Below are 227,181 nucleotides of genomic sequence, written 5' to 3'. Positions count from 1 at the left end.
CCGAGCACCGAGCATTGAGAGGGAGTCCACCGAATGTCGCCCATCCCCGTCACGCAGTCCTGGCAGCGGATCGAGGCGTGGCTCGCCCAGCACGCCCCCAGCACGGCGGCGTTGCTGCTGCCGCCGTCCGCGCGGGAGGAGATCGGGGCCGCCGAGCGCACGCTCGGGCTGAGGTTTCCGCCGGACCTCGTCGATCTGCTGCGGCTGTGCGGCGGTTCGGCCGAGGGCCCGTTCGACTTCGGACTCGGCGGTCCGTACCGGCTCCACACCGTCGCGGAGATGACGGAGAAGCAGCTGACGATGACCGAGGTCGTCGGCGCGGTCGGCGAGGAGGTCATGGACGGCTCCTACTGGCACCGGCAGTTCCTGCCGATCGGCAACTGGACCGGGACGTACCTGCTGGTCCTCGACTGCCGGCCGGGCCCCGGCTACGGGCGGGTGGGCCGGCTCGCCGAGGGCAGCGGCACGTCGTTCGGCATCTGGGACTCGCTCGCCGACCTGCTCGCCGCCCAGGCGGAGGCACTGGCGAACCTCACCGCGCTGGACCACTGGGCCCCGGTGGCGTTCGACGGACGGCTGTCCTGGGGGATCGTCACGAACCAGCACCCGGCGCCGCGTTCGCTGTTCCGGCTCGCCGCGGCGGCGGAGCAGCCCGCCGAGCCCGCACCGCCGCCGTGGCGGTACGTCCCGGTGCCGGAGGCGGGCTGGGTCGGCGACCACCCGGGATTCCGCCTCACCTTCGTGGCGGGCGTGAGCGGCCCCGAACTGCTGCGCCGCTACGGCGCCGAGGACGATGTCGCGGTCCCGCGCAGGCGGCAGGAGGCCGACGACGCCGCTCGCCGCTGGACCTCCGGCTACCTGCCGGTGGTCCGGACCGGCATGGCGGGCGACTGGGCGTTCGGCTTCGAGACGGGCAGCGGGGAGGCCGACCGGCCGGAGGTGCTGCGCCGGCTGTCGGCCGGGACCCGGGCGGTGCGGGTCGGCCACGACCGCGACGCCACCACCCTCGCCGTGCTGGCGGACGGTGAGCTGGTCGCCTCCTACGACACCCGCCGGCCCGAGCGGCGGGAGGGCCGCGGGCCCGGCCTTCCGGCCGCGGCGCTGCGGCGTGCGGGCCTGCTCCCGCTCGACACCGAGCGCTATCCGGACCAGGACGTCGCGGCGGTGCTCGACCTGCTCGCGGCGGAGTTCGGCATCGCGATGGACGCCGCGCTGCTCGACCAGCCACTGCTCAGCGCGCATGTGCTGCCGGTGCTCGCTGATCAACCCCACACCAGGGGAGGGGAGTTCACCAGCTCCCACGAGCCGGTCATCGGGGGAGCGCTCGCGTTCGCCGCCGAGGGGCCGCTGCGGGCCGCCGTGCTGGAGCAGGCGGGTCTGCTGGCGGCCGAGGTCGGACTGGACGACTGCCCGCCGATCGCCGAGGCACTGGCGACGGCAGCGGCAGGGAAGTTCGCGCCGGCGACCGACGAGAACGCCCTGGGCAAGCTGCTGCGCACTCTGGCCGCCGAGGCCCGGGCGGCGGCGGAATCCCGGTCGGACCCCGTCGCGCGGGACCTGTTGACCGAGGACGAGCGCCGGGCCTGGCAGGTGCGCCACGGCGCGGCCCTGGCGATCGCGCTGGCCACGGGCACCCCGGTGCGTTCGGCTGCGCCCGTCGTGCTGAGCGGACGGCTGGATCCGCACTGGCGGACGGGGTTCATGGCCACGCTGGGCGAGGAGGCGGTGCCCGTGGACGCGGTCGAGCGGCTGGCGCAGCGGGAGGCGGCGGTGGCGGCGGAGCAGCAGGCGCGGTGGGCGGCCGGCGGCGCGTGGCCGGTGCTGCCGCCACCGGCCACGCGCCCGAGCCGGCCCGGACCGCAGCGCGGGCTCGGGCGCGGGCTCGGCCCGGTGACCCTGCCGTCGGGCGGCCCGGTCCGCGGGCACGGCTCACCCCTGGTCGTCCCGGCCGGCACGGTGACAGCCATGTCGCTGGACGGCCTGCCGGCCGGCCCGCCCGAGCCCGGGGACGGTACCCCGGCGAGTGCCGGCTGACGATCAGCGGGGGCTCAAATCCCCGTGGACCCCCGCAACACCTCCCGCACCTGCCCCGAATGCGGGCACGTCGCGTTGGAGAACAGGCCCACCCAGGAGAAGTTCCACTGCCAGTCCTGTGGCCACACGGCGCACGCTGACACAGTGGGAGCCATCACGTTCTACGTGACTCCTCCCCCGGCTTCAGCCGGGGGAGGAGTCACGTAGTTGACGCCCGCCACGGCGAGCCGGACCAGCACCTCCCCGGGGCCCGGGGTGGGATCCGGCAGCTCGCTCCAGGTCAGGACCTCCGGACCGCCGTGCTGGTGGATCAGGATCGCGTGCATGCGAAAGAGCCTGCTGTCGTTGCTCGTTGACGTTTAATCAGATCGCTCGGCCGGGCCGTGGGCCGGGCCGCACAACTGAACGTAGAGCCGGAAAAATGGACCCGCAAGTCCAGAAATCCCCCGCCTCAGTGCCGCAGGAAGCGCCGCAGGCGGGTGAGGGGCCAGGTGTTGACGACCTCGTCCTTGGTGAGCCAGCCGCGCTGGGCGGTGCCGATGCCGTAGCGCAGGTTGTCCAGGTGCGGGATCGCGTGGGCGTCGGTGTTCACCGCGAACCGGACGCCGTGCCGCCGGGCGGCCAGGATCTGCTCGTCGCCCAGGTCGAGCCGCGAGGGCGAGGCGTTGATCTCCAGCGCGGTGCCGGTGCGGGCGCAGGCGGCGTAGACGGCGTTGAGGTCGACGTCGATGGCGGGCCGGCGCCCCAGCTGCCGGGTGGTGGGGTGGCCGATGATCTGCACGTGCGGGTTCTCGCAGGCCCGGACCAGGCGGCGGGTCTGCTGTTCGCGGTCGGCCCGGAAGTGCGAGTGGATGGAGGCCACGCAGAAGTCGAAGCCGGCCAGGAACTCGGCCGGCCAGTCCACCTCGCCGTCCGGGTCGATGTTGAGTTCGGTGCCGTGCAGCAGCCGCATCCGGCCGAAGTGTTCGCCCAGCGAGCGCAGTTGCTCGCGCTGGGCCAGCATCTTCTCCTCGGTCATCCGCTGCATGGAGAGGTTCGGGGCGTGGTCGGTCACCGCGTAGTAGGCGTAGCCGCGCTCGGCCGCAGCCGTCAGCATCTCCTCCAGCGGGGCCAGGCCGTCGGTCAGGTCGGTGTGGGTGTGCAGGTCGCCGCGGATGTCCCGCTCGGTGACCAGCTGGGGCAGCCCGCCGTCCAGGGCTGCCTCGATCTCGCCGCGGTCCTCGCGCAGGGTGGGCGGGATCCACGGCAGGCCCAGCGCCTCGTACACCTCCTGCTCGGTGCGCGAGACCAGCTTCGCGCCGCTCTCCACCTCGAACAGCCCGTACTCGGAGAGCTTGAGCCCGGCCTTGATCGCCCGGGAGCGCAGCTTGATGTTGTGCGCCTTCGAGCCGGTGAAGTAGACCAGCGCCGCGCCCCAGTCCTCGGGCCGCACGACGCGCAGGTCCACCTGCAGGCCGCTGCCGGTGCGGATCGAGGTCTTGGTGCTGCCGTGCACCAGCACCTCGGCGGTGTCCGGCAGTTCGGTGATGGCGGCCATCAGCGCGGTGGAGTCCTTGGCGGCGGCGAGGATGTCGAGGTCGCCGACGGTCTCCCGCATCCGGCGCAGCGAGCCGGCCCACGCGCACCGCACGCAGCCCCGCACCTGCGACAACTCGCCCACCAGCGCCTCGGCGAGTTCGGTCGCCACGTTCAGCAGGGTGCGCCCGCCGCCCTGCCGCAGCTGCTCGATGCCGTGCAGGATGTTCTCGGCGCTGCGTTCCCCGAGCCCGTGCACGTCGTTCAACCGCTCGTCCCTCGCCGCCGCCACCAGCTCCTCGACGGTCGAGATGCCCAGCTCGCGATGGATCAGCGCGGCCTTCTTCGGCCCGACCGTCGGGATCGCCATGATCTCGCGCAGACCGCCGGGCACCTTGGCGCGCAGTTGCTCCAGCGCCCCGATCCGCCCGGTCGTCAGCTGCTCGGTGATCTTCTCGGCGATGGACCTGCCGACGCTCGGGATCTCCAGCAGCCCCTTGGCGTCCAGTTGGGCGAGATCCTCGTGGTAACCGCCGACCGCCCGGGCGGCCTTCTGGTAGGACCGCGCCCGGTAGGCGTCACCGCCGGTCAGCAGGATGAGGTCGGAGTACTCCTGCAGCAGTGCCTCGACCTCGTCGTTGAGACGGGCCATGGGCCCAGTCTAGGCGCCGACCGGAGGCGGGTCGCGGGCTGCGGCGCAACGCCGGTCCGCAGCGGCCGCGCGATGCCCGGCCGTCACTCCAACGGGTGAATGTCGCGCCGGATCGCCCGTCACGCAATCCACCCCGGCGGCCGCACCGAATGACCGTGTGGGTGCCCGGGTGTCGAAGAAATCGGCTCCCCCAGCCCGGGCACCCACCCGCCGTCGCCCGCGGCCGGCACCCGTCGCACGGCCGCACCGGGCGGACGGGCCCGGTGCAGCCGCTACGAGCCCGGCGCCCGCGGGAGCACGACGCCGTCCTGATCGTTCGGGATCAGGGCGGCCGCCTGGCGTGCGGTTCGCACATGCGGCCCCCTGCCAGGTGGACGGCAGCACCAGGTTGTGCAGCGGGTGGACCGCCGTGGTCAGGGCGGCGGCCAGGGCGCGGATCCGCAGCACCCGGCTGCGTTGCGGCGGAGGGCAGCGCGGGAGCGTGCGGCCTGCCGCTCCCGGCCGCCTTCGGTGGGCCGGGGTCCGTCCCGCATACTGGCGCCTGTGATTCTCGTCGTAGAAGGACCGAGTGCCGCCGGAAAGACCAGCTACTGCCGCCGGTTCGAGGCCCGGCTGCTGGTGCCCGAGTCGGCGGCCGGCGGTGGGCCGGGCGCGGGTGCCTCGCTCGAGGAGGCCGGGGCGTTCTGGACGGAGCGCAACGCGGAGCGGTGGCAGCAGTCCTGCCGCACCGAGCAGGCCGCGGACCTCGCCGTCTGCGACACCGATCCGCTCAAGCTCCACTACAGCTGGTGCCTGGCCCGCGCCGGTCTCGGCGCGCCGGCGGCCTTCGGCGCGCAGCTGCGCCACGCCCGCCGGGCCGTCGCCGAACGGCGCCTCGGCATTGCGGACCTGATCGTCTGCGACATCCCCGGACCCGCCGAGCTGCGCCGCCGCCGGGACGGCGATGCCACCCGCACCCGCCGCAACTTCGCGCTCCACGCCCGACTGGCCGAGCCGCTGCGCGAGTGGTACGCGGCGCTCGGCGCACTGGACCCGGGGCGGGTGCGGTGGCACTTTCCGTCCGAGCCGCCCGAAGCCGCCACCCGGCCCCGCTACGACCTCGACCTGTTCGACGCCTGGATGCAGCGGCTGCCCGGACCGGCGGGGGAGCCCGGGGCCGGGTGACTCAGGCGCCGCCGGTGCGCTCGGCCTGCTGCCTGAGCAGCTCCTCGACCGCGCTCGGCAGGGTCGTCTCGAAGTCGATCAGCTTCACCCAGGTCGGGGTCACGACGATCCGGACCATGCCGTCGTAGAGCGAACGGACACCGGCCTCCCACTCGACCCGCTGCTCGGGCGTCATCGAGTAGCTGCCGTTCATCCGGATGAACTCCTCGGGGATGCCCTCGACGACGTCCAGCTCGGCCCGGCCGCGGACGAGCAGGATCTTCGGCGGGTGCACCTCGGTGTCGATCGTCAGGGCGACCGCCGGATTGCGGCGCAGGGCCGGCAGCTTCGGAGCGTTCTTCGCGGTGCACATGACGAACTCCGCGCCGTTCCAGTCGAAGGCGATCGGCACGACCCGGGGAGTGCCGTCCTTGGCCACGTAGGCCAGACGGGTGAGGTCGCGCGCCAGGAGTTCCTGGCTGAGCGGCCGGTTCAGAATCTCGGAGATCTCGCTCGGCTGCACGGTCGGACCGCCTTCCCATGCTCGTCCACCCGTTCCTCCAGCTTAGGAGGCTTGCGGGCGGCCGCTCCAGTCGAAGGCACTCCGGTATCGCCACTCGTGTGTTGCCGGTCTGTTGCCGACTGCTGCCGTGCGGGTGCTGCGAGCGGCGCAACACCTGGAGGCCGGGGCATGCTGACGGTCAACTCGGCCGACCGGTGCCGGTCTTCGGCTGCCTGATCGGGCAGGAGTCCGGCACCAATGGGCGCCCCGGATCGTCGTCCTAGGAGCAGCAGCCGGACAGCACCAGCTGTGGGGGAGGGAATCGGGACGTGGTGACGGACAACAAGGGGCCCAAGGGGGCACGGATGGCGGGGCTGCAGCCTCTGGACGAGGAACTCAACAGCGAGTGCCGGGCGTTGGCCGAGGCCCTGCGCCAGCAGTTCGAGGCGCTGGGGGTGTCGGTGCGCCGCTACGCGATGCGGCGCTACCTCAACCCGGGCACCCTCTCGCGCTACCTGGCCGGCAGCAGGGTCCCGCAGTGGGCCTTCGTCCAGAACCTGCTCGCCGACGTGGCGGCGGACCGTGGCGCGGCGGTGACCCCGGAGGCGATGAACCTGCTGCGCGGGCTGCACCGAGCCGCGCAGCGCACCTCCGCATCCATGACGAAGGCGGTCGCCCAGCTCCAGCAGCAGCTCGCCGACGCCGACCGGGAGGCGCGCCGTTCCTCGGCGCACAAGGACGTGCTGGACGACGCCCTGGTCGAGCGCAACGAGCGGATCGCCGACCTGGAGGTGCGTCTGAGCCTGCAGCCGCTCAACTCCGGTGACGTGGAGGAGGAGGCGCTGCTCGTCGAACGCAATCGGCTGGCCGCCGAGGTCACCCGCCTGCGGGCCGAACTGACGCAGGCGCAGAGCCGGGCCGAGCTCGCGGAGGTCCGCTGCGACCTGCTGGAGCGCCAGCTTGCCCTCGTCGAGGTCCAGCGTGGCATCGACCCCGCCGAGCAACTGCTCACCGCCGTCGGCAACCTGCGGCATCCGCTGCCGGAGGGTGTCCGCCCCAAGGTCCTCCTCGTGGACGACCAGCCCGCCAACCTGCTCGCCCTCAAGAGCGCTCTGCAGGTGCCCGACCAGGAGCTGGTCGCGGTCTCCTCCGGGGTGGACGCCCTCAGGCAACTGCTCCAGCACGAGGACTTCGCGGTCATCATCCTGGACGTCCAGATGCCCGCGATGGACGGCTACGAGACCGCCGCCCACATCAAGCGCCGCGCCAGGACGCGCCACATACCGATCATCTTCCTCACCGCCATCGGGTCGGACGCCGACTACTCGATGCGCGGCTACTCGGTCGGAGCCGTCGACTTCATCGTGAAGCCCTTCGACCCCTGGGCCCTGCGCGCCAAGGTCGCCGTGTTCGTGGACATCTACCTGGAACGCCAGCAGCGCGGCGGGCCGGACGGGCCGCCCGGGTTACCGGCGTCAGCGGCGATCACCGCCCCCGCCCCGCCGTCGGGTGAGGGCGCTGGACCCCGCACCGCAACGGGTGTCGCCGGCGCAGGAATTGCCTGACCAGGCCCGACAGATGTGGAAGAGTACGAGCATGGACTACGTTCCCCAGTTCCGTCGTGACGCCCTGGCGTTCGAGGCCGCGATCCGTCGGGCGGCCGATGCCGAGGCGGCCCCGTTGGTGCCGTCCTGCCCGGGCTGGTCGGTGGCCGATCTGGTCGTCCACCTCGGCGGTGTCCACCGGTACGTGGCCCGCCTCATCAGGGAACGGCTGGTGGAGGCGCCCGACCACACGGACCTCTCCTTCCTCGAACTCCCCGCGGACACCGAGGGCTGGCCGAGGCCGGAGGACGCGCCCAGCCACGCCCCGCTCCCGGCGAGCCTGATCGACTGGTTCACGGCGGGTGCCGTCGCGCTGGAGTCGCTGTTCGAGCGCAGCAGTCCCGACGACACGGTCTGGACCTGGTCGCGCGAGCAGACCACCGGGTTCTGGGTCCGGATGCAGAGCATCGAGATGGCCGTGCACCGCTGGGACGCCGAGAACGCCCTCGCCGCGGCCCGGCCGATCGACGCCGTCCTCGCGGCGGACGCCGTCGCCCAGACCTTCGAGGTCATGGCCCCGGGCCGCCGGGTCATGCGGCCGGCCCCGCCCGGCGCGGGCGAGCGGTTCCGGTTCCGGCAGACCGACGGCGCGGGTGACTGGACGGTGCGCTTCGAAGGCGACGAGGTCCGGTTCGGCGAGAGCGACGGCCCTGGTGACGTCGAGTTGGCCGGTTCGGCCTCGGACCTGATGCTCTACCTCTGGCAGCGGATCCCGGCGGACCGGATCGAGGTGAAGGGGGACCGGGAGGTGTTCGACCGCTGGTTCACCCTCGTGCCGCCCGTCTGAGCCCTGCCTGTCCGCGTCCTGCCCGCCCGAGCCCTGCCCGCCAGAGTCCAGCCCGTCCGATCGCAGTCGGTCAGGCCTGCGGGTGGCCGTACCGCTCGCGGGCGGCGGTCAGGTCGGGCTCCCCGAACCGGGCGCGCAGCAGGGCGAAGCCCTCGACCTTGGCCGCGCCGAACCGCGCCACGTAGCTGGCGTAGGAGTCGGCGGTGAGGAAGGTCGGGGGCGTGCTCTTGCTGTGGAACTTGTCGGCGTACATCACCAGTTGCTCTTCGGCGGTCTCGGCGAGGTAGTCGGCCTCGGGGATCGGCAGCCCCTGTGAGCGGATGTCGTGCCGGCTGAGGCCGACGCCGGTGTGGCAGCTGCAGAACCGGCGCAGCCGTTCCGGGTACCCCTCCTCGCGCAGGATCTCGTGGCCGAGCACCCCGTGACGGATGTAGCCGCGGTGGTCGAGCCGGCCGGCGCTGTCGTAGAGCCGGTAGACCCCGATGTCGTGCAGCAGCGCCCCGACCCGCACCAGGCCGGCGTCGATCGCCGGACCCGCACCGGCCAGCAACTGCTCGGCGATCTCGCAGACGATCTCGCAGTGGGTGAGCACCAGTTCCAGCGCCTCGCGGCTCGGCGCATGCTTCTCGTGCAGCGCACGCACCTCTTCGACGGTCGGAAGGATCACCGTGGCAGCCTAGCAACGGAACCGCGGGAGGCCCTAAGGTGTGCCGCCGTGACCAAGACCCAACCACGCCACGACGCCCGGCCGCCGATGGTCGACTCCGACGAGCGGTCGACCCTGCTCTCCTTCCTGGACTACCTGCGGGACGCCGTCGCCGCGAAAGCCCAGGGCCTGCACGGCGACGGCGGTCGCGCCCCGGGAGTGCCGTCCGGCACCAGCCTGCTCGGCCTGGTCAAGCACCTGACGGCAGCGGAGACCTACTGGTTCTCCTGGGCCTACGAGGGCGCCGACATCGCCGTCCCGGACTTCGGCATGGACCTGGCCGGCTCGGACACCGAGGAGTCCGTGCTCGCGGCCTACCGCGACGCGATCAGGCGATCCAACGAGACGATCGCGCAGTGCGAGGACCTGAACCGGCCCGGCGCCCGCGCCGCCGGCAAGGGCTCGGTCGCCCGGTCGATGCGCTGGATCCTGGTCCACATGATCGAGGAGACGGCCCGCCACGCCGGTCACGCGGACATCCTCCGCGAACAGGCCGACGGTTCCACCGGCAGGTGACCGGTCCGGCCCGCTGCCCCACCGCCGGGGCTGGTCGGGAGGCGGGGTGAAGTGGATCATGGCGGGATGACAGATCGCCACCCTTCCGCCGCGCCGACCGTGGTGCGGCTCGCGGAGTACCCGAAGGCCGAGCAGGCCGAGATCCTCGGTGACGGCGCCGATCCGTTCGGCGTCGCGGACACCGGGCTGACCTGGCTGCCCAAGGACGTTCACTTCGGCATCAGGTGGGACGGCCGCCTCGTCGCGCACACCGGTCTGCTGCGCCTGCCCCTGGCGATCGACGGCGTCGCCACCGAGGTGGTGGGCGTCGGCGGCGTGGCCGTCGCTCCCGATCTGCGGGGCCGCGGGCTCGCGCGGGCGGTCGTCGCGGGGGCCCTGGAACACGCACGGACGATGGGGCCGCAGCACGGGCTGCTCTTCTGCCGGCCGCCGCTCGTCCCGCTCTACCGGCGACTCGGCTGGCGAACCGTGGAGCAGGACGTGCACGTCGAACAGCCCGGCGGGTCCGTGGTCATGCCGCTGCGGACCATGTGGACGCCGCTGCGCGAGGGTGTGCGGTGGCCCGCCGGAGAGGTCCGCCTGCTCTCGCTGCCCATGTGACGGGAGCCCACCGATCCTCGCGCACTCGTCCGGCGGCGGTGTTTTTGCGTTGGCGCGCCTCGTGTGATCGGCTGACGGTCCCATCTGCCTGCATGAGCATGACGCATGACCGACGAGGAGAGTGACCCATGGCCGTCTTCGGCTGGAAGCTGCACGGCGACGGAAGGAGCCCGGCGCCCGGTGCAGTCGTCAAGCCGGACGAGCGGCTGAGCTGGGGACGCACCGTCGGGCTCGGCGCCCAGCACGTGGTGGCGATGTTCGGTGCGACCTTCGTGGCACCGGTGCTGATGGGGCTCAACCCCAACCTGGCCGTGATGGTCTCCGGGGTCGCGACCATCTTCTTCCTGCTGGTCACCGGCGGGCGCATCCCCAGCTACCTCGGGAGCAGCCTCTCCTTCGTCGGCGTGGCCGCGGTGATCAAGGCACAGGGCGGTGACGCCGCGACCCTGACGGGCGCTCTGCTGGTGGTCGGCGCGGTGCTCGCGGCCTGCGGCGCGGTGGTGCAGGCGGCGGGTGCACGGGTGATCCACGCCGTGCTGCCGCCGGTGGTGACCGGCGCCGTGGTGATGCTGATCGGCTTCAACCTGGCACCGGTCACCGCCGGGACGTACTGGCCGCAGGACCAGTGGACCGCGCTGCTGACCATGACGTTCACCGGTCTCGCGCTGGTGGTGCTGCGCGGCTTCTGGTCGCGGATCGCGATCTTCCTCGGTCTGGTCTTCGGGTACGCGATCTCCTGGCTCTTCGACCGGATCTTCGGGAAGATCCATGCCGCCAACGGGGCCGGCGTGGTGACGGACCACTGGCGCCTGGACCTCTCCGGCGTGGGCAAGGCCCAGTGGCTCGGCGCACCCACCCTGCACGCCCCGAGCTTCTCCGCCTCCGCCATTCTGGTGGCGCTGCCCGTGGTGGTCGCATTGATCGCCGAGAACGCCGGGCACGTCAAGGCCGTCGGCGAGATGACGGGTGACCCGTTGGACGACCGGATGGGCGTGGCGATCATGGCGGACGGCGCCGCCACCATGATCGCCACCAGCGTCGGCGGCCCGGCCACCACCACCTACGCCGAGAACATCGGGGTGATGGCCGCGACCCGGGTCTACTCCACCGCCGCGTACTGGTGCGCCGCCGGGTTCGCGATCCTGTTCGGCCTCTGCCCGAAGTTCGGCGCGGTGATCGCCGCGATCCCGGGCGGCGTGCTCGGCGGGATCACCGTCGTCCTGTACGGCATGATCGGCCTGCTCGGCGCCCAGATCTGGGTGCACAACCGGGTGGACCTGACCAACCCGCTCCATCTCGTCCCGGTGGCGGCCGGCGTCATCATCGGCATCGGCGGGGTGTCCCTGAAGTTCACCGACAACTTCTCGCTCAGCGGCATCGCCCTGGGCACCCTGGTCGTCCTGATCGGCTACCACGTACTGCGCCTGATGGCCCCGGCCCACATGAAGCAGCAGTCCCCACTGCTGGACGCGGGAACCAGCGACTACGACAGCGGCACCCCGGAGCGCTGACCCCGACCGGGCCCGGGTGCCCGTTGCCCTGGCAGAACCGGCGAAGATCCGCGGGAGAGACCGACCGTGGACGACCTGATGGTGTGGCATCATCAGGCGGCGTGACTGATTCCATAGCAACGCGCACCTGCCCGCAGTGCGGTGCGGCGTACGACGCCGATCCGCGGTTCAGCGAGTGGTGCCCCGGCTGCGAGTGGAACCTCGGTGCCGAGCCGCCCGCCAACAGCAGGGCGGAGCGCGGGCGTTCGCGGGAGCGGGAGCGGGCCGAGAAGCTGTACGAGCGACTGGCCGCCGGGTCCGCGGAGGGGCTCCGGCGCGGTCCTGCCCGGCCGGCCGCGCTGGCGCTCGCTGCGCTGGTCCACCTGGTGACCCTGCTGGTGGTGGCCGCCTCGCTCTGGTTGCTGCTGACCGGCCAGGTGTTCTTCATCCTGCTCGGTCTGGTCGGCCTGGGCCTGGCGTACCTGCTGCGCCCGCGGCTCGGCGGGCGGCGGGAGGACCCGGCGCTGGTGACCAGGGAGCAGGCTCCGCAGCTGTACGCGCTGAGCGACCAGGTGTCCCAGGCACTCGGTACCCGCGCACCGGGCCGGATCCGGGTGCAGTCGGGCTACCACACGGGCTACGCCCGGCTGGGGATGCGTCAGGAGGTCGAGGTCACCGTGGGGATGGCGCTGTGGACGGTGCTCACTCCGCAGGAGCGCATCGCGCTGCTGGCCCGGGAGATCGGGCACGGCGCCACCCGCGATCCGCGGAGCGACCTGTGGCTGCGGGTCGCGCTGGACACCCTGGATGCCTGGTACGCCCTGCTGGCGCCGGGCGCCGGCGACGAGTTGATGCGCAACCGCATCGAGAGCAGCAGCCAGTACCACGCCCTGCCGGGCACCGGCATCCTGCCGCAGATGGGCGCGAACGCTCGCAAGGCGCTGATGGAGGACCTGACGGTCCGGCTGCTGATGCTCTGCGCGCTGCCCGTCCGGTGGGCCCGCAACGCCCTGCACCGGCTGATCCTGGCCGGCAGCCAGCACGCCGAGTACCAGGCGGACGGCCTGGCCGCCCGCGTCGGCTCCTCGCGGGCGGCCGCCTCGATGCTCGACGCCCTCCACCTGGAGGCGAGCGCCACGGCCTACCTGCGCAAGCAGTGCACCCTGACCGGCCACAGCGCGGTGGCGCGCCCGGCCGACATCGCGCAGGCCCTGTGGGACGGACTGGCGCAGTACGTCGACTCGGTGCCGGACATCGAGCGTGAGCGCCGCCGCCGGCTGGCCGCCCGTCAGGGCACGGCGGTGGACGCCTGGCACCCGCCGACCCACCTGCGCATCCGGCTGCAGGCCCAGCGCCCCGAGCAGCCGGCGGCTCTCCTCGCCGACGCGGTGGACTGGAGCGCGATCCACGCCGAACTGGAGGACTCGCGCTGGCGGACCGCCATCCTGGTGCTCGGCATCTGACGTTTCGTCAACTACTGTGCCAGCCCCGCCTGCTCCGACTGCTGCTGCCACGGCCAGGCGTCGTCCACCCCGGCTTCGAGGAGCGGGATCATCCGGAACGCCTGGTCCGTGAGACCACCGAAGGTGTGCCGGCCGCGACCGCCCGACGGGGCGTGCCCGGGGCGGTAGCCGGCCAGGTTCCACGTGTACATCGGCACCTGCGCCGGGATCGCCCCATCCACGCTGTCACGGCTCCCGGCCTGCTCGTCGGTGGTGATGACGACCCGGTCGTGGCCCTGGAAGGTCGCCCGCAGCGCCGCCGGCGTGTCGGTTCCGCCGCCCAGCTCCGGTGGTCGAGCGGTGTCGGGGTGGTGGCGGCGGTCGAGTGCGTAGCTGAACAGGCTGCCCTGCCACGGCTTGTCGGCGGCCGGTGCGGCGTGCACGAGGTTGAGGACGTCACCGAAGCGGTAGCCCTTGCCGGCGGTGTCGTACTTGAGTAGGGCCTTGCCGTTGTAGAGGCGCCGGACGGCGTCGGCCGTGCCGCGCTTCACCGGCTTGGGCAGGCTGCGGCCGTAGCGGGACGTCCAGTAGGCGAGGAACTCGCCCGGCTCGTCCGGGCGTTGCAGCACGGAGGCGACGACGCCGCGGTTGCTGACCGGCTGCTGCGCGTCCGTCGCGGCGCATTCCAGCCGGGCCTTGACGAATTCGGCCGCGCCCACGAGCGCGGCCGTGCGCAGGTTGCCCTCGCCGCGGAGCCAGCCGAGCAGCCCCGCCGGCGGGCCTCAGGCGTCGTGGTGACTGCCCGCCCACACCGCGGGGGTCCGCTGCGCCCAGGGAGCGGCCTGCTCCAGCTGTCCGGCGAGACGGAAGAGGACGTCCTCGCGTCCGTATCCCGCGGCGAACTGGATGCCGATGGGGAGTCCGGTGGCGGGATCGCTCTCCAGGGGGACGGACATGGCGGGGGTGCCCGCGACATTGAACGCGGCGGTGAAGGGCGAGCGGTGGAGGAGCTGTCGGAGCCAGCCGAGACCGTCGGTGCCCGCGGCACCCTCGGCGTACGTGCCCAAGGGGAGGGGGAGTTCGGGCAGGGTCGGGGTGAGCAGCACGTCGTAGTCGGTGAAGTAGTGGCCGATCGCGCGCGCGACGCTGTTGCGCATCGCGAGGGCGTGGACGAACTCGGCCCCGCTGACCTCACGTCCGTAGGCATAACTGGCCAGCATCTCGGGTTCGACGGTGGTGGTGTCGACGGGCCGTCCGAAAGCCGCGGCGAAGCCGTCGATCCACGTGACCAGATTGGTGCTCCAGAGGCGGGCGTTGGCCAGGAGGAACTCCTCCCAGCCGACGCCGAGGTCGACCTGGACCTCGTCCACCCGGTGGCCGAGGGACTCGGCGAGTCGTGCGGAGCGGAGGGTGGCGTCGACGACCGGGGCCTCGACGGTCCGACCGCCCCAGGGCCGCGTCAGGAGGCCGATCCGCAGGCTGCCCGGGGAGCGGGTGGTCTCCTGCGCGTACGGCCGCTCCGGGCGCTGGGCGGCATAGGGGTCGCCGGCCTCGGGGCCGTGGACGAGGTCCAGCAGCGCGGCGCTGTCGCGGACCGAGCGGCTGAGGACGCCGTGGACGGCGAGCCCGTTGAAGACCTCGTCCGCGTCGGGGCCCAGGGAGATCCGGCCGCGGGTCGGCTTCAGCCCGAACAGACCGGTGGCAGCGGCGGGGACGCGGATGGAGCCCGCGGCGTCGGTGGCGTGCGCGATCGGGACGATGCCCGCGGCGACGGCGGCTGCCGAGCCGCCGCTGGAGCCGCCGGGGCTTCGCGTCGGGTCCCAGGGGTTACGGGTGGCGCCGTACAGGACGCCCTCGGTGGTGGTGCTGTAGGCGAACTCCGGGGTCGCCGTGCGCCCGAGCGTCACCAGCCCGGCGCGACGGAAGCGCGCCATGAGCGAGGAGTCGGCCCCGGCGACGTTGCCCGCGGCGATACGGCTGCCCAACTCCACCCGCTTGCCGGCCATCGCGACGGCGATGTCCTTGATCAGGAAGGGCACCCCTGCCAGTGGCGTACTGCCCGGAGCCGGCGTGTCCTCGGCCGGCCAGGTCTCGACGACGGCGTTGAGCTGCGGATTCACCGCGTCGGATGCCAGATGGGCGGTCGAGGCGAGTTCCGCGGCGGTCACTTGGCCGCGAGCCACCAGGTCGGCCAGGCCGACGCCGTCGTAGGTCACGTACTCGGAGAGCTTCATGTGCGTCCGTTCAGGATTCGATACCGGCCGACAGTACCGATCGGTCTCTTGTGAGACCGATCGGTATCATGTGGGACTGGTCGGTACCGTAACATTGGGGCCAGGGCGGTACAACGCCCCACCGGACCGATGAGGGACCGCATGGCGAGCACGGACAGAGTCAGCAGGCAGAGCCGAGTGGCCACACTGCCGCCCCGCGAGCGGATCCTCGACGCGGCGGAGGAGCTCTTCTCGCGCGAGGGGATCAAGGCGGTGGGCGTCCAGGCGATCGCCAGCCGGGCCGCGACCACCAAGATGGCGCTGTACCGCCACTTCGCGACCAAGGACGCGCTGGTCGAGGAGTGGCTCCGCATCGTCGCGGCCGACTACACCGCCGCGTTCGACCAGTTGGCCGCCGCACACCCCGACGAGCCCCGGGCGCAGATCCTGGGGATGGCCCGGTTCATCGCCGACGGACTTCCCGAGATCTCCCACCGGGGGTGTCCGTTCATCAACTCCATCGCGGAACTGCCCGATCGCACCCACCCGGCGCGTCGGCTGATCGAAGCCCACAAGGCCGGCCAGCTGCGCCGGCTCACCGACCTGTGCACCCGGGCCGGGCTGCCCGATCCGGACGGGGCCGCCGCGGAGCTCACCTTCGTCCTCGAAGGAGCCCAGGTGAGCGCCCAGAACGGAAGCGTCGAGCACGCGGGCGCGCGGCTCATGAGCATCGTCGCGGCCGTCCTGGACCGCCACCCGGCCGCCCTCTGAAGGATCGCGCCGCGGAGTGACGGTGTGTCAGCCGGCTGCGGCGCCGCCGACCGCGGTCGGGGACGGGGTCGGGACGGGCAGCGGGTCCGCCGGGCAGCTGGTGTCCTGGGCCGGGGCCGTGCCGGTCAGCAGGTAGCGGTCGACGATGCCGTCCACGCACGCGTTGTGGTTCTGGTACTGGACGTGGTCGCCGCCGCCGGTCACCGTGACCAGCCGGGAGCCCCGCAACTGCTGGTGGGCCCGCACCGCGCCCTCGTAGGAGGTGGCCGGATCGTGCACCGAGTTCAGCATCAGGACGGTCGGCAGCCCGGCTCCGGTGACCTCGATGTGCGGCGCCGGCGCGACGGGCCAGTCGGCGCAGACCGAGGCGAAGGCCAACTCCCGGGCACCCATCAGCGGATAGGCGGCGGCGTCCTTCGCGCTGCGCCGCACCCAGGAGCTCTGGCTACGGGTCCACGGGGTGTCGTTGCAGGTGATGGCGAAGAACTCGGCGGTGAATCCCGGGCTGAGGTAGGAGAGGAAGACCTGGGAGACCGCCTGCCGCTCGGCCGGGGTGGCGTCGGCCCAGTGCTCCAGGCCCGCCAGCGCGGTCGCGAGCGGCTCGAAGCCCTGGCCGGCGTTGTACATCGCCAGGATCGCACCGTTGTCGAGCTGGTTGGGCGCGACCACCGCCGACCCGACGGTCACCGGCTGCTCCGCCAGCGACCGGCGCAGCCGCTCCCAGCCGGCCTTCGCCTCGTCGGCGGTCGCGCCCAAGTGGTAGACCGAGTCGTAGCGGGCGACCCAGGGCAGGAAGTCCTGCTCGAACCGGCGCTGGAAACTCATCGGCTCCCAGGCCAGATCCGTCTGCCAGCTGCCGGTGAACTCGATGTTGCTGTCGAGCACGACCCGCTCGACCCGCTGCGGGAACTCGGTCGCGTAGTAGGCCCCGATCATGGTGGCGTAGGACGGGCCGTAGTAGGAGATCTTCGGCGCACCGAGCAAGGCCCGGAACAGGTCCATGTCGTGGACCGTCTGATCCGTGGTCAGATAGGGCAGCAGGTCGCCGGAGCGCTGGAGACACCCGGCCGCCAACTGCCGGGATCGGTCCAGCACCCCGTGGATCGCCGCCGGGCTGCGGTCGCGGAAGTCGCCCGCGAAGAAGTCCTGGAACTCGGCGTCGCTCTGGCACCGCGCCGGTGTGCTCTGCCCCACCCCGCGCTGGTCGAAGCCGACCACGTCGTACGCCGCCGCCACCGCGGTGGAGTAGCGGACGAACTGCGCGGGCCTGGTCAGCCCGCTGCCGCCCGGTCCGCCCGCCGCCATCATCAGCACCCCGCGCCGCTGCGCCGGATCGGCCGCCTGATGGCGCGACACCTCCACCGTGATGTCCCGGCCGCCGTCCGGATGGTGCCAGTCCATCGGCACGGTCATCGCCGCGCACTCCAGCGAGGGCGCCTGCGCACACGGCTGCCACGCCAACTGCTGCTCGGCGTAGCGCGCGGGCACCGGCACCGCGGCCGACGCGGGGCCGACGGCCGGTCCCACGGCGGTGAGGGCGAGCGCCACCGCGCCCGTCACCCCCCATCCGACCGACCGTAACGTCCTTCGCTCGAACATGTTTCCTCCCGGACCGACCGTGCGACAGCACTGGTGGAAGCGGCCGAACCGCCGACTCCGCGAGGATCCTCGCACGCTACGACGAGCACGAACCATACCGGCAGGCCCCCGTCTCCGGGGTGTAGTCAGCACCACCACGACGCTGCTGCCGCGCGCGGCTCCGGTGGTGTGACGATCGGGCTCAGGCGCGGCCGGAGCGGGCCTCGGCGGCGGTCTTGAGGTCGGACAGCCAGGCGTCGAGCCCCGGATAGAGGTACTGGGCGGCGGTGGCCGGGTCGGCGTCGATCTGGCGGCCGGTCCAGCTCTCCTCGGTGCGCACGAGGACCCCGCCCCTGACCCTGGTGAAGTTCCAGACGTGGACGCCGCGATCGATGCTCAGCCCGGTCCCGATCGCGGGCCCGCTCCAGCGGATGCAGCGGCCGGGCTCGATCTGCTGCACGGTGGAGGTGATGACCAGCGTGGTGGCGGGGGTGGAGGCCGTGGCGGGCGCCGGCGTGGTCCACCGGAACTGCGAGCCGCTCCGCAGCGGGCCCGGGTCCAGCCGCTTCATGCTGGTGACGGCCGACTGCCACGCGGGCCACCGGGTCACGTCGGTGTGCAGCCGCCAGACGGTGCTCGGCGGCGCCTTGATGAAGGCCTCGGTCTGGTAGTGGAGTTGGGCGGCGGGGTCGATGCCCTGGCCCAGGCAGCTCAGCGGCGCCGGCGCGGCGGCGTGGGCCGGTGCTGGGGCGGCGCCCAGGAGCCCCGCGAGGGCCAGCGGGATCGCGAGCAGGGCGGAGCGCAGGCGGGCAGGCTTGGGCGAGGCGGGCGGGGTGGTGCTGACCACGGTTCTCTCCTCGTTCGGTGACCATCCGGTATGCCGCGAGTTAGCGCTTCTCGTGACAGATAGAGGGTATAACCGAGCGAGCCTGACGGGCAATAGGAAACGTGAGAGGGTGTAACTAGCGGCTGTGGCCACCCCGGTGGCCACGCCCACGGCGCGCCGAAACGCGCTCAGCTCCGCCGCTCCACGGCAACCGAGGCCCCGGCAGCACGCAGGGTCTCGGCATGCCGTCGGGCAACAGCCCCCTCGATTCCTTCGAGGAGCACGGCCGGCGGCGCCGCGGTCACGGCCTGCTTCGCGTACCACAGCCCGATGCTCATCATGGTGCTGAACACCTTCACGACCTCCAACGGGCTGGGGCCGATGTCATGGAGCACCAGGTCGTATTCGGGGACGTCGTCGCAGACGATCGTGACGTACTCGGTCACCGCTGCTCGTCCTGGATGCCTTCGTACCATAGGCCGCGGATGGGGCCGCGCTTGGTGACCGCCGGGACTCCTGGCGGCAGGGCGGCGGTGCCCAGGTCGCCGCGGATGTGCTGGTAGAGGGTCGGGGCGGGCAGTCCGATGGTCTGGATCCAACCCTGGCCGTGGACGTGACCGGCCGCGATCAGCGCCTCCGCCTGTCCCGGTGGCGCGAGGTCCTCGTTGTAGACCTGGCTGATCGTCTGATTGGTGTCCGCGAACGCGAACCGCGCGGCGTACGCCCATCGGTCGTCGTTCAGCCAGACGTACAGCACGACCGGCTTGCGCAGCACCGCCCGGAACCACTCGGCGGACTGCTGCGCCAGCTCCTCGACCGTTCCGGTCGCCTCCAGATGCCAGCTCGACGGGGAGTCGGTCAGGGTGAGGAGCTGATTGTGCAACCGGTCGCCCCGGACCCGGTCACCGTAGAAGTGGACGCCGATGTCGATCAGGTGCCGAGTCCTGTCGGAGTCGAGGAGAGTGAGGTGGGCGACCAGTGAGTCCCAACTGTCCGAACGGCAGACCAGACCCGACACGTCCGTGCCGGCCCACGGTGCGGTCCGGTCGGACAGCGCATCCACGAACGCGAGCTCAGTGGCGGTGAATTCGAAGAAGTCGTCTTCGTCCGGATCGTCGATCGCGAACCACGGGTGCTCTGGCATGGGTCAAGAGGCTAGGTCCGGAGGCCTTGACGGGCCACCGGATTTCACGCAGCTTCATGAGGCGGTCGCAGGTAGACCTTCTTGTTCATGCCGAACCTGGTCCGCGGCTGTTGCCGACCGCTCAGGCCGGGGCAGGGGGAGTGGAGGCCCGGCCCAGGACCGTCCCCACGAAGTCGTCCTCCGGGCCCGGCAGCACCTCGACCTCCACGTTCGTGAAGCCGTGCCGCACCAGGACGCGCCGCCAGTCCTCGCAGCTGAGCATCCACCGCACCACCGCGAGCCGGTGACCCCGGTAGCCGTTCCCGTACAGGATCTGCGGGCCGAAGCACGGCGCCAGCGGCTCGACGCAGGAGAACGCGAACACACCGCCCGGGTTGAGCCGGGGACGCACCAGTGGGAGCAGGACCTCGGGGTCGATGAACCACGCCGCGCCCCAGTTCGAGAGCACCGCGTCGAAGCGCTCCTCGGTCCGTGCCAGGTAGTCGGGCACATCGTCCTCCACCAGCGTGAGGTTCGGCTCCTCGGCCCACCACTGCCGCGCCCGCTCCATCTGCACCGCGGAGAAGTCGACCGCGGTCACCCGGACACCGGTTCGGGCGAGTGCCACCGAGGCGACACAGGTCGCGCTGCCCAGTTCCAGGGCTGTCCTGGGTGCGCCCAGGAACTCGGCGCCGGGGCCGTGGAACGGGTACTGGGTCCAGTGGACGCGGTCCGCCGCGGGCGCACCGCCGTCACCGGCGCCCGGCCAGAACGTGTCCCAGTACTCTGCCCGGGTCCGGTGCCCGGGCGGTCCGGCGGTCACGGTGCTGCTCTTCGCTCGAACGCCGCCTGCGTCAGCCATCCCCGAGCCCTCTTCCCTCGCGCCGGACGCCTCCGCTCAAGCCTGCCGCCATCGGCCGCGCCGTGTCACCGGTCCTGCACGGAGTGATGGCGCGTCACTGCGGCGTATACGGTGCTGGCGCGCCGTCAGCCTCGGGTGCCGCGCGCCCTGCCTCTCGCTCCGCAGGCAGTTGGTCGACCAGGGCGGCGTAGCCCTGCAGGGCCAGTCGCAGCGACTCGGTGTCGACGCCGGGGCGCTCGACCAGGGCCCGTAGGCGTCGGCGCCGGTCCTCCAGCGTGTGGTTCAGCGCGGTGATGGCGCGGCCGGACAGCTCGTCGGCCCGCCGGACCGCGGCGCGCGGGTCGTCGACGAAGCCGGCTCGCAGCGCGGTCCACTCGGCCGCGAGCACCTCGGCCGGCGGTTGGCCGGGCGAGGTCACGGGCGCAGGCTCGGGTGCTGGTGCTGGTGCTGGTGCTGGTGCTGGTGCGGACGCCGGAGCTGGTGCGTTCGTGGGTGCCTTCGTGGACGGGGCGGGCGGGATGTCCGTCATGACTGCTCCTCCTGGTTCTCGTCTGCGACGCTGTTCGTCCGGGGCCGGCGCCCGGGGCGGCGTCCGGGGGCTGACCCGCGGTCCGCTCAGGCCCTGCGCGCCCGGCCGCCGGTGGTCACCGGCCCGCGGGTGCTCCAGGGGCGGCCGGGGCGGCCCCGCACGGTCGTCTCCCGCGGACCGCGGGCCGGCTCGTGCAGGACCACCGCCAGACCCAGCCCGCGCAGCCCGAGCAGCGCGCCGCGCAGTTCCTCGGTGGTGACCTGACGGGCCCGGGTGCGCTCCACCGTGGCGAGTGCGGAACGGTAGGCGGCCAGCTGCCGGGCGAAGTCCACGGAGAGGGCTTCCTCCCGCTGCTCGCGCGGGTAGCCGGCCCGGTCGACCAGGTCGGTCACCAGCTGGTGCATCTCCTCGACCGCGCGCGGCGGATCCGCCACGAAGAGCACCTGGAGGCCGCGGAACTCGTCCAGCGCCAGTTCCCGCTCGGCCGGGCCGGGCGCGGTGATCGGCAGCCGGCGGTGCCGGGCCAGCCGCTGCTCCAACTCGTCCTCCGTCCGGCTCACGGCGCCGCCGTTGCGGGCGAGTTCACGGTCGTACTCGGAGCCGAAGCGGGTTCGCAGCCGGCTGGTTCGCATCCGCGGAATGGCCAGGGCCACGCCCGCCGTGATGAGCAGAACGGCCATGCAGAGCAGTGCCGCGTACATGGATCTCACGCTCCCTTGCCTTGATCGGGTTCGCGGTGATCAGGCCGCCCGGTCGTGGTGTTCCTCGACGTGTTTCTTGAAGTCGTGCAGGTCGTCGATCACCCGCCGGTCGACGAAGCCGAGCGCTTCGGCGACGCGTTCACGTACGCCGTGCGCCTCGATGTCCAGTTGCAGCATCAGCCGGGTGGTCGACTGGTCGATCCGATGGAACGTCACCACCCCGGTCTCCCGGGACGAGCCGGCCTCCGAGCTCCAGGCCACGCGACGGTCCGTCTCGACCTCGGTGGTGTGCGCCTCGAACTCCCGCCGACCGCCGGCGGTGTCGACCACCCAGGTGCTGGCTCCCGGGCCGGCGCGGTGGGCGCTCACCACGCCGCGCATGAAGCGCGGGAACTCCTCGAACCTGTTCCACTGCGCGTACACCTCGGGCAGCGGCGCGTTGACCTCGACGGACTCCTCGATCCGAGTCATTTCTCCTCCTCCACGAGTCTGCGGCCGCCGGTCCTGACAACCGCCCTGTCGCTCGCCTGCCCCGCCCCCGGCGCCGTATGCACCCGGGCATCCGGGCGTTCAGCCCTCCGGGCGTCCGGTCGGGTTGCGGGCTGCAGGCCCGGGCCCCGGCTCAGGGCTCGTCGTAGTAGCGCCGCTCCTCGACCACCTCGTCCGCTCCCGCGCGCCCCACGAAGCGCCTGCGCCGGTACACGCTTCCGTAGACGACCAGGCCGAGCAGTCCGGCGGCCATCAGGACCCAGCCCACCACGGGCACGTCCACCCCGGACATGTGCCAGTCGACCCCGAACGCCAGCACGGCACCCAGCGCGAACAGCAGAATGCAGCCTCCGATACCCATTGCTCTCTCACTCCTCGTCGGTAGGGACCAGACTGCGGATGCCCGCGATCCGCCGTCCGACACCCGCGTCCGTCACGCGCCCGGCGGGTGAGCTGACGGCACGTCATGCGCAGGCTGCCAGGAATGCCCGACCGAAACCCGGGCAGGCGATGGTCGTCACCAACTCGGAGGTGTTTCACCATGGTTCCTCTTCTGCTCGTGCTGCTTCTGACGCTTCTCCTGTTCGGCATCGGGTTCGCCGTGAAGATCCTCTGGTGGGTCGCCATCGTGCTGCTGGTGGTGTGGCTGCTGGGCTTCGTCGCCCGCGGGACCGGTGCATCGGGCAGTCGGGGCCGCTGGTACCGCTGGTGATCCGTCCCGCCGGCAGCCGGGCCGGACGCCGTAGGACGGAAGGCCGGTCCGGCGAACCGGACCAGGCACCGCCTCATGACATGAGAGGGAGACCCCATGAGCGCCATCGACATCTGGGCCTACCGCACCACCGCCGGGTACGCTCCCGGCGCGGATCTGACCGGCTACCACGTCGAGGCCACGGACGGTCACATCGGCAGGATCGACAAGCACTCCGGGGCGGTTGGTGCCGCCTTCCTGGTGGTGGACACCGGCCCGTGGATCTTCGGCAATCGCGTCCTGCTCCCCGCCGGCACCGTCCTGCGGGTCGACGAAGAGGACAAGAAGGTCTATGTGGACCGCAGCAAGCACGAGATCAAGGCCGGCCCCGAGTTCGACCCGGGCGCTCATGACGTGGACACCGGCTACCGCGAGAAGTACGGCGACTACTACGCCCGGTTCTACGGTGGTCCGATCGTCTGACCACCGGCCGCACATGACGGTGGCGGGCCCACCACCCTCGCGGTGGTGGCCCGCCACCGTCATGTGCGCTCCGAGGGCAACCGCCGGTGGCCGGGTGGACCGGCGTTCCGTCAGCCGGCTGCTCCGCGGTGACCGGCGGAGGTCCTCGCGCCGGGGAACAGCCGGCCGAGGTGGTACTGCAGGACGGCAACGGCGTCGTTCGCCGTGCGCTGCCCGAGCAGGACGCTGAGGCCGAGGCCGGCGGAGGCGGCCAGCAGGACCACGGCCTCCTGGCGCGCGTCCAGGCGAGGGTCGGTGTCACCGGCCCGCTGGGCGGCGGTGAGTTGGCCGATCAGGAAGTCCTCCATCTCGTCTGGCGCCGCGAGGAACGACTGGCCCGCGAGGGCGGGGTCGGTGACGGAGAGCACCGCGTACGCCGTGTAGACGAGGTGGAAGGTCCGGCCTTCCGCGTCGGTCGGTACGGCTTCGAGCAGGACCGCTTCGACGATGTCGCGCGGGGCCGTCGATGATCCGGCCGCCCGGACCCGGTCGCGGACCCGCTCGCCCATGCGCACGGCCAGGCGGGTGAGCGCGGCGAGGAGCAGCTGCTCCTTGGTGTCGAAGTAGTACTGCACGAGCCGCACCGAGACGCCCGCCTCGGTCGCGACGGACCGCAGGGTGACGGCGTGCAGTCCGCTCTCTGCCGCGGTGCGGAGCAGCGCGTCGATGATGTGGGCTCGGCGCTCCTCGTGGTCGACCAGCTTCGGCATCGGATTCTCCGGGATTCCCCTCGAATATTTTTATGGTACAAACATACCATCAAAAGTTGGCTGTTCGGTGCCAGGGGAGGGGCCATGACCAGGACGAGCGTCGGACGCTTCGTCAGCGAGGAAGCGCGGACCAAGTACCTTGCGGCATATGACCGCGCGATGGACCTGTGGCCGGACCCTCGTCGGGAGCTCGATGTCGAGACCGCCTACGGCACGGTCCGCGTCCACCACTACGGGTCGCGGACCGGCGAGCCGATCGTGCTGCTGCACGGCCACGCCGGTCACGCGTCCAACTGGTACCCCCAGATCGCCGCTCTGGGGGAGCACCATCCCGTCTATGCGATCGACACCTTGGACGACCCCGGCCGCAGTGTCCAGCGGGTGGTCGCCGTCGGATCCGAGGAGAACGCCGCCTGGCTGGGCGAGGTCTTCGCGGCTCTCGGTCTGGAGCGGATCCACCTGGCCGGCCTCTCCTACGGCGGCTGGCTGGCCCTCAACCAGGCCATCCACGCGCCCGAGCGCCTCGCGTCGGTCGCGGCGCTCGACCCGGGCGGCATCGAAAAGGTGCCCGCCCGGTTCTACGCGCACATGATCGGCGGTCTCCTCGGCCTGCTCGCCCCGAGGCCGCTGCGTGCGAGGCTGGGACGGCTGCTCGCCAACCCCGCACTCAGCTCGCCGCCCGAGATGATCGCGCCCCTGATGCTGGGGATGCGCTCCTACAAGCCGAACACCCGCCCGGCGGCCAGGCCCTTCACCGACGAGGAGCTGAGCTCCATCAAGCTGCCCGCCCTCGTCCTGCTCGGCAGCCGCAGCGCCCTGGTCCGCCCGCGCCAGGTGCTGGAGCGGGTCAGCGCGCTGATCCCGGGAGTCCGGGCCGAGATCGTGCAACGGGCCGGCCACGGACTCAACCTGGAGCAGCCGGACCTGGTCAACGCCCACCTGCTGCGGTTCCTCGCCGCCCACGGGCAGTAGCCGCAGCTCGGCCCGCAGGCGTGGCTCAGTCCGCCGGCGGCGCCGCTCAGGCCAGGCCGAGCTGGGCGGCGATGACGGAGCCCTCCGCGTAGCAGTCGAAGCGCTTGATCTTGCCGTCGACCAGCTCGAACACGTCGCAGCACGGGGCGTCCATGCGCTTGCCGGTGGGCGGGACGGTGCCCGAGGGCAGTTCGAGCGGGCCGAGGTGGGTGCCCTGCAGGCGCAGCTGGACGACGACCACGTTGTCGACCACGTAGAACCGGCCGAGCTCGCGGTGCATGTCGGGGAACGCCTTCGCGTAGACCTCGACGGTCTTGCCCAGCTCCGCCGCGCCCTGGTAGGTGAACGGGATGGACTCGTCGGTGAAGGTCCCGTCCTCGGTGAAGGCCGCGACCCAGCCGGCGACGTCCTTGTCCTCGGCGGCCTGGTAGGCGTGGCGGATGATCTTCTCGTTGTCCAGTGACATCTCGGTCCTCCTGGTCCCGGCCGCGCAGTGGCGGCGAGGTGGCGCCGATGGCCCCGAAGGGGCGGCGCCCTTCTGGTATTCACTTTAACCTTCAAGTCATGGCTGCGCGCAAGAGCCAGGAAGGACTGGATGAATCGAGCCGCTCGCGGCGGTCAGCGCGCGGGGGAGTCGATGCGCTGCAGGATGCGCTCGGCGTCCTGGCCGAGGCGGCGCAGGCGTTCGCCGGACAGGTTGTCCACCACGAGGCGGCGGACGTGGGCGACGTGACCGGGCGCGGCCGACTCCAGCTTGCCCAGCCCGGCGGGCAGCAGGATGGCGTTGGTGAACCGGCCGTCCGCCGGGTCCGGTTCGCGGCGGACGTAGCCGCGGCCCTCCAGGCGCTTGACCAGGTGCGACAGCCGGGACAGCGAGGTGCTGGTGTGCTCGGCCAGCGTGCTCATCCGCAGGGTCAGCTCGGGGGCGTCGGAGAGCATCGCCAGCGTCATGTACTCGACCATGCTCAGCTCGGCGTCGCGCTGCAGCTGGGCATCGATGGCCCAGGGCAGGCGGGTGATCAGGCGCACCACCGACATCCAGGAGTCCAGTTCGGCCGGGCTGAGCCACGGCTCGGCGGGCTCGTCCGCCTGCGGCGCCTGGTCGGAGGTGGTCATTTCGAGAGCGTATCAGCCCCCTGTCGCGGGTGGCACGGGCTGCTCGGCGCCGCCGCCGTCCCCCGCCCGCACTTGAAGGCTCAGGTGATCCGAAGGGTGATACCGGTGAGGATGAGGGTGATCCCGGCGAGGAACTGCTCGCGGTCGTCGTGCTCGCGCAGCTCGTCCGCGACGGCCCGGGTGAACGGGTACTCCTCGGGGTCGAGCTTCTTCCACGCCTCGGATGCGGCGTCGAGGAACGCGCTGCGGTCCGCGCTGGGCCCGAGAACGCGGCCGTTCGCGGCGTTCTGGCCGGCGGCGCCGAGGATGTAGTGCATCAGGGCGGAGGTCGCCGTGAACCGGCTGCCCGCGGGCACGCCCAGCGCACTGACCTGGCGGCCGATGCTCTCGAAGATCCGCGGCGCCACCGACTGCGCGGGGCTGCGGGAGAACTGGGTGGCCAACTGGGTGGCGAGCCAAGGGTGTTCGTCGATCGCGTCGAAGAGGCCGAGTGCGACGGCGTGGATCTTCTCCTGCGGCGACTGCGTGGGCCCAGTGGGCCCGGTGGGCGCCGTGGCCAGTGCCACGGTGACGACGGCGTCGGTCGCGGCGTCGAGCAGCTCGCCCTTGTTCGCCACGTGCCAGTAGATCGCCCCGGGGCCGGTGGCGAGGCGCTCGGTCAGCGCGCGGAAGGTCAGCCCGCCCTCGCCGGCCGCGTCGAGCAGCTCGACCGCGGCGCCGACGATGCGCTCGCGGGTGAGCGGGTTCTCTCGTCGCTCCGGGCGACGCGTTCTGGTGGCCACCAGGACATCCTGGCACAGCTCTGGAACATTGTTCCAGCTTGACATCTCTGGAACGCCGCTCCAGGCTGATTGTGGAACAGCATTCCAAAGATGGGAGCCCCCATGACCCCGCAGGTCACCACCCCGCAGGTCACGACCCCGCACGTCACGATCATCGGCGCCGGCCTCGGCGGGCTGACCCTCGCCCGCGTCCTGCACGTCCACGGCATCACGGCCACCGTCTACGAAGCGGAGGCCTCGCCGACCGCCCGCACGCAGGGCGGAATGCTCGACATCCACGAGGACAACGGCCAGGCGGCGCTCCGGGCGGCGGACCTGACGGACGAGTTCCGCGCCCTGGTCCTGGAAGGCCGTGAGGCGACACGGGTCCTCGACCCGGACGGCACCGTGCTGCTCGACGAACCCGACGACGGCACCCGGGGGCGCCCCGAGGTGCAGCGCGGCGAGCTGCGACGGATCCTGCTCGACTCGCTGCCCGTCGGCACCGTCCGCTGGGGCCACAAGGTCAGCGGTGTCCGGGCCCTGGACGGCGGCCGCCACGAGGTGGCCTTCGCCGACGGCAGCACCGTCGTCACCAGCCTGCTGGTCGGTGCGGACGGCGCGTGGTCGCGGGTCCGGCCGCTGCTCTCCGACGCCACCCCCGCGTACGTCGGCACCTGCTTCGTCGAGACCTACCTGTTCGACGGCGACACCCGGCACCCGGCCAGCGCGAAGGCCGTCGGCGGCGGGGCGCTGTTCGCACTCGCGCCGGAGAAGGGGATCCAGGCCCACCGGGAGAGCGGCGGGACCCTCCACACCTACGTCACCCTCAACAAGCCGCAGGAGTGGTTCGCCTGCATCGACTTCACCGACCCCGCCGTTGCCACCGCGCGGATCGCGGCGGAGTTCGACGGCTGGGCGCCGGAGCTCACGGCGCTGATCACCGCGGGTGAGACCGCGCCGGTCCTGCGGCCCATCCACTCGCTGCCGCTCGACCACCGGTGGGACCGCGTGCCCGGGGTGACCCTGCTCGGCGACGCCGCCCACCTGATGCCCCCCTCCGGCGAAGGCGCCAACCTCGCGATGTACGACGGCGCCGAGCTCGGCAACGCGATCGCCGCGCATCCCGACGACGCCGAGGCCGCACTGCGCGCGTACGAGCAGGCCCTGTTCCCCCGCAGCGCCGCCGCCGCGGCCGACGCCGTCGACGTCTTCGGGCTCGTCTGCGGCGACGGCACCGCACCCCGCGGCCTGATCGCCCTGCTCACCGGAGCCGCGTAGCCGGCCCCTCGTGACGTCGCGGTCCGTCCTGGTACTGCCGTTCCCAGGAAAACGCGACCACTGGCCGATGCCCTCCGCTCGGCCAACCCTGGAGGCATGACGAACACACTCATCACCGGCGCCAACAAGGGTCTCGGCCACGAGACCGCCCGCCGGCTGATCGCCGCCGGGCACGCCGTCCACCTCGGGGCCCGTGACCCCGAGCGCGGCCGGCGGGCCGCCGAGGAGCTCGGCGCGCACTTCGTGCAGATCGACATCACCGACGACGCCTCCGTCGCCGCCGCGGTCACGACGATCGCGGCGGCGGGCGGCCTGGACGTGCTGGTGAACAACGCCGGCATCGAGCCGCGCCACCCCGACGGCGCCTTCCTCGACCCCGCCGAGGTCACCGCCGACCTGGTGCGGACCGTGTTCGAGACGAACGTCTTCGGCATGGTCCGGGTGCTGCACGCCTTCCTGCCGCTGCTGCGCCGCTCGGCGAACCCGGTCGTGGTCAACGTCAGCAGCGGCCTGTCCGCCACCGCGGCGCTGGCCGACCCGGCGGCGCCGGAGCACTTCTACCCGGACCTCGCCTACCCGGCCTCCAAGGCCGCGGTGAACATGCTCACCGTCCAGTACGCGAAGGCGTACGGCGACGTGCGGATCAACGCCGTCGACCCGGGCTTCACCGCCACCGACCTGAACCACCACGCCGGAACCCAGACCGTGGAGCAGGGCGCCGAGGCCATCGTGCGGATGGCGCGGATCGGCGCCGACGGCCCCACCGCCACGTTCAGCAACGCCGCCGGTCCGCTGCCCTGGTGACCCGGCCTGCGGGCGGCAGGCACTCCCGCGCGGTGGCGCTCCTGCACGGGGGTCGGCCAACTGCTGGGTCGGATGGGGTCGTTGAGAGGGGTAGAGTGCCAGCGGTCGCACCCGCGACGCCGGCACTGGAGGGGGAGGACGTTGTCCGACGAGCATGGTGCGGATGAGCAGTGGTTGGACCTGGCGGACGCCGTCTCGCTGCTGCGGCAGCAGATCGCCGAGGCCCAGCGCCGGGTCGCGGATCCGACGGGTGGCGGTGACCAGGGGGTGCTCTTCACGCTGGGGGAGATCACCGTCGAGCTCGGACTGGAGCTGACCCGCAGTACGGGGGTCGACGGCGGGCTGCGGTGGAGCGTGATCAGCCTCGGGGGGAAGAAGGAGCGCGGGTCGACGGACACCCACAAGCTGACGGTGAAGCTGGCCCCGCACGGGCCCGGGGGCGCTTATGCGGTGGACATCAGCGATGAGGAGTAGCACGTCAGGGCGGTTGCCGAAGTAGCCGGGGGAGTGGGGGAGGTCTGGTGGAGCTGGATCGCCGGGTGCTGATCCGGGTGACGCGACTGGTGGACGGGGTGAAGAGGACCGGATTCGGGTCCGGGTACCTGGTCGCGCCGTGTCTGGTGCTGACGGCCGCTCACGTCCTGGACAACCGGGATCCGGCGGCCGAGGATCCGGTGCGGGTGAGCTGGCCCGACGTCGATGGACGGGAGTACTCCGCGGCCGTGCGCTGGCACCGCAGGGACGACACCATGGACGCCGCGCTGATCGAAGTCCGGGACGGTCAGGACTGGGCTGTCCCGTGGTCGCTCGGGGGTCTGGACACCAAGCCGCCCCAGCGGTACGGCCGGCTCATCGGCGCCCGCCCCCACCCGGTCGGCTCGACCGGCTTCCCCAGCATGCAGAAGGATCCTGACGGCGACCGGCGCCTGGGCGAGCAGCTGACCGGCCGCATCGCCCCGGGAACCGGCGCCCTGGCCGGCCACTACGAGATCACCAGCACCGACCCCACCCCCGGCACCGGCGGGAGCCTGTGGGCGGGCATGTCCGGTGCCGCCGTCCTCGCCGACGCCGGCTCGGGCGACGACCTGCTCTGCGGCGTCGTCCACGGCGACCGCCGCGCCGGGACCGGCGCGCGCCTGACCGCCACCACCGCCGCCGCTCTCCTCACCGACGAGGACTTCTGCACCGTCATCACCGAGGTCACGGGCTGGCGGCCCCTCCTCGAACCCGTCGAGCCGGCCCCGCTGCTCGCCCCCGCCGCCGTCGACCGCGACCTCGGCTCTCCCGCCGCGCTGCTGCGCGCGGGCGCCGAAGCCGTCGCCTTCCACGGCCGCGAGACCGAACTCGCCGAGCTGCAGGCCTGGTGCGAGAACGGGCGCGACACCTTCTCGCTACGGGTCGTCACCGGGCCTGGCGGACAGGGCAAGTCCCGCCTCGCCCGCGAGCTCACCCGCACCATCGGGGAGCTCACCCCGCCTCCTGGCGACCCCACCTGGGTCACCGGACACCTGCGCTCGGACCTCACCGGCGGTCCTGGTCCGGACGGGCAGCCGCCCGACTTCACCACCCTGGACACCTCCCACCACCTGCTCCTGGTCGTCGACTACGCCGAGACCCGCCCTCAGCTGCTTCATCGGCTCGTCACCCAGCTGCACCGCTCCCGCCACCGGGTGCGGCTGCTGCTGCTCGCGCGTGCTGACGGCGACTGGCGCGAGGGCTCCGTTCAGGCGGACGCCGCCGTGCGGGACCTCCTCGGACAGGCCCCCGTCATCCCGCTCAACCCGCTCATCCCCACGGACCGGCGGAACGCCTTCCGCCGCGCCGCCGACGACCTCGCCCGCCTGCTGCCGCGGATCCGCGCCTTGCCCGCGCACGACTGGTTGTCCCTGGCCTACACGCTCCGCCCTCCGGCCGATGTGCACGAGGACGGCTACGGCAACGTCCTCACCCTGCAACTGGCCGCCCTGGTCGAGTTGCTGCAGCACGGACCTCGGCCCGTCGAGGTGGCTGCCGGCACCGAGCCGGAGGAGGTCCTGCGCAGACACGAGCGAGCGTTCTGGGTGCGCAGCGCAGGTTCGCCTGATCACCAGCTCGGCCTCAGGCCCAAGGTCCTGGGTGGCGCCGTCGCCATCGCCGTGCTGTGCGGGGCCGGCAGCCCGGACGAAGCGCTTCAGGTGATCGCCACGCTGCCCGGTCTGTCCGCCGACAAGAGGGAATCGGCTGCGGACTGGCTTGCCTCCCTGTACCCCGCCGATGGAGCGAACCGCTACTGGGGATCCCTCCAACCCGACCGAATCGCCGAGTACCACGCGTCCGAGGCTCTCAGGGAGGGCGCCGTCGCGCTGCCCGCCCTCCTCGCAGCGGGTTCTGCCACCCAGCAGTCCCAGGCCGTCACTGTCCTGGTGCGCGCCGCCATCGCCCATTACAACGCCGCCCGCACCGACAAGAGCGACCGCGTCCTGAAGACCCTCGATGCGGCCCTGGACAGCACCCCACTCGACCACCAGGCCCTGCTGACCGCCACCGACGCGCTCCCGTACCCCTCCCGCGTCACCGCACCCTTCGCCCTCAAACTCACCACCGCCCTCACCCAGGAGCTGCGGGAGCGCGCGGCCGTCGACCCCGCTGCCCACGAGCCCAGCCTCGCCGCGGCGCTGTCCAACCTCGGCAACCGGTGGGGAGAGGTGGGGCGGCGCAAGGAGGGCCTGGCCGCGGAGCAGGAAGCGGTGGCGATCCGGCGCAGGCTGGCGGCCGGCGACCCCGCTGCTTACGAACCCGCTCTCGCCCGTTCCTTGTCGAACCTCGGGGTCCAGCTGGCGGAGCTGGGGCGGAGCAAGGAGGCCTTGGACGCCGCTGTACGAGCGGTGGAGATCTACCGGAGGCTGGCGGACGGCAACGCTGCCGCCCACGAGCCCGAGCTTGCCCACTCGCTGTCGAACCTCGGCGTCCGGTTGTCGGATGCGGGGCGGCGCACGGAGGGCCTGAGCGTCACCGAGCAGGCGGTGGAGATCCGGCGCAGGCTGGTGGCCGATGACCGTGCTGCGTACGAACCCGCTCTCGCCGATTCGTTGTCGAACCTCGGTGCCCGGTTGTCGGAGGTGGGCCGGTACACGGAGGCTCTGGAGGCCGAGGAGGAGGCGGTGGAGATCCACCGGCGACTGGCGATCGGCAATCCCGCTGTCCATGAGCCCGACCTCGCGGCCTCGCTCTCGAACCTCGGTGCCTGGTTGTCGCAGGCGGGGAAGCGCGCGGAGGCACTGACCGCCACCGAGCAGGCGCTGGAGATCCACCGGAGGCTGGCCGGCGACAATCCCGCCGCCTACGAGCGTGACCTGGCCCGCTCGTTGTCGAACCGCGGCGTCCGGTTGGCGGAGGCGGGCAGGCGCGGGGAGGCGTTGGAGGACACCGAGCAGGCGGTGGCGATCTACCGGGGTCTGGCGGCCGGGATCCCCGCCGCCTACCAATCCGACCTGGCCCGCTCGTTGTCGAACCTCGGAGCCTGGTTGTGGGAGGTGGGCAAGCGCAGTGAAGCCTTGGCGGCCACCAGGCAGGCGGTGGGGATCTACCGGGGTCTGGCAGCCGGGGCCCCTGCCGCCTACGAGCCTGCGCTGGCCCGCTCGCTGTCCAATCTCGGTGCGCAGCTCGCGAAGTCGGGGTGGCGTGGGAAGGGTCTGGCGGCCGAACGGAGGGCGGTGGCGATCTACCAGGGCCTGGCGGCCGACAGCCGCGCAGCACACGAGCCCGACCTGGCGCGCTCACTGTCCAACCTCGGCGCTCACCTGGCGGATCTGGGGCAGCAGGCGGAGGCCCTGACCGTCACCGAGCGGGCGGTGGCGATTCGGCGCAGGCTGGCGGAGGGCAGTCCGGCCGTTCACGAGCCCGACCTTGCGACCGCGCTGTCCAATCTCGGCAATCATCTGTCGGCGGTGGGGCGGCACGGGGAGGCGTTGGAGGCCGAGCAGCAGGCGATGGCGATCCGGCGCAGGCTGGCGGAGGGCAGTCCGGCCGTTCACGAGCCGGATCTTGCGCACTCGCTGTCGAACCTCGGCAATCATCTGTCGGCGGTGGGGCAGCGTGGGGCCGCGTTGGAGGCCGAGCAGCAGGCGGTGGAGATCTGGCGCAGGCTGGCGGCCCACAACACTGCCGCCTACGAGCCCGATCTCGCCCGCTCGTTGTCGAACCTCGGTATCCGGCTGTCGGCAGCGGGGCTGCGCAAGGAGGCTCTGGAGGCCACCCAGGAGGCGGCGGGGAGGTACCGGCAGCTGGCAGCCGGCAATCGCGCCGCCCATGAGTCCGACCTGGCGCGCTCGCTGTCCAACCTCAGCGTGCACCTGGCGGACCTGGGGCCGAGCGCGGAGGCCCTGGGTGTCATCGAGCAGGCGGTGAAGATCTACCGCAGGCTGGCTGCCCGGCATCCCGAGGTCTACCAGCACGCCCTGGCGACCTCGCTGTCCAACCTGGGCACCCGGTTGGCGGAAGCGGGGCGCTCTGCGGAGGCCCTGACCGTCACCGAGCAGGCGGTGGACATCCAACGAGGGTTGGCGGCCGGCAACCCCGCCGTCCATGAGCCCGATCTCGCCACCGTGCTGACCAACCTCGGTGTCCGATTGTCGGAGGTGGGGCGACTCAGGGAGGCCTTGGCCGCCGATCAGCAAGCGGTCGAGCTCTGCCGGCCGCTGGCGGCCGACAGTCCCGCTGCCCACGAGCCCAATCTGGCCCGTGCGCTGGCGCACCTCGGCGTTCGGTTCTCGGCGGTGGGGCGGCATGCGGAAGCTCTGGAGACGGTGCAGCAAGCGGTGAGGGTCTACCGCCGGCTGGCGGCCGACGAGCCCGCCGCTTACGAGCCCGCTCTGGCGACCTCGCTGACGAATCTCGGTGTAGGTCTGGCGACCGTGCGACGGCATGCAGAGGCCCTGACCGCCACCGAGCAGGCGGTGCGGATCCAGCGCCGGCTGGCGGCCGACCATCCCGCCGCCCACGAGCCGCAGCTGGCCCGTTCACTTTCCAACCTCGCCCTCCGGTTGTCGGAGGCGGGGCGGCACGAGCAGGCGCTGACCGCCACCCAGCAGGTGGTGGAGCTGTACCGGCAGCTCGCAGCCGGCAACCCCGCAGCCCACGAACCCGGCCTGGCCCACTCGTTGGACAACCTCGGCGGGCACCTGGCTGCGGTGGGGCGACATGCGGAGGCCCTGGAGGCCGAGCAGCAGGCGGTGGAGCTGTACCGCCGGCTGGTCGAGGGCAGCCCCGCCCTCCACGAAGCAGGCCTCGCCTGCTCGCTGTACAACCTCGGCGTCCGGCTGGCACAGGCAAAACGGCGCCCGGAGGCGCTGACCGCCACCGAGCAGGCGGTGGAGATCCACCGGCGACTGGTGGACGGTAATCCCGCCGTCCACCGGCCCGGCCTGGCCCGCTCGTTGCACAACCTGGGCGTCCTGCTGGCGATGGACCGGCGCCCGGAGGCCCTGGAGACGGAGCGTCAGGCGGTGGAGGTCTACCAGCGGCTGGCGGACGACGACCCCGCCGGCTACGAGCCCGACCTCGCCCGCTGCCTCTACACCCTCGGCTCCTGGTGGTCGGTGGTGGGGCGCCGCGCGAAGGCCCTGCCCCTCGCCGAGCAGGCGGTGGCGGTCTACCGCAGGCTGGTCGTCGGTGACCCCGTCCGCCACGAGGCCGACCTCGAAGGCGCGTTGACCCTCCTGGCGAAGGTCGAGGCGATGGCGGAGTGATCCCGGGAGCCGACCCGCGAGGCCGTGGCGACCCGCTGTCGTCGCCGTATGCCCGAACCGATCGTGCCCAGCACGCGCCTGCACGCCGCCTGGCTGGAGACGCGTGACGACTGGGGTCCCGGCCGCCACGAGGACGGCTTCGGGCTGGGACCGTGCGACGACGTCGACTCGGCGGACGGGTTCGCGGCCTGGGTGGCGCAGTTGGCCGACGGGTCGAGGACTGTGGAGGGGGACGTACACGCAGGTGTGACGGTCAGGCACCGCTCGCGTGTCGCGCAGGACCCCACCCGACCGAACCTGCGCCAGGTCCACCTGCTCGGCCTGCCGGTCGGGGTCTGACGCACCAGGCCGGCGAGCCCCAGAGCGGCGAGCCCCCGGCGGAGGTGCGCGCCTGGGCTGAGAGCCGACGCCAATCATGAGAGTGCACTTGCATGAGATCGCTCTGTCGGACTAGTCTCATGAGAGTCAGCTCTCACGAAGGATCGGCCATGACAGCAAACGTGTCCGTCACGACTCCCACCGGCGGCGAGGTGATCGACCTCGGTCAGGCCCGGATCCGCATCCTGGAGGACGGCAGCACGACCGCGCACCGCCTCGGCGTCGCCGAGATCACCATCCCGCCGTACACCGCAGGCCCGCCCCAGCACCGCCACGCCCAGCACGACGAGGGCTTCTACGTGGTCTCCGGCACCGCCAGGTTCACCGTCAGCCACGAGCTGCACGAGGCGCCGGCCGGAACGCTGGTCATGGTCCCGCCGGGTGCCCCGCACACCTTCGCCAACCCGGGGGACCAGCCGCTGGTGATGATCAACACCTTCACGCCCGACCTCTACGTCCAGTACTTCCGGGACCTGGGCGACATGATCGCCGGCGGCGGAGCGATGACCCCGCCGGACATCGCCGAGGTGATGGGCCGCTACGCCACCACGCCGGTCACCGGCCCCGAGTGAGCGGCCCTGAGCGACCAGCCCCGAGTGACCGGCCCGCCGCGCATGCCGCGACCCCGGCACCGGCCCCGCCCGCGGCCGACCGCGAACCCAGCAACCCACCCCGCCCCAAGAGCAGGAAGCCGACGCACATGACTGTCTCCAGCCCCGTCAGCACCACCCGCACCATCGATCTGCGCCACGGTCCGAGCGTCACGATCCAGGAGTTCGGCGAGAGCACGGACGGCACCGGCGTGCTGATGCTGCACGGCGGCGCCGGACCGCGCTCGATGGCCGGCTTCGCCGCCGGCATGTCCCGGCACGCCTACGTCGTCGTCCCGACCCACCCCGGGTTCGACGGCACGCCCCGCCCCGACGGGACCGACTCCGTCGCCGACCTGGCCACCGCCTACCTCGACCTGCTCGACGAGCTCGGGCTGCACGGGGTGATGGTGGCCGGCAGCTCCGTCGGTGGCTGGATCGCCGCCGAGATGGGCCTGCGCGACACCCGCAACCGGATCGCCGGCCTGGTCCTGCTCGGCGCCACCGGCATCACCCCCGAGCCCCCGCTGGTCATCGCGAACCCGGCCGAGATCGGCCCGGTCCGCACCGGCGAACTCGCCTTCCACAACCCCGCCCTGCGCCCCGACCCCGCCGCCCTCAGCGACGAGCAGAAGGCCGTCTTCGCCGCCAACCAGCGCACCCTGGCGCGCTATGCCGGTGATCCGTTCTGCCACGACCCGAAGCTGCGCGGCCGCCTGCACCGCGTCACCGTCCCGGTGCTGGTGCTCGCCGGGGAGCAGGACGGCATCGTTCCGCTCGCGTACGAGCGCGCCCTGGCCGACTCCTTCCCCCGTGCCACCTTCCGGCCGATCGCCGAGGCCGGGCACTTCCCCCACCTCGAGCAGCCGGGCGCGGTCTTCGAGGCCATCGGCGAGTTCGTCGACAGCGAGGTCAAGCCCGAGGACAGCTGAGCAGCTCGGCGAACCCAGGGGCCCCGAGCCCCGCGCGCTGAACCCCGCGCCCCGCGCCCCGAAACCCCGAGCGCGGCGACCACACACGGCCCGGCTTGGCCCTCCCCTCGCGCGGCCAAGCCGGGCCGTGTGCGGTCGCCGCGGCCGAGACCGGGCGGGCCCGGTCTTTCCCTTCCTTCGCGTCAGCGGACGACGGTGAGCCCCACGCTCCGCTCCGCGCCCCGGGTGCCCCCGGTGCCGAGAGTGCCGAGGGTGTTCGTCCACGAGGTGTCGTCCTGCCGGCGCAGGCCGCTGGGCGACAGCCCCGTGCGGCGACGGCTGAGCGTGTCCGGGAGCGTCCTCGGGTTCGGTGCGACCATGCGTGCCATGCGTGCCAACTTCCTTGGTTCCGATCGGGGGCCCGGCGGACTCTCGATCCGCCGCCTCCGCGAGCCGGTCGCCTGCACCGTCGGCGTCGCGCTCTGTGCCGGTGGTCGGGGCGTCCGGTGACCATGCTGACGTTCCGGCAGGTCAGAGCACCAGGCCAAGCACCGGCCAGATATGGCCGGAACCCCAGTACAGTGATCCGACGTCAGCGGAAAGTGCGGTTTGTGGAGCGAGGACGTCGAAGTGAGCAGCCAGTTGGGTCCCCTGCTCCATGGGCTGCGGCGTGAGGCGGGACTGACGCAGGAGCAGTTGGCCCGGCGGTCCGGACTGGGGGTCCGGACCATTCACCGGCTGGAAACCGGCAAGCCCACGGACGCCCGGATGGGGACGGTGAAACAGGTCGCCCAGGCCCTGGCCGATGCCCTGGGACGCGATCGCGACGACGTCTGGCGGGACCTGCTGGCCGCGCGCCGCGACGGGGACGCCGCCGCCGAGGCCACCGGCGCCGCCCCCATGGCGCCGGCCCCCGAGGAAAGCGCAACCCCCGCCCCAGCCCCCGCCCCCGCGCCCGACCCGGTGCGGGTCGGCGTGCTGCCGCCCCGGGGTGCCCTGGCCGAGGTCGCCGAGTCGCTGGCACGCGACGTCCACAGCCGCTGGATACGCGAGGAGGAGCAGCGCCGGATCCACGACCCGTTCCCGCTGCCGCTGCGGTGGCGCTCGGTACCTGAGGGTCTGTTGGACCACTGGGGCAACATCAGCGGGGCGCTGCCCGGTGCCGCGCCGGTGCCGCTCTCCCTGGACGGCGGTCTGGCCCAGGTGACCGAGGTCTACCGGCGGATCGGCTCCGGGCGGCTGGTGGTGCTCGGCCGGGCCGGGTCCGGCAAGACCGTCCTGATGCTGCGCTTCGTCCTCGACTACTTGGCGGGCCGCACCGACAGCGATCCGGTGCCGGTCCTCTTCAGCATCGGATCGTGGGACCCGACCGCCACCGCGCTGCGCGACTGGCTCATCGAACGGCTGCTGCGCGACCACCCGAACCTCGCCGCGCGCACGCCGGGCCGCCTGACCCTGGCGGCCTCGCTGGTGGACGCGGGCTGGATCCTGCCGGTGCTGGACGGCTTCGACGAGATCGCCCACGGCCTGCACGGGGCCGCCCTGCGGGAACTCAACGCGATCTCGCTGCCCCTGCTGCTGACCAGCCGCACCGAGCAGTTCGCCGACGCCGCCGCGACCGAGGTGCTCAGGAAGGCCGCCGGCATCGAACTGACCGACCTGACCACCGACGACCTGGTCCACTACCTGCCGCGGACCGCGCGCCCCACCGCGCCGGGCCCGCGCACGCCGGGCCCGCGCTCGGGACCGGCCGCGACCGTCTGGGATCCCGTGCTGGACGGGCTGAGCAGCAGCCCGGACAGTCGCTCCAGCGCCAACCTCGCCACCGTGCTGAGCACCCCGCTGATGGTGCTGTTGGCCCGGACCCGGTACAGCGACGTCCCGGGACAGGACTCGGCCGACCTGCTGGACAGCGCCCGCTTCCCGACCCCCGAGGCCCTGGAGGAGCACCTGCTGGCCGGCTTCGTGCCGACCGTCTACCGCCGGCGGCCCAAGGCCCCGGCCGGCCCCGGACGCCCGCACCGCGGGTGGGAGCCGGAACGCGCCCGGCACTACCTGGGCTACCTCGCCAGGCACCTCGACCGGCCGGAGCAGCGCGACCGCCAGGACCTGGCGTGGTGGCAGCTCTCCGGTTCGCTGAGCCTGTTCTCGCGCATCCTCGCCGTCGTTCTGGCCTGTTCCCTGGTCACGGCCGCCTCCGGCTTCCTCGTCTCCGCGGCCGTGCACCTGATCAGCGGTCACGGTGCGGCGTCGGTGCTCCGTGCCGACCTGGCGGACGCCCTTCTGTTCGGCCCGACGGTCGGGCTCGCCTTCGGGGTGATCTACGGGACCATGGCCACCCTCAGCGGCAACGCGTTCGAACCCTCCCGCATGCGGCCGAGGCTCCCCGGCCGCGGCCGAGGGGCCGGCGGCGCCCAGCCGCGCAGACTCCGCACCTCGTTCTGCGTCGGACTCCTGGGCGGCTGCACGGTGGGAGCCGGCTACGGCCCGGCCCGCCTGGTGGCGCAGGAGCACTACGGGACCCTGCCGGCCGGCGGGACGGCGATCCGGGCCATGCTGGTCGACTCGCTCCTGTTCGGGCTCCTCTTCGGAGTGGCGGGCGCGCTGGTGCTCACCCTGATGGCCGCGCTGGAGACACCGCTGGATCCCGGCTCCGCCGCCACCCCGGCGGACCTGCTGGCCGTCAACCGCGGCACCGTGGTCCGCCAGGCGCTGCTCTTCCTGCCGCTGCTCACCCTCGCGATCACCTTCGGCGGCCGGCTGATCGCGGACCTGTTCCAGGGTTTCCTGGGCCCGCTCAGCTGGCACCTGCTCCCGGGATTCGTGATCGGCGCCACCGGCGGCCTGGCGGGCGCGCTCTGCTACGCCCTGGCGCTGACCGCCTGGGGCCAGTGGGTGCTCTTCACCCGCATCTGGCTGCCGCTGACCGGCCGGCTGCCCTGGGCGACCGCCGCCTTCCTCGACGACGCCTACCACCGCGGAGTGCTGCGCCAGGTCGGGGCCGTCTACCAGTTCCGCCACGCGCGGCTCCAGAGCCACCTCGGCTCGATCCCCGGATCCGGCCGCCCCGCCCCGGCGCCGCTGCCGCCCGCCCGGGCCCCGGAGCGCGTCCGCTCCCGCTGAGGGAGGCGAGTGCGGGGCCGGGCTTCCTCCGGGACGGGGCTCCACCGGGATGGCATGGCGCAGGGGTGCGGCAGCAGGTGCCGCACCCCTGCGCTGTCGTCGCTCAGCAGATGCAGGAGATCGTCAGGGTGATGCTGGGGGGCGGGGGCGGCGAGTCGAGGTAGGGGGCGATCCAGGCGCTGATGGATTGCGCGCCGGGGCCGACCGTCCACCGCCAGCGCTGGTCGTTGCCGAGCGGGGTGCCGTCGCCGTTGGTGAGGGTCCAGTTGTTGTCCGGGTGCAGGCCGTCGGGGCAGATGGCGGTGACGCCGCTCGGCGAGCCGGTGACGGACACGGTCTCGGGAAGGGCGTCGGCCTGTGCGGGGCCGGCGAGGATGGCTGTCAGTGCCACCGCTGCCAGGCCCGTGCCGGCGAGTCGTCCGGGGCGCATGGATGTCCTCTCGCTGCGCGGCCCCTCGAATGGGGGCCGAGTGGTCAGATGCGTTGCCAGTGGGCTCCAGGCGCACGCCGGCTGCGCCGCACTCCACTCTTCTGCACCGGATGCGGGAGTGCCGGAAGTCGGCGGGGCGGTCGTGGCGGACGCGGCTCAGGGCGTCCGGGTGTGGTGGTCCAGCAGGGTTCCATCCGTTCTTCCTGGTCACGGGCGCGCCCGACAGCCCGCACCGCTCCTTCCCGCAGATCACCGCCCAGGTCCACCTCGGCCTCGCCGAGGGCGACATGACGCCCGAGTCGCTGACGGGGCTCACCCGGGCCCTGGACGGCGCAGGAGTCGACCACACCTGCGAGATCTACCCCGGCACCGTCCACGGCTTCAGCATGGCCGACACCGACGCCTTCAACCCCGCCGCGCTGCAGCGCCACTGGGACCGCCTGCTCGCCCTGCTCGGCCGTACCCTGGCCGCCGAGCGGCCTGGTGATCAGTGCGGCCAGGGCCGGTAGCCGGGACTGTCCATTCGGCCGGCCGGAGCCGCTCACCCCGGCGGCTGGCGGCCGGTGGTGCGGAGCCAGCGGGTCAGCACCGTCACCGTGGCGTGGTCGAGCTTGGCCAGGGTGCGCAGCACCGCGGTGTCGCCGACCTGCAGGGGGACGTCGGCGTCGGCCAGCGCGGTGGCGAGTTCGGCCCAGTTGACCGCGCAACTGTCGATCTGCAGGGTGTCGTCGGCGGCCGCCGGTTCCGCGTGGACGACCGGTGCACTCGCGTCGGCCGGGGGCGGTGCGGCCGGCGCGGACCAGGCGATGCGGGGGTCGGCGGTGCGGGGGAGAGGAGGATGGCTCACACGGTGATCAACGCCGCACGCGCCGGGGCGGCACGGCCGGGGGCGAGTCGACAGCCCCTCCGCGGGTGACATGGTCTTGACAGTGATTGCAGGCCACGGCCAAGCTCGCTTGTCGCCCGCACCTCACGCCAGTCCCGACAACGTTCGACGGGATCCATCATGAGCCCAGACACAGCGCGCGGTTCCGCGCGGCCGGCGGGGCCGCTGCTCGCCCTGCTCGCCGCTCTCCCCTTCCTCGGGATCCTCGGTGGCATCTTCTTCGCCAACCGCATGACGCCCTACGTCCTCGGGATGCCGTTCATCCTCTTCTGGATCGTCCTGTGGGTGGTCCTCAGCTCCGCGATCATGGCGCTGGTCTACCGGCTGGACCCGGCCAACCGGCAGCCCGCCGACCCTGCTGACTCCGCCGACCCCGCCAGCTCTGCCGTCGACCTCGCGGAGGGTGCGTCATGACCGCGCTGCTGGTGATCGCGGCCTTCCTGGTGCTGGCGGTCTTCCTGGGACTGCGGGCCCGGGGCGGCAAGGAGATGACGCTCGAACAGTGGTCGGTCGGCGGCCGGGGGTTCGGGAGCGTCCTGGTCTTCGTGCTGCTGGCCGGCGACATCTACACCACCTTCACCTTCCTGGGCGCCTCGGGCTGGGCGTACGGACAGGGCGGGCCGGCCTTCTACATCCTCGCCTACGCCGCGCCGGCGTACGTGCTCTCCTACTGGCTGCTGCCGGCGGTCTGGCGCTACGCCAAGCAGCACCGGCTGGTCTCCCAGGCCGACTTCTTCGCCAAGAAGTTCGACAGCCCCGCGCTCGGCGCCCTGGTCGCGCTGGTCGGCGTGGTGGCGATGGTCCCGTACCTGGTGCTGCAGCTCACCGGGATGGGCATCATCGTCTCCAGCGCCTCCTACGGCCACCTCTCCCCGCACACCGCACTGGTCATCGGCACGGTCGCGCTCACCGGGTACGTCACCGTCTCCGGCATCCACGGGTCCGCGTGGACCTCGGTGGTGAAGGACGCGATGATCCTGGGCGTCGTCGTCTTCCTCGGCATCTACCTGCCCGTGCACTACTACGGCGGCATCGGCGCGATGTTCCACCGGATCGACACCGTGAAGCCCGGCTTTCTGACGCTGCACCACAGCGGGCAGAGCCCGACCTGGTTCGCCTCGACCGTCCTGCTCTCCGCGCTCGGCTTCTACCTGTGGCCGCACACCTTCAGTGCCTCCTACAGCGCCAGGAACCCGCAGGTGTTCCGCCGCAACGCCGTCGTGCTGCCGCTGTACCAGCTGATCCTGCTCTTCGTCTTCTTCGCCGGATTCGCCGCCATCATCGCCGTGCCGGGCCTGAAGGGCTCCGACGGCGACCTCTCGCTGCTCCGGATCACGGTCAAGACCTTCGACCCCTGGTTCGTGGGCGTGGTCGGCGCCGCCGGACTGCTCACCGCACTCGTCCCCGGCTCGCTGCTGCTGATGGCCTCGGCCACCAGCCTGGCCGACAGCGTCTTCCGCCTGGCCCGGCCGCAGGCCGGTGACGAGACGGTCGCCCGGCTCGCCAAGGCGCTGGTTCCGGTGGTGGCGGCGGTGGCCCTGCTGTTCGCCTTCAACGGCGGCAGCACGCTGGTGAACCTGCTGCTGATGGGCTACGCCCTGGTCACCCAGCTCTTCCCGGCCCTGCTGCTCAGCCTGCCGACCCGGCGGCTGATCACCAAGCAGGGCGCGGCGGCCGGCATCCTGGCCGGTGTCGCCACCGTCGCCGCGGTCACGCTCACCAGCACCACCGTCGGCGGACTGCTGCCCGGCCTGCCGCAGCCGGTGAAGGACCTCAACGTCGGCGTCATCGCCCTGGCGGTCAACCTGGTCGTGCTGGCCGCCGTCTCCGCCCTCACCCGCGCCGGCGCCGCCCGGCCGGCCGTTCAACTCACGAACTCCTCGGCACCGTAACGCAGTGGTCGTCAAGGGGCCTCGGCCGAGGCCGTCACGGCCGCCGTGACCGGGGCTTCCCGGTGGCGGCCTCCCGGCGGCTGATGCAGGGTGATAATCGCTCACGGTCACTGACGGTGAGTATTCGTCACTTGATGTGCGGCCCGTTGGTACCCGTCGAAGGAGAAGATCGTGAACGCTCGCAGGGCAGCCCGCACGGCCGTGGCCGCCGCGATGGTGGTGGGCCTCGGAGCACTGGCGGCTCCGACCACCTCGGCCCTCAGCCCCGCCGGCGGCGGCGACCACTGCAGGCGTCCCGACGACCATGCCGGCTGCCGCGGCCAGCAGGGGCCCACCGGTCCGACCGGTCCGCAGGGGCCGGCCGGCACGAACGGATCACCGGGGCCGACCGGCCCGACCGGTTCACTGGGGCCGACGGGGCCGACCGGGCCTGCGGGCACGATCGGCGCGCTGGGGTCCGCCGGACCGGCCGGTGCGCTGGGGCCGACGGGTGCGACCGGCCCGACCGGTTCGCACGGGCCGACCGGTCCGCACGGCCCGACGGGCCCCACGGGCCCCACGGGCAGCGACGGTGCGACGGGGCCGACCGGTCCGACCGGTGCGCTGGGGCCCACGGGTCCGTCCGGCGTGGTGAAGGCCCCCGTGAAGGTGTTCAGCGCCATCACCCCGGTCCCTCCGGGCGGATCCGGCTACGCCATCGCCGGCTGTCCGACCGGAACGGTGCTCATCGCCGGCGGCTTCCAGTTCAGGAGCACGTCCTCCACTGGTCTGTCCGTGGTGACGTCCCAGGCGGTCGGAGAGACCTGGATCGTCTCGATGAACAACGCGTCGACCGAGGCGCGCTCCTTCCAGTCCCAGGCGATCTGCCTGCCGACCGGCTAGCGTCCTGTGCTGTACCGGCCTCCTCGGCCCGTGGCCGCCGCCCGGTAGGGGCGGAAGAAGGCGCGCAGCTCCTCCGCGTAGCGCTCGGGCTCCTCGAACGGTGCGAAGTGCCCGCCGCGTGCCGGCTCGCTCAGGTGCACGAGGTTCGTGGTGCGCTCGAGCCAGGCCCGCGGCGGGCTGAGGATGTCGCCGCCGAAGAGCGAGAAGCCGGACGGTACTTCGACCCGGCGGGTCAGCTGCGCGGGCGGGATCGCGGCGTTCGCGTGGTACATGCGCATCGAGGAGCCGATCGTCCCCGTGAGCCAGTAGATCATGACGTTCGTCAGGATCTCGTCCTTGGTGAAGCTCCGCTCGACGTCACCGCCGCAGTCGCTCCACGCACGGAGCTTCTCGACGATCCACGCGGCGAGCCCGGCCGGCGAGTCGGTCAGCCCGACGGCGGCGGTCTGCGGCTTCGTCCGGTGCATGGCACCGTAGGCCCCCTCGCCGGCGCCCCAGGCCGCGACCTCGGCGAACCAGGCGCTCTCCTCGGGCGTGGGCTTGGGCGCACCGCCGGCGAGGGCGGGCAGGCCCCCGTCCATGCGGTGGACGGCCACGACCCGCTCGGGGTGGTCGAGCGCGAGGTAGCGGCTCACGTGGCTGCCGATGTCCCCGCCCGCCGCGCCGAACCGCGGGTAGCCGAGGACGTCCATCAGCTCGGCCCACAGACCGGCGACGGCGATGGAGTCGAGCGGCGCTCCGGTGGGGCGGTCGGAGTAGCCGAAGCCCGGCATGTCGGGGACGACGACGTCGAACGCGTCGGCGGGGTCGCCGCCGTGCGCGCCGGGATCGGTCAGCAGCGGGACGACCTTCGAGTAGCGCCAGAACGAGTCCGGCCACCCGTGGTTGAGGACCAGCGGCAGCGCGGGGCCGGCCGGTGCGACCGCCCGGGCGTGCACGAAATGGATGCCCAGGCCGCCGAGTCGGACCCGGAAGCGGGGCAGCCGGGCCAGCGCCTGCTGCTGCGCCGGCCAGTCGAACCCGTCCGCCCAGTAGTCGACGAGCTCGCGCAGATACCCGACGTCCGTGCCGAGCGCCCACCCGGCGTCCTCGGGCGCATCGGGCCAGCGCGTCGCACGCAGCCGCGTGCGGAGGTCCTCGAGCGCGGCGGGCTCGGTCTGCGGGGTGAACGGCTCGAGGCGGTGCGCTGCGTCCGGCATGGCCCTCATGCTAGTGCCGCGTCAGGCAGCCTTCGCGCGACGGGGCGAAGGCTGCCTGACGCGGCACCACGGCTTGTCTGCCGCCCGGGCTGCCTGCAGGGCCGACCTCGCCGACGGGTCAACCGTTCCTCGGTGCCAGGTAATTCGCTGGGGGCCGAGTTCGAGCGTGCCGCCCCGCTGCTGAGCGCCGCCGCGGCCGAGCTGGCGCCGTTCACCGCGCGGCTGGCCGGGGTGCACACCTTCGGCCACCGTGAGGACGCCACCGTCTGACTCGACTCGGCGCCGTTCGGCACGCTGCCGGGTCTTGCCTGGTCGGTGCTGGCGGCCCGCACCGTGCGGCAGGCGGGCGAGCTTCCGGACGAGGCGCTGCTGGAGCGGTTCTTCGCCGACTGGGCGGTCTGGGACTGGCGTCGGCCGGTCGAACTTGTCCCGGGCGGAACGGAGTTCGCCGCCTGGGGCAGCGGTACGGGCCCGCTGACGGTGCTCACCGCGACCCACCCGGTGCGCAGCTGCACCGAGCAGGTCGGTGTCGGGCTCCTCGACCTGCTCGCCGAGGAGCTCTACCGCGGCTGGGAGCTGCTGACGGCCGCTGTGCCCGGCGAGCTGTGCGCCGAGGCGCCGATGCACCGGCGTCACGCGGCCTGGGCCGTGCTGACGGTCCGTCAGTACGACGGCGAGGACTTCGCGGACACGGTCGGCCGGGTCCGCGGGCGCCTGCGCGCGCTGCTCGGCAGCCTCGCCGAGGAGGCGCCGCGGGTGCACGCCTGGCCGCGCCCGTTCGAGTCCGGCCCGCCGGTCACCCGTTACGCGATCGGTCTTGGTCCCGTGCCGCCGGACCGGGAGCGGTTGGCCGAGCTCGCGGAGCGCTGGACCAGGGGGCTCGTGGGGGTGTCCGTGGAGTGGGCCGAGGGCGGTGCGGTACCGACCCTGTCCTGAGGAGCGGGCCGGCGCCGCACCGCCGTTCGCCGGGTGCCGGTCAGCTACGGGCCAGGGCGGGGCCGGTCGCCCGCCCGGGCTCCACGGCCGGCAGCCGCAGCGCCCGCAGGGTCAGGCCGCCGGTGCGCACCGTCAGCATCACGACGGCCATGAAGATCAGCGCGTTGGTGATGGCGGCTCCGGAGACCTGGTGCGCCTGGCACCAGCTCGCCAGCTGGTCGGGGAACCAGTGGGCGGAGCCGTAGGAGAAGGCGGCCCGGACGCCGACCACGGTCGTCCAGAGCAGCGCGTAGCCCCATCCGGCCCGGCTCACCGGCCGGTCGGTCCGCGGGCTGCGGTAGACGTGCAGCAGGGCCAGTGCGCCCAGGCCGGCCAGCAACCCGACCGCGACGCCCGCCAGTTCGACGGCGAGCCCGGCGCCATGGGTGACGATCGGGTCGAGGAAGAGCGGGATCACGCCCGCGGCGATGCCGAGCGGGCGCAGGACGCGCATCGGGCCGATCTTGCGGGCGCGTCCGAGGTCACTGTGCAGGGTGGCGGTCAGGACCGCGCCGTTGATGATCATGGCCTGGGTCAGTTCGCTGAACATCGGGTCCTCCGGCGGATCGGGAGTGGTTCGGGGAGCGGTTCGGAGCGGTTCGAACGGACTCCACGATGGCCGCGCGCACCCCGTCGGCGGATCGCAGCAGGGGGTGACCTCGGGGGTGACCGTGCTCGCGCCGTCCGGTAGCGCCCCAGGGTGAGGGGCACGGCCGCGGATCACCCCGCGGGCCACCTCCTGGGGTGACGCGGTGGTACCGGCGCCGTCCGTAGCTTCGGTGGCATCGCACCAAGGGCCGGACGGGCCCTGGAGTGCGCAACCCGAGAACGCGTAGCCCCAGAACGCGTCGCCCGAGAAGGAGTCCGAGATGTCCGGCATCGAAATCCTGGCGGTGGTCGGGATCATCGCCGTGATCGTCTTCCAACAGGTCAGGGGCCAGTACCTGCGGGGCAAACGCACCGTGCTGCTGCCCGCGGTGCTCACCGTGATCGGCTTCACCGATCTGCACACCGGCGGCGGGCACCTGAAGCCGGTCGACGTCACCTGCCTGGTGGTCGGCGCGGCGGGCTCGGTCGCGATCGGCCTCGCCTTCGGGGCGATGACCCGGCTGGAGTCCCGAGGCGGCGTGCTGTGGGCCCGGCTGCCGCTGCGCGGTCTGTGGCTGTGGGGCGGCCTGGTGGCGTGGCGGGTGCTGGTGGTGGTGCTGGCGGGCGCGATGGGTGCGCACGTCGCCGCCTCCTCCTCGACGCTGCTCTTCGGCCTGGGCCTGAACCGGCTGGCGCAGGCCGCCGTGATCCTGCCGCGGGCCGTCGCGGCCGGGGTGCCGTTCGCCGCCGAGAAGGACGGCTCGACCTTCCTCGCGGGCGCCTTCCGCTCCGGCGGCGCGGGCCGCAGCGGGGGCCGGCGATGACGGACGCGGTGGTCCCCGCGCCACCCGTCCACCTCGCACCCACCCATCCCTCCACCACCTGCCCCTCCGCCACCCATCCCGCCGCCACCCGCCCCGCCGCCACCCCTCCCGCGCCCGCCGTCGTGCCGACCGGCTCCCTCCGGGCCCGGCTGCTCGGCGATACTCGGCTCATGTTGCGAGCAGCTGTCTGGTGCGTCCGGGTCATCGGCTACGTCCTGATCGGCCTGCTCACCTTCCTGGAGCCGCCCGCCGGACACCGGGGCGCCACCGCCCAGACCGTCGCCTACGCGCTGATCGGGGTGGGGGTGGCCGCCTGGGCGGTGATCGACCTGGGTCCTGCCCCGGAGCGCCGCCACCCCCGCGCGCTCGCCGCGGCCCTCACGCTGACCGCCGCGGCGGCCGGCTTCGGGGCCGCCGCGGCGGGCGGCGGTACGAGCCTGATCGCCTACGCCGCGGTGGCCCTGATCGCGGCCGGCACCGACCTGCCGCTCACCCCGGCGCTCACGGTCGGCGCGGTGTCGCTGCTGGCCATCGAGGTCGGCGGGGTGCTCTTCGACCAGGGCATCGGCACCCTGGTCGGGCTGCCGCTGCTGCTCGTGGTCGGGCTGGTCACCGGCCGCAACCGGCTGGCCTACCGGGTGCAGGCCGAGCAGTCCGCCGCCCTTCTGGAGCAGTACCAGCAACTGCGCGCTGAGCAGCGCCGAGCCGACGTGCTGGACGAGCGGACCCGGATCGCACGCGAGATCCACGACGTGCTGGCGCACTCGCTCGGCGCCCTGGGCATCCAGATCCAGGCGGCCCGGGCCCTGCTGAGCGACGGTCAGGATCCGCAGCGCGCCCTGGAGGTGCTGGCCACCGCCCAGCGGATGGCCGGCGACGGCCTGGTGGAGACCCGCCGCGCGGTCCAAGCGCTGCGCACCGACACCCGCCCGCTGGGCGAGGAGCTGGCCGAGTCGGCGGCCGAGCACCGCGAGCGCCACCGCGTCCCGGTGGACTGCCAGGTCACCGGCCCGCCGGTGGCCCTCTCCCCGGAGGCCACGGTCGCCCTGCTGCGCACCGCCCGCGAGGCGCTGGTCAACTGCGCCAAGCACGCCCCGGGGCAGCCGGTCACGATCACGCTCGTGCACCGCCCCGAGCGGCTGCGGCTGAGCGTCGCCAATCCGGTCGGCCCGGCGGCCGGGGGCGGCGCTGCCGCGGCCCCGCTGAGCACCGCCGACATGGGATACGGTCTGACCGGCATGCGGGAGCGACTGCTGCTGGCCCACGGCACTCTGACGGCCGGTCGGGACTCCGACGGCTGGACCGTGACGGCCGAGGTACCCGTCGGCCCGAACCAGGGTCCGTCCACCCGAGCAGATACGGAGCGCCCCACCCGATGAGCACCGACGCCACCCCACCGGTCCCGCTGCGGGTCGTCGTCGCCGACGACCAGGCCAGCATCCGCGAGGGGTTGGTCCTGCTGCTCGGCACCCTGCCCGACATCGACGTGGTGGGCTCGGCCGCCGACGGCGCCCAGGCCCTGGAGCTGGTGGCCGAGCACCGGCCCGACGCCATCCTGCTGGACCTCGGCATGCCGGTGCTGGACGGCATCGCGGCCACCCGCCGGCTGACCGCCGAGCACCCGGGCACCGCAGTGGTGATCCTGACCACCTACGCCGACGACACCTCGATCCTGGACGCGCTGCGCGCCGGCGCCCGCAGCTACCTGACCAAGGACGCGGACCGCACCGACATCGCCCGCGCCCTGCACGCCGCCGCCGGCGGTCTGGCCGTCCTCGACCCGCGCGCCCAGGCCACCCTGCTCGCCGCCAGCGGGGCGCGCGTCGCCGACCCGGCGCCGGAGCACGGCCGCCCCGAGGAGCCGCTGCCCGACGGCCTCACCCAGCGCGAGGCGGAGATCCTGCGGCTGATCGCCCAGGGCCTCACCAACCCGGAGATCGCCACCCGCCTCTACCTGAGCAGCAACACCGTGAAGACCCACATCAACCGGATCTTCACCAAGACCTCCTCGCGCGACCGCGCCGCCGCGATCGGCTACGCCCACCACCACGGCCTCGCCTGACGGGACCTGACCTGACCTGACCGGGCACGGCGATCGGCGGGATCCCGGTCAGCCCACCGAGTCGTGCCGGGGTGCGGACGAGGTGGAGGACGACGGCGCGCCGGCCCATCGGTGCAGGGCGGCTTCGAGGCCGCTGACGGCGGCGCCGTCGGCGGTGTCGCAGGCCCAGGCGACCACCCCGTCCGGGCGGACCAGCACCCCGGCAGGCGTCGCGTGGCCGTCGGTCACGCTGGTCACCCGGCCGTCCCAGGCGGTGGCGAGGCGGGCGAAGGCGCCGTCCGTGGTGCGGTCGAGCAGCAGGAATCCGCCGCCGTGGCCGTGGTCGGCCAGCCGGGAGCCGTCCCGCAGCCACAGGTCGGGCACCAGGCGCCCGATCAGCGGGTGGTCGCCGGGCAGGTCGATGCGCTGCGTGACACCGGAGATCTTCTTGACGGCGTAGGTCGTGCCCGCCCGGGTGCCCAGCAGCTCGGCGACGACCTCCCGCAGCGCGGCCGACTTGGCGTCCCCGCGCAGCACCCCGATCTGGGCCCGCGTCCAGTCCAGCACCCAGGCGCCCAGCGGGCGGCGCTCGGCGTCGTAGCTGTCGAGCAGTCCTTCGGGCGCCCAGCCGGCGATCACGGCAGCGAGCTTCCACCCGAGGTTCATCGCGTCGCCGACCCCGAGGTTGAGCCCCTGGCCGCCGAACGGCGAGTGCACGTGCGCGGCGTCGCCGGCCAGCAGCACCCGCCCGGACCGGTAGGAGGCGGCCTGGCGGGCGTTGTCGCTCCAGCGGGTCGCCGGGGCGCGCAGTGCGGTCAGTGTGACGTCCGTGCCCGAGACCCGGCGCAGACTGCTCTGCACCTCCTCCAGGGTGACCGGTGCCGAGCGGTCGGCGGGCGCCCTGCCGAACTCCACGGTGACCACCCGTCCGGGCTGTGGCCCGTAGCGGTAGGCACCCAGCGGCGACCACGTCCAGCCGTCCGCGAGCTTCTCCGGATCGGCGATCCCGGCGACCGCCAGGTGCCCGGTCAGCTCGGGGTCGGTGCCGGGGAAGTCGATGCCCGCCAGGCGGCGCACGGTGCTGCGCCCGCCGTCGCACCCGACCAGCCACCCGGTGCGCACCGGGCCGGCCGTGGTGCCGACGAGCACGCCCTCGCCGGTGTCCTGGAGCGCGGTGACCTCCACCCCGCGGTGCACCGGGACGCCGAGCCGCGCGAGGTGGCCGGCCAGCAGCTCCTCCAGCTCGCGCTGCGGCACCAGCCGCGCGCCGTCGACCGCGGTGTGGGCGGCGAGGTCGGGGTCGGACCAGTCCACCAGGTCGGCATCGAGGACCATCCCCGCGAAGTGGCCGGTGAAGCGCGTGTCGGGTGCTCGCCGTCCGTCGCCGGACGGCTGGTCGCCGCGCTGCTGGTCGGCGGGTACGCGGGTGAACGACCCCATCCGTTCGAGCAGCTCGCGCTGCACCTGCTCGGCGGCCGGCAGCAGGCCGCGGCGGTCGAGCGCCTCGGCCGTCGGCACGTTGATCGCCCCGGCCTTCATCCCCTCGCTCGGCTCGGCGAGCCGTTCGAGCACCTGCACCGTCGCCCCGGCGATCGCCAGCTCCGCGGCGAGCACGAGGCCCACCGGCCCGGCTCCCACCACGGTCACGTCCATGTTCTGCATGTCCTGGTTCACAGAAATCGTCACGAACACTGTTCTATAAACGAACGGCGTTCGTGTCAAGTCGAGGGGGGCGATAGGCTCGCGCCATGACCGATCTGCTGCGCCCCCCGTTCGGGAACTTCACCGCGGCCCACCGCGCGCTCGACGTCGCCGACCAGCTCGCCCGCCCGGTGGCCGAGGCACTGCGAGGGTGGCGCGAGCAGGAGGCGGCGCAAGCGGTGCTGTACGTGGACACCGAGCCCGACAAGGCCGACACGGCGGTCTTCTGCCAGGCCTACGACGTGGCGGCGGACGTCTCCGCCAACTGCGTCGTGGTCGCGGCCAAGCGGGCCGGGACGACCACGTTCGCCGCCTGCCTCGTGCTGGCCGACTCGCAGGTCGACGTGAACACGGTGGTGCGCAAGCGCCTTGAGGCCCGGAAGGCCTCGTTCGCGCCCATGGACACCGCCGTCACCGAGAGCGGCATGGAGTACGGCGGCATCACCCCGGTCGGACTTCCGTGCGGCTGGCCGCTGTTGATCGACGCGGCGGTCGCCGCCGCCCCGCACGTGCTGGTCGGCAGCGGCCGGCGCCGGGGCAAGCTGATCCTGCCGGGCGCGGCGCTCGCCCTCCTGCCGGGCGCCGAGGTCGTCACGGGCCTGGCGAAGTCCTGAGGCGCCCGCCTTCTGGGCGGGCGGCGCGCAACGGCGGTCCCGGCACACCCTCCTGACGTAGAGTCATCAGTCGACAGCGGAGCGACAGAGGGAGCAGGTCATGGCCGAGGGCGGTACCGCGGACGCGGTCGAGACGGCGCGCCGGTACTACGGAAGCGCCGAGGTCGACGGCTTCTACCGCACGGTGTGGGGCGGGCAGGACATCCACACCGGCAGCTACCTCGACGCGGGCGAGCCGATCGCGACGGCCTCCCGACGCACCGTGGAGCGGGCGGCCTCGAAGATCGCCGAGCGGCTCGGCCGTCCCGGGACCACGGTGCTGGATCTCGGGTCCGGCTACGGTGGCGCGACCCGCTACCTGGTCGAGCGGTTCGGGTGCCGGGTGGTCGCGCTCAACATCAGCGAGTCGCAGAACGAGCGCCACCGGGCGGCCAATGCGCAGCAGGGGCTCGACCGGTCGATCGAGGTCGTCACCGGCTCCTTCCAGGACATCCCCTTCCCCGACGGCCACTTCGACGTCGTCTGGTCGCAGGAGGCCTTCTGCCACAGCCCCGACCGCGACCGGCTGCTCGGCGAGGTGGCCCGGGTGCTGCGGCCCGGGGGAGAAGTGGTCTTCACCGATGTGATGGCCGCCGACGGCGTCGCACCCGAGTCGCTGCGGTCGGTGATCGCGCGCCTGGAGGTCACCGGCCTGGCCACGCCCGGGTACTACCTGAAGCAGTTCGCCGAAGCCGGGCCGATCCGGGTCGACTTCGACGACCATAGCGAGCAACTGCTCACCCACTACGTCCGGTTGGTGGAGGAGACCAGGCGAAGCGCCGACCAGCTGCGCGAACTCGTCGGACCGGCCTACCTGGAGGGCCTGCTGGAGAACCTGCCGCTGTGGGTGGCGGCCTGCCGGCAGGGCCGGCTGAGCTGGGGGATCTTCCACGGCCGCGACGACCGGTGAAGGGCGGGACCGGCCGTCGGCGGCCGGTCACCAGCGCGGGTCTCCGTCGAGCCCTTCTATCGGTCTGAAAATCGGACTATCGTTAGTTGACGAGAGCTATCGAAGTACTCCGGACAGCGGCCACGGCCGACCCCTCTCCAGGAGGCAGCGATGACGGTCGGAGCGGCGCACGGTGGCAGGACCGGGCGCACGGGACCCTCCCGGTGGACCGCGGGCCCTGACCACCCCCATTACAAGTGGGTCGCACTCTCCAACACGACCCTCGGCACGCTGATCGCCACCGTCAACGCCTCGATCGTCCTCATCTCGCTGCCCGCGATCTTCAACGGCATCGGCCTGGACCCGCTGAAGCCCGGCAACGTCAGCTACCTGCTGTGGATGCTGATGGGCTACATGCTGATCACCGCCGTCCTGGTCGTCACCCTCGGCCGGCTGGGCGACATCCGCGGGCGGGTACGGATCTACAACGCGGGCTTCCTGATCTTCACGCTCACCTCGGTGGCCCTCGCGCTCGACCCGCTGCACGGCGGTGCCGGCGCGCTGTGGCTGATCGGCTGGCGGGTGGTGCAGGCCGTGGGAGGCTCGATGCTGATGGCCAACTCCGCGGCGATCATCACCGACGCCTTCCCGGCCGAGCGGCGCGGCATGGCGCTGGGGGTGAACGTCGTCGCGGGCATCGCCGGTTCGTTCATCGGCCTGGTCCTGGGCGGGTTGCTCGCCCAGGTCGCCTGGCGGTCGATCTTCTGGGTCAACGTGCCGATCGGCCTGCTCGGCACCGTCTGGGCGTACCGCTCGCTTCACGACACCGGGGTGCGGCGCCCGGCCCGGATCGACTGGTGGGGCAACGCCACCTTCGCCGTCGGCCTCACCGCGCTGCTGGCCGCGATCACCTACGGCATTCAGCCGTACGGCGGTCACACCATGGGCTGGACCAACCCGTGGGTGCTGGCCGGGCTGGGCGGCGGAGTGGCCCTGCTGGCCGTCTTCTGCCTGGTCGAGTCACGGGTGGCCGAGCCGATGTTCCCGCTGCGGCTCTTCCGCGACCCGGTCTTCGCCGGCGGGAACGCGGCCACCCTGCTGGGCTCGATCGCCCGGGGCGGCCTGCAGTTCATGCTGATCATCTGGCTGCAGGGCATCTGGCTGCCGCTGCACGGCTACGACTATGCCGACACCCCGCTCTGGGCCGGCATCTACCTGACCCCGCTGACCTTCGGCTTCCTGGCCGCCGGGCCGATCTCGGGCTACCTCTCGGACCGCGCCGGTGCGCGGCTGTTCGCCTCCGGCGGGCTGCTGGTGATGGCGGCCTCCTTCGGCGGGCTCCTCCTGCTGCCGACCGACTTCAGCTACCTGTGGTTCGCCCTCCTGGTGTTCGTCAACGGCCTGGGAGGCGGCCTGTTCGCTGCTCCGAACACCTCGCTGATCATGTCCAGCGTGCCCGCCGAGGCCCGCGGCGCCGCCTCGGGGATGCGCGCCACCTTCCAGAACGCCGGGATGGTGCTCTCGATCGGCGTCTTCTTCTCGCTGATGGTGGCGGGCCTGTCCGGCTCGCTGCCGCACACGCTCAGCGCCGGGCTCACCGCACAGGGCGTGCCCGCGGGCGACGCGCACGCCATCGCCGCGCTGCCGCCGGTCGGCACGCTCTTCGCGGCCTTCCTCGGGTACAACCCCGTCCAGCACCTGCTCGGCCCGCACGTGCTCGGTCAGCTGCCGGCGGCCAACGCGCAGACGCTGACCGGCCGGCAGTTCTTCCCGCAGCTGATCTCGGGGCCCTTCCACGACGGCCTGCTGGTGGTCTTCTGGCTGGCGATCGCGATGGCCCTGGTCGCGGCGGCCGCCTCGCTGATGCGGGAGCGGCGCAAGCCCGCGGGCACCGGGCCGCGCGCGGGCGCGCCGTCCACGGGCACCGGTGCACCATGACCGGGGCCATGACCGGGGCCGGGGACGAAGGCGGAGCCGGGGCCGAAGGCGCGCTGTCCGAGGAGGCCGTCGTGCGGCTGCGCCTGGTCATCGCGCGGCTCAACCGGCAGATGTCCCAGGCCGCGAGCGGCAAGGACCTCACCTTCGCCCAGCTCTCGGCGCTGGCCCGGGTCGAGCAGCACGGACCGCTGCGCCTGGGCGAACTCGCGGCACGCGAACGGGTGGCCGTCCCGTCCATGGTCCGCACCATCGCCCCGCTGGCCGACGACGGACTGATCGCCAAGACCCCCGACCCGCTGGACGGCCGCTCCCACCTGCTCGCGCTCACCCCGGCCGGCGAGGCGGCGCTGACCCGGATCCGGCAGGAGCGTTCGGCCCTGCTGGCCCGTCGCAGCGGGCGGCTCACCCCGCGGCAGTGCCGGGAGCTGGAGGCGGCGCTCCCGCTGCTGGAACTGCTGCTCGACGACTCCGAGACCGGCCCACCGCACAGGTGACCGCCCGCGATGCTCCGTCAGGCGTCGCCCTGGGCCGGTCGCCAGTGCCGCGTCAGGCAGCCTTTGCGACGGGGTGAAGGTTGCCTGACACGGCACTAGCATGAGAGCCGCCGAACGAACGGCAGGAACCGTGCCCGCTTCCCCCCGGGACGGGCCCGCCCCACAGGTGATCCGCCGCCGGCCGGCGGCGGGTGCACCCCGGAGGGAAGAGCGAACCGTGAGCACTGCTCCCGCCACTGGATCCTCGCGCTACCTGGTGCTGGCGGCGATGATCTTCGCCGTCGCGATGACCTTCATCGACCAGACCATCGTGTCGATCGCCGTCCCGAACATCCAGCACGAGTTGAAGCTGACGAGCACCGGGGTGCAGTGGGCGGTCAACTCCTACCTGCTCACCCTGGCGGCCTTCTTCGCCTTCGGCGGCCGGCTCGCCGACACCGTCGGTCACCGCAAGATGGTGGTGCTCGGGGTGCTGATCTTCGCGGGCGCCTCGGCCTGCTGCGGCTTCACCCCCACCGGGAGCCTGGCCGAGGCGTGGCTGGTCGCCTTCCGCGCCGTCCAGGGCTTCGGTGGCGCCATCATGTTCCCGGCGGCGCTGGCGATCGTGGTGCAGAACTTCGCGCTGCGCGAGCGCGGGCGGGCGCTCGCCCTGTTCTTCGGCATCGCGGGCGGGCTGACCGCGATCGGACCGGTGCTCGGCGGCTATCTGACCGAATGGACCTGGCGGGCCATCTTCTGGGTGAACCTGCCGGTGGCGGCGATCGCCCTGCTGCTGATCGCGATCTCCAAGCCGGTCACGGAGAGCCGGCCGGCGCCCATGGACTACCGGGGCCTGGCCCTGATCGCCAGCGGTGTCGCGCTGAGCGTCTTCGGGTTCCAGCAGTCGCAGGTCTGGGGCTGGTCGAACCCCGCGATCGGGCTCTGCATCGCGGCCGGTGTCCTGCTGCTGGTCGTCTTCGCGCTCGTCGAGAAGCGCACCGCCTCACCGCTGATCCAGGTGGACATCTTCCGCATCCGCGCGTTCTCCGTGCAGAACCTGGTGCTGGGCATCTCGATGCTGGTCTTCGTCCCGGTGTTCTTCTTCTCCAGTGAGTACGCGCAGATCGCGCTGGGCGACTCCTCCTCGAACGCCGGCATCTTCCTGCTCTACTTCTTCATCGGCTTCGTGATCGCCTCGCAGATCGGTGGCCGGATGCTGGACCGGGACGGCGCGAAGCGGCCGGTGGTGATCGGCTGCGTCCTGGCCGCGGTCGGGTTCTACCTGTGGGCGGGCGACGCCACCACGCTGCGCTTCAGCGCGCAGCAGTGGGACATCGTGCTGGCCGGCGCGGGCATGGGCTTCATGCTGACCCCGGCCAGCACGGACGCGGTCAACCGCGCCTCGCGGCTGTCCTACGGCGAGGCGACCGGCATCACCCAGACGGTCCGCAACTACGCCGCGAGTCTGGGACTGGCCGTGCTGGGCACCGTCCTGGTCACCGAACTGCGCTCGCGGCTGACCGACTCCCTGGTCGCCCAGGGCGTGCCGCACGCGCAGGCGGTCTCCACCGCCGCCCACCTCTCCCAGGTCCAGGCGCAGAGCGGCGGGAGCGGGAGCGGGGGTGCCGCGAACATCCCGCAGTTCTTCCGGGTCGACTTCGCCCATGCCACCCAGACGGTCTTCTACTGGATGGCGGTCATCATGGCCGTGGCCGCCGTGGTGGCGATCGTCGGCCTGCGTGCGGGCGTGCAGGCCGAGACCGCCGCCGAGCAGCAGGCGGACCTGTCGGCCGGGCGCGAGCCGGACAAATCCTAGGCCGGGGCAGGGACCGGTCGACGACCCGATGGCCGGCAGCCGCGTGTCCGGATGTGTGGCTGTGATGGCCGGCTGGACATGGCAGGGCTCCGGCGGCCGGGGGAAGCTGGGAGTGTCGCCGAGGCGACGTGATGGGTTGGCGACTACCTGGGACGGGTGCCATGGATGCGTTGTCCGTCGGTCCGGTGAGCGTGCCGGACACCAAGCTCGCCCGTGAGGCGACCGAACTGGTGCGGGAGGCGACGAGTGATCTGATCTACCACCACTCGCGCCGGGTGTACTGCTTCGGAGCCCTGCAGGGCCACAACAGGGACCTGAGCTACGATCCCGAACTGCTGTACATCGCCGCGATGTTCCACGACCTCGGGCTCGGCGAGCGGTTCCGCACCGACGGGCGGCGGTTCGAGGTGGACGGCGCGGACGAGGCGCGCCGGTTCCTCCAGGGGCACGGGGTCCCCGAGGACAGCGTGCGCCGGGTGTGGACCGCGATCGCGCTGCACACCACGCCCGGGATCCCGCAGTTCATGGAGCCCGAGGTCGCGCTGGTGACCGCCGGCGTCGAGTACGACGTGCTGGGCATCGGCTACACGGACATCGGCGAGGCCGACCGCGCGGCCGTCACCGCGCTGCACCCGCGGCCGGGCTTCAAGGAGCAGATCCTCGCGGCCTTCACCGAAGGAGTGCGGCACAAGCCGGAGACCACCTTCGGCAACGTCAAGGCGGACGTGCTGGCGCACCGGGTGCCCGGCTTCGAGCGCGGCGACTTCGTGCGCACCATCCTCGACTCGCCGTGGCCGGAGTGAGCGGCGGGCGGGACGGCTTCACCCGATCGGCGGCCCGGCACCGGCCGGGCCGCCGGTGACCGGGGGCCGATGACTCAGGAGGCTGCCGCGCTCACGCCTCCCGGCCGCCGGGCAGCGGCAGTTGGCGCGGCACCTCGGCGGTCTCGTCGCCGGCCTTGCGGGCGTGCAGCACGCTGGCGTCCAGCGGCAGCGGCGACCGGCCCACCAGGGTGAGCCCCGCCTCGGCGAGCAGCCGGGCGTAGTGGTCGGTGCGGCGTTCGCGGCCTCCGACGTTGCACATCATGTGCAGGTCCCACGGGACGGCCAGTGAGGGCGAGTCGTCGGCGGGCAGCACGCGCTCGACGATGAGCAGGTCGGCGTGGGCCGGCATCGCACGGGCGAGGTGGCGCAGGATCTCGCGGCAGCGGTCGTCGTCCCAGTCGTGCAGCACCCGGGAGAGGAGGTACAGATCGCCGCCCGCCGGCACGTCGGCGAAGTCGCCGACCAGGTACTCGCACCGCTCGCCGCAGCCGGCCGCCGCCAGGGAGCGGCGAGCGGCCTCGACCACGTGCGGGCGTTCGAGCAGCACACCGTTCAGACGCGGGTGCGCGGTCAGCAGGCGGGCGAGCAGTTCGCCGTTGCCGCCCGCGACGTCGACCACGGTCCCGGGAGCGGGCGCCGCGCTAGCGGCCGTGACCACCGGGTGGGTGGTCAGCGGCTCGAACATCCGCGAACTCGCGGCCATGGACTGGTCGAAGAGCGGGGCGAGTTCGGGGTCGCGGGCGAAGTGGTCGAAGTGGTTCTCGCCGAAGAGGTGGTCGAAGGCCGTCTCCCCGGTGCGCACGGTGTGTGCGAGGTGGGCGAAGGACCGGTAGAACGGCCCGCCGTACATCAGGGCCAGCGGGCGCATCGAACCGGCGGAGTCCGCGCGGAGCAGCGCGCCCAGCTCGGTGAGCCGGAAGCCGTCGTGGTCCGCGGTCACCGCCCCCAGCATGGTGAGGTAGCGCAGCAGGCGCGCCAGGCTCTCCGGGTCGGCGCCGACCTCCCGGGCCAGCGCCTCGGCGCCGGTCGCGGTGCGGGTGTCCAAGGCGTCGGGGACCCGCAGTTCGGCGAAGACGGCCAGCGCCTGGGTCGCCCACGCCCCGGTCAGCAGGCGAAGAAGCGTTTCGGCGGGCTGGGTCGCGCGGAACTCCGCCAGATGGGAGGCGAGGACGTCGCGGTGGTCGCCGTGCAGGTAGAGCTCGACCCGCCGGTACCCGGCCTTCGAGTCGGCGGGTGCGGTGAAGTAGAGCACCGTGCCGTCCTCGTGCCGGTTGTAGCCGCCGCCGTCGGGGCGCGCGCCGTGCCGCGCCAGGATCGCGCACAGGCCGCGGAGCACCAGCGGATCCGGCTGCTCGATGTCGAAGGCGAGGTGCGCCTCGTGCTGCCACCGGCGCTCCTGCTCGGCGATCGGGGTCAGCGGCGATCCCGGCGGCACGGTCAGCGTGAAGATCTCGACCGTGCGCTGCACCCCGTCCAGGCCGAGCACCGGGGGCCGCAGGATGTGGACGTCGAGCTCGGCGGCGTCGCGCCGGTGCCGGGCGGCCAGCCGCTCCCGGACGACGACGCTGGGCTGCGGTTGCACCGCCGGATCCAGTCCGCAGTCGGCCAGTCGGGTGCGCAGCTCCTGCGGGTCGGCGGGGAAGAGGAGCAGGGCCGCGTGCGAGAAGCGGCAGCGCTCCACCAGGGCCCGCAGCTCCGGGCCGTCGAGTCCGGGCAGCAGGAGCGGCAGCAGCGTGGCGGTGTCCTGCTCCCGGACGAAGTCCACGGCCGAAGTTAAGCGCGCCGCGTCACCGGGGATCGTCGTCGGCTCGCTCGGGATCGTCGTCACCATCGTGGGGGATCCTCAATTCATTGGCGGGGTAGCATAGTTCGCATGCGGTAGCTGGGTGGCAGGGCTCTCATGGGTCGACGGTTCCCACCTGCCGGTGGTTCAGCCGCCGACGGTTCTCACACGCCGACGTACTGTTCGGCGAACCAGTCCTGCTGGCTGCGCGAGGTGCGCAGGGAGGCGAGGCGGGAGCGCCGCAGGGAGTTGTCGAACGACGCCGCCTCGTGCGCCTCGGGTGCGGTGTGCAGCAGCCGGATCATCCAGTGCGAGAACTCCTGCGCGCGCCAGATGTGGGCCAGGCAGCGTGCCGAGTAGTGGGCGAGCCCTGCGTAGTCGCCGTGGCGGAGGGCGTCGATCAGGGCGTCGGCCAGGAGTTCGGCCTCCAGCACGGCGAGGTTCGCCCCCTTGGCGGCGGAGGGGCTGAGCAGGCTGGCGGCGTCCCCCGCGAGGAACAGCGCACCGTGGCACAGCGGTTCGAGGACGTCGGACTCCAGGTCGACGACGGTGCGCTGGATGATCGGGCCCTGGTGCAGCGGGCCGTAGTCCGCGCTGCGCAGGCGTATCGCCAGCTCGTCCCAGATCCGCTCCTCGGGCCACGCGTCGGCCGAACTCCCGCGCTCGCACTGCAGGTAGTAGCGCGTGACCTCGGAGGTGCGGGCCATGTGTCCGGCGAATCCGCGCTCGTGCACCGCATAGCCCACCGCGTCCAGGCTCGGCGGCGCCTCGGCGAGCAGGCCGAGCCAGGAGACCTGGTGGTCGCGGTGGTAGCGGCGGACCGCCCCGGGCGGCAGCGACCGCCGCGCGGCACCGTGCCGCCCGTCGCAGCCGGCCACGTACCTGGCCCGCCACGTCACCGGTCGACCGTCGGCCGTGCGGGCCGTGACGGTGGGCCGTGTGCTGTCCGCGTCCTGCACGGCCAGCGCCTCGGTCCCGAAGCACACCCGTCCGCCGTCGGCCAGGTACCGGGTCAGCAGATCCGTCACCAGGTCCTGTTGCGGATAGACGGTGTGCGGCTCCTGGCGGCCGAGGCCGCCGTAGTCGAGCCGGAACCGGCCGTCCTCGGTGCGGAACTCGCAACTGGCGTGCTCCCGGCCGCGTAAGCGCAGCCCCTCGGCCAGCCCGTGCCGCTCCAGGACCCGCACCGTGTTCGCCGCCAGGAACCCCGCGCGCGCCCGCGCCGCGAGGTGCGCGCGGTCGGCCCGTTCCAGGACGACGCAGTCGACTCCGCCTGCCCGCAGCAGGTTTGCGAGCACCAGCCCGGCCGGTCCGGCACCCAGGATCACCACGTCGGCCGTGTGCTCGGCCGCTGCACTGCTTCGACTTTCTGTCATAGCAGTCGATCGTAAGCGCTGATAAATGCACGAAATGCCGAGATTCACCCGTATGGATGTGACATGGTCGGAATGGTCGGTCAGGATCGAACTGGGCTTCCCGGGACGGAGGTTAGCCCGGGCGGCTGCTGTTGATCTCAGCCGGGGCAGCTGGCAGGCTCACGTCCCATGATCGACCAGTCCGCACGCCGGCCAGGCAGACGTTCAGGACAGTGCGGCGTGCTGGGGCCGGGTGGCGACCACGAGGACGGTCGTGGTGCGGGAGGTGAGGGCCCGGGTGAACTCGCGTTCCAGGTCCTCGGTGGTGTCGATGTCGACGGCGTGGCAGCCGAAGCCGCGTGCCACGGAGGCGATGTCGATGCCGGGCAGGTCGAGGCCGGGCACCCCGGGGGTCTCCTCCAGCTCTGCGAAGGACTTGAGGATGGAGTACTCCTTGTTCCGCATGACCACGTAGACGATCGGCAGTTCGTGCTGGGCGGCGGTCCAGACGGCCTGGACGGAGTACTGGAACGAGCCGTCGCCGATGAGGCCGACGACGGGCCGGGAGACGCCGTTTGCCCGGTCGCCCAGAGCCACGCCCACCGCCGCCGGAGTGGCCCAGCCGATGCCGCCGCTCGCGGTGGCGAAGAAGGAGCCGGGCCTGGTGGTCGGCAGCCACTCCAGCTGCTGGGCCATCGTGGAGGTCGACTCGTTCACGATCACGGCGTCCGGCGGCCTGACCCTGCTGAGCGCGGCGTAGACCTCCGGCGGGGTGAGCGGCCGGCTCGGGGTCGGCGGCAGCGTCCGGGGCCGCGCCATCGGCTCGGGGGCGGTGCGCGCGGATCCGTCGGCGACCAGGTCCACGAGCCGGTCGATCGCGATCTTCGGGTCGCCCAGCAGGCTGTCGCCCATCCGCGCCGCCGCGGCGACCTCGGGGTCGGCGGTGATGTGCAGCAGCCGGGTGCCGGCCGGGAGGTACTCGCCGGGGACGTACGGGTAGTAGCGGAAGACCTCGGCACCGATCACGACGACCAGGTCGTGCTCGGCCAGCCGGTCGCCGACGGCCTTGATGGAGATGCCCAGGGGGCCGCGGAAGAGCGGGTGGTCCTCGGGGAAGGAGGCGCGGTCCAGCAGCGGGGCCCCGTAGACGGCGGCCCGCAGCCGCTCCGCCAGGGCCACCGCCGACTCCCAGCCGCCGCTGCGGTCCACCTCCGGTCCGAAGACCAGGGCGGGGCGGCGGCTGGCCGAGATCCGGTCGGCGAACAGCCGCAGGCGCTGCTCGTCGGGGGTGACCCGGTCGCTCACGGTGCGCAGCCGGGCGGGGCCGGCCAGCGGCTGGTTCCAGTCGTCGAGGGGGATCGACAGGTGGACCGGCCCCGCCGGCGGCTGCAGGGCCGTCGCGTAGGCCCGCATGAACGCGTCGGGTACGTCCTGGGCCCGCGCGGGCTCGTAGGACCACTTCACCCACGGCCTGGGCAGCGTGGTGGCCTCGCGGTTGCACAGGTAGGGATCGCCGATGACCATCTCGCGGTGCTGCTGACCGGAGGTGACGATCAGTGGGGTGTTGGCGTGGTAGGCGGTGACCAGGTTGCCCATCGCGTTACCCAGGCCCGCCGAGGAGTGCACGTTGACCAGCGCCGGGCGGCCGGTGACCTGGGCGAAGGCGTCGGCCATCGCGACGACCGAGGCCTCCTGGAGGGCCAGCACATAGCGGAAGTCGGCGGGGAACTCCTGGAGGAAGGTCTGTTCCGTCGAACCGGGGTTGCCGAAGACGGTGGTCAGTCCGAGGGTGCGCAGCAGGTCGTAGGTCACGCTGCGGACGGTCGACTTCGAAGCCACTGGTTCCATCGCTTCTCCCATCGTGAGGTCGATGGCCCAAGGGTCCCGCGCGGTGCTCCCGGTCCGCCAGAGGGCCCGCCGTGGGCGGACGGGCGGGATCGGGCATGCGGGTGAAGTAAGGAAGAAATAAGTCATATAAGCGGATCAGATGGAAACGACTGAAGCTCCCGGCCCGGCGTCCGGCCCGGCTCCCGTTGAAGGAAGAAGACCCATGCCATGCCTCGCGCGCGTCCGCCGCTCAGCCGCCCGCCGGGCGCTCGTGACCACGCCGGGCGGGCGACTGGGGGCCGCGGCGCTGCCGACGCTGGTCTGCCTGTGCGCGGCCCTGCTGGCCCCGGCCCAGGAACCGGCCGGCGCCGCGCCACCGGCTCCGGACTGCGCGCGGCTCGCCTGCGTGGCGCTGACCTTCGACGACGGGCCGTCGGCCGCGACCGGCGCCCTGCTCGACGACCTCGCCGCCGCCCACACCAAGGCGACCTTCTTCCTGGTCGGCCAGGAGGCCGCCTACCGGCCCCAGTTGGTCAAGCGCGAGGTCGCCGAGGGCCACGCACTCGGCAACCACACCTACACGCACCCCTACCTCGGGGCGCTGACACCCGATCAGGTGCACGACCAACTGGCCGCCACCGAGAAGACGATCGCCGACATCACCGGCACCCGTCCCACCCTGGTGCGCCCGCCCTACGGCAACCAGAGCGCGCAGGTCGCGGCCTACGGCCACCCCCTGATGCTCTGGGACCTGGACAGCCTCGACTGGTACCACCACGATCCCGCCCAGGTGCTCAGCCGCGCCGAGGCCGGGGTGCGCGCCGGGTCGGTCGTGCTGATGCACGACACCGACAACCAGCGCGACACCCTGGCCGCCGTCCCGCAGCTCATCCGCAACCTGCGCCGGGCCGGCTACACCCCGGTCACCGTCCCGGAGCTCTTCGGATCGACCGAGTTCAAGCCCGGCATGTCCTACCGCAACCGGGACAGCGCGGCCCGCCCCGCCGCGCAGCCCCGCCCCTGGGCCGACCCGCTGCCCAGCGCCGCCCAGGACACCGACACCGCGATCGCCGGCAGCGTGCTGCTGCGCTACCACAGCGCCGCCGCCACCGGCCCGGCGGAACTCGCGCAGACGGTGGACGGCCTGCGGACCGGCGAGTGCCGCAACGTCGTGGCACCGCTGGACGCCCGGGCGGGCGCGCCCGCGTTCGCGCTGCGCGACGACACCGGGCACGGCATCCAGCTCTACGACCGGGCCGACTGCGCCCACCGGGTGGCCGAGAACACGCTGACCCCGGGCAGCGAGCAGGACGACGAGGTGCGCAGCTTCAAGGTCGGCTGATCCAAGGTCGGCTGACCGGTGCGGGGGCGGTCGTGAAGCGGCTGTCGGGCGGTCGTCGGACGGCTGTCGGGCGCTGTCAGAACAGGCGCATGGCAGCCACCGCCGCGGGCTCCTCCAGGTCGAGCAGCGTGCGCTTGCGGCCGATCCCGCCCGCGAAGCCGGTGAGCGAGCCGTTCGCCCCGACGACCCGGTGGCACGGGATGACGATGCTCACCGGGTTGTGCCCCACGGCCTGTCCCACGCGCTGCGCCATCAGCCTGTTCCCGAGCTGCTGGGCGATGGCGCCGTAGGTCGTCGTCGCGCCGTACGGGATCCGCGTGAGGATCTGCCACACCTGCTGCGAGAAGTCGTCACCGTGCGGGTGCACCGGGACCTCGAAGTCGCGCCGCTCACCGGCGAGATACTCCCGCATCTCGTCGGCGGCCCGGGCGATGACCGGGTCCTCGCGCTCGCCGACCCGCGCACCGATCCGGTCGGCGGCCGGCGGGTACCGGTGGCCCTCGAAGTAGAGGCCGGTCAGGGCCGTTCCGTCCGAGACCATCAGGAGCTCGCCCAGACTCGTGCTCACCATGGCGTGCTGGTAGGCCACCACTGTCCCTCCTCTGTCCGGTCCCATTCTCCGCGAGATCCAGGATGCCTCGTTCCACCGCGGAGGACTGGCGGAAATCGGACCTCGTCGGGACGTCCCAGCCGGTACTGCGTTGCTGTGCGGAGAAGGCAGGATTCGAACCTGCGTGGGCGTACACCCGACCGGACCTCGCGGTCCAGGTCCCCGATAAGCCGCTCCGGGCACCTCTCCCCGTGCCCCCTCGGCCGGCTCCCGCCGCCCCCTGGGCACACGACCACTGTGCCCTGACCCGCTGACCGCGCGCTGACCCAGGGCTGACGCGGGTGCGCAGTTCCCCGGTCGCCCGTGCCGGGGCCGCCGGCCATGGGGGTGCCGACGGCCCCGGCTGCCCTTCTTACAGGCGCCGCCAGAGGGCCGGGACGGCGGATGGTTCCCAGCCCGTGGCGGAGGTGTGCGCCTGCAGGCACTGGTAGGTCGCGCCGCCGTAGGTCACCAGGTCGCCCGGGCGGTAGGCGGTGTCCGCTGCCCAGGGCCGGTCGGCGGGGGCCGCAGGGCTGGCGGGGGTGCCAGGATCAGCGGGATCGGCGGGGGTGCCGGGATCAGCGGGGCGTGCAGGGCGTGCGGGGTCGGTGCTCATGGTCGGTCGGTGCTCCCTGGACTCGGGGACGGGCGGGGTGGCACAGGGAGTGGCTGGGGCATGACAAGCAAGGTAGGCGGGCACCGCCGCCCCGGCGATGGACCGGACTCGGAGAAGAGGGTGATTTCACGGTCACTCGTGCACCGCGCGCGCCGCTCTGCGGAACGCCCCCGGGCTCATCCCGCTCTCGCGCCGGAAGAATCTGCTGAAGTACGAGGGGTCGCCGAAGCCGATCCGCTCGGCGATCTGACGTATCGTCAAATCACTTCCGAGCAGCAGCCGTTTCGCCTCCAGCGTCTGCTGCGCGCGGACCAGCCGGCCGGGCGTTCGGCCGGTGCTCTGCTTCACCGCCTCGTGCAGGTGCCCCGCCGAGACGCCCAACTCCCGGGCCAGCGCCCCGACCGACCCTCCCCGGGCCCCGGGCTGCGCGATCAGCCGGGTGAAGCGTGCCGTCAACTCCACCGCCCAGTCGGCTGGTGTGCCGCCCGGGGTATGGGCGCCCGGCAGCCGCTGCGCGTGGAGCAGCAGGATGTGCAGATAGCAGGAGAGCGCGCCCACGAAGCCGGGCTCGGCGCGCTGGTACTCCTCGTCCATCGCGGCCAGCAGCGCCTCGAAGCCGTCCTGGCGGTCGCGGCACAGCTGGAGCCGGCGCCGGTCGGCGAGGGCGCGCAGCGCCGCGCCGTCCTGCGGGTGGGTGAGCAGGAAGTCCTCGTTGAAGATCAGCACCCAGCCGGCCACGTCCTCCGCCTCCCAGTGGTGCACCTGTCCGGGAGCGATCACGTACAGCTGCGGCGGGGTCAGCGGGATCCGTTCCAGATCGACGACGTGCGTCCCGCGGCCGGCGGCGACGAGCGCGATCTCGTAGAAGCTGTGCCGGTGCGGGGAGGTTGCGCGGGACAGTGGCCCGATGCTCTCGAACGAGCCGATCGCGAAGGGGAGCACGGAGGGCTCCGCGGCTTGCAACTCATGGAGCTCCATGGGGAGTCGGGGCTCTGCCGGGTTCTTGCGGCAGCGCGGCGCGGTTGGGGCGGGGGAGTGCGGTGGGGGTTGGTCGGCCATGATTCAGTGCTGCCCGGTGCGCGGGCGGACATGCCGGTGCGTCGGCCCGGGCACCGGGCACGGGCCGTGCGGCGGTCACCGGCTCCCGGTCAGGCTTCGAGGCGCCAGGTGGCTTCGAGCCGGGTCGTACCGTCCTCGCGGGTGACGGCCCGCCAGTGGGCCCGCAGGGCCGTCCGCTCGACGGGCGTGCGTCGCGGTGCGCCCACGGCCTGGAGCACGGAGCTGTCCAGCGGGCTGGCCGCCAGCCGGTCCAGCACCGAGGAGAAGGCGGCGCGCAGGGCGTGGCCGCGGCGGCCGATGTCGGGGACCACGGAGTGGAACGCAGCGAAGACGGACATGCGGCTCACCTCCAGAGGGGCCTGCGGACCTGCAGGTCGAGCCAGTCTGCAGCAGCCGCACGGCGGTTGGTCCGCGGTTGACGTGGTTCTGACGCGTTGCTGACGGGATGGGTACGCCCGGTGCGCGGACGCGGCGGTGGGCACCACGGGCACGGCGGCGGTCACCGGCTCCTCGATGATGGCCGAAAGCGGAGCGTGCCGACGGGGACACGGGGCGCATACTTTCCCTGAGCAGTGACTCACCTGACTGGGACAACTCCCCTGGAAGGATGCGCCATGCCCGAGTCCTCCGGTTCCACGACCCTGAGCCCGCTGGAGATCTTCGAACGCTTCCGGGCGAACGTCCTGGCCGGCGAGGTCGGCCTCACCGAGGACCTCCTCGCCGAGGATGTCGTCATCGAACTGCCCCTGTCCCCGCCCGAGAGCCCGCGGTACTTCAAGGACCGCGCGCAGTACACCGCCTTCACCACCGCCACCCGGGCCGCGCTGCCGGTGCGGTTCGACGAGTTCCGGACCATCGCCGTCCACCAGAGCGCCGATCCGGAAGTGATCGTCGCGGAATACGAGTTGAGCGGGACCCTGTCGACCACCGGCAAGAGCGAGACGGCCGCGTTCGTGGTCGTGCTGACGGCCCGCGACGGTCGGGTGGTGCAGTGGCGCGAGTACCAGGACGTCTCCGCCCTGGTTCGTGCGCTCGGCCCGCAGGAGGGCTGACCGCCACTCGGCCTGTCCGGCGCAGCATCACCAGCACGGCAGAGCGCCGGCCCGCGTCACGTCACGCGGGCCGGCGCTCTGCTGCGCGCGGAGCCCGTTCAACGCGCATAGACAGGGCCTACCGGCCTTGTGTCCCCTGCCGGTTGGCGCAGGTGGGTGCCGGGACCGCGCTGCCCGGGGCGGTGCGCTGACTGTCGGTCAGGGCGGCTTCTTGGGGATCACGTCCTTTGTCCCTTTTCTTCCCTGTGTCGGACTATCTGGGTGAAGCGACGCTATGGGAGGAACATCCTGATCATCCTGTTGGGGATGATTCGGTGGGGCACTCGGTGGGGTGTGGTGGCGCCTCAGGGTGCGTCTGCGAATGATCGGTGTGGATGGCGTGGTCGCCCGTGGTGATGGGGTGGGTTTTCCGGTGCTCCGGTTGGTGTTCGTGGGGATTATGGGGCTGATGGTGTGGGTGGGATTGATGGTGGACTGCCGATCGGAGCGGCGGCGGCACCCCCGCCGTTCGGCGGGTTGCGGCCCGTGGGGTGCAAGGTGTTACGGAGGGGGTTCCGGGCGGTCGGGGCGGCCAATTTGCAGAGCTGATGAACCGTCAAGAAGCAGCCACACGGGCAGAGTTGCCTGAACCTGCCGTCACCGCGGCGAAGCGAGTGGAATATTACGCTCCGGTAACCGCCGAGGTAGTCGAGCGGCCGGGTGGTGTGTGCCCGGACGGTTGCGCGGCCGGCTTGTGGTTCGGCGGCCGCACAGGGCGGTCCGGTGTGCTGGTTCGTGCGCCCGATGCCGTCGCGATGGTGTCGGAATATCGCCGCAATCGCCTCCGCGCACCCCTTTCCCTTTTCCCGGGACATGGAATGCGATATGCGTTCTCCCCTCGCACGGCGCCCAGTTGATGGTGTGTGAGGTGTGCAGGGGCTGTCGGGATCCGCTGGATGTTGATCTTGACGGCCCCTGATCGCTGTGCCAGAGTCGGCGACGTCGCGTCAGGGGGAGCTTCGCTGGTCCGCGAGACGCACATCCGCTGTCTGTTTCACCGCTTCCGTCTCTCTGAGTTTTTCGCAACTCGCTGTCACAGGCTTCTGGTTTACCTCTGCTTTATCTCCGCATTGCCTTCTGCTGCCCGCTTCCGCCTGCCCGCCTGCCGCCAGGCCGCTGTCCGCTGCCCGCGTCGGCGCGCTGTGCGCTGCTTGCCGGGAGGCCGTGCGTGCTGGGGCAGTGGGCTCTGCTGCACCTTCCCGTGTTTCCACCACTTCTCAAGGAACCCGAGAACCGTCATGGGCAAGATCGCCGTACTCACCAACGACCTCCAGGCCGACGTCGTCCACAAGACCCCCGAGCGCACCGCGGCCATGGCCGAGGCGCAGCCGCGGTTCACTGCCTTCCTCGACGAGATGCGCCGTCGCGGCCACGCGATCTACCACCTGCAGCTGGTGAATCTGGCCGACGACCCCAACGTCGAGCGCGACCTCGACGGCACCCTGCCGCTGCAGCGCGGCTCGCAGGGCGCGGCGATCCTCGCCGACTTCCTCGCCGACGAGGACCAGGTCGTCGAGAAGAACAAGGACAGCGGCTTCTACGAGACCGAGCTGCACGACCGCCTGCAGGCGGCCGGCATCGACACCGTCCTGGTCACCGGGCTGCAGACGCAGATCTGCGTGCAGACCACCGCCGCCGACGCCTTCTTCCGCGGCTACAACGTCTGGGTCCCCTCGGACTGCGTGGTCTCCGGCAACGCCGAGGACCGCGACCGCGCCCTGGAGTGGCTCGGCGGCTACTGCGCCACGGTGGCCGACTCCAAGGAGATCTTCGACGTCCTCGACACCGAGGGCGAGCTGCCCCGCAAGGTCGTCAAGATCCTTCCCTGAGGAGCCCCGTGCCTGCCCGGGGCCTGTCCGACAAGCCCCGGCCGAGGCACCCGCACCCCAGCCGTTGCCCCACCCGACGCCCTTGAAGGAACAGCAGATGACAAGCCAGGTGACCGACCTCGGCGAGGTCGTTCTCGACCACGGCAGTGGAGCGCAGCTCAGCCACGAGCTGATCTCCCTGATCGTCGACACGCTCGGCGACGTGTACATCGGTGAGATGGAGGACAGCGCCATGCTGCCCATCTCGTCCGGGCAGATCGCGATGACCACCGACTCGTTCGTCGTGGACCCGCCGTTCTTCGGCAACGGCGACATCGGCAAGATCGCCGTCTGCGGCACCGTCAACGACCTCGCCGTGGTCGGTGCCCGGCCGCTCTACCTGACGCTCGGGATGATCCTGGAGACCGGGCTGCCGATCGCCCGGCTCGTCCAGGTGCTCACCTCGATCCGCGAGACGGCGCGCGAGGCCGGCGTGCAGATCGTCTGCGGCGACACCAAGGTCGTCCGCAAGGGCGAGGCCGACCAGATCTACCTCAACACCGCGGGCGTGGGCGTCTTCGAGCGCACCCCGCTGCGGATGCGCGACGTGCGCCCCGGCGACCGGGTGATCCTCAGCGGTCCGATCGGCAACCACACCGTGCACCTGCTCTCGATCCGCGAGGGTCTGGGCTTCGAGCAGCGCGTGCTCAGCGACTGCGCGCCGCTGAACGGGATGCTCGACGAGCTGCTCGGCACGGTCGGCGAGGGGCGGGTGCACTCGGTGCGCGACGTCACCCGCGGCGGCCTGGCGGCCGTGCTGCACGAGTACGCGGCCTCCAGCGGGCGCACCATCCGGATCGACCAGGAGCTGCTGCCGATCCAGTTCGAGACCGTGATGGCCACCGACATGCTGGGCGTCAACCCGATCCACGCGGCGAACGAGGGCTGCGTCTGCCTGTTCGTCGCCCCCGAGGCCGAGCAGGAGGTGCTCGCGGCGCTGCGGGCGCACCGCTACGGCGCCGACGCCGTGGTGATCGGCGAGGTCACCGAGGAGGCCGAGCCCGTGGTGCTCATGCGCGGCGCCGACGGCCGGGAGTCGGTGGTCGAAGAGCTCCAGGGCGCCGAACTGCCCCGGCTCTGCTGAGGACGGGCGACGGACGATGAAGAACAGCGAACCGCCGCTGCGGCGGCTGATCCGGGTCACCGGCGTGGTGCAGGGGGTGGGCTTCCGCCCGTTCGTCTACAAGCTCGCGCTGACGCACGAGTTGGCGGGCTGGGTGCTCAACGACCCCGAGGGCGTGCTCACCGAGGTGAGCGGGCCGGCCCCGGCCGTGCACCGCTTCACCGCGGAGCTGCGCACCCAGGCGCCGCCGCAGGCCCGCGTCCACGAGGTGCGGGTGGAGCGGGAGGACGGCGCGGGCGGGTACGGCGCGGCGGACTTCGAGATCCGTGAGAGCGCGCACGGGGGCCGCAAGGTCACCGTGGTGCCGGCCGACGCCCACGTCTGCGCCGACTGCCTGGCCGAGCTGCGCGACCCGGCCGACCGGCGGTTCCGCTACCCCTTCATCAACTGCACCAACTGCGGCCCGCGGTACTCCATCGTGCGGGCCCTGCCCTACGACCGGGCGACCACCACGATGGCCGCGTTCACCATGTGCGGCCCGTGCGCGGCGGAGTACCGCGATCCGCTGGACCGGCGCTACCACGCGCAGCCCAACGCCTGCCCGCAGTGCGGGCCGCGGCTGCTGCTGGCCGGTCCGGCGGGCGAGGCGGCCGAGGGCGAGCAGGCGCTGGCGCTGGCCGCCGCCGCGCTCGCCGCCGGCCGGATCGTGGCGGTCAAGAGCGTCGGCGGCTTCCACCTGGCCGCCAACGCCCGTGACGCCGCGGCGGTGGCACTGCTGCGCGCGCGCAAGCGGCGTGACTCCAAGCCGTTCGCGGTGCTCGCCCGGGACCTGGAGACCGTCCGGCGGATCGCCGAAGTGCGCCCGCCCGAGGCCGAGTTGCTGGACTCGGCGGCCCGGCCGATCGTGCTGCTGCGCAAGCTGGCCGGTGCGCTGCCCGAGGAGATCGCGCCGCGCAACCCCAACCTCGGCGTGATGCTGCCCTCCGCTCCCCAGCACCACCTGCTGGTGGACCACGAGGGCCTGGAGACGCTGGTGATGACCAGCGGCAACATCTCCGGCTACCCGATCGTGCACCGCAACGAGGACGCGCTCGCACAGCTCTTCGAGGTCGCCGACCTCGTCCTGTACAACGACCGGGACATCGAGATCCGGGTCGACGACTCGCTGGTGCGCTACTCCGAGCACCCCGGACTCGCCGAGCCGGTGGTCTCCTTCCTGCGTCGGGCCCGCGGTTACGCGCCCTACCCGGTGGAGGTGGGGCGCGAGTTGGCGCCGCTGGTCGCGTACGGCGCCGAGCTGAAGACCACCGTCGCGCTCAGCGGCGGCAGCCGGGTCTACCTCAGCCAGCACATCGGCGACCTGAAGAACGACGAGACCTTCGAGTCGCACCGGGAGACGGTCCGGCACCTCGCCGCGCTGCACGAGCTGACGCCCCGTCATGCCGCCGTCGACCTGCACCCGCAGTTCCGGGCCACCCGGTTCGCGCTCAAGGAGCAGGGGCAGGCGTTCGAGACGGTGACGCAGGTCCAGCACCACCACGCGCACATGGCCTCCTGCATGGCCGAGCACCAGCTGGACGGCGAGACCATCGGCGTGCTCTTCGACGGCGCCGGCTACGGCGAGGACGGCACCACCTGGGGCGGGGAGGTGCTGCTCGGCGACTTCCTCGCGGTGCGGCGCCTGGCGCACCTGCGCACCGTGCCGCTGCTGGGCGGCGACCGGGCGGTCAAGGAGCCGATCCGGACCGGCTTCGCGCTCGCCCTGGACGCCTTCGGCGACGGCGAGGCGGCGCTGGCGGCCTTCCCGGTGCTGGGCGAACTGGACGAGCAGCAGCGCCACGTCTACGCCACCATGGCGCAGCGCGGCATCAACTCGCCGCTCGCCTCCAGCATGGGCCGGCTCTTCGACGGTGTCGCGGCGCTGCTCGCGGTCACCACACGGGCGGAGTACGAGGCGCAGGGGCCGATCGAGCTGGAGGGCCTGCTGGGCCGCGACCTCGCGATGGCCGCGCCGGGCGAGCGGTACCGGTTCGGCGCGAGCGAGCGCGAGGGTGTCACCGAACTCGACCCGCGCCCGGTGGTGCGGGCGCTCGCCGCCGACCTGGCGGCCGGGGTGGCGCCTGCGGAGCTCAGCCGGCGCTTCCACTCCGCGGTGGTCGACCTGGTGGTCGCCCGGTGCCTGGCGGCCGGTTCGGCCACGCGCCAGGTGGTGCTCTCCGGCGGGGTGTTCCTGAACGAGTTCCTGCTGGTGAACTGCCTGGTCGAGCTGGGCCGGGCGGGCTTCGCCGCCTACTGCCAGCAGCAGGTGCCCACCAACGACGGCGGCATCGCGCTGGGCCAGATCATGGTGGCCGACGCCCGGCTCCGAGGCGGGCAGCGGTGAGCGCGGCGCCGGAGCACATCGTGGTGCTGCACCGCTGGCGCGACCAGTACGCCCGCTACGAGGACTACCTCGACCACGGCGCCGCGCACATCAGCTATGTCACCACCGAGCTGGCCCGCTCCTCGGTGCCGGCGCAGGCCGCCGCCGTGGCCGTGGTGGCGGCCACCGACCAGGTGGACGCGGTGCGGGCGGCGATGGCCGGGCTGGCCGGGCGGTTCGGGCCCGTCGGCCGGCTGGTGGCGCTGAACGAGGGCGACCTGGACACGGCGGCGCTGCTGCGCACCGAGCTCGGCCTGCCCGGTCAGCAGAGCGCCGACCTGGAGCGGTTCCGGGACAAGCTCGCCATGGTGGTGGCCGCCGAGCGCGGCGGGGTGCCGGTGCCCGCCTACGCGGACGCGCCCGACGCCGGCGCCGTGCGGGCCTTCGCCGCCCGCAACGGCTGGCCGGTGGTGGTCAAGCCGCGGCGCGGCACTGCCAGCCGGGGCGTGTCCGTGCTGCACGGCGAGGGCGACGCGCACAGCGCGCCGGACCTGGGCCAGGAGCCGTACCTGGTCCAGCGCTTCGTGGCCGACCCGGTCCTGCACATCGACGGCCTGTGGACCGGCGAGCGGCTGGGGCCCTGGCGGGCCTCGCGCTACGTCAACAGCTGCCGGGAGTTCACCGACGGGGCCTTCCTCGGCTCGGTGGAGCTGGACGACCCCGAACTGCTCGCCGCCGTCGAGCAGTTCACCGCCGAGGTCGGTGCGGCACTGGGCGGCGGCGAGCCCTGGGTGTTCCACCTGGAGGCGTTCGCCGGCACCGACGGGCGGGGCGCGCCGCGGCTCACCTTCCTGGAGGCCGGCGCCCGGGTCGGCGGCGGGGAGATCCCCTTCGTGTGGCGCGAGGTGCACGGGATCGACCTGATGGCCGCCGCCGTGGACATCCAGCTCGGCCGCACCCCGGCCGCACCGGTCGTGCCGGGTGGCCGCACCGCGGGCTGGCTGCTGCTGCCGCTGCCGGTGGCGCCGCCCTGCACGGTGGTGGAGGCCGCGGCGCCGGTGGGTGAGCCCGGCCCGTACGCGAGCCGGCTGCCGCAGCCGGGCACGACGATCCCCAAGGTCGGCGGCTATGAGCACGTGGCCGCCCGGTTCCGCTTCCGCGGCACCAGCAGCCGTGAGGTGGAGGACGCCATCGTCCGGGCCGCCGGCACGGTCCGGGTGCGCTGCCGGGCGGTCACCGGCTGACCGGCCGAGCGCCGCGGGCAGGCCCTCGGGGCCCGTCCGGCGGGGGACGCACGACGACGTGCCCGACCGGCCGTACGACCGGTCAGGGCCGTGGCACCAGCACGACGAACGACGAAACGAAGCGGAGGGCGCCAGATGCGTGACCGGGACCGACTGATAGTGGTGGGCAGCAGACTGCGGACCTACCGCGAGTACGCGATGGCTTCGCTGGCCGGCGCCTACGACCTCGCGCTGGTCTCTGCCGCCCCGCTGACCTGGGAGCGGGAGTACGTCGGCGACCACCGCGGCGCCGACACCACCGATCCGGTCGCACTGCGCGCCGCCGTCGAGGACCTGCTCGCCGCCGCCACCGCCGACGGCTTCCCGCGCACCGGGATCTACACCTGGGACGAGCTGTCGCTGGTCGCCACCGCCGAGGTGGCCGGGCAGCTGGGCCTGCCCCACATGTCGCCGGCCGCCGCGCGCGCCTGCCGGGACAAGTTCACCACCCGCACCCTGCTGGACGCGGCCGGCCTGCCCGGCGTCCGGCACCGCCTGGTGCACAGCGCCGCCGAGGCCGCCGCGGCGGCCGAGGAGATCGGCTTCCCGCTGGTCCTCAAGCCCCGCGCGCTGGCGGGCAGCCTGGGGGTGACCGTGGTCCGCGAGCCGGGCGACTTCGCGCCCGCCTACGCGCTGGCCGCGGCCAGCGTGATGGGCCCGCTGGACGCCTCCGGCGGGGTGCTCGTCGAGGAGTTCCTGGACGGCCCCGAGATCAGCGTCGACAGCCTCGTGGCGGACGGCCGGGCGCAGCCGCTCTTCGTGGCGCGCAAGCGGCTGGGCTTCGACCCGTTCTGCGAGGAGGTCGGCCACCTGGTCGGCCCCTGGCGCCACGAGCCGTGGGCGGGCGCGGTCGAGGAACTGGTGGTCGGCGCACACCGGGCGCTCGGCATCGAACAGGGCACCACCCACACCGAGCTGCGGCTCACCGCACGCGGCCCGCGCCTGATCGAGCTGAACGGGCGCCTGGGCGGCGACCTGATCCCGCGGGTCGGCACCCTCGCCACCGGGATCGACCTGGCGCTGCTGGGCGCGGCGCTCGCCTTCGGCGAGCGGCCCGAGGCGGCCGTGCCCGCCGAGCAGTGGGCCGAGATCCGCTTCCTCTACCCGCCGCACGACGGCACCCTCGCCTCGCTCGACCTCGGCGCCGCCGCCCAGCAGCCCGGCGTGGTCGAGGTGATCGCGCTGGCCGAGCCCGGCACCGAGTTGCTGCTGCCGCCCAAGGCGCTCACCCCGCGCACCGCCGCCGTGCTCGCGCTGGCCGAGGACCCGTCGGGCTGCGCCGCGGCGCTGGACGCGGCCGAGGCCGAGGTCCGCCCGGTGCTCGGCGGCTCCCCGCTGGACGGGCTCGGCGCGCTGCTGGAGAACCCGGTCACCCGTCGCTACCTGGCCGCCGAGCGGGCGCCGGCCGACATGACCGTCCCCGGGGTGCGCAACGACTGGATCCGCTACGGCGCGGGCGGCGGCCAGTCGCTCAACCGGCCGGTGCTGCTGGACGCGGCCGACCGCCGGCGTCTGACGTCCGACCTCAACGGGCTGTTCGAGCTGCTCACCACGATCCCCGAGCGGCTGTTCGCCGGTGACAAGCGGGCCTTCGCCAAGGCGGTGGGCATGACGCCCACCCAGATCGACCTGGTGATGCGCGGGGCCGGCCGCACGCTGCCCGCGATGTCGCGCGCCGACATGTACCGCGAGCCGGCGGGCTTCAAGCTGATGGAGCTCAACACCGGCAGCTCGCTCGGTGGTTGGCAGATGGGCGAGTTCGCCCGCACGGTCCGCGAGAACGAGGCCTTCCGCACCTTCGCGGCGGCCGAGCGCCTGGTGCACCCGGACCCGATCGCCCGGATCGCCGAGGTGCTGCGCGAGCAGGCCGAGGCGGCCGGCTTCGCGCTGCCCGAGCGCCCGGTGCTGGCCCTGACCGAGTGGCCCGACGGCTACGCCAAGACCAAGCCCTGGCTGGACTTCGTGGTCCCGGACTGGCTGCGCAACGGCTTCGACACCGTCGTCTGCCACCTGGGCGAGTTCGAGTACCGCAACGGCGTGCCGCACATCCACGGCCGCAAGGTCGACGTGGTCTACCGGATCTTCCTGCCCGGCGAGATGGCCGACGAGCAGCGCAGCTACGATCTGGTCGACCCGCTGCTGGCGGCCGTCGAGCGCGGGGAGACCTTCCTGTTCGCGGGCCTGGACTGCGAGTTGTACGGCAACAAGGGCAGCCTGGCGATGCTCAGCGACGAGCGCAACCGCCCGGCCCTGTCGGCGGCCGAGCACGAGCTGGTGGACCGGATCCTGCCGTGGACCCGGTTCCTGCGCGAGGAGCGGGTCGAGCGGGCCGGCGAGCGGATCGACCTGCTGCCCTTCGCACTGGCCAACAAGGACCGGCTCGCCCTCAAGCCCACCCTGCTGTACGGCGGCGTCGGCGTCATCCCCGGCTGGTCGGTGGGCCAGGAGGAGTGGGAGGCGCACCTGCGCGGGGCCGTCGACGGGCCCTACGTGGTGCAGGAGCGGGTGCTGCCGGTGGCCGAGCGGTTCGTGCGCGACGACGGGCGCGGCTTCGAGCAGATGGTGGTCGCCTACGGCGTCCTGATGGTCGGCTCGGACTACGCCGGGATGCTGGTGCGCGGCACCCCCGATCCGCAGGTCGGCATCGTCAGCATGTCCAACGGCGCGCAGATCGGCTGCTGCTTCCACGTCGAGGACCGCCCCGGGAGCCAGGCGTGAACCGTCCGCGTTTCGGCGGTCTGTGGCAGGACCGGGACTTCCTCAGGCTCTGGGCAGGGGAGAGCGTCTCGCTGCTCGGCGCCCAGGTCACCCAGCTGGCCCTGCCGCTGGCCGCGGTCTACCAGCTGCACGCCAGCTCCACCCAGCTCGGCCTGCTGAACGCCGCCAACTACGCGCCGTTCCTGGGCCTGACCCTGTTCATCGGGGTCTGGGCGGACCGCCGCCGGCGCCGCCCGCTGATGATCGGCGCCAACCTGGGCCGGGCGGTGCTGGTGGGCACCGTGCCGCTGTGCGCGGCGCTGGGCGCGCTGAACATCTGGTACCTGTACCTGGCCGCGCTCGCCATCGGCGTGCTCACCGTGGTGTTCGACGTCTCCTACCAGTCCTACCTGCCCTCGCTGATCGACCACGACCACCTGGTGGAGGGCAACAGCAAGCTCTCCGCGAGCAGTTCGGTCGCGCAGATCGGCGGCCCCGCGCTGGGCGGCCTGCTGATCAGCTGGATGAGCGCGCCGATCGCGCTGCTGGTCAACTGCGTCTCCTACCTGGTCTCGGTCGGCTCGCTCAGCACGATCCGCCGCGCCGAGCCGCTGCCCGAGCAGCCCGCCGAGCGCGTCTCCACCGCCCGCAGCATCGCCGAGGGCCTGCGGATGGTGCTGCGCAACGCCTCGATCCGGGCGATCGCACTGGAGGCGGGCACCTACAACCTGTGCTGGATGTCGCTGCAGACCGTCTTCGTGCTGTACGCGGCCCGCCACCTCGGGATGAGCCCGGGGACCATCGGCCTGGTGCTCGGCGCGGGCGCGATCGGCTCGCTGCTCGGCGCGCTCGGTGCCGGGTGGCTCAAGGAGCGGCTCGGTCTGGGGCGGGCGGTGATGCTGGAGCTCGCGCTGTGCTGCTGCGCGCCGGTGCTGATCCCGCTGGCCCCGGGCCGGGGAGCGCTCTCCTACGCGCTCTACATCACGGCGTTCGCGCTGTGCGGCCTGGGCTCCACCATGTCGACCATCCACGTGGTGAGCCTGCGTCAGGTCATCACCCCGCCGCACCTGCTGGGCCGGGTCAACGCGGGCTGCCGCTTCATCGCCTGGGGGCCGCTGCCGCTCGGTGCGCTGATCGGCGGCTGGCTCGGTGACGAGGTCGGGCTGCGGCCCACGCTGTGGATCACCGCCGCCACCTTCGTGCTGGCGCTGCTCTGGGTGGCGTTCTCGCCGGTGCGGGGGCTCAAGGACTTCCCGACCGACCTGCCGCACCAGCGCACGAGCGCGTCCGGGTCCGCGCCCGCGTCCGGGTCCGCGTCCGCATCCGCGTCCGAGGACGTCGATGTCGAGGCCGCTGCCGCTGCCGCTGCGCCCAGCCCGTCCTGACCACGGCCTGTCCGGCGGACGCCCCTCGTGGCGTCCGCACCCCACCCAAGAGGAGAACAGCCTTGAGCCGCACCGCATCCGCTGCGCTCTACCAGCCCGCGGGCACCGCCGAGGGCCTGGAAAGCGTGCGCAGCCTGGTCAACACCGCGCTGGACATCCTGAGCGAGGTCGCCGCCGCGCGCAGCGGACCGGTCGCGCCCGGCGGCCCCGCCGCCGCGCGGGCCGCGGCCGCGGCGGCGCTCAGCGCCCCGCTGCTGCCCGAGGAGCGCACGGCACCCGAGCAGGCGCTGGCCGAGCTGGTGCGGCCCTTCGCCCAGTGGTCGGTGGACATCACCCACCCGGCCGCCGTGGCCCGGATGCAGCCGCCGCCCACCGACGTGGCCGCCGCCGCCGAGCTGGTGGGCGCCGTCCTCAACCAGTCCCTGCACGCCTGGGAGAGCGGACCGTTCGCCCTGGAGCTGGACCGCTGGGTGATCGCCCAGCTCGCCGAGCTGGTCGGCTACGACCCGGTGACGGCCGGCGGCACCCTCACCTCCGGCGGCAGCGTCTCCAACCTGATGGCCATGACCATGGCCCGTGACACCGTGCTGGCCGACAAGATCGGCCGGCACGCCTTCCAGGAGGGCCTGCTGCGCCTGGGCGTGCAGCCGGTCGTGCTGGCCCCGCAGGGCGTGCACTTCTCGATCGAGCGCGCGGTGCGCCTGCTGGGCATCGGCGAGGAGAACATCCGCACCGTCCCGATCGACGCACACGGCCGGATGATCCCCGCCGAGGCCGAGCGGATCCTGGCCGAACTGCCCGAGCACGAGGTCGCCGTGGCGCTGGTGGCCGTCGCCGGCTCCACCGACCTGGGCATCGTCGACCCGCTGCCGGAGCTGGCCGCCATCGCCCGCGCGCACGGCCTCTGGCTGCACGCGGACGCCGCCTACGGGGCCGGCGCGCTCTTCTCGCCGCGGCTGCGCCCGATGCTGCGGGGCATCGAGGAGGCCGACTCGGTCACCATGGACCTGCACAAGTTCGGCTGGACCCCGGCCTCCTCGGCCGCGCTGCTGGTGCGCCGGGCCGAGACCATGGTCTCGTTCGGCCTGCAGCCCACCACCTGCCTGAGCGCCGACGACGACACCTGCGCCGGCTACATCGGCTCGCAGAACACCTCGCTGCAGACCACCCGCCGGGTCGACGCGCTGAAGATCGCCGTCTCCATGCGCACCCTGGGCCGGGAGGCCGTGGCGCAGATGGTGGACACCTGCCACGACCTGGCCCGGCACGCCGCCGCCCGGATCAGCGCCGAGCCCCGCCTGGAGCTGGGCACCGAGCCGCCGCTGACCGCCGTGCTCTTCCGCTACCTGCCCGGCCACGGCCTGGACGCCGACGCGTTCAACGGCCTGCTGCGCCGCCGGGTGATGGAGGACGGCCGTGCGCTGCTCGCCCGCACCCACATCGCGCAGCCGGACGGCGGCAGCCGGGTCTTCCTCAAGCTGATGCTGCTCAACCCGCAGACCGGCACCGAGCAGCTGGACCAGCTGCTCGACGACCTGCTCGCGCTGGCCGCCGAGCTGGAGGCCACTCCCTGAGGCATGACCGGCCCTGGAGCCGCCTTTTCCACCGCACAACCACGCCCGGGAAGAGAGATTCGGTGAGATCCGAGGTGTACCGCCCGTTTGCGCCGGCCGCCGGGCACGAGGCGGCGGACGACCCCGTCCGCGAGTCGATGCGGCGGCTGCCCGCCGCGTTCGCCCTGCCGCTGACCCTGCTGACGGGCCGTCCGCTCGCCGACCAGCCCCGCACCGCGTACACCCCGACCAGGCACCTGGTCAACGCCTCGGTGTCGGTCACCGCGGGCCTGGCCGCCGGCGCGCTCGCGCTGGCGGCCGGGCGCTGGTGGCTGCTGCTGGTGCCGGTGGGCTGGGCGATGACCCTGCACGGCGCCCGCAACCTGCGCATGATGGTCTACCACCAGTGCGCCCACCTCAACATGTGGGGCCACAAGCGCCGCGACGTGCTGCTCGGCCGCACGATCGCCGCGCTGCTGGTGATCCAGGACTTCGGCCGCTACAGCACCGAGCACGTCTCCGACCACCACGCCGTGCACCACATGACGCTGCGCGATCCCACCGTGCAGGCGTTCCTGGTCAGCCTAGGACTGCGCCCGGGGATGAGCCGGCGCGAGATGTGGCGCCGCACGCTGCTCAAGACCGTCTCCCCGGTCTTCCACGCGCGCTTCCTGACCGCCAGGATCCGCTCCTACTTCCACTCCGCCGAGCCGGCCTGGCGCACCGGCACCGCCCTCGGGTGGGTCGCGGTGGCGGGGCTGGCGACCCTGCTGCACCTGTGGGTCCTCCTGCTGGTCGCCTGGGTCGTCCCGATGACCGTGCTCTACCAGGTCAGCAACACCTTCCGGCTCTGCGTCAAGCACACCTTCCCCGCCCCCGACGAGCCGGTGCGCCGCGGCCGGGACTACTTCGCCGCCCTGACCAACGCGATCTTCATCGGCGAGGCGGCCCCGCCGCCCGGCCTGCCGCCGGTGCGCCGGGCGGCGGCCTGGGCCCGGTGGGGCGGCCGGATGCTGCTGGTGCACTTCCCCGCCCGCTACCTGGTGCTCACCGGCGACACCGTGGTGCACGACTTCCACCACCGCGCCCCGATGAGCCGGGACTGGGCCAACTACCTGTTCGCCCGCGAGGACGACCACCGGCGCGGGCACCCCGGGTGGCCGGCCTACCACCACGTCTGGGGCCTGGTGGCCGCCATCGACCTGGTCTTCGACTCGCTGCGCCACGCCGACCCCGAGGAGTACCACCCCGACCGCCTGGCCGAGGTCAACCACCGCGAACTGTTCGCCGCCTTCGAGGACTGACCGCCGCCTTGGCGGACCGAGCGCCGCCGCACCCGGACCGTTCCCACCGAAAGGGCACTCCTGATGAACACCGCTGACGGGTCGATGGACCGCCTGGTCATCCTGGGCGTGGCCGAGAGCGACGCGCACGCCGTGGCCAACCAGCTGATCGCCATGCAGTTGCGGGCCCACGGCTTCACCGTGGTCAACCTCGGCGTGTGCACCCCGCTGGCCGACTTCGCCGACGCCCACGACCGCCACCCCGAGGCCGAGGCCGTGCTGATCGGCACCCTCAACGGCCACGCCCACCAGGACCTGCGCACCCTGCCCGGGCTGCGCGCCGCCGGGCGGCTGCGCTGCCCGGTCGTCGTCGGCGGCAACCTGTCGGTCGGCAGCCGCAAGGCCGACACCGACCGGCAGCGCCTGCTCGACCTGGGCGTGGACCACCTGCTGGACGACGCGAGCGGCCTGATCCTGCTGCTCGACATGGTGCACGCCGCCCGGGCGGCCGAGTTGCAGCATGGCTGACCTGCACGGCCTGCACCTCGACGACCAGGTCGCCGCCGAACTGCCCGACTGGGCCGAAACGGTGGCGCACCTGCGCACCCGGCGCCCGGTGGTGGAGGTGCTGCGCGCCGCCCGGGCGGCCGGGCGCCCGGTGGTGCAGCCGCGCTGCGGCGTCGGCGGCCACCAGCAGATGCTGGACCTGCTGCGCGCCCTGGAGCCGGCCGGACCGGGCGTGCTGTCGGTCACCATCGACTCGCACACCCGGCTGCGGCACTTCGACACCGCCGCCGAGACGCTCGCCCGCGACCCCGGCGACCTCAACGGCTACCCGCTGGTGGCGCACGGCTGGCAGCGCGGGCGCGAACTGGCCGACGCCGTGGGCGTCCCGCTGGAGGTCCGGCACGGCTCGCCGGACGGGCGCGAGCTGTTCGCCGTCGCCCTCGCCGCCGGCCTCACCTCCTACGAGGGCGGCGGGATCGGCTACAACCTGCCCTACTCCAAGAACGTCCCGCTCGGCCACTCGCTGCGCGCCTGGCAGCAGGTCGACGCGCTGTGCGGGGTGCTCGCCGAGGCGGGCGTGGTGATCGACCGCGAGCTCTTCGGCACCCTGACCGCGGTGCTGGTGCCACCCTCGGTCAGCCTGGCCGTCACCGTGCTGGAGGCGGTGGCCGCGGCCCGCGAGGGCGTGCGCTGCCTGTCGATCGCCTACCCGCAGGGCGGCGAGACCCACCAGGACGTGGCCGCGCTGCGCGCCGTGCGCACACTGGCCGCCCGCTACCTGGACCCGGCCGTCGAGGTCTACCCGGTGCTGCACGAGTTCATGGGCGTCTTCCCGCGCACCCGCTCCTACGCCGAGCTGCTGATCCTGCACGGCGGCCTGCTCGCCCGGCTCGGCGGCGCCGCCAAGGTGATCAACAAGACCCACCAGGAGGCCTACGGCATCCCCGAGGCCGAGGCGAACGCCGACGGCATCCGGGGCGCCGCGCTCGGCGCCGGCGAGCTGCTCGACTTCGTGCGGATCGACGAGGACCGGGTGGCCGAGGAGCAGCACTGGATCGAACGCGAGGTCGCCGAACTCGTCGACCCGGTGCTCGCCGAGGGCGAGTTGATCCCCGCGATCGAGGCCGCCTTCGCCGCCGGGCGCCTGGACATCCCCTTCAGCGCCAGCATCCACGCCCACGCGCAGGTCGTGCCGCGCCGCGACCGCTCCGGCGCCATCCGCTACGCCGACGCCGGCGCGCTGCCGTTCTCCACGGCCGTGCTGCGCCGGCACGCCGCGCTGCTGAGCGAGCCGCCCGGGACGCCCGAGCGCTCCCCGTTCGAGGCGGCCACCGCCGACATCCGCTACTTCCTCGACCACGAGGACCGTTTCCACACCCGTACACCGCACTACACGCGGTCCGAGAACTCGCAGAGGTTTTGATGACCACTCACGAGCCCGCCGTGCAGCTTCCCGCCCCCGACCCGGAGGAGGGCCGCCGGGTCTTCGCCGACGACCGCGCGCACCTGTTCCACAACTGGGCCGCCCAGGGCGCCGTCAACCCGATCCCGGTGGCGGGCGCCGCCGGGCGGCACTTCTGGGACTACGAGGGCAAGCGCTACCTCGACTTCTCCTCCCAGTTCATCAACCTCAACATCGGCCACGCGCACCCCAAGGTGGTCGCGGCGATCAAGGAGCAGGCCGACCGGATCTGCATGATCGCCTCCACCTTCGCCAACGACAAGCGCGGCGAGGCGGCCCGCCTGATCACCGAGCTGGCCCCCGGCGACCTCGGCCACGTCTTCTTCACCAACGGCGGCGCCGACGCCAACGAGCACGCCGTGCGGATGGCCCGGATGCACACCGGCCGCCCCAAGGTGCTCTCCGCCTACCGCTCGTACCACGGCGGCACCTCCACCGCGATCAGCCTCACCGGCGACCCGCGCCGCTGGCCCAACGAGCGCTCGGGCAGTGCCGCCGGCAACGTCGCGCACTTCTTCGGCCCCTACCTGTACCGCTCGCACTTCCACGCCACCACCGAGGCCGAGGAGAGCGCCCGCGCGCTGGCGCACCTGGCGCAGGTGATCGAGTTCGAGGGCCCCACGACGATCGCCGCGATCATGCTGGAGAGCGTCGTGGGCACCGCCGGCATCCTGGTCCCGCCGCCCGGCTACCTGGCCGGCGTGCGCGCGCTGTGCGACAAGTACGGCATCGTGATGATCGCCGACGAGGTGATGTCCGGCTTCGGGCGCACCGGCGCGTGGTTCGCCATCGACCACTGGGGCGTCACCCCCGACCTGATCACCTTCGCCAAGGGCGTCAACTCCGGCTACGTGCCGCTCGGTGGCGTGCTCGTCTCCGACGCGATCCACGAGACGTTCCGCGAGGTCGTCTACCCCGGCGGCCTGACCTACTCAGGCCACCCGCTGGCCTGTGCCGCCGCCGTCGCCGCCATCACGGCGATGAAGGAGGAGGGCATCGTCGAGAACGCCGCCCGGATCGGCGAGGACGTGCTCGGTCCCGGCCTGCGCGAGCTGGCCGAGCGCCACCCCAGCATCGGCGAGGTGCGCGGGCTCGGCGTCTTCTGGGCCGTCGAGCTGGTCCGCAACCGCGAGACCCGCGAGATGCTGGTGCCCTACGCCGCCGGGGCGGGCCAGACCGGCCCGGTCGACGAGGTCGTCGCCGCGTGCAAGGAGCGCGGCATGTGGCCGGTGTACAACTACAACCGGATCCACCTGGTGCCGCCGTGCACCATCACCGACGACGAGGCGCGCCAGGGGCTGGAGATCCTGGACGAGGCGCTGAACGCGGCCGACAAGCACGTGGAATAACGCCGGGTCAGCTGCCGTTTCCCACACGCTCAACCATCTTCCGATCCATCTTCCGAACCGTCTTCTGAACTGTCCGACGAGAGGTCGACATGCGAGCAGTCGTCGTCGAGGAATTCGGCGGCCCCGAGGTCCTGGCCCTGGCCGAGCGCCCGGACCCGCAGCCCGGGCCGGGCGAGCTGGTGGTCCGGCTCACCGCCGCCGGGGTCAACTACAAGGACGTCTACGAGCGCGAGGGCCGCAGCCCGCTGAAGGCCCCGCTCGTGGCCGGCTGCGAGGGCGCCGGCACGGTGCTGTCGGTCGGCCCCGAGGTGACCGGCACCGCCCCCGGCGACCGGGTCGCCTGGTGGGCCGCGCCCGGCAGCTACGCCGAGCAGGTCGTGGTGCCCGCGCGCGCCGCCGTCCGGCTGCCCGCGGACATCAGCGAGGAGGCGGCCGCCGCCGTCCTGCTCCAGGGTCTGACGGCGCACTACCTGGTCACCAGCACCTTCCGTGCCGAGGCCGGCCAGAGCGCCCTGATCCCGGCGGCGGCCGGCGGCCTGGGCCAGCAGTTGGCCCGGGTGCTCTCGCGGCGCGGCGTGCACGTGATCGGCACCGTCTCCAGCGAGGCCAAGGCCGCCGCCGCCACCGCGGCGGGGGTGCGCGACGTGCTGGTGGTGCCGCCGGGCGGCTTCGAGGAGGCCGACAAGATCGCCTCCCAGGTGCGGGAGCTGACCGGTGGCCGGGGCGTGGACGTGGTCTACGACGGCGTGGGCCGCGACACCTTCCGCACTGGCCTGGCCGCGCTGCGCCCGCGCGGCACCTTCGTCCTGGTCGGCGCGGCCTCCGGCCCCGTGCCCCCGTTCGACCCGCAGCACCTGGGCTCCGGCGGCTCGCTCTTCCTGACCCGCCCGACGCTGGTCGACCACGCCACCGATCCCGCCGAACTCGCCGAGCGCGCCCACGAGGTGTTCGCCTGGCTGCGCGACGGAACCCTCTCGGCCGACGTCGCCCAGCGCTACCCCCTGGCCGAGGCCGCACGCGCCCACGCCGACCTGCAGAGCCGCCGCACCACGGGCAAGCTCCTCCTGCTGCCCTGACCCGCGCCGATCGAACGCCCTGGTGCCCGCAGCCCCTGGCTCCGGGCACCAGGGCGTTTCCACACGGCCTTGCGGCCGCCGGCTCCTCGGCACCCGGCAGGCCGGGCTCCTGCGAAGCGGGGGAGGCCTGCGGCGGATCCGAGCTCGTCCCACGATGTGGGCAGTCGAGTGATTCACCCGCGACTCGCCGGTGGATCGGCTATAGGCTGACCGGTGCAACTGGTTCGCCCTGTCCGCCAGGCAGGGTGTCGCAAGAGGGAACCCGGTGGGAATCCGGGACTGCCCCGCAGCGGTGAGTGGGAACGACCGCCGTCATACGCACTGGGTCCGGGAGTTCGGGCCTGGGAAGCGACGGCCAGTAGGTGTCCGCCCTTCAAGGGTGGGCGTGCCCGCGAGTCCGAAGACCTGCCCGTTGTGCGCACGCGACCGTTCGCGCGCGGAAATCCCGGTGACCTCGTGGGCGGGTCGGCGTGCACAACCAGGCGGGTCCGGCGCATTCTGGCGTCTGCGGCCCCGCCCGGTTCGGCACCTCTTCGCGTCCCGTGACATCGCCGGGAACCCTGAGACAGGCTCGCGAAGGAGAGTCCCTTGACCACGAAGTCCGCAGCCGCGGCAACCCGCTCCACCGTCCACGGCTACCCCCGCCAGGGCCGTAACCGGGAGCTCAAGAAGGCGATCGAGGGCTACTGGAAGGGCACGGTCACCGCCGAAGCCCTGCTGGCCACCGCCGCCGACCTGCGCCGGGAGAACTGGCGGCAGCTCACCGAGGCCGGTATCGCCCAGGTGCCCACCGGTGATTTCTCGCTCTACGACCACGTGCTGGACACCACCGTCGCCGTCGGGGCGATCCCGGCCCGCCACCGCGCCGCCGTCGACGCCGACCCGCTGGACGGGTACTTCGCGATGGCCCGCGGCACCCAGGACGTCGCGCCGCTGGAGATGACCAAGTGGTTCGACACCAACTACCACTACCTGGTGCCCGAACTCGGCCCCGACACCACCTTCGCGGCGAACCCCGCCAAGGCCGTCGCCGAGTTGCGCGAGGCGCTGGCGCTCGGCCACGACGCCCGCCCGGTGCTGGTCGGCCCGGTCACCTACCTGCTGCTGGCCAAGCCGGCGCCCGGGGTGGCCGAGAACTTCCAGCCGATCACCCTGCTGGACCGGCTGTTGCCGGTCTACACCGACCTGCTGGCGCAGCTGCGCGCCGCCGGTGCCGCGTGGGTGCAACTGGACGAGCCCGCGCTGGTGCAGGACCGCACCCCGGCCGAGCTGAACGCCGCCGCCCGCGCCTACCGTGACCTCGGTGCCCTGACCGACCGGCCGAAGCTGCTGGTCGCCAGCTACTTCGACCGCCTGGGCGAGGCGCTGCCGGTGCTCGCCAAGGCCCCGGTGGAGGGCCTGGCCCTGGACTTCACCGGGCCCGCCGCCGCCAACCTGGACGGCCTCGCCGCCGTCGGCGGGCTGCCCGGCAAGCGGCTGGTCGCCGGTGTGGTCGACGGCCGCAACATCTGGATCAACGACCTGGGGAAGTCGCTGGCCACCCTGGCGACCCTGCTCGGGCTGGCCGGTACCGTGGACGTCGCACCGTCCTGCTCGCTGCTGCACGTCCCGCTGGACGCCGCCGCCGAACGCGAGGTCGACCCGCAGATCCTGCGCTGGCTGGCCTTCGCCAAGCAGAAGGCCACCGAGGTGGCGCTGCTGGCCCGCGGTCTGCGCGAGGGCACCGGCTCGATCAGCGCCGAACTGTCCGCCAACCGCGCCGATCTGGCCTCGCGCGCCGCCTCGCCGATCACCCGGGACCCGGCCGTGCGCGCCCGCACCGCGGCCGTCACCGAGGCCGACGCCCGCCGGGCCCAGGCGTACCCGCAGCGGGCCGCCGCCCAGCGCGCCCGGCTCGGCCTGCCGCTGCTGCCGACCACCACCATCGGCTCGTTCCCGCAGACCACCGAGCTGCGGGTCGCCCGCGCGGACCTGACCGCGCGGCGGATCGACGAGGCCGCCTACCGCGAGCGTATCGAGGCCGAGGTGCGCGAGGTGATCGCCTACCAGGAGAAGGCGGGCCTGGACGTGCTGGTGCACGGCGAGCCCGAACGCAACGACATGGTGCAGTACTTCGCCGAGCAGCTCACCGGCTACCTGGCCACCCGGCACGGCTGGGTGCAGTCCTACGGCACCCGCTACGTGCGCCCGCCGGTGCTGGCCGGCGACATCTCCCGCCCGCACCCGATGACCACCGACTGGTTCGGCTACGCGCAGAGCCTGACGGACCGTCCGGTCAAGGGCATGCTCACCGGCCCGGTCACCATGCTCGCCTGGTCCTTCGTCCGCGACGACCAGCCGCTCGCGGACACCGCGTTCCAGGTGGCACTCGCCCTGCGCGACGAGGTGCGCGACCTGGAGGCCGCCGGTGCGGCCGTGGTCCAGGTCGACGAGCCGGCGCTGCGCGAGAAGCTGCCGCTGCGCGCCGCCGACCGCCCCGCCTACCTGGACTGGGCCACGGCCGCGTTCCGGCTCGCGACCTCCGGGGTGCGGGCCGACACCCAGATCCACACCCACATGTGCTACGCCGAGTTCGGCGCGATCATGACGGCCATCGACGAGCTGGACGCCGACGTCATCTCGCTGGAGGCGGCCCGCTCGCACATGGAGGTGGCCGGAGAGCTGGCCGGGGCCGGCTACCCGCGCGAGGTCGGCCCGGGCGTGTGGGACATCCACTCGCCTCGGGTGCCGAGCACCGAGGAGGCCGTCGAGCTGCTGCGCGCCGGGCTCGCGGCGATCCCCGCCGAGCGGCTCTGGGTCAACCCCGACTGCGGCCTGAAGACCCGCGGTTGGCCCGAGACCCGGGCCTCGCTGGAGAGCCTGGTCGGCGCCGCCCGCCGCCTGCGGGAGGAACTCGCCGGCTGAGGTGCCGGCGTGGGATGAGAGGGGTGGGCGCAGACCACCTGCTGCGCCCACCCCGGTGGCCGACGCCGGCCACGTGACCTTGCCCGCATTGTGCCCCGGGAGCATCGGCGGCCATTGACGGCCCCTTTCCCGGGCCTTTACCCTACGGTGAGTAGTGATGGCGTAAGGAAGCTGGTGGAACTCCAGCACGGTCGCGCCACTGTGAGCGAGGCGCCTGCGGGCGGCTCGTGAGTCAGATACGACGCCATCACGGTCTGCCCCATCGAAGAGCGGGACGCACGATCCCCTGAAGGAGGCTCAACTGTGAGCACCAGTCTGCCCGGGCCCACCGCCCTGCCCGTCCCGGTCGTCGTTCCTGCGGCCAGGGCCGCCGCCTGGCTCGTCGTCAGCGCGCTGATCGCGCTGGCCGTCTACTACTTCATCGGCGTCGACCAGGGCGCCTACTCCGTGTTCGGCAAGGACATGCACATCCACGAGTTCGTGCACGACTCCCGCCATTTCCTCGGCTTCCCCTGTCACTGACCACCGGAAGCAGCGAACAACCCGACATGGAAAAAAGACTCGTCCTGCGCGGCGTCATCGCCGGCGCAGTGGCCGGCCTGCTCGCGTTCGTCTTCGCCCGGATCTTCGCCGAGCCGCAGATCCGGACGGCGATCGACTACGAGAGCGGGCGCGACGCCGCCCAAGGGGCCCTCGACAAGGCTGCCGGACTGCCCATGGACATGGGCGGCCCGGACATCTTCAGCCGCACCGTTCAGGCCAACATCGGCATCGGTGTCGGCATGATCCTCTTCGGCGCGGCGATGGGCGCGCTCTTCGCCGTCGCCTACGCCATCTGTCTGGGACGCACCGGCCGGCTCCGGCCGCGCCCGCTCGCGATGCTGGTGGCGCTGGGCGGATTCCTCGGCATCTACTTCGTGCCGTTCATCAAGTACCCGGCCAACCCGCCCTCGATCGGTCACCCCGACACCATCCGTGACCGCGGCAACCTCTACCTGGCGATGGTGGCCTGCTCGGTGCTCTTCCTGGTGCTCGCGGTCGTTCTCGGCAAGCGCCTCCAGGCCCGGTTCGGCAACTGGAACGCCACCCTGCTGGCGGCCGGCGCCTACGTCGTGGTGATCGGCACGATCATGGCCGTCCTCCCGTCGCTCGGCGAACTGGCCGACAATGTGCAGGAGTTCGGTCACCATGCGACCGAGACCCCGCTGCCGCTGACCGACCCGCAGGGCGCCATCGTCTACCCGGGCTTCCCGGCGGACACCCTCTTCGACTTCCGCTTCCTGTCCGTGGCCGCCCAGCTCCTGCTGTGGGCCACCCTCGGACTGGTCTTCGGACCGATGGCCGAGCGGCTGCTCGACCCCGAGGCGCGCAAGGCCGCTTCGGGTGCGGGTGCGGGTGCGGGGGCCGGGACCGCGCCGGTCGTCGCCGCATGACCCGGCAGCTCCCCGGGGCCGCGATGCCGCAACGGCTCGCGGCCCTCGGGCCGTTCTTCGCCATCGACTGCCACGACGACGGACCGGTCCTGCCGCCGTGGCGGCCGATGGCCGAACTGCTCGACGATACAGCCGTGTTGCGGGAGCGCGTGGCCGGCGTCCGCACCTACCTGGCGGCGGCCGGCGGCCAGCCGCTGGAAGCGGTGGAGGAGCGGGTGGCCGCCTCGGTGACCCACCTCGGCCTGGCCGCCAGACTCGTCTCGCCGGCCTTCGCCGTCGCCGTCCTCGACGGGGCGGTGCTCCGGTACGGCCTGCGCGAGGCCCGCTGGCAGCCGGTGCCCGGCGGCATGTTCCCGCTCTCGTTGCCGCAGCAGGTCCTTGAACCCGTCGCCGACCGGGTCGAACTCGCCGACCGGTTGGGCGCGGACCTGCTCGACGGCCCGGTCCGGGAGTTGAGCGAGGCGCTCGGCGCCGGGTTCGGCGTCTCGGCGCGGATCCTGCACGGCAACGTGGCCTCCGCCGTCAACGGCGCCGCCGCGGCCATCGCCCGCTCGGCCCCTCAACTGGCTCCGGGCGCGCGCGAACTGGTCGCTCAGCTGCTCGCCCGTGCGCCCCTGCAGGGCGCGGGCACCGCGGCCGACGACGGCACCGGGTTCCGCCGCCGCAGCTGCTGCCTGATCTACCGGGCCGCCCCCGACCACGCGGGCGCCCTGTGCGGGGACTGCGTCCTCACCGCACCCCCGGGCCGCCGGGGATAGCAAGAGAGTGCCTTGCCAAGAAACGATATGACGATCCGTCGGACTGCGGCGGCGCGCGAAGCCGTCCGGTGCAGAGTTTCCCGGGTCTTGACCTGTGTGGACTTGAGTCCGGTGGGAGCGGCTCACTAGCCTGGCAAGGTTGCAGCCGCCTGCTGTGACGGTGTGCCAGCAGCGAAGTCCGGTGTGAACCCGGCACTGTCCCGCAACGGTGATGTCCCCCTCGGGGGGCGAGTCCGGTCGCCTGCTGCCGTGCCACGGATTCCCGCCTCGACGGAAGGACGGCCCGCCCGGCCCGCCGTGGCCGACTCGGGTGTGCCGCCCTGTCCGCGAGCATCCCGAGGAGGATGCCTTGCCCGCTCCGGCAACCCGGTTCAGAACGATGCGCGACGCGCTGCAGCCCTCCGAGTGGGGACGCCTGAGCCTGATGGCCCTGGTGATCCTGGCCCTCAACGGCCTCGGCTGGGGCATCTTCGTGTTCGCGGTCCTGCCGCACCACTTCCACTACGACGGGCTCGGCATCGGGATGGGCGTCGCGTTCACCGCGTGGACGCTGGGTGCCCGTCATGCTTTCGACGCCGACCACATCTCCGCGATCGACAACGTCACCCGCAAGTTCATGGCGGAGGAGAAGCGCCCGCTGGGCACCGGCTTCTTCTTCGCGCTGGGCCACTCCACCATCATCTGCGTGGTGGGCATCGGCCTCACCATCGCCGCCAAGGCCGTCTTCGGCGCGGTGGTCGACCCGAACTCCAGCTACGAGACCGTCGGCGGCGTCATCGGCACGGTCACCTCGGCGAGCTTCCTCTACCTCATCGCGCTGCTCAACCTCGTCGTGCTGGCGGGCATCGCCAAGGTGTTCCGGGCCATGCGGCGCGGCACCTTCGACGAGGCCGAGCTCGAACGCCAGCTCCAGGCACGCGGGTTGATGTACCGCTTCTTCGGCCGCTTCATGCGCACGATCAAGCACACCTGGCAGATGTTCTTCGTCGGCCTGATCTTCGGCATCGGCTTCGACACCGCCACCGAGGTCGTGCTGCTCGCCGCGACGGCCTACGCCGCCACCTCCGGCCTGCCGTTCTACGCCGTCCTCGCGCTGCCGCTGCTCTTCGCCGGCGGCATGACGCTGTTCGACACCCTGGACGGCTGCTTCATGAACTTCGCCTACGGCTGGGCCTTCGCCAACCCCGTCCGCAAGGTCTACTACAACCTGGTCATCACCGGCCTGTCGATCGCCGCGGCCTTCCTGATCGGCACCATCGAGCTGCTCGGCGTGCTCACCTCCGAGCTGCACCTCAAGGGCGCCTTCTGGGACTTCATGGCGAACTTCGACATCAACAAGGCGGGCTTCGCGATCGCCGCACTGTTCGCGCTGACCTGGATCGTCGCGCTGGTCTACTGGCGCTACGGCAAGGTCGAGGCCCGTTGGAGCACCCCGGCCGGCACACCGTCGGTGGACGCCAAGGAACTGGCCTGACGGGCGCTCGCAGCGGTCAGGTGAGCACAGGAAGCTCCGCACGCCCTCGCCCCGGCCGGGCACATGGGCGCGTAGGGGAGTGGGGGAATGCCACAATGCCCGGAGTGGATATCCACTCCGGGCATTCAGCGCTGGTGGGCCTAACAGGACTTGAACCTGTGGCCTCTTCCTTATCAGGGAAGCGCTCTAACCGTCTGAGCTATAGGCCCGTGCCGCACGGAAACTTTAGCTGATCAGCTGCTGAACTCAAAAACCGTTTCCTCGATGGTGGGGCCAGGGGCCAGGCGAACGCGCAGATCGCGCAGCGGATGTACCTCACCGAAGGGGCCTGGCATACTTCGCCCCGCTGGGTACTGGCGAGTAGCAAACTCGGCAGGGCGGTGCTGCTCGCCACGAAGGGCGCTACAGTTCCTCCCACTCTGACCCCGACGTCGTTCCCCTCACAAAAGCTCGGAGCCCGAGATGCACCCCTTCCTCGACCACCGGGGGCCGCTGGCCTTCGCTCACCGGGGAGGTGTGATCGGCCATCCCGAGAACTCGCTCGCCGCGTTCTCGGCGGCCGTCGCCCTCGGCTACCGCTACCTGGAGACGGACGTCCACGCCACCGCCGACGGTGTGCTGGTGGCCTTCCACGACTCCCGCCTGGACCGGGTCACCGACCGGGCCGGCGCGGTGGGCGAACTGCCCTGGAGCACGGTCGGCGAGGCCCGGATAGGCGGCACCGAGCCCATCCCGCTGCTGGAGGACCTGCTCGGTGAGTTCCCCCGGGCCCGTTTCAACATCGACGTCAAGGCGGCCCCCGCCGTCGGGCCGCTGGTCGAGGTGATCCGCCGCACCAATGCGTGGGACCGGGTCTGCGTCGGCGGATTCTCCGACACCCGCCTCGCCGCCGTGCGTGCCGCCGCCGGACCCCGGCTGGCCACCTCGCTCGGCCCGCGCGAGGTGGCACGGCTGCGGCTGCGCTCACTGGCCGGACCGCTGCTCCCGGGGCGAGGGGCGTCGTGGGCGGGGGTGTGCGCGCAGGTTCCCGAGCGGCACCGGGGCGTGCGGGTGGTCGACCGGGCCTTCGTGCGCGCCGCCCACCGCGCCGGCCTGCAGGTTCACGTCTGGACCGTGGACGACGCCACACGGATCAGGGCTCTCCTGGACCTGGGCGTGGATGGCATCATGGCCGATCGCATCGACGTCCTGCGGGACGTGTTCACGGAGCGCGGCTGCTGGACCGACGGAAACACGCTGATGGGAACCTCATGAACACCGCGACCCACCTGCCTGACCACTCGTCGGCGGCCACCGACACCCGCGCCCTGCGCCGGACGCAGTTCGGCTGGTACATGAACGACTGGGCCAATGCCGCTTTCTCGGCCACGGTCCTGACGGTGTTTCTCGGGCCGTACCTCACCACGCTCGCCAAGAACGCCGCCGACGCGGGCGGCGACGTCCACCCGCTGGGCCTCTCGGTGCGTGCGGGGTCGTTCTTCCCCTACACCGTCTCCTTCTCCGTGCTGCTCTCGGTCGCGGTGATGCTGGTGATCGGCACGATCGCCGACCGCACCGGGCGTCACAAGGAGCTGATGTGCGGCTTCGCGTACGTCGGCGCGGTCGCCACCATGGGGATGTTCTTCCTCGGCGGGAGCCGCTACCTGCTCGGCGCCGGACTGCTGGTGATCGCCAACATCGCGTACGCGGTGTCGGTCGCGCTCTCCTACGCCTTCCTGCCGGGCCTGGCGGCCCCCGACGAGCGCGACGCGGTCTCCTCCAAGGGCTGGGCATACGGCTACGCGGGCGGCGGACTGCTGCTGATCGCCAACCTGGCGCTGTTCGAGGGCCACGACGCGCTCGGTCTCTCCTCCGGCACCGCGGTGCGGATCTGCCTGGCCTCGGCCGGTCTGTGGTGGGCACTGTTCACCCTCGTCCCGCTGACCCGGCTGCCCTCCCGCGCCGGCGTCGCCCCCGCCCGCACCGAGCCCGCCCGCAGCGACTCCGCCTCCACCGCGGCCGACGGCGAGCCCGCCGCCGGCAGCCTGCGCGAACTCGCCCGCACCCTGCGCGGCATGCGCCGCTACCCGCTCACCCTGCTCTTCCTGGGTGCCTTCCTCTGCTACAACGACGGTATCCAGACGGTGGTCTCCCAGGCCTCCCTCTACGGCAGCGAGCAGCTCGGCATGGGCCAGACCTCGCTGGTCATCGCCGTCCTGCTGGTTCAGATCGTGGCGATCGGCGGCGCGCTGCTGCTGGGCCGCATCGCCCGCCGGTACGGCGCCAAGCGGACCGTCCTCGGCTCCCTGGTCGGCTGGGTGGTCACCCTCGCTCTGGGGTACGTCATGCCCGCCCACCAGCCGGTCTGGTTCTACGCGCTGGCCTGCATGATCGGGCTGGTGCTCGGCGGCAGCCAGGCGCTCTCCCGCTCGCTCTTCTCGCACCTCATCCCGGCCGGCCGTGAGGCCGAGTACTTCAGCGTCTACAAGATCAGCGACCGCGGCACCAGTTGGATGGGACCGCTGGTCTTCGGCCTCGCCTACCAGGTCACCGGCAGCTACCGCTCGGCGATCATCTCGTTGCTGGTGTTCTTCGTGATCGGCTTCGCCGTGCTGGTGAAGGTTCCGGTCCGCCGCGCCATCGAGGCCGTCGGCAACCCGGTCCCCGAGCGCCTCTGACGAGTCCGACGAACCAGAACCGTCCGGACACCGGCCTCGCGGCGGTGTCCGGACGGTTCTGTTCCGTGTCGGCCGGAGCTTCGCTTCAGCCGTCCAGCAGGGCGCAGACGAAGTCCTCCTCGACGCCGCGCAGCTGCTCCAGCAGGTCGGGGTCGACCTTCTGGTTGACCTGCGAGGTGACGGAGACGGTGAGGCTGCGGCGGCCGTCCGGGGTGCCGGCGCCGAACTGGGTGTAGCCCGCGGTGTTGCCCGTGTGCCCGTAGACCACGCCGCAGCGGGTGGTGTACTCGAAGATCGCCAGCCCGGCGCGGTTGGCTCCCGGGCCGGCCGGCTCGGAGGCGCCCGCGACGAAGGCCCGTTGCTGCTGACGGGTCGCTTCGCTGATCAGCGGGCCGCCCGCGTACCCGGCCGCGAACGCGCTGAAGTCCTTCGGCGTGGACACCACGCCGCCCGATGCCCAGGCTCCCGACGCGCCGAACAGCGTGCTGACGTCCTGCGGCGGTTCGTTCCGCTGGACGGCGTAGCCGTGCAGGTAGGGCTCGGGCAGCTCATAGCCGGACGGGAGGCTGGTCCCGGTGAGCCCCAGCGGCTGGTAGACCTCAGTGGCCAGCAGGTCCTCGTAGCGCTGACCGGTCGCGGCCTCGGCCATCAGGGCGACGGCGATGTTGTCGGAGTTGGAGTAGTGGTAGCGGGAGCCGGGGGTGAACTCGAGGTCCTCGCCGGCGACGTAGTCGAGCAGGTGCCGGGAGTCGAACACGTGGTGCGGATCGGCGCGGATCTGCTCGACGAACGCGGGCGCGGCGCTGTAGTCCGGCAGCCCACTGGTGTGGTTGAGCAGCTGGCGCAGCGTCACCGCACCCCAGGCGGCCGGCAGCGAGGGCAGGCGGCCGGCGATGGTGTCGTCCAGGCCGAGCAGCCCGCAGTCGACCAGCCGGAGCGCCACCGCGCCGCTGAACGCCTTCGCGGCACTGGCCAGGCGCATGTGGTCGGTGGACCGGGGCGCACGGTCGGTGCCGACCTCGGCCACTCCGGCCCGGTAGACCCGGACACGGTCGCCGTCACGGAGCACCGCGATGGCACCGGGCGGGCCGTCGGGTCGGTCGACCAGCTCCTGCAGCCGCGCCCGCAGCGCCCCGTCGCCGTCCTCTCCGGCCGACCCCGGACCCGACCCTGCCGCCGCAGGGCCCGCGGCGGTCAGCACCAGCGAGGCGGTGAGCAGAGCGGTGACCGCCCGCCCGTGGCGACGGGGCACGGCGGAAAGCAGGGAGCGAACGGACACGGCAGGGCCTTTCGGAGCGTGACGCGGCGACGCGGACGGCCGCCGTTCTGGCCGCAAGGGATCACCCGTCGGGGCCCTGGGGAAACATCCGGACACCCACCGTGACCCGGCCAGCGGAGCGCCGGACCGGCGGGAGCTTCACGTCGACGCGGCCGAGGTGGGCGAGGAGACTGGCGGAAGGGAGACACGCCAGGGAGCAACCGGACGATGGGGTGATGATCATGCAGAAGGTACGGCTTGCCGTGCTGTCGACCGTAGCGGCCGGGGTGTTGGCGGCGGGTGTGGGTGCGGTGCCCGCGCAGGCCGCCACGCCGACGACGAGTGCCGCCACGACGATTGCCGCCGCGACGAGTACTGGCACGGCGAGTGCCGGCAGCACGGCGCCGGCCAACGCGGTGCTGCCGCTGAGCTCGGTCGCAGGGCTCTTCTCCGAGGTCACGCAACTGGTCAGCGTGGGCCCCGACCCGACCGCCGTCGGTCACCCGACGAGCACGGTGAGCCTGGTGTTCGCCGACCCGAGCGGCACCAAGCGGGTGACCCTCTCCGTCGACCTGTACGCGAGTGCGGCGGACAGCGCGGCGGCCTTCCAGCAGTCCGCGCAGGCCAGCACCGCGGTCCCGGGCTTCACCCCGCTGCAGACGCCCGCGCTCGGCGACGCCAGCACGGCGGGCATCGTCACCATGGGCACCGAGACCCATGTCGGCATCGGTGTCCTGGACGGCCAGCTGATCGTGGGCGCGACCACCGCGGGCTTCAGCCTCACGCAGGCCAACACCGACCGGCTCGTCACGGTGGCGCAGCTCGAGTCGACCATTGCCAAGGCCGTGATGGGCGCCGCCGGGTCCTAGCGTGATGGGCGCCGCCGGGTCCTGGCGAGTGTCCGGGTGCACCCGGACGGTGCCGCACGGGCGGCCGACCAGGGCGTCAGGGTGGTGCGGACGTCAGGAGAGGATCTCGACGTACCCGTCGCTCCCGTGCACCCGGATCCGCTGCCCGTCGCGGATCAGCCGGGTGGCCTGCTCCACGCCCACCACGGCCGGCAGGCCGTACTCGCGGGCGATCACCGCGCCGTGGGTCATCAGGCCGCCCACCTCCGTCACCAGGCCCGCGACCGCGACGAACAGCGGCGACCAGCTGGGGTCCGTGAAGGTCGTGACCAGGATGTCGCCCGCTTCGAGATCGGCCTTCGCCAGGTCGAGGATCACGCGGGCCCTGCCCTCGACGGTCCCGGCGGAGACCGGCAGGCCGGTCAGCGCCCCGGCCGGCACGTCGTCGCGCCGGTAGGCCCCGGTGAGGGCCTCGCCGTCCGAGGTGAGCACCCGGGGCGGGGTGAGCGCGTGGTACGAACGGAACGCGTCCTTGCGCTGCTCGATGAGCCGGTCGTCCACCTGGTTCGAGCGCACGACCTCGTGGAACTCCTGGAACGTGAGGTAGAAGGCGTCCTCCTGCTCGGCGAGCACGCCCGCCCGCACGAGGCGCTCGGCCTGCGCCACCAGAGCCTGCTTGTAGAGGAAGTAGCGGCTGACGATGCCGTACTTCGGGTACTCCCGGTACCCGATGAAGGTCCGGACCCGGTCGATCATCCGCTTGGTCTCGTCGGCCTTCTGCTCGCCGTCCGGCAGGGCCCGCAGGCGTGACAGCACCTCCTGTTCCTTCTGCCGGGCCTTCTGCCGCCCTTGCTCGAAACGCCGCTCGGCGGCGCCCGGTTCGAAGTTCCTGACGTTGTCCAGGATCACGGGCACGAGCGTGCCGGGCCGCTCGCGCCAGCGCGGCCGCGTGATGTCGATCTCGCCGACGCAGCGCATGCCGTACCGGTCGAGGTAGGCCTCCAGGGCGTCGCGTGCTTCGCTCCCGCCCGGCAGTTTCGCCAGCTCGTCCAGGAAGCCGTCGTCCTCGACACCCTGCAGGAACGCCACCACCTGCGGGTGCGCGCGGATCACGTCCGCGACGTCGAGCAGCTCCAGTCCCATCTCCGAGGTGATGTTGCCGGGGGCGGAGAGCGTCAGCGTGTCAGCGGCGTTCTTCTCGCCCAGCCACTCCTGCAGCTTGTCGTTGAGCCACCAGGTGGCCTCCATCCCCGCCATGATCGCCTGGAGGTTCAGCGGATCACCCAGGACCCGCTTGTGCTCCTCGAAGGCCACCTCCAGCAGGAAGTCGAACAGCGCCGGTCCGGTCTTCGTCCGGATGTCGCGCTCCAGGGCGGCGATGGATGCCCGGCTGCGTTCGACCAGGTCGGTGACGATGGCCGGATCGGTCGCGATCGGGGCGGGCGCACCGCCGGCCGGCCGCCCACCGGGGGCCGGGTCCGGGAGGGAGGGGACGAAGCCGTCGTGGTCGAGGACGGTTTCCAGCGCGTCCCTGGTCAGCGGGTCGCTCCTGCCCATGACGTCCAGCAGGGCGGCGCGGCTCGCGGGCGAGGCCAGGCGCCGGGTGGCGTCGACCCACAGCCTCCCGCCGGCCTCGTGCATCGGCACCATGGCCGTCAGCTGCCACATGGAGAGCCCCAGCGGCCGCATGGCGTCGGTCATCATCTGCCCGTGACCGACGGAGATGTAGACGTGGTTCTCCTGGTCGCCGCTCTCGGGGACGGGGAAGAGCGTGGTGATCGGCCGGCTCTGGACGATCACGAAGTCGTCGTCGACCAGGCACCATTCGATGTCCTGCGGGCGGCCGAAGTGTGCCTCGATCCGCCGCCCGAGCCGCACGAGCCGCAGGACCTGATCATCCGTCAGGGCGGGCTGCTCCTGCCGCTGCGCGTCGATCGCGACCTCCTGCACACCACCGTTCGGCAGGGCATGGACGGCACGCTGCTTGGCGGCGATCGCCCTGGCGACGACTTCGTCGTTGCGCACCGTGAAGACATCCGGGTTCACCAGGCCGGAGACCAGGGCCTCGCCGAGGCCGAAGCCCGCGTCCACCGTGGCGACCTTCCGGTTGCCCGTGACCGGGTCGGCGGTGAACAGGATGCCGGCCGCCTGCGGGAGGACCATCCGCTGCACGACCACGGCCATCTGCACCGCACGGTGGTCGATGCCGTTGCGCTGGCGGTAGGTCACGGCCCGCTCGGTGAAGAGCGAGGCCCAGCAACGGCTGACGTGCCCGAGGATTGCCGTCGGCCCCACGACGTTCAGATAGGTGTCCTGCTGACCGGCGAAGGAGGCCGTCGGCAGGTCCTCGGCCGTCGCGCTCGATCGGACGGCGCAGGCGGCCTGCTCGCCGAGCCGGGCGAGCGCGCCGGTGACGGCCGCCGCGAGATCGCCCGGGACGGGGGCGGCCTCGATGGCCTGACGGATCCGCGCGCTGAGCGTGCGGACCGCCTCCCGGTCGTCCGGCGTCACGTGTGACAACCGATCGAGCAACTCGTCGATCGACGGCACCTGCGCCATGACCCGTCGGAAGGCGTCCGTCGTCACGCAGAAGCCGTCCGGCACCCGGACACCCTCGATCCGCACCAGCCCGCCCAGGTTCGCGCCCTTGCCGCCGACGGTCGCGATCCGCGTCTCGTCGACCTCGTGAAGACCCACCACGTACTGCTCAGTCACTGTGACTCTCCTCCGAGGTATTTCCGCAGGTTGGGGGATGAGGCGACGATTCTGCGGCATGACCGGGGCCTTGCGGCAAGCCCCCCGGCGCGCTATAAGTTGAGAGTGGCAAGGAGAGACAGCGCTCCTTGCCTTTTCCCTTTCTCACGCGCCGGACGGCTCACGCGGCGGGTGCGCCCGCCTGGTGGGCGCCGGTCTCCCGGACGAGGAATCGGGCGAGTCGAGATCCTCGGCGGCGGTTGACGGTGCGTCGGTTCACCCGACTTCACCCGTTCGTGGAAGCCTCTGACCAGGCTGGTTCCCCTACGATGGGGGCCGCAACGGTCCGAGGGCAGGAGGCTGGTATCCATGACGGATCGCACCACCGAGGATGACCAGTCGAAGCCGAGCATCGCCCGCATCTACGACTATCTGCTCGGCGGCAAGGACAACTACCCCGTCGACCGCCAGATCGCCGACATCTTCATCAAGGACCTGCCCGGCTCGCCGTCGATCGCGCGGGCCAACCGCCAGGCCCTGATCCGCGCCGTGGGCGCCATGGCCGACGAGGGCATCGCCCAGTTCGTCGACCTGGGCAGCGGCCTGCCCACCGCCGACAACGTGCACCAGGTCGCCCGGCGGCACAATCCCGAGGCACGCGTCGCCTACGTCGACCACGACCCGAGCGCAGTGGCCCGCAGCCGCGCCCTGTTGGCCGACGACGAGCGCACCACGGTGGTCCAGGCGGACCTGCGCGACACCGAAAAGATCCACGACCACCCCGACGTGCAGGGCCTGATCGACTTCACCGAGCCGGTGGGCGTCATCTTCAGCGGCGTCCTGCACCACCTCAACGACGACGAGCGGCCCGCCGATCCCGTGCGCTGGTGGGCGGACCGGGTGTCCCCGGGCAGCCTGTTCTACATCTCCCACTTCCGCTCCGGCGACAACGGGGAGACCCGGGTCGTGGAGGAGAAACTGCAGAGCAGTCTCGGCCGTGGCCGCTGGCGCACCGACGAGGAGATCATCGGCCTGTTCGGCGACCTCGAACTGCTCGAACCGGGCCTGGTCAACTGCTCGCTGTGGCGCCCGGACCCCACCCCGGGCGCCGGCGCCGACAACGGCACCGGCGCTCGCGAGCTGACGGTGTGGGAGCAGCTGATCTCCTGCGCGCTGGCCCGCAAACCGTGAGCGGGTGCCCAGGATCGCCGGCATGGCACTGCGACCCGTCCAGGTGAACGTCAAGGCCCTCGACCATGCGGCTCTCGGCCGGTTCTGGGCCGCGGCGCTCGGCTGGCGCGCCGGCAGCGGGGAGTCCGGCGCGACCACCTACGCGGGCCCGGACGGCGGCCTCGTCTGGCCGGACCCGGTCACCCTCGGCATCGAGGTCGTTCCCGTCCCGGACCCCAAGACACCGACGAAGAACCGCGTGCACCTCGATCTCGCCACCACCTCCGCGGCCCACCAGTCGGAGCTGGTCGCGCGCTTGCGGGCCCTCGGCGCTACGCCCGCCGACGTGGGCCAGGGCGACGTGCCGTGGACGGTCCTCGCCGACCCCGAGGGCAACGAGTTCTGCGTGCTGGAGCCTCGGGAGATCTACCGTGGCACCGGGCCGATCGCCGCGGTGGTGGTCGACTGCGCGGATCCGCGGGCGATGGCCCGGTTCTGGGGCGTGGCGCTGGACTGGACCCTGCACGAGGTGGCCGACGACGCCGCGGTGTTGCGGTCCGCCCAGGGCGTCGGCCCGTATCTGGAGTTCCTCCGCAGCCCCGACGCGAAGACCGTGCCGGACCGCGTCCACCTCGATCTGCTGCCGTACCCCGGTGACGACAAGGCCGCGGAGGTGGCCCGGCTGCGGGCCCTCGGCGCCACCGACCTCGACCTCGGCCAGGGCGACGTGCCGTGGACGGTCCTCGCCGACCCTGAGGGCCACGAGTTCTGCGTCCTCGCCCGGGCCTGACGCGGAGGATGCGCGGTCGCCGCCCGCGTGCGAGGCTTCGCTCCACCAGTGCCCGGAGCGGCGCACGCCCGAATACCGCACAGGAGCAGAGCCCGCATGCCACCGTCGACACCGACCGACAGCCCCCGACCCGTGAGTGGCAGCTGGGGGCAGATCCACGCCGAGCGGGCCGCGCTGGCCGCCGACCTGGCGGGGCTGGCCGAGGAGCAGTGGGCCACCCCCTCCCTCTGCGACCGGTTCACCGTCCGCGAGGTGCTCGCGCACCTGACCGCGGGGGCGAGTCTCACCCCGGTGCGCTGGATGGTGGGTGTGATCCGCTGCCGCTTCGACTTCGACCGGCAGGTCGCCCTGCGGCTGGCCGAGCAGCTGGGCGCTACGCCGGCCGAGACGCTCGCGCGGTTTCGCCAGGTGGTCACCAGCACGACCAAGCCGCCCCTGCCGAGAGTGGCGATGCTCGGGGAGACCGTCGTGCACGCGGAGGACATCCGCCGCCCGCTCGGCATCGCGCGCGACTACCCGATCGACGCCCTGACCGCCCTGGCCGCCCACTACCAGGGCTCCGACCTGCCCGTCCTCTCCAAGAAGCGCGCCGCGGGCCTGCACCTGACGGCCACCGACGGTCCCTTCACCGCCGGTGACGGCCCACGGGTGTCCGGTCCCACCCTGGCCCTGGTCATGGCGATGGCCGGCCGGGCGCCCTACTGCGACCAGCTCGACGGCGAAGGCGCCGCCACCCTGCGCGAGCGCCAGGCGATGACCTGACCGTCCGACGAGCGATCTTGTGCTTCGCCGCAGCCTCGGCCAGCATGTGATCACGGTGGTGCGGCCATGGGGCGGAGCGCACGCCGCGAGAGGGGTGGGCCGGGTGGCAGGCGCGCACGAGGGGGACTCCGACGTCGTCTGGTCGGAACAGGTCGGGCGAGAGCTCGTGGAGGTGCGAAGGACCGAAGGCCGGTGCGTGCTGCGGATCGGTGGCTGGTCCACCGTGCTGAACCCGGAGACCCGGGTGCACCACGAGAGCAAGATGATCACGAGGCGCATCACCGTCGGTGATCCGGGCCGACCTCCGTTCGTCTACCGCTACCGGCTCCCGTGGCGGGGCGTTCTGGCGCCGGCCCTGGAAGCCACCTACGACCGGTGGTCGGCCGAGGCCGATGACCCGGGGCTGCGGCTGGTCGACTACCTCGGCGGAACGGACGACTGGGTGCCGCGGACACCGTCGAAGCGCGAGAGGGCCCTGCTGAAGACGATGTCCACCGACGGATCCTGAGCGCGTCCGGAAGGGCCTGACGGTCGAACGGCCCCCAGCGTGCGTGGGGCTGTCGGGCGCTCTCGGTGTGCTCTGCTTCGCTCCGGGTGGGGCGCGAGGGGAGGGAACGTTCACTCGTCATGACAGCGGGTAGTTACTCACTCTCAGAGAGTAATAAAACCGTGTCGGTGTCGTGCGGACGTCAAGGAGCGGTGGTGTCGGACGATGGTCAGCTCGGCGCGCACGCCGAGGCGAGCGGGCGGCCGGGGCCCGGGAGGGTGCCGCCGCGGGTGCCGGGTCCGCGGCATGCCGCCGATGCCGTTCATGACGATCTGTCACCCGCGGTCGTGGTGCCCTGGCCGGACCGGATGCTGCCGCTGCTGCGCACGCCGACGGCCGACCGGCCGCTCGTGCCGGACCTCGCCGAGGCGGACCGGCCCGAGCCGGCCGAGGCGGCGGCCGTGCTGGACCTCGCGCTGTCGGTCGGTGAACTGCTGCTCGCCAGTGGGGAGGCCGCCGAGGACGTGGAGGCGGCGATGCTCGCCGTCGCGCGTTCCTACGGGCTGCGCCCGTGCGATCCCCAGGTGACCTTCACCCGGGTGAGGATCTCCTACCAGCCGGGCCCGGCCGACCCGCCGTTGACGGCCGAGGGCTCGGTGCGCCGCCCCGCCGGGGACTACGCGCGGCTGGCGGCTGTCTTCCGGCTGGTGACCGAGGTCGCGGCGGGCACCGTCGAGGTGGTGGACGCCCACCGACGGCTCGCGGTCCTGAGCCGTCATCATCACCGGTTCCCCGGCTGGCTGCTGGTGTTCTCCTCCGGGCTGCTGGCCGGTTCCGCGACGCTGCTGGTCGGCGGGCGGGTCGACGCGCGGGCGTGGCTGGTGTTCGCCCTTGCCTTCGTCACGGCGCTGGTGGGGGACCGGCTGGCGGCGCTGGTGGCGCGCCACGACCTCCCGGCGTTCTACCAGTTCGTCCTCGCCGCGACGCCGGCCGCGGCGATCGGGATCCTGCTGTCGTTCAACGGCCTGCAGCTGCGCGGTTCGGTGGTCATCACCGGCGGGCTCTACGCGCTGCTACCGGGCTGGCCGATGGTGGCGGCGGTCCAGGACGGTCTGGCCGGCTTCTACCTCACCGCTGCCGCCCGCCTGCTGGAGGCGGTCTTCCTGATGGCGGGCGTGGTGATCGGCGTGATGACCGTGCTCTACGTGGGCGTCAGCAACGGTGCGGCGCTGGCGGCCCGGGACGCCCCGGCCGGGGAGCCGTACCCGCCGGTGCAGCTGGCGGCGGCGATGGTGCTCACCCTGGCCTTCGCGGTGCTGCTGAACACCGAGCCGGGCACGCTGCCGCTGGTGCTGCTCAACAGTGCGGTCGGCTGGACGACGTACGGCGTGCTGGTCAACGCCGGCGGGGAGTCGATCGTGGCCACCGGGGTGGCCGCCGGAATCGTCGGGCTCTTCGGCCAGCTGATGGCCCGCTACCGGGGCAACTCCGCGCTGCCGCACATCACCGCCGCGCTCGGGCCGCTGCTGCCCGGCTCGGCGCTCTACTTCGGGATGCTCGCCTTCGTCCGGGGCGAGTCGGAGGCCGGGCTGAGCCGGGTCGGGCGCGCGGTCGCGATGGCGATGGCCCTGGCGATCGGCATGAGCCTGGGCAGGGAGGTGGCCCGGCTGTTCCTCCCGGTGCGGGTGACCCCGGTGTTCGCCCGCAGGGGCGGCCGGCACCGCCGCTGACGCCCGTCAGCGGCGGTGCCGATGCGCCGCAGGTGGGCCCGAGCGGTCCGAGCGGTCAGAGCAGGTTGGACAGGAAGCGGCGCAGCCGGGGGCTGCGGGGCGCCTCGAAGAGCGACTCGGGCGCCCCGGACTCCACCACCGTTCCGGCGTCCATGAAGGCGACGCGGTCGGCGGCCTCGCGTGCGAACCCCATCTCGTGGGTGACGACGACCATGGTCATCCCGGCGCGGCCCAGGTCGGCCATCAGCGCCAGCACCTCCTTGACCAGCTCGGGGTCCAGGGCGGAGGTCGCCTCGTCGAAGAGCATCACCCGGGGTTCCATCACCAGCGCGCGGGCGATGGCCACCCGCTGCTGCTGGCCCCCGGAGAGCCGGCCCGGGCGCGCGCCGGCCTTGTGGCGCAGGCCGACCAGGTCGAGCTGGCGGAGGGCCGTCGCGTCCGCCTCCTCGCGGGACAGGCCGCGCAGCTTGCGCAGCGGCAGGGTCAGGTTCTGTCGCACGGTCATGTGCGGGAAGAGGTTGAACTGCTGGAACACCATGCCGACCTGACGGCGCAGCTGGTCCGGGTGGCGGTGCAGGACGCTCTCGCCGTCCAGCAGCACCTCGCCCCCGTCGGGCTCCACCAGCCGGTTGATCGCCCGCAGCAGGGTGGACTTGCCCGAGCCGGAGGGGCCGATGACGCACAGTGTTTCGCCGCGCGGGACGTCGATGTCCACGCCGCGCAGGATCGCGGTGCCGCCCAGCGAGAGCCGCAGGTCGCGGGTGGCCAGGCTGACGGCGGCGAACCGCGCGTCGCCGGAACCGGTGGCGGTCGGTTCGTCAGGCATGCGACGCTCCCTCGGGCGTGGTGTCCGGCGTGGTGTCCGGTGCGGTGTCCGGTGCGGTGTCGGACACGGGTTCGGGTCGGGCGGCAGGGACCGGGGCGCCGTCGGCGACGCCGTCGGCGTCCGTCGGTTCGGCGCTGGTGCGCCCGTTGCGCAGCCGTCGGTCGATCACGTTGACCAGGTGGGTCAGCGGCACGGTCAGCAGCAGGTAGAAGAGGCCGGCCAGGAGCAGGGCCGACTCGTTGCCGGAGGTGGCCGCGGCGTCCTGGCCGATCCGGAACAGGTCGCGCTGATCGGCGGTCAGCCCGAGGAAGTAGATCAGGCTGGAGTCCTTGATCAGCCCGATGAGCTGGTTGACCCAGGCCGGCAGCACCCGCCGGATCCCCAGCGGGATGATCACCAGCCGCATCGCCGAGGCGTGCGAGAAGCCGAGTGCCCGTGCGGCTTCGAGCTGGCCGGCCTCGACGCTCTGGATCCCGGAACGGAAGATCTCGCCGAAGTAGGCGGCCGCGATCAGCGAGAGCGCGAGGATCCCGAGCGGGTAGGGGTTCGGCCCCCAGATCTGGAGTCCCTCGGGGGCCAGGCCGACACCGATCAGCAGGATGGTGACCGCGGACGGCAGCCCGCGGAACAGGTCGGTGTAGACCCGGGCCGGCCAGCGCAGCCACCTCGTCCGGGCGGTGCCCGCCACCGCCAGCGGCAGCCCGACCAGGGTGCCGATGGCGGCGGAGGTCACCGAGAGGATCAGCGTGTTGGGCACGCCGGTGGTGAGCAGGTCGGAGATCGCCGAGCGCATCGATCCCCAGTCGAAGAACGTGTCTGCCAGTGTGCCGAGTTGGTCCACAGCACTCTCCTGTTCGGTCGGGTGCGGCCGTCGTCGCGAAGCGGGTCGCGACGACGGCCGCGGAGTCGGTTCGGCGCGATCAGGAGGTCGCGGAGGCACCCGGCGACGGCGCGGTGCTCGCGGTCGTCACCTTCGGGTAGTCGACGGTGCCGCTGCCGGGCTTGAAGTCGCCCGGCACGGCACGGCCCGGGTAGTACTGCTCCTCCAGGCGGGTCCAGGTGCCGTCCTGGATCACCTCGTCGAGGCCCTTGTTGAGCGCGGCGAGCAGCTTGGGCCGGTCGTGCGCGACGGCGAAGGCGGTGGGCTCCGAGCTCAGCTTGGTCTGGGCGAGCACCACCTTGCCGCCGCTGTCCTTGGCGCTCTGCTCGCCGATCTCGGCGGGCGATATCCAGCCCTGCACCGTCCCGGCCTTGAGCTGGTTGAGCGCGCTGTTGTAGTCGGGGACGCGCACGGGGTTCAGCCCGTTCTTCGTGGCGTAGTCGTCCTGGACGGTGCCCTGCACCACCACGACGCGCTTGCCGGCCAGCTGGTCGAAGCTGGTGACCGAGGAGCCCGCGGGCACGTCGAGCCCGAAGTAGCCGAAGTCGTAGCCGTTGGTGAAGTCCACCGTCTTCCTGCGGGCGTCGGTGATCGTGATGGACGAACTGCCCGCGTCGAACTTGTGGTTGGCCACCTCGGCGAGCAGGGCGGAGAAGTCGGTCGCGGCGAACTCCACCTTGAGGCCGGCCTTGGCCGCGACGGCGGTGAACAGGTCGTTGTCGAAGCCGGTGAACTTGCCGTCCTTGAGGAACACGTTCGGTGGGGCGTCGGAGAGCGTGCCGACCCGGATCGTGCCGGGCACCGCCAACTGGTACGGGTTGTCGGCCGCGGAGCTCTTGCCGGAGCCGCTGCCGCAGGCGGTGAGCGAGAGCAGGGCGGCGACGGTGCTGACGGTGGCGGCGAGGACGAGACGCGGACGCATGGGAACTCCTGGGCAGGTGAGGGCAGGCCGGGAACGCGCGCCGCGGCTGCCCGGGGTCGGGGACCACGGACCGGGCGGCAGCGGACGGCCGGAGGACGGATCGGTGCGAGGGAAGGGTCGTGCGGGGCACGGCGTACAGCCGGAAACCACGGGGAACCCGCTCGGCAGCGGGAGGCCTCGGTGGGAAACGGACCGGCGCGGCGAGCGTCAGATGACGTCAGCGGGGCCGGTGGACGGCGTGGAAAAAGGGGTCAGCAGCCGACGCGACAGCTTGTCGCCGTCACGCGGCGCAGGTCGATGTGCCTGCGCGACACCAGATATCCAGCCATGCGGGCACTATGTGTGATGATCGCCAGCGGAGTCAAATCCGGACGGCCGGGACCGCAGCTGGCGCCGGTTCCCCGCTGCGGTGCTGGTCAGAGCCGTGCCGGGCTCCTCTCCCGGGCACTCGACTGCGCCAGGCGGATGAAGAACGGTGCCCGGTCGCGTGGCGCCTCGCGCGGTGATCGGGCTGGGCCGCGGCGTCAACTACCGTGTGTGCCCTGCCCGAAAGCCCACTTCGACCCGGAACGGGGAGTACGTGACCGACGCCACGGCAGCGGCCGGTGCCAGCAGCGATCTGCCCACCCACGCGCAGGTGGTCGAGCGGATCAGACGCCGGCGCGAGGAGCTGGGACTGAGCCGCGAGGAGGTCGCGCACCGCGCCGGCATGTCGCTGGAGTACACCCACCTCCTGCAGCGGCTGGATCTCGACTTCCACCCGGCGGCACTGCGTCGCATCGCGGCGGTGCTCGACCTGAGCTACGACCAACTCATGGGGGAGCGGGAGGAGTCGGGGTCGGTGCCCGCGGATGCCCGGCTGATGATCACCCGCCTGACCGAGCAGGAGTGCTGGGACGCCCTCGGGGTCCGCAACGTCGGCTACCTCGGCTACCTGGACCGCTCGGACGCGTGGGCGATCCCGATGGACTACCTGGTCGACGGGCGCCAGCTGGTCTACCGCATCACGCCGACCGGCCCGCTGGCCACCGCCCCGGGCGTCCCGGCGCTGCTGGAGAGCGAGGGGACCAGCGGTGACCTGAGGCGCTGCTGGAACGTCCTGGCGGCGGGCCTGACCACCAGCCTCGCCGACGCGGACGTGAGCGCCGACCTGCGCACCCGGGTGGCCGCGGAATCGGAGAGGGGCGAGGGCGAGGGCGAGAGGTGGATGTGCCTGGCCGTCACCCGGATCGCGGGCCGCAGGATCGGGCTGCGCCAGGTCTGAGGGGCCGGGCCTTTCGGCTGTTCGTGACGCCTGCTCAGGGCCGGTCCGGCCCGCGGTAGGGCAGCGTCCGGCTGTAGACGACGCTCGTGGTCGTGCTGCCGAACCCGGCCAGCTCGTCCATGAGCGTCTCCAGGTGCTCCATCGAGGTCGCGGTCACCTTCAGGGTGTAGCAGTCGTCGCCCGTGGTGCGCAGGCACTCCAGGATCTCGCGGCGCTCGGCGAGCAGCCGGCGCAGCGGCTCGTGGCGGTTGCCCGGGTACTTCAGCCGGACGACGGCGAGCACGGGATAGCCGACCTTGGTCAGGTCCACCACGGCGTGGTAGCCGGTGATGACGCCCTGCGACTCCAGGTTCCGCACGCGTTCCGTGGTGGCCGACGGGCTGAGCCGCACCCGCCGGCCCAGTTCGCTGAGGGAGAGGCGGGCCTCCTGCTGCAGGTGCGCGATGATCGCCCAGTCTATGTCGTCAAGGTTCACGGTCACATTGGGAATCTACCGGAAGAACCACGGGAAACACCCGCCACGACCAGGAACTCTCCGTTCCGTGCGCCATGATCGCCGGGATAGCCTCGAGCCATGCAACTTGGCGTCAACGTACCGAACTTCGGGCCCGGCACCGACCCCGGCGTGCTGCGCGACTGGGCCCGGATCACCGAGGGGCTCGGCTACGACCTCCTCACGGTCTCCGACCACGTGGTCGTCACCCCGGATGTGGCCGAGCGGTATCCGGAGCCGTTCTACGAGCCCTTCACCACGCTGGCCTGGCTGGCCGGGGTCACCACCGCCGTGCGACTGGGCACCACCGTGCTGATCCTCCCGTACCGCAATCCGCTGGTGGTGGCGCGGATGGCCACCACGCTCGACCGGCTCAGCGGCGGCCGGTTCGTGCTCGGGGCGGGAGTCGGCTGGGCGCGGCAGGAGTTCGACGCGCTCGGGGTGCCGTTCGCCGAGCGCGGCCGGCTGACCGACGAGTACCTGGCCACCCTGCGGGAGGCCTGGCGCGCCGGGAGCGAGGACGGCCTCGCCCCGGTCCCGCTGTGGATCGGCGGCCACAGTCCGGCGGCGCTGCGGCGCGCCGCGCGGTTCGGGGACGCCTGGCACCCGCTGCGGCTGTCCGTGGCCCGGATGCGTGCGGTCCTGGCGGACCACTCGGTGGGCGGATTCGCGCCCCGCATCGCGCTTCGGCTGACCACCGCCCCGGTCGACGACCCCGAGCGGCCCGCCGGTGTGGGGACCATCGAGCAGATCCTCGACGATCTCCACCAACTCCGGCTGCTCGGAGCCGAGACCGTCGTGCTCGACCCCTACCACGGGGATCCACGGGACATCCGTCGACCCCACACGGCCTGGCAGGCACTCACCGAGGTGGCCGGCCGCTGGAGGAGCGCATCATGATCACCGCCGACGACGAAGTCCTCCTGCGACGCGCCATCGCCGTCGCGGCCCGCGCCGTTGCCGTGGGCGACGCCCCGTACGGCTCGCTGCTGGCCGGCAGCGACGGCACGGTCCTGGCCGAAGCCCACAACACGGTGCGGCGCGACAACGACATCACGGCCCACCCGGAGCTGAAGCTCGCACGCTGGGCGGCCCGCGAACTCGATCCGCGCACGGCCGCGCGCACCACCCTGTACACCAGCTGCGAGCCGTGCGGCATGTGTGCCGGCGGCATCGTCCGCTCCGGCCTCGGCCGGGTCGTCCATGCGCTCTCCACCGGACAACTCGTGCAGCTCAACCCGCAGTCGGGAGAGTGGCCGACGGTGGCGCAGGACGGCCCGGCCCTGTTCGACGAGGCACGCGTGCCCATCGACCGCTACTACCGGCCGCGTTGACGGAGTGTCCGGTCAGAGCGCCGGAACGGGCAGCAGCCGGTAGGCGTCCTGGTGCCTGACCACGCGCCCGGCGGTGGGCGGCGCGAAGTGGGTGCCGAGGACGAGGGCGTCGGTGCCGGCGAGGGAGTCGAGCAGGCCGCGGCGCGAGGCCTCGGACTGCTGGGGGTCGATGTCGACGCAGGCGCCGATGCCGGGGTGGGCGAGCTGGACCGGGTGGTGGATGCAGTCGCCGGTGATCAGCGCCCGCTCGCCCTGGCCGGTCAGTTCGACGGCGACGTGGCCGGGGGTGTGGCCGGGGGTGGGCAGCAGGCGCAGGCCCGGGACGATCTCGGCGCCCTCGGCGGGGACGTCGACGAGGTCCAGCAGCCCGGCCTGCTCGACCGGTATCACGGAGTCCTCGAACATCTGCCGGCGTGCGTCCTCCATGGCGTAGCCGGCCCAGAACTCCCGCTCGGTGCGGGAGGTGAGGTAGCGGGCGTTGCGGAAGGTCGGGACCCACTCGCCGTCCACCTGCCGGGTGTTCCAGCCGACGTGGTCGGCGTGCAGGTGGGTGATGACGACCAGGTCGACGGAGTCCGGCGGGTAGCCGGCGGCGGTCAGGCGCTCCAGGTAGTCGGTGCGCAGGTCGTGCCAGGCCGGGTTGGCCCGCTCCTTGCCGTTGCCGATGCCGGTGTCGACGAGGACGCGCAGCCCGCCCACGGTGACGGCGAAGCTGTGGCTGTCGAGGTGCAGGATGCCCTCGTGGTCGGCGAAGTGGGGGTGCAGCCAGTCCTGACCGGTCACCACCTCGGGGGTGGCGTCGGGCAGCAGCCACGGTCCGGTCGCCGGCGGCAGCAGCACCTCGTCGATGCGGTGGACGGTGAGCCCGCCCACGGTCCAGGAGGGGATGGCGGCGGTGCGGGAAGTCGTCATGGTCGGTCGTTTCCTCTGTTCTCGTCTGCTGGTCTGTTCTTGTCAGTGCAGGTGATCGGGTGTGGTGCGGGGTGCCGCGTGCCGTGACCGGGCGAGCGCCGCCAGGGCTGCCACCGCGAGGAGGGCGGCGATCACGGCGTAGGCGTGGGCGGCGGTGCCGAGCCCGTAGCGCTGGGTGGCGGCACCGGCGGCGATGGCGGGCAGGCTCATCGAGAGGTAGCTGAGGACGTAGTAGGCGGCCAGCGAGGCGGCGCGGTCGCGCTCGTCGAGGGAGTCGAGGATCAGGCGCAGCGCCCCCTGGGAGACGGCGCCGAAGGCGATGCCGGCCAGCGCCGCGCCGCCGTAGACGGCGGGCAGTCCGGCGCCGTGCAGACCGCTCAGGGTCAGCAGCGCGGCGGGCAGCACGGACAGGCAGCCGCCGATCGCGGTGGCGAGCGGCGCCGCGCCCCGCAGCGTCCACACGGCGAGGGCCGCGGCGGCGCTGAGGGTGAAGAAGACCAGGCCGCGGGCGGCTTGGGGAGCGTCGGGGGCCACCAGGCGTACCAGGGCCGGCCCGAGGGAGGAGTAGAAGCCGCCCAGCGCCCAGACGGCGACGACCCCGGTGCCGACGGTCGACAGCGCGCGGCGGACGGTGGGCGGGAGGCTGAGCTGCGGGCGCAGTGACCGCAGGGCGCCGGGGTGGCGGTGGGCGGTCTCCGCGGTGGCGGTGACCGCGAGCGCCTGGGCGAGGAACAGGCCCGCCAGGACGGCGTAGACGGTGATGGTGGGGGCGGGGGCGAAGCGGACCAGCAGGGTCGCGGCGAGCACGCCCGCGGCCATGCCCGCGATCGGGGCGATGGTGTTGGCCAGGGCCGAGCGGCCCGGACGTCGGGCGTCCGCCAGGTCGAGCAGGGCCGCGCCCGCCGCGCTGGTGGCCGCGCCGGTGGCCGCGCCCTGCACGACCCGAGCGGCCGTCAGGGAGCCTGCGCCGTGCGCCGTGGCCAGCAGGACCATGGCGCCGGCCTCCGCGAGCAGGGCGCCGACCAGGACGGGGCGCCGTCCCAGGTGGTCGGAGAGGGAACCGGTGGTGAGCAGGGCCAGCAGCAGCGCCAGGGAGTAGGCGCTGAAGACCACGGTGACGGCGAGGGGTGTCAGGCCCCACCGGTCCTGGTAGACGGGATACAGCGGCGTCGGGGCGCTGGATGCCGCCAGCAGGGCCACCAGGATCGAGGAGTTGAGGGCGAAGGAGGTGGTGCGGGCACGGGCGGGCCGGAGGGGACGGTGCGCGGGTGCGTCGGACAGGACGCTGGGCATGGGGCTCCCTTTGCGGGTAAACGCAATCTATTTGCTTTAAGGAACCCTAGGCTCTACTGTCGGCTAAAGCAAACCGTTAGCTTTTGGTGTGGGAGTGCTCCGTGTGCCCACCCCGATCAGGAAGAACGCCCATGTCAGCGTCCGCGTCACCATCCGTGTCCACCTCCGCACCAACACCCCTGCCGGCGTCCGTCCCTGACGCCGACCTCACGCCGTCGGAGGCGGCCCGCTGGGCCGCCCGTGGCGGGCTCGTACTGCCCGCCGAGCGTCACGCCGCGGTCGCGGCCACCGTCAACCACATCCATTCCATCGTCGCGATCCTGCGGGAGCTGGACTTCGGGGAGACCCCGCCCGCCGGTGCCTACCGCGCCGGAGAGGAGAAGCACGATGCAGCCGTATGAGCTCTCCCTCGCTGCCGCCGCGGATGCGATCCGGGACCGGCAGCTGTCCCCGGTCGAGCTGGTGGACTCCGTCCTGACCCGCATCGAGCAGGTCGAGCCGCTCCTCGGCGCCTACGTCGCCTTCGATGCGGAGCAGGCGCGCCGGGCGGCGCGCGAGGCCGAGGCTGAGGTGGCGCAGGGCCGCCACCGCGGGCCGTTGCACGGCGTCCCGATGGGGCTCAAGGACCTGATCGACGTCGCCGGCTGGGCCACCACGGCCAGCTCCCAGGTGCGCGCCGACCACCGCGCGCAGGCCGACAGCACGGTCGCCGCGCGCCTGACGGCGGCCGGCGCCGTCCTGCTCGGCAAGACGCACACCCACGAGTTCGCCTACGGCCTGACCACCCCGCAGACCAGGAACGCCTGGGACCGCGGCCGGGTCGCGGGCGGTTCGAGCGGCGGGTCCGCCGTCGCCGTCGCCGCGGGCACGGCGACCTTCGCCCTGGGCACCGACACCGGCGGATCGATCCGGGTGCCCGCCGCGCTCAACGGGGTCGTCGGCCTCAAGCCGACCTACGGCCTCGTTCCCCGGCACGGCGTCACGTCCCTGTCCTGGGCGCTGGACCACGTCGGCCCGATCACCCGGACCGTGGAGGACGCGGCCCTGGTGCTGACCGCGCTGGCCGGACACGACGCGCGTGACCCCGCTTCGCTGCACACCTCCGCCCTGGACTACCGGCCGGGGCAGGACACGGATCTGACGGGGCTGCGGGTCGGCGTGCCGCGCACCTACTACTTCGACCACGTGGACGCCGAGGTGGCGGCTGCCGTCCGGCGCGCCATCGGGCAGTTGGCGGCGCTCGGTGCGCAGCTCGTCGAGATCGACATCCCGATGACCCGCTACGTCCAACCGATCCTGTGGGGACTGCTGGTGCCGGAGGCCACCGCCTACCACGAGCGCACCCTGCGGGCGGCGCCCGAGCTGTACCAGGCGGACGTCCGCATCCTGCTGGAGGCCGGCGAGCTGATGAGCGCCGTGGACCACGTGCGCGCCCAGCGCGCGCGGACCATGATGCGGGAGCAGTGGGCGCGCCTGCTGGAGACGGTCGACGTGATCGCCGCCCCGGCGGTCCCGATGACGGCGGCAGCCTCCGACCAGGAGACGGTCACCTGGTCGGACGGCACGGTCGAATCCGTCTCCGACGCGCTCGTGCGGCTGTCCGCCCCCGCGAACATCGTCGGGGTGCCCGCCCTGTCCGTCCCGGTCGGCCATGACACGGCGGGCCTGCCGATCGGCATGCAACTGCTCGGCCGGCCGCTCGGCGAGCGCGCGCTCCTGCGCGTCGGCCACGCCTACGAGCAGACCCGGCCTGCCCGAGCGCTCGCCCCGGTGGCCTGAGCACGGCGCGCGGGCCGGACCAGGCCGGGGAGCCGTCGAACGGCACTCGGGCGGTCCGGCCCGCGCCGCCCTAAACGCTAGGATTGTGCTTTAAGGTGGTTGGTATGAGTCGCAAGCAGATGGTGCGCCCGGGCGGGCGCAGCGCCCGGGTCCAGGCATCGGTGCACGCCGCTGTACGTGAACTCCTCGCGGAGGTGGGGCGCGAGGCGCTGACGGTGCCGCTGGTCGCCCAGCGCGCGGAGGTCACGCCGTCGACGATCTACCGCCGCTGGGGCGACCTGCAGGAGCTGCTCTCCGACGTCGCGGTGGAGCGTCTGCGGCCCGACACGGCGCCCGAGGACCACGGTGATCTCCGTTCCGACCTGACGGCCTGGGCCGAACAGTTCCTCGACGAGATGGCCTCGCCCGCGGGCCGCGCCTACACCCGCGACGTCCTGCTCGGCGACCCGGACGGCAGCAACGCCGGCCAGTGCTCGGTCTACGCGGCCGAACAGATCGACCTGGTGCTCGCCCGGGTCCGCGCCCGTGAGCAGGACGCACCCGACGTCGAGACGGTCATGGACCGCGTCGTGGCCCCCCTGATGTACCGCATCCTCTTCCGCCCGGCCGGCCTCGACGCAGCCTACGCACGCCGGCTCGTCACCGACTTCCTCGTCACCGACTTCCTCGTGACCGACGGGGAGGCCGGCCCGGGGAGTCGCTGACGGCCGCTGCGGACACCGGGCCGTGGACGGCGTCGGGGCGGCCGGCCGCGGGCGGGTCAGCGTTCCATCATCCGCATCCCGGCCTCGTTGTGCGTGTCCCCGGCCGCCGGGGGGAGACCGGTGAGCCGGGCGAGTTGGTCGTCGGTGAGGTGGACGGCGTCGGCGGCGGTGTTCTCCTCCAGCCGGGCCACGCGCCGGGTGCCGGGGATGGGCGCGATGTCGTCGCCCTGTGCCAGCAGCCAGGCGAGTGCGACCTGGGCCGGGGAGGCGTCGATCTCGCCGGCGATGGCGGCGACCTGGTCGGCCAGGCGGAGGTTGTGCTGGAAGTTCTCCTCGGTGAAGCGGGGGTTGTCGGCCCGGAAGTCGTTGGCGTCGAACTGGTCGGTGGAGCGGATCGTGCCGGTCAGGAAGCCACGGCCCAGGGGGGAGAAGGGCACGAAGCCGATGTTCAACTCGCGCAGCACCGGCAGCACCCGGGCCTCGGGGTCGCGGGTGAACAGCGAGTACTCGGACTGCACGGCGGTGACCGGGTGGACGGCGTGGGCGCGGCGGATGGTCTCGGGCCCGGCCTCGGAGAGGCCGATGTGCCGGATCTTGCCCTGCGCGACCAGCTCGGCCAGGGCCCCGACCGTCTCCTCGATCGGCGTGCCGGGGTCGACGCGGTGCTGGTAGTACAGGTCGATGTGGTCGGTGCCCAGGCGCTTGAGGGAGCCCTCGACGGCGGCGCGGATGCTGGCGGGGCTGCTGTCGGGCCCGCTCGGGCGGCCGGTGTGGGAGATCAGGCCGAACTTCGTGGCGAGCACGACCTTGTCGCGGCGGCCCTGCAGGGCCCGGCCGACGAGCTCCTCGTTGGTGTAGGGGCCGTAGACCTCGGCGGTGTCGAGCAGGGTGACGCCCAGGTCGATGGCGCGGTGGATGGTGCGCACGGACTGTTCGTCGTCGGTTCCGGCGCCGGTGTAGCCGTGGGACATGCCCATGGCGCCGAGGCCGATCCGGGAGACGTCCAGGTCACGCAGCTTGATGTGCTTCACAGCCGTTCCGTTCGCTCGGGGTCTGTGGGGCTGGCTCCATCTCGGACCCTACCGGCCTCGCGCGGAACTCTCCCAGCGCGGCGGCGTGTTGTGTGATCGTCTTCCGATGAATATCCAGCGCCTGCCCCACCCCCTGCGTGCTCCGCGGCTCAGGAGTGGCGTGGACGGCGGAGGGGCGAGCCCGGGAGCCGGTCGCAGGGCGGAGATCGCCGACCGGTAAGATCATCCTGCAACACGACGCGAAGGGGAGCCTCAGTGGCGCGGGTTGCGGTGGTCGGCGGGGGTATCAGCGGGCTGGGAACGGCGCTCATGCTCGGCAGGCGGGGCCACCGGGTCACGCTGTTCGAGCAGGAGGCGCGGGCGGCCGGCGCGGACCTGGACCAGGACTTCTTCCACTGGAACCGGCCCCGGACACCGCAGGCCGTCCAGCCCCACTCGCTCCTCGCGCATGTGCGCACGGTGCTGCGCACCGAGACCCCCGACGTCTACGCGGACGTACTGGCCCGTGGAGCCCGGGAGTACCACGAGTTCGACTGGTTCGGCGAGCACCCGCCGTACCGGGCCGGCGACGAGGACCTGGTGACCCTGCGCACCCGCCGCATCGTGGTGGAGGCCGCTCTGACCGCGGCCGTGCGGCGGGAGGGCACCGTTGACGTCCGGCGAGGCCGCCCGGTGCGCGGCCTCGCGATCGAGACGGGCCGAGCCGCCCGCCCCGCCCGCGTCACCGGCGTGCTGGTGGGCGCGGACACCCACCCGGCGGACCTCGTCGTCGACGCCGGCGGCCGCCGCTCGCCCGTCCCCGCCTGGCTGACCGCGGCCGGCTGCCGCCCACCCGTGGTGGAGAGCCACCGCGTCGGGATCGCCTACCTGTGCCGCTGGTTCCGCCTGCGCGCCGACGGCCCGCGGGACCCCGGGGTGAAGAACGGCTCGGCCGCGGCGTTCGCGCTCGCCGGCGTCTTCCCGTCCGACAACGACACCTTCGCGGTGAACCTGGTGCTCTCCACGGGTGATCCGACCCGCGGCGCGCTCACCGACCCCGCCGTCTTCGAGGCCGCCGCCCGTCGCTTCCCCGCCTGCGCCGCCTGGCTCGACCTGGCCGCCGAACCGGAGTCGGCCGTCCTGGCGATGGCCGGCCTGGACAACCGCTGGACCTCCCTCGTCGACGATGAGGGGCCCGTCGTCACGGGCCTGGTCAACGCCGGGGACAGCCTCGTCCACACCAACCCCACCATGGGCCACGGCGTGGCCCTCGGCCTGCTCACCGCCCAGCACCTCGCCGCCCACGCCGACGAGATCGCCGCTGACCCCACCGTCCACCACACCTGGACGGCCCAGGCCCTGCGCCCCTGGTTCGACGCCCAGGTGGCGTCCGACCGCGCCAACGCCCAACGCCTCGCCGAGAGTTCACCCGTCCCGGAGCGACGGGCCGCCGCCGTGGCCGCCTGCGCCTTCGAGGACCCCGTCGTCATGCGGGCCCGGGCGAAGGTGCGCCACCTCCTGCAGACCGCCGAGGAGGCCTACGGCACCGACGAGGTGGACCGCCACGTCACCGCCTGGCTGGCCGCCCACCCGGACTTCGTGCCACGGTACGACGGTCCGACCCGGGAGGAGTGGGAGGCCCTCGTCCGGCGTTGAACGTCAGGCGGGCGTCAGCACCGGGTCAGGGCGAGGGTGCATCGTTGTTCTCAACAGGGAACGGGCCGCAGCGAATCGGTGGGCCGGACCCTGGGGGAGAGGTGCCCGGAGTGGTTGATCGGGGACCGGGGCGCTGGTCCCGGTCGGGCTCAGGCCCACGCAGGTTCGAATCCTGCCTTCTCCGCTCGACAGGGGCAGAGTCAGCCGCCTGCCTTGCCGCCCGCGTGCCGGTCCGCGGTGGCGGGTCGGGGGCCGACGGTGTTGGTGAGGGTGCCGATGCCCTCGACGGTCACCGTCACCTGCTGCCCGGGCTGGAGGTAGGCGCCGGTCTCATGACCGACCCCGGCCGTGGTGCCGGTGAAGAAGAGGTCGCCGCTGTGCAGGCTGGTGCGTGCGTCGGCGTAGGTGAGGAGGTCGCCGGTGCCCCAGATCATGCTCGACGTGCGGTCGCGCTGGCGCTCTTCACCGTCCACCGTGAGGGTGATGGCGAGGTCGGGATGGGTGTCGCCGAATTCGTCGCGGGTGACGATCCACGGTCCGACGGCGGTGGTGCGGTCGAGGACCTTGCCGGAGAACAGGTCGATTCCGCCCAAGGCGCCGCCGAACTGGAGGTCACGGGCGGAGACGTCGTTGCCCACGGTGTACCCGAGGACGTCGCGCAGCGGGTCGCGGGGATCCGCGATGCGGGTGGAGCCGACGACGGCGACGAGTTCGGCCTCGTAGTCCAGCGCGTTGGTCACGGCGGGGTAGGCGATGTCCTCGCCGGGACCGATCATCGCCTGGTAGGGCTTGAGGAAGGCGGTGGGCTCGTCCGGCACCTTCAGCCCGAGCCGTAGGAGGTGGGACGCGTAGGTGGCTCCCGCGCAGACGATCTTCGTGGTCGGTTCGACCGGGGCGAGGAGGCGCAGACCGTTCAGGGGACGCCGGGCGCCGTTCCAGGGCGGGGTGCTGGTGGGGTCGGCGGTCAGGGCGGGGGCCCAGTCGGCGAACGTGCCCATGAGCGGGCGGGCGGTGTCGTCCCCGGGGTGGATCACGGCCAGAAGGTGGCGGTTCCGTCGGTGCAGCGTGCGATCTTCATGAGGTTTCCTCGATTCCGGTGGCCCTGGTGCTCAGTAGGCGTTCTGGGAGGTCAGGCGCCGGCACACGGCGTCGAGGAGCTGCGGGGTGTCCTCGCGGTCGAGGACGGCTTCGACGAGGGCAACGCGGCCTGCCCGGTGCGCGGCGGCCGCCCGGCTGAGCGCGGTGCTCAACTCGTCTCCGGTGGTGGCCCGTTCGGTCAGGGCGTGGTCGCCGGCCCCGAAGGCGGCGGGGAGGGCGGTGTAGTTCCAGGCGGCGACGTCGTTGTAGCGGGCCGTGGCACCGTGGATGGCGCGCTCCACGGTGTAGCCGTCGTTGTTCAGGACCACGATCACGGGGGCGGCCCCGTAGCGGGCTGCGGTGCCGATGGCCTGGGCGGTCAGCTGGAGGGCGCCGTCGCCGATGACGAGCAGGCAACGGCGGTCGGGCGCGGCGAGTTGGGCCCCCAGGGCGGCCGGGAGCGCGTAGCCGATCGAGCACCACAGGGACTGGCAGATGAACCGCGCCCCGGCGGGCAGGCGCAGTTCCTGGGCGCCGAAGGAAGCAGTGCCGAGGTCGGAGACGAGGATGTCGCCGGGCTCCAGACGGCTGGCGAGGCGGTCCCACAGCTCTTCCTGGGTGAGGCGGTCGGTGCCTGCCGCGGTCGGGGCGGGGGCGGCTTCGCCGGGTTCGGGGCGCGGTTCGGGGCGCAGCGAGGGCTGCTCGCGCAGGAGGCCTGCCAGGGCCTCCAGCGCCGGGGCGAGGCCGAGGGTGTCGTAGCGCGTGGGGCCGACGATCGCGTGGTCGGGGTGGAGGGTGATGGTGGGCGTCGCGTCCAGGTGGTGGCTGAAGCCGCCGGTGTCGAGGTCGGTGAGCTCGGCACCGGCCAGGATCAGGCAGTCGGCCTCCTCCACCGCCCGGCGGGTGCTCTCGCTGCTCAGGGCGCCGGTGTAGATGCCGGCGAAGGCCGGGCTGGTCTCGTCGAGGGTGCCCTTGCCCAGACAGAAGGCCGCCGTCCGGATGCCGCTGCCGCCCGCTTCGACGAGGTCGGCGAGGGTGTCGTGCAGGTGGTGGCGGTCGATGTGGTGGCCGGTGAGCACGGTGACCGTGCGGGCCGGTGCGAGCAGACGCGCGCAGTGTGCGACGAAGGCCTTCAGGATCACGGGATCCGTGCCGGGGTCCTCGGTGGCGGTCAGCGGGGCGGTGGGTGGCGGGCAGGGGGCCGTGACCACGTCCGTGGGCAGGTTGATGTGGACGGGCCGCCTGTGCCGCAGCAGCCGGCCGAGGACGCGGTCGATCTCGGCGGCGGCGTTGTGGGCACAGAGCGTGGTGCGGGCCACGGTGATCTCGGCGAACATCCGGGAGAAGTGCTGGTAGTCGCCGTCACCGAGGGTGTGGTGCAGCACCGCGCCGGCGGCTGCGACATCGGTGGCGGGCATGCCGGTGATCGCGACCACGGGCACGGATTCGGCGTAGCTGCCCGCCACGGCGTTGATCGCCGACAGCTCCCCGACGCCGAAGGTGGTGACCACGGCTCCCGCGCCGCGCACCCGGGCGTAGCCGTCGGCGGCGTATCCGGCGTTGAGCTCGTTGCAGGCCCCGACCCAGGTGATCGTGTCGTCCGCCGCTACGTCGTCCAGGAAGCCCAGGTTGAAATCACCCGGTACACCGAAGACATGGTCGATGCCCAGTTCGTTCAGGCGCCCGAGGAGGTAGCGGGCAACGGTGGTGGATGCCATGAGCAGGGGTTCCTTTCCGGTCTGCCGGCCGAGCCCGGGGCCGGTCTTCTCCATTGCACCGTCGGCAGCCGCCTGGGACAGTCCACCGATCGCACGACATCCGGGGGGACAGCGGCCGGGACCGGGGCAGGCCCGCGTCGTCGGCGCCCGGGCGCGCGAAGACCCCGGGCGGCGTGGGGCCGCCCGGGGTGGGGTGTCACGGGTGGATCACTTGTCGTACAGGGACCAGATCTGGTTGGGCGCCTTGTTCGCCGGGACCAGCGTCACGGGGGTGTCGACTCCGTTGCCCTGGAGGACCTCGTCGAGGTTCTTGTAGCTGGCGATGGTGGTCTGCTCCTGGCCGAAGTCGACGACCCAGCGCTGCGGGTCCGTCAGATCGGCCTCCTGGTCCGGGCGCTGGTGGCGCCCGGCCCCGGAGCGGGGTGCGGCCGTCAGCGCCTGGAGCCGGTGAGGGCGTACAGCACGGTGCCGGTCGCCAGCAGCACGCACGCGGTCCAGGTCGCCGGTGGCGTGCCGGCGGGTTCGAGCATCCAGTGGCACGCCTTTCCCGCGTCGCCGCTCAGCGGCGGGGTGAAGAAGGAGAGCGCGAGCCAGCCGGTCGGCAGGGTCCACGCGTGCGCCGCCCCGACCACCGCGGCCCCGAGTGCGGCCAGGCCGGCCAGGCCGGCGCTGTCCCGGAGCACGACGGCGGCAGGGGGGAGCGCCGGCCCCGTCACCTGCACCGCCAGCAGCGCCACGGCGGCGACCGCGCCGAGCAGCAGCACGTGCGCCGTGCGGCGGGGCGCCCACCGGATCGCGGCCGTCCGGTCGAGTGCGAGGTCCTGCCCACCGAGCCCGACGGAAGCGGCCGTCACGTTGGTGGTGAGGATCAGGGTCGCGATCCCCAGGTCCATCGGCTCCCTGCCGCCCTGCTCGAAGACACACGCTGCCAGCGTGGTGAGCGCCACCGCGGCGGCCCAGACCGGCACCTGCCGTGAACGCGCGTACAGCATCAGCCACTTCATCATGACGCGCCCCCTGCCAGGGCCTGGAGCTGGTCGTCCTTCGCGCAGGAGAGGGCCGAGGCGTGCACCTCGGCGATCCGCGAGCGCTGGTCGGCCGGTGACAGCGCGGTCAGCTTCTGCCAGGCGGTGTCGGCCTGCGCCCAGATGTCGAGCGAGTAGCGGTCGGTGGCCTTCTGCTCCAGCGGTTCGAGGTGCGGATCGCCGAGGGCCCAGCTCGCGACGATGCTCTGCAGGGCGACGTCCTGGAGCGGGCCGCTCTCCCGGGAGTTGTGCCCGAAGCAGCTCGGGGCCAGGCCCTGCGCGACGAGTGCGCGGGTCAGCGCCGTGCCGGTCGTACCGGCGAACAGGTGCTCGTCGAAGTCGACCAGCACCGCGTCGGCGGAGAGTTGGCGTTGGTCGCCGAGCGCGTGCAGCCTGGTGTCCTCCCGCACCGAGGCCGGCGCCTGGTCGCCCAGGGCGTCGTGCAGCACCCGCAGCGCCTCCTTGCCGCGCGGCGCGAGTGCGGGCAGGTGCGAGCGGTTCGCCTCGGTGACGCAGACCGGGCCGTCGCAGACCAGGGCCGCGGCGGCCTTGTCGACGACGTAGGTGTCGCGCGGGTCGGCCGGGAGGATCAGCAGGGCCAGGGCCGCGCCGGCCAGCACGGGAGCCACCGCGAGCAGCCGGGCGCGGCGCGTGGTGGCGGCCAGCAGGGCGAAGCCGGTGGCGAGCAGGCCGAGCAGCCAGAGCGTCTGGCCCAGGTGCTCGGCGGCGGACAGGGTCAGCAGCATCTCCCGCGGCTCCACGGTGGCGGGCGCCAGTTGGGCGAGCCGGTTCGGCGCGAGGCCCGAGGGCAGCTCCCCGTCCGTGTTCTGCCGCAGGAGCAGGCTCGTCAGCAGGAGGAAGAGCACCAGCAGGGCCGGCGGGGTGAGCGCGGACGGCAGGGCCCGTGCGACGCCCATGCCGAACACGGCCCCCGCGACCAGGGCCAGTGCCGCGACCAGCGAGATCGGCAGCCACCCCAGGGGCAGGTAGCTGGTGGCACCGAAGGCCACCTGGACTCCGCCCACCAGGACGAGCAGCCCGAAGCCCGCGGCCAGGACGAGCGCCATCGCGCCGGCGGGCAGCGCGGCCCGGCGCCAGGCCGGGCGTGGTGTGGTCGCCAGCAGCTCGGTCATCCGCGCGCGGGAGTCGCGCAGCCCGTACACCGCCCCCATGCCCACCACCAGCGGCCACCAGAGGGCCAGCCAGTACCGGGTCCACATCGCCATCGAGGTCCACTGGGCCGTCCAGCCGTCCGTGCCGTGCCACCAGATCCCGTCGATCAGGAAGAAGATCGCCAGGCTGCCGGCCAGCACGACCGCGCCGGCCCAGGGGGCGATGGAGCGCCTCAGTTCGGTGCGCAGCACCCGCCCGTTCACCAGGTACCCCGCTGCGGCTCGGAGTTCTGCAGCAGCGCCGAGTAGCCGCGCTCCAGCGGGCTGTCGCCCGGGTGCTCGGCGGTGCCCGCCGCGGCCAGATCCGCGGGGGTGCCCTGGAAGACGAGGCGGCCCTGGTCGAAGAGGACCACGTCGGTGCAGGCGGCGGCGACGTCCTCGACCAGGTGGGTGGAGACCACCACGCAGGCGTCGCGGCCCAGTTGGTGCAGCAGTTCGCGAAAGCGCAGCCGCTGCGTCGGGTCCAGGCCGACGGTCGGCTCGTCCAGCAGCAGCACGGTGGGGTCGTTGACGATGGCCTGGGCGATGCCGGCGCGGCGCACCATGCCGCCGGAGAGGGTCTTCATCCGCTGGTCGGCCTGGTCGGCCAGGCCCACCCGCTCCACCGCGCGCTGGACGGCGGCGGGGATCTCCGCCTGCGGGACCTCCTTCAGCCAGGCCATGTACTCGACGAACTCGCGCACCGTGAAGCGCGTGTAGTAGCCGAACTCCTGGGGCAGGTAGCCGATCCGGCGGCGCACGGACCGCAGGTCGACCGTCGCGTCCACCCGGGTGCCCAGCAGCTGCAGTTCGCCCTCGGCGGGGCGCAGCACGGTGGACAGGGCCCGGATCAGGGTGGTCTTGCCGGCTCCGTTGGGCCCCAGCAGGCCGTGGGTGCCGGTGCCGAGCGAGAGGTCGAGTCCGTCGACGGCCAGCTTCTTCCCGGCGCGTACCTTCAGGCCGGTGGCCTGGATCTCCCAGGCGTAGGTCTGCGGCGCGATGTCGGCCGGGGCCGTGCTTGTCGCGGGTGTCATGGGGTGCTCCCTTTCGAGGGTCGGGGATGCTTTCACAGCGCCGAGTACGCGTGCCTGCGGGCGATCACGGCGCCGCAGCCGAGCGCCAGGAGCAGTCCCCACAGGGGCAGGTGGTCCGACAGCAGGGCGAGGGGGGCTCGGCTGCTGGCGAGGGCGGGGGTGGCGACGGCGACACCCCACAGGGCCACCACCGCGGTGGCGGCGCGGGTCACGCCGATGACGCTGCCCAGCGCCAGCGCGGTGGAGGTGAAGGCCAGCGAGGGCAGCAGCCACTGGGCGGCCGTCATGGCCCCGGTCAGCCAGCCCTCCAGCAGGAGCCCGGGCAGGACCACCACGAGGACCGCGGCGGTGCGTCGCAGCAGCAGCGGCAGGCCGGCCCGGGCGGTCGAGGCGGTCAGTTCGTACGCCGGGTCCATGGCTCGCGACCACGAGGCGGCCACCGCGCACAGCGGCAGCACGGGTGCGACCAGCGTCATCAGCGAGGAGCCGTCGAAGGCCACCGACGGCATGAGCGCGCCCAGCAGCAGCGCCAGCAGGCCGACGGCGACGGTCATGGCGAGCCACGGAGCGCCGGCCGGTGTCAGCCAGGCCGACACCCAGCGCGGGCGCCTGCGCCGTGCGGGCGCCTGGACGGCCGCGTCCAGGAGCGGCTCCAGACCGGCCCGGACGGTGTGGACCAGCGCGGCGACACCGGGCGCCTCGTCGGCCACACACGTCGCCAGTCGGCTGCGGCAGGGCGCGCACGTCTCCAGATGGGCCTCCAACGCCCACACCCGGTCCGCGTCCAACTGCATGTCACCGCGCGCGTAGTCCTCGATCAACCGCGTCGAGGCGTGTTCCCCACTCATGTCAGTGCCTTCCGCATCGCGATCCGGGCCCGGCGGGCACGGGTCTTGACCGTGCCCTCGGGCAGTCTCAGCAGGACGGCGGTCTCCCGGACGGACAGCCCGTCGAGGACCATGGCCTGCAGTACCTGCTGCAGTTCCGGCGCCAGCTGCCGCAGGGCGTCGCCCACCTCGCCGCCCACCGTCGCGGCGAGCGCCTCCTCCTCGGCCGCGGGCACGGCTGCCCGCTCGGCGGCGGCGGGCGGTGGTTCGGCGTGGTGGGCGCGCCGCCGGAACGCGTCGACCAGGCGGCGCGCCGCGATCGTCCACAGCCACCCGACGGCCGTGCCGCCGACGGCGCTTCCGGCGAACGCCCCGGCCGCGCGCCACACCGCGAGAAAGGTCTCCTGCATGACCTCGGCGACGATCTGCTCGTCCGCGCAGCGCCGGCGCAGCCGCACCGCCAGCCACGGCGAGGTGCGCCGGTACAACTCGTCGAACGCCGCGCGGTCACCGCGGGCGACCAGCCGGAGGAGGTGTTCCTCGTCCAGCTCATCCAGTGCTTTCCTGCGTGATCTCACACCAGCCAGACGGCCGCTGCGGCCTGCAGGTTCTGTCTGCGGCGTGAGCTGCGTCACAGTGCCCCCGCGTCGGCCTGCCCAGGCGTCGACCGCCGGTGTGCCCGCCGGTGTACCCGCCGGGCCGGGCCGCCCGGAGCCGCCGCGGTCAGGAGCCGCCCACGGCCGACGCGGCGAGGGCCGCCACCCCGCTGAGCACGAGCACCGCAGCGAGGCCCAGCGCCGCGACTGTGGCCACCCGTCGCACCCGTCGCACCCACCACGCCCGGTCGAGCCGCTGCCCGAGCCGGGGCGAGGCGGCGGTGGTGCCCGAGAGCAGCACGGCCGCGCCGCCCAGGACGGCCAGCAGTGCCGCCGCGAGCCCGCACAGGCGTCCTGCCACCGGGACCACTCCGACGGAGGAGACATCACCACCGTGGTACTGCACCGGGATGGTGCTGCCCGGCGGCCGCCTGGAGTGCTCGAAGGAGGCGGTGCCGGTGGTCCGGCCGTCGTCCGAGCGGAAGACGCCGTCGCAGGTGGTGGTGTGGCTCCGGCTGCCGCGGCTGCTCGTGGTGGTGTGGTCGAGGCAGAAGGTGACGGTGAGCAGCCCCGGGGTCCCGGCCGCCCGTGCCGCGTATCCGATGGTGTCCGCCGCGGCCAGGCCGCCCTGCACGCCCACGCCGATCATCATCAGCCCTACGAGGAAGCGGAAGGCCGCGGTGCCAGGGCGGCTGCGCTCGGCCCGCGGCCGGCCGGGCTGCGGCGGGCGGCTGCCGGGCCGCGGTGAGCGGCTCGCCGTCGCCCGGGACTTGGTCCGGTCGTGGCCGGGTCCGGCCGCTCCGCCGGCCCGGGCCGCCTTGCCCGCCCTCGCTCCGCCACCGCGCCTGGTCATCCCCACACCCCGTCGTCCCGCCCCGCGGACCTCCGCGCCGCGTCTGCGCCAGCGCATCATGCCAGGTCAGCAGGCAGGGCCCGGCAGGGGGGTGGGGTCGGCAGCAGCCGGATCGCGGTGCTCGCACGCTGCCGCCCCACCGGTGTGGCGCACCGTCACCGCCCGGCGCCGGGAGGGGAGAGGGCGGGCAGGCCCGACCCGGCCTGGCGGCAGCGCGGCGGGCCGCGCGGAACGGGCGTGAATCGGCCTGTTTTTGGTGCTGTCCGAGCGGTTCGAACGGGCTGTCTGCTCGGTATAACCCTTGGGCGAGGTTCAGCTGTTCGTCTCCCGAACTCGAGGACCTCGGGCCGGAGTCCAGGACCACCCGCGGGCTCGACGGCCGAACCACGGGCAGCGGCTGCGCGCCGCGGACCGAGAGGGACCTCAATGAAGCGCCGAAGCTCGATTCCGCATGCCTTCCCCCGTCTCGTCTCCCTCGGGGTGGCACTCTCCCTGGCCGTCGCCGGACTGACCGCGCTGACGCCGTCGCCCGCGCAGGCCGTCACCACGACCGCCACCGGCCACATCGCATCCGCGTCGGCGGGCAAGTGCCTTGAGGACGCCGGAGGTTCCACGGCCAACGGCACGGCGGTCGTGCTGGACGACTGCGCCGGATCGGCCGCGCAGAACGTGCAGATCCAGGACGACGGCACGGTCCTGGTCAACGGGGAGTGCCTGGCCGCAGCCGGCGGCGGCACCACGGACGGCACCGCGCTGGTGGTCGCGGCCTGCGACGGCAGCGCGGGCCAGCAGTGGGAGCAGGACGGTGCCGAGCTGCGCAACCCGGCCTCCGGCCGGTGCCTCGACGACCCGAACGCCGCCACCGCCGACGGCACGGCCCAGGTGCTGTGGGACTGCAACGCCACCGGCACCGCAGAGAAGTGGGCGTTCCCGGAACCGGGCGGCGACCTCAGTCTCAGCGTCGGCGTGCCCGACCTCGACCCGGCCGTCCTGCAGACCTTCGTCAACGGGATCAACAGCCAGTACGGCACCGCCCCGTTGAGCACCGACATCAAGAACTACGGTGCCACGTACGAGAAGTACTTCGTCCCGGCGGGCGCCGTCGATCCCGTCGCCGGCTGGCCCGGCTTCACCGGCGGCAGCATGACGGTGGCCTCCACCGGCTCCGGCGCGACCGCCACCAGCGACCTGACGGCCGACATACCCGCCGCGGACGTGCAGGCGAACGCCGAGGTCCCCGGCTGGACCGCGGACACCGTCGCGGGGACCGTCGCGACCCTCACCGGCTTCGCCGCGGGCGCGCTCTGCACGCTGGCGTTCGCTCCGGGCTCCCCGGCCGCGCTCACCGACTGCGGCCCGGTCTTCGCCTTCGTCCAGGGTTTCAGCTGGTCGGTCCTCGACGCGGCCCTCGTCAACGGGGACCTGGGTTCCGGCGACGACTGGGCGAAGATCATCGGGGCCGGCCTGATCGCCGCGACCGGTGCGACCGGTGCGACCGCGGTCGGCGGCTTCCTCGGGTGGGCCTCGGCCGACCTCGCCGGGATCCTCACGACGTCCGGTCAGAGCGCCGGCGGCGGGCTCGCGGGCGCCGCGAAGTGGTTCGGCATGCTCCCGAGCAGAGCGCAGACGCTCAGCACCGGGATCGGCGCGTTCGTCGGCCAGACCGGCGCCGGCGCCTGGAAGTCCCTGGCCCAGGCCTTCCAGCAGGCCTACGGCCGCGCGCCGCAGGTCGGGATCCCGCTGCGGCCACTGGCTTTCGGCGACTCGATCACCTACGGCGTCCAGAGCTCGACCGGTTCGAGCTACCGGTGCGACCTCGAGAACGATCTGAGCACGGTGGGGGACTCCTACCAGTTCACCGGTGCGCTCGAAGCGGGCAGCGGGTGCGCGCAGTTCGCCAACGAGGGCCTCAGCGGCTGGACGATATCCCAGCTCGCGGGCATCGAGCACTGCACCGTCACGGCCTTCCAGCCGAACGTCGTCCTGCTGGACATCGGCACCAACGACATCAACCGCGGCGGTGCCCCGGCCACGGCCGCCGCCGCCCTGGAGAACCTCGTCGACAGCATCCTGGCCGACGATCCCACGACCACCGTCCTGGTCTCCGCGCTGATCCCCACACCCGACCCGACCGTCGCGGCCAACATGGCGGCGTTCAACACCCAGGTGTCCGCGTGGGTGGCCCAGCAGCAGGGCGCCGGTGAGCGCATCGGCTGGGTCGACCAGGGCGCGGTGCGGCTGTCCGACCTCGCCGACGGCCTGCACCCCAACGACACCGGCTACGCCAAGATGGCCGTCGACTGGAACCAGGCCATCGCCGCGGCGGACATCGGCCACCACTGGTTCCAGCCCGCACCGTCCGCGAACGGCGCCGTGTGCGGCCAACCGCTCTGGGGCTCCCGGGGCCAGGTCGCCGGGGACTGGGGTGTGGGCGCGGCCTCCGACCAGCCCGGCGCCAAACCGCTGCCGGCCGGGGCGCACGTCCAGTTCGCCGACCTCGACGGCGACGGCCGGGCCGACTACCTGCAGATCAACGCCGACGGCAGCGTGGACGCCTGGCTGAACGAAGGCTGGAGCCCGTCGGGAAACATCGCCTGGAAGTTCCTCGGCGAGATCGCCGGTGCCGCGGAGGGCGTCGGCCACGGCGACCCGGGCAGCCGGATCCAGTTCGCGGATCTGACCGGTGACGGCCGGGCCGACTACCTCGACGTCAACCCGGTCACCGGCGAGGTCGACATGTGGCAGAACAACGGCCCGGGCACCTCCGGCCACTACAGCTGGACGTCGGTGCCCGGTGTCGCCGTGGGCGTCGGACCGCCGAGCACCAGCCGCGTCGTGTTCGCCGACCTCAACGGCGACGGCAAGGCGGACTACCTGGTGGTCAACTCCGACGGGTCGGTGCAGGAGTGGCAGAACGGCGGTGACAGCGGCAACGGCTGGGTCTGGCCCCCGCAGGGCACCGTCGCCACCGGCGTCGGCGACCCGGGCAGCCGGATCCAGTTCGCGGATCTGACCGGTGACGGCCGGGCCGACTACCTCGACGTCAACCCCGCCAACGGCTCGGTGCAAGCCTGGTTCAACGCCGGGACCGGCCCCTCGGGCGTCACCTGGAACCAGGTTGGAACGGTCGCCACTGGAGTCGGCAGCCCCGGCACGGACATCCAGTTCGCCCCGGTGACGGCCACCGGTCGGGCCGACTACCTGGACGTCGACCCCGCCGACGGCACGGTGCAGGCTTGGATGAGCAACGGGTCGCTCAACGGCGGCTGGTGGTGGGCGCCGCAGGGCGCGGTCGTCGACGGCGTCGCCTCCCAGATCCAGTTCGCCAACCTCTACGGCACCGGCCGTGCGGACTACCTCAAGGTCAACTCCGACGGCTCCGTGCAGGCCTGGGCCAACACCGGGGTGCCCTCGGGAGCCCCGTCCTGGAGCGGCCCCACCACCGTGGCCACCGGCGTCGGCGCCCCCGGCAGCGACATCGTCCTCGCGTCGGTCTTCGGCACCGGCCGGGCGGACTACCTCGCCGTCGACCCGGCCAACGGCGCGGTCACCGCATGGATGAACGGCGGACCGGACGGCAAGGGCGGCATCGTGTGGATCCCCAAGGGTGAGATCGCCACGGGCGCCGCACCCGGCAGCGAGGTCCGCTTCGCCGACGTCTGGGGCAGCGGACGCGCGGACTACCTCATCCTCGACCCCGTCACTGGCGCGATCACCGACTACATCAACGCCGGAACCAACCCCAGCGGGAACATCGTCTGGATCCCGTACGGCCAGATCGCCAGCGGCGTCGGCGCCCCCGGCAGCCAGATCCGCCTCGCACCGCTCTACGGAAGCGACCGGGCCGACTACCTGGTCGTCAACCCGGACACCTCGGTGCAGGCCTGGAAGAACGGCGGCGGGACGGCACAGAGCGGCTGGTCCTGGGGCCAGCAGGGCACGGCCGCCTCCGGCGTCGGCTCGGCCAACCGCGTCGAGTTCGCCGATCTCTGGGGCGGCGGCCTCGCCGCGTACCTCGTCGTCGGATCCGACGGCTCGGTCGCCGCCTGGGTCAGCAGCGGATTCGCCTGACGGGTGCTGCGCCGGTCCCAGGCGCTCGGGCACCAGCGCTGCACCCACGGTCCGCAGGAAGGTAGGCGGGCGTCACCCTCGCCCGGCTACCGCAGCTCGATGCTGAGCTGCGCCCCCACCTCCTCGAAGCCCAGGGCGACCGCAACCCGCCGCGACGCCGGAACCCGGGCCCGCCACTGCGGCAGCAGGCCGGCCGCGAGCGCGTGTGCGGCCGCCGCCGAGCCCGTCACCCGGGCCAGCCCGCGCCCGCGCCACGCGGGTGCCGTCAGCACGCTGATGTGCGCGGTCCGGCTCGGCCACGACCGGTAGCCGGCCGCGGCGACCACCTCGCCGGCGTCACGCACCACGAACGCGGGCGAGGTGATCTCCCACAGTCCGGCCTCGCGGCTGTCCTCCTCGCCCGCCCGCTCCTCCAGGCCGCGCAGCTCCCGGTGCTCGCCCGGGAGCTGCTCCACCGTCAGGGAGCCTGACGGGGCGGGACGGAACCGGTCCTCGGACACATAGGCCAACGCCGCCGGCCCGAGCACCCGCGCCACCGGCAGCACCCCACGCACCGCCTCGGCCTGCGTGACCGCCGCCACCGGCAGCATCGCCAGAGCCTCCCGCACCAGCGCGGCCGCCCCCTCGCCGGGCGCGGTCACGATCGCCGACCCTCCCACCGACACCACGCCGACCCAACCGGCCGGGCAGATCCGCGACGTCGGCGAGACACCCACGCTCACCCCGCCCGCCGACCCGAACGACACCGGCACCGACGCCAGTTCCTCCCACAGCCCGCGGGCCCTGACCACCAAGGGATCCATCGACATGCCCCTATCCTGCCAACACCCGCACCCTGTCGACCTCTGAATTGATCCGGCCAGAACCCTCAGCCGGACTGCGGGGCATCGAAGGTGATGGCCGGTGTCCCGGCGTTCCGGGCGAGGAAGTGCAGCAGGTTGGCGAAGCCGCGCGCGTCGTCGATCGCCCGGTGGGTGTGCTGCACATCGCCGAGCCAGTGCGGGGGCAGCGCCGGTGCCGGGAGGTCGGCGGCCGGCCGGCCGGTCAGGGCCGCCGTGTACGAGCGCAGGCAGAGCGCCGGGCCGTGAAAGAGGAGGTCCTGCTCGTAGGGGCCCTGGTGCAGTCCGTACGGGGTGAACCGGCGCAGGTAGTAGTCGATCCAGGTTCCGTCGAAGGACAACGGTGCTGCGGCGAAGGCCCGTTGGCCGGGCAATGACTGGATCCACCCGACGTACCTGCTCATCACGGAGACGACGGGCTCCGGATCGGTCGTCGCGGCCTCCCATGCGCCGGGCTCGGAATCGAACCACTCCTTGGTGTGCGGGTTCGGTGCCGACCCGGGAAGTGGTTCGAGGACGGCCTCGAACTCGCCGAAGGTCCGTCCGTCCGTGGTCGTGGCAACGGAGGCGAAGGACCGCATCGAGTTCGGGCCGGCCCACGGGCCGTCCACCTCGATGTCGGTCACCACGTAGGTCCAGTCGCTCGGTTCAGTCATGCGCTCGACGGTACCCGTCAAAGCCACCCTGCGCAGCAGTCCCTGCCGCTCCCAGGGCTGCCGTGCTCCCGAGGGCTCAACTGGGCCTCGAAGGAACGAGGTTCGACATCGCATCGGTGCCCTGACCGGGCACACGCCCGCTCTGATGCTCCTCCCCCTCTCCGCCTCTCCGGCGCCCAGGGCCGCGCTCGTGTGCTGCGTCCGTCGTGCTGGGTCAGTCGTGGCGCCGTAGACGGGGGAGGCGCAGCCGCCACCGGCTGCCGCTGCCCGGCGCGGGCCGGACCCCGTGCGGGGAGCCCGCCGCTGCCGCGTGCTGCGACCGGGCGCCGTCCCCGCTGCTGCGGGCCTGCCGCCACTGGGACACGAACGCGTCGATGTCGATCGGTGTGTAGCCGAGCGGTGGGCCGGGCGGCGGCATGCGCAGGTTGGCGGCGATCTTCTCGTTCACCGGCTCCAGGAGTTCACGCACGCGCGACTCGGCCGCGGCTCTCGCGGCCTCGGCCAGGGTGTCCTCGATCTCCTTGCGCAGCGCGAGGGTCGGCTGCAGGATCGCCCCGTGGCCCTCCTGGACCATCTTCTGTTTGAGCCACCACATCTCGTCGTAGGGCACGTTCGCACCGGGCAGCGGCTTTCCCAGGCCGGGCAGCTCGGCGAACTCGCCGCGCTCCTCCGCCTCGCGGATCTGCCGGTCGATCCAGGACTCGAAACTGAGGCCTGCGGGCTTTCGCTCAGTCATGGGGTGATTCTCCCACCCTGGTAGTCCGCCGGGCCAGTGCCTTTGTGGCTGCGCGGTTGTGCGGATGTATGGCTGTGCGGTTGTGCGGTGGGCGTCAGCCGACCGCAGGGCTGCGGCGCTCGACGAGGACGACGTCGCGCCAGCGGCCGTGGTGGCGCCCCAGGCGCTCGCGGGTGCCGACCACGCGGAAGCCGGCCCGGGCGTGCAGGGCGAGGCTGGCGGTGTTCTCCGGGAAGATGCCGGACTGCACGGTCCAGATCCCGGCGGCGTCGGTGGAGGCCAGCAGTGCGCGCAGCAGGGCCAGGCCCACGCCGCGGCCTCGGGCGCCGGGGTGGACGTAGACGGAGTGCTCGACCACGCCGGCGTAGGCGCACCGGTCGGAGACCGGCGACACCGCGGCCCAACCGAGCACCCGGCCGTGCTTGTCGCCGTCGCCACGGCCGTCCCCGGCCTCGTCCCCGTCGATGGCGACCAGGCGGTGCCCCGGAAGCCGGGCGGCATCGAACGCCTCCCAGGACGGCGCGGCGGTCTCGAAGGTTGAGTCGCCGCTGTCGATGCCCAGCTGGTAGAGGGCCAGCACCTGCTCGGCGTGCTCGGTGCGCATCGCCGAGACGGTCACGGCGCCGGTGCCCACCCGGCGGCCTCGATGCCGAGCTCGGTCAGCAGGGCGCGGACGCGCTGCTCGATCCGGTCGCGGATCGGGCGGACGGCGTCCACGCCCTGGCCGGCCGGGTCCTCCAACGCCCAGTCCAGGTAGCGCTTGCCGGGGAAGTACGGGCAGGCGTCCCCGCAGCCCATGGTGACCACCACGTCGGAGGCCTGCACCGCCTCGACGGTCAGCACCTTGGGCACCTCGGCCGAGAGGTCGATGCCGACCTCGCGCATCGCCTCGACCACGGCCGGGTTCACCGCGTCCGCCGGGGCGGAACCGGCCGAGCGCACCTCGACCCCGTCCCGGCCGAGGTGGGTGAGGAAGGCGGCGGCCATCTGCGAGCGGCCCGCGTTGTGCACGCAGACGAACAGCACGGACGGTACGGACACCACGGACAGCTCGGACGCCACGGACGGCTCGGCAGCACTGCTCATGAACGGGTTCCTCCGGGAGGGAAGCGAGGGAGCGCGGGGCGGGCGGGGTCAGTGGCCGGAGGCGGCGGGCTGGTCCTCGGCGTGCGGCACGACGGCGTCCTGCGCAGCGGCGGGTGCGGCGGCGGGTGCGGCGCGGCCGAACAGCACGGCGGCCAGGGCGACGCCCACCACCAGGCCCACCAACTGGGCGGCGACGAACGGCAGGACGGAGGCGGGGGCGATCCCGGGGGCGGTGTCGGTGAAGGCCCGGCCGATCGTGAGGGCGGGGTTGGCGAAGCTGGTCGAGGAGGTGAACCAGTACGCCGCGCCGATGTAGCAGGCGACGGCGACCGGGGCGAGGTGCGCGCGGCCGGTGCGGGTCAGGCCGAAGGCCAGCAGGACCAGTCCCGCGGTCGCCACGGCCTCACCCAGCCACAGGTGCGGGGCCGACCGGTCGTGGGTCGACCAACGCACCAGCGGCTGCGCGAACATCGCGTTCGCCAGCACCGCGCCGCCGATCGCACCGGCGACCTGCGCCGGGATGTAGGCGGCGGCCTCACGTGCACCCGGCCCCGCGCCTTCGCGGCGACCGTGCCACCAGGCGGCCAGCGTGACGACCGGGTTGAGGTGGGCGCCGGATATCGGGCCGAACAGGGCGAGCAGCACGCCCAGGCCGAAGACCGTGGCCAGGGAGCAGGCGAGCAACTGCACGCCGGCGTCCCGGGAGAGCGCGGTGGCCTGGACGCCGGCGCCGACCGCCACCGCGACCAGCGCGCCGGTCCCGACGCACTCGACGGCGGCCCGGCGCCCCAGCGATGCCGTCTGCGTCATCCGATGCTCCCCGCGGCCGCGGCGGCGGTGCCGGCCGGAGTCTGGAGCAGGGCGGACAGCTGGGCCAGCGCCGCGGGCAGCACCCAGTAGTAGACCCAGGTCCCGCGACGCTCGGAGTCGACCAGGCCGGCCTCGCGCAGCACCTTCAGGTGGTGCGAGATGGTCGGCTGGGAGACGTCGAACGGGCCGGTCAGGTCACAGACGCACGCCTCGCCGCCCTCGTGCGAGGCGATCAGCGACAGCAGCCGCAGCCGGACCGGGTCCGACAGCGCCTTGAACATCCGGGCCAGGTCGACGGCCGCCTCCTCGCCCAGCGGCTCGCGGACCATCGGCGAGCAGCACGCCACGGCGTCGTCCCGCCGGAGAACAGTCAGCTCTGACTTCGACTTCGACATGCGTCTATGTTGACAGCCGTCAAAGCAGAGGCGCAAGGTGGCTGTATCGACAACTGTCGATACAAGACCCCAGGCTCCTGGAGGCCACCATGTCCCGTGTCCAACTCGCCCTGCGCGTCGCCGACCTCGAAGGCTCGATCGCCTTCTATGCCAAGCTCTTCAACACCGAGCCGGCCAAGCGGCGCCCCGGCTACGCGAACTTCGCCATCACCGAGCCCCCGCTCAAGCTCGTCCTCATCGAGGGGGCGAGCGGCGAGGACACCCGCCTGGACCACCTCGGCGTCGAAGTCGCCTCCACCGAACAGGTCGTCGCCGCCACCACCCGCCTGGAGGGCGTCGGCCTGGCCACCGTCGCGGAGAACGACACCTCCTGCTGCTACGCGCTCCAGGACAAGGTCTGGGTCACCGGTCCCGGCCGGGAGCCCTGGGAGGTCTACGTGGTCAAGGCCGACGCCGACACCCTCGGCAAGAGCGCCGTGGCACCGGACGCCGAGTGCGACACCGTTGCCTGCTGCACCCCGCAGGAGCGGTGCGCCGGCTGACGCGGGCCGGACCGGCGCACCTTCGGGGCGGCAGCGGTGTGTCTACTCCGCCGGCTCCCAGGCGCGGAGCAGGTCGATCAGGCCCCGGTCTCCCTCGACCCGCAGGGAGTCCAGCGGGATGCGGTCGTACATGAACAGGACCAGCTCGCTCGCCGTGCCGTGGACGCAGGCGCCGGCCGGCTCGAGGGTCTCGCCGGCGGCGGGCGTGCTGCCGGGCGCGGGGATGCGGGTGTAGCGTGCGCCGTCACCGTCGACCGTCAGGCGCCAGGAGCGGCCCTCGGCGGCGTGGAAGTCGAAGGCTGTGGGCTCGTGCGGCCAGGCGCTCGGCGTCGCGCAGCAGGTGGACAGGAAGTCCTCGGCGCCGTCGAGCGCCACCTCGGCCGGCAGCGGCTGCGGGGCGCCCACGGTGAGCTGGGCGTCGTAGGTGTGCACCGAGATCTCCTGGAGCTGGTGCCGGGCGACGGCACCGCAGGTCGGCGGCGACTGCGAGCCGCCCCACCACGTCCAGCAGCCGCGCTCCGGGCCGGCCTCCCACAGTGCGTCCACGAGTTGCTGCGTCGATGCGGCCAGCCAGGCCAGCAGCGCCTCGCGCTCCTGGGGCCCGACCGGAGCGGCGTGCGAGGCGGACCTGACCCGGCCGGCGGCGTCGGGCCCGGCGGCGATGGTGTCGGCCCAGGAGCGACGTCCCCCGCCCAGGTGCTGCACCAGATCGAACAGCGTCCACTCGGGGCAGGTCGGCACCTGCACGTCGAGGCCGGGCGCGGCGGCGATCGCGGCGCGGAAGGCGGTCGATCGCTCGTCGATCAGTCGCAGCAGGTCGGGGAACTCGATGATCTTTTGCACGCCGGATGTCTATCACCGTGCTGCGGGAGCGCGACAGCGATTTTGCGCGCGCCCCTGCAAGCTCGGATCCGAGTAGTAGGATCCGAGTAAAGGTGACCCCGAGCCTGACGTTGGAGTGAGATGACCGTCAAACGACCGGCCAACCCGCTGGCCCTCGCCGTGATGGGCCTGCTGCTGGAGCAGCCCATGCACCCCCACGCGATGGCGACCGCACTGCGGGACCGTCAGCTGGACCGGGCCTTCAAGCTGACCACCGGGTCGCTGTACGACACGGTGCGGGCGCTGGCCCGGGACGGGTGGATCGAGGCGACCGACACCGAGCAGGTGGGCGGCCGACCGGCGCGCACCGTCTACCGGCACACCCGTGAGGGGCAGCGGTGCTTCACCGAGTGGCTGGACGAGATCGTCCGCGAGCCGTCCCGGGAGTACCCCAGGTTCCTGTCCGCCGTCAGCTACCTGGGCGCACTGGGGCGGCAGCGGGCCGCGCAGGCGCTGCGCGAGCGGGCGGCGGCCCTGCAGACCCGGATCGCGGAGGGCGAGCAGGCCTACCGGGCCGCGGTGGAGGAGCACAAGGCGCCACGGCTGTTCGTGATCGAGGCGGAGTACGCCCAGGCGATGCTGCGGGCGGAGACGGAGTGGGTGCTGCGCACCGCCGAGGAGATCGAAGAGGGCACCCTGGCGTGGCCGGAGGCATCCCCCGATGCCTGAGGCCATGGTGTCCGCGCCGGCACAGGTGGACGTCGCGGTGGTGGGAGCCGGGCCCGCCGGGCTGATGCTGGCCTGCGAGTTGGGGCTGCGCAAGGTACGCACGGTGGTGCTGGAGCGCGACCCCGCACCGCCCGGCCACTGCCGTGGTTTCAACCTCAACGCCCGCAGCCTGGAGCTGCTCGACCGCCGCGGCCTCGCCGATCGCTTCCTGGCCGAGGGCCCCACCGTGCCGAGCACCGTCTTCGTCGGGGCGGCCCAGCTCGACCTGGCCGCCATGCGCACCGGACACCCCTACGTGCTGGGGATCGCGCAGACCAGGGTGGCGGAGATCCTCGCCGAGCGGGCCGTCGAGCTGGGCGTGCGCATCCTGCGCGGTCACCGCCTGGCCGGACTGCGCCAGGACGACGGCGGGGTGTGCGCCGAGGTCGACTCCCCGGACGGGCGGACGCTGCTGCGCCCGGGCCGGCTGGTCGGCTGCGACGGAGGCCGCAGCACGGTGCGCAAGCTGGCGGGCATCGGCTTCCCCGGCACGCCCGCGGACCGCTTCACGCTGCTCGGGGACGTGGTCCTGGCGGACCCGCAGGCGATCGCGTTCGGAGTGACGGCCGGTGCGAACGGCACGGTGTTCGCCGTCCCGCGGCCCGGCTACGTGCGGCTGATCACCAACGACCCGCAGCCGCCGGACGACCGGGACGAGCCGGTGACGCTGCCCGGCTTCCAGGACGTGCTGGACCGGGCGCTGGGGCGGCACGTGGAGATCGCCGAAGCCCGCTGGCTCACCCGGTTCGGCAACGCGGCGCGGCTGGCCGAACGACTGCGGGACGGCCGGGTGCTGCTGGCGGGCGACGCCGCGCACATCCATCCCCCGGCCGGGGCCATCGGCGTCAACGCGGCGATCGACGATGCCATGAACCTCGGCTGGAAGCTCGCCCTGGTGGTGCGCGGACAGGCTCCCGAGAGCCTGCTGGACACCTACCACGCCGAGCGGCACGCGGCAGGCGCCAGGCTGCTGCGCAACACCCGGGCGCAGATGCTGGTCGCCGCGGAGGGCGAGCGGCTGGCACCGGTGCGCGAACTGCTCGCCGAGCTGGCGCGGGCTCAGGAGACGGCCGGCTACCTGGCCGAGGAGATCACCGGCGTCGGCACCCGCTACCCGGTTCAGTACGGCTCCGGCCACCCCTGGGAGGGGAGGATGGTGCCGGACGTCCCGCTGGAACGGGGCAGCCTGCTAGCGCTGCTCGCCCGCACCGCAGGCGGCGCACTGCTGGTGGACGGGAGTACCGGAACGGACGCGCTGCGCGAGGCGGCCGAGCCGTGGGCGGACCGGGTGACGGTGGTGGCGGCGCAGCCGGCGGGCCTGCCGGACGCGGTCGCGGTGCTCGTCCGCCCGGACGGTCACGCCGCCTGGGCGGGAACGCCCTCGGCGCCGCTTGACACCAACGTCCAGCAGGTGCACGGGGCCCTGCAGCACTGGTTCGGGCCGCCGACGGTGGTTCTGTGACGCACGGACGGGCCGGGCGCCCGGCTCGTTGGTGCCGGCCGCGCCCGGCGGGGCGTGGCCGGCACCGGCCGTTGCGTCGCTCGCAGTCGGTGCTGGGGCCTGTCCGGCAGGATCCGCCGGACAGGCCCTGGGTCAGGACTGCAGCCAGTTGATGGTGTAACCGCTCCCACTGGGCTGGGAGTTGCTGGTCAGCGGGGTGTCGCCGCGGGACAGGTCGGTCGAGTTGAGGGTGCCGGCGCTCGCCAGCGGGGAGCCGTTGACGGTCACGTTGCTGAACGCGATGGACCCGAAGTCGGCGACGGGGCCGACGCCGTCGCCGAGGTCCTCGACGATCGCCTCGGCCGAGGAGAGCTGGTACGAGCCGGACTCGTGGTAGGTCTTGGTCCAGTGCTGCGTGGTGTCGCTCTCGGTGAGCGTGAACGAGGTGCCCTTCACCGTGACGGAGGCGGTGATCTGGTCCCCGGCCTGGACAGGCTTGTTGAAGTAGATCGAGTCCGCCGGGTACATCTCGACCCACGGGTAGTAGCCCGCGGCGCCGTTGCTGCAGTCCTGGTCGAAGCCGATCTGCTCGACGGTCTGCGAGGTGAAGCCGTCGATGCCGATCCAGGGCGAGACCGAACTGTCCGGGGTGTCCGCGCAGTCGAGCGTCGGGACGGTCCAGCTGCCGCTGACCGAGGTGTAGGTGCCGCCCGTGACGGCGTAGCCGCCCCAGGTCTGGTCGTCGTGCAGGTAGTGGCTGTGGTGCGGGAACGCCCGGGTGGGCGCTGCGGCTGCGGCGGGGGTGCCGGTGGACGCTGCGACCGTGAGCAGGGCAGGGGTGAGCGCGGCCAGAGCGGCGAGCGCGCGGAGCCGGTGGATCGTCACGCGGGGACCTCCGACGGGTGTGGGGGTTCGCGTTGCCATCCGGGCGTGGCGGAGCCGCCATGGGGGCAGTGGGCACGGGTGGCGCGGCGAAGGCGGGGGTTGCACCTGAACTGGCGGTTGCGAGCCGTTTCTTGCGGTGACTACGGGACCGGTGGCGCTGATCAGCGACGGTTCGTGTTCCTCGGTGCGCCTCGAAAGCGTAAGGACTGGACCACCGGCCGCACAAGGGTGGCAACCGGACCTCTTTGTCCGTCACCTGTCAGAGAGTTGACCCCTGGCGCGGCGGAGAAAGCGACCTGCAGGCCTGCCTGATGCTCCGTCAGGCAGGCCTGCGGCCGTTCGCTCAGGTGCCGGGTCGGGCGGCCCGGCGCAGGAGGGCGGCGGTGACCAGTCCGCCGGCCAGGACCGCTGCCGCGCCGATGAGTTGGGTGGCCTCGACGGCCCGGCCGAAGGCGTGCAGCGTGTCGGCGCGCAGCGAGTCGGTGGGCGCCTCGGCAAGGGCGCGCGGGAGGGAGTCGGCTCCGGTGAGCGCGGTGAACCGGGTGCTGAGCACGGCGCCCAGCACGGCGACGCCGAGGCTGGAGCCGAGTTCGGCCATCGCCCCGTCCATCCCGGCGCCGACACCCGCCCGTTCCGGTGGGATCGAGCTGAGCACCGCCTCCGCGATGGCGGGGTTGGCCAGTGCGCAGCCGGCGCCCATCAGCAGCAGGCCCGGCAGCAGCGTGCCGTAGCCGTCGTCCGGTCGGCAGGCGATGACCCCGAATCCTGCCGCGAGCAGGCCCATGCCGAGCGCGATGGCCTGCGGGCGGCCGAGGCGGGCCAGCAGCCGGGCGGCGACGCCGGTGAAGTTGAGCAGGACGATGCCGAGCGCGAACGGCGCCATCCGCAGGCCGGCCTCCAGGGCGCTGTAGCCGCGGACGAACTGCAGTTGCTGGGTGAGCAGGAAGAGGCCGCCGCTGCTGCCGAAGGTCATCAGCAGGACTCCGGTGACGGCGCCGACGAACCGGCGGTCGCGGAAGAGCACGGGGTCGAGCATCGGGTGCCGGGTCCGGCGCTCCCAGCGGACGAAGCCGGTGAGGGCCGCCAGGCCCAGGGTGGTCGGCAGCAGGACGGCGGCCGAGGCCCAGGCGTGGCCGGGAGCGGTGGTGATCGCGTAGACCAGGCAGGCCGCGGCGATGGTGGACAGCGCCGCACCGGGCAGGTCGGGTCGGCCCTCGCCCCCGTTGCGTGTCCCGGGCACCAGCGAGCGGACGGCCACCAGACCGATCGCCACCACCGGCAGATTCACCAGGAAGAGCGCGCCCCACCAGAAGTGGGCCAGCAGCAGACCGCCGATCGGCGGTCCGGCCGCGAAGCCGAGCGCGCTCACCGCGGCCCACACCCCGATCGCGCGGGAGCGCTCGGTGGCGTCGAAGACCTGCATGACCACGGCCAGGGTGCTGGTGACCAGCAGTGCGCCGCCCACCCCCATGCCGGCCCGGGCGGCGATCAGCTGCCCGCTGGAGTGCGCGAGGGCGGCTGCCAGCGAACCGGCGCCGAAGAGCGCGAGGCCGGTGAGCAGCAGCCGGCGGCGCCCGTAGCGGTCGGCTGCCGCGCCGGCCGCCAGCAGCAGGCCCACCTGGGCGAGCGAGTAGGCGTTGACCATCCACTGCACGGCGGCGGTGTCGGCGTCCAGCGCGCGGCCCAGGGAGGGGATCGCCACGCCGAGCACGGTGTTGTCGAGCACCACGGCGAACTGCACCAGGCAGACGACGGCGAGGATCGGCCAACGGGCGGGGTGCGGGCCTGCGACCGCCCCCGCCGCGTCGGTGTGCTCGCGCTGAAGGGCCGTCACCGAACCGTCAGCGGCTGTGCCGGGCGCGCCGCCGGGAGTACCGAGGGGGCGAACGGGGCGATCGGGTTGGTCAGTTCGCCGACCAGTTGGAGGGCCCCCGAGGGATCGGCCAGGTCCACCATCTGCTGGTTGTCGCGCAGCTGGAGGCGGTTGAGGCAGGAGAGCGGGAACCCGGTGGCGAACAGGTCGAAGCGGGCGAACTTGTCGGCCAGCTGCGGCACTTGCCGCTGGTAGGCAGTGACGCAGTCGGCCACCGTGCGCCAGAAGTCCTCCTCGTCGAGCGTGCCCGCCTCGTCCAGGGCGGCGGACAGGTAGCGGAAGAAGCAGTCGAAGACATCGGTGAAGATGGACAGCAGCCGCATGTGTTCCGGGACTTCGGCGCGCACCCGCTGGACCTCGGGCGGCAGCTCGGCGGTCGGGTCCATCACCACGATCTCCTCGGCGATGTCCTTGAAGATCGCCCGCCGGACCGTGCCGGCCTCGTCGAGGACCAGGATGACGTTCTCGCCGTGCGGCATGAAGGCCAGGTCGTGGGCGTAGAAGCTGTGCAGCAGCGGGGTGAGGTAGGCGTCCAGGTAGCCGCGCAGCCAGACGGTGGGCGCCAGGCCCGAGCGTTCGATCAGTGCGGCGGCCAGCGAGTGGCCCGCCCGGTCGGTGTGCAGCAGGGCGGCCATGGTGGCCAGCCGTTCGCCGGGGGCGAGCGAGGGCACCGGGCTCTCCCGCCAGAGTGCGGCCAGCATCTTGCGGTAGGGGGAGTGGCGATCGGTGGCGGCCTCGTACTGGCGGTGCCGGTAGCCGATCGCGGCGTGCTCGCGGATGATCGACAGGCCGGTGCCGCGCAGCACCTCGTCACCGGCGATCAGTTCGGCCAGCCAGTCGTTGATGGCCGGGGTGGCCTCCATGTAGGCGGCCGAAAGTCCGCGCATGAAGCCCATGTTGAGCACCGAGACGGCGGTCTTGACGTAGTGCCGTTCGGGGTGGGCGGCGTTGAAGAAGGTCCGGATCGACTGCTGCGGGAGGTAGGCGTCGGTGCCCTCGCCGAGCAGGACCAGGCGCTGGGCGGCGAGTTCGCCGGCGAAGGTCACCGAGAGCCTGTTGGACCACTGCCAGGGGTGCACCGGCAGCAGGTGGTAGTCGGCCGCGTCCAGGCCGCGCGCGGTGAGGGCCGACTCCAGACGGGCGCGCTCGTCCGGTCCCAACTCCCCGGCCAGCAGCTGCTCGTAGTCGGTGTCGGTGCAGGCCGTGAAGGTCGAGTGGGCGCGGTGCGCGGCCAGCCAGATCAGCCGGACGGGGTGGCCCGCCTCGGGTGCGTAGCGGTGGTACTCCTCACCGTCGAAGCCGATCCGGCCGTTGTTGGCCACGAAGCCGGGGTGCCCCTCGGTCATGCCGCTCTCGATGGCCTGGAAGTCGGCGCCGGCCAGCTCGGCAGCGGTGACCGCGGGCTTGTCGAGCTTGTAGGCGGTGCCGGCCAGGGTGGAGCTGATCTCCTCCAGGTAGACCGGCAGCACCTGGTCGGACAGGCCCAGGGTGGTGCGCAGCTCCAAGAGGAAGTCGACGGCGTCCAAGGGGAGTTCGCGGCCGTCCCGGTGCCGGGTGATCGAGTCGGCGGGGATCTGCCAGTGGTCGAGGGCCAGCAGCCGGGCGGTGAAGCGGTACTCCACCGACCGGTCGTCGCTGTGCACGGCGTAGTGACCGGTGCCCAGCGGTTCAGGGGCCAGCAGCCGCTCGTGGGCGAACTCGGCGAGGGCCTTGCGGACCAGCAGCCGGTTCGCGGTGGCCCAGGTGTCCGGCCTCAGATGGGCGACGGGGTTCACGCGCGTGCTCCTCGGGTAGCGGCGGCGAACTGCTCGCGGGTGCAGAAGCTGAGCAGTGCCTCCTTCTCGGGCTTGGTGATCGGACCGGCGGGCCGGAAGCCGACGGCGGCGTTGAGCGCGTGCACGGCGGTGTTGCGCACATCGGGTTCGACCACGACGCGTCGCACGGCGGGATCGTCCAGGACGAACGCCATGACGCTGGTGATCACCGCACGGGTGAAGCCGTGCACGGGGGTGTCGGTGGGGGCGCAGAGGAAGTGCATGCCGATGTCGCCCGGCTGCGGCGGGTAGAGGCCGACGAGTTCGACGCGGGCCGGGTCGTAGCGCTCGACCAGGAAGGCCGGCCGGCCCTCGACCGTGCCGATGCAGGCGTCGTGGTGAGGGTGTTCGGCGATCCTCCGGTACTCGGCGACCACCTCGGCCTCGGTCAGGCCCTGCATCATCCAGAAGGCGGCCTTAGGGTGGGTGACCCAGCCGTGCAGCAGCTCGGCGTCGGTGGCCAGGTTCAGCGGACGGACGGCGAACCGGCCGAGGGCCGGGTCGGTGCGGGAGAACAGGACGGTGGTGCGGTCCGGGTGGTGCTCGTTCACGGGGTGCTCTTCTGTGCGGTGGGCGGTCGTGCGGTGCTCTTCTGCGCGGTGGCCGGTCGTCGGGTGGGCGGTCATGCGACGGCGCCTTCGGGTGCGCCGAACTCCTGGAAGGCGATGGCCTTCTCGATCGGGTAGACCTCGCGGCCGGCCAGCTCGCGGATGATCCACGAGTTGCGGTAGGGGCCCATGCCGAGGTCGGGGGAGGTGACGCTGTGGGCGTGGGTGGCGCCGTTCTGCAGGAAGATCCCGCGCCCGGTGGTGTCGATGCTGTAGTTGCGCGCCACCTCGAACCGGCCGCGGCCGTCCGAGCGGATCCGGTCGCGCACGGGTGCGAGGAAGTCCGGGGTGCGGTAGCGGTAGCCGGTGGCGAGCACCAGGCCCTCGGTGGTCAGGGCGAAGTCGCGCTGCTGCTCGGTGTGGTGCAGATCGAGCCGGTAGCTTCCGGTCGTCTCCTCCCAGGAGGCGCTGTGCAGTGCGGCGTTGGTGAACAGCCGGGTGTTCACCGGGCCGCTGACGCTCTTCTGGTAGAGCAGGTCGTAGATGTTGTTGATCAGGTCGGCGTCGATGCCTTTGAACAGGCCCTTCTGCTCGCCCTCCAGGCGGTAGCGGGTCTCCTCCGGCAGCGCGTGGAAGTAGTCCACGTACTCCGGCGAGGTCATCTCCAGGGTCAGCTTGGTGTACTCGAGGGGGAAGAACCGCGGGGAGCGGGTGACCCAGTTGAGCTGGTAGCCGTGCGGGTCGGCCTCGGCCAGCAGGTCGTAGTAGATCTCGGCGGCGCTCTGGCCACTGCCGACCACGGTGATGCTCCGCTTGGCCTGCAGCGCCGTCTTGGCCTGCAGGTAGCCGGAGTTGTGCACCAGGTCGCCGCCCAGGCCCCGGCAGGCCTCGGGCAGGTAGGGCGGGGTGCCGGTGCCGAGCACCAGGTGGCGGGCCCGGTGCCGCACGGTCCGCCCGCCGGCCTGGGCGGTGACGGTGTAGAGCCCGTCCGCCTCGTCGTACTCGACCAGCGTGACCTGGTGGCCGAAGCGGATGCTGGAGAGCCGGCCGGCGGCCCAGCGGCAGTAGTCGTTGTACTCGGAGCGCACCGGGTAGAACATCTCGCGGATGTAGAAGGGGTAGAGGCGTCCGCGCTCCTTGAGGTAGCTCAGGAAGGAGTGCGGCGAGGTCGGGTCGGCCAGGGTGACGAGGTCGGCCATGAAGGGGGTCTGCAGGGTGGCGAAATCCAGCAGCATGCCCGGGTGCCAGTCGAACTCCGGCCTGCTTTCGAGGAAGAGGCCGTCGAGGTCCTCGATCGGGTCGGTCAGGCAGGCCAGGCCCAGGTTGTAGGGGCCGAGCCCGATCGCGATGAAGTCATGGGTGGACATACGGGGTCTCCGGGGTGCGGGGGAGGGGTTGGCGGGGTTCAGCGGCGGACAAGCCGGCGCTCGTCGGCGGCGAGGTGGTGCTCGGCGTGGGCGGCCAACAGGTCGAGCACCTGGGCGATGTCGGCGAGCGTGGTCTCCGGGTTGAGGAGGGTGAACTTGAGGTAGTGCCGGCCGTCGACCTTGGTGCCGGCCACCACGGCCTCGCCGGATGCGGCCAGCGCCTCGCGGGCGTACAGGTTGGCGCCGTCGGCCCGCTCGTGGTCCTGGCCGGCGGCCGGGAGGTAGCGGAAGACCACGGTGGACAGGTGCGAGCGGGTGACCACCTCGAAGCGCGGGTCGGCGGCGAGCAGGTCGTGGGCGGCGGCGGCCCGGTCGACCACCTCGTCGAAGAGCGCGCCCACCGCGTCGGCGCCCATGATGCGCAGGGTCAGCCAGAGCTTGAGGGCGTCGAAGCGGCGGGTGGTCTGGAGCGACTTGTCCACCTGGTTGGGGATCCGCTGTTCGACCATCCTGGCCGGGTTGAGGTAGTCGGCGTGGTAGGTCGCGTGCCGCAGCGACGCCGCGTCGGCGACGATCAGGGCACTCGAACTGACCGGCTGGAAGAAGGACTTGTGGTAGTCGACGGTCACCGACCGGGCCCGCTCGATGCCCTCCAGCAGGTGCCGGCGGGTCGGCGAGACCAGGAGCCCGCAGCCATAGGCCGCGTCCACGTGGAACCAGGCACCGGCCTGCTCGCACAGGTCGGCGATGGCCGGCAGCGGGTCGATGGTGCCGAAGTCGGTGGTGCCCGCGGTGGCCACCACCGCCATCACCGGCAGGCCCTCGCGCCGGCAGCGGGCCAGCTCGCGCTCCAGGGCCTCGGGGCGCATCCGGCGGTCGGCGCCGGTCTCGACGGTGATCACGGCGTCGGGGGCGAGGCCCAGCAGCTTGGCGGACTTCTGGACGCTGAAGTGGCCGGCCGCGGAGGCGAAAATGCGCAGCTTGGGCAGCAACTCGGTTCGGTCGGAGGGCAGCTGGGAGCCGGCCGGAGCGGCGGTCAGCGCCTCCTCGCGGGCCAGCAGCAGCGCCTGGAGGTTGGACTGGCTGCCGCCGCTGGTGAAGACACCGTCGGCGTCGACGCCGAAGCCGATCCGGCCGGCGGTCCAGTCGATCAGCCGGCGCTCGATCAGCGTGCCGCCGGCGCTCTGGTCCCAGGTGTCCAGCGAGGAGTTGACGGCGCTGAGCACGGCCTCGCCGAGCAGGGCCGGGATCACCACCGGGCAGTTGAGGTGGGCCAGGTAGCGCGGGTGGTGGAAGTAGACGGCGTCGCGCAGGTAGACGGTCTCCAGCTCGTCCAGCGCGGCACTCGGATCGCCCAGCGGCTGGTCCAGGTCGATGGCGGCGATCTCGGGTGCGAGCCGCTGCGGCGACATGCCGGTGAAGGGGCGGTCGGCGCCGGATATCCGCTCGGCCACCCGGTCGACGCCCTCGCTCAGCGAGTGGCGGTAGCGCGCCACCGTCCGGTCGTTGAACAGGTGCCTGCGTGCGCCGTCGGTCATCACCGTGGGGCGGGCCGACCGGGCCGTGACAACGGGTCCTTGCATGCTCATGGGCAGTCCTCAGCTGGGACGGAAGGGGGAGAGGGGAGGAACTTAGGTTAGCCTAACCTAAGTCGCATCGAAGATCGCCACCGCTCGGCCGGCGACCTGCATGAACGCGACACCACGCGACACCACGCGACACCACGCGACACCACCACCCGGCGGACTCCGCCGCACACCTGAGGGGCAGACATGAAGCAGCACACCGCACGACCGGTGGGCGGCGGGCGCCCGTGAGCATCGAGGTCTTCCGCGACGCCTGGGGCATCCCGCACCTGCGGGCCGGCGACCCCCTCGAACTCGCCTACGCCCAGGGCCACAACGCTGCCATCGACCGTGCCTGGCAACTGGAGGTCGAGCGTCACCGCGCGCAGGGCACCTCGGCCGCCTTCCTGGGCGCCGGCAGCCTCGACTGGGACCGCTTCGCCCGGCAGGCCCGGCTCGCCGACACCGCCCGGCGCTGCTACGCCCGCCTGGACGAACCCACGGCCGCCTGGCTCGACCGGTACGTCGCCGGGGTCGCCGACGGCCTGCGCGAAGGCGCCGACCGCGCACCGCAGTTCGCCGCCACCGGGCTGTCGCCCGGCCGCTGGGAGCCGTGGACACCGATGGCCCTGTGGCTCTCCCACCACATCCTCTTCGCCGGATTCCCGAGCAAGCTGTGGCGCCGGCGCGTCATGGACCTGCTCGGCGAGCGCGCCGTCGCCCTGTTCGCCACCGACGGCATCGCCACCTCCGGCAGCAACGGCTGGCTCCTCGCCCCCGGGCGCACCGCGAATGGTGCCGCGCTGATTGCCGGCGATCCGCACCGGTTCATCGAGGACCCGGGCATCTACCAGCAGATCCACCTGGCCTGCCCCGAGTTCGACGTGGTCGGCCTCGCGGTCCCCGGCGTCCCCGGCATCGCGCACTTCGGGCACACCGGCAGCGTCGCCTGGGCGATCACCAACGCCATGGCGGACTACCAGGACCTCTACCACGAGCGGTTGCGGCGCACCGCCCGCGGCGGCGTCGAGGCGCTCGGGCCCGACGGCTGGCGCAGCGCCGCCGCGCACACCGAGACCATCGAGGTGGCCGGGAGCGAGCCGGTCACCGTCGAGATCGTCGAGACCGACCGCGGACCGGTGGTGATCGGCGGACCCGACGGCACCGACGGCGCGCTCAGCCTGCGCTACCCGCCCAGGGTCCGCGAGGAGTTGGGGTTCGCCGCGCTGCCCGCGCTGCTGCGCGCCCGGACCGTGGCCGACGTCGACCGGGCGCTCGAGAAGTGGGCCGAGCCGGTCAACGTGGTACTGGCCGCCGACACCGCGGGCGGCCTGCTGCACCGCGTGGCCGGCGCCGTGCCACGCCGGGACGCGCGCAACCTGCTGCGCCCGGTGCCCGCCTGGGACGCCGCGCACGCCTGGCGCGGCTGGCACGCCCCGCTGCCGCGCGCCGAGGTGACGGACCACGCGGTGATGGCCAATCAGCGCGGCCTCGCCGCACCGCTGGGCGTCGAGTTCTCCGCACCGCACCGGGCCGACCGGATCGCCGAACTGCTGGCCGGCTCCGGGCGGTGGACGGGCGAGTCCATGGCCGCGGTGCACACCGACACCTACCTGGGGTCCACCGCCACGCTGCTCGGCCTGCTGGCCGGCCTGCCCCGGCTGAGCCCTGCCGCCGACCGGCTGCGAACCCAATTGCTGGGCTGGGACCGGAGAATGGACCGCGACTCGGTGGCGGCCGGTCACTACGCCGCACTGCGCTCGGCAGTCGTCCGCCTGCTGGCCGCCGAGCCCGTGCTCGCCCCGTTGGCGGAACCGTCCGGCCTGCCGGAGCTCTTCGCCCCCTGGCTCTCGCTCACCGCGCGGATCGCCTTCGCCCTGGAGCGCCTGCTGGCCGCCGACCTGCTGGCCGCCGACCTGCCGGCCGCCGACCTGCTGGCCGCCGACCTGCCGGCCGCCGACCTGCCGGCCGCCGACCTGGCGGCCGCCGACCTGCCGGCCGCCGACCTGCCGGCGGACGACCGTGCGGCCGACGACCTTGCGGGCGATGGCCTCCTCCCCGGCCTCCTCACCGGCATCGACCGCGCCGAACTCGTCCGCACCGCCCTCGAACAGCTGGCCGCGACCCAGGCGAGGGACGGCACCGCACCGCCGACCTGGGGCGACACCCACCGGCTCGCCCCCTGGCAGGCGCTGCCGGACCCCGCCCCGACCCCCGACCCGACCTCCGACCCGCCCCCCGGGCCCGCGCTCGGCGGCGACCATGACTGCGTGCTGGCCACCTCGTGCATCCCCGGCCTCACCGATCTGAGCGCCCGCGCCTCGGCCGCCCGCTACGTCTGGGACCTCGGCCGACGGGAGGACAGCCGCTGGGTGGTTCCGTTCGGCGCGCACGCGGTGCCCGGCCACCCGCACCACCGCGACCAGCTGCCGCTGTGGCTCAGCGGCGCGCTGGTGCCGGTGATCACCGACTGGAACAGGCTCACCAAGGAGACCGGCGATGACCACTGACCACCGCACCCCGACCGGGCGCACCCACACCCAGGACGTCCCCGGCCTCGGCACTCTGTCGATCCGACCGCTGGACCCGGTGGACGACGCCGACACCGTCCACGCCTGGGTGAACCAGGAGCGCGCGAGATTCTGGGGCATGGTCGGCCACAGCCGCGACCAGGTCCGGGAGATCTACGCCTACGTCGACTCGCTGACCACCCACCACGCCTACCTCGCCCTGCACGACGGCACACCGGTCGCGCTGTTCCAGACGTACCAGCCCGAGCACGATCCCCTTGGCGCGCACTACCCGGTCCGGCCCGGCGACCTCGGCATCCACCTGCTGGTCGCCCCCGCGCACGGCCCCGTGCAGCCCGGCCACACCGGGGTGCTCGTCGGCTTCTTCCTGGACTTCGTCCTGTCCGACCCGGCCGTCCGGCGCATCGTGGCCGAACCGGACGCCCGCAACGAGAAGTCGATCGCCCGGCTGCTGCGCAGCGGCTTCACCCTCGGCCCGCAGGTCGACCTGGCCGACAAGCGGGCCCAACTCGTCTTCCTGCACAGGGAGAAGGCCGAACTGGTCCGCCGCTCGATCACCACCGCCGGCGGCCGGGCGTAGCGAGGGGCCTCAGCTGCGCAGGCCGGCCAGCGCCTCGGCCGCGGCCACCCCGGAGGCGGTGGTCGCGCCGTGGGTGACGATGTGCACGGCGCCGGGAGCGGTGTCGCCGGGCAGGCCCATCTCCACCACGACGGCGTCGGGGCGGGCGCCGACCAGCTCGGTCAGCGCGGCGCTCATCCAGTCGTGCCGGGCGGCATCGCGGACGACCACCACCAGCGGGCGGCCCGCGGCCGGCCGCAGCGCCAGCTCGTCCAGGACCGCGGCCCGGTCGCCCAGGTGCCCGGGGTGCAGCCGGACGAAGGTCGTTCCGGGCAGCCGCTCGCGCAGCGGCGCGGCCACACCCCAGGGGGTCTCGGGGCCGATGGCGAGGTTGGTGGTCGGCACCAGCTCGACCACGTGCGGGGCGGCGGCGAGCGGCAGCAGCTCCGCGCCGCGGCCACGGATCCGCACCGCGCGGCGGGCGGCCGCGAAGCCGACGTCGCCACGGATCGGGCTGGTCGGCACGGCGCGGCCGAGCTGTGTCGACCAGGTGGCGAACTCCCGTACCCGGTCCGCGGCTTCGCGCAGTCGCTGCTCCGCCAGCCGGCCCGAGGCGACGGCCGAGACCAGCGCACCCGCGAGCAGGGCGACGGTGCCCTCGTCGGCGCTCTCCCCGCCGACGCACACGGCATCGGCGCCGGCCGCGAGCGCGCCGACGGCGGCGCCGTCGATGCCGTAGCGGTCGGCGACCGCGCCCATCTCGATCCCGTCCGTCACCACCAGTCCGTCGAAGCCGAGTTCGGTGCGCAGCAGGTCGTTGATGATGGTGCGGCTCAGGGTCGCCGGGTGTTCCCGGTCGTAGGCGGGCACCAGCAGGTGCCCGGTCATCACGACCCGCACGCCGGCCTCCAGCGCCGCCCGGAACGGCGGAAGGGCGGTGGCGGCGATCTTCTCGGCGGTGGAGTCGTCCGTGGGCAGACCGTGGTGGGAATCGACGGAGGTGTCGCCGTGGCCGGGGAAGTGCTTGGCGCAGGCGGCCACGCCCGCCGCCTGCAGGCCGCGGGTCCAACCGGCGGTGTGACGGGCCACCAGCTCGGTGGTGGTACCGAAGGAGCGCAGCCCGATGACGGGGTTGCGCGGGTTGGAGTTGACGTCGGCGCTCGGCGCGTAGTCGAGGCTCACTCCGGCGGCGTGCAGCTCCCGCCCGATGTCGCGGGCGACCGCCTCGGTGAGCTCGACGTCGTCGACGGCGCCGAGCGCGAAGTTGCCGGGGCGGGTGGAGCCGGTCCAGCCCTCGAGGCGGGTGACGTCGCCCGCCTCCTCGTCGATCGCGATGATCAACTCCGGATTCTCGGCGCGCAGTTGGGCGGAGAGGCGGGTCACCTGCTCGGGCGCGCCGATGTTGCGGGAGAACAGCACCACGGATGACAGACCGTCACCGATGGCCCGCAGCAGCCAGTCCGGCGCCTCGGTGCCGACGAATCCCGGCTGGAGGACCGAGAGGGCGAGGCGCCGCAGCTCGGGGTCGCTCCGGGTGGTCCTGCTGGAGGTCATCGACGGGGCCTTCCGGGATCGGGGCGGCGGTGCCGGTCGCAACGTTCGTCATGCGTGGACGAATGGATGTTGGTATAGACCAACTGGGGTGTCAAGGGTTTCGCAGCCTCGTGGGCCACGGATCGCGAGCCACCCACCCGGGGCCGACGGTGCGGTGACGGGAAGTCAGCGGCCGGTCACCGGCGCGTCAGGGACGGGTGCTTGGGTGGTCCGGTCGGGGGCACCCGCCGCCGGAGCGGCCGGGCGGGTCAGGCATTCATACGCGATGAAGGGGGACGACCATGCCCGGTACAGACTCCGGTGTGCTCGGCTGGCCGCTGGCCCGCGGCTGTCCGATGTCGCCGCCGCCAACACTCGGTGCGGTCCGTGACGACGGCCCGCCGACACTGGTCCGGCTGCCGGCCGGCGCCGGCGAGGAGCAACTGGTCTGGCTGGTCACCCGCTACGAGGACGTGCGGTCCGCCCTCAAGGACCCCAGGCTGAGCGCCGACGAGACCCGGCCCGGCTTTCCGGTGCGCTTCCCCGTGGCCGTCGACGAGCGGCCGAGCGGGTTCCTGCGGATGGACGATCCGCAGCACGGCCGGCTGCGCAGGATGGTCGCCCCGGAGTTCACCGTCCGCCGGGTGCGCGCGCTGCGCCCCCGGGTCCAGGAACTGACCGAACGGGCGGCCGACGACCTGGCAGCCGGACCGCAACCAGCAGACCTGGCAAGGGACTTCGCCACCAAGGTGTCGGCGCTGGTGATCGCCCGGCTGCTGGGCATCCCGGACGAGCAGACCGGGTTCTTCCTGGAGCAGACCCAGACCATGCTGACGGACGGCGACCCGGCCGGCTCACTGGCGGCGCACCACCGGATCATCGCCTTCCTCGACCAGCACGCGCGCGCCAAGCAGCACGACCCGGGCGACGACCTGGTCAGCCGACTGGTGCACAACCACGTGGCCACCGGCGAACTCGAGCGCGCCGATCTCCTGGGCATCCTCAAGCTGCTGCTCGTCGCCGGCCACGAGTCGACCGCCACCCAGATCGCGTTCAGCACGCTGAGCCTGCTGACCGACGAGCGGCTGCGCGCCGAGGTCCTGGCCGACGGCGGAGCGCTCCTGCCGCAGTTCGTGGAGGAGTCGATGCGGTTCTGGTCGATCGTCCAGGACGGCGTGGTGCGCCAGGCCACCGAGGACCTGCGGATCGGCGAAACCCCGGTCCGGCAGGGCGAGTCGGTGATGATCAGCCTGCTCGCCGCCAACCACGACCCCGCCGTCTTCCCCGACCCCGAGCGGCTGGACATCCACCGCGACGCCTCCGGCCACCTCCTGTGGGGCCACGGCGCCCATTTCTGCCTCGGCGCGTCGCTGGGCCGACTGGAGGTGACGCTCGCCCTCGCCTCCCTCCTGACCCGGCTGCCGACCCTCCGCCTGGCCTGCGAGCCGTCCCGGCTCCGCCTGCGCGAGCACCCCGTCTTCCACTCCCTGGCCGAGCTGCCCGTCACCTGGTGATCCGGCGCTTCCGCTCAGCCGGGGATCTGATGGCGTGCCACCCAGGCGTCGACCCGGTCCCACTGGGCCAGCAGCCAGGCCTGCCGGGCCTCGTCCCCCGTCGGCACGGCCCGGGCCGGGACTCGCCACCAGTGCGCGCGGACCGGGTGGGTCAGGGGCAGTCCCCGCCAGAGGGAGCCGGCCGAGTCCATGGTGTCGAGCCCGGTGTGGGTCACGAAGACCACGTCCGCGGTCGGTGCGGCTGCCAGCGCGGCCAGGCTGCCGGTCATCCTCGGGGGCAGCACGTGGCGGTCCTGCTCGGCGTGCGCGGCCTGGACCCGCTCACCGCGCCGGCGCAGTCGGCGGATCGCCCGCTCCCGGCGGTGCTCGGTGAAGTTCCCGCCCTCGGGGAAGACCACCAGAGCGTCCCCGTCCCGCAGCCCGGCGGCCAGTTCGGTGATCCGCTCGACGGTCGCGGCGGAGTCGCCGTGGCCCGCGGGGACGAAGCAGGAGGGCAGGCGGGTGAGCAGCACGTCCAGGCAGGGGTCCAGGCGCAGTTGCTGCTTGAGCACGACCCGCGGCCGGTAGTGGGCGACCGAGATCAGCCGCTCGACCAGGAGGAACGAGTCGCCGGGTCCGGCGTGCCGGGCCAGGACGATCAACGGGCCGCCGGGGCCCGCGGGTTCGGGGCTCACCTGCAGCCGCAGATGGAACAGGCGCGCACCCGCGCGGTGGACGAAGCGCAGCAGCCGGCCAAGGAGGCGGTGGTCCAGCTCCGCGCGCCGTGCGCCGCCCTCGCGCCGCCCGAGGCAGCGCAGCCAGTTGGCGGTAGCGGCCAGCAGGCCGCCGAGATCCGCGAGGACGTACAGCAGCAGCAGGGTCGCGAGCCGGACGGGCCGGGCGCGGCGGCGGCCGAGCAGCAGCAGCGGCAACTGGCAGACCAGCGCGAGGGCGAGCAGCAGGACGGCTGCCGGGAGGCCGACGAGCAGCAGCGGGACGGTGACGCACCGTCGCAGCAGACATCGGAGCCGGGTCATCGCGTCGAGCCCCTCAGGCCTGCGCGGGGCGCAGGCCCGCCAGGTAGCGGGTGGTGGCCCGGTGGGCGCGGTCGATCCGTTCGGCGACCCGGCGGGCGTCGCGGTAGCGCAGCTGGCCCACCGGCCCGGGCGGGGGTTCGTCGGCGGCACCGGTGGGCAGCAGGTGGACGGTGACGCCCGGCGGCAGGTTGCTCATGTCGTGGGCGAAGCGGTGCCGTCGCGCGATCTCGAAGGCGACCAGCGGCACCTCCCACGGCCGCTGGGCCGGCCGCAGCGGCTGCTCGATCCGTCCGACCTGCAGGACGAACACCTCGCGCGCGCCGAGGGCGACGGCCCGGCCCACCGGGATGCTGTTGACCAGGCCGCCGTCCAGGTAGTGGCGCTCGCCGATCCGCGCCGCCGGCAGCAGCCCGGGGACGGCGCAGGAGGCGAGCAGCGCGTCCACCACCGGTCCCTCGGTGAACCAGTGCTCGGCGGCCGTCTCCACCTCCGCGGCCACGCACTGGAACGGCACGGCCAGGTCCTCGATCAGCCGACCGTGCAGCTCGTGCTCCAGCAGCGCCCGCAGCCGTGTGTCGGAGTGCAGGTGGGTGCGGCTGCGCACGGCGGTGCGGGTGCGTTGGAGGACCGAGCCGGAGAAGACCGCCGAGCCGGTCAGGCCCGCCCACACCTCGGCCAGCCGCTGCACGGCGGCGGGCGTGGGGTCGGCGGCCAGCACCGCGCCGTTCAGTGCGCCGACCGAGGTGCCGACGAGCAGATCCGGGCGGATGCCCGCCGCCAGCAGGGCGCGCAGCATGCCGACCTCGTGGGCGCCGAGGTAGCCGCCGCCGCCCAGCACGAAGGCGCATCGGTAGGTGCCCGCGGCAGCACGGGGCGGACCGGTGACTGGTGTCGTCATACCGGGGCGAATGCCCGGGTGAGGCGGCTTCATGCCACCGGGCTCCGGGCGAGGGCCGCCGTGCGGAGAGCCCGCTCGCCCCGGCTATTGCGCGCTGCGCGGCGGCAGCTGCCGGGTGATTCGGTCGAACAGCTCCGCGAGCGGCTCACCGACCTCCCGGCCGAACCCGGTCAGCCCGTAGCTGACCTGGGGCGGCGTGGCCGGCTCGACCTTGCGCCAGATGAGGCCGTCCTCGACCAGCGCGCGCAGGGTCTGGGCGAGCATCTTCTCGCTGATGCCGTGGATGCTCTCGCGCAGCTCGTAGAACCGCAGGTCGTTGCTCCGCAAGGAGATCAGCACCCAGACGCCCCACCGGCTGGTCACGTGGTCGAGCACGTTGCGCGCGGGGCAGTCGGTGTGAAACACGTCATACCGCTGCCCTGCGTCGGCCCTGATGATCTGCGCACCTTCCACCATGTACTGAGCTTACCTCCAGGTATGCCCTTACCAAGAGTTAGTTCCTTCTCCTAGCGTCGGAGACACCAGAGCACATCGCACAAGGAGCTGAAGATGATCGTGGTGACCGGGGCTACCGGGAACGTGGGCCGGCCGTTGACGCAGGCGCTGGCCGAGGCGGGCCGGCAGGTGACGGCGGTGTCGCGGCACGCGGCGGCGGTGCCGCAGGGTGTCCGCCACGTGGTGGCCGATCTGGCCGAGCCGGCCGGCCTGGAGCCCGCGCTGGCCGGGGCGAAGGCGCTGTTCCTGCTGCTCTCCGGCGACCTGCACGCCGCCGGGGCCGATCCGGCCGACATCATCCGCCGGGCCCGGGCCGCCGGGGTCCGCCGGGTCGTGCTGCTCTCCTCGCAGGGCGTGACGACCAGGCCCTTCGGCCCGACGCGGATCGCGATGCGCGAGCTGGAGGACGTGCTGCGGGAGTCCGGGCTGGAGTGGGCCGTCCTGCGGCCGGGCGGCTTCGCCTCCAACGCGCTGTGGTGGGCCGAGTCCGTCCGCACGCAGCGGGCCGTGGCCGCGCCCTTCGGCGACGTCGGGGTGCCGGTCGTCGACCCGGCGGACATCGCCGACGTGGCGGCGGCCTGCCTGCTGGAGGACCGGTACACCGGCGGCGTGTACGACCTGACCGGCCCGGCGGTGATCACGCCGCGCCAGCAGGCGCAGGCCATCGCCGACGCGCTGGGCTCGCCGGTGCGCTTCCACGACCTCACCCGGGACGAGGCCAGGGCCGCGATGGCCCGGAGCATGCCGGTGGAGCTCGCCGAGGACACCCTGGACATCCTCGGCTCCCCGAACGAGGCCGAGCTGCTCGTCAGCCCGGACGTGCAGCGGGTCCTCGGCCGGGCCCCGCGCCCCTTCGCCGACTGGGCCGCGCGCAACATCGCCGCGTTCCGCTGAGACCGCAGACTCTCCGGGAACGCCTGAGGGGCCCGGCGCGCGGGTCGCGTGCTGGGCCCCTAGGGGTTGACCCGCTGGGGGTCGCTGATCGGGGTGATCAGTAGTTGTGGTGGACCTGCCAGTAGGCCCAGGCCTGGTTCGGGCTGCCGTAGCGGCTGTTCATGTAGTCGTACGTCCACTTGATCTGGGTGGACGCGTTGGTCTGCCAGTCGGCGCCGGCGGAGGCCATCTTGTTGCCCGGCAGGGCCTGGCCCAGGCCGTAGGCGCCCGAGGACGGGTTGGTGGCGGTGACGTTCCAGCCGCTCTCGTGCGAGACGATCTGGTCGAAGGAGGCCAGCTGGTCGGCGGGGACGATGCTGGCGGCGATCTGCTGCGGGGTGGCGGCAGAGGCGGCGGTGGGGGCCACGGCGGCGCCGATGGCGACGATGCCGGCGGCGGAGGCGAGAAGGGCGGCGGACTTGCGCATGCGGGTGGAGATCACGGGCACGTGGAGTTCGACCTCACATCAGTTGGGCGCCTCGCCCCCAGAGGGTTCCGCAGGCACGACGAAGCGGCCTCGCGGTCAGGGGTGTCGGCACCGGGGCGGTCTCGCTGTGGAGAGACCACCGTTCGGGAGCTGCGGCGGTGGACGGGCCTCCGCCGCATCTGGCGACTTCGCCATTGTTAGCGGGGTCGGGGGCGCGATCCAAGGGGCCTTGATACGACGGTGGGTCGTAGTCGCGGGCCTCCCCGACCGACGCCCGGCCGGGCCCGGTACCCGTGCCCCAGGGGTTCAAACCACGTACCCGGCTGGGTTTTTCCGCCGAGGATCACCGCGCTGAGCTGCACGGACGCCGACCGGCGGGGTGATCGCGGCGATCGGCGGCGCGGACGGCGAGCACGGCCGCGATCCGCGCGGCGATGCTCCCGAAGCGGGCTACTAGGAAGCGTAGTGGGCTCCCCAGGCGCGTGAGTACCGTCACGGAGTAGCCTGACGTGAAATCCCTCCCCGCCGTCGAAACAGGACCACTCCACCGGGAGTTCATCCCTCCCGGACAGACCCGCAAGGAAGTCGAAAGGGGTCTCGCGCATGCTGACGAAGCGCAATCGCCTGGGTGTCACCGCAGCCGCCGCAGTCACCGTCGCCGCTGCCGTCGTTTCCACCGGACCGGCGATGGCGGCGGCGCCGCCGACCGCTGTGGCCTCCGCCGCCTCCGACCGGTTCCCCGTCGCACCGACGGACTTCGTGAACCTGCCTGCAAGCCCGCTGGCGACCGGCCACCAGACGCTCGGGTACACGGTCACCTACCGCAACACCACGTCGACCGACCAGATCGTCGCGCCGCAGCTGCTCGTGCTGTCGCCGGATGCGGGGCCGTTCCTCCAGCCCTCGGACGTCCAGGTTCAGCAGCTCACCGGCAGTGGCCAGTGGCGGACCGTGCAGCTCGGCACGCAGACCGGGACGTTGTACACGAACCTGACCCGGGCGAAGGAGCGGTTGCACAGCGGCGAGACCCTCGTCCAGCACTACCGGCTCACCGTGATCACGACGGGGGCTGTGGGCACCGTCGCGCCGCGGGTCGCGCTCTACAGCTGAGCGAGCCGAGGGGCCCCGGCGACGGGGCCCCTCGCACGGTCGAACCGACCGGCTGTCGTCAGCGCCCCGCGGTGGCCAGGTCGCCGTGGTGGGCGGGCCTGGCATCGCGCCGCAGGCGGTGCAGGGTGAAGCGGTCGAAGAGCACCGGGGCGGGGACCGGGACCGCCGCCGTGGCGGCGGGCGTGTGGTAGTAGCTGACGGTGATCGTGGTGCGCCCGCCGGCCAGCGCACCGGGGTCGACGTCGAACACCGCGACCCCGTAGGGGAAGGCCGTGTCGGGGTCGCGGACCGCCGACCAGGTGGCCTTCTCCTTCGCGTCCGGGTCCGCCTTGAAGGTCAGGCGCTGGGTGCGCACGAAGGCCTCGGGCACGCCCCCGGCGGTGGGGCCGGTGAGGTAGGTGTCGTCGCTCGACGCGGTGCCGCCGCCGCCCAGGATCAGGTGGACGGTGCCCTGGGAGGTGTCGATGTCGTGGATCTCGTCGCTGACCACGCTCGGGCGCAGCAGGCTGCCGGGGTCGGTGCCGCGCACGGCGTAGGTGCGCTCGTAGTCGTGGTCGTGCCCGCAGAGCACCAGGTCGACCTGGTAGCGGTCGAAGACGGGCAGCAGTTGTTCGCGGATGCCCATGTCGCCGCCGTGGCTGGTGGCGGAGGAGGACATCGCGAACTGGTGCATCGACGCCACGATCCAGTCGATGTCGTGGCCGGCCCGGGCGCGGGACAGGGTGCGCTCGAGCCAGCGCAGCTGGGCGCCCTCGCTGTAGCCGCTGATGTAGATGGACCGGCCGGTGGCCGGGTCGATGCTGGCATCGTCCTCGACGGCGAGGTCGTTGCCGTCGAGGGAGAGGAAGAGCACGGAGCCGACCCGGAAGCTGTACCAGTTGCCGCAGTAGTCGCGGCTGTGGTTGTCGGGCAGGTCGAAGCGGGTGTGGTACGAGGCGTAGCCGAGGTCGCCGCCGCCGGCCTCCACCTCGTGGTTGCCGGGGGCGGGCATCCAGGGGCGGTTCGCGGCGGAGACGGACATGTTGTTCATGAACGCGTCCCACGCCTGCGGCTGCACGGTCGGATTGTTGTTGGCGTACGCCAGGTCGCCGTTGAGCAGGTGGAACAGCGGCGCGAACTGCTCGACGTGCCGCACGGCCGCCGCGCCGTGGATGGAGGACTTGCTGAAGGCGGCGGAGCCGGTGCCCAGGTCGCCGAAGCTGGTGAAGCGGAACGCGGTGCGGCCCGGCTCGGGGGCGGTGCGGAAGGTGCCGCGCCGGGGGGTCGCGCCGTCGTGCGACACCTCGTAGACGTACGGGGTGTCGGGCTGCAGGCCGTGCAGGCGGACCCGGTGGGTGTAGGTCTCGACCTTGTTCAGGCCGTCGACGTAGGTGCGGGTCTCCGCATCGAGGACCCGCCCGAACCCGCCCTTCGCCGTGCCCAGGCGCAGCCGGGGACGGCTCACGGAGGCGGCGGTGGCCCAGGAGACGGTCATTTCGCGCGAGGGCTCGTTGCCGAAGCCGAGGTGCACCTGTTCGGGACCGGGGGTGTCCGCGACGGCGGGCCGGCTCCACAGCAGGGTGGAGCCGGGCGCGGCCGCGAGCGACGCGGCCGCGGCCGTGGTGCGGAGAACGGTCCTGCGCGAGGGATGTGCCACTACTGCCTCCTGAGCCGGCGGGGGATCGCCCGGAGGCTCGCAGGCACAGGCCGACCCCGGCCCAGCAGCGGGGGAACAGCCGGCGACGGTGGAGGGAACGACGGGCCGGTATGGGGCAAACCGGCCGGCCGCGCGACCGCGGGGCCCGCGCCGGCCCGCCCCGGGGCTACCTCCGGACGGCCTCGATGTCGTGCGGCCACCGCGGGTCGATCTCGTAGTGGTCGTCGAACCGGCTGCTGAAGCCGGTCACCCGGACGGCATCGCCCAGCGCCAGGCGCGAGACGTCGATGCCCGTCTGCACGTTGACGAAGATCAGCACCGGGCCCGAACCGTCGTCGACGGAGAGCATGTACCGTCGCGCGCCGGATCGGTTCGTCGACGCCCGGGTGACGGCGCGGGGGCGGTCATGCCAACGGAATTCTCATGCGGGCGACGCAGGATGGGGCCTCGACCCGGGCTTTGCCATGGAACCTCGGACAGGACGCGCATGGTTGACCATCGAATATCCCCCGAGCCGGCCGAGCGCCGGCGCGCCGCACACGGCCGCGACGCCTCCCCGGCGGCCACGGATGCGGCGGCCGGTGGACGGGCCGGGCGGCGCAAGGCGCGCCGGAAGCGGGGACGGGCCAGGCGCGTCGTCCTGCTGTCGCTGGCGGTCGTGCTGGTCCTGCTGGTCGGTGGCGGCAGCTATGTGTACTTCCAGCTCGACGGCAACATCAAGAGCAGCGCGCTGTTCACCGGCACCGGGACCCAGGCCCCTGAAAAGAAGGACGCCGCGGGCAACAGCCCGGAGAACATCCTGGTGATCGGCTCGGACACCCGCTCCTCCGCGACGGACTGCCAGATCGGCGGCGACTGCGGCGGCGGTGGCGCCGGTGCCAATGCGGACGTCGAGATGGTCGTCCACCTGTCCGCCAACCGCACCAATGCCACCGTGCTCAGCATTCCGCGCGACACGGTGACGGACCTGCCCGACTGCAAGGACCCGACGACCGGGGCGGTCCACTCGGGGGACCGGCAGGTGCTGATCAACAGCAGCCTGCAGTACGGTCCCGGCTGCACGGTGGCGGCCGTCCACCAGCTGACCGGGATCACCGTCGACCACTTCATGATGATCGACTTCGGCGGCGTGGTGAACATGTCGGACGCGGTCGGCGGCGTGAACGTCTGCGTCGACAACAACGTCTACGACCCCTACTCGCACCTCAAGCTGACCTCCGGGAGCCACACCCTGCAGGGCCTGTCGGCGCTGGAGTTCCTGCGCACCCGGCACGGCTTCGGCAACGGCAGCGACCTCGGACGCGAGGGGGCCCAGCACCTCTTCCTCTCCGCGATGATCCAGAAGCTCAAGAGCGCCAACACGCTGACCAACCCGGCCGCGCTCTACTCGCTGGCCAACGCCGCGACCAAGGCGCTCACCGTGGACACCGCCCTGGACGGCATCACCAATCTCACCTCGCTGGCCGGCCAGTTGAACGACGTGCCGACCAACAAGATCACCTTCCTGACCACCCCCAACCTGCCGTACCAGGGGCCCGTGGTGGGCCTCAAGGACGACGTGGTGCTGGGCCCCGACGCCCAGCAGGTCTTCACCGCGATCCAGAACGACCAGTCCTTCTCCGGCGGCACCCCCTCCGCCTCGCCCTCGGCGCCCTCGGCCGACGGCCGGACGGCGCCGGCCCCCGCCACCAGCGCGGCCGCGCCGGCGGCGCCCGCCATCGACACCGCCGCCGTGCACCTGGACGTCTCCAACGCCAGCGCCACCTCCGGGCGCGCGCTCGCGGTGGCCACCGTGTTGCAGCAGAAGGGCTATACGGACGCGGTGGAGAGCGGCAACGCGGCCCCGGTCGAGGCGACCGAACTGGTCTATGCGCCGAGCCACGCCGCCGACGCCCAGGCCGTCGCCAGCACCCTCGGACTGCCGTCCTCGGCGCTGCGCGCGACCGGTACGTCGGCCACCCTGCACCTGTACATCGGTTCTGACTGGCCGAGCGGCACCAGCTTCGGCGGCACCACGACGGCCGCGTCCGGCAGCGCCGCCGGCGCCCAGGCACCCGCGCCCACCGCACCGGTCGCCGCACCGAGCGACGCGAGCGCGGACAACGCCGGCGGATCGCAGAGCTGCGCCCACGTCAGCACCGAGGACACCACGCCGTTCGGCTCCCCGACCAAGGCCTTCGCGGAGAACCCGAAGGTGCCCAACTCGGCGCCGTAGCAGCCGGCCCGAGCCGACGTCAGCAGGTGACCTGCCGCCTCCGCGAGGGAGACGCAGGTCACCTGCCTGGCTGTCACAGACCACCGGAGTGTGCTGTCTCACAGGGGCAGCAGGGACAACGGAGCCCTGCGCATGGACAACCCTGAGAGGAACGGGACCGTGAACCTCGCTCTGTGGACCGTCGCCGGAATCCTGGCCGCCGCCTACCTGCTCGGTGGCGCCTTCAAGGTGATCACGCCGAAGGAGAGGATCGCCGCCGTCGGGCACAGCGGACGCTGGGTCGAGGACTTCAGCGCCGGTGGCGTCAAGGCCATCGGCGCCCTTGAGGTGCTGGCCGCGGCGGGTCTGGTGCTGCCGGCCGTGCTCGGCATCGCGCCGGTCCTGGTGCCGCTGGCCGCCCTCGGCCTGGTGGTGATCATGGCCGGAGCGGCGATCACCCGCATTCGGCGGCACGAGTGGAAGCTCGTGCTGGTGGACCTGACCTACCTCGCCCTGGCCGCCTTCGTGGTGTGGGGCCGCCTCGGCCCCGCATCCTTCGCCGGCTGAACCGCACGGGGCGCCCGGGCCCGCGCGCGGTCGGCGCGGTCAGCACGTGGGAGTCGATCACCGGACGGGCTCCTCGTTCTCGCGCACCGACTTCTCCCGCACCGACTTCTCCCGCGCCGAGGGGTTCCGCCGGCCGGGGATGCCGGTGCGGTCGTGCTGGAGGTCCCACAACTCCCGGAACCGGCCGCCCTGCTCGGCCACCAGCTCGGGGAAGGTGCCGTGCTGGATCACCCGGCCGCGTTCCATGACGACGATCCGGTCCGCCACCTCCACGTTGGTGAGCCGGTGGGTCACCAGGATCACCGCCTTGTCGCGGGCGAGGCTGCGCAGGTTGGCGAAGATCCGGTGCTCGGCGCGCGGATCGAGGGCGGCGGTGGGCTCGTCCAGGATCAGCAGCCCGGCGGGCCGGTGGAAGGCACGGGCGATCGCGAGGCGCTGCCACTGCCCGCCCGAGAGTTCCTCGCCGCCCATCCACTCCACGGCGAGCAGGGTGCCCAGGCCGTTGCGCAGTTGGCCGATCACCTCGTCCGCGCCGGAGGCCTCGGCCGCGCGCCACACCGCGGCCTCGCCTTCGGCCGTGGGCTGGCCCAGGGTGATGTTCTCGCGGGCGGTGAGCATCCAGTGCGCGTAGTCCTGCGGGACGACGGCGACCTGCCGCCACAGGGCGTGCGGGTCCATGGCGCGGGTGTCGGTCCCGTCCCACTCCACCGTGCCCTGGCCGGGTGCGGGCACGTACAGCCCGGCGAGCACCTTGGCCAGGGTGGTCTTGCCGGAGCCGTTCTCGCCGACCAGGGCCACGATCTCCCCGCGCCGCACGGTCAGGCTCACCGAGTCCAGCGCGGTGCGCTCGGAGCTGGGGTAGGCGTAGCTGAGCTCCTGCACCGTGATCCGCTCGGGGGCGGTGGGGGCGATGGCGCCGCGCTGCAGGGCGTAGCCGCCGGCGGTGTCGAGGAAGCCCGCCCAGTCGTCCAGGTACATGCCGGTGCGGAAGAGGTCGGCCCCGTACCCGACGATCCCGGTCATGGCGCTGGAGACCGCGGTGAGGGCGACGACCGCGGCAGAGCCGTGCGACAGGCTCATCCGCCCGCTGACGACCAGCCACAGCATCACCAGCCACACCGTCCCGGACCCGAGACCGGAGGCGAGCGCCCCGAGGACCGACACCCGGGCGGCCTGGGAGGCGGCGCGACGGGCGTTGGCGTCCAGCCGGCGGCCCACCGCGTCGTACTTGTCCATCAGGAAGTCGCCCATGGTGTCGGAGCGCACCTGGTCCGCGTGCCGCTTGAGGTGGATGTACCAGCGCAGGTTGGCCATGATCCGCCGGTCGCCCACCGCGTCCCGGCCGGCCAGGTAGTGCACCCGGGCCGCGCGGACCGAAGCGATGCCCTGCGGCAGCGCGGCGACCACCAGCAGCGGCAGCAGCAGCGGGTGCAGGACGGTCAGCACGCCGGCCGCACCGACCAGCGAGCCGGCCGAGGAGAGGAGGTTCTGCGCCTCGCCGAGGATGTCGGCACAGGTGTCCGCGCCGCGGTCGGCGGCCTCCAGGTCGTCGCTGTAGCCGGCGGTGTCGTAGGCGGCCAGTTCGGTGGCGATCGTGGCGCGCAGCACGGTCGCCTCGGCCTCGCGCCCGATGCGGGGGGACAGGCGCACGGTGATCGTCTGGATGGTGATCCCCAGCAGCCTGCGGACCCCGAGCGCGCAGGCGATCACCGCGATCGACGGCAGCGCCGCGACGACGCGCTGCGACACCTGTCCGGAGGCGAACAGCGAGCCGATCGTGCCGGTCGTGGCGGCCAGTCCGGCCGCGCCGAGGACGGCGGAGGCGACCTGACAGGCCAGCAGCACCGCAACCGAGCGCGGCTCGACGCTCCAGGCCAGCCGGAACGCCCGTACCACCAGCTGGGGCAGGCGCCTGGCCATCGCGCCGACGCTGATCGCGGCGGCGGCCTCGACCTTGCGGGCGTCGGCCTTCCACACGAGTTCCTCGTCCTGGCCCGCGGCGGGCCTCGTGTCGGTACTCATGCCGGGGTGCCTCCGTCCGCCGACCGGAGGAAGTAGGAAGAAAGAACTCTGGCAAGGGAGTTGATCGTCTCCCGGGTCTCGTCCATGGCCGGGGATCCTGCCGGTGTTCGAACGCGTCGATCAAGCGGACACGGTCCGGGCGAGCCCGGGTCGAACGGGGTGTTTTCGAGCAGCCTCCCGGCCTCGGCGAGGGTCCCTCCAGGGGTTCGAGACCGGCGGTCCGGTGGGATTCGCGGTGGCTGCGGACGCCGGTACGGGCGAGGAGGCCGGGCAGTGCGCAGCCGTCGCCGGATTCACTCGTTCGACTGGTCGGCCGAAGGTGAAGGAGTAGGCGCTCAAGCCCGGGGAGAGGGTCACCTGGAGTGAACCCCGTTCGGGTGTCGCGCGGTTGAGCAGGGTGTAGATGTCCGGTGCGCCGGAGACGGGGTAGGTCGTGGTCCGCCCGTCGGCCGTCGCGGTGATGGTGCCGGTGCCGCCGACGTCGAGGTAGATGTCGGCGGCCTGGTAGGTGAGGGTGATCCCGGCGTTCGCCTTTGCCGTCAGGGACTCGTCCTTGGTGCAGGAGTAGGCCCAGAAGTCGATCAGGACGGCTTTCCCCTTCAGTCCGGCCACGGTCAGCGGCGCGCCCTGCGGGGTGTTCAGCCGCTGGCCGATCCCCGAGATCGCCGGCGCGGCACCGCAGTTCTGCAGCACCCCCGAGCCCGCGTTCTGGGTGCACGCGGCGAGGGCGGCGCTCTGCGCGGGCGGTGCCAGGGCCTTGCCGGACGCTGCCCGAGTGGTCCACCACCTGGTCCAGCGCCGCGGTCCAGTCCGGGATGTCGCGTTGGCCCTACTCCTCGCCCGGGCCTCCGGACGGCGTGCCGGTGTCCCGGCCGTCGTGCCGGGCGGTGCGCTGGAGTTCGGCCACGCGGTGGAGGGCGGTCTTGAAGGCGGCGTACTCCTGGGCGCCCAGCGCCTTGGCATGGCGGTCCTCGATCGCGCGCATGATGGCGGTGGCGGCTGCCATCTGGAGCAGCCCGCGGTCGGTGGGGCAGACCAGCTTGGCGCGGCGGTCCGCCGGGTCGGGCCTGCGCTCGACGTAGCCCAGGCGTTCGAGGTCGTCGACGAGGGTGCCGATGACCTGCTTGTGCTGTCCGGAGACGCGGGCCAGTTCGCTGGCCCGGATGCCGTCGGCCCGCAGGTAGGCGAGGACGGCGCCGGCCCGGGGCTGGATGTCGTCGAAGCCCTGCTCGGCGAGTGCGCCGAACAGTTCGCGCTGCACGGAGAAGAGCACCTGGGCCGTGAGCACGCCGAGGTCCGGTTCCGCGCTCTGGTGCCCGGTCAACGCCGCTCCCGTTCCGGTGGTCGTCGTACTGGTCGTCGTGCTGGTCGTCCGCCGCTCTGCCATCTGACCAGCGAGTTTAGTCGGTGCTTGCGCACCGGGGGGCCGGGGTATAGCGTCAGAAGTAGTCACTGAACTTGACTATCAAGATTGGTGACTAATACGCCCATGGCTCGACCGAAGGAGCGGACGATGACCGAGCGCAGCAAGTTCCTGGAATCGATCACGCGGGAGAACGCCGCCGTGGTGCTCGTCGACCACCAGGTCGGCCTGCTGTCCGGCGTCCGGGACATCCCGCTCGGCGAGCTCAAGCACAACGCGGTGGCGCTGGCCCGGGCGGCGACGGTGTTGGGCATCCCCTTGGTCGTCACCACCACCGCGGCCGACAGCATGTGGGGGCCGACCGCTCCCGAACTGGTCGCGGCCCTGCCGGCCGGCCAGAAGATCATCGACCGCAGCACGGTCAACGCCTGGCACGACGACCGGGTCCGTGAGGCCATCGAGGCGACCGGCCGCCAGAAGCTGATCATCGCCGGCGTGTCGCTGGAGGTGTGCGCGGCGCTGCCCGCGCTCGCCGCGACGGCCGCCGGGTACGACGCGTACGTCGCCGTGGACGCCTCCGGCACCTTCAGCCAGGCCAAGCGGGAGGCCGGACTGCTGCGCATGCAGCAGGCGGGCGTCATCGTCTCCGACTACGCGACCCTCATGGTCGAGGCGCTGGCCGACAACGCCGCCCCCGAGGCCGGCGACCTCTACGCCGCGCTCGACATGCCGTTCGCCGTCCTGGTCGGCCAGATCTCCGCGGCCTACCAGGCCTGACGGGCCACCAGCGGCACGCGGTCATGGCGGCGGGCCGCGCGACCCTGGCAGGATCGCGCGGCCCGACGTGGTGGTGCTGTTCAGCTGTCGCGGCCCCGGCGACGGCTCCTGGTGGTGCGGGCGAGGACGGTCACCTCGGCCAGATAGCGGGCCAGGTCCTCCGTTCGGGGCGGGGCCTGGACGTAGGTCCAGCGGTGGAAGAACTTCTCGGTCTCCTCCTGGAGCCGGCCGGGGTCGGCGGGGCCGTCGACCTGCGGGACGATCCGTCCGTCGTGGACGGTGAGCCGCAGGGGGCGGGCCAGGGCGTCGAAGGCGCCGGCGACGTCCTCGTCGAGGAAGTCCGGTTCGACGAGGCGCTGGAGCTCATCGTCGGACCGGCAGGAGTCGAGCCACTGGTCGTCGTCGAGGACGATGATCGGATACTGCGGATCGGTCATGGCGCTACCACTTTCCCTGCCACGGACGGTGGTTCTTGATGCCGCCGCTGCCGCGGTGGTGGTAGTGCACGGCCTTCCAGCGGGACATGCCCTTGATCTGGTGGCTGTGGATCCGGAAGTTGTTGCCGTACTTCTTGGCGCCGTTGATCGTGGTGTTCCAGTGGAAGTTCGACCCGCGCGCCGAGCTGTTCTTGGTGAAGCTTACGCCGAAGCGCCGCACACCCTTGAAGGCCACGTGCACGCCCTCCTTGCCGGCCCAGCGGGCTGCACCGCCGAAGGCCAGACCGGAGGCGGCGCCGAAGGCCGTGTTGGTCGCCAGCCCCTTCCAGCTCCAGTTGCTGGTACCGGCGTTGCCGACCGTGTAGCTGACGGCTGCCGCGGTGGCCGCGACCGCGACACCGCAGACGATGGAGGCACCGCAGGCCAGCGCCCCGGCGACGGCTCCCACCGTCACGGCGGCCTTGAGCAGCCCGCGCCAGCCCCAGCGTCCGGTCAGGTCGTAGCAGGTGAGCGGATCGCCGCTGCAGTAGTCGTACGGGTTGGCGTTGCCGCCGTAGACCGGGTCGGTGGACAGGAACCGGCCGCTGGCCGGGTTGTAGAGCCGGGCGCCCATCAGGGCCAGCGAGGTCAGGGTCTCGCTGGAGCGCTGCTTGCTGCCGATCCACCCGTAGCGGGTGTTCGGCTGCCCGGCGCGGGCCTGGCCGTACTCGTCGAAGTCGAGAACGGTGGGTGCCACCGCGCCGTCCAGCGGCAGCTGGAGGGTGATGTCGCCGTGCAGGTTGGCGAGTTGGAGCACGGTGTTGCCGGTCCTGGAGGTGGTGGCGGCCAGGCCTCCGTTCAGACCGTCCACGTTGCGGGTGAGGTTGCCGGCGGCGTCCTCGGTGATCCAGCGCGGGTTGTCGCCGTCACCGTCGTAGTGGTTGGTCTTGGCCGCGGTCACGGCCCAGGCCGCGCCCTGGTTGGCCTCCACGGTCCAGGAGCGGAAGCGCATCGCGGAGTCCAGCGCCCAGGTCTGCCGGTTGCCGCCGCTGACCTGCTGCTGCACCAGGTCGGTGCTGTAGTGGCCCAGCGTGCTGCCGGGCAGTGCGGTGGTGCGGCCGAACGCGTCGTAGGCGTAGCCGGCGTTGGTGATCCGGTCCGCGCTGTCGTAGCTGCTGGTCTGGGTGGTGGCCCCGTCGGTGCCGCACTCCTGGCCGCGCGGCGCGGTGGCGGTGGCCAGCGCGGTGCGGTTGCTGTTGCGGTCGAAGGCGTACGAGCGGGTGGTGCAGACGGCGTCCACCGAGGTGTCCTGCACCCGGGTGAGCCGGCCGGCCTGGTCGTAGCCGAACACCTGGGAGGCCGTGATCCCGGGGGTGCCGGTGTGGGTGGCCCACTGGCCCTGGACGGTCTCGGTGATGTGGTCGGCGACCACCACCGCGCCGTCGCTGCCGCGGGTGTAGCTGCGCGAGGTGGGGGTGCCGTTGGGGTCCTGCTGGTCGGTCATGGTGTAACCGCCGGGCAGGGTCTGGGTGACGAGGTCCCCGTCGGCGTCGTAGCGGGCGCCGAAGGTGCCGGCCACCGAGTCGGTCGCCGAGGTCAGCAGGCCGCGCGGGTCCACCGAGGTGTCGTAGCCGAAGGTGGTCGTCGAGGGGCTGCTGTCGGTGACCTTGGTCGGGCGGTCGAGCGCGTCGTACTCGGTGGTGGTGGTGCCGCCGTCCGCGTCGGTGTAGGAGATCAGCCGGCCGAGGCTGTCGTAGCCCTTGGTGATGGTCCCGCCGGTGGCGGACTCCTGACGGGTCACCGTGCCGGTGGCGGGGTGGTAGGTGTTGGTGGTGGTGGGGACGGCGGCGCCGACGCCGCCCGAGACGGTGGTGGTCAGCGGCCGGCCGGCGGCGTCGCTGGTGATGGTGGTGGTGCGGGTGACGCCGTTCGCGCTCTCCTCGCTCTTCGCCAGCTGGCCGAACAGGCCGTACTCGACGGTCTTGGTGGTCTGCTGGGCGGGGTTGGCGCCGCCGCCGGTGATGTCGCCGGCCGGTGCGCTGCGGCACACCAGGTCGGCCCACTCGGGCCGGCCCGCGCAGGGACCGGTGCCGGTGGCGGTGTAGAAGGTGGTGTTGACCGTGCCGGCGTCCGAGCCGTTGGACGCGGGCAGCGAGGTGGAGACGGACCGGCCCTGGCTGTCGTGGCCGACCTTGGTGGTCAGCGCGAGGCCGCCGGCGTCCTTGATCTGCTCGGTCGCCACGCCGAGCGTCCAGTCGAAGACGCTCCGGTCGGTGCGGGTCTCGACGAACAGCTCCGGCCAGGACCGCAGCCAGCCGCCGGAGACGGTGGTGGTGACCTGGTCCTTCACCTTGGCGGAGCCGTCGGTGGGCCGGCCCTCGTCGTAGCTGCGGGCGACGTGCGTGCGGGAGACCACCTGGGTGCCGGCCTTGGCCACCGCGGTGCCGCCCACGACGGCGTCGGCCGTCAGGGTCACCCGGTGCAGCGGGCCGTAGGAGTCGGTCTCGCGCTGCCCGTCGGCGCTGTAGACGGTGCTCTGCGAGAGCAGCTGGGCCCGCTCGCCCGGGGCGAGGCCGTTCAGCCCGAGGTCGGCGAGCTGGGCCTTGGCGGCATCGCTCGCACCGAGCGCGAGCTCGCGGTTGGCGGCGCCGAGCGAACGCGTCTGGTGGCCGTAGCGGTCGTACTCGGAGGTGGTGATCCGGTGGCCGGGGGAGGCCTCGTTGACCAGCAGGCCCGAGGCATTGAGGTAGCTGACGGTGGCGCGGGCGTAGTCGGCCGCGGTCAGGTCCGCGCCGTTGTTGGAGACGGGGATCCGGTCGGCGGGGAAGACCGCGGTCGCGTCGGTCGGCAGGTCGCTCTGGCCCCAGGTGCCGGCCGCGGCGGCCGACAGGTCCTCAGGTGCCTTGTCCCCACTGGTGGGGACGTTGTAGACCACGGTGCTGGTGGCCGTGCCGTCGACCTTGTCGGCGCTGCCGGGGGCCAGCGTGTCGTGCCAGACCTTGGTCAGCATGCCGGGCCCGGCCGCCGCGGTGCCGGTGACGGTGCCGTAGGCGAGGTTGCTCGCGATCTGCCCGTTCTTCTGCACGGAGGTGAGCAGGCCCTCCTCGCCGGCCTGCTGGGAGTAGGTGTACTGGGTCTGCGCGGCCTGTCCCAGGCGCGGGTCCCAGGTCTGGCGCAGCCAGCCGTTGGCGTCGTAGCGGTAGGTGGCGACGTCGGTGGCGGTCGCGGCGCCCGCGCCCGGGGCGGTGGCCCAGAGCTTGATGGTGCTCAACTGGCCCGCGTAGTCGCCGAACTGGTCGCCGGTGGCGGTGCCGGTGGCCGTGGTGGCGCCGGCGTAGCCGAACTGCAGGACGCGGCAGCCCTTGGTGCCCGGGTCCGCCGCGCAGGCGGCGGCGGAGACCGCCGAGGTGGGGGCGATCACCAGCTTCGGCCGGGCCAGCGTCCTGCCGCCGGTCGTGACCTTCTCCGAGACCACCGTGGTCGTGGTGTTCGCCAGGCCGTGCAGCAGGCTGGAGGAGACGGTCCAGGTGGCCGCGCTCGGGTCCACCTTGGCGAAGGTGGTCACGGTGCCGTTGGTGTCGGAGAGGGTGAACTCCCCGGCGGCGAAGGCACCGCGCAGGGTGAGCTGCTCGTTGCCGGGCTCGGGGGTCCAGCTGTCGGGCGCGGCGCCGGCGGTGAACGAGACGGCCTCGCCGTCGGAGGAGACCACGTCGAGCGAGCTGGCGGAGGTCTGCCGGACCTCGGTGTAGTCCGACTCGGCGGCGTCGGCGGAGATCCCGGAGACCCAGTGCGGGCCGAAGATCGGTGCCTGGCCCTCCCGGTTCCTGGCCGCGTTCGGATCGCGCGAGGAGTGGGTGCGGCCCACGCTCATCTCGAACATCGAGACGTCGGTGGCGGAGACCGTCAGGTCACCGGTGAGCAGGTTGAGCGTGCCGGGGCCGATGTCCCGGGTGGCCGCACCCTGCGCCTTGCGGTCGACGATCACCTTGACGGCCTCGGAGGAGGTGGCCGCGCCGCCCGGGCCGGTGAAGTCCGCCCGGAGCTGCACCGTGCCGTCGGGGCTGACGGTGGCCGCGGCGTTCCAGCTCAGCGCGGGACTCTTGCCGTTCGTCAGCGGGAGGGGCCAACTGCTCACCGGTGAACCGTTGTTGCTGACGTCAGCGACGGGCAGCGGCGTCCAGGGGTCGGCGTCCGAGCGGCGCCAGGAGTAGCCGACCGCGTTGTACGCGCCCGGGTCGGTCTCGGCGGCGAGCGGGACGCGGGCGGCGGTGCGGGTGCCGTCGTTCGGCACGGTCACCGCGCCGGCGCCGACCTGGAAGGCGTAGCTGATCGGCTCCGACTTGTTCTCCGCCCGGTCGGTGGCCCGCACCCGCAGGGTGTTGCCGCCGCCCTTGGCGGGGGTGACGGTGAGGTTGACCGGCGCGGTCGAGCCGCCGGTCGCGACCTTGGTCCAGGTGGTGCCGTCCAGCGACCACTCCAGGGCGTTCTGGTCGCCCGTCGGAGGTACGACGGTGAAGACCCCGCTCTGACCGGCGCCCTTCACCCAGCGGCCCGACGGGTAGTCGGTGGAGGTGATCGAGGCGGGTGCGGAGGGGGCGGAGGCGTCGACGGTGAACGTCGCCCAGGGGGACCAGGCGTTGTTGTAGTTGGTGCCGTCGTACGGCGAGGTGCGGAACCGGTAGGTCCTGCCGTTGGCCAGCACCCCGGCCGGCACGGTCACCGAGGCCGGTTGGCCGCTGGGCACGTACGGCGAGACCAGCACGTTGCCGACCTGCGTGTCGCTCGCGGCGTCGAAGATCTGGAAGGTGCCGTCGACCTTGTCGTTGTTCGGGTCGATGAAGGTGTCGCGCAGCGTGGGCGTGGTCGAGTTGACCCACCAGGTGCCCTGCTGGTCCTTGTAGAACGGGGAGCCGGCCTGCTGGTCGGTGCCGGTGCGCGGCCGGTAGTTGTAGGTGACCGTCAGCTTGGGCACGTTCGTCGCGGCGTTGGCGGAGTTCACCTCCTTCCAGTACTTCGTGCTGCTCTCGTCCGGGGCCCGCAGGCCCATGCCGGAGGTCGCGTTCTTGGCCGAGGCCCAGGTCTGCACCAGGTTGGTGACGTCGGCGTTGATCCAGCCGTCGCCCCCGCAGGCGTCACGGCCCTTGGTCTCGGTGGAGGTGGCCTTCTTGGCGTTCCAACTCGGCTGCGCCGTCCACCGGGAGGCGGTGGAGGCAAGGCCGGTGTCGTAGATGTCCCAGGGGTAGGCGAGGCAGTCGCTGTTGCCGGAGTGGAAGTTGTAGAGCGACAGGGTCGCCTTGGAGACCAGCGCGTCCGAGATCGGCGCGGTGTTCCAGTTGATGAACGAGCGGGCCTGGCGGGTGGAGCCGTCGGCGTTCTTGGTGCCGGAGTTGCCCCAGTAGAGCTCGGTGTCGGCGGACCAGTCCACCTTCTCGCCCTGCTGCACGCGGGTGTCGAAGACGTTGCCCAGCGCCGCGGTCGAGGGGTCGACGGTCACCGGGTACTGGGTCGCGGGGTCGGCGAGGAAGGCGGTGTCGGGGGTGAAGCGCAGGTCGATCAGGTCGCCGTGCTGGACGACCTTCAGGTCCACCTTCGCCTGGTGCGGGTGCTCGCTGGAGCCCGCCACCGTGCTCGCGTCCCACATCACCGGCGCGGGCAGCACGGCCCGCCCGGCACCGGTGACCGCGTCGGTGAAGAGCACCGAACCGTCCGGCTGGGCCTCGGCCTTGAGCCCCTTGGCCCGCAGCGGCATGGTGTACGCGTAGCCGGCGGCCGCGGGGCGCTGCTTGAGCGTCACGAACTGCTCGAAGCCGGTCCGGGTGGCCTCCACCACCAGGTCGGCCGAGCCGTCACCGATCGCGTCCGGGTAGGTCGCCCTGGTCCCGTCGAGCACGGGCTTGGGCAGGCCGCCCTGCCACTGGAGCTCGACCCGCTGCTCGCCCGAGCCGAGCGTGACCAGCGTGTGCGGCTCGGCCCCGCCCGCCTGCGACTGGGCGAGCGAGTCGGCCAGCACGCCGCCGGGGCCGGCGAGTTTGAGGCCACCGGGGTGCGCCTGCGGTGCCACCGTGCCGTCGGCGGCGGTCTTCAGATCGAGGTCGACGTCGACCCAGGCGCCGTCGCGCTGGAAGCGGACGGGACCGGCGGCGAAGTCCGTGGTCAGCGAGCCGTCCGGATTCGCCCAGGTGGTGGACGACTCGGTGCGCTCGGACAGGGCCTCGACCCGCTGCTTTCCCAGCCGTGCGGCGATCCTGGCGGACGGCAGGTCGGCGGCGGTGCCGGCCGTCGGCCGGGCCGCGCGGTCGGCGCCGGGCGCGGTCGGTGCGGCGAAGGCGTCCCCGGCCCCCGCGAGCAGCGAGGTCGTCACTGCGAAGGCCAGTACCGCGCCCAGTGGTCGCGCGCCGGTGACCCGGCCCCGGCGGCGGGGCACGGGTATCTGCTCGTGCATTCATACTCCTTGACACATCGCCTGATTGGCGACTGAACGGTTGGAGCCTAAGCAGCACGGGCATGCGACGTAACCTGACAAATGCGGACAAGTGACAGTAAAGAGCTGGTAAAGAGAAGCACTTGGTTACGTTATTGTTATCCCTGGCAATGGTCATGGATCGGGTACGTACACTCCGTTCGGGCGAGGCGAAAACGAGCCCTGCCGCAGGCGGCTGAATACCCGTCCGGACGGTCGGTCAGGGCCCGACGCACCGTCACCGTGGCCGTGGCCGTGGCCGTGGCCGTGGCCGTGGCCGTGGCCGTCGCCGTCACCGGCGTGCGGCACCTACCGCGACGGCTCCCGGGGGAGTTCGGCGATGAAGCGGGCGCCGGGGGAGACGGTGCCGTCGAGACGCAGGGTGCCGCCGTGGCGGTGGGCGATCTCGCGGGCGATGGCCAGGCCGAGACCGGTGCCGCCGTCGTCGCGGGTGCGGGAGGAGTCGAGGCGGGCGAACCGCTCGAAGATCCGCTCGTGCTCTTCGGGCGGCACGCCCGTGCCGTCGTCGCGGACCTCCAGCAGGACAGCGGACCCGCGCGCGCCGACGGTCAGGGTGACGCTGCTGCGGGCGTGGCGCACGGCGTTGTCGAGGAGGTTGCGCAGCAGGCGTTCCAGCTGCCGCGCATCGCCGTGGACGGCGATGTCCTCGCCCGTGCGGCAGTCGACCCGGACCGCGGCGGGAGCGTGCCGGCGTGCCCGGGTGGCCGCGTTGTGGGCCAGGGCGTTCAGCTCCACGCGTTGAGCGGGCGGTGCGCCGTGGTTGTCGAGCCCGGCGAGCAGCAGCAGGTCCTCGGTGAGCTGCTGGAGGCGTTCGGCGTCGGCGAGGGTGTCGCGGACGACGCTGGGCCAGTCGGTGTGGTCGGGGTAGTGCAGGGCCACTTCGAGATCGGCGCGCAGGGCGGCGAGGGGCGTGCGCAGTTCGTGGGACGCGTCGGCGGTGAACCGCCGTTGCTGTTCGACGGCCTGCTCCAGCCGGTCCAGGGTGTCGTTGGTGGTGGCGGCCAGCCGGGCTATCTCGTCGCGGCGGGGCGGGACGGGCACCCGCAGGCTCAAGTCGCGGGCGGTGATGGCGCGAAGGCGCTGCTGGATGCCCTCCACCGGGCGCAGGGCCCGGGCGGTGGTGGCCCAGACGATCAGGGCGACCAGCAGGACGGCTGCGGGGATGCCGCCGTACAGCACGCGGTCGACGTCCGCGACGGCCTGTTCGGCCTCCCAGGGGGTGACCAGGAGGTGCAGGGTCAGGGTCACGGTGGGGGCGGGGCCGCCGTCGTCAGCCTGGCCGGGGCCCTCGAAGGAGCCGGTGAACAGGGTGAAGTCGTGGCCCGCCAGGCGCCGGCTGCCGGGCGGGGCGCTGTCGGCGACGGGGCCCAGGTGCACGGTCGTCCGTGCGACCGGCGGAGTGTTCGGCAGGGACGGGCACAGGGGATCGGGCACGAAGGGGGTCAGCTCCGGTGCGCCTGCGACGAGGCGTCCCTCGGGGTCGACGATCACCCAGGTCTCGCGGTCCTGGAAGTAGCTGGGGACGCCGCGGCCGCTGTAGCGGGACTCGATCGTGTTCAGGTCCGCCTCCGCCTGGTTGAGGGCAGCGGCCAGCTTCGAGGCGTACAGCTCGTGGCGCAGCCACCACGCGCCGGCGCTGAAGGCCAGCGCGGCGGCGAGGGCTGCGGCCAGGGCGGCGCGCAGCCGGATCGGCAGGCGGCTACTGGTCATCGTCGGCCAGTCGGTACCCGGCGCCGCGCACGGTCTGGATGGTGGACCGGCCGAACGGTGTGTCGATCTTGCGGCGCAGGGCGCTGATGTGGACGTCGACCACGTTGCTGCCGCCCTGCTGATTGGCGTCCCAGACCTGCTCCAGCAACTCGGTGCGGCTCACCACGTCGCCCGCCCGCAGCCCGAGGTGGGCGAGGAGGGCGAACTCCTTGGCCGTCAGCTCGATGTCGCTGCCGCCTCGGCGGCAGCGACGGGTGGCCGGGTCGAGGTGGAGGTCGCCGATCCGGACGGCGGCCTGGCGCACCGGGCCGCCGCGGCGGATCAGGGCCCGCAGCCGGGCCAGCAGGACGACGTACGAGAACGGCTTGGCCAGGAAGTCGTCCGCGCCCGTGTCCAGTGCCTCGGCCTCGTCGTACTCCCCGCTCTTGGCGGTGAGCATCAGGATCGGGGTGCGGTTGTCCTCCCGGCGCAGTTGGTCGCAGACCCGGTAGCCGTCCAGGCCGGGGAGCATGATGTCCAGAATGATCGCCTGATAGGGCTGCTGCCGGGCCATCCACAGACCGTCCCGGCCGTCGTGGCACACGTCGACCGCGTAGCCCTCGGCCTCCAGCCCGCGGCGGAGCACCGCGGAGATCCGCTTGTCGTCCTCGACCACCAGTACGCGCATGCCGGTCATCCTGCCTTGTGGCCGTGGTTCGGCGGATGAAGATCACTTCATCCGGATTCATCATCGCTTAATCCTTCGCGCCCGATGGTGGGCACTCCCTTCGTCCCCGCCCGGCTGGAGTGCCCGTGTCCCTCGTCCTGTCCCGTCCGCGTCCGCACCGGCAGCGGGAACCCGCGCCGCCGAACGCCCCGACGAGCCGCAGGTACCGCAGCGGGGCCCCGTACCTGCTGGCCGCGCTCTTCTTCGCGGCCTACGCCGCGCTGTCCGTCACCAAGCACCTCCAGCTCCGCTCCACCGGCTACGACCTGGGCATCTTCGAGCAGGCCGTGCGGGCCTACAGCGAACTGCGCGCCCCCGTCTCGGAACTGAAGGGTGCGGGCGACAACCTGCTGGGCGACCACTTCCACCCGATCCTGGTCACCCTCGCCCCGTTCTACCGGCTCTTCCCGTCCCCGCTGACCCTGCTCATCGCCCAGGCCGCGCTCTTCGCGGTCTCCGTCGTGCCGGTGACCCGGCTGGCGATCCGCACCACCACACCCCTGCTCGGCGCCGGGATCGGCCTCGCCTACGGGCTGTCCTGGGGACTGCAGAAGGCTGTTGCCTTCGACTTCCACGAAATCGCCTTCGCGGTCCCGCTGCTGGCCTTCTGCCTGGAACGCCTGGCACGACGGCAGTGGCGCGCCGCCACCGCGTACGCGCTCCCGCTGGTCCTGGTCAAGGAGGATCTGCCGCTGACCGTGGTCGCGATCGGCCTGTACATCCTGCTGAACGGCCGCCGCAGGCTGGGGGCGGGGGTGGTGTGCTTCGGGATCCTGTCGGGGCTGCTGATCGTGCTGGTCCTCATCCCGGCCCTCAACCCCCATGGCCGGTACGACTACTTCGGCTCCGCCTCCCCGGACGCGGACGGCCCGCTCGCGCGGCTGCTGCTTCCGCAGGTGAAGGGCGAGACGCTGATCGCCCTGTTCGCCCCGACCGCGTTCCTGGCGCTGCGCTCGCCGCTGGTCCTGCTCGTGCTCCCCACGCTGGCCTGGCGGTTCTGGTCGACCAACCCGGCGTTCTGGGGGCAGGAGTTCCACTACAGCGCGGTCCTGATGCCGATCGTCTTCCTGGCCTTCGCGGACGCACTGGGCAGGCTGCGCGAGCGCCGGCTGGTGCAGCCGCGGCTGATCGGGAACGCGGTCGCGGTGAGCGTGGCCGTGAGCCTCCTTTCGGCCCCGGGCCTGCCGTTGAGCGATCTGACCGGTCCCGCCTGGAAGCCCAGCCCGTGGGCCGCCCCGGCCCGCGAGGTGATGGCCGCCGTCCCCGACGGCGCGCGGATCGCCGTCATCAACTTCCTGGCACCCCAGCTCACCGACCGTGCCACCGTCTACCGGTTCCCGACGGCCCTGGACAGCGGGACCAGGCCCGAGTGGCTGCTGGTCAGCGACCCTGCGCACGGCGGCATCCCCGTCTTCGCCTGGGAGATCTCCCGCCTGCCCCAACTGCCGTCGCTGGGCTACCGCCTGGTCAAGGAGTGCAGCGGCATCCAGCTCTACCGGCTCGCCGACGCCGCCGGACCGGGCCGGTCGGGGCTGGGCGCGTGACCGTTCGTCAGGGGCGGGTGTGCACGCCGATGCCGCCGGAGACGGTGAGGTTGTCGCCGGTGATGTAGCCGGCGGCAGTGCGGACGCGAAGGTCCGCGCAGTGATCGCGACGGCCTTCGCCTGCCTGGACGCCGCGTCGATGACCTGGGTCGACCAGGACGACCAGGGCGACATCATGGACCTGTACGACGAGTGCCTCGCTGCCGTGCGCGGCTGCTGAGGCGTGGAGCCGGTCGGCGGGAGTGGCCGGCGGCGGGTTCGTCCTGGTCGACGAACCCGCCGCCGATGAGCATCGGAGCGGTCGGAGCAGTCGGCGCGGGTTGAGCGGTCAGAGCGGGTTGAGGCGGGCCCTGAGCAGGCAGAACTCATTGCCCTCGGGGTCGACCAGGACGTGCCACTGCTCGTCCCCGGTCTGGCCGATCTCGGCCGGGCGCGCACCGAGCGCCAGGAGGCGTTCGAGCTCGGCGTCCTGGTCGCGGTCGGTGGGGTTGACGTCGATGTGCAGCCGGGACTTCCCCTTCTCCGGCTCGTCCCTGCGGCTGAGGAAGATCGTCGGCTGCGGACCGCCGAACCCTTCGCGCGGGCCGATCTCCATGGAGCCGTCGTCCTCGCGACCGAGGACGACGAAGTCCAGGACCTCGCACCAGAACCGCGCCAGCACCTCGGGTTCGCGGCAACCGAGGACGAGCTCACCGATACGACACGCCATGGAGAAACCTGCTCTCAGCCTGGGAACTGCCGGGCGCACCAACGCGAACTCGCAGGCTCCCCGGCACTGAAGACAATCCCTCGACCGTACCGAACGAGGCGAGCACGGGTGAAGCGATTTTCCGGACCGCCCGCCGGAGCGGTGACTCCGCCCGCCGTCGGAGCGGCCGGCCCGCACCTGCGACGGCACGGCGGCCCGGTCGGCAGACGCTATAAGGGTTCCGTGATCTTCCACATCGCTGCTCCGGCCGACTGGGCCGCCATGCCGCCACCGCCGTGCTGGACGTCGTGCGTGACGACGAAGGGCGGGCCCTGCAGCTGGTGCCGCGCGCCTGATGCCCTGAAGGAGTGACAGGAGGCCGACGGGCGCCATCGCTCGTCCGAGTGATCACGCGAGTCGGCGTCGTCCGGTCGCGATCGCCGTTCCCTCGAAGAGACCCGAAGAGAGAAGACCACGCAATGACCGTCGAGGACACGGTCCTCACGTGCCCGGTCCGGCACGACGAGGCCTTGGAGCCCGATCCCTTCCTGGCCCGGATGCGGGAGGAAGCACCTGTCGCGCGAGTCCGGATGCCGTACGGCGAAGGTGTCTGCTGGCTGGTCACCCGCTACGCGGACGTGCAGTTCGTGACCTCCGACCGGCGCTTCAGCCGTGCGGCGCTGGTGGGCAGGGACTTCCCGCGGATCACCCCGGCGCCCATCGCCCAGCCCGAGGCCATCAACCTCATGGACCCGCCGCAGCTCAACCGGGTGCGCAAGCTCGCCATCAAGGCGTTCACCACCCGGCAGGTGGAGGCGTTGCGGCCGTGGACCCAGCAGGCGGTGGACGGGCTGGTGGACGCGATGACCGAAGCCGCCGCCCCCGATGTCGTCGCGCACCTCGCCGAGCGGATCCCGCTGATGACGATCTGCCAGCTCATGGACGTGCCGGAAGCGGACCGTCCCCAACTGCGGCAGTGGGCGACGGCGATGATGTCGATGCGTCCGGCCGACCGGGCCGGCGCCGTCGACGCCAAGGCGAGCCTGCGGGCCTACTTCAGCGAGCTGACGCAGGAACGGCGACGCGCCCCGGGCGCCGACCTGATCAGCGCCCTGGCCACGGCGCGGGTGGGCGCGGACATGCTCGAGGACGGCGAACTCGCCGTCCTGGCCATGCTGCTGGTCGTCACCGGGCACGACACCACGACGTACGACATCGGCAACGTCGTCTACACCCTGCTGACCCACCCGGCTCAGTTGGAGCAGTTGCGTGCCGGTCCGGACCTCCTGCCGCAGGCGCTGGAGGAACTGCTGCGGTTCATTCCGTTCCGCCAGAGTGTCGGCATCCCCCGGGTGGCGCTGGAGGACGTCGAAGTCGGCGGAACGCTCATCAAGGCCGGCGACACCGTGCACGTCTCCTACCTGACGGCCAACCGTGACGGGCTGGTCTACGACCGCGCCGACGAGTTGGACTTCGACCGGCGTGAGCCGGTGGCCCACATGGCCTTCGGGTACGGCAGCCACCACTGCCTGGGCTCCCACCTCGCCCGCATGGTGCTCCAGCTCTCCGTCGGAACGCTCCTGCGCCGCTTCCCGGGGCTACGGCTGGCCGTCCCCGCCGACCAGGTGCGGTGGAACACCGTGTCGATCTGGCGCCACCCCCTCGCACTGCCTGTCACCTGGTAAGGAACCCGAACGACATGGCCACTCTCTGCCGGCCCGCCATCAGCCTCCCCGAGCACGTGATCACCTTAGAGCAGACCCTGGACCTGGCACGCAGCCTGCATGCCGGTCACCCCCAACTCGACCTCGCACTCCGGCTCATCTCCCGCACCGGTGTCGCGACCCGGCACCTGGTGCAGCCGATCGACGTCACCCTGAAGCACCCCGGCTTCACCGCTCGCAACGCGGTCTACGAGTCCGAGGCGAAGGCCCGGGTCCCCTCGACGGTGCGCCGGGCCCTGGCTCACGCCGAACTCGGGCCCGAGGACATCGACATGATCATCTATGTGTCGTGCACCGGCTTCATGATGCCCTCCCTCACCGCCTGGCTCATCAACACCATGGGGTTCAGGCCGCAGACCCGGCAGCTTCCGATCGCGCAGCTGGGCTGCGCCGCCGGCGGCGCAGCCGTCAACCGCGCCCACGACTTCTGCACCGCCTACCCGGAGTCGAACGTCCTCATCGTGGCCTGCGAGTTCTGCTCGCTGTGCTACCAGCCCGACGACCTCGCCGTGGGCAACCTGCTCTCGAACGGCCTCTTCGGCGACGCCGTCGCCGCGGTGGTGGTCCGCGCGGACGGAGGCACCGGGGTACGGCTGGAACACAACGGCTCCCACCTCGTCCCGCACACCGAGGAATGGATCTCCTACGCGGTCCGCGACACCGGCTTCCACTTCATGCTCGACAAGCGTGTTCCCCACTCGATGGAACACCTCGCGCCGGCCATGAACGCGATCGGCGCCTCCCACGGATGGGACGTCTCCGCACTGGACTTCTACCTCGTCCATGCAGGCGGCCCCCGCATTCTCGACGACCTGTCCACCCACCTCCGGCTGCCCGCCACGGTGTTCCGCTACAGCAGGGCCACCCTTACCGAACGGGGGAACATCGCCAGCGCGGTCATCTTCGACGCCCTGGACCGGCTCTTCGACGACGGCGGAGCCACGCCCGCCGCGCGCGGCGTCATCGCGGGCTTCGGCCCCGGCATCACGGCCGAGGTCACCCTCGGCAGCTGGACCGGCACCCAGCCCACCGGGCACGACCGGACACCCCGCCGCGAGCCCGCACTCCTGTCGGCGGGCCTCTTCTGAGGGTGCACGGTCTGCGCCGATCGGTGCGGCAGGAGCTCGCGCGGACGGCCCGTCAGGTCAGGTGAAGCGCGAGCTGCGCACCGGGCCCGAGGAGCGGATCCGGTCGCGCGGGCCGCTCGCCCACGAGCCGGCGGCGCGGGCGGCGAAGGCGGCCAGGACGTCGTCCGGGTCGGCCGGGGTCTGCCCGTCACCGTCGCTTGGGGCCGGCTCGGCCGTCAGGATCGCCTCGGCCAGCTCCTCGGCCGAGCGTTCGTCGGGCTCCGAGCGCTGCGCCTCGCCGTCCCCGGTGATCTGCAGGCCCGGCTCCCAGGGCGCGCTGACGCTCTGCACCAGCAGGGTGGAGACATCGGCGGTCACGCCGGGGGTCTCGGTCCAGCAGGTGGCGTGCTCGTAGAGGAGTTCGTCCGCCGCCCGCTCGCGCAGGTCGGCCACCACGACGGGGTCGCACGCGTTCAGGTCGTAGGCGACCACCAGCGCGCCGCGGCTGCCCGGCTGGTGCGGGGCGGCCGGGATGTCGAACAGGCGGGCCGCAGCCAGGCCGAGGGCCTGGCTGCCCCGGTCCGGCAGCAGGCCGATGGACGCGGGCTTGCGACCGGTGGCCTCCAGCACGGTCCGCAGCCGCTCCAGGCCGTACCGGCAGGAGTCGAAGTCGTCCTGCAGATAGGCCCAGCGACCCGTCATGCCCTGGCTGAAACCGTACGGCGAGAGCGTGGTGAGCAGCCCGCCGGTCAGCACGTAGTGCCAGCCGCGCAGGTCGTACTCGTCGGCCGGCGGGAGGGCGGCGGCCCGTTCGAGCATCCGCTCGACACGCTGGCCGGGCTCCACCCAGACTCCCTCGGGCGCACAGAGAGCGTCGAACACCTCGCGGGCGAGGGCGATCCGGCCGCTCATCAGGGCGTTGTAGACCGTCAGGTAGCGGTCCGGCCAGTCGCCCAGCAGGGCATCGTGCTCGCGCAGCACGGCCAAGGCCTCGGCGTGCCGTTCGCCGCGCTCCAGCGACGTCACCAGCTCCAGCACCACCTGGCGAGGGGGGACCGTCGGGTCGGGCTGCTGCTTGGACTTGCGACGGAACAGCCCGGTGCGCTGTGGTGCAGGCGCTGCGGGCGGCGCCAGGGTCAGCCGCAGCGCCTCCCGCATGGCGGGCACGGCCAGGGCGGGGACGCCGCGCTCGATGCAGGCGTAGCCGAACCGGTAGAGCCGGTCGGCCTCCCCGGGCCGGGCCACCAGTGCTGTCGAGGCCTCGGCGAGGTCCGTGAAACCGGCGCCCGCGGCCAACCTGGCCACCAGTGGAGCGATTTCGGCGGACGTGTGCTCGTCGGCGGCGAGCCGCAGCGTCCGCATCGACCCTTGCGGGTCGCCGGACTCGAAGAGCGCCAGGGCCTTGGACAGTTCGGTGGTCATGTGTCTCCGGTGATCGGGGGAGGTCGGTTCCTGAGCATGATCGCCGGTGCCCCGGCGACGGGGCAAACCGGTTTTGCCGGGAGCGCCGGTTGATCGGGGACCGGGGCGCCGCCCAGGAGGCAGATCCTGTCGTAACTGTTATGGTTACTTCAAGGAGGTGATGCAGCGCATGGGCGCCAACAGCAGACTGACGATCGCCGTACACGCTCTGACCTGGATCGGGCTCTACCAGCGCCGTGGCCACGAGGTCGCGACCTCGGAGCAGATCGCCACGAGCGTCAACACGAATCCCGTGGTGATCCGTCGTCTGCTGGCCGAACTGCGCAAGGCCGGTCTGGCCGATTCGCGCAGGGGTGCCGGTGCCGGCTGGACGCTGTCGCGGGATCTGTCGGCGATCACTCTGCTCGATGTCTACGAGGCGGTGGAGTCGGGGCCGATCTTCGCCCTGCACCGGTCCGTGCCGGACTCCGAGTGCGTCGTGGGCCACGGCATCGCACCCGCGATGACCGCCGTCTACGACGGGATCGAAGCCACGCTCCGCAGCGAACTGGCCCGAACCACCCTCGAAGACGTGCTGCGGGACGTACTGAGAACCGCCTAGCCCGACCGCTGTACTCCCCGGCCGCGGGGTCCTTCCTGCGGTCATAAATGTAACCAACATGGTTACGTCAAGGATCGGAGAATCCCATGGGACAGCTGGACAGCAAGACCGCCCTGGTGACCGGAGCCTCCACCGGCATCGGCCTGGCCATCGCCCGCCGGTTCGCCGCCGAAGGAGCGACCGTCTACCTGACCGGCCGCCGCAAGGCCGAACTGGACGCAGCCGTCGAGCAGATCGGCGACCGCGCCATCGGCATCCAGAGCGACGCGTCGAAGCTCGACGACCTGGACCGGCTCTTCGCCGAGATCGCCGAGCGCAGCGGCCGTCTCGACATCGTCGTCGCCAACGCCGGCCTCGGGGGCTTCGCCCCGCTCGGCGCGATCACCGAAGAGGAGTACGACCGGACCGCCTCCACCAACTTCAAGGGCACCGTCTTCACCGTCCAGAAGGCGCTCCCGCTGCTGTCGCCCGGAGCCTCGGTGATCCTGCTCTCCTCCAGCGCGGCCCTGCGCGGCGTCCCGGGCCTGGGCGTCTACGCCGCCACCAAGGCCGCGATCCGCAGCCTCGCCCGCACCTGGGCCGCTGAACTCGCCGGCCGCGGCATCCGCGTCAACGCCCTCACGCCTGGCCCTGTCGCCACCCCCGGCGGCGACGAGGTGCGGGCCGCGTTCCCGCAGAGCGATCAGGCCGCAGCACCCGGGGAGTCCACCGGACCGACCCCGCTCGGCCGCATCGGCCACCCCGACGAGGTCGCCGCCACCGCCCTCTACCTGGCCGGGGACCAGAGTTCCTTCACCACCGGCGCGGAACTGCTCGTCGACGGCGGCGCCACCCAGCTGTAGGCGGAGGGAGTGGGCGTCGCGGCGCCCTACGAGCACGTCGCCGACCTCTGAGCGGACCCGGAAGATCACGCGCCAGCCGTTCTTGTCGAAGGTCACCGTCCAGAGGTCGGCGAACGTGCCCAGTTCCTTGTAGCGGCCGGCGGCTGAGCCCCTCTCGGGAACCGTTCCAGCCCGTAGGGCGTTATCGCCGACGCAGACCGATGCACGCGCGAGGGCGCTGGAGGAGGAATTCATGGGCGTGGTCCTGACAAGGGGCGGCAACGTGTCCCTGGGCGAGGTGGCGCCCGGTCTGGGCACCGTGCTCGTGGGGCTGGGGTGGACCGCCCTCGACGGGTGCGAGCTCGATGCCAGCGCGCTGCTCTGCGACCAGGCGGGCAGGGCCAGCGACCAGAACTTCGTCTTCTTCAACAACCGGCGCAGCCCGGACGGTTCGGTGCGCCACCTCGGCGCTGCCCCGGCCGGGTCGGTGGACCGGGAGCAGATCGAGGTCGAGCTGGGTGCCGTCTCCGGCGAGGTGGAGAAGATCGCCTTCGCGGTCGCCATCTATGAGGCGGCGCAGCGTCGGCAGACCTTCGGTCAGGTCCGCAGCGCCCACATCCGGCTGACCGACCCTGCCACCGGCGCGGAGCTCGCCCGCTACGAGCTGCCGCAGGCGGGCTCCGGTGAGAGCGCGATGGTCTTCGGCGAGCTCTACCGCCACCGCGGCGGGTGGAAGTTCCGCGCGGTCGGCCAGGGCTACGCCTCGGGGCTGGCCGGGATCGCGGCCGACTTCGGCGTGCGGGTCCTCCAGCCGGCCGCCGCGCCGAGCACCCCTGCCCCGGCGCCCGCCGCGCCCGCGCCTGCCCCGGCGCCCGCGTACGTGCCTGCGCCCGCGCCCGCTCCGGTCCACGCGTCCGCCGCGGTGGCCTGCTTCTTCGATCCCGTGCACGGCGCCGGCAGCACGCGCGTCGTCTGGTCGCCGCAGTGGGGCGCCGCGCGCGAGGTCCACGCGTGCGGCGCCTGCGCGCAGCGGGTGCTGACCACGGCGCCGCCCTTCTACACCCCGCCCCAGCCGGTCGAAGCCGTCCACCCCCAGCCCGTCTACTCCCAGCCGGTCCAGCCCGCCTACCCGCAGCCCGTGCAGCCCGCCTACCCGCAGTCGGTCCAGCCCGGGTATCCGCCCGCCGGCGGCCACTCCCACCAGACCGGCCCGGACCAGGGCCGCCGGTTCGGCACCGGCGCACTGATCGGCGCGGGCGCGGCCGGCATCCTCGGCGGCATCCTGCTGGACGAGGCGCTGAGCGATGACGAGCCCGACGTGGTGGTCAACAACTACTACGAGGACGACGGCTTCTTCTAAGCGGAGCCGGCACAAGGCTCCGACGCGGCTTGAGGGTGCGCAGGAAGCGCTTGCTGTCGGGCAAGGCGGCCTCCGCCCAACTCGACTACTGTGGCTCGGCATGATCGAATCCGAGATCGAGATCAGCGAGGATCTGGTCCGCGACCTGCTTCGGGAACAGCATCCGGACCTGGCCGGGCTGCCCATCCGCGAAGTGGCGGGCGGCTGGGGCAACCAGATGTGGCGCCTCGGGAACGAGTTGGCCGTCCGGATGCAGCGGATGGACAAGAGCCCCGATCTGCAGCTCAAGGAGCGCCGGTGGCTGCCGACACTGGCGCCGCGCCTGCCGCTGCCGATTCCTGTCCCGCTACGGGACGGTGCGCCGTCCGAGCGCTTTCCCAAGATCTGGACCGTGATGACATGGGTTGACGGCACGCCGCTGGACCACGGCTCGATCACGTGCGGCGACCACGCGGCCGAGACGCTGGCGGGCTTCCTCAGGGCGCTGCACGTGGAGGCGCCCGCCGACGCACCGACCGCTTCGGACTTCGGCGCTCACCCCGAGCACTGCACGGACGGCTTCGAGCACTTCTTCCAGGCCGCTGCCCCTGCCGACCTCGCCGCCGAGATCCGTGCGGTCTGGGGAGAAGCGGTGGCGGCCCCGGGGTGGGAGGGCCCACCGGTGTGGGTGCACGGCGACCTGCATCCCGCGAACGTCGTCGTCGCGGACGGGACACTGGCAGGTGTCGTCGACTTCGGCGCACTCTTCGCCGGCGACCCCGCGTGGGACCTCGCGGCCGCCTGGCTGCTGCTCCCTGCGGGCGGCGCCGCACGGTTCTTCGACAGCTACGCGCAGGCGGACGAGGCGGCGGTGCGACGGGCGCGCGGGCTGGCCGCGATGAAGAGCCTGTTCCTGATGTCGATGGGCCGGGCCGGGGACCGTGGCCTGCCCGGCGGCAAGTCGAACTGGGGGCCCGCAGGCCGGTCCGCACTTGATCGTGTCCTGGCGGGCCCTTGACGTCGGCCTGGATCGACCGGGCCTGCTCACCTGTCAGGTGACGACCAAGCGCTGCCTGCCGTCGATGAGTTCGCGCACGGCGTCCAGATGGCCGGCGTGGGTGGCGGTCTCGGTGATCACGTGCAGGACGACCTCGCGCAGGTTGTCGTACCGCCAGTCGCCGAAGAACTCCGGCCACCAGCCCGGGGCCGCGTCCAGGTCGGCGCCGGTCAGGAAGGCGTCCGCGAGCTCGCATTCCCGGCGATAGAGGGCGAAGACCTCCTTGGCCGTCTTCTCCGGGGCGGGCTGCCACGCGTTCTCCTCGGACCCGAGGATCTCCTCGATCGCCGGCTTCTCCCCAGCCGCGACCGCGCGGAACCAGAACTTCTCGTCGTCCAGGGCAAGATGGTGCACCAGTCCGAGGCACGTCCAGCCGGACGGCAGCACCGGGCGCCGCAGCGCCTCCTCGTCCAGTCCCTCCAGGATGCTCAGGACATGCGTGCGCTTGCTGTTCAGGACGCCGAGCAGCGTGGTCAGTTCCGTGTCAGCCATGGGCCGGAACGTATCCTGCCGCACTGACACTGAGGACAGACGCAGCCCTCGGTCCGGTCCCGCGCCCCCGGACCGGCTCGGCTCAGGCCGGTGCGTCCATCAGGGCGGTGACATAGGCGTCCAGCCGCTCCTCCACGACTCGCGTCGTCAGCTCGGTCCTCCCTGCCTCCCGCCATGGCTGCGCCACCAACCGCACCTCCTCGGAGAACACCAGCCCGCTCCGCACCCGCCAGTACCGCCGCTCGTCCGCGGTCGCGGCCAGCACGCCGCCGGCCTCCTCGTACGCCGCGGCGAACCGCAGGCCCCACGCCGGGCCGTGCAGCAGTGCGAGGTTGGTGGAGCAGTGCGCCACATCGAGATCGGCCGGGCCCCAGGAGGTCTGTGCCCAGTCGACGACGCCGGTGATCCGGGCGGCTGCCGGGCTTGGCGGCGCCACGTCGAACAGCACGTTGCCGGGCTGGAAGTCCCGGTGCAGGAACCGTCCTGCACAGGGCGGTGCGGGCTCGCGGATCACCTCGATCGCCCCGGCCCATGCCACCGCATCGGCGCCGCTCGGCGTCACGACGGTGTCGGCGGTCGTCCGCGCCACGTACCGCCGGGGCCGCACGGCGGGTCGCAACGCGTGGATCGCCACGAGTTGACGGGCCAGCAACGGGACGCGCGTCTCCACTCCCTCATCGTCGAGGACGGTCCGGCCCGCCAGGTGGGTCATCAGGAGCGACGGGTACTCGCAGTGCGCGGCGGTCGGATCGGCCGCGACGAGCCCGGGTGCCGGCACGCCGGTGTCCGTGAGCAGGGTCAGGGCGCCGGCCTCCCTGGTCAGCCAGTCCTCGGCGTGCTCCACGGAGAACGGGTCGACGAAGGTCCGCAGCACCAGGTCACGGGTGTCTCCGTCCCGCGTGCCGATGGTCAGCCGCCGCATTTCGGCAGTGATGCCGCCGTGCAGCGCTTCGGTTCTGACGACCCGTTCGCCGGCCTCCAGGTGCCGGTTCACCCAAGCCAGCGTCAACGGTCGGACAGCCGCCGCCTCATCGTGGTTGGTCACCGTGCCACCTCATCATCCGGACGGCAGTACGCGCGACCGCTTTGCCGGGGGAGCGGTGCGCGACCCTACGGTGACCGCGGCGCCCCCCGGCTGGTGGATCAGCAGCGCGCAGGCCGGGCAGGTGGCGGCGTCGGTAACGACGATCCACCGTCAGGTCGGACCGGCGCGGTCGGTGAAGTGCGGCAGCACCATCGCGACCAGGGCGTCGACGTCGGCATCGACCATCGGTGCGCCGGTCATGCCCATCCGGTGGAGCAGGGTGCCGACGACGACGTCGATGAAGAACAGGACCCTGTCCGTCGGCTCGTCGAGCGCGTCCTGGAGGGCGAGGCGGTAGGGGTCCTGCAACCGTGTCGAGAGGATCTCGCGCAGGGCCGGGTCGCTGACGGCGTCGCTGAACACGCCCGCGAACGCGTCACCCACCCCGGGCTCGCCGATCGTCGCTGCGATCCAGCGGATGGTCGACTCCATGAGCTCGGCCTGGTCGGCGCCCTCCTTCAGCGGCACCGGGCCGAACGCGTCGAGGAGGCAGTCCACGATCAGTGCGCCCTTCGACGGCCAGCGGCGGTAGACCGTCGTCTTCGCGATGCCGGCCGCGGCGGCGATCCGCTCGACCGTGGCGCGCGCGTAGCCGAGTTCGCGGACCGTGCTCAGCGTGGCGCTGAAGACCTCGGCGTCGACGCCGGTGCGCGGGCGTCCCGGCGGCCGGGCGGAAGAAGCAGGCGGTCGGGTCATTCCCTCAGCATAGCTAGTTCCGCTACCTTAGGTATCGATACCTGAGGTAGCGAAACCATGCGGGTGAAAACCATGCGAGCGAAAACCATGCGGGTGAAATCCGTGCGGGTGAAGGGGAAGACATGAACGGGGACAGCACCACACGGCAGCCGTCGGCGGGCAGCAGCGGGTTGCGGCAGCAGGCGTTGGGGGGCGAGCCGGACTGGCCGGCGATGACCGCCGAGGAACTGGCCGCCTACAGCGCGAGGGAGAACCACCGGCGGGCCTCGCCCGCGATGCGGGCGATCACCGGGATGCCGGATCCCGGCGCCGCGATCGACTGGCAGGTGCTGGCGCTGCCCGGCCGCCGTCTGCCGGTCCGGGTCCACCGGCCGGTGCGCGCACCCGGCGCCGGTGGCGACGACCGGGCGACGGCCCTGCCCCTCGTGCTCCACGTCCACGGCGGCGGGTTCGTGGGGACGGCGGTGCAGAGCGACTGGGTCAACAGCCATCTCGCCGCCAGGCTGCCGGCTCTCGTCGTCTCGGTCGAGCACCGCCTGCTCGCCCCAGGCACTGCGCTGTCGGCCGCCGCCGACGACGGCTGGGACGCGCTCGACCACCTGGTGCGACACGCCGCCGACTGGGGCATCGACCCGGCGCGCATCGCCGTCTTCGGCGAGAGCTGCGGCGGGTTGATCACCGCCCTGGCCGCCATCCGCGCCGAACGGGCCGGCCTGCGGCTGCGCGCGCAGGTACTGGTCAACCCCCTCACCGACGTGACCGGGACGATGTTCGACCACCCCTCGGTCACCCGGCATGCCGACAGCCCGACCTTGACCCTGCCCCAACTGCGGCTGCTCGAACGGCTCGCCGTCCCCGCGGGAACCGATCCGCGTGCGCTGTCGCCGCTGTACGCCGGCGATCTCAGCGGGCTCGCCCCGGCGCTGGTGGTGGTGCCGACCCACGACCCGTTGGCCGATCACGGCCGCCGCTACGCCGAGCGCCTGCGCGGCGCCGGGACGCCCGCGCGGCTGACCGAGTACCCCGAGGCCACGCACGCCTTCCTCAGCATGCCGGCCGTGGTGCCGCAGGCCGAGGCGGCCCGGGCGGAGATCACCGGGTTCCTCCGCGACGCCCTCGCGCTCCCCGGTGGCCACTGACCACGTGCGTGCGACAGGCGGGCCGCGGCGCCCGCGGGCGAGCCGCGGCCCGGACCGGGCTCCCGCTCGTGCCGCCCTCGCGGCACGACCGACCCCGACGGACTACCGGAGCCGACCGCTCAGCCCTTGGGCGAAGGCCTGAGCGGTCGCCAGGTCGCCGGTGTCGGGCCGCGTCCTGTTGATGCCGCCGACGAGCTTGAACGGAAGCCAGGTGTCGAAGCCGCGGCACGAGAAGACGTCACCCACCTCGAAGCCCTTCTGCTCGAGAAGCCCGACGAGGGGGCGGGAGAAGGGCCGCCACCGCGGTTCGGGCAGTCCGCTGGTGGCGAAGACGAACGCCCTGCGTCGTTCCCCCTCCGGGAGTGAGCGGACGAACTGGAGCAGCCGCGGGTGGAACTTCCCCGAGAAGATGCCCGAGCCGAATCCCACCAGGTCACAGGCGGAGAGCTCGGCCGGATCGAGCTGCTCGGGCTCCACGACCGGGGCCGACAGGACCCGGCCCATGACATCGGCGATCCGCTTCGTGTTCCCGTGCGACACGGAGGCGCACACGATGACGGCCTTCATGATGATTCCCCTTCCACCGCAGAACTCCTTCAAGGCGCCGGTGGGATCGGGCCACGCCCCGGACCACTCACCGGAACGCGCCACGCTCACCGGCTGCGGCGCGGCATCGCGCCGCGGTCGCACCTGAGGAGTGGACCGGACACCGCCGACGGATGTGACATCGCCGCCTGTGACACCGGTCACCCCGCCCGGGGTCGGTGCTGATGGACCGTCAGGGGTGCTTCTCCCACGGGGCCGCCCGCGATCGGGTCCGGAAACCAGGCCCGGGTACGTCGCGGACGGGGGCGGGGCGGGGCGGCGGCAGTGGCCGGTGGCGTACCACGCCGTGTCAGGTGCCGTCCGGCAGCTCGTGGTCGGCCCGGACCCGGCGGTCCAGCAGGAGTGCGGCGACCGCCTCCGGGGCCTCGTGCATGGCGTCGTGGCCGGTGGGGAGGTCGTGGACCTGCCACTCGGGATCGGCTTGGAGCCGGGTGCGGAGGTCGGCGAACGGTGTCCGGTCCTCCCAGCCCGAGCAGTAGACGAACTCCCGGCGGGGGACCTGGTCGAACGCGCCGGTGAGCCGGACCGTCTGCAGGAACGCGGCGAGCGGATGGGGACGGCGGCGCGGATCGCCGACGCCCGGCGGTCGCACGGCGTAGCCGGTGGCCGCGGCGCCGGTCGCGAACACCTCCCGGAAGTGCTCGTTCGTCGACGACCAGCACGACTCGCCATCGCGCGGGACGTAGGCGTCGAGGTGCACCAGTCGTGAGATCCGGCCGCCGGCGCGGTCGGCGGCGGCGGTGATCACCATCCCGGCGTAGCTGTGGCCGACCAGTGTCACGTTGTCGAGGTGGTGGCGATCGAGGTGCCGCAGGACGTCCTCGGCGTGTGTGTCGAGATTGGCGGCCGCCACCGCCGCGTTGTCGTCGTCCGGCCGCAGACCGGTCAGGGTCAGGGCGTGAACGGTGTGACCGGCACGCTCCAGCAGCGGGACCACCGCCTCGAACGACCAGGACCCCTTCCAAGCACCGGGCACGAGGACGAACGTCGCCATGGGCCTCTCCTTCTCTCTCGAGCCGCGGCATCGAGGCACGCTGCCTCGATGCCCGGTGGCCCGGTCGGGCGCTCTGCGCGACCGGGAACCACTTCGTATGCAGGTAGTGTCACCGGACCACGGTGTGGCTCGTTACCGATAGGACGCCAACTGATGCCCGTTCACGGCCAACCTCGCCGGACCACTGATGCGACGTCACAGGTGTGGCCGTCCGCCGGGCGCCACCTCTGGCCGTCCGGCGGAACGAGCGCGGTGCAGTCGCACGCACAGGGGCACCTGGTGTACGCGGCCAGCGGCGTCCTGGCGGTCCACACCGAGCGCGGCACGTCGGTCGTTCCCGCCAACCGGGTCGCCTGGACCCCCGCCGCGTTCACGCACCACCACCGCGCCCACGGCGACACCGACATGCGGATCGTCTTCCTCGCGCCGTCCCTCGCCCGGCTCATACCGGCACATCCCGCCGTGTTCCTGGCCTCCGGCCTCGCCCGCGAGGTCCTGCTCGCCCTGACCAGCCCCGGCAACCACGAGGACGCCGCGCCCGGCCACAGCCGCGCCGCGCGCGCCCGCCTGCTGCGCGTCCTCGTCGATGAACTCCGCGAAGCACCCGAACAGCCGCTGCACCTGCCGGAGCCACAGGACGACCGACTGCGAGCCATTGCCCGGATCCTGCACGAGACGCCGGCGGAGGGTGCCACGCTGGCCGAGCTCGGGAAGACGATCGGAGCCAGCACCCGCACCCTCAGCCGACTGTTCCGCAGCGAACTCGGCATGACGTTCTACGAGTGGCGCACGCAGCTGCGCATCTGCCACGCGCTCGTGCTCCTCGCCGACGGCCACGACACCACCCGGACCGCCTACGCCTGCGGCTGGGCCAACCCCAGCAGCTTCATCGCAGCGTTCACCGACGTCATCGGAACGACCCCCGGCCGGTACCGCATCGACTCGCGCGGCTACCAGGGAACGGTCCGGCCCTGGTAGTCGAGGAACTGCACGCCGGGCGTGCCGCACTGGGCGAGCATGACGTTCACCAGGCGGGGGATGCTGTCCTCGATGCCGAGCGGGGCCTCGGCGCCTCCCAGGTCCGTGCGGACCCAGCCGGGCGCCATGACCAGCAGCGTGCGGGCCCGTTCGGGCTGGCGGACGGCGAAGCTCCGCATGAACTGGTTCAAGGCCGCCTTGCTGCCGCGGTAGACCTCCCGCAGCCCCGTCGCGTTGTTGGCGATGCTGCCCTGCCCGGACGACATCGCACCGATCAGGCCGGTCGGGGTCACGAGGTCCTGCAGCGCTTCGATGACGCGCATCGGGCTCAGCGCGTTGGTGAGCATGACGTCGTTGAACTCCTCGGTCGTCACCTCGCCGATGGGGATGTGCTCGTCCCGTGTGGTGATTCCCGCGTTGACGAACAGGACGTCCAGCGCACGGCCGTCCAGGCGCCTGCGCAGCGCCGCGACCTGCTCCGGCTCGTTGATGTCCGCCGTCTCGATCTCCACCCTGCCGCCGGCGGTCCCGGCGAGATCGTGGAGCCTGGTTCGCGGGCTGCCCGGTCGGACGGTGCCGATCACCTGCCATCCCTTGGCGAGGAACTGCTCGGCGATGGCATGGCCCAAGCCGCGTCCGGCGGCAACGATCAGGACGGTGGGGGGCGTTTGGTTCGGGGTGGGAGCAGACACAGGCCGGAGTCCTTCACTGGTTCGTCGGTTCGCCGCCGCTCAGCGGGCGGGGGCACCGGAGCCGAGCCTGCTCGGCCCGCGACTCCGGGCTGCTTTCGTCGTACTCCTGCAAGCCTCGGCCACGCGCCGTGCAGAACGGCCTGGAAGCGGTCCTCTCTGTAGCATTGCCACCATGTCGCGTCCCGAAATCGTTGATTCCGACGTTCTGGAACCAGATGACGTGCGAATCCTCCGCAGTCTGCAGATCGATCCACGGGTCGCCTTCGCGACCGTGGCGACGGTCCTCGGGATCTCCGAGCCGACCGTCGCCCGCCGGTACCGCCGCCTGCGGCGCGCGGGGATGATCCGGGTGATCGGCGTCGTCGATCCGGGAGCGCTCGGGCAGAGCCGCTGGATGGTGCGCCTGCGCTGCCGGCCCGGCAGCGCCGCGGCCATCGCCGAGGCACTCGCCCAACGCGACGACGTCAGCTGGGTCGCCCTGAACGCCGCCGGCTCCGAGGTCACCTTCGCCGTGCGCTCGCGATCCCAGGAACAACGCGACGACCTGCTCGGCCGCCGGCTTCCCCGCACCGCCGCGGTGCTCGACCTGCAGGCATCGGTGATCCTCCGTCAGTTCGTCGGCGGACGCGGGCACTACTGGGCCGCACTCGCCGGAGCCCTGACCCCCGAGCAGGAGCGCGCCCTGGGCGCCGGCGGCAACCCGTTCACCGAACGGCCGGTCGTACGCAGTCAGCCGTCGCAGCTCAGCGCCCAGGACGAGAAGCTGCTCACGGCCCTCGCCGCGGACGGCCGGGCCAGCCTCGTCGACCTCGCCGCTGCGGCCGAGCTCACCCCGGGCCGGGTGTCACGACGGCTGCAGGCGCTGGTCGCCGGCGGGGTGGTCCACATCGACGTGGAGATCGCACCGGTCGCGCTGGGATACCGGGCCCGGGCGAACCTGTGGCTGCGAGCCCACCCGGGCAGGATCAAGGAGGTCGGGCGGACGATGGCGCAGATGCCCGAGGTGGGCTTCGCCGCCGCGGTGTCCGGACCGTACAACCTCCACGCCGTCGTCCAGTGCCGCGATCTGGACGAGCTGTTCGAGTTCACCACCGACCGCGTCGGCACGCTGCCCGGTGTCGAAGGCATGGAGATCAGTCCCGTCTTTCGCCAGGTCAAGCAGGCCGGAACCCGCGTCGACGGCGACCGCCTGTCCGACCCGCCGAGCGAGCACGGCCCCCGCTGACCCGCCGGCTCGGCGACTGCGCGTCGACGTCACCCCGAGCGGGCGGCGCCGATACGGTGGCGACGCATCACCACCGCGAGCAGCGAGGAGCGTTACATGCCTGTCGACCCGAGCGACCCGGACGTCTTCCAGGAGGACGACGACGCGGCGGAGCTCCCCCAGGAGACGCCCGAGGCGGATGCCGCCGAGCAGCACACCGACCTCCGCCAGGACAGCGACGACCCACTCACGCGCATCGATCCGGACGCGGCCAACGAGGCCGACGCCGCCGAGCAGGCCCGGGTCGTCGAGCTGGACGAGGACGACTACAGGTAGCCGTCGCCCGACCCACGGGCGCGACCCGTGGGCCTCGCGCCCGCGCCCGGCGGTTCAAGGCCCGGGGGAGGCCGCGACGGTGCGACACGCGGTGGCCGCCGAGACGGGGAAGACCAGGCCGTTGGTGCTGCGCGGAGTGTCAACTGCGATGAAGCCCAGGAGCTTTCCGGCGGTGCTGGTGACCCGCCAGGACGTCATCTGCGAGCCCGAGGCCCCGCACGCGGCATGGACCGGATACCGCTCGCCGTGACCTCGGGGACGCCCTTTCGGGGTGCTGTGGTTGCGTTGTTCTCGGGTTCTTCCCCGCGCTCGTGGAAATCGCACTCCGGGGCTCGACAACCAAGCAGAGACCGGCGATCCTGCGTGCGCCGGCGGTGCCCTTTCGGCCCCTGTTTGCGACGCCGAGGGTACCGGCGGGCAGGGGAATCCATGCCTCGGGCGGCGCCGGTGGCCCAGCCGTCGTCACGCGTGTGACCTGCATGGTTGGCGGCGACCATCGCGAAGTGCCCTGGGATGACCGGCCGTCCGGGCGGTGCGTCAGCGTGACCGTCGGGGTGAGCCGAGCCGTGATCGGTCGTTCAAGGGTCGGTTATCGTGAACGGACCCAGACGCCGATGACGGAAACGATCTGGCCTATCTCAACGGGGTGTCATCGCGGTGCGTGAGTTCGTTCCGAAACGGTGGGCACGGCAGGCAGTTGTGGACGAACGTATCGACACCTCCAGGCCCGCACCCGCCGGATCGGCACCGTGGACCGTGGCAGCGGCCTGCATCGCGGTGGTGTTGCTCGCGGCGTTCGCCGTCGTGCGTCACCTCCACGGCTCGACCATGATCGACATGCTCGTCTACCGGGCCGAGGGCGCCGCAGTCGTGCACGGTGAGGACCTGTACGCCATGCGCGAGTGGGACCTGCCGGCCACCTACCCGCCCTTCGCCGCGATGCTCTTCGTGCCGAGCTTCTGGTTCGACGTGAGCACGCTGCGGGTTCTGGTGGTGCTCCTCAACATCGGCCTGCTCGCCCTGGCCGTCCACCTCTCCCTCCGCCTGATCGGGTGGCCCCGGGCGCGTCACCGTCCGGCCGCCGTCCTGCTCGCGACGGGCCTCGGTGTCTGGCTGGAACCGGTGTACACCACCTTCCAGTACGGCCAGGTCAACCTCGCCATCCTCTGCCTGGTCCTGTGGGACCTGACCCGGCCGGACCGGAACCGGTTCAAGGGTGTGGGCATCGGTCTGGCCACCGCTATCAAGATCACCCCGGGCCTGTTCGCCGTCTACCTCCTCCTCACCGGCCGCATCCGAGCCGCGCTGGTCTCCGCAGGAACGTTCCTGGCGGCCGGTCTGATCGGCTGGCTCGTGCTGCCCGACGCCTCCTTCGGCTTCTGGACCAGGTACCTGTGGGACCCGAGCCGGGTGGGCGTCACGGTCCTGATGGACAACCAGTCCCTCCGGGGCGCCGTCTGCCGCCTCCTCGACGTCAACGACCCGGGCCTGATCGGGCTCGCCACCTGCGCGCTCGTCGGGGCACTCGGCCTCACGGTGGCCGTCCTGGCCGGCCGCTCCACCCGGTTCCTGCGCCGGGCCGACGCATGGGGCGCCGTCTGTACCGCGTTCACCGCGCTGCTGGTCTCGCCGATCAGCTGGACCCACCACTGGGTCTGGTGCATCCCTCTCATCGCGCTGCTGGCCGTGGAGGCCAGGACCACGGCGCGCCGGTTGCTGCTCGGCACCACGCTGGTGGTGTTCTTCTGCCACGCCATGTGGACAGCCCCCCACCGCTGGGGGCGCGGCGTCGCCTGGTACTGGCAGCTGCCCGGCTCGATCTACCCGCCCCTGGGCATCGCCGTCCTCGCCGTCGTGGGGCTGCGCCTGTACCGCGCACAGCGCCCGGGCGACAACGGCGCAGGGGGAGACCGCGGCCTCCTGGCCAGGACCGATCACGATGCCGCCCTGACACACCAGCGCTGATACGACCACCCGAACGGGCCTGCCGAAAAAGTACGTTGAGCCCGTGCTGCCCGGCGGACAGACCTCCTCTTCCGCAGTCCCGCCGACCTGCTCACCGCCCCGCAGCCGACCGACTCGGCTCACTCGATTGGGTGAACCGCCTGCGCGAGGCCTGTTGTACGTGGACGAATCCTGCTCTTCTGATGCTGCTCCCGAAGCAAGGGAGTTCACAGGGAAGGGGAAGTCATGCGTCGGAGCGTGCGGGCGGCAGGGCGTAGGTCGATCGTCGTGGCGGTTCTGAGTGCTGCTGTGCTGACGGTCTCCCAAGGGGCGGCGTCTGCAGACAACATCGGCTGGTCGTTCAGTACTGATTCCCCGGTTGCAGCGGGGAGCAAATTCCTCTTCAAGCCGCAGGCCTTCTGCGATGTGCCGAGTTGCGATTACAGCAGCTCCTGGGGCCTCACCTTCCAGGCGGTGAACGGCAGCCAGTTCCTCAACGATGTCGGGTCGTCCTTCGCGTTGGTGCAGGGCAGCACGGGTGGCGAGGTGGGGACGTGTACGGTGGCCGACGCCACCGACGTCATGTGCCAGCCCAGCGCCGACGGCTCGATCGCCTACAACGACGATCTGACCCTCGACCAAGGCATCGCTGTCCTGGCGGCCGCTGAGTCGTGCACGCCGGTCGTCCAGGGTTCCTGGTACGGCGAGGACAGTCCCGATGCCACTTTGGAGGTCACTACCCTTGGTAACTGCGACAGTTGATGCTGGCTCCTGATGAGCACTCAGCCCCGGCGCAGACCTCTCGGAGCCCGTGCCGGGGCGAAGTGGCTCCGGCTACGAAGAAGGTGCTGACCGGGGGCCTTCTCTCGTTTCAGGACCCGTCCACCCCGGGCTGCTCGTGCCTCTCCTCCTTCGGTCCGGACCGAAGGGAGCGATGCAGGCCTCGGGGCGTTGATGGCTGATAATCCTGGGGTGACCCGACCCAGAATCCGTTGAAACAACCGCTGGCCGATGATCAGGATGCCTGGCTGGGCCGTATCGACCCGCGCTGGGCCACCGTCAGGGGTCGGCCGTCGGTCGGGTATGCGAGGGCGTGGGCATGGTGATCGCGATGGCGGGGCTGCCCGGTGCGGGGAAGAGCTCGGTCGCCGAGGCGTTGGGGTTCCTGGCCACCGCGTAGCGGCGGTGAGCACACGCCGTCAGGCGGGAGTCAGCGCCGGGTCAGGGCGGCGGTGCATCGTTGGTGTCACAGGGAACGGGCCGCGGCGAGCGAGGCAGCCGGAGCGGGTCGGTCCCGGGGAGAGGTGCCCGGAGTGGTTGATCGGGGGCCGGGGCTCTGGTCCCGGTCGGGCGCAAGCCCACGCAGGTTCGAATCCTGCCTTCTCCGCCCCCCGCTCGGACCTGCCCGGCGGCGTGCAGGGCGCAAGGACGGGCCGGGCGGACGGCCGCCACCCGCACAGCCCCGTCCGGCTGGTCGCGGTGCTCGGAGCGCCCGACTCCCTCCCCGACGCCGTGGTCGACGAGCAGACCACGGTGGCGGGCGCCTATGCGATGGCGCAGTTCACCGAGGACGGCCGGATCGGCGGCAACCCGATCGGGGTGCGCGACGCCGCCGCCGTCTCGCACAACCTGGCCGATGTCCGCACCGGCGGGGTGGCGCCCCTGCTGGCGGCTGCACCCAACGGGGACCAGACGTCGACCCTGCCGACGTTCAATGCGCTGGCGAATGCCCTGGCCGGCTGCGTCGGCGGCCCGACCTGCGACGAGCTGTTGGCTGCGGCGGCGCGGCCGGGCCGTCCGGCGCCCACCGACACCTTCCAGGCGCTGGTGGAGATCGCCAGGGCGCCGGGGGTGAACGTGCCGCAGCTGTTCGCGCTCGCCGCCGTCCGGCCGCTCTTCGCGCCCGCGCTGGGCGCCGCGCCGACGGCCTGGACCCTGGCGCTGCGCTACCAGGGCAACGGCCGTGAGCTGGACGGCCCGGGCAACATCGCCTTCGACGCGCAGGGCGACGCCTGGGTGGTCAACAACTACCGCTTCGACCCGGACCCCCACCAGGCGGTCTGCGGCGGACGGGCGCTGCTGCGCTTCACCCCCGACGGCCGTACGGTGCCCGGCTCCCCGTACCGGGGCGGCGGTGTGTACGGCGCGGGCTTCGGTGTGGCGATCGACCCGACCGGCGACGTGTGGGCCGGCAACTTCGGCTTCCAGGGCCGTGGTTGCCCGCTGGACCCGTCCCCGCTCTACCGCAGCGTCTCGCAGTTCACCCCGGACGGTGCACCGTCTCGCCGCGCACCGGTTGGCAGGTGGGCGGGATCGTCCAGCCGCAGGGCATGGCCACCGACCACGACGGCACGGTCTGGGTCGCCAACTGCGGCGGGCGCAGCGTGACCCGCATCCCGCACGGCGACCCGGCCCGCGCGCAGCAGCTCACGGCGGGCGGTGCGCTGGTCAAGCCGTTCGGCATCACGGTGGACGCCGGCGGGCGGGTCTGGGCGAGCGGCAACGGCAGCGACTCCGTGGTCGCGCTGAACCCCGACGGCAGCCCGGACCGGGTGGTCACCGGCGGCGGGCTGGACAAGCCGATGGGCGTGGCCGCCTGCCCGCCGGGCGTGCACACCGGCGAGCCGATCTCACCCGCGGACACCGGTTACACCAGCGACGCCCTGGTGCGGAACACCGGCGTGCAGGTCGACCCCTCCGGCAACGTCTGGCTCACCAACAACTGGCAGACGGTGCCGCTCCAGACCAACCCCGGCGGCCATGAACTCGTGGTCTTCGTCGGCCTCGCCGCCCCGGTGCGCACCCCGCTGATCGGCGCGCCCCAGCGGCCGTGACCCTGGCACCCCGCGGCTCCCGTGGCACCCCGAGGCACTCCGCCATAGGGGACGCCTATACCCGCTGCTGACATTTCGTCTTTGCCGCGCGTTCTCCTCCGGACCTACCGTGGAATCCGTTCGACGAGGTGCTCTCTTTCCGTCGAGCGGACCAATACATCATCGAGGGGAATCAGTGGCATGACCACAAGGGCGAATGCATCGGGAACGCAGGAACTCGCGGGAAAGCGGGCCCTGGTCACGGGCGGTACCCGCGGAATCGGCGCGGCCGTCGTGCGCCAGCTCCTGGCAGCGGGCGCCGAGGTGCTCACCACCGCCAGGTCGGCGACGGGAGCGGTGCCGCAGGGGGCCTCCTTCGTGGCGGCCGACGTGCGGACCCGGGCCGGGGCGCAGGCGCTCGCCACGGCTGCGCAGCAGGTGCTCGGCGGGGTGGACGTGCTGGTCCACAACGCGGGCGGGGCGCGCCCGCACAAGGACGCCTCGGCCATTCCCGACGAGGAGTGGCAGGACGCGCTGGACCTGAACTACCTGGCGTCGGTGCGGCTGGACGCGCTGCTGGCACCGGGGATGCGGGAGCGGCGGTCGGGGGTGATCGTGCACGTCTCCACGGCCGCGGTCGCCACGCCCATCGGACAGTTCCTGCACTACACGGCCGCGAAGGCGGCGCTGGAGAACTACAGCCGGGGACTGGCCCTGGAGCTGGCCCCGTTCGGGGTCCGGGTCAACACCGTGACCCCCGGCAGGGTCGCCACTCCCGGCGGCGAGGCCACCCGGGAGCAGTGGGCGAGCCTGGACGCGGCGCCGAGCCGGACCAACGCCGGTGACACCGCACCGCTGGGGCGCGACGGTCAGCCCGACGACATCGCCAACGCGGTGCTGTTCCTCGCCTCCGACCGGGCGAACTGGCTGACCGGGAGCAAGCTCGTCGTGGACGGCGGTGAATTCCCCAGGGGCTGACGCCGGCGGAATTCCCGAAGCGCCGGTTTCGGCACAAGGAATGCCGGTTTCGGCACAGGGAATTCAGGGGCGCCCGTTCCAGCTCTCCTGCCGCAGGAGTTCGAGCAGGGCCGTCTCCGCCGGGCCCGCGCCCTGCCGGAGCACGGCGATGACGGGCTGGGACACGGCCGGGGAGACCGGGCGCGCCAGGTGCTCGTGATCGTGGGGCACCGCGGAGGCCGGGACGAGCGTCACGCCCAGCCCGTGGGCGGCCCAGCGCACGGCCGTCGCCGTCTGGGAGGCGCGGGCGGCCGTGGCCGGGGCCGGCTCGTTCTCCTGCAGCACGTTCTCCCGCAGCACGTTCAGCAGTACGCCGTCGAGCGCGCTGCCGCGGTCGAACCGCACCCATGGCTCGCCCGCCAACGCGCGCAGCTCGACCCGGTCCGCGGCGAGCCGCCGGTGCCCCTCGCCCAGCACCACGACGAACTCCTCGTCGCCCAGGTGGTGGGCGTCCTCGGGGCTCTCGTCGCACGCCGCCATCAGGGCGAGGTCCAGCAGGCCGCGGCGGCAGAGCCGGTCCAGCTCGGCGGAGCTGGGCTCCTCGAAGACGGTGACCTCCAGCCGCGGGAAGCGGCGCCGCAGCGCACCGAGCGCGCCCGGCAGCTGCCGCGTGCCGAAGCCCAGTTGCACCGCGACCACCAGCTCGCCCGCCACCTCGTCCGCACCGGCCCGCGCCGTTGCCCTCGCCCGCCGTGCCGCGCTCACCGCGACCTCCGCCTCCCGCAGGAACGCGCGGCCGACCGCGGTGGGCACCAGCCCGCTCGGCGTGCGGTCGAACAGCTCCACACCGAGCTCCCGCTCCAGGCCGCGGATCTGCTGGGACACCGACGGTTGAGCCACCCGCAGCAGCTCCGCCGCCGCCGTCACCGAGCCCTCCTCGGCAACGGCCAGGGCGTACTCGAACTGACGCAGACTCATCGGACCCCGTCCCTCCCCGCGGCGGACCGCGGCCCACCCGATGCCATCGTCGTCATGATAGTTGGAAGGAGCAGAGCCGACGGTCGGCCCGATCCCCCCGTCACGTGCGCGCGACCACGAGGAACTCCCCATCTCCCGCACCGACGGCTTCGCGGTTCCAGCCCCCGTAGACGTGCTCGACCGCGTAGCCCGCGTCCCGGAGGGAGGAGCGGAGGGCTGCCTCGGTCCGAAACCGGAGGGTCGCGGTGCTGACCAGTTCCTCGCCGTCGGAGAACTCGTAGTGGTGGGTGAAGCTGACCGCGCCGCCCTGGACGGCGGTCACCTCGGTCCACGCCGTGACGGGACGGCCGTCCGGCAGCACGATCCGGCGTCGCGAGTCGACCGGATTCCACCGCTCCCACCGGCGGGCCCGCGGATCGCGCGCATCGAACACCAGCCGACCACCCGGCACCAGAGAGTGCCTGAGGTCGGCAAGGGCGCCTGCCCAGTGGTCGTCCGCCACGAAGAACTGGGCGACGTGGCTGGTCATGACCGCCACCTCGAACGCTGCCGCAGGAAGGGCCGACGAGGTGCCCTCGATCCAGGTCACCTGCTCGGAGCCGGGCTTGGCGCGAGCCGCGTCCAGTGAGGCCGATGCCGGATCGACCCCGGTCACCATGTGGCCGGCCGCCGCCATGCCGAGGGCGAGTCGGCCCGTGCCACAGCCAAGGTCGAGCACCCGGGCGGCCGGGGTCTCCCGGACGACGGAGAGAAAGAAGTCGTCTTCTCGCGACCACGGGCACTCGGCGTCGTAGACCGCCACGAGGCGGGAGTCGCGGAACTCGGCGTGTCGCACGGGCGGATCGTAGCCCTTGCTCAGCTCGGGTCGCCGGCGGTCAGCTCGGCGCGGAGCATGGAGAAGATCACCTGGTCGTGCCACTGCCCGCCGCGCCACTGCGCGGAGCGCAGTACGCCCTCGCGCACGAAGCCGGCCTTCTCCAGGGCACGCTGCTCGGCGAGGTTGGCGCAGTCGGTCCAGGCCTGGATGCGCTCGGCCCTGGTGTGGTCGAAGAGGTACTCGGCCAGCAGCCGCTGGGCCCGGGTTCCGGTGCCGCGGCCGTGTGCGGCGGGTATCAGGCCGATCGCCAGGGTCCAGCAGGCGGAGGTGTCGGGCCGCCCCCAGCTGCCGGGGAACCACTCGACCCGGCCCACCGTCACCTCCTTCTCGGCGACGCTGAGCACCCCGCCCTCGGGGCCGAGCAGGCCGGTCTCGGCGAAGCGGCGGCGCAGGCCGGCCGGCGAGTGGAAGCCGAACCACTGGTAGGGGCCGGCACCCTGCGGTCCGCTGAACTCCTGCTCGAACAGATCGAGATCGTCGGCGGTGACGGGGCGCAGCGTGATCTCATCGGGCATGCAACGGCTCCTGATCCTCCGGCCACACGGCTCGATGCCGCATGACCGGTGTGGGCAACGGGCTCTGACCCTCCCACACCTCGAACCGCACCCGGGCGGCCGGGGTGTCGCTGCCCGCTTCCACGGGCGAGCGCTCCGCCCGGCGCCCCCGCACGGAGCGAGGTCGAGGGGCCCGGCCGTACCCGGACCCGGGCCGGGTGCGCGCGCTCGCAGGCTGAGCCTGCGAGCGGCGGCGACCGGGGCCCGGGCGGTGTTCAGTCGGCGAGGGCGCCCATCGGGTCCCACGCGGGCAGCACGATCGGCGGCTGGTCGAGGGCGGCGACCAGCTCCGGGGGCAGCGCGGAGCGGCGCACGGCGATCTCGAAGACGTGCTCGCCGAACCACGAATCGTTCATGGTCCAGAAGCCCTTGTCGGCCTTCTCCTCGCCCCAGCTGTTCTCCACCCGCCAGCGGCGCGGGCTGCCGTCCAGCACGTCGACGCCGGTGAGCAGCATCGCGTGGGTCATGCTCGTCTCGTGGTGGAGCAGCCGGGCGGCCTTGTCCATGGTGAAGGCGGTGTCGTAGACGGCCGCGTAGTCGAAGAGGGCGGCGTCCCAGACGCCGGCGTCCGCGCGCATCATCTTCGTCACGTCGCAGCCGAACCAGACCGGTTCGCCGCCGACGATCGACTCCATGGCCAGCCGCTTCAGCAGCTCCATCCGCACGTTGAGGTAGACCACCGGCGGGGCGTCGACGACGTTGCCCAGGTACTCGACGGTGAAGGTGCGGCCCACCGGGCTCGACTCGCGCGGGTCGTGCACCAGGCAGACGTACTCCTCCAGCGGGAGCTGCACGTACGAGGCGGCGAACTCCGCCGGGGTGAGCCAGCCGTCGCGGTGGAACTCCTTGTCCTTGTCCTCCCACTGCCACAGGAAGCGCTGCGGCGGCGTGCCGAGGTGGATGCTGATCACCCGGTGGACGGCGGCCAGGATCTCCCGCTTGGTCTTGCGCTGCGCCTCGACCCCTTCGCCGGCCTGCCCGCGCAGGTCACGGGCGCCCTGGCGGAGCAGGGTGCGCAGCGCGCGGTTCATCGCCCGGGTCGAGGAGGAGCTGATGCTCTCCGGCATCGCCGACTTGGGCACCAGGCCGTGCTTGGCGACCAGCGCCACGAACATGTTCCACTGGCCCCCGTCGCTGATCGGCTCCTCCAGCAGGTGCGCCACGGTGCGGTCGTCCACGTCGCGGTCCGTGGTCTCGATGACCGCCTCGAGGAAGTGGTTCGCCCGCTCGAACTTGTCCCACCAGAGCAGGTGGTTCTGGGAGAACTCGAAGTCCTTCACGCCCAGCTTCTGCGCGGCCCCGACGCGCAGCAGGTTGAGCCCGGCGAACATCCAGCAGCGCCCGCTCTGCTTCTGGTTGGTGGCCTTCCAGTCGTCCAGGTGGTGGGAGACCGAGTGGTCGATGGCGGTGAGGATCCGCCGGTCCAGCGCCACGTCGTCCACCGGTGTCTGCGTGACGGCGTTCTGCATCAGCCGGTTCGCCGGGCGGCCGGCGAACTCCTCCTCGAACGCGTGGAGCTGAGCGGGCGTCAAACTGCGGTCCATCGCCTCGTGAGAGCGATCGTTTCCTATGGTCACAGCGGTCTTCCTCCGGTTCCCGGTGGTTCGTTCGAGGAGCGCTCCCTCACCGTTGCACGACCGTTCGGCCGTAGTCAACGGAGTTGGACGGGGGCAGTGGGGCTGCCCGTCGACCATGCGGCCGGTGCCTGTCCCCGGCAGCGCACGGAGGTGGTCGCGTCCGCTGCGGACCGTGACGGCGAGCGTCCCGGTCCCCGCGGGGATGGCGGGGCCGGGACGGGGGCGGAGTGTGCCGGCGGGCTCAGCTGTTGCGCAGCACCTCCGCCAGGTACATCCCGCAGCCGGCGTTCTGGATGCCGGTGGCAGCGACCCAGTAGCCGGGCGGGGTGGGCGAGTCGGCGCAGGCGGTGATGCCGTTGTAGACGGTGCTCAGCCGGCCGCCCAGGTACATGCCGCAGGAGCTGATCTGGTAGTTCGCGGTGATCACGTAGCCGGCGGGAACGGGCGAGTTGCCGCAGAACTGCATGCCGTTGGAGGCGGCGTTGATGTTGGCGGCCAGGTAGATGCCGCAGGCCGCGTTCTGGTAGTTCGCGGTGATCGCGTAACCGGCCGGGATGGGCGAGTTGCCGCAGATCTGCATGCCGTTGGAGATGGTGTGCAGCACCTCGGCGTAGTCCTGGGCGCAGGCGCTGTTCGGCCCCTCGCTGGTGATCGCGAAGCCCGTCGGGATGGGCGAGTTGCCGCAGATCTGGATGCCGTTGGTGGCGGTGGTGATCCGTCCGGCCTGGTAGGGGCCGCAGCTGCTGGTGGTGAAGTTGGAGGTGATCACGTAGGGGCTGGGGACCGGGCCGTTCTCGCAGATCTGCAGCCCGTTGGACGGGGGCTGGATGGTCTCGGTCAGGTAGCCGCCGGTACAGCTGCTGGTCAGGGTCTCCGAGACGATCACGTAGCCGGGCGGCACCGGGACGCTGCCGCACACCGAGGCGGCCTGGGCGGCGCCGGCGAAGAAGACCACCCCACCGGCCAGCAGGGTGAGAGCGGACAGCAGTCGGCCCAGCCACATGCCGATGGATTTCAGGGACTTCACGGACCTTATGGATTGCATGGGAACCCTCGTTCTCGCGTTCGCTTGGCTGTGCGCGACGCTAGCGACCGTGCCCGGGGGCGCGCCGCCACCTGTTCGGGGGGCTTGAGCCGGGCCGGCGCGCCACCGGGCGTTTCGCAGGGCAGAGGCTCAGCGGTGCAGCGCGTCCAGCCCGTCCTCGCGGACCCGGTGGGCCAGGTCGGTCTTGGTGTACGTGGGTCGCCCCGCCTGCTGGTACTTGGCCTTGACCCGGTCCAGGTAGTCCTTGGCGGTGTTGGGGGTGATGCCGGCCCGGCGGGCGGCGGACTTGAGGGTGAGTCCGGAGGCGTAGTCGAGCAGCACCTGGAGTTCGCGCGGGGCGAGCCGGGGGCGGTCGGGGCGGTCGTCGTGGGCGCAGGCGAAGGCGAGCTCGGGGGAGTGGGCGCTGCCGCCGGCGGCGATCTGCTCGATCGCGGCGACCAGGGCGGGCAGGTCGTTGTCCTTGGTCAGGTAGCCGTCGGCGCCGGCGGTGAGGGCGGCCAGGATCCGGTGGCGGTCCGGCACCGTGCTGATCACCAGGACCCGGCTGCCCGCCGCGCGCAGCCGGCGGATGTTCTGAGCCGGCAGCGAGCCGTCCCGCAGCACGAGGTCGAGCAGCACCACGTCGGCGGGAGGCGCCGGCGGCGCCGGCGGCGCCGGTCGCGCCGGGGCCTGGTCCAGCAGCCCGGAGACCGTGGCGGCGACCGCGGTCACTTGCAGGCCCGGCGCCTGGCGCAGCCAGCAGCGCATGCCGTCCAGCAGCATCCGGTCGTCGTCCACCACCGCGACCGTGATCACGCGGGCCACCGCAGCTCCACGCAGGTGCCCTCGCCCGGTGCGCTGTCGACGGCGGCCATGCCGCCGGCCTCGCGCAGCCGGGCGTGCACCGAGCGGCGCAGTCCGAAGCCGGCGCCGGTGCGCGACGGGTCGAAGCCGCTGCCCTGGTCGGCCACGGTGATCCGGACCCCGCCGCCCGTTGCTCCGGTGGCGGTGAGGTAGGCGCGGCGGGTCCCGGCGTGGCGGATCACGTTGGTGAGCGCCTCGCCGGTCGCGGCGGCCAGTGCGGTGGCCACCTCGCCGGGCAGTTCGGGCAGCGCCCGGTACTGGGTGGTGACGGTCAGTCCCAGGTCCTCGGCGGAGCGGACCGTCCGTTCGAGGGCGGCGCCGATCCCGGGGTCCTCCCGGAGGCCGGGCAGCGGGCCCTCGGGCTCCTCTCCGCGCTGGATCAGCCGGCGCAGGTAGGCGGCGTCCCGGGCGCAGCGCTCCCGCACCCCGGTGGCGTTGGCGTCCACCCCGCCGGTGGCGATCACGGTGAGGGTGGCGAGCACGGTGTCGTGCAGGGCGCGGTGGTGGTCCAGGCGCTCGGCGTACCGGGCGCGTTCGGCCTCGGCGGCCAGCGCCCGCCGGGTGGCGGCGTCGAGCAGCCGGCCCTCGCGGCGCAGGTACCACCAGAAGACCAGGGCGAGTGCGGCGGAGGAGGCGAGCGCGTTGAGGTCGCCGCCGAGGATCGCCGGTGTGGAGTGGGCCAGGTGATGCCAGCTCAGGTGAACGAAGCTCAGCAACAGCAGCGCGCCGACCAGTCGGCGCCCCGAACAGGCGACGGCCGCGGTGGCGCCCGCGGAGCCGCCGAGCAGCAGGACCCAGGCGGCCCGGTCGCGTGCGCCGCCCGTGCCGCCCAGCGCGAGCGCCGCGAGCGGGAGCAGGCAGCCGCTGACCACGACGTCCAGCCAGACCAGCCGCTGGTCCAGGGCGCCGGTGCGCAGCGCCCCGCCGTGCACCATAACGGTGCAGGTCACGGCGGTGGCGAGGATGGCCCAGGCGGCGGGCTGGGTCCGCTGGTGCTGGGCCACGACGAGGAAGCCGCCGGTCAGATGGCTGACCCGGTAGAGGCCGGTGGCCAGGATCATGAACGACCGGGCCCGGTGGAGCCCTGATTCGGAGTAAGGCAACCGCTGCACGTTCATACCTTACGGCGAGCATCAGCCAGAATGAATCGTCTGCGTGCGATCGCCGGCCGGCAGCGATGCCGCCGCGCGCGACCGACCCCGGACCGGTGTGCCGTGGTGCGGATCGGTCCGGGGCCAGTGGTGCGCGGGTCTGTCCGAGGCGGGGGCCGAGGCGGTGCCTCGGACGGTGGCTCAGGCGGTGGCGAGCTGCTGGAGCTTGCTGATGTCGATCACGTTGTCGGCCGGCGGTGCCTGGACGTTGACGGGGACGCCGAAGTTGCTGAAGACCATGTGGTCACCGGAGTCGGAGATCGCCTGGAGCGGGTAGGGCTGGCCCTGGGCGGCGACCCAGACGTCGGTCTTGCTGCCGTCGCTGCTGTCGGTGACGTGCAGGACGAGGGTGGGCTGCCCGTTCAGGGTGTCGGAGCTGCCCTTGGTGACCGAGGAGTTGCCCGTCGTCATCTCACTGGTGAGCTGGGTGAGATCGCAGAAGTCCGCCATGTCCTTGAGGTCGGAGTCGCTCGTCACACCGGTGAGCCAGCGGCCCTTGAAGAGCTCGGCCGCCTGGGCGCCGTGGGCTCCGCCGATGGTGGTCCAGAACTTCGTGTCCGGCTTCATCCAGACCGTCTGCCCGGCACGGACGATGTCGCTGGAGCCCTTGGAGCCCAGGCTGATGTTGCCGGTGCAGTTTCCCTGGGTGTCGAGCGACAGGCTCATGGCGAGGGCCTCGCCGGCGTCGGTGCCCTTCATGTCGATCTTGACCGCCTTGGCCGCCTTCAGGGCCGTGGTGGCCTGCTGGAGGACCTGGGTGCCGGACAACGCCGACAGGTCGGCGGGCCCGGACGGCGACGGCGAAGCGGAAGCGGACGGTGCAGCCGAACTGGCGATCGCAGGTGTCGAGGCCGGTGCCGGCGCGGCGGACTTGGCGGCGCCCTTGTCGGAACCGCAGGCCGTGAGGCCGAGTGTGAGCGCCGTGCAGGCGAGAGCGATCTTGAAGGAGGGGCTGGTACGCACGAGTCTACTTTCAAGCAGGTGGTGGCCGAGGGAGCCACACAAACTGGCTGGAAAGCTACCAGGGCGGGCCGAGGAAATTCTCATCGGACCATCCGTCACGTCGCCGGTAGGCCGACATCACCGGGCCCGGACTCAGCCCCCGGCCAGTGAGCCGGCCGCTGCCTGGGCCACCGACTGCACCAGGGAGATCCCGTCCGACTCGCTCTGATTGCCGTCCGAGAGCGCCGCGATCAGCAGTTCGTGCCCGTTCCGCTGGACCGTCCCGATGCTGTTGATCACCCACAGGCCGGTGTCCGACCGCGGCAGCCAGCCGTTCTTCACCGCGTAGTCGCTGCCGCTCGCCGCCGCGCTCACGCCCCACCGCTGGTCGCTCTCCACCTGGTCGAGCAGCCCCTGGAGGTAGCTGCGCGAGGCGGCCGAGAGGAGGGAGTCGCCGGTGAAGACCTGGCGCAGCAGCCGCACCTGGTCGTCGGCGGTGGTCGAGGTGAGGCCCCAGTAGCCGTCCGTGCCGCCCGAGGTGGCGGTCAGCCCGAACCGGGCGTTCGCCGCGTTCAGGCCGCTGTCCTGGCCGATCTCGTTCCACAGGGCGGTCGCGGAGTCGTTGTCGCTGTTCTCGATCATCGCGGTGGCGAGGCTCTGCTGCGCGGCGGTCAGCGTGGCGCCCTGGTCCTGGGCCTGGAGCAGCAGCGTGGCCAGGATGTCCACCTTGACGATGCTGGCGGTGGCGAAGCCGTGCCCGGGTGCGCCGTAGCTGAGCGACTGTCCGGTGCTCAGGTCGGTGACCGAGACCGAGACGGCGCCGCCGGCCTGGGCGACGGCGCTGCTCAGCGCGGCGTCGGCGACCGGGGCGACCGGGGCGACCGGGGCGACCGGGGCGGCGGGTGTGGTGGGTGTGGTGGGTGAGGCGGGGGTGGTCGCGCTGACCGGAGCGGTGGGGGCGGTCGGGCCGGCCGGGGCGCTCGGCGAGGGCTGCGCCGACGGTGGCGTCGAAGGCCCGGCGGAGGGCTTCGCAGGCACGGACGCGGGCACCGACGGGCGCGCGGAGGCGGGGGAGGAGGTCGAGTCGGCCACGGCGGACATTCTCGGGCGACTCTCGGCAGAACGGAAATGCCCTTGCAACGGCGCGGAGATGAGCGCCGCGGCGGCGAGGACGCTGACCGGGCTCAGCCACCTCGGCAGGGAGACACTTCGCATCGACATGCCCACGACGCTAGGCAGCGCCGCTTTGAGCAGTCTGAGGGCAGCATGGGCATTTCCTCACACTTGGACCTGACCGGCCGCCAGAAGGATCAGGTTCCGGGCCTCCTCGCAACTCCTGGGCGGTATCGCCATAATCGGCTGACCGGATCCTGACGGGACCCGTCGAGCTCCACGACCGCCCGAGGAGGACGGATGACGTTACGCGACGAGCTCGTGGCCCGCGCGGTCGCGCTGCAGCCGCTGCTGCGCGAGCACGCCGCCAGGACCGAGGCCGACCGGCGGGTGCCGCAGGAGGTGGTCGAGGCGATCACCCGGGCAGGCCTGTTCCGGCTCGGTACCCCCCGTCGCTACGGCGGCCACGAGGCGGGAATGCGCACCCTGCTGGAAGTCTCCGCGGCTCTGGCGGAGGGCGACGGGTCCATCTCCTGGGTGGTCAGCCTGGTCAACGCCTGCACCTGGGTGGCCGGCCTGTTCCCGGTCCAGGCCCAGGACGACGTCTTCGGGGCGGATCCGGACGCCCGGGTGACCGGGGTGCTCGCCCCCACCGCCACCGCGCTCGCGGTCGACGGCGGCGGTTGGCGGGTCAGCGGCCGCTGGTACTACAACTCCGGCTCCTGGCAGGCGACCTGGGCCGTGCTCGGGGTCCCGTTGACCGACGCCGCCGGCGAGGTCGTCGACCAGGCCGTGGTCCTGGTGCCGCGCGAGGACCTCCAGGTGGAGGACACCTGGTTCGTCGCGGGCATGAAGGGGACGGCGAGCAACTGCCTGGTGGCGTCGGAGGTCTTCGTGCCGGCGCACCGGGTGCTGTCGGTGCCCGCGGCGGTCGCGGGCGAGTTCGCCACCGAGCAGAAGGACGAGCCGTTCTACCGCTCCGGCTTCGTGCCGGTCCTCGCGCTCACCCTGGTCGGCCCCCAACTGGGCCTGGGCAAGGCGGCACTGGACCACGTGGTGGCGAACGCCGCCCGCAAGCCCGTCGCGAACACGGTCTACGGGACGCAGGCCGAGTCGGTCGCCCTCCAGCTGAAGCTCGCCGAGGCGGCGCTGAAGGTCGAGACCGCGCGGCTGCACGCCGAGCGGACCGCCGACGCGATCGACCGGGCCGCCGCGCAGGGCGGCTACCCGGACCCGGCCGAGCGCGCCCACTTCCGCGCAGCCACTGCCTGGGCGGTGCAGAACACCCTGGAGGCCATCACCATCCTGCTCGACGTCCACGGCGCCGGCGCCTTCGCCGAGACCAGCCCCCTGCAGCGGATCTGGCGCGACGCCAACACCGCGGGCCGCCACGCGCTCGCCGTCCCCACCGTCGGCTACGAGGTCTACGGCAAGTCCCTGCTCGGCATCGACGACACCATCACCCCCCTCGTGTGACCCCACTCTCCTCAGGAGCCCCCGCCATGCGCATCGCCAACCTCGACAACCGCCTGGTCCTGCTGACCGACGACGCCTCGGCCGTCGACGTCGAACGGGCCAGCGAAGGCCGCTTCTCCAGCGACCCGCAGCAGGTCTACGCCCAGTGGGCCGCGTTCCGCGCCTGGGCCGCGCAGGCCCGGTTGCCCGAGGGCACCCCGTTCGACGCCGCCGCGCTGGGCTCCCCGGCCCCGCGTCCCGGACAGCTCCTCGGCATCGGCCTCAACTACCGCGCCCACGCCGACGAGACGGGCTTCACCGTTCCGGACACGCTGCCGCCGGTGTTCACCAAGTTCGTCTCCAGCATCACCGGACCGGTCACCCGGGTCCGGCTGCCCGAGGGCGGCCACACGGACTGGGAGGTCGAACTCGTCGTCGTCATCGGCGCCCAGGCCCGCCAGGTCGGCGCCGAGTCCGCCTGGCAGCACGTCGCGGGCCTGACCGCCGGTCAGGACCTGTCCGAGCGCATTACCCAGATGGCCGGCCCCGTACCGCAGTTCAGCCTCGGGAAGTCCTTCCCCGGCTTCACCCCGATGGGTCCGTGCCTGGTCACCCCGGACGAGTTCGCCGACCCCGACGACCTGGAGCTCGGCTGCGCCGTCAACGGGGAGAGCGTCCAGAAGGGCCGCACCCGGGACCTGATCTTCTCCGTGCCCGCGCTCGTCGCCAAGCTCTCCGCCATCCTCACGCTCCAGCCCGGCGACGTCATCTTCACCGGCACCCCGGCCGGTGTCGGCCTCGGCCGCACCCCGCAGCGGTTCCTGGCCGACGGCGACGAACTCGTCAGCCGGATCAAGGGCATCGGCGAGCTGCGGCAGACCTTCCACCACTGAACGCGGCACCGCACCAGCACCGTTACAGGAAGCACCGTTCAGCAGCATCTTGCGAGGAACCCCGGGCGTTTACGCCCGGGAGGAATCGCATCCTTGGACCGGGAGGCGCGGAGCGCCGGAGTTCTCTCTGTGTCTCTCTCGTGACGGTCAGTCTGGCCGTTTCTGGTTCTCGATGTATTCCTTGACGATGCTGAGCGGTGCGCCGGCGCATGATGCGGCGAAGTAGGACGGTGACCAGAAGTGCGCGCCCCACAGGTACGTGCGGATGTGGTCGGGGAACTCCTGGCGCAGGCGTCGGGCGGAGACCCCCTTGAGTGATCCGACCAGCTTGGACAGGGCGACCTTCGGCGGGTAGTGCACCAGGAGGTGCACGTGGTCACGTTCTCCGTTGAACTCGACCAGCTCGGTCTCGAAGTCGGCGCAGACGCTGCGCATCACCTCTTCGCAGCGCCTGAGGATCTCGTCGGTGAACGGGCCGCGTCGATACTTGGGGGTGAAGACCAAGTGGGCATGGAGGGTATGCACGACGGTACGGCCCCTGCGAATGTTGGGGTTTGGCTCCCAGCGTGGTGACATGGGCCAACTGTAGTACGCTGTCCGTCATGAAGATCGTGACGCAGGTCAAACTGATGCCGGAGGCCGACCAGGCCGCCGCGTTGTCAGCGACCCTGGGCACGGTCAACGAGGCCGCCAACTGGGTGTCCGCAGTGGCATTCGAGCGTGGGGTGCCGCGTGAGTACGAGCTGCGCAAGCACACCTACCCGGAGTTGAAGGCGCGGGGGCTGGGGGCGCAGGCAGCACAGCATGTGATCAAGAAGACCCGCGACGCCTACACCACGTTGAAGGCGAACATCGAGGCCGGGAATCTGGGCAAGCCGGGTTCGAAGCGACGGGCCAGGGCGCAGTGCAAGCCCATCGTCTTCCGGCCGCAGGCCGCGCAGCCGTATGACGACCGGTGCCTGTCGTGGCAGTACGACGCGGGGACGGTGTCGATCTGGACCACCGCCGGGCGGCTCAAGAACGTCCGTTTCGCCTGTTCGCCGGACACTCTCAAGATGCTCCGCGAGCACCGCAGGGGCGAGTCCGATCTGATCCGGCGTGATGGCGTGTTCTATCTGCTCGCCGTATGCGATATTCCCGAGGCCCCGTTGAACGAGGACCCCGCCGGGTTCGTCGGCGTAGACCTGGGAATCGTCAACATCGCCACCACGTCCACCGGCTATCGGGCTGCCGGGCGTGGACTGAATCGGTACCGCAAGCGGCAGCTCGATCTGCGGAAGAAGTTGCAGGCCAAGGGCACCAAGTCTGCCAAGTGCCTGCTCAAGAAGCGGAACCGGCGCGAGCAGCGCCACACCGCGAACGTCAACCACATCGTCTCGAAGACCATCGTCACCACCGCTGAACGCACCGGCCACGGCATCGCCCTCGAAGACCTGGGCGGCATCCGGGGCCGGGTACGGCTCCGCAAGGACCAGCGGACACAACTTCACTCGTGGAGCTTTCATCAGCTCGGCCAGTTCATCGCCTACAAGGCGAAGCGGGCCGGATTGCCGCTGGTCCACGTCGATCCGGCGTACACCAGCCGGCAATGCTCCGAGTGCGGTCACATCGACCGGAAGAACCGGGTCGATCAAGCAGCATTCGCGTGCCGGGCCTGCGGGATCGTGCTCAACGCGGACGACAACGCGTCCCACAACATCGCCCGCAAGGGCGAGACCGTGTGGACCGCGGGGCGTGAGTCACGCGTCCCAGCGCCCGTGTAGGCGCTCAGACGGAGGAGGCCACGCGACAGCCAGCCGCGCTCTACCTCCAAGCCCGGTCCTTCAGGGCCGGGTCAAGTTGACTGAGTACTACGCCGACCTGGACTGCATCCCCGAGGACCAGCTGTGGACGCCGGAGGTCTTCGAGGGGGCCCGGAGCATGTACAGCTGGGGTCCGCCGCCCCCGCCCTCCTTCCTCGCCCCCGAGGACCTGGCCGACCTGATGACCGGCTCGCACACCTGACCCCCGGCCCCGTCCCCGCCCGCAGTCGGCCCCCGACCGGCCTGCGGCGTGCGCGAGTACGCCGAGGAGCATCCCGAGCTGTTCACCGCGTGACGCCTTCCGCACGAGGGGCTCAGCCCGGGAGTTCGCCGCTGGTCCGCCTCGGCCAGATGCTGCCCCACGCGCCGGCCCCGCCCGTGTCCCGGCCCAGGCGCCGGTAGCCGGCGCCCACCGCCAGGGCGGCGGCGACCGATACCAGCCCGCCGACGGCGAGTCCGGCTCGGGCGCCGGAGTGCTGGGAGAGCCAGCCGATGAACGGCGCCACCAGCGGGGTCGTGCCGAGCGAGGCGAGTGCGTAGCCGCTCATCACGCGCCCGCGCATCGCGTCAGCGCTGCCGAGCTGGAGACGGGTCCTGGCGGCGTTCATCAGCAGGAGCATGGTCGCCCCGGTCGGCACGAGCAGGAGCAGGAAGGACGGGTAGGAGGGCATCAGGGCGGTCGCCGTCTCCAGCAGACCGAAGGCGATCCCGAAGGCCACCAGATCGTGCCGGGTGGCCGGCCGTCGCGAGGCCGCGGCCAGCGAACCGGCGACCGCGCCCAGGGCCAGTGCGGTGGGGCCCAGGCCGAAGGTTCCGGCCCGGGCGTGGAACGCCTTGGTCGCCATCAGCGCGGTGGTGATCTGGAAGTTCATGCCGAAGCCGGCGGCGAAGGCGACGAGGAGCAGCGGCAGGCCGAGGTCCGGGCGGTCGCGGACGTAGCGCAGCCCCTCCCGCAGCCCGCCGCCGCCGGCTCCGGGGGCGGTGCGGGTGTGCAGGGTGCCGGCCTTCGTGCGCAGCAGGACGGCGAGGACGACGGCGTAGGACAGGGCGTTGAGGAGGAAGGCGGGGCCGATGCCGAAGAGCCCGATGACCGGCCCGGCCAGCGCCGGGCCGGTCATCCGGGCGAGGTTGAAGGCGGTGCTGTTCAGCGCCAGCGCGTTGGGCAGGTCGTCCGCGCCGACGGCTTCGGCGATGAACACCTGCTGGGTCGGCTGGTCGACGGCCAGGGTCAGGCCCACGGCCAGGGCCAGGGCGTAGACGCTGCCCAGCGTCACGGTGCCGCTGACGGTGAGCAGTCCCAGGGTCAGCGCCAGCGAGCCCAGGGTGGCCTGGGTGATGAGCAGGATCCGGCGTCTGGGGTAGCGGTCGGCGAGGACCCCGCCGTAGGCGCCGAGCAGCAGCAGCGGCAGGAACTGCAGGGCCGTGGTGATGCCGAGGACCGTCCCGTCGCCGTGGGTCAGCTTGAGGACGAGCCAGTCCTGGGCGACCCGCTGTATCCACGTACCGGTGTTCGACACCGCCTGGCCGGTCGCGTAGCGCCGGAAGTTCGGATTGCGCAGGGCTCCGTGCAGCAGTCCGGGCCGTCGCGTGCCGGAGTGCGGTCGTGCTGGTGCGTTGCGGCCGATGGGCCGTCCCCATGTGGGCAAGTCCCCGTCCTCCACTGAGGGCCATGGCGAACACGAGTCTCCCGGCCGGGGCGTGCCTGACCTGGGCAGTGACGTGACGATGGCAGTGGCGGGTGTCCTTCGTCGTCCCGTCGACACCCGGGTCCTCCGTGTTGTATCAGGCCCTCCGGTAGCACCATGGGATCTTCATACTTACGCGGCGTGCCGCTGCGGCACTCGCGACGTCCGACGCCGCGTCGGCCGCCGAGCGGCGTGTCGCCCACTGGTGCCGCGCCGGCCCCCGGCTGACACTGGGTCGGCCCGGCGCCGATCGCGCCCCGGGCCCGACCGGCGGATCGACGGACGGCGACGGACAAGCGACGGACAGGTGGTGCACAGTGGCGAGCAGTGTGGCCGAGCAGATGGTCGAGGTGCTCCGGCAGGCGGGCGTGGAACGCGTCTACGGCGTGGTGGGCGACAGCCTGAACCCCGTGGTGGACGCGATCCGCCGCACCGAGGGGATCTCCTGGGTGCACGTGCGCAACGAGGAGGCGGGCGCCTTCGCAGCCGCGGCGGAGGCCGAACTGACCGGGCGGCTCGCCGTCTGCGCCGGATCCTGCGGCCCCGGGAACACGCACCTGATCCAGGGCCTCTACGACGCCCAGCGCAGCGGCCTGCCCGTGCTCGCGCTCGCCTCGCACATCCCGTCCGCGCAGATCGGCACCGGGTTCTTCCAGGAGACCCACCCCGAACGGGTCTTCGTCGACTGCAGCGGGTTCTGCGAGATGGTCTCCAGCCCGGCGCAGCTGCCCCGGATCCTGCGGGTGGCGGTGCAGCACGCGCTCGGCGCGCGCGGCGTCTCCGTCCTGGTCTTCCCCGGCGACGTGGCCGCGCTGCCCGCGGCCCGCCCCACCGGCAGCGGCGCGTTCCTGACCGAGCGCGGCGTGCTGACCCCGCCACCGGCGCAAGTGGCCGAGCTGGCCGGCCTGCTGAACGGCGCCGACAAGGTCGCGCTGTTCGCCGGCGCGGGCGTGCGCGGGGCGCACCCCGAGGTGATGGAGCTGGCCGGCGCCCTGCTCGCCCCGGTGGGGCACTCGCTGCGCGGCAAGGAGTGGATCCAGTTCGACAACCCCTACGACGTCGGGATGAGCGGGCTGCTCGGCTACGGCGCCTGCCACGAGGCGCTGCACGAAGCGGACCTGGTGCTGCTGCTCGGCACCGACTTCCCGTACGACTCCTTCCTGCCGCAGGCCCGCACCGTGCAGATCGACCACGACGCGACCAGGCTCGGACGCCGCACGCCGCTGGAGCTCGCGGTGCACGGCGACGTGGCCGCCACGCTGCGGGCGGTGCTGCCCGCGCTGCGGCCCAGGTCCGACCGGAACTTCCTGGACGGGCTGCTGGCCAAGCACCTCAAGGCGCTGGAGTCGGTGGTCGGCGCGTACACCAAGGACATCGCCGAACACCTGCCGATCCACCCGGAGTACGTGGCCTCGGTCCTGGACGAAGTGGCCGCCGAGGACGCGGTCTTCACCGTCGACACCGGCATGAACAACGTCTGGGCGGCCCGCTACCTGACCCCGAACGGGCGCCGCCGGGTGATCGGCTCCTTCCTGCACGGCTCGATGGCCAACGCGCTGCCGCACGCCATCGGCGCCCAACTCGCCGAACCCGGGCGTCAGGTGGTCTCGATGTCCGGCGACGGCGGGATCGGGATGCTGCTGGGCGAGCTGCTGACGCTGAGCAAGTACCAGCTGCCGGTGAAGACCGTGGTCTTCAACAACGGCGCGCTCGGCATGATCAAGCTGGAGATGCTGGTGAGCGGCTACCCCGAGGCGGAGATCGACAACGGCGCGGTCGACTACGCGGCCATCGCCCAGGCGGCCGGGGTGCGCGGCTGGCGGGTCACCGAGCCGCGGCGGGTGCGCGAGGTACTGGCGCAGGCCCTGGCACACCCCGGGCCGGCCCTGGTGGACGTGGTGACCGACCCGAACGCGCTCTCCATCCCGCCGCACATCACAGCCGCCCAACTGAAGGGATTCGCGCTCGCGGCGGGGCGCACCGTACTGGCGGGCGGGGTGGGCCGGATGGTCGACCTGGCGCGCAGCAACCTGCGCAACATCCCGCGCCCCTGAGCGGGGGTGCCGGGCCGCCTGCCGGGCGGGGGAGGGGCGGTCAACCGCCACGGGGGCCGAACGGTGGACGCCGCCGGGCGGGCGGAGCGCCAGGCTGGGAGTCGACGGAGCTGGTCGTGGTCGCGGACCGCGAACCGGATCCGCCTTCCTTCACCGACTCCGCGCGGTGCTGCCCGCCGCCCCGGGCCCGGCCGTGCCGTGACACGGCCGTCCGGGACGCGGGGCACCACCGCCCCCCCGAGAGGAGTTCACCCATGCGCAACACGCACAGGACGACGCGGTTCGCCGCCGCGGGCGTGGCCGGCGTTGCGGCGGCAGCCACCCTGGGCCTGGCCGGCACCGCATCCGCGACGACCAGCGCCCAGACCAGGTACGTGCAGACCGCCAACGGGCAGGACCAACCCGCGGGCCAGGCCGGCAGCACCTCCGGGCCCACCAACGCCCAGACCAGGTACGTGCAGCTGCCCGACGGGCGCTACGTGGCCGTGGGCCAGGGCGGCAACCAGGCCCCGGCCGCCAACGGGGTGCACTGCGCACCGCGCCCGCACCCCGGCCCGCACGGGCACCCCTGCCCGGGCCCGCACGGCCTGCCGCGGTGGATGCACGGCGCCCCGGCGGTGCCGAAGAGCTCCGCCGCCAAGCCGGCCCCGAAGCCCGCTGCGCACGCCGCCGCCGTCACGCACGCCGCGGTCACGCACGCTGCCATCACGGCCAAGCCGTCCGTGAAGTCGGTCCAGGCCTGGCACCAGTTCCACGTCACCGGGACCACCAGCGGCATCGCACCGGGCAGCACGATCACCCTGCAGCAGAAGCAGCACGGCAGGTTCGTGCCCCTGCCCGCCTCGATGCACACCAACCACCACGGCGCCTACCAGCTGAGGGTGGAGCTGGGCATCAAGGGGATCAACGACCTGCGCATCGTCAGCGGCCACGTCGCCTCCCCGGTCTTCACCGTGTTCGTGCGCTGATTCCCCCCACCCGACACCCCCGCACGCGGTGTCCGGCCCGCACGGGCCGGACACCGCACGTCGACGGAGGCCTGCGTCCGGGACCCCGACCTTCGCATCGGCGCCGCCGAGTCCCGACGCCCACCGCCTGCCTCTGCCCGACCACCGAGGCAGCCACCTGCGGCCGCCCGTCAGCCCGATGCCGTCAGGTAGCCGCGGGAGAACCCGGCGGCGACGGCGGCCGCCCGGTCGCTGACGCCGAGTTTCGCGTACACGTGCAGCAGGTGCGTCTTGACCGTCGCCTCGCTGATGAACAGCTTCTGCGCCGCCTCGCGGTTCGTCGAGCCCCTGGCGACCAGCCCGAGGACCTCCAGCTCACGCTGCGACAGCGGCGCGGAGGCGGGCCTGCGCAGCTGCCCCATGAGGCGGGTCGCGACAGTGGGGGAGAGCACCGCCCGCCCCTGCGAGGCCGCCTCCACCGCGCGGAACAGCTCCTCCCTCGGCGCGTCCTTCAGCAGGTAGCCGGTGGCGCCCGCCTCGATGGCCGGCACCACATCGCTGTCGGTGTCGTACGTGGTGAGGACCAGCACCCGCGCCGGTACACCGCGTTCTGCCAGTTCCTTGATGGCGGCGACCCCGTCGGTCCTCGGCATCCGCAGATCCATCAGGATCACGTCGGGCCGCAGGCGCTCCCCGGCGGCGACAGCCTCCGCGCCGTCAGCGGCCTCGCCGAGCACCTCGAAGCGAGGGTCGGCACTGAACATGCCCCGCAGCCCGTCCCGTACCACCGGGTGATCATCGACGATCAACAGCCTGATCAATTCCCACCTCCCGCGGGGATGGCCGGTACGGTCGCTGAGATCGCCGTGCCGCCCCCTGGTTCCGACTCGACGGCCAACCGCCCCGCGAGGCGCTGCACCCGCTGCCGCATACCGGCGAGTCCGAAGCCCCCGTTCGTGGAACCGTTGGCCCGCTTGGTGTTCGGCTCGAAGCCCACCCCGTCGTCCCGCACGTCGAGGGTGACCAGGTCCTCCATGTAGGACAGGGTCAGGCCGACCCGGCCGGCTCGCGCGTGCTTGGCCACGTTGGCGAGTGCCTCCTGCGCGGTCCGCAGCAGCGCCACCTCGATGTCGGGGTGCATCGGCCGGGCGTCGCCGGTGGTGGTCAGCACGGCGTCGATCCGGTGGAGCGCCGACCAGCGCCTGGTCACCTCGCCGATCGCGTCCGGGAGCCGGGCCTCGGCGAGCACCGTCGGCTCGACCGCGTGGACCGTCCGGCGGGCCTCGGCGAGGCTCTCGCGGGCCAGGTTCGTCGCGTTCGTCATGTGCCGGTGCAACCTTGACGGCTCGTCCAGCGCCTGCTCGCCGGCCTGCAGCTGGGTGAGGATGCCGGCCAGGCCCTGGGCGAGCGTGTCGTGGATCTCCCGTGCCATCCGCTGCCGCTCGTCCAGCACCCCGGCCTCGCGGGCCCGGACCATCAGCTGGGCGTGCAGGCCGGCGTTCTCCGCCAATGCGGCCTCCAGCTTGAGGTTGGCCTCGCGCAACTCGACGAGCGCCTGCTTCTGCTTGCCGTTGCGGTGGTCGGCCATCTCGACGAAGTAGGAGAGCACCCCGGCCAGCAGCGAGGAGATCAGGCCGACGGCCAACCACGCCCACCACAGGTGGGCGTGGTCGATCCCGGCCACCCCGCCCATGAAGGCCACCGCCGAGATCATCGCCGTGACGGCGACGCCGACGTAGCGCCGGCGGCCCGTCAGACGCTGGAACGCCTGGGGGTAGCCGACGAAGGCGAACAGGCCGTACCAGGGCGCGATCGCCACCAGGCCTGCGGCCAGCGCCATCAGTCCGGCGTAGTACAGACCCGTCGGTGAACTCACCGAGCCCGGTGAGCGGTTCCGGCGCCACTCCGGGCGGAGCGGGTGGAACCAGAGCATCCAGAGCGCGGCCGCGATCGACAGCCCCAGCACCGTCGAGAAGTGCTCCGGCGTCCTCCGGATCAGCTGCAGCAGCGTGATCGTGACGCTGATCGCCAGCAGGACGTACGGCAGGACCTTGAAGGTCGCCGCCTCCTTGCGCTCCCAGCGGTCGAACTCCTCACGCAGCTCGGCCTCGATGCTCACCAGCTACTCCCAGCGGAAGTATCGTGCAGCCAGCCCGCCGGCCACGATCGTCCACCCCAGCAGGACGGCCAGGTACGGCAGTTGCGGCCAGTGACCAGCGGTGGTGTCCTGCAATGATTGCACGCCGGCGCCGAGCGGCGTCAAGTCGCTGATCGTCCGCAGGGCGTCGTTCATCCTGGCGCGCGGCAGCCAGAGGCCGGCGAAGAACACGAGAGGGAAGAACACGAGGGAACCGATCGCGCCGGCGCTCCTGCCGGTCGGCGCGAGCGAGGCGACGAGCAGACCGATCGCGAACATCGCCAGCGCCACCAGCAGGAAGGTGACCAGGAAGCCCGGCAGTTGCCGGGGCAGGCCCACGTCGAACGCCAGCCGGCCGATGACGAGCATGACGACCGTCGTCACCGTGGACAGGACGGTGGCCATCAGCAGCTGCGCGCCGATCATGACCCCCGGCCTGACCGGAGTGGTCCGCATGCGCCGTAGCACGCCCTTCTCCCGGTAGGTGGCGAACAGCTGGGACAGACCGCTCAGCGCGAACAGCGAGATGCCCATCGCGACGATGACCGGCAGGTACACGTCGATCGGTCGCATGGTGCCGAAGGCCGCGCTGGGTTGCCGCATCGACGGGACGCAACCGAGGACGACGAGCAGGATCGGGGCGAACGCGAGCGCGAAGAACACCACGATCGGCTCGCGGAGGAACAGTCGGGTCTCGGTCGCGGCGAGCCGGAGCAGGGGGGACATGGCGGACTCCTCAGGACTCGATGGGGCGGCCGGTGAGCGCGACGAACGCGTCGTCCAGCGAGGTCTGCTCGACCCGCAGGTCGGCCGCGGTGATCTGGTGGCGGGCTAGCACGCTGGTCACGGCGAGCAGCAGGTCTCCCGTGCCCGTCACGACGAGCTGGCTGCCGGCCCGCTCGACGCAGGTGACCTCGGGCAGCACGGTCAGCAGGGCCTGGTCCAGCGGCCCGGACGGCCGGAACCGGACCCGCTGCCGGTCGTCGACCCGGGAGACCAGCCCGGCCGGGGTGTCGATCGCGACGACGCGGCCGGAGTCGATCACGGCCAGCCGGTCGCAGAGCCGTTCCGCCTCCTCCATGAAGTGTGTGACCAGCAGGATCGTCACGCCCCGGTCGCGGATGTGCTCGATGAGACCCCACACGTCGCGGCGCGCCTGCGGATCGAGGCCGGTGGTGAGCTCGTCGAGCACCGCCACCTTCGGGTTGCCGACCAGCGCGAGCGCGATCGACAGCCGCTGCTTCTGCCCGCCGGACAGCCGCCGGAACTGCGTGCCGAGCTTGCTGGTGAGGTCCAGGACCTCGACCAGCTCCCGCCAGTTCGCCGGGCGCCGGTAGAAGGAGCTGTACAGCTCCAGCGCCTCCCCGACCCTGAGCTTGTCGGGCAGCTCGCTCTCCTGGAGCTGCGCGCCGAGCACCTGCCGCAGCTCGCCGTTGTCGCGCTGCGGGTCGATGCCGCAGACCCGGACGACTCCGCCGTCCGGGCTGCGCAACCCCTCGATGCACTCGACGGTCGTGGTCTTGCCGGCCCCGTTGGGGCCCAGGATGCCGAAGATCTCGCCCGGCTCGACGGCGAAGCCGACCCCGTTCAGCACGGTGCTGTCGTCGTAGCGCTTGACGAGGTTCTCCACCTCGATGATTGCCATACGAGGAGCGTGTCAGTGGGCACGGGTGTGCCGAATCGACTGTACGGCTGGGGTTGGGGCGCAGCCCGGTGGATGCCTGCATCAACCGATCGGTGGATAGGGGGTCAGCAGGCGGTCATCGGTCGGTCCCCGCCGTCAGCGGTTGACGAAGGAGTGGCTGTGGCCGAGCCGGGTGAAGCCGCGGCGGGCGTACCACGCGCGCGGCCAGTCGTTCGCGTCCGCGAGGAGGAAGAGCTGCGGGATCCCGGCAGCGGCGGCCAGCGCCAGGCCGGTGGCGAGCAGGGTGTCACCGTGGCCCTGTCCACGGTGCGGCGTGGCCGTGACCAGGTCCTCCAGCTGGGCCAGCCCGGTGGTCCGGTCGAGGTAGAGGTCGGCCCAGGCCGCGATCTGGCCGTCCGGTGCCCGGGCGGCCAGGAAGAGCACCGTGTCGGCGCCGCGCAGCCGGGCGGTGCGGCGCTCGGTGAGCTGCTGGGCGAGGTCCTCGTCCGGGGTCCACTCCTGCTGCTGGCGGAACACCGCCGCTCGCAGCTCGGCCAGCTCGACCGGGTGCGCGGCGCGTGCGGGCAGCGCGCAGCCGGCCGTCTCCCGGGCCATGACCAGCTCGGTGTCCCGCTCGTAGCCGGCGGCCGCCAGCACCGGGGTGGCTCGCGTGCCGAACGCCTCGTCGAGCACGGTGATCCGGTACTGCCGACGCGGCCCGAGGCCCTGCACGGCCAGCCCCGGCAGCGCCGCCGGGTCGGCGTCCGAGGCCTCGACGATCAGTTGGTTGTGCTCCTGAGAGCGGGAGAAGCCAGGGTCGCGAACCGCGAAGGCCCCGGACAGCTCGACGAGTTCAGCGGCCTGACGGCGGGCGAAGGCGGCGCGGAAGGCGGTCACGCGCTCAGGCAGATCCGACACCCCGTCATGGTTCACCCGCCCGCTGCCGCAGGCAACAGCTTTTCGCGGCTGCCGCCGGCCGTCTCCCTGACCGGCGGGAACCCGGTGTGCAGGCCACTCGACCGAGCACGGCCCGGCACCGCCCCGGCGGCGCCGCCGGGGCCTGGCGGCACCCCCCACCGCCGGCCGGGGAATCCCGGCGCCGCCCCGGCCGTGGGGACATGCTCGCGCCCCGAGCGCCCCGAGCGCCTCGAGCGCCCCGAGGGCTGCGGGCGGACCGCGGCCGTCGGGGGTTCCGTCACGTCACCCGGTGGTCGGCAGGCCGATCGGGTTGACCGAGGGGAGTTCGGCCCGGCAGCGGGTGGCGATCGGGCGCAGCGCGGCGGCGAGTTGGTCCAGTTCCCGTCGCTGGAAGCCGGCCCAGATGCGGGAGGCGCAGAGGTCGGTGGCGGCCTCCAGGGTGGCGTGCCGGGCCCGGCCCTGGGCACTGATCGTGCCGTCGGGGTTCAGCCACCCGCGCTCGACCAGCCGTGCCGTGGCGGCCTCCCACTCCTCGTCGCTCCAGCCCCTGATCGGCTGGAGCGTCTCGCGCGGGATGTCGAGCGAACAGCGCACGACCAGGGCCTCGCAGCCGTCGAGGCCCTCGGCCACCAGCGCCGCCACGTGGCCGTCGCCCCGGTGCTCGCGCAGCACCGTGGTGGCGTGCCACAGCCGGGCGAGGTGGCCGTCCGGGCGTGGCAGGGCCGCGTTGGCGGCGGCCAGTACCCGCCCGCCGCAGTCGAGTTGGTCGAGCGCGCGCTCCAGCAGGTCGACCGAGCGCTCGATGGACTCCGGGTCGACCGTCTCCAGGAGCCGCTCCAGCGCCGCCGTCGAGCCCGACAGCCGGGCCTTGAGGGCGGTGTCCGGGTCCACCGACTCCCAGATCGCGGGCAGTGCCCGTTCGACCATGACCGGGGCGAAGTTGAAGAACGCGGCGATCACCGGTGGCGCGTCCACCGGGCCCAGGGGAGCGGAGCGTCCTGCGAAGTAGCCGCGCCAGAAGCCGCGCAGACCGGCGGACTCGAAGGCCTCGCGGCCCTCGGGCGTGAAGTAGGTCACGGCGTGGATCGGCTCGAACAGCCACCACAGGGCGCGGGCGGGGTGCACAACCTCGGACATCGGAAGCCTTCCGTCGGAGCGGGCCGCGACGGTCACGGCCCCGGGGCGCGGGTGGCCGACGACCGCGCCGCTCGCGCCAAGGGGGTTGATTACCCCGGCCGGCGGCGGACAATCGGCCGCGCCGGCGGTGGCGTGGGCGATGCACCGCCGGCGCGCGCCGGGGCTCGGGCCGGAGCTGGGGCCGGGGGGTGGGGCTGGGGCCCGGGCCGGGGTGGCTGGTGCCAGGTCCCACCACCGTCACGGAAAGGGGAATTGACGGGTGGTCGGCGCCGGGGAATCCCGGGTCGGAACGCGCTGTCAGTGCCCCACCATAGTGTGGAACCAACGTCGGAGGGGGCGCCGGAAAGGCGTCGAAAAGTGCGTTGGGAAAAGGGGTACAACCATGTCTGCGAAGAGGATCAAGCACAAGGTCAACCACGTCTCGCTCGTGGTCGACAATTCCGGCTCGATGCACCGTCACGAATCGCAGCTCATTCGCGTGGTGGACGAGTTCGTGAAGGGCCTTCAGGAGGAGTCCGACCGGCTCGGCCACGAGACCCGCATCAGCCTCTACGCATTCGACCACGAGGTCAAGAATCTGGTCTGGGACATGGACGTCAAGCACCTGCCGTCGCTGCGCGGCCTTTACGAGGTCAACAATGGTGCGACGGCGCTGATCGAGGCCGCCGTGAAATCCATCGACGACCTGAAGAACATCTGGGAGGAGTACGGGGAGCACTCCTTCCTCCAGGTCGTCGTCACCGACGGCGAGGAGAACGCGTCCGGTTTCTCGGAGAGCGGCCAGATGCACATCCGGATGGCCGGCAACCGGGGCACCAGCGTCCTGCGCACGTGGATAGGCCGCATCAAGGGCGCCATGGACAGTCTCCCCGACCACTGGACCTCGGCGATCCTGGTCCCGAACTCCCTGGCCAAGCGCACCGCTCAGGAGTACGGATTCCCGGCGGGCAACATCGCGATCTGGGACGCGGACTCCAGCAAGGGCGTCGAGGAGGCCATCGGCACCGTCAAGGCGGCGGCCACGAGTTTCCTGCGCGGCCGGGAGAAGGGCGTGCGCGGCACCAAGAACCTGTTCGCCATGGGGCAGGATCTGAGCACGGCCGAGGTGAAGGCCAATCTCGATGCCCTGGACACCGGCACGTACATCCTGATCCCGGTCGACCAGCAGTCGCCGATCCGCGATTTCGTCACCCGCGCCGGGCACACGTACCGGACCGGCTGCGCCTTCTACGAGCTGTCCAAGCGCGAGAAGATCCAGGGCAGCAAGCAACTCGCCGTCGCGGAGAAGGACCTGACCACCGGTCGGATGACCGGCAGGGTGTTCTCGGGCCCGGCCGCCCGCCGGCTCCTCGGCCTGCCGGAGTCGGAGGTCACGGTGAAGCCGGGCGACAATCCGGCGTACACGGTGTTCGTCCAGTCGACCTCCGTCAACCGCAAGCTGGTGCCGGACACCAAGCTGCTCGTCCTGCTGTAGCCGAGAGCTGGTGCTGCCCGCGCGGCCGCCCCCGGAGCGTCCCAAGGGGGCGGTCTTCAGGCGGCGCAGCCTGTGCCGACGCCGGATGCGTTGCTGAAGCGCCGGATCACGCGTCGGGACACGCCAGGCGCGGGCCTACAGCCAGCGGTCGAACCAGGCGCGGATTCGCCGGAGGGCGTCGAGCTGATGGGCGCGCTCGTCGAGCCCATGGCCCTCGCGGGGATAGACGACGAACTCGTGCTCGACCCCGAAGTGGCGCAGGGCGCGATGGAAGTGGATCGCCTGGCCGAGCGGAACATTGGTGTCCTCTTCGCCGTGCAGGATCAGCACCGGGGTGCGGATCCTGGAGGCGTAGGAGATTGGACTGTGCCGGTCGTGGACGTGTGGTCCCGGGCCCTCCCATCCGGTGCTGCCGCCGAGCGCCGCGTCGAGGATCCCCCAGTCGCCGGTCCCGGCCTGCATGCCCCAGTCGCTGATGCCCGCACCCATGATGGCGGCCCTGAACCTGTCCGTACGCGCCGTCGCCCAGGCCGCGACAAAGCCCCCGTGGCTCCACCCGGAGATTCCCAGGCGCTCGGGGTCGGCGACTCCCTCTGCCACCAGCAGGTCGATTCCGCTGAGAATGTCGGTCCACTCGTCGCCGCCGACCGCGCCCGCGACCATGGCGGCGAACGCGTGGCCGTGCCCCGAGCCGCCTCGGGGGTTGGGCAGGAAGACCGCGTACCCGGCGGTCGCCAGCCACTGGCCGCAATCGACCGGATTGAGGGTGAATTCGTCGGCATGGCGGAAGTAGGGGCCGCCATGGACCAGGGTGACGAGCGGAAAGGGACCGTTGTCCCTGGTCCGGCCGGCCGGCAGGATCAGCAGGCCGTCCAACTGGATTCCGTCGGCGGCCTGGTAGCCGAGGCGCTGCTGGACGCCCCAGCGGATCCTGCGCAGTTCCGGCGCGGTGTCGCTGAGCCGGACCAATGGTCCGCCGGTGGGTCCCGCATGGACGTTCTTGGGCTCGTACGCCGTGCTCGCCAGCAGGGCGACGGTTTCCCCGGAGCGACTCGCGGTGAGCCCGGCGAGCATGCCGGGGACGGCGGACACCTGGTGGAACCGCAGGGACTCCGGGTCGAGCCGGTACAGCGCGGTGTCCAGCCCGTCGGCGCACAGCGCGAGCGGGGGCCCGTCCGCGACCTGCACCAGCTCGGTCGGGCAGACGGACATGCCGACGGTGAGGTTGCGGTGTTCGACGGCCGGGCCGGTCGGCGGCGGCACGGTGTCGATCACGGCGAGCCCGCCGATCAGGTGCGCAGGAGGCTCTGCCAGGGGCGCAGGAGTCACTGCCAAGTAGGCCAGATGCCAGAGACCGTTCTGGTTCCACCAGGCCGGGGACTGAGCCTCGGCCCCGACCGGACCCAGGTCGCGGACGCCTGCCGAGCCCGGGTCGACCAGGTGCAGTTCCGCCGTCCTGGCGCCCGGGTCGAGCTCAGGGCTGGACCAGCTCAGCACCGCCAGCGGGCCGCCGTCCGGCCGCTGGGCCAGCTCGACCACGTGCCGGTCGCCGAGGCCGTCCACGGTGCGGAGTGCGCCGGTCTCCAGGTCGAGCAGGCGCAGCCGGGTGGCGGGAAGGTGCCGGCCCCAGACCTTGGCGTCGTCGCGCTCGGCCTCCCGGCGTTCGTCCTCGGCGGTGGGTTCGTCCTCGGCGAGCAGGGCGACGGTGCGGCCGTCGAGGAGCGGGCAGTGGTCGGAGATGCCGCCGCGCCAACTGGTCAGGGCCTCGGCCTTGGTGGTGTCCTCGCTGCCATGAAGGCGGATCCGCTGGAGTTGGGCGGTGCCCTGCTCCTCGCGGTCGGAGGTGAAGAAGAGGGCGGCCGAGTCCGGCGCCCACTTCGGGGCGAGGTCGCGGGCCGTGCCGTCGGTCAGCCTGCGCGGGGATGTGCTGCCGTCGGCGGCGGTGACCCGGACGGACCCGTGCGGACGCCCGTCCCGTCCGCCGTTCGCGACCACTGCGTGGGCGACCAGGCGGCCGTCCGGCGAGATGGCCGGTGCCACGGCGGCGGCAACGTCCACCACCAGGTCGGCGGTGAGCGGATCGGTCGGTTCGGGAGTCGGCTGCGGTGCGAGGTGCGGCATGCGGGCTGCCTTTCGCTCGTGAGGACGACAGGCGGACATCGTGTCGCACGACCGGGTCGGCGTCAGTCGGAATGCGGAGAACGGTCCGCCTGAGTTCGGCATCGACCGCTCGGCGGGCGATCACCGTCGCCGTGCGCGCGGGGAGCCGGACTACGTGCGCCGCCGCTGCTGCGCCTGGGCGTGAACGCCGACCCGACGACCGAGCCGGTCAGGCTCCGCCAGGCAGGGCCCAGCACCGCGGCATCGCTGCTGACCACGTGGACCACCGAACGGACGACTCGGTTTTGCGGCAGGGCCACGTCGTTTCCTCGACGTGTCTCGACAGGTACAACAGCTGGGCGGTGGTGGATCGTTCCCGATGCGGATGTGACATTTTGCCCAGCCTGTCGACCTGTCACAGCACCCCGCGAACGCTCCATACTCCAGAGCCTGACGAACCGACGAGTGAAGGAGCAGCAATGAGCGCAGCGGCAGCAGCAGGGACCTGGAAGCTCGGGGACCTGGAGGTGAACCGCGTCGGATACGGCGCGATGCGGCTGACCGGCAACGGCGTGAAGGGGAACTCCGACGGCACACCGATCGACCGCGACGTCGCCGTCCGCCTGCTGCACAGCGCGTTCGAGCAGGGCGTCAACCACATCGACACGGCCGCCTTCTACTTCTCGCCCCTGCGGTCCGCGAACGAGCTCGTCAACCGCGCCCTGGCCTCCTGGCGCGGGGACGTGGTCGTGGTGACCAAGGTCGGCCCGGGGCGCGACCCCTCCGGCGAGTGGCTCACCATGGCCCGTCCCGACCAACTGCGCGGCCAGGTCGAGGAGAACCTGCGCCAGCTCGGCCGGGACCACCTGGACGTGGTGAACCTGCGCCGCAACGGCCCCGGGACGGCCTCGATCGCCGAGCACTTCGGCGCCCTCGCCGAGCTGCGCGAAGCGGGCCTGGTCCGGCACCTCGGGCTCTCCAACGTCAAGCCGGAGCACGTGGCCGAGGCGCAGGCGATCGCGC

General features: G+C 72.6%; 206 protein-coding genes, 3 tRNA genes, 6 pseudogenes and 3 riboswitches (1 of these 218 only partly in view). Of the genes and pseudogenes, 109 read left to right on the top strand and 106 right to left on the bottom strand.

The window, feature by feature from the left end; genetic code table 11:
- Positions 1-33: 33 nt before the first annotated feature.
- Entirely contained in the window at positions 34-2,034 is a 2,001-nt protein-coding gene (locus OG500_RS03280; protein ID WP_329576313.1) for an SMI1/KNR4 family protein, read from the top strand.
- A 3-nt stretch (positions 2,035-2,037) separates the two neighbouring features.
- Positions 2,038-2,241 (top strand): annotated as a pseudogene (locus tag OG500_RS03275) (zinc ribbon domain-containing protein); the annotation flags it as partial.
- Here the strand turns inward: OG500_RS03275 and OG500_RS03270 are convergent.
- A complete protein-coding gene (locus tag OG500_RS03270; RefSeq protein WP_442789100.1) occupies positions 2,196-2,360 on the bottom strand; it encodes a hypothetical protein in 165 nt (54 codons plus the stop codon). The pseudogene OG500_RS03275 and the gene OG500_RS03270 sit on opposite strands and share 46 nt — an antisense overlap.
- Positions 2,361-2,485: 125 nt before the next feature.
- Positions 2,486-4,201, bottom strand: a complete 1,716-nt coding sequence (gene polX, locus OG500_RS03265) for a DNA polymerase/3'-5' exonuclease PolX (protein ID WP_329576310.1) — start codon at positions 4,199-4,201, stop codon at positions 2,486-2,488.
- Between the two features lie 543 nt (positions 4,202-4,744).
- On the opposite strand from polX, the gene OG500_RS03260 reads away from it, so the two are divergent.
- On the top strand, positions 4,745-5,365 hold the full coding sequence (locus OG500_RS03260; protein WP_327064833.1) for a hypothetical protein: 621 nt from the start codon (positions 4,745-4,747) through the stop codon (positions 5,363-5,365).
- Position 5,366: 1 nt separating this feature from the next.
- Here OG500_RS03260 and OG500_RS03255 read toward each other — a convergent pair whose 3' ends face one another.
- Positions 5,367-5,867: a pyridoxamine 5'-phosphate oxidase family protein gene (locus OG500_RS03255; RefSeq protein ID WP_329576307.1), complete on the bottom strand. Its 501-nt coding sequence runs from the start codon at positions 5,865-5,867 to the stop codon at positions 5,367-5,369.
- 344 nt (positions 5,868-6,211) lie between these two features.
- Here OG500_RS03255 and OG500_RS03250 point away from each other — a divergent pair, with 344 nt between their 5' ends.
- Complete coding sequence (locus OG500_RS03250; protein WP_329587377.1) at positions 6,212-7,411, top strand: response regulator; 1,200 nt, start codon at positions 6,212-6,214, stop codon at positions 7,409-7,411.
- Between the two features lie 31 nt (positions 7,412-7,442).
- Positions 7,443-8,237 carry a maleylpyruvate isomerase family mycothiol-dependent enzyme gene (locus tag OG500_RS03245; protein ID WP_329576304.1) on the top strand — a complete coding sequence of 265 codons (795 nt, stop codon included), beginning with the start codon at positions 7,443-7,445 and terminating at the stop codon, positions 8,235-8,237.
- A gap of 70 nt (positions 8,238-8,307) precedes the next feature.
- On the opposite strand, the gene OG500_RS03240 is transcribed toward OG500_RS03245, so the two are convergent.
- Positions 8,308-8,904 carry an HD domain-containing protein gene (locus OG500_RS03240; RefSeq protein ID WP_327064830.1) on the bottom strand — a complete coding sequence of 199 codons (597 nt, stop codon included), beginning with the start codon at positions 8,902-8,904 and terminating at the stop codon, positions 8,308-8,310.
- 48 nt (positions 8,905-8,952) lie between these two features.
- Here OG500_RS03240 and OG500_RS03235 point away from each other — a divergent pair, with 48 nt between their 5' ends.
- The 4 genes from OG500_RS03235 to OG500_RS03220 all read left to right on the top strand — a co-directional run bounded on the left by OG500_RS03235 (position 8,953) and on the right by OG500_RS03220 (position 13,012).
- On the top strand, positions 8,953-9,459 hold the full coding sequence (locus OG500_RS03235) for a DinB family protein (RefSeq protein ID WP_329576299.1): 507 nt from the start codon (positions 8,953-8,955) through the stop codon (positions 9,457-9,459).
- A 66-nt stretch (positions 9,460-9,525) separates the two neighbouring features.
- A complete protein-coding gene (locus OG500_RS03230) occupies positions 9,526-10,059 on the top strand; it encodes a GNAT family N-acetyltransferase (RefSeq protein ID WP_329576296.1) in 534 nt (177 codons plus the stop codon).
- A gap of 128 nt (positions 10,060-10,187) precedes the next feature.
- Positions 10,188-11,570 carry a uracil-xanthine permease family protein gene (locus OG500_RS03225; RefSeq protein ID WP_329576293.1) on the top strand — a complete coding sequence of 461 codons (1,383 nt, stop codon included), beginning with the start codon at positions 10,188-10,190 and terminating at the stop codon, positions 11,568-11,570.
- 101 nt (positions 11,571-11,671) lie between these two features.
- Positions 11,672-13,012: a M48 family metallopeptidase gene (locus OG500_RS03220; protein ID WP_329576290.1), complete on the top strand. Its 1,341-nt coding sequence runs from the start codon at positions 11,672-11,674 to the stop codon at positions 13,010-13,012.
- A gap of 11 nt (positions 13,013-13,023) precedes the next feature.
- Here the strand turns inward: OG500_RS03220 and OG500_RS03215 are convergent.
- Together OG500_RS03215 and OG500_RS03210 are read right to left on the bottom strand one after the other, a co-directional pair.
- Positions 13,024-13,764 (bottom strand): annotated as a pseudogene (locus tag OG500_RS03215) (hypothetical protein); the annotation flags it as partial.
- 9 nt (positions 13,765-13,773) lie between these two features.
- Positions 13,774-15,225, bottom strand: coding sequence for an amidase (locus tag OG500_RS03210; protein WP_329576287.1), 1,452 nt, complete (start codon positions 15,223-15,225; stop codon positions 13,774-13,776).
- Positions 15,226-15,366: 141 nt separating this feature from the next.
- On the opposite strand from OG500_RS03210, the gene OG500_RS03205 reads away from it, so the two are divergent.
- Entirely contained in the window at positions 15,367-15,975 is a 609-nt protein-coding gene (locus OG500_RS03205) for a TetR/AcrR family transcriptional regulator (RefSeq protein WP_327064825.1), read from the top strand.
- A 27-nt stretch (positions 15,976-16,002) separates the two neighbouring features.
- Here the strand turns inward: OG500_RS03205 and OG500_RS03200 are convergent, their stop codons facing one another.
- The 9 genes from OG500_RS03200 to OG500_RS03160 all read right to left on the bottom strand — a co-directional run bounded on the left by OG500_RS03200 (position 16,003) and on the right by OG500_RS03160 (position 22,444).
- Positions 16,003-17,535: an alpha/beta hydrolase gene (locus OG500_RS03200; protein WP_327064824.1), complete on the bottom strand. Its 1,533-nt coding sequence runs from the start codon at positions 17,533-17,535 to the stop codon at positions 16,003-16,005.
- A gap of 220 nt (positions 17,536-17,755) precedes the next feature.
- Complete coding sequence (locus OG500_RS03195; protein WP_329576283.1) at positions 17,756-18,400, bottom strand: SRPBCC family protein; 645 nt, start codon at positions 18,398-18,400, stop codon at positions 17,756-17,758.
- 167 nt (positions 18,401-18,567) lie between these two features.
- A complete protein-coding gene (locus OG500_RS03190) occupies positions 18,568-18,825 on the bottom strand; it encodes a ribosomal protein L7/L12 (protein WP_327064822.1) in 258 nt (85 codons plus the stop codon).
- Positions 18,822-19,523: a hypothetical protein gene (locus OG500_RS03185; RefSeq protein WP_329576279.1), complete on the bottom strand. Its 702-nt coding sequence runs from the start codon at positions 19,521-19,523 to the stop codon at positions 18,822-18,824. Before OG500_RS03185 ends, OG500_RS03190 begins: the two co-directional genes overlap by 4 nt.
- Before the next feature lie 121 nt (positions 19,524-19,644).
- Positions 19,645-20,364 (bottom strand): class I SAM-dependent methyltransferase, encoded by a 720-nt coding sequence (locus OG500_RS03180; RefSeq protein WP_329576276.1) that lies wholly within the window; start codon positions 20,362-20,364, stop codon positions 19,645-19,647.
- Positions 20,365-20,458: 94 nt separating this feature from the next.
- On the bottom strand, positions 20,459-20,782 hold the full coding sequence (locus OG500_RS03175) for a hypothetical protein (protein ID WP_327064819.1): 324 nt from the start codon (positions 20,780-20,782) through the stop codon (positions 20,459-20,461).
- 197 nt (positions 20,783-20,979) lie between these two features.
- Complete coding sequence (locus OG500_RS03170; RefSeq protein ID WP_327064818.1) at positions 20,980-21,594, bottom strand: hypothetical protein; 615 nt, start codon at positions 21,592-21,594, stop codon at positions 20,980-20,982.
- Between the two features lie 39 nt (positions 21,595-21,633).
- A complete protein-coding gene (locus OG500_RS03165; RefSeq protein WP_327064817.1) occupies positions 21,634-22,065 on the bottom strand; it encodes an SRPBCC family protein in 432 nt (143 codons plus the stop codon).
- A gap of 151 nt (positions 22,066-22,216) precedes the next feature.
- A complete protein-coding gene (locus OG500_RS03160) occupies positions 22,217-22,444 on the bottom strand; it encodes a DUF6458 family protein (protein WP_327064816.1) in 228 nt (75 codons plus the stop codon).
- Between the two features lie 180 nt (positions 22,445-22,624).
- Between OG500_RS03160 and OG500_RS03155 the strand changes: the two genes are divergently transcribed.
- Positions 22,625-22,795: a hydrophobic protein gene (locus OG500_RS03155; RefSeq protein WP_327064815.1), complete on the top strand. Its 171-nt coding sequence runs from the start codon at positions 22,625-22,627 to the stop codon at positions 22,793-22,795.
- Between the two features lie 96 nt (positions 22,796-22,891).
- Positions 22,892-23,257, top strand: a complete 366-nt coding sequence (locus OG500_RS03150; protein ID WP_327064814.1) for a PRC-barrel domain containing protein — start codon at positions 22,892-22,894, stop codon at positions 23,255-23,257.
- Positions 23,258-23,367: 110 nt separating this feature from the next.
- Here OG500_RS03150 and OG500_RS03145 read toward each other — a convergent pair whose 3' ends face one another.
- Positions 23,368-24,006 carry a TetR/AcrR family transcriptional regulator gene (locus OG500_RS03145; RefSeq protein WP_329576271.1) on the bottom strand — a complete coding sequence of 213 codons (639 nt, stop codon included), beginning with the start codon at positions 24,004-24,006 and terminating at the stop codon, positions 23,368-23,370.
- A gap of 84 nt (positions 24,007-24,090) precedes the next feature.
- On the opposite strand from OG500_RS03145, the gene OG500_RS03140 reads away from it, so the two are divergent.
- The gene (locus OG500_RS03140) at positions 24,091-24,978 is read left to right on the top strand and encodes an alpha/beta fold hydrolase (protein ID WP_329576268.1); all 888 of its coding nucleotides are present in this window, start codon (positions 24,091-24,093) and stop codon (positions 24,976-24,978) included.
- 46 nt (positions 24,979-25,024) lie between these two features.
- Here the strand turns inward: OG500_RS03140 and OG500_RS03135 are convergent, their stop codons facing one another.
- The 3 genes from OG500_RS03135 to OG500_RS03125 form a co-directional block, all read right to left on the bottom strand.
- Positions 25,025-25,444, bottom strand: a complete 420-nt coding sequence (locus OG500_RS03135; protein ID WP_329576265.1) for a nuclear transport factor 2 family protein — start codon at positions 25,442-25,444, stop codon at positions 25,025-25,027.
- A gap of 152 nt (positions 25,445-25,596) precedes the next feature.
- A complete protein-coding gene (locus OG500_RS03130) occupies positions 25,597-26,094 on the bottom strand; it encodes a MarR family winged helix-turn-helix transcriptional regulator (protein ID WP_327064810.1) in 498 nt (165 codons plus the stop codon).
- Positions 26,095-26,174: 80 nt separating this feature from the next.
- Entirely contained in the window at positions 26,175-26,876 is a 702-nt protein-coding gene (locus OG500_RS03125; protein WP_329576261.1) for a TetR/AcrR family transcriptional regulator, read from the bottom strand.
- A gap of 90 nt (positions 26,877-26,966) precedes the next feature.
- Here OG500_RS03125 and OG500_RS03120 point away from each other — a divergent pair, with 90 nt between their 5' ends.
- The 7 genes and pseudogenes from OG500_RS03120 (at position 26,967) to OG500_RS03090 (ending at position 36,566) form a co-directional block, all read left to right on the top strand.
- Positions 26,967-28,136, top strand: a complete 1,170-nt coding sequence (locus tag OG500_RS03120) for an FAD-dependent oxidoreductase (protein ID WP_329576258.1) — start codon at positions 26,967-26,969, stop codon at positions 28,134-28,136.
- A gap of 96 nt (positions 28,137-28,232) precedes the next feature.
- Positions 28,233-28,940, top strand: coding sequence for an SDR family NAD(P)-dependent oxidoreductase (locus tag OG500_RS03115; RefSeq protein ID WP_327064807.1), 708 nt, complete (start codon positions 28,233-28,235; stop codon positions 28,938-28,940).
- Between the two features lie 141 nt (positions 28,941-29,081).
- Positions 29,082-29,414, top strand: coding sequence for a trypco2 family protein (locus tag OG500_RS03110; RefSeq protein ID WP_327064806.1), 333 nt, complete (start codon positions 29,082-29,084; stop codon positions 29,412-29,414).
- Between the two features lie 47 nt (positions 29,415-29,461).
- Complete coding sequence (locus tag OG500_RS03105) at positions 29,462-34,666, top strand: tetratricopeptide repeat protein (protein ID WP_329576254.1); 5,205 nt, start codon at positions 29,462-29,464, stop codon at positions 34,664-34,666.
- A 222-nt stretch (positions 34,667-34,888) separates the two neighbouring features.
- Positions 34,889-34,984: pseudogene (locus tag OG500_RS38045) on the top strand (MOSC domain-containing protein); the annotation flags it as partial.
- A 170-nt stretch (positions 34,985-35,154) separates the two neighbouring features.
- Entirely contained in the window at positions 35,155-35,616 is a 462-nt protein-coding gene (locus OG500_RS03095; protein ID WP_329576251.1) for a cupin domain-containing protein, read from the top strand.
- Positions 35,617-35,744: 128 nt separating this feature from the next.
- A complete protein-coding gene (locus OG500_RS03090; protein ID WP_327064803.1) occupies positions 35,745-36,566 on the top strand; it encodes an alpha/beta fold hydrolase in 822 nt (273 codons plus the stop codon).
- A gap of 182 nt (positions 36,567-36,748) precedes the next feature.
- On the opposite strand, the gene OG500_RS03085 is transcribed toward OG500_RS03090, so the two are convergent.
- Entirely contained in the window at positions 36,749-36,934 is a 186-nt protein-coding gene (locus tag OG500_RS03085) for a hypothetical protein (RefSeq protein WP_329576247.1), read from the bottom strand.
- A gap of 241 nt (positions 36,935-37,175) precedes the next feature.
- Here OG500_RS03085 and OG500_RS03080 point away from each other — a divergent pair, with 241 nt between their 5' ends.
- The gene (locus OG500_RS03080) at positions 37,176-39,668 is read left to right on the top strand and encodes a helix-turn-helix domain-containing protein (protein WP_329576244.1); all 2,493 of its coding nucleotides are present in this window, start codon (positions 37,176-37,178) and stop codon (positions 39,666-39,668) included.
- A 103-nt stretch (positions 39,669-39,771) separates the two neighbouring features.
- On the opposite strand, the gene OG500_RS03075 is transcribed toward OG500_RS03080, so the two are convergent.
- Positions 39,772-40,098: a hypothetical protein gene (locus OG500_RS03075; RefSeq protein ID WP_329576241.1), complete on the bottom strand. Its 327-nt coding sequence runs from the start codon at positions 40,096-40,098 to the stop codon at positions 39,772-39,774.
- Between the two features lie 182 nt (positions 40,099-40,280).
- Between OG500_RS03075 and OG500_RS03070 the strand changes: the two are divergent.
- Positions 40,281-40,607 (top strand): annotated as a pseudogene (locus OG500_RS03070) (dienelactone hydrolase family protein); the annotation flags it as partial.
- A 32-nt stretch (positions 40,608-40,639) separates the two neighbouring features.
- Here OG500_RS03070 and OG500_RS03065 read toward each other — a convergent pair.
- Positions 40,640-40,945: a hypothetical protein gene (locus OG500_RS03065; RefSeq protein WP_327064799.1), complete on the bottom strand. Its 306-nt coding sequence runs from the start codon at positions 40,943-40,945 to the stop codon at positions 40,640-40,642.
- A 159-nt stretch (positions 40,946-41,104) separates the two neighbouring features.
- Between OG500_RS03065 and OG500_RS03060 the strand changes: the two genes are divergently transcribed.
- The 3 genes from OG500_RS03060 (at position 41,105) to OG500_RS03050 (ending at position 43,758) form a co-directional block, all read left to right on the top strand.
- Complete coding sequence (locus tag OG500_RS03060) at positions 41,105-41,398, top strand: DUF3311 domain-containing protein (RefSeq protein WP_327064798.1); 294 nt, start codon at positions 41,105-41,107, stop codon at positions 41,396-41,398.
- Positions 41,395-42,876 (top strand): sodium:solute symporter family protein, encoded by a 1,482-nt coding sequence (locus OG500_RS03055; RefSeq protein ID WP_329576238.1) that lies wholly within the window; start codon positions 41,395-41,397, stop codon positions 42,874-42,876. The genes OG500_RS03060 and OG500_RS03055 overlap by 4 nt, the downstream gene beginning before the upstream one ends.
- 171 nt (positions 42,877-43,047) lie before the next feature.
- Positions 43,048-43,758, top strand: coding sequence for a hypothetical protein (locus tag OG500_RS03050; protein ID WP_329576234.1), 711 nt, complete (start codon positions 43,048-43,050; stop codon positions 43,756-43,758).
- Here OG500_RS03050 and OG500_RS03045 read toward each other — a convergent pair.
- Entirely contained in the window at positions 43,755-44,957 is a 1,203-nt protein-coding gene (locus OG500_RS03045) for an epoxide hydrolase family protein (RefSeq protein WP_329576231.1), read from the bottom strand. The two genes, OG500_RS03050 and OG500_RS03045, sit on opposite strands and share 4 nt — an antisense overlap.
- Positions 44,958-45,089: 132 nt before the next feature.
- Here OG500_RS03045 and OG500_RS03040 point away from each other — a divergent pair, with 132 nt between their 5' ends.
- Both OG500_RS03040 and OG500_RS03035 read left to right on the top strand, forming a co-directional pair.
- Positions 45,090-45,227, top strand: a complete 138-nt coding sequence (locus tag OG500_RS03040; protein ID WP_329576228.1) for a hypothetical protein — start codon at positions 45,090-45,092, stop codon at positions 45,225-45,227.
- A 45-nt stretch (positions 45,228-45,272) separates the two neighbouring features.
- Positions 45,273-45,893, top strand: coding sequence for a hypothetical protein (locus OG500_RS03035; RefSeq protein WP_329576225.1), 621 nt, complete (start codon positions 45,273-45,275; stop codon positions 45,891-45,893).
- 40 nt (positions 45,894-45,933) lie between these two features.
- Here the strand turns inward: OG500_RS03035 and OG500_RS03030 are convergent, their stop codons facing one another.
- Positions 45,934-46,482, bottom strand: a complete 549-nt coding sequence (locus OG500_RS03030; RefSeq protein ID WP_329576222.1) for a hypothetical protein — start codon at positions 46,480-46,482, stop codon at positions 45,934-45,936.
- Between the two features lie 319 nt (positions 46,483-46,801).
- On the opposite strand from OG500_RS03030, the gene OG500_RS03025 reads away from it, so the two are divergent.
- From OG500_RS03025 to OG500_RS03015, 3 genes are all read left to right on the top strand, one after another.
- Positions 46,802-47,344, top strand: coding sequence for a hypothetical protein (locus OG500_RS03025; RefSeq protein ID WP_329576219.1), 543 nt, complete (start codon positions 46,802-46,804; stop codon positions 47,342-47,344).
- Positions 47,345-47,514: 170 nt separating this feature from the next.
- A complete protein-coding gene (locus tag OG500_RS03020) occupies positions 47,515-48,723 on the top strand; it encodes a sensor histidine kinase (RefSeq protein WP_327064789.1) in 1,209 nt (402 codons plus the stop codon).
- The gene (locus OG500_RS03015) at positions 48,720-49,406 is read left to right on the top strand and encodes a response regulator transcription factor (RefSeq protein WP_329576214.1); all 687 of its coding nucleotides are present in this window, start codon (positions 48,720-48,722) and stop codon (positions 49,404-49,406) included. Before OG500_RS03020 ends, OG500_RS03015 begins: the two co-directional genes overlap by 4 nt.
- Before the next feature lie 48 nt (positions 49,407-49,454).
- Here OG500_RS03015 and OG500_RS03010 read toward each other — a convergent pair whose 3' ends face one another.
- A complete protein-coding gene (locus OG500_RS03010) occupies positions 49,455-51,038 on the bottom strand; it encodes an FAD-dependent monooxygenase (RefSeq protein ID WP_329587374.1) in 1,584 nt (527 codons plus the stop codon).
- Positions 51,039-51,133: 95 nt separating this feature from the next.
- On the opposite strand from OG500_RS03010, the gene OG500_RS03005 reads away from it, so the two are divergent.
- The 6 genes from OG500_RS03005 (at position 51,134) to OG500_RS02980 (ending at position 57,658) form a co-directional block, all read left to right on the top strand.
- On the top strand, positions 51,134-51,700 hold the full coding sequence (locus OG500_RS03005) for a YbaK/EbsC family protein (protein ID WP_329576211.1): 567 nt from the start codon (positions 51,134-51,136) through the stop codon (positions 51,698-51,700).
- Positions 51,701-51,800: 100 nt separating this feature from the next.
- Positions 51,801-52,649, top strand: coding sequence for an SAM-dependent methyltransferase (locus tag OG500_RS03000; protein WP_327064786.1), 849 nt, complete (start codon positions 51,801-51,803; stop codon positions 52,647-52,649).
- 150 nt (positions 52,650-52,799) lie between these two features.
- A complete protein-coding gene (locus OG500_RS02995) occupies positions 52,800-54,566 on the top strand; it encodes an MFS transporter (RefSeq protein ID WP_329576207.1) in 1,767 nt (588 codons plus the stop codon).
- Positions 54,567-54,574: 8 nt separating this feature from the next.
- The gene (locus OG500_RS02990) at positions 54,575-55,060 is read left to right on the top strand and encodes a MarR family winged helix-turn-helix transcriptional regulator (protein ID WP_329576203.1); all 486 of its coding nucleotides are present in this window, start codon (positions 54,575-54,577) and stop codon (positions 55,058-55,060) included.
- A 217-nt stretch (positions 55,061-55,277) separates the two neighbouring features.
- A complete protein-coding gene (locus OG500_RS02985) occupies positions 55,278-56,855 on the top strand; it encodes an MFS transporter (protein ID WP_327064783.1) in 1,578 nt (525 codons plus the stop codon).
- A gap of 161 nt (positions 56,856-57,016) precedes the next feature.
- Positions 57,017-57,658: an HD domain-containing protein gene (locus OG500_RS02980; protein ID WP_327064782.1), complete on the top strand. Its 642-nt coding sequence runs from the start codon at positions 57,017-57,019 to the stop codon at positions 57,656-57,658.
- Between the two features lie 91 nt (positions 57,659-57,749).
- Here OG500_RS02980 and OG500_RS02975 read toward each other — a convergent pair whose 3' ends face one another.
- The 3 genes from OG500_RS02975 to mdlC all read right to left on the bottom strand — a co-directional run bounded on the left by OG500_RS02975 (position 57,750) and on the right by mdlC (position 62,665).
- Entirely contained in the window at positions 57,750-59,510 is a 1,761-nt protein-coding gene (locus OG500_RS02975; protein ID WP_329576198.1) for a methyltransferase, read from the bottom strand.
- A gap of 116 nt (positions 59,511-59,626) precedes the next feature.
- Complete coding sequence (locus OG500_RS02970; RefSeq protein WP_329576195.1) at positions 59,627-60,838, bottom strand: 4-hydroxybenzoate 3-monooxygenase; 1,212 nt, start codon at positions 60,836-60,838, stop codon at positions 59,627-59,629.
- Positions 60,839-61,042: 204 nt separating this feature from the next.
- Positions 61,043-62,665, bottom strand: a complete 1,623-nt coding sequence (mdlC, locus tag OG500_RS02965; protein WP_327064779.1) for a benzoylformate decarboxylase — start codon at positions 62,663-62,665, stop codon at positions 61,043-61,045.
- A gap of 202 nt (positions 62,666-62,867) precedes the next feature.
- On the opposite strand from mdlC, the gene OG500_RS02960 reads away from it, so the two are divergent.
- Positions 62,868-63,986 (top strand): polysaccharide deacetylase family protein, encoded by a 1,119-nt coding sequence (locus OG500_RS02960; protein ID WP_329576191.1) that lies wholly within the window; start codon positions 62,868-62,870, stop codon positions 63,984-63,986.
- A gap of 76 nt (positions 63,987-64,062) precedes the next feature.
- Here OG500_RS02960 and OG500_RS02955 read toward each other — a convergent pair whose 3' ends face one another.
- From OG500_RS02955 to OG500_RS02935, 5 genes and pseudogenes are all read right to left on the bottom strand, one after another.
- Positions 64,063-64,575 carry a methylated-DNA--[protein]-cysteine S-methyltransferase gene (locus tag OG500_RS02955; RefSeq protein WP_329576187.1) on the bottom strand — a complete coding sequence of 171 codons (513 nt, stop codon included), beginning with the start codon at positions 64,573-64,575 and terminating at the stop codon, positions 64,063-64,065.
- A 120-nt stretch (positions 64,576-64,695) separates the two neighbouring features.
- Positions 64,696-64,785, bottom strand: a pseudogene (locus OG500_RS02950).
- 163 nt (positions 64,786-64,948) lie between these two features.
- Positions 64,949-65,191 carry a carbohydrate-binding protein gene (locus OG500_RS02945; protein WP_329576184.1) on the bottom strand — a complete coding sequence of 81 codons (243 nt, stop codon included), beginning with the start codon at positions 65,189-65,191 and terminating at the stop codon, positions 64,949-64,951.
- Positions 65,192-65,323: 132 nt separating this feature from the next.
- The gene (locus OG500_RS02940; protein ID WP_329576181.1) at positions 65,324-66,133 is read right to left on the bottom strand and encodes a helix-turn-helix transcriptional regulator; all 810 of its coding nucleotides are present in this window, start codon (positions 66,131-66,133) and stop codon (positions 65,324-65,326) included.
- 206 nt (positions 66,134-66,339) lie between these two features.
- Positions 66,340-66,588, bottom strand: a complete 249-nt coding sequence (locus OG500_RS02935; RefSeq protein ID WP_329576178.1) for a hypothetical protein — start codon at positions 66,586-66,588, stop codon at positions 66,340-66,342.
- A gap of 276 nt (positions 66,589-66,864) precedes the next feature.
- Between OG500_RS02935 and OG500_RS02930 the strand changes: the two genes are divergently transcribed.
- The 18 genes from OG500_RS02930 (at position 66,865) to OG500_RS02845 (ending at position 91,798) form a co-directional block, all read left to right on the top strand.
- Complete coding sequence (locus OG500_RS02930) at positions 66,865-67,302, top strand: nuclear transport factor 2 family protein (RefSeq protein WP_327064774.1); 438 nt, start codon at positions 66,865-66,867, stop codon at positions 67,300-67,302.
- 1,277 nt (positions 67,303-68,579) lie between these two features.
- On the top strand, positions 68,580-69,170 hold the full coding sequence (locus tag OG500_RS02925) for a cysteine hydrolase family protein (protein WP_327064773.1): 591 nt from the start codon (positions 68,580-68,582) through the stop codon (positions 69,168-69,170).
- Positions 69,171-69,267: 97 nt separating this feature from the next.
- Complete coding sequence (hypE, locus tag OG500_RS02920; protein ID WP_327064772.1) at positions 69,268-70,293, top strand: hydrogenase expression/formation protein HypE; 1,026 nt, start codon at positions 69,268-69,270, stop codon at positions 70,291-70,293.
- Positions 70,294-70,309: 16 nt separating this feature from the next.
- Entirely contained in the window at positions 70,310-72,655 is a 2,346-nt protein-coding gene (hypF, locus tag OG500_RS02915) for a carbamoyltransferase HypF (protein ID WP_329576172.1), read from the top strand.
- Positions 72,652-73,878, top strand: a complete 1,227-nt coding sequence (locus OG500_RS02910; RefSeq protein ID WP_329576169.1) for an ATP-grasp domain-containing protein — start codon at positions 72,652-72,654, stop codon at positions 73,876-73,878. Before hypF ends, OG500_RS02910 begins: the two co-directional genes overlap by 4 nt.
- 135 nt (positions 73,879-74,013) lie before the next feature.
- A complete protein-coding gene (locus OG500_RS02905) occupies positions 74,014-76,635 on the top strand; it encodes an ATP-grasp domain-containing protein (RefSeq protein WP_329576166.1) in 2,622 nt (873 codons plus the stop codon).
- Entirely contained in the window at positions 76,632-77,999 is a 1,368-nt protein-coding gene (locus OG500_RS02900; protein ID WP_329576163.1) for an MFS transporter, read from the top strand. Before OG500_RS02905 ends, OG500_RS02900 begins: the two co-directional genes overlap by 4 nt.
- Before the next feature lie 62 nt (positions 78,000-78,061).
- Positions 78,062-79,573 (top strand): pyridoxal phosphate-dependent decarboxylase family protein, encoded by a 1,512-nt coding sequence (locus OG500_RS02895; protein WP_329576160.1) that lies wholly within the window; start codon positions 78,062-78,064, stop codon positions 79,571-79,573.
- A 62-nt stretch (positions 79,574-79,635) separates the two neighbouring features.
- Positions 79,636-80,856 (top strand): fatty acid desaturase, encoded by a 1,221-nt coding sequence (locus tag OG500_RS02890; RefSeq protein WP_327064766.1) that lies wholly within the window; start codon positions 79,636-79,638, stop codon positions 80,854-80,856.
- A 63-nt stretch (positions 80,857-80,919) separates the two neighbouring features.
- Positions 80,920-81,363 carry a cobalamin-dependent protein gene (locus OG500_RS02885; protein WP_327064765.1) on the top strand — a complete coding sequence of 148 codons (444 nt, stop codon included), beginning with the start codon at positions 80,920-80,922 and terminating at the stop codon, positions 81,361-81,363.
- Positions 81,356-82,765, top strand: coding sequence for a methylaspartate mutase (locus OG500_RS02880; protein WP_329576155.1), 1,410 nt, complete (start codon positions 81,356-81,358; stop codon positions 82,763-82,765). Before OG500_RS02885 ends, OG500_RS02880 begins: the two co-directional genes overlap by 8 nt.
- Positions 82,765-84,153 carry an aspartate aminotransferase family protein gene (locus OG500_RS02875; RefSeq protein WP_327064763.1) on the top strand — a complete coding sequence of 463 codons (1,389 nt, stop codon included), beginning with the start codon at positions 82,765-82,767 and terminating at the stop codon, positions 84,151-84,153. Before OG500_RS02880 ends, OG500_RS02875 begins: the two co-directional genes overlap by 1 nt.
- Positions 84,154-84,242: 89 nt before the next feature.
- A complete protein-coding gene (locus OG500_RS02870; protein ID WP_329576150.1) occupies positions 84,243-85,229 on the top strand; it encodes a quinone oxidoreductase family protein in 987 nt (328 codons plus the stop codon).
- 203 nt (positions 85,230-85,432) lie between these two features.
- Positions 85,433-85,656: riboswitch (cobalamin riboswitch) on the top strand.
- Between the two features lie 161 nt (positions 85,657-85,817).
- Complete coding sequence (gene metE / locus OG500_RS02865; RefSeq protein WP_329576147.1) at positions 85,818-88,133, top strand: 5-methyltetrahydropteroyltriglutamate--homocysteine S-methyltransferase; 2,316 nt, start codon at positions 85,818-85,820, stop codon at positions 88,131-88,133.
- 141 nt (positions 88,134-88,274) lie between these two features.
- A riboswitch (cobalamin riboswitch) is annotated at positions 88,275-88,396 on the top strand.
- A gap of 40 nt (positions 88,397-88,436) precedes the next feature.
- Positions 88,437-88,655, top strand: a complete 219-nt coding sequence (locus OG500_RS02860) for a CbtB domain-containing protein (RefSeq protein WP_329576144.1) — start codon at positions 88,437-88,439, stop codon at positions 88,653-88,655.
- 26 nt (positions 88,656-88,681) lie between these two features.
- Complete coding sequence (locus tag OG500_RS02855) at positions 88,682-89,566, top strand: CbtA family protein (protein ID WP_329576141.1); 885 nt, start codon at positions 88,682-88,684, stop codon at positions 89,564-89,566.
- Entirely contained in the window at positions 89,563-90,324 is a 762-nt protein-coding gene (locus OG500_RS02850; RefSeq protein WP_329576139.1) for a (2Fe-2S)-binding protein, read from the top strand. The genes OG500_RS02855 and OG500_RS02850 overlap by 4 nt, the downstream gene beginning before the upstream one ends.
- Before the next feature lie 122 nt (positions 90,325-90,446).
- A riboswitch (cobalamin riboswitch) is annotated at positions 90,447-90,587 on the top strand.
- A gap of 86 nt (positions 90,588-90,673) precedes the next feature.
- Positions 90,674-91,798 carry a HoxN/HupN/NixA family nickel/cobalt transporter gene (locus OG500_RS02845; RefSeq protein WP_327064758.1) on the top strand — a complete coding sequence of 375 codons (1,125 nt, stop codon included), beginning with the start codon at positions 90,674-90,676 and terminating at the stop codon, positions 91,796-91,798.
- A gap of 132 nt (positions 91,799-91,930) precedes the next feature.
- Here the strand turns inward: OG500_RS02845 and OG500_RS02840 are convergent.
- Positions 91,931-92,007: transfer RNA gene (locus OG500_RS02840), tRNA-Ile, on the bottom strand.
- A gap of 253 nt (positions 92,008-92,260) precedes the next feature.
- Here OG500_RS02840 and OG500_RS02835 point away from each other — a divergent pair.
- Both OG500_RS02835 and OG500_RS02830 read left to right on the top strand, forming a co-directional pair.
- Positions 92,261-93,052, top strand: coding sequence for a glycerophosphodiester phosphodiesterase (locus OG500_RS02835; protein ID WP_327064757.1), 792 nt, complete (start codon positions 92,261-92,263; stop codon positions 93,050-93,052).
- Positions 93,049-94,455: an MFS transporter gene (locus OG500_RS02830; protein ID WP_329576135.1), complete on the top strand. Its 1,407-nt coding sequence runs from the start codon at positions 93,049-93,051 to the stop codon at positions 94,453-94,455. The genes OG500_RS02835 and OG500_RS02830 overlap by 4 nt, the downstream gene beginning before the upstream one ends.
- Positions 94,456-94,540: 85 nt before the next feature.
- Here OG500_RS02830 and OG500_RS02825 read toward each other — a convergent pair whose 3' ends face one another.
- Complete coding sequence (locus OG500_RS02825; protein ID WP_329576132.1) at positions 94,541-95,707, bottom strand: serine hydrolase domain-containing protein; 1,167 nt, start codon at positions 95,705-95,707, stop codon at positions 94,541-94,543.
- Between the two features lie 242 nt (positions 95,708-95,949).
- Between OG500_RS02825 and OG500_RS02820 the strand changes: the two genes are divergently transcribed.
- Complete coding sequence (locus OG500_RS02820) at positions 95,950-96,582, top strand: hypothetical protein (protein WP_329576129.1); 633 nt, start codon at positions 95,950-95,952, stop codon at positions 96,580-96,582.
- A gap of 93 nt (positions 96,583-96,675) precedes the next feature.
- Here OG500_RS02820 and rph read toward each other — a convergent pair whose 3' ends face one another.
- Entirely contained in the window at positions 96,676-99,276 is a 2,601-nt protein-coding gene (rph, locus tag OG500_RS02815; protein ID WP_329576126.1) for a rifamycin-inactivating phosphotransferase, read from the bottom strand.
- A 348-nt stretch (positions 99,277-99,624) separates the two neighbouring features.
- Here rph and OG500_RS02810 point away from each other — a divergent pair, with 348 nt between their 5' ends.
- From OG500_RS02810 to OG500_RS02790, 5 genes are all read left to right on the top strand, one after another.
- The gene (locus tag OG500_RS02810) at positions 99,625-100,446 is read left to right on the top strand and encodes an SAM-dependent methyltransferase (RefSeq protein WP_329576122.1); all 822 of its coding nucleotides are present in this window, start codon (positions 99,625-99,627) and stop codon (positions 100,444-100,446) included.
- 22 nt (positions 100,447-100,468) lie between these two features.
- Entirely contained in the window at positions 100,469-101,215 is a 747-nt protein-coding gene (locus tag OG500_RS02805) for a VOC family protein (protein ID WP_329576118.1), read from the top strand.
- A gap of 96 nt (positions 101,216-101,311) precedes the next feature.
- Positions 101,312-101,977 (top strand): maleylpyruvate isomerase family mycothiol-dependent enzyme, encoded by a 666-nt coding sequence (locus OG500_RS02800; RefSeq protein ID WP_442789097.1) that lies wholly within the window; start codon positions 101,312-101,314, stop codon positions 101,975-101,977.
- A 103-nt stretch (positions 101,978-102,080) separates the two neighbouring features.
- Positions 102,081-102,485 carry a hypothetical protein gene (locus tag OG500_RS02795; protein WP_327064743.1) on the top strand — a complete coding sequence of 135 codons (405 nt, stop codon included), beginning with the start codon at positions 102,081-102,083 and terminating at the stop codon, positions 102,483-102,485.
- Positions 102,486-102,679: 194 nt separating this feature from the next.
- On the top strand, positions 102,680-104,194 hold the full coding sequence (locus OG500_RS02790) for a threonine/serine ThrE exporter family protein (protein WP_327064742.1): 1,515 nt from the start codon (positions 102,680-102,682) through the stop codon (positions 104,192-104,194).
- A 55-nt stretch (positions 104,195-104,249) separates the two neighbouring features.
- Here OG500_RS02790 and OG500_RS02785 read toward each other — a convergent pair whose 3' ends face one another.
- The 3 genes from OG500_RS02785 to OG500_RS02775 form a co-directional block, all read right to left on the bottom strand.
- A complete protein-coding gene (locus tag OG500_RS02785) occupies positions 104,250-105,020 on the bottom strand; it encodes an amino acid ABC transporter ATP-binding protein (RefSeq protein WP_327064741.1) in 771 nt (256 codons plus the stop codon).
- Complete coding sequence (locus tag OG500_RS02780; RefSeq protein ID WP_329576113.1) at positions 105,013-105,861, bottom strand: amino acid ABC transporter permease; 849 nt, start codon at positions 105,859-105,861, stop codon at positions 105,013-105,015. Before OG500_RS02780 ends, OG500_RS02785 begins: the two co-directional genes overlap by 8 nt.
- Positions 105,862-105,940: 79 nt before the next feature.
- Positions 105,941-106,822, bottom strand: coding sequence for an ABC transporter substrate-binding protein (locus OG500_RS02775; RefSeq protein ID WP_329576111.1), 882 nt, complete (start codon positions 106,820-106,822; stop codon positions 105,941-105,943).
- Positions 106,823-107,402: 580 nt separating this feature from the next.
- On the opposite strand from OG500_RS02775, the gene OG500_RS02770 reads away from it, so the two are divergent.
- Positions 107,403-108,086 carry a pyridoxamine 5'-phosphate oxidase family protein gene (locus OG500_RS02770; protein ID WP_327064738.1) on the top strand — a complete coding sequence of 228 codons (684 nt, stop codon included), beginning with the start codon at positions 107,403-107,405 and terminating at the stop codon, positions 108,084-108,086.
- Positions 108,087-108,120: 34 nt separating this feature from the next.
- On the opposite strand, the gene OG500_RS02765 is transcribed toward OG500_RS02770, so the two are convergent.
- On the bottom strand, positions 108,121-108,567 hold the full coding sequence (locus OG500_RS02765; RefSeq protein WP_327064737.1) for an Lrp/AsnC family transcriptional regulator: 447 nt from the start codon (positions 108,565-108,567) through the stop codon (positions 108,121-108,123).
- 93 nt (positions 108,568-108,660) lie between these two features.
- Here OG500_RS02765 and OG500_RS02760 point away from each other — a divergent pair, with 93 nt between their 5' ends.
- Together OG500_RS02760 and OG500_RS02755 are read left to right on the top strand one after the other, a co-directional pair.
- Positions 108,661-109,479: an LLM class flavin-dependent oxidoreductase gene (locus OG500_RS02760; RefSeq protein ID WP_329576106.1), complete on the top strand. Its 819-nt coding sequence runs from the start codon at positions 108,661-108,663 to the stop codon at positions 109,477-109,479.
- Positions 109,476-109,913, top strand: coding sequence for a nucleoside deaminase (locus OG500_RS02755; RefSeq protein WP_329576103.1), 438 nt, complete (start codon positions 109,476-109,478; stop codon positions 109,911-109,913). The genes OG500_RS02760 and OG500_RS02755 overlap by 4 nt, the downstream gene beginning before the upstream one ends.
- 12 nt (positions 109,914-109,925) lie before the next feature.
- Here OG500_RS02755 and OG500_RS02750 read toward each other — a convergent pair whose 3' ends face one another.
- Both OG500_RS02750 and OG500_RS02745 read right to left on the bottom strand, forming a co-directional pair.
- On the bottom strand, positions 109,926-110,825 hold the full coding sequence (locus OG500_RS02750) for an MBL fold metallo-hydrolase (protein ID WP_329576100.1): 900 nt from the start codon (positions 110,823-110,825) through the stop codon (positions 109,926-109,928).
- Positions 110,826-110,867: 42 nt separating this feature from the next.
- A complete protein-coding gene (locus OG500_RS02745; protein ID WP_329576097.1) occupies positions 110,868-112,118 on the bottom strand; it encodes an MFS transporter in 1,251 nt (416 codons plus the stop codon).
- 155 nt (positions 112,119-112,273) lie between these two features.
- On the opposite strand from OG500_RS02745, the gene OG500_RS02740 reads away from it, so the two are divergent.
- The 3 genes from OG500_RS02740 to OG500_RS02730 all read left to right on the top strand — a co-directional run bounded on the left by OG500_RS02740 (position 112,274) and on the right by OG500_RS02730 (position 114,601).
- Complete coding sequence (locus tag OG500_RS02740; protein ID WP_327064732.1) at positions 112,274-112,519, top strand: hypothetical protein; 246 nt, start codon at positions 112,274-112,276, stop codon at positions 112,517-112,519.
- Positions 112,506-113,897, top strand: coding sequence for an amidase (locus OG500_RS02735; RefSeq protein WP_329576092.1), 1,392 nt, complete (start codon positions 112,506-112,508; stop codon positions 113,895-113,897). The genes OG500_RS02740 and OG500_RS02735 overlap by 14 nt, the downstream gene beginning before the upstream one ends.
- 104 nt (positions 113,898-114,001) lie before the next feature.
- On the top strand, positions 114,002-114,601 hold the full coding sequence (locus OG500_RS02730) for a TetR/AcrR family transcriptional regulator (RefSeq protein ID WP_329576089.1): 600 nt from the start codon (positions 114,002-114,004) through the stop codon (positions 114,599-114,601).
- A gap of 56 nt (positions 114,602-114,657) precedes the next feature.
- Here the strand turns inward: OG500_RS02730 and OG500_RS02725 are convergent, their stop codons facing one another.
- Entirely contained in the window at positions 114,658-115,632 is a 975-nt protein-coding gene (locus OG500_RS02725) for an aldo/keto reductase (RefSeq protein ID WP_329576086.1), read from the bottom strand.
- A 255-nt stretch (positions 115,633-115,887) separates the two neighbouring features.
- Here OG500_RS02725 and OG500_RS02720 point away from each other — a divergent pair, with 255 nt between their 5' ends.
- A complete protein-coding gene (locus tag OG500_RS02720; protein ID WP_329576084.1) occupies positions 115,888-117,267 on the top strand; it encodes an FAD-dependent oxidoreductase in 1,380 nt (459 codons plus the stop codon).
- Positions 117,268-117,362: 95 nt separating this feature from the next.
- A tRNA-Gln gene (locus OG500_RS02715) sits at positions 117,363-117,451 on the top strand.
- A 16-nt stretch (positions 117,452-117,467) separates the two neighbouring features.
- Here OG500_RS02715 and OG500_RS02710 read toward each other — a convergent pair.
- The 9 genes from OG500_RS02710 to OG500_RS02670 all read right to left on the bottom strand — a co-directional run bounded on the left by OG500_RS02710 (position 117,468) and on the right by OG500_RS02670 (position 125,548).
- Positions 117,468-118,301 (bottom strand): fumarylacetoacetate hydrolase family protein, encoded by an 834-nt coding sequence (locus OG500_RS02710; protein WP_329576081.1) that lies wholly within the window; start codon positions 118,299-118,301, stop codon positions 117,468-117,470.
- Positions 118,302-118,376: 75 nt separating this feature from the next.
- On the bottom strand, positions 118,377-120,062 hold the full coding sequence (locus OG500_RS02705) for an alpha-keto acid decarboxylase family protein (RefSeq protein ID WP_329576078.1): 1,686 nt from the start codon (positions 120,060-120,062) through the stop codon (positions 118,377-118,379).
- Between the two features lie 207 nt (positions 120,063-120,269).
- Entirely contained in the window at positions 120,270-120,551 is a 282-nt protein-coding gene (locus OG500_RS02700) for a hypothetical protein (protein WP_329576075.1), read from the bottom strand.
- Positions 120,494-121,066, bottom strand: a complete 573-nt coding sequence (locus OG500_RS02695; RefSeq protein WP_327071425.1) for a hypothetical protein — start codon at positions 121,064-121,066, stop codon at positions 120,494-120,496. Before OG500_RS02695 ends, OG500_RS02700 begins: the two co-directional genes overlap by 58 nt.
- On the bottom strand, positions 121,066-122,463 hold the full coding sequence (locus tag OG500_RS02690) for a hypothetical protein (protein WP_329576071.1): 1,398 nt from the start codon (positions 122,461-122,463) through the stop codon (positions 121,066-121,068). The genes OG500_RS02695 and OG500_RS02690 overlap by 1 nt, the downstream gene beginning before the upstream one ends.
- Complete coding sequence (locus OG500_RS02685) at positions 122,460-123,272, bottom strand: ABC transporter ATP-binding protein (protein WP_329576068.1); 813 nt, start codon at positions 123,270-123,272, stop codon at positions 122,460-122,462. The genes OG500_RS02690 and OG500_RS02685 overlap by 4 nt, the downstream gene beginning before the upstream one ends.
- 32 nt (positions 123,273-123,304) lie before the next feature.
- Complete coding sequence (locus OG500_RS02680; protein ID WP_329576065.1) at positions 123,305-124,120, bottom strand: zf-HC2 domain-containing protein; 816 nt, start codon at positions 124,118-124,120, stop codon at positions 123,305-123,307.
- Complete coding sequence (locus tag OG500_RS02675; RefSeq protein WP_327064723.1) at positions 124,117-124,677, bottom strand: RNA polymerase sigma factor; 561 nt, start codon at positions 124,675-124,677, stop codon at positions 124,117-124,119. The genes OG500_RS02680 and OG500_RS02675 overlap by 4 nt, the downstream gene beginning before the upstream one ends.
- Positions 124,678-124,822: 145 nt before the next feature.
- On the bottom strand, positions 124,823-125,548 hold the full coding sequence (locus OG500_RS02670) for a hypothetical protein (protein ID WP_329576062.1): 726 nt from the start codon (positions 125,546-125,548) through the stop codon (positions 124,823-124,825).
- A 480-nt stretch (positions 125,549-126,028) separates the two neighbouring features.
- On the opposite strand from OG500_RS02670, the gene OG500_RS02665 reads away from it, so the two are divergent.
- Positions 126,029-129,619, top strand: a complete 3,591-nt coding sequence (locus OG500_RS02665; protein ID WP_329576059.1) for a GDSL-type esterase/lipase family protein — start codon at positions 126,029-126,031, stop codon at positions 129,617-129,619.
- A gap of 86 nt (positions 129,620-129,705) precedes the next feature.
- On the opposite strand, the gene OG500_RS02660 is transcribed toward OG500_RS02665, so the two are convergent.
- The 7 genes from OG500_RS02660 to OG500_RS02630 all read right to left on the bottom strand — a co-directional run bounded on the left by OG500_RS02660 (position 129,706) and on the right by OG500_RS02630 (position 134,075).
- Positions 129,706-130,428 carry a GNAT family N-acetyltransferase gene (locus OG500_RS02660; protein ID WP_329576056.1) on the bottom strand — a complete coding sequence of 241 codons (723 nt, stop codon included), beginning with the start codon at positions 130,426-130,428 and terminating at the stop codon, positions 129,706-129,708.
- A gap of 59 nt (positions 130,429-130,487) precedes the next feature.
- Positions 130,488-131,114, bottom strand: coding sequence for a hypothetical protein (locus OG500_RS02655; RefSeq protein ID WP_329576053.1), 627 nt, complete (start codon positions 131,112-131,114; stop codon positions 130,488-130,490).
- A 214-nt stretch (positions 131,115-131,328) separates the two neighbouring features.
- Complete coding sequence (locus OG500_RS02650) at positions 131,329-131,850, bottom strand: J-domain-containing protein (protein ID WP_329576050.1); 522 nt, start codon at positions 131,848-131,850, stop codon at positions 131,329-131,331.
- Positions 131,851-131,944: 94 nt separating this feature from the next.
- Entirely contained in the window at positions 131,945-132,454 is a 510-nt protein-coding gene (locus OG500_RS02645) for a GNAT family N-acetyltransferase (RefSeq protein WP_329576047.1), read from the bottom strand.
- A gap of 11 nt (positions 132,455-132,465) precedes the next feature.
- Positions 132,466-132,936 carry an arsenate reductase ArsC gene (locus OG500_RS02640; RefSeq protein ID WP_329576044.1) on the bottom strand — a complete coding sequence of 157 codons (471 nt, stop codon included), beginning with the start codon at positions 132,934-132,936 and terminating at the stop codon, positions 132,466-132,468.
- Positions 132,937-132,984: 48 nt separating this feature from the next.
- Positions 132,985-133,746 carry an aquaporin gene (locus tag OG500_RS02635; RefSeq protein ID WP_329576041.1) on the bottom strand — a complete coding sequence of 254 codons (762 nt, stop codon included), beginning with the start codon at positions 133,744-133,746 and terminating at the stop codon, positions 132,985-132,987.
- Entirely contained in the window at positions 133,743-134,075 is a 333-nt protein-coding gene (locus tag OG500_RS02630) for an ArsR/SmtB family transcription factor (RefSeq protein ID WP_329587370.1), read from the bottom strand. The genes OG500_RS02635 and OG500_RS02630 overlap by 4 nt, the downstream gene beginning before the upstream one ends.
- 155 nt (positions 134,076-134,230) lie before the next feature.
- Here OG500_RS02630 and OG500_RS02625 point away from each other — a divergent pair, with 155 nt between their 5' ends.
- On the top strand, positions 134,231-134,683 hold the full coding sequence (locus OG500_RS02625) for an ArsI/CadI family heavy metal resistance metalloenzyme (RefSeq protein ID WP_329576038.1): 453 nt from the start codon (positions 134,231-134,233) through the stop codon (positions 134,681-134,683).
- Between the two features lie 42 nt (positions 134,684-134,725).
- On the opposite strand, the gene OG500_RS02620 is transcribed toward OG500_RS02625, so the two are convergent.
- Positions 134,726-135,526: a maleylpyruvate isomerase family mycothiol-dependent enzyme gene (locus tag OG500_RS02620; protein WP_329576035.1), complete on the bottom strand. Its 801-nt coding sequence runs from the start codon at positions 135,524-135,526 to the stop codon at positions 134,726-134,728.
- 120 nt (positions 135,527-135,646) lie between these two features.
- On the opposite strand from OG500_RS02620, the gene OG500_RS02615 reads away from it, so the two are divergent.
- Together OG500_RS02615 and OG500_RS02610 are read left to right on the top strand one after the other, a co-directional pair.
- Positions 135,647-136,234 (top strand): PadR family transcriptional regulator, encoded by a 588-nt coding sequence (locus OG500_RS02615; protein WP_327064714.1) that lies wholly within the window; start codon positions 135,647-135,649, stop codon positions 136,232-136,234.
- Positions 136,227-137,735 (top strand): FAD-dependent monooxygenase, encoded by a 1,509-nt coding sequence (locus OG500_RS02610; RefSeq protein WP_329576031.1) that lies wholly within the window; start codon positions 136,227-136,229, stop codon positions 137,733-137,735. Before OG500_RS02615 ends, OG500_RS02610 begins: the two co-directional genes overlap by 8 nt.
- Before the next feature lie 132 nt (positions 137,736-137,867).
- Here the strand turns inward: OG500_RS02610 and OG500_RS02605 are convergent, their stop codons facing one another.
- The 6 genes from OG500_RS02605 to OG500_RS02580 all read right to left on the bottom strand — a co-directional run bounded on the left by OG500_RS02605 (position 137,868) and on the right by OG500_RS02580 (position 145,784).
- Positions 137,868-138,599 carry a G1 family glutamic endopeptidase gene (locus tag OG500_RS02605; protein ID WP_329576028.1) on the bottom strand — a complete coding sequence of 244 codons (732 nt, stop codon included), beginning with the start codon at positions 138,597-138,599 and terminating at the stop codon, positions 137,868-137,870.
- A gap of 343 nt (positions 138,600-138,942) precedes the next feature.
- Complete coding sequence (locus OG500_RS02600; RefSeq protein WP_329576025.1) at positions 138,943-140,433, bottom strand: MFS transporter; 1,491 nt, start codon at positions 140,431-140,433, stop codon at positions 138,943-138,945.
- Positions 140,430-142,247 carry an IucA/IucC family protein gene (locus OG500_RS02595; RefSeq protein WP_329576023.1) on the bottom strand — a complete coding sequence of 606 codons (1,818 nt, stop codon included), beginning with the start codon at positions 142,245-142,247 and terminating at the stop codon, positions 140,430-140,432. The genes OG500_RS02600 and OG500_RS02595 overlap by 4 nt, the downstream gene beginning before the upstream one ends.
- Positions 142,244-142,837, bottom strand: coding sequence for a GNAT family N-acetyltransferase (locus OG500_RS02590; protein ID WP_329576020.1), 594 nt, complete (start codon positions 142,835-142,837; stop codon positions 142,244-142,246). Before OG500_RS02590 ends, OG500_RS02595 begins: the two co-directional genes overlap by 4 nt.
- Before the next feature lie 71 nt (positions 142,838-142,908).
- Positions 142,909-144,201: a lysine N(6)-hydroxylase/L-ornithine N(5)-oxygenase family protein gene (locus OG500_RS02585; RefSeq protein WP_329576017.1), complete on the bottom strand. Its 1,293-nt coding sequence runs from the start codon at positions 144,199-144,201 to the stop codon at positions 142,909-142,911.
- Positions 144,202-144,239: 38 nt separating this feature from the next.
- Positions 144,240-145,784 (bottom strand): pyridoxal phosphate-dependent decarboxylase family protein, encoded by a 1,545-nt coding sequence (locus OG500_RS02580; protein WP_442907120.1) that lies wholly within the window; start codon positions 145,782-145,784, stop codon positions 144,240-144,242.
- A gap of 230 nt (positions 145,785-146,014) precedes the next feature.
- On the opposite strand from OG500_RS02580, the gene OG500_RS02575 reads away from it, so the two are divergent.
- Together OG500_RS02575 and OG500_RS02570 are read left to right on the top strand one after the other, a co-directional pair.
- Entirely contained in the window at positions 146,015-148,276 is a 2,262-nt protein-coding gene (locus OG500_RS02575; protein ID WP_329576014.1) for a penicillin acylase family protein, read from the top strand.
- Positions 148,266-148,877 (top strand): GNAT family N-acetyltransferase, encoded by a 612-nt coding sequence (locus OG500_RS02570; RefSeq protein WP_329576011.1) that lies wholly within the window; start codon positions 148,266-148,268, stop codon positions 148,875-148,877. Before OG500_RS02575 ends, OG500_RS02570 begins: the two co-directional genes overlap by 11 nt.
- 9 nt (positions 148,878-148,886) lie before the next feature.
- Here the strand turns inward: OG500_RS02570 and OG500_RS02565 are convergent, their stop codons facing one another.
- Positions 148,887-150,410, bottom strand: a complete 1,524-nt coding sequence (locus tag OG500_RS02565; protein WP_329576008.1) for a glycoside hydrolase family 3 protein — start codon at positions 150,408-150,410, stop codon at positions 148,887-148,889.
- A gap of 281 nt (positions 150,411-150,691) precedes the next feature.
- Here OG500_RS02565 and OG500_RS02560 point away from each other — a divergent pair, with 281 nt between their 5' ends.
- Complete coding sequence (locus OG500_RS02560) at positions 150,692-151,903, top strand: cytochrome P450 (RefSeq protein ID WP_329576004.1); 1,212 nt, start codon at positions 150,692-150,694, stop codon at positions 151,901-151,903.
- Positions 151,904-151,917: 14 nt separating this feature from the next.
- On the opposite strand, the gene OG500_RS02555 is transcribed toward OG500_RS02560, so the two are convergent.
- From OG500_RS02555 to OG500_RS02545, 3 genes are all read right to left on the bottom strand, one after another.
- Positions 151,918-152,919 carry a 1-acyl-sn-glycerol-3-phosphate acyltransferase gene (locus OG500_RS02555; protein WP_327064703.1) on the bottom strand — a complete coding sequence of 334 codons (1,002 nt, stop codon included), beginning with the start codon at positions 152,917-152,919 and terminating at the stop codon, positions 151,918-151,920.
- Between the two features lie 13 nt (positions 152,920-152,932).
- Positions 152,933-153,817, bottom strand: a complete 885-nt coding sequence (locus OG500_RS02550) for a patatin-like phospholipase family protein (protein WP_327064702.1) — start codon at positions 153,815-153,817, stop codon at positions 152,933-152,935.
- A gap of 84 nt (positions 153,818-153,901) precedes the next feature.
- Entirely contained in the window at positions 153,902-154,273 is a 372-nt protein-coding gene (locus tag OG500_RS02545; protein WP_327064701.1) for a winged helix-turn-helix transcriptional regulator, read from the bottom strand.
- A gap of 93 nt (positions 154,274-154,366) precedes the next feature.
- Between OG500_RS02545 and OG500_RS02540 the strand changes: the two genes are divergently transcribed.
- Positions 154,367-155,206, top strand: coding sequence for an SDR family oxidoreductase (locus tag OG500_RS02540; protein WP_327064700.1), 840 nt, complete (start codon positions 154,367-154,369; stop codon positions 155,204-155,206).
- 97 nt (positions 155,207-155,303) lie between these two features.
- Here OG500_RS02540 and OG500_RS02535 read toward each other — a convergent pair whose 3' ends face one another.
- Positions 155,304-155,672, bottom strand: coding sequence for a lytic transglycosylase domain-containing protein (locus OG500_RS02535; protein ID WP_442789304.1), 369 nt, complete (start codon positions 155,670-155,672; stop codon positions 155,304-155,306).
- A gap of 603 nt (positions 155,673-156,275) precedes the next feature.
- On the opposite strand from OG500_RS02535, the gene OG500_RS02530 reads away from it, so the two are divergent.
- Positions 156,276-156,782, top strand: a complete 507-nt coding sequence (locus OG500_RS02530; RefSeq protein ID WP_327064699.1) for a signal peptide protein — start codon at positions 156,276-156,278, stop codon at positions 156,780-156,782.
- Positions 156,783-156,840: 58 nt separating this feature from the next.
- On the opposite strand, the gene OG500_RS02525 is transcribed toward OG500_RS02530, so the two are convergent.
- The gene (locus OG500_RS02525) at positions 156,841-158,418 is read right to left on the bottom strand and encodes a purple acid phosphatase family protein (RefSeq protein ID WP_329575995.1); all 1,578 of its coding nucleotides are present in this window, start codon (positions 158,416-158,418) and stop codon (positions 156,841-156,843) included.
- Positions 158,419-158,584: 166 nt separating this feature from the next.
- The gene (locus OG500_RS02520; protein ID WP_329575993.1) at positions 158,585-158,767 is read right to left on the bottom strand and encodes a hypothetical protein; all 183 of its coding nucleotides are present in this window, start codon (positions 158,765-158,767) and stop codon (positions 158,585-158,587) included.
- 138 nt (positions 158,768-158,905) lie between these two features.
- On the opposite strand from OG500_RS02520, the gene OG500_RS02515 reads away from it, so the two are divergent.
- Together OG500_RS02515 and OG500_RS02510 are read left to right on the top strand one after the other, a co-directional pair.
- Positions 158,906-160,633, top strand: a complete 1,728-nt coding sequence (locus tag OG500_RS02515; RefSeq protein WP_329575990.1) for an LCP family protein — start codon at positions 158,906-158,908, stop codon at positions 160,631-160,633.
- A gap of 159 nt (positions 160,634-160,792) precedes the next feature.
- The gene (locus tag OG500_RS02510) at positions 160,793-161,179 is read left to right on the top strand and encodes a DoxX family protein (RefSeq protein WP_329575987.1); all 387 of its coding nucleotides are present in this window, start codon (positions 160,793-160,795) and stop codon (positions 161,177-161,179) included.
- A gap of 57 nt (positions 161,180-161,236) precedes the next feature.
- On the opposite strand, the gene OG500_RS02505 is transcribed toward OG500_RS02510, so the two are convergent.
- The 3 genes from OG500_RS02505 to OG500_RS02495 all read right to left on the bottom strand — a co-directional run bounded on the left by OG500_RS02505 (position 161,237) and on the right by OG500_RS02495 (position 164,588).
- Positions 161,237-163,201, bottom strand: a complete 1,965-nt coding sequence (locus OG500_RS02505) for an ABC transporter ATP-binding protein (RefSeq protein ID WP_329575984.1) — start codon at positions 163,199-163,201, stop codon at positions 161,237-161,239.
- 120 nt (positions 163,202-163,321) lie between these two features.
- Positions 163,322-163,894, bottom strand: coding sequence for a hypothetical protein (locus OG500_RS02500; protein ID WP_329575982.1), 573 nt, complete (start codon positions 163,892-163,894; stop codon positions 163,322-163,324).
- 136 nt (positions 163,895-164,030) lie between these two features.
- Positions 164,031-164,588, bottom strand: coding sequence for a MarR family winged helix-turn-helix transcriptional regulator (locus OG500_RS02495; RefSeq protein ID WP_329575979.1), 558 nt, complete (start codon positions 164,586-164,588; stop codon positions 164,031-164,033).
- Between the two features lie 126 nt (positions 164,589-164,714).
- On the opposite strand from OG500_RS02495, the gene OG500_RS02490 reads away from it, so the two are divergent.
- A complete protein-coding gene (locus tag OG500_RS02490; protein WP_327064691.1) occupies positions 164,715-165,341 on the top strand; it encodes an isochorismatase family protein in 627 nt (208 codons plus the stop codon).
- Positions 165,342-165,421: 80 nt separating this feature from the next.
- Here OG500_RS02490 and OG500_RS02485 read toward each other — a convergent pair whose 3' ends face one another.
- From OG500_RS02485 to OG500_RS02470, 4 genes are all read right to left on the bottom strand, one after another.
- Positions 165,422-165,778, bottom strand: a complete 357-nt coding sequence (locus OG500_RS02485) for a hypothetical protein (RefSeq protein WP_329575977.1) — start codon at positions 165,776-165,778, stop codon at positions 165,422-165,424.
- A 4-nt stretch (positions 165,779-165,782) separates the two neighbouring features.
- A complete protein-coding gene (locus OG500_RS02480) occupies positions 165,783-172,199 on the bottom strand; it encodes a DNRLRE domain-containing protein (protein ID WP_329575974.1) in 6,417 nt (2,138 codons plus the stop codon).
- Positions 172,200-172,526: 327 nt separating this feature from the next.
- Positions 172,527-173,948 (bottom strand): sensor histidine kinase, encoded by a 1,422-nt coding sequence (locus tag OG500_RS02475; protein WP_329575971.1) that lies wholly within the window; start codon positions 173,946-173,948, stop codon positions 172,527-172,529.
- The gene (locus OG500_RS02470; RefSeq protein WP_327064687.1) at positions 173,938-174,615 is read right to left on the bottom strand and encodes a response regulator transcription factor; all 678 of its coding nucleotides are present in this window, start codon (positions 174,613-174,615) and stop codon (positions 173,938-173,940) included. The genes OG500_RS02475 and OG500_RS02470 overlap by 11 nt, the downstream gene beginning before the upstream one ends.
- Positions 174,616-174,740: 125 nt before the next feature.
- On the opposite strand from OG500_RS02470, the gene OG500_RS02465 reads away from it, so the two are divergent.
- Positions 174,741-176,198 carry a DUF2079 domain-containing protein gene (locus OG500_RS02465; RefSeq protein WP_329575968.1) on the top strand — a complete coding sequence of 486 codons (1,458 nt, stop codon included), beginning with the start codon at positions 174,741-174,743 and terminating at the stop codon, positions 176,196-176,198.
- Positions 176,199-176,526: 328 nt separating this feature from the next.
- Here OG500_RS02465 and OG500_RS02460 read toward each other — a convergent pair whose 3' ends face one another.
- Positions 176,527-176,907 carry a VOC family protein gene (locus tag OG500_RS02460; RefSeq protein WP_327064685.1) on the bottom strand — a complete coding sequence of 127 codons (381 nt, stop codon included), beginning with the start codon at positions 176,905-176,907 and terminating at the stop codon, positions 176,527-176,529.
- Positions 176,908-177,365: 458 nt separating this feature from the next.
- Between OG500_RS02460 and OG500_RS02455 the strand changes: the two genes are divergently transcribed.
- Positions 177,366-178,571, top strand: coding sequence for a cytochrome P450 (locus OG500_RS02455; RefSeq protein WP_329575964.1), 1,206 nt, complete (start codon positions 177,366-177,368; stop codon positions 178,569-178,571).
- A gap of 14 nt (positions 178,572-178,585) precedes the next feature.
- The gene (locus tag OG500_RS02450) at positions 178,586-179,698 is read left to right on the top strand and encodes a type III polyketide synthase (RefSeq protein ID WP_329575961.1); all 1,113 of its coding nucleotides are present in this window, start codon (positions 178,586-178,588) and stop codon (positions 179,696-179,698) included.
- A 57-nt stretch (positions 179,699-179,755) separates the two neighbouring features.
- Here the strand turns inward: OG500_RS02450 and OG500_RS02445 are convergent, their stop codons facing one another.
- Positions 179,756-181,099: a hypothetical protein gene (locus tag OG500_RS02445; protein WP_329575958.1), complete on the bottom strand. Its 1,344-nt coding sequence runs from the start codon at positions 181,097-181,099 to the stop codon at positions 179,756-179,758.
- A gap of 169 nt (positions 181,100-181,268) precedes the next feature.
- Between OG500_RS02445 and OG500_RS02440 the strand changes: the two genes are divergently transcribed.
- The 4 genes from OG500_RS02440 to OG500_RS02425 all read left to right on the top strand — a co-directional run bounded on the left by OG500_RS02440 (position 181,269) and on the right by OG500_RS02425 (position 184,878).
- A complete protein-coding gene (locus OG500_RS02440; RefSeq protein ID WP_329575956.1) occupies positions 181,269-181,700 on the top strand; it encodes an Rrf2 family transcriptional regulator in 432 nt (143 codons plus the stop codon).
- 86 nt (positions 181,701-181,786) lie between these two features.
- Positions 181,787-182,542 (top strand): SDR family NAD(P)-dependent oxidoreductase, encoded by a 756-nt coding sequence (locus tag OG500_RS02435; RefSeq protein ID WP_327064680.1) that lies wholly within the window; start codon positions 181,787-181,789, stop codon positions 182,540-182,542.
- Positions 182,543-182,774: 232 nt separating this feature from the next.
- The gene (locus OG500_RS02430; RefSeq protein WP_329575952.1) at positions 182,775-183,881 is read left to right on the top strand and encodes a TerD family protein; all 1,107 of its coding nucleotides are present in this window, start codon (positions 182,775-182,777) and stop codon (positions 183,879-183,881) included.
- Positions 183,882-183,981: 100 nt separating this feature from the next.
- Positions 183,982-184,878, top strand: coding sequence for an aminoglycoside phosphotransferase family protein (locus OG500_RS02425; protein ID WP_329575949.1), 897 nt, complete (start codon positions 183,982-183,984; stop codon positions 184,876-184,878).
- 33 nt (positions 184,879-184,911) lie between these two features.
- Here OG500_RS02425 and OG500_RS02420 read toward each other — a convergent pair whose 3' ends face one another.
- From OG500_RS02420 to OG500_RS02410, 3 genes are all read right to left on the bottom strand, one after another.
- Positions 184,912-185,409: a DinB family protein gene (locus OG500_RS02420; protein ID WP_327064677.1), complete on the bottom strand. Its 498-nt coding sequence runs from the start codon at positions 185,407-185,409 to the stop codon at positions 184,912-184,914.
- Between the two features lie 82 nt (positions 185,410-185,491).
- Entirely contained in the window at positions 185,492-186,454 is a 963-nt protein-coding gene (locus OG500_RS02415) for a phosphotransferase family protein (protein ID WP_329575946.1), read from the bottom strand.
- A gap of 150 nt (positions 186,455-186,604) precedes the next feature.
- Positions 186,605-187,189 (bottom strand): TetR/AcrR family transcriptional regulator, encoded by a 585-nt coding sequence (locus OG500_RS02410; RefSeq protein ID WP_329575943.1) that lies wholly within the window; start codon positions 187,187-187,189, stop codon positions 186,605-186,607.
- A 212-nt stretch (positions 187,190-187,401) separates the two neighbouring features.
- Between OG500_RS02410 and OG500_RS02405 the strand changes: the two genes are divergently transcribed.
- Complete coding sequence (locus OG500_RS02405; RefSeq protein WP_329587364.1) at positions 187,402-188,328, top strand: alpha/beta hydrolase; 927 nt, start codon at positions 187,402-187,404, stop codon at positions 188,326-188,328.
- Between the two features lie 102 nt (positions 188,329-188,430).
- On the opposite strand, the gene OG500_RS02400 is transcribed toward OG500_RS02405, so the two are convergent.
- Positions 188,431-188,895 (bottom strand): flavodoxin family protein, encoded by a 465-nt coding sequence (locus OG500_RS02400; protein ID WP_329575940.1) that lies wholly within the window; start codon positions 188,893-188,895, stop codon positions 188,431-188,433.
- 328 nt (positions 188,896-189,223) lie between these two features.
- Complete coding sequence (locus tag OG500_RS02395; RefSeq protein WP_329575937.1) at positions 189,224-189,928, bottom strand: alpha/beta fold hydrolase; 705 nt, start codon at positions 189,926-189,928, stop codon at positions 189,224-189,226.
- A 252-nt stretch (positions 189,929-190,180) separates the two neighbouring features.
- On the opposite strand from OG500_RS02395, the gene OG500_RS02390 reads away from it, so the two are divergent.
- Entirely contained in the window at positions 190,181-190,906 is a 726-nt protein-coding gene (locus OG500_RS02390; protein WP_329575934.1) for a helix-turn-helix transcriptional regulator, read from the top strand.
- Here the strand turns inward: OG500_RS02390 and OG500_RS02385 are convergent.
- Positions 190,879-191,598: an SDR family oxidoreductase gene (locus OG500_RS02385; protein ID WP_329575930.1), complete on the bottom strand. Its 720-nt coding sequence runs from the start codon at positions 191,596-191,598 to the stop codon at positions 190,879-190,881. The two genes, OG500_RS02390 and OG500_RS02385, sit on opposite strands and share 28 nt — an antisense overlap.
- Positions 191,599-191,818: 220 nt before the next feature.
- On the opposite strand from OG500_RS02385, the gene OG500_RS02380 reads away from it, so the two are divergent.
- The 9 genes from OG500_RS02380 to OG500_RS02340 all read left to right on the top strand — a co-directional run bounded on the left by OG500_RS02380 (position 191,819) and on the right by OG500_RS02340 (position 198,873).
- Positions 191,819-192,823 (top strand): Lrp/AsnC family transcriptional regulator, encoded by a 1,005-nt coding sequence (locus tag OG500_RS02380; RefSeq protein WP_327071419.1) that lies wholly within the window; start codon positions 191,819-191,821, stop codon positions 192,821-192,823.
- Positions 192,824-192,919: 96 nt separating this feature from the next.
- Positions 192,920-193,138 (top strand): hypothetical protein, encoded by a 219-nt coding sequence (locus OG500_RS02375; RefSeq protein WP_327064670.1) that lies wholly within the window; start codon positions 192,920-192,922, stop codon positions 193,136-193,138.
- Positions 193,139-193,217: 79 nt separating this feature from the next.
- Entirely contained in the window at positions 193,218-193,388 is a 171-nt protein-coding gene (locus OG500_RS02370; RefSeq protein ID WP_329575923.1) for a hypothetical protein, read from the top strand.
- A 449-nt stretch (positions 193,389-193,837) separates the two neighbouring features.
- Positions 193,838-195,103 (top strand): glycosyltransferase 87 family protein, encoded by a 1,266-nt coding sequence (locus OG500_RS02365; RefSeq protein WP_329575920.1) that lies wholly within the window; start codon positions 193,838-193,840, stop codon positions 195,101-195,103.
- 267 nt (positions 195,104-195,370) lie between these two features.
- Positions 195,371-195,844, top strand: a complete 474-nt coding sequence (locus OG500_RS02360; protein ID WP_329575915.1) for a hypothetical protein — start codon at positions 195,371-195,373, stop codon at positions 195,842-195,844.
- 536 nt (positions 195,845-196,380) lie between these two features.
- Positions 196,381-196,469, top strand: a tRNA-Gln gene (locus tag OG500_RS02355).
- A 26-nt stretch (positions 196,470-196,495) separates the two neighbouring features.
- Positions 196,496-197,470, top strand: coding sequence for a hypothetical protein (locus tag OG500_RS02350; protein ID WP_329575914.1), 975 nt, complete (start codon positions 196,496-196,498; stop codon positions 197,468-197,470).
- The gene (locus OG500_RS02345) at positions 197,413-197,916 is read left to right on the top strand and encodes a hypothetical protein (protein ID WP_329575912.1); all 504 of its coding nucleotides are present in this window, start codon (positions 197,413-197,415) and stop codon (positions 197,914-197,916) included. Before OG500_RS02350 ends, OG500_RS02345 begins: the two co-directional genes overlap by 58 nt.
- 180 nt (positions 197,917-198,096) lie before the next feature.
- Positions 198,097-198,873: an oxidoreductase gene (locus OG500_RS02340; protein ID WP_327064665.1), complete on the top strand. Its 777-nt coding sequence runs from the start codon at positions 198,097-198,099 to the stop codon at positions 198,871-198,873.
- Positions 198,874-198,936: 63 nt separating this feature from the next.
- On the opposite strand, the gene OG500_RS02335 is transcribed toward OG500_RS02340, so the two are convergent.
- From OG500_RS02335 to OG500_RS02295, 9 genes are all read right to left on the bottom strand, one after another.
- Entirely contained in the window at positions 198,937-199,830 is an 894-nt protein-coding gene (locus OG500_RS02335) for a LysR family transcriptional regulator (protein WP_329575909.1), read from the bottom strand.
- 100 nt (positions 199,831-199,930) lie between these two features.
- A complete protein-coding gene (locus OG500_RS02330; RefSeq protein WP_327064663.1) occupies positions 199,931-200,665 on the bottom strand; it encodes a class I SAM-dependent methyltransferase in 735 nt (244 codons plus the stop codon).
- 20 nt (positions 200,666-200,685) lie between these two features.
- On the bottom strand, positions 200,686-201,222 hold the full coding sequence (locus OG500_RS02325; RefSeq protein WP_329575905.1) for a GNAT family N-acetyltransferase: 537 nt from the start codon (positions 201,220-201,222) through the stop codon (positions 200,686-200,688).
- 254 nt (positions 201,223-201,476) lie between these two features.
- A complete protein-coding gene (locus OG500_RS02320; RefSeq protein ID WP_327064661.1) occupies positions 201,477-202,805 on the bottom strand; it encodes an aminopeptidase C in 1,329 nt (442 codons plus the stop codon).
- 274 nt (positions 202,806-203,079) lie between these two features.
- Positions 203,080-203,865: a hypothetical protein gene (locus OG500_RS02315; RefSeq protein ID WP_327064660.1), complete on the bottom strand. Its 786-nt coding sequence runs from the start codon at positions 203,863-203,865 to the stop codon at positions 203,080-203,082.
- A gap of 147 nt (positions 203,866-204,012) precedes the next feature.
- Positions 204,013-204,687: a response regulator transcription factor gene (locus tag OG500_RS02310; RefSeq protein WP_329575900.1), complete on the bottom strand. Its 675-nt coding sequence runs from the start codon at positions 204,685-204,687 to the stop codon at positions 204,013-204,015.
- Entirely contained in the window at positions 204,675-205,838 is a 1,164-nt protein-coding gene (locus OG500_RS02305) for a sensor histidine kinase (protein WP_329575898.1), read from the bottom strand. The genes OG500_RS02310 and OG500_RS02305 overlap by 13 nt, the downstream gene beginning before the upstream one ends.
- 180 nt (positions 205,839-206,018) lie before the next feature.
- Positions 206,019-206,840, bottom strand: coding sequence for a hypothetical protein (locus OG500_RS02300; RefSeq protein ID WP_327064657.1), 822 nt, complete (start codon positions 206,838-206,840; stop codon positions 206,019-206,021).
- 132 nt (positions 206,841-206,972) lie between these two features.
- Positions 206,973-207,911, bottom strand: a complete 939-nt coding sequence (locus tag OG500_RS02295; protein ID WP_329575894.1) for a serine hydrolase — start codon at positions 207,909-207,911, stop codon at positions 206,973-206,975.
- A gap of 321 nt (positions 207,912-208,232) precedes the next feature.
- On the opposite strand from OG500_RS02295, the gene OG500_RS02290 reads away from it, so the two are divergent.
- Together OG500_RS02290 and OG500_RS02285 are read left to right on the top strand one after the other, a co-directional pair.
- A complete protein-coding gene (locus OG500_RS02290; protein WP_329575891.1) occupies positions 208,233-209,408 on the top strand; it encodes an acyl-CoA dehydrogenase family protein in 1,176 nt (391 codons plus the stop codon).
- Positions 209,409-209,434: 26 nt separating this feature from the next.
- A complete protein-coding gene (locus OG500_RS02285; protein WP_327064654.1) occupies positions 209,435-210,280 on the top strand; it encodes a fumarylacetoacetate hydrolase family protein in 846 nt (281 codons plus the stop codon).
- 147 nt (positions 210,281-210,427) lie between these two features.
- Here the strand turns inward: OG500_RS02285 and tnpA are convergent, their stop codons facing one another.
- Positions 210,428-210,856 carry an IS200/IS605 family transposase gene (gene tnpA, locus OG500_RS02280; protein WP_329575887.1) on the bottom strand — a complete coding sequence of 143 codons (429 nt, stop codon included), beginning with the start codon at positions 210,854-210,856 and terminating at the stop codon, positions 210,428-210,430.
- Positions 210,857-210,882: 26 nt separating this feature from the next.
- Between tnpA and OG500_RS02275 the strand changes: the two genes are divergently transcribed.
- Together OG500_RS02275 and OG500_RS02270 are read left to right on the top strand one after the other, a co-directional pair.
- The gene (locus OG500_RS02275) at positions 210,883-212,043 is read left to right on the top strand and encodes an RNA-guided endonuclease InsQ/TnpB family protein (protein WP_329575884.1); all 1,161 of its coding nucleotides are present in this window, start codon (positions 210,883-210,885) and stop codon (positions 212,041-212,043) included.
- Between the two features lie 79 nt (positions 212,044-212,122).
- Positions 212,123-212,284, top strand: a pseudogene (locus OG500_RS02270) (VOC family protein); the annotation flags it as partial.
- 112 nt (positions 212,285-212,396) lie between these two features.
- Here the strand turns inward: OG500_RS02270 and OG500_RS02265 are convergent.
- Entirely contained in the window at positions 212,397-213,728 is a 1,332-nt protein-coding gene (locus OG500_RS02265) for an MFS transporter (RefSeq protein WP_327064653.1), read from the bottom strand.
- A gap of 380 nt (positions 213,729-214,108) precedes the next feature.
- On the opposite strand from OG500_RS02265, the gene OG500_RS02260 reads away from it, so the two are divergent.
- Complete coding sequence (locus OG500_RS02260) at positions 214,109-215,821, top strand: pyruvate dehydrogenase (RefSeq protein WP_442907119.1); 1,713 nt, start codon at positions 214,109-214,111, stop codon at positions 215,819-215,821.
- A 254-nt stretch (positions 215,822-216,075) separates the two neighbouring features.
- Positions 216,076-216,789, top strand: a complete 714-nt coding sequence (locus tag OG500_RS02255; RefSeq protein WP_329575876.1) for a hypothetical protein — start codon at positions 216,076-216,078, stop codon at positions 216,787-216,789.
- A 170-nt stretch (positions 216,790-216,959) separates the two neighbouring features.
- Here OG500_RS02255 and OG500_RS02250 read toward each other — a convergent pair whose 3' ends face one another.
- From OG500_RS02250 to OG500_RS02225, 6 genes are all read right to left on the bottom strand, one after another.
- Positions 216,960-217,589 carry a response regulator transcription factor gene (locus OG500_RS02250; protein WP_329575873.1) on the bottom strand — a complete coding sequence of 210 codons (630 nt, stop codon included), beginning with the start codon at positions 217,587-217,589 and terminating at the stop codon, positions 216,960-216,962.
- Positions 217,586-218,887, bottom strand: a complete 1,302-nt coding sequence (locus OG500_RS02245) for a sensor histidine kinase (RefSeq protein ID WP_327064649.1) — start codon at positions 218,885-218,887, stop codon at positions 217,586-217,588. Before OG500_RS02245 ends, OG500_RS02250 begins: the two co-directional genes overlap by 4 nt.
- Before the next feature lie 3 nt (positions 218,888-218,890).
- Positions 218,891-219,631, bottom strand: coding sequence for an ABC transporter permease (locus OG500_RS02240; RefSeq protein ID WP_329575869.1), 741 nt, complete (start codon positions 219,629-219,631; stop codon positions 218,891-218,893).
- A 10-nt stretch (positions 219,632-219,641) separates the two neighbouring features.
- Entirely contained in the window at positions 219,642-220,550 is a 909-nt protein-coding gene (locus OG500_RS02235; RefSeq protein WP_329575866.1) for an ABC transporter ATP-binding protein, read from the bottom strand.
- Between the two features lie 135 nt (positions 220,551-220,685).
- Complete coding sequence (locus OG500_RS02230; protein WP_329575863.1) at positions 220,686-221,447, bottom strand: GNAT family N-acetyltransferase; 762 nt, start codon at positions 221,445-221,447, stop codon at positions 220,686-220,688.
- Between the two features lie 282 nt (positions 221,448-221,729).
- Complete coding sequence (locus OG500_RS02225) at positions 221,730-222,584, bottom strand: SCO6745 family protein (protein ID WP_329575859.1); 855 nt, start codon at positions 222,582-222,584, stop codon at positions 221,730-221,732.
- 382 nt (positions 222,585-222,966) lie between these two features.
- Here OG500_RS02225 and OG500_RS02220 point away from each other — a divergent pair, with 382 nt between their 5' ends.
- Positions 222,967-224,058: a vWA domain-containing protein gene (locus OG500_RS02220; RefSeq protein ID WP_329575855.1), complete on the top strand. Its 1,092-nt coding sequence runs from the start codon at positions 222,967-222,969 to the stop codon at positions 224,056-224,058.
- A 135-nt stretch (positions 224,059-224,193) separates the two neighbouring features.
- Here OG500_RS02220 and OG500_RS02215 read toward each other — a convergent pair whose 3' ends face one another.
- Entirely contained in the window at positions 224,194-226,179 is a 1,986-nt protein-coding gene (locus tag OG500_RS02215) for a S9 family peptidase (protein ID WP_329575852.1), read from the bottom strand.
- 458 nt (positions 226,180-226,637) lie between these two features.
- Here OG500_RS02215 and OG500_RS02210 point away from each other — a divergent pair, with 458 nt between their 5' ends.
- Positions 226,638-227,181, top strand: partial view of an oxidoreductase gene (locus OG500_RS02210; protein ID WP_329575850.1) — the 5' portion only. The gene runs 362 nt beyond the window's last position; 544 of the gene's 906 nt are visible here — the first part of the coding sequence; the start codon lies at positions 226,638-226,640; its stop codon lies beyond the right edge, outside the window.

The sequence above is a fragment of the Kitasatospora sp. NBC_01250 genome (genome assembly GCF_036226465.1).
Classification (GTDB): Bacteria; Actinomycetota; Actinomycetes; order Streptomycetales; family Streptomycetaceae; genus Kitasatospora.
This window is presented reverse-complemented; position numbering and strand designations above follow the sequence as displayed.

What these genes read in the sequence shown, in the direction of transcription:
- OG500_RS03280 (WP_329576313.1), top strand. Translation starts at nt 34, where the DNA reads ATGTCGCCCATCCCCGTCACGCAGTCCTGGCAGCGGATCGAGGCGTGG.
- OG500_RS03270 (WP_442789100.1), bottom strand. Translation starts at nt 2,360, where the DNA reads ATGCACGCGATCCTGATCCACCAGCACGGCGGTCCGGAGGTCCTGACC.
- polX (WP_329576310.1), bottom strand. Translation starts at nt 4,201, where the DNA reads ATGGCCCGTCTCAACGACGAGGTCGAGGCACTGCTGCAGGAGTACTCC.
- OG500_RS03250 (WP_329587377.1), top strand. Translation starts at nt 6,212, where the DNA reads ATGGCGGGGCTGCAGCCTCTGGACGAGGAACTCAACAGCGAGTGCCGG.
- OG500_RS03245 (WP_329576304.1), top strand. Translation starts at nt 7,443, where the DNA reads ATGGACTACGTTCCCCAGTTCCGTCGTGACGCCCTGGCGTTCGAGGCC.
- OG500_RS03230 (WP_329576296.1), top strand. Translation starts at nt 9,526, where the DNA reads ATGACAGATCGCCACCCTTCCGCCGCGCCGACCGTGGTGCGGCTCGCG.
- OG500_RS03225 (WP_329576293.1), top strand. Translation starts at nt 10,188, where the DNA reads ATGGCCGTCTTCGGCTGGAAGCTGCACGGCGACGGAAGGAGCCCGGCG.
- OG500_RS03210 (WP_329576287.1), bottom strand. Translation starts at nt 15,225, where the DNA reads ATGAAGCTCTCCGAGTACGTGACCTACGACGGCGTCGGCCTGGCCGAC.
- OG500_RS03205 (WP_327064825.1), top strand. Translation starts at nt 15,367, where the DNA reads ATGGCGAGCACGGACAGAGTCAGCAGGCAGAGCCGAGTGGCCACACTG.
- OG500_RS03185 (WP_329576279.1), bottom strand. Translation starts at nt 19,523, where the DNA reads ATGCCAGAGCACCCGTGGTTCGCGATCGACGATCCGGACGAAGACGAC.
- OG500_RS03180 (WP_329576276.1), bottom strand. Translation starts at nt 20,364, where the DNA reads ATGGCTGACGCAGGCGGCGTTCGAGCGAAGAGCAGCACCGTGACCGCC.
- OG500_RS03170 (WP_327064818.1), bottom strand. Translation starts at nt 21,594, where the DNA reads ATGTACGCGGCACTGCTCTGCATGGCCGTTCTGCTCATCACGGCGGGC.
- OG500_RS03165 (WP_327064817.1), bottom strand. Translation starts at nt 22,065, where the DNA reads ATGACTCGGATCGAGGAGTCCGTCGAGGTCAACGCGCCGCTGCCCGAG.
- OG500_RS03160 (WP_327064816.1), bottom strand. Translation starts at nt 22,444, where the DNA reads ATGGGTATCGGAGGCTGCATTCTGCTGTTCGCGCTGGGTGCCGTGCTG.
- OG500_RS03155 (WP_327064815.1), top strand. Translation starts at nt 22,625, where the DNA reads ATGGTTCCTCTTCTGCTCGTGCTGCTTCTGACGCTTCTCCTGTTCGGC.
- OG500_RS03150 (WP_327064814.1), top strand. Translation starts at nt 22,892, where the DNA reads ATGAGCGCCATCGACATCTGGGCCTACCGCACCACCGCCGGGTACGCT.
- OG500_RS03145 (WP_329576271.1), bottom strand. Translation starts at nt 24,006, where the DNA reads ATGCCGAAGCTGGTCGACCACGAGGAGCGCCGAGCCCACATCATCGAC.
- OG500_RS03140 (WP_329576268.1), top strand. Translation starts at nt 24,091, where the DNA reads ATGACCAGGACGAGCGTCGGACGCTTCGTCAGCGAGGAAGCGCGGACC.
- OG500_RS03135 (WP_329576265.1), bottom strand. Translation starts at nt 25,444, where the DNA reads ATGTCACTGGACAACGAGAAGATCATCCGCCACGCCTACCAGGCCGCC.
- OG500_RS03130 (WP_327064810.1), bottom strand. Translation starts at nt 26,094, where the DNA reads ATGACCACCTCCGACCAGGCGCCGCAGGCGGACGAGCCCGCCGAGCCG.
- OG500_RS03120 (WP_329576258.1), top strand. Translation starts at nt 26,967, where the DNA reads ATGGGAGCCCCCATGACCCCGCAGGTCACCACCCCGCAGGTCACGACC.
- OG500_RS03115 (WP_327064807.1), top strand. Translation starts at nt 28,233, where the DNA reads ATGACGAACACACTCATCACCGGCGCCAACAAGGGTCTCGGCCACGAG.
- OG500_RS03095 (WP_329576251.1), top strand. Translation starts at nt 35,155, where the DNA reads ATGACAGCAAACGTGTCCGTCACGACTCCCACCGGCGGCGAGGTGATC.
- OG500_RS03090 (WP_327064803.1), top strand. Translation starts at nt 35,745, where the DNA reads ATGACTGTCTCCAGCCCCGTCAGCACCACCCGCACCATCGATCTGCGC.
- OG500_RS03085 (WP_329576247.1), bottom strand. Translation starts at nt 36,934, where the DNA reads ATGGCACGCATGGTCGCACCGAACCCGAGGACGCTCCCGGACACGCTC.
- OG500_RS03075 (WP_329576241.1), bottom strand. Translation starts at nt 40,098, where the DNA reads ATGCGCCCCGGACGACTCGCCGGCACGGGCCTGGCAGCGGTGGCACTG.
- OG500_RS03060 (WP_327064798.1), top strand. Translation starts at nt 41,105, where the DNA reads ATGAGCCCAGACACAGCGCGCGGTTCCGCGCGGCCGGCGGGGCCGCTG.
- OG500_RS03055 (WP_329576238.1), top strand. Translation starts at nt 41,395, where the DNA reads ATGACCGCGCTGCTGGTGATCGCGGCCTTCCTGGTGCTGGCGGTCTTC.
- OG500_RS03045 (WP_329576231.1), bottom strand. Translation starts at nt 44,957, where the DNA reads ATGCCGGACGCAGCGCACCGCCTCGAGCCGTTCACCCCGCAGACCGAG.
- OG500_RS03030 (WP_329576222.1), bottom strand. Translation starts at nt 46,482, where the DNA reads ATGTTCAGCGAACTGACCCAGGCCATGATCATCAACGGCGCGGTCCTG.
- OG500_RS03025 (WP_329576219.1), top strand. Translation starts at nt 46,802, where the DNA reads ATGTCCGGCATCGAAATCCTGGCGGTGGTCGGGATCATCGCCGTGATC.
- OG500_RS03020 (WP_327064789.1), top strand. Translation starts at nt 47,515, where the DNA reads ATGTTGCGAGCAGCTGTCTGGTGCGTCCGGGTCATCGGCTACGTCCTG.
- OG500_RS03015 (WP_329576214.1), top strand. Translation starts at nt 48,720, where the DNA reads ATGAGCACCGACGCCACCCCACCGGTCCCGCTGCGGGTCGTCGTCGCC.
- OG500_RS03010 (WP_329587374.1), bottom strand. Translation starts at nt 51,038, where the DNA reads ATGGACGTGACCGTGGTGGGAGCCGGGCCGGTGGGCCTCGTGCTCGCC.
- OG500_RS03005 (WP_329576211.1), top strand. Translation starts at nt 51,134, where the DNA reads ATGACCGATCTGCTGCGCCCCCCGTTCGGGAACTTCACCGCGGCCCAC.
- OG500_RS03000 (WP_327064786.1), top strand. Translation starts at nt 51,801, where the DNA reads ATGGCCGAGGGCGGTACCGCGGACGCGGTCGAGACGGCGCGCCGGTAC.
- OG500_RS02995 (WP_329576207.1), top strand. Translation starts at nt 52,800, where the DNA reads ATGACGGTCGGAGCGGCGCACGGTGGCAGGACCGGGCGCACGGGACCC.
- OG500_RS02990 (WP_329576203.1), top strand. Translation starts at nt 54,575, where the DNA reads ATGACCGGGGCCGGGGACGAAGGCGGAGCCGGGGCCGAAGGCGCGCTG.
- OG500_RS02980 (WP_327064782.1), top strand. Translation starts at nt 57,017, where the DNA reads ATGGATGCGTTGTCCGTCGGTCCGGTGAGCGTGCCGGACACCAAGCTC.
- OG500_RS02975 (WP_329576198.1), bottom strand. Translation starts at nt 59,510, where the DNA reads ATGGTGACGACGATCCCGAGCGAGCCGACGACGATCCCCGGTGACGCG.
- OG500_RS02970 (WP_329576195.1), bottom strand. Translation starts at nt 60,838, where the DNA reads ATGACAGAAAGTCGAAGCAGTGCAGCGGCCGAGCACACGGCCGACGTG.
- mdlC (WP_327064779.1), bottom strand. Translation starts at nt 62,665, where the DNA reads ATGGAACCAGTGGCTTCGAAGTCGACCGTCCGCAGCGTGACCTACGAC.
- OG500_RS02960 (WP_329576191.1), top strand. Translation starts at nt 62,868, where the DNA reads ATGCCATGCCTCGCGCGCGTCCGCCGCTCAGCCGCCCGCCGGGCGCTC.
- OG500_RS02945 (WP_329576184.1), bottom strand. Translation starts at nt 65,191, where the DNA reads ATGAGCACCGACCCCGCACGCCCTGCACGCCCCGCTGATCCCGGCACC.
- OG500_RS02935 (WP_329576178.1), bottom strand. Translation starts at nt 66,588, where the DNA reads ATGTCCGTCTTCGCTGCGTTCCACTCCGTGGTCCCCGACATCGGCCGC.
- OG500_RS02930 (WP_327064774.1), top strand. Translation starts at nt 66,865, where the DNA reads ATGCCCGAGTCCTCCGGTTCCACGACCCTGAGCCCGCTGGAGATCTTC.
- OG500_RS02925 (WP_327064773.1), top strand. Translation starts at nt 68,580, where the DNA reads ATGGGCAAGATCGCCGTACTCACCAACGACCTCCAGGCCGACGTCGTC.
- hypE (WP_327064772.1), top strand. Translation starts at nt 69,268, where the DNA reads ATGACAAGCCAGGTGACCGACCTCGGCGAGGTCGTTCTCGACCACGGC.
- hypF (WP_329576172.1), top strand. Translation starts at nt 70,310, where the DNA reads ATGAAGAACAGCGAACCGCCGCTGCGGCGGCTGATCCGGGTCACCGGC.
- OG500_RS02905 (WP_329576166.1), top strand. Translation starts at nt 74,014, where the DNA reads ATGCGTGACCGGGACCGACTGATAGTGGTGGGCAGCAGACTGCGGACC.
- OG500_RS02885 (WP_327064765.1), top strand. Translation starts at nt 80,920, where the DNA reads ATGAACACCGCTGACGGGTCGATGGACCGCCTGGTCATCCTGGGCGTG.
- OG500_RS02880 (WP_329576155.1), top strand. Translation starts at nt 81,356, where the DNA reads ATGGCTGACCTGCACGGCCTGCACCTCGACGACCAGGTCGCCGCCGAA.
- OG500_RS02875 (WP_327064763.1), top strand. Translation starts at nt 82,765, where the DNA reads ATGACCACTCACGAGCCCGCCGTGCAGCTTCCCGCCCCCGACCCGGAG.
- OG500_RS02870 (WP_329576150.1), top strand. Translation starts at nt 84,243, where the DNA reads ATGCGAGCAGTCGTCGTCGAGGAATTCGGCGGCCCCGAGGTCCTGGCC.
- OG500_RS02855 (WP_329576141.1), top strand. Translation starts at nt 88,682, where the DNA reads ATGGAAAAAAGACTCGTCCTGCGCGGCGTCATCGCCGGCGCAGTGGCC.
- OG500_RS02850 (WP_329576139.1), top strand. Translation starts at nt 89,563, where the DNA reads ATGACCCGGCAGCTCCCCGGGGCCGCGATGCCGCAACGGCTCGCGGCC.
- OG500_RS02835 (WP_327064757.1), top strand. Translation starts at nt 92,261, where the DNA reads ATGCACCCCTTCCTCGACCACCGGGGGCCGCTGGCCTTCGCTCACCGG.
- OG500_RS02830 (WP_329576135.1), top strand. Translation starts at nt 93,049, where the DNA reads ATGAACACCGCGACCCACCTGCCTGACCACTCGTCGGCGGCCACCGAC.
- OG500_RS02820 (WP_329576129.1), top strand. Translation starts at nt 95,950, where the DNA reads ATGATCATGCAGAAGGTACGGCTTGCCGTGCTGTCGACCGTAGCGGCC.
- OG500_RS02810 (WP_329576122.1), top strand. Translation starts at nt 99,625, where the DNA reads ATGACGGATCGCACCACCGAGGATGACCAGTCGAAGCCGAGCATCGCC.
- OG500_RS02805 (WP_329576118.1), top strand. Translation starts at nt 100,469, where the DNA reads ATGGCACTGCGACCCGTCCAGGTGAACGTCAAGGCCCTCGACCATGCG.
- OG500_RS02800 (WP_442789097.1), top strand. Translation starts at nt 101,312, where the DNA reads ATGCCACCGTCGACACCGACCGACAGCCCCCGACCCGTGAGTGGCAGC.
- OG500_RS02785 (WP_327064741.1), bottom strand. Translation starts at nt 105,020, where the DNA reads ATGCCTGACGAACCGACCGCCACCGGTTCCGGCGACGCGCGGTTCGCC.
- OG500_RS02775 (WP_329576111.1), bottom strand. Translation starts at nt 106,822, where the DNA reads ATGCGTCCGCGTCTCGTCCTCGCCGCCACCGTCAGCACCGTCGCCGCC.
- OG500_RS02760 (WP_329576106.1), top strand. Translation starts at nt 108,661, where the DNA reads ATGCAACTTGGCGTCAACGTACCGAACTTCGGGCCCGGCACCGACCCC.
- OG500_RS02755 (WP_329576103.1), top strand. Translation starts at nt 109,476, where the DNA reads ATGATCACCGCCGACGACGAAGTCCTCCTGCGACGCGCCATCGCCGTC.
- OG500_RS02750 (WP_329576100.1), bottom strand. Translation starts at nt 110,825, where the DNA reads ATGACGACTTCCCGCACCGCCGCCATCCCCTCCTGGACCGTGGGCGGG.
- OG500_RS02745 (WP_329576097.1), bottom strand. Translation starts at nt 112,118, where the DNA reads ATGCCCAGCGTCCTGTCCGACGCACCCGCGCACCGTCCCCTCCGGCCC.
- OG500_RS02735 (WP_329576092.1), top strand. Translation starts at nt 112,506, where the DNA reads ATGCAGCCGTATGAGCTCTCCCTCGCTGCCGCCGCGGATGCGATCCGG.
- OG500_RS02730 (WP_329576089.1), top strand. Translation starts at nt 114,002, where the DNA reads ATGAGTCGCAAGCAGATGGTGCGCCCGGGCGGGCGCAGCGCCCGGGTC.
- OG500_RS02705 (WP_329576078.1), bottom strand. Translation starts at nt 120,062, where the DNA reads ATGGCATCCACCACCGTTGCCCGCTACCTCCTCGGGCGCCTGAACGAA.
- OG500_RS02695 (WP_327071425.1), bottom strand. Translation starts at nt 121,066, where the DNA reads ATGAAGTGGCTGATGCTGTACGCGCGTTCACGGCAGGTGCCGGTCTGG.
- OG500_RS02685 (WP_329576068.1), bottom strand. Translation starts at nt 123,272, where the DNA reads ATGACACCCGCGACAAGCACGGCCCCGGCCGACATCGCGCCGCAGACC.
- OG500_RS02680 (WP_329576065.1), bottom strand. Translation starts at nt 124,120, where the DNA reads ATGAGTGGGGAACACGCCTCGACGCGGTTGATCGAGGACTACGCGCGC.
- OG500_RS02670 (WP_329576062.1), bottom strand. Translation starts at nt 125,548, where the DNA reads ATGACCAGGCGCGGTGGCGGAGCGAGGGCGGGCAAGGCGGCCCGGGCC.
- OG500_RS02660 (WP_329576056.1), bottom strand. Translation starts at nt 130,428, where the DNA reads ATGTCGATGGATCCCTTGGTGGTCAGGGCCCGCGGGCTGTGGGAGGAA.
- OG500_RS02655 (WP_329576053.1), bottom strand. Translation starts at nt 131,114, where the DNA reads ATGACTGAACCGAGCGACTGGACCTACGTGGTGACCGACATCGAGGTG.
- OG500_RS02650 (WP_329576050.1), bottom strand. Translation starts at nt 131,850, where the DNA reads ATGACTGAGCGAAAGCCCGCAGGCCTCAGTTTCGAGTCCTGGATCGAC.
- OG500_RS02645 (WP_329576047.1), bottom strand. Translation starts at nt 132,454, where the DNA reads ATGCGCACCGAGCACGCCGAGCAGGTGCTGGCCCTCTACCAGCTGGGC.
- OG500_RS02640 (WP_329576044.1), bottom strand. Translation starts at nt 132,936, where the DNA reads ATGAGCAGTGCTGCCGAGCCGTCCGTGGCGTCCGAGCTGTCCGTGGTG.
- OG500_RS02635 (WP_329576041.1), bottom strand. Translation starts at nt 133,746, where the DNA reads ATGACGCAGACGGCATCGCTGGGGCGCCGGGCCGCCGTCGAGTGCGTC.
- OG500_RS02630 (WP_329587370.1), bottom strand. Translation starts at nt 134,075, where the DNA reads ATGGTCCGCGAGCCGCTGGGCGAGGAGGCGGCCGTCGACCTGGCCCGG.
- OG500_RS02625 (WP_329576038.1), top strand. Translation starts at nt 134,231, where the DNA reads ATGTCCCGTGTCCAACTCGCCCTGCGCGTCGCCGACCTCGAAGGCTCG.
- OG500_RS02615 (WP_327064714.1), top strand. Translation starts at nt 135,647, where the DNA reads ATGACCGTCAAACGACCGGCCAACCCGCTGGCCCTCGCCGTGATGGGC.
- OG500_RS02610 (WP_329576031.1), top strand. Translation starts at nt 136,227, where the DNA reads ATGCCTGAGGCCATGGTGTCCGCGCCGGCACAGGTGGACGTCGCGGTG.
- OG500_RS02585 (WP_329576017.1), bottom strand. Translation starts at nt 144,201, where the DNA reads ATGTCCACCCATGACTTCATCGCGATCGGGCTCGGCCCCTACAACCTG.
- OG500_RS02580 (WP_442907120.1), bottom strand. Translation starts at nt 145,784, where the DNA reads ATGCAAGGACCCGTTGTCACGGCCCGGTCGGCCCGCCCCACGGTGATG.
- OG500_RS02570 (WP_329576011.1), top strand. Translation starts at nt 148,266, where the DNA reads ATGACCACTGACCACCGCACCCCGACCGGGCGCACCCACACCCAGGAC.
- OG500_RS02565 (WP_329576008.1), bottom strand. Translation starts at nt 150,410, where the DNA reads ATGACCTCCAGCAGGACCACCCGGAGCGACCCCGAGCTGCGGCGCCTC.
- OG500_RS02560 (WP_329576004.1), top strand. Translation starts at nt 150,692, where the DNA reads ATGCCCGGTACAGACTCCGGTGTGCTCGGCTGGCCGCTGGCCCGCGGC.
- OG500_RS02555 (WP_327064703.1), bottom strand. Translation starts at nt 152,919, where the DNA reads ATGACCCGGCTCCGATGTCTGCTGCGACGGTGCGTCACCGTCCCGCTG.
- OG500_RS02550 (WP_327064702.1), bottom strand. Translation starts at nt 153,817, where the DNA reads ATGACGACACCAGTCACCGGTCCGCCCCGTGCTGCCGCGGGCACCTAC.
- OG500_RS02545 (WP_327064701.1), bottom strand. Translation starts at nt 154,273, where the DNA reads ATGGTGGAAGGTGCGCAGATCATCAGGGCCGACGCAGGGCAGCGGTAT.
- OG500_RS02540 (WP_327064700.1), top strand. Translation starts at nt 154,367, where the DNA reads ATGATCGTGGTGACCGGGGCTACCGGGAACGTGGGCCGGCCGTTGACG.
- OG500_RS02535 (WP_442789304.1), bottom strand. Translation starts at nt 155,672, where the DNA reads ATGCGCAAGTCCGCCGCCCTTCTCGCCTCCGCCGCCGGCATCGTCGCC.
- OG500_RS02530 (WP_327064699.1), top strand. Translation starts at nt 156,276, where the DNA reads ATGCTGACGAAGCGCAATCGCCTGGGTGTCACCGCAGCCGCCGCAGTC.
- OG500_RS02520 (WP_329575993.1), bottom strand. Translation starts at nt 158,767, where the DNA reads ATGCTCTCCGTCGACGACGGTTCGGGCCCGGTGCTGATCTTCGTCAAC.
- OG500_RS02515 (WP_329575990.1), top strand. Translation starts at nt 158,906, where the DNA reads ATGGTTGACCATCGAATATCCCCCGAGCCGGCCGAGCGCCGGCGCGCC.
- OG500_RS02505 (WP_329575984.1), bottom strand. Translation starts at nt 163,201, where the DNA reads ATGAGTACCGACACGAGGCCCGCCGCGGGCCAGGACGAGGAACTCGTG.
- OG500_RS02495 (WP_329575979.1), bottom strand. Translation starts at nt 164,588, where the DNA reads ATGGCAGAGCGGCGGACGACCAGCACGACGACCAGTACGACGACCACC.
- OG500_RS02490 (WP_327064691.1), top strand. Translation starts at nt 164,715, where the DNA reads ATGACCGAGCGCAGCAAGTTCCTGGAATCGATCACGCGGGAGAACGCC.
- OG500_RS02485 (WP_329575977.1), bottom strand. Translation starts at nt 165,778, where the DNA reads ATGACCGATCCGCAGTATCCGATCATCGTCCTCGACGACGACCAGTGG.
- OG500_RS02480 (WP_329575974.1), bottom strand. Translation starts at nt 172,199, where the DNA reads ATGCACGAGCAGATACCCGTGCCCCGCCGCCGGGGCCGGGTCACCGGC.
- OG500_RS02475 (WP_329575971.1), bottom strand. Translation starts at nt 173,948, where the DNA reads ATGACCAGTAGCCGCCTGCCGATCCGGCTGCGCGCCGCCCTGGCCGCA.
- OG500_RS02470 (WP_327064687.1), bottom strand. Translation starts at nt 174,615, where the DNA reads ATGCGCGTACTGGTGGTCGAGGACGACAAGCGGATCTCCGCGGTGCTC.
- OG500_RS02460 (WP_327064685.1), bottom strand. Translation starts at nt 176,907, where the DNA reads ATGGCGTGTCGTATCGGTGAGCTCGTCCTCGGTTGCCGCGAACCCGAG.
- OG500_RS02455 (WP_329575964.1), top strand. Translation starts at nt 177,366, where the DNA reads ATGACCGTCGAGGACACGGTCCTCACGTGCCCGGTCCGGCACGACGAG.
- OG500_RS02450 (WP_329575961.1), top strand. Translation starts at nt 178,586, where the DNA reads ATGGCCACTCTCTGCCGGCCCGCCATCAGCCTCCCCGAGCACGTGATC.
- OG500_RS02445 (WP_329575958.1), bottom strand. Translation starts at nt 181,099, where the DNA reads ATGACCACCGAACTGTCCAAGGCCCTGGCGCTCTTCGAGTCCGGCGAC.
- OG500_RS02440 (WP_329575956.1), top strand. Translation starts at nt 181,269, where the DNA reads ATGGGCGCCAACAGCAGACTGACGATCGCCGTACACGCTCTGACCTGG.
- OG500_RS02435 (WP_327064680.1), top strand. Translation starts at nt 181,787, where the DNA reads ATGGGACAGCTGGACAGCAAGACCGCCCTGGTGACCGGAGCCTCCACC.
- OG500_RS02430 (WP_329575952.1), top strand. Translation starts at nt 182,775, where the DNA reads ATGGGCGTGGTCCTGACAAGGGGCGGCAACGTGTCCCTGGGCGAGGTG.
- OG500_RS02425 (WP_329575949.1), top strand. Translation starts at nt 183,982, where the DNA reads ATGATCGAATCCGAGATCGAGATCAGCGAGGATCTGGTCCGCGACCTG.
- OG500_RS02420 (WP_327064677.1), bottom strand. Translation starts at nt 185,409, where the DNA reads ATGGCTGACACGGAACTGACCACGCTGCTCGGCGTCCTGAACAGCAAG.
- OG500_RS02410 (WP_329575943.1), bottom strand. Translation starts at nt 187,189, where the DNA reads ATGACCCGACCGCCTGCTTCTTCCGCCCGGCCGCCGGGACGCCCGCGC.
- OG500_RS02405 (WP_329587364.1), top strand. Translation starts at nt 187,402, where the DNA reads ATGACCGCCGAGGAACTGGCCGCCTACAGCGCGAGGGAGAACCACCGG.
- OG500_RS02400 (WP_329575940.1), bottom strand. Translation starts at nt 188,895, where the DNA reads ATGAAGGCCGTCATCGTGTGCGCCTCCGTGTCGCACGGGAACACGAAG.
- OG500_RS02395 (WP_329575937.1), bottom strand. Translation starts at nt 189,928, where the DNA reads ATGGCGACGTTCGTCCTCGTGCCCGGTGCTTGGAAGGGGTCCTGGTCG.
- OG500_RS02375 (WP_327064670.1), top strand. Translation starts at nt 192,920, where the DNA reads ATGCCTGTCGACCCGAGCGACCCGGACGTCTTCCAGGAGGACGACGAC.
- OG500_RS02345 (WP_329575912.1), top strand. Translation starts at nt 197,413, where the DNA reads ATGGCCACCGACCACGACGGCACGGTCTGGGTCGCCAACTGCGGCGGG.
- OG500_RS02340 (WP_327064665.1), top strand. Translation starts at nt 198,097, where the DNA reads ATGACCACAAGGGCGAATGCATCGGGAACGCAGGAACTCGCGGGAAAG.
- OG500_RS02335 (WP_329575909.1), bottom strand. Translation starts at nt 199,830, where the DNA reads ATGAGTCTGCGTCAGTTCGAGTACGCCCTGGCCGTTGCCGAGGAGGGC.
- OG500_RS02325 (WP_329575905.1), bottom strand. Translation starts at nt 201,222, where the DNA reads ATGCCCGATGAGATCACGCTGCGCCCCGTCACCGCCGACGATCTCGAT.
- OG500_RS02320 (WP_327064661.1), bottom strand. Translation starts at nt 202,805, where the DNA reads ATGGACCGCAGTTTGACGCCCGCTCAGCTCCACGCGTTCGAGGAGGAG.
- OG500_RS02290 (WP_329575891.1), top strand. Translation starts at nt 208,233, where the DNA reads ATGACGTTACGCGACGAGCTCGTGGCCCGCGCGGTCGCGCTGCAGCCG.
- OG500_RS02285 (WP_327064654.1), top strand. Translation starts at nt 209,435, where the DNA reads ATGCGCATCGCCAACCTCGACAACCGCCTGGTCCTGCTGACCGACGAC.
- tnpA (WP_329575887.1), bottom strand. Translation starts at nt 210,856, where the DNA reads ATGTCACCACGCTGGGAGCCAAACCCCAACATTCGCAGGGGCCGTACC.
- OG500_RS02275 (WP_329575884.1), top strand. Translation starts at nt 210,883, where the DNA reads ATGAAGATCGTGACGCAGGTCAAACTGATGCCGGAGGCCGACCAGGCC.
- OG500_RS02260 (WP_442907119.1), top strand. Translation starts at nt 214,109, where the DNA reads ATGGTCGAGGTGCTCCGGCAGGCGGGCGTGGAACGCGTCTACGGCGTG.
- OG500_RS02255 (WP_329575876.1), top strand. Translation starts at nt 216,076, where the DNA reads ATGCGCAACACGCACAGGACGACGCGGTTCGCCGCCGCGGGCGTGGCC.
- OG500_RS02240 (WP_329575869.1), bottom strand. Translation starts at nt 219,631, where the DNA reads ATGTCCCCCCTGCTCCGGCTCGCCGCGACCGAGACCCGACTGTTCCTC.
- OG500_RS02235 (WP_329575866.1), bottom strand. Translation starts at nt 220,550, where the DNA reads ATGGCAATCATCGAGGTGGAGAACCTCGTCAAGCGCTACGACGACAGC.
- OG500_RS02225 (WP_329575859.1), bottom strand. Translation starts at nt 222,584, where the DNA reads ATGTCCGAGGTTGTGCACCCCGCCCGCGCCCTGTGGTGGCTGTTCGAG.
- OG500_RS02220 (WP_329575855.1), top strand. Translation starts at nt 222,967, where the DNA reads ATGTCTGCGAAGAGGATCAAGCACAAGGTCAACCACGTCTCGCTCGTG.
- OG500_RS02215 (WP_329575852.1), bottom strand. Translation starts at nt 226,179, where the DNA reads ATGCCGCACCTCGCACCGCAGCCGACTCCCGAACCGACCGATCCGCTC.